Origin of the sequence: Kribbella hippodromi, from assembly GCF_039531045.1 — a bacterium.
Taxonomy (GTDB): domain Bacteria; phylum Actinomycetota; class Actinomycetes; order Propionibacteriales; family Kribbellaceae; genus Kribbella; species Kribbella hippodromi.
This window is the reverse complement of the sequence record NZ_BAAAPH010000001.1, coordinates 1-230,686: the sequence shown is the minus strand read 5'-3', so window position 1 is coordinate 230,686 and position 230,686 is coordinate 1. Positions and strand designations below refer to the sequence as shown.

Annotated in this window: 207 protein-coding genes, 1 tRNA gene and 1 pseudogene; 84 read left to right on the top strand and 125 right to left on the bottom strand. The window is 67.9% G+C overall.

Annotated features, from left to right (window positions below; genetic code table 11):
• Positions 1–8 precede the first annotated feature (8 nt).
• Positions 9–2,015 (top strand): serine/threonine-protein kinase, encoded by a 2,007-nt coding sequence (locus ABD260_RS01055; RefSeq protein ID WP_344231369.1) that lies wholly within the window; start codon positions 9–11, stop codon positions 2,013–2,015.
• A gap of 27 nt (positions 2,016–2,042) precedes the next feature.
• Here the strand turns inward: ABD260_RS01055 and ABD260_RS01050 are convergent, their stop codons facing one another.
• Both ABD260_RS01050 and ABD260_RS01045 read right to left on the bottom strand, forming a co-directional pair.
• A complete protein-coding gene (locus tag ABD260_RS01050; protein ID WP_344231368.1) occupies positions 2,043–3,323 on the bottom strand; it encodes an adenylosuccinate synthase in 1,281 nt (426 codons plus the stop codon).
• Between the two features lie 336 nt (positions 3,324–3,659).
• A complete protein-coding gene (locus ABD260_RS01045; RefSeq protein WP_344231367.1) occupies positions 3,660–4,142 on the bottom strand; it encodes a VOC family protein in 483 nt (160 codons plus the stop codon).
• A 57-nt stretch (positions 4,143–4,199) separates the two neighbouring features.
• On the opposite strand from ABD260_RS01045, the gene ABD260_RS01040 reads away from it, so the two are divergent.
• On the top strand, positions 4,200–5,018 hold the full coding sequence (locus tag ABD260_RS01040; RefSeq protein WP_344231366.1) for a DUF6597 domain-containing transcriptional factor: 819 nt from the start codon (positions 4,200–4,202) through the stop codon (positions 5,016–5,018).
• Here ABD260_RS01040 and ABD260_RS01035 read toward each other — a convergent pair.
• Positions 5,005–6,210: an MFS transporter gene (locus tag ABD260_RS01035; protein WP_344231365.1), complete on the bottom strand. Its 1,206-nt coding sequence runs from the start codon at positions 6,208–6,210 to the stop codon at positions 5,005–5,007. The two genes, ABD260_RS01040 and ABD260_RS01035, sit on opposite strands and share 14 nt — an antisense overlap.
• 473 nt (positions 6,211–6,683) lie before the next feature.
• Between ABD260_RS01035 and ABD260_RS01030 the strand changes: the two genes are divergently transcribed.
• A complete protein-coding gene (locus ABD260_RS01030; protein WP_344231364.1) occupies positions 6,684–8,651 on the top strand; it encodes a heparinase II/III domain-containing protein in 1,968 nt (655 codons plus the stop codon).
• 86 nt (positions 8,652–8,737) lie between these two features.
• Here ABD260_RS01030 and ABD260_RS01025 read toward each other — a convergent pair whose 3' ends face one another.
• Entirely contained in the window at positions 8,738–9,145 is a 408-nt protein-coding gene (locus ABD260_RS01025; RefSeq protein ID WP_344231363.1) for a DUF3151 domain-containing protein, read from the bottom strand.
• 143 nt (positions 9,146–9,288) lie between these two features.
• Between ABD260_RS01025 and ABD260_RS01020 the strand changes: the two genes are divergently transcribed.
• From ABD260_RS01020 to ABD260_RS01005, 4 genes are all read left to right on the top strand, one after another.
• The gene (locus tag ABD260_RS01020; RefSeq protein ID WP_184839463.1) at positions 9,289–9,738 is read left to right on the top strand and encodes an HNH endonuclease; all 450 of its coding nucleotides are present in this window, start codon (positions 9,289–9,291) and stop codon (positions 9,736–9,738) included.
• Between the two features lie 203 nt (positions 9,739–9,941).
• The gene (locus ABD260_RS01015) at positions 9,942–10,895 is read left to right on the top strand and encodes a type IV toxin-antitoxin system AbiEi family antitoxin domain-containing protein (RefSeq protein WP_344231362.1); all 954 of its coding nucleotides are present in this window, start codon (positions 9,942–9,944) and stop codon (positions 10,893–10,895) included.
• Positions 10,896–11,159: 264 nt separating this feature from the next.
• A complete protein-coding gene (locus ABD260_RS01010) occupies positions 11,160–12,191 on the top strand; it encodes an ImmA/IrrE family metallo-endopeptidase (RefSeq protein ID WP_344231361.1) in 1,032 nt (343 codons plus the stop codon).
• Entirely contained in the window at positions 12,191–12,676 is a 486-nt protein-coding gene (locus ABD260_RS01005) for a DUF4411 family protein (protein ID WP_344231360.1), read from the top strand. Before ABD260_RS01010 ends, ABD260_RS01005 begins: the two co-directional genes overlap by 1 nt.
• Positions 12,677–12,801: 125 nt before the next feature.
• On the opposite strand, the gene fbaA is transcribed toward ABD260_RS01005, so the two are convergent.
• Positions 12,802–13,827: a class II fructose-bisphosphate aldolase gene (gene fbaA, locus ABD260_RS01000; RefSeq protein WP_344231359.1), complete on the bottom strand. Its 1,026-nt coding sequence runs from the start codon at positions 13,825–13,827 to the stop codon at positions 12,802–12,804.
• A gap of 219 nt (positions 13,828–14,046) precedes the next feature.
• Entirely contained in the window at positions 14,047–14,766 is a 720-nt protein-coding gene (locus ABD260_RS00995; protein WP_184839453.1) for a GntR family transcriptional regulator, read from the bottom strand.
• Between the two features lie 139 nt (positions 14,767–14,905).
• Here ABD260_RS00995 and ABD260_RS00990 point away from each other — a divergent pair, with 139 nt between their 5' ends.
• A complete protein-coding gene (locus ABD260_RS00990; RefSeq protein WP_344231358.1) occupies positions 14,906–15,925 on the top strand; it encodes an SIS domain-containing protein in 1,020 nt (339 codons plus the stop codon).
• Positions 15,926–15,990: 65 nt separating this feature from the next.
• Here the strand turns inward: ABD260_RS00990 and ABD260_RS00985 are convergent, their stop codons facing one another.
• Positions 15,991–16,887 carry an alpha/beta fold hydrolase gene (locus ABD260_RS00985; RefSeq protein ID WP_344231357.1) on the bottom strand — a complete coding sequence of 299 codons (897 nt, stop codon included), beginning with the start codon at positions 16,885–16,887 and terminating at the stop codon, positions 15,991–15,993.
• Between the two features lie 416 nt (positions 16,888–17,303).
• Between ABD260_RS00985 and ABD260_RS00980 the strand changes: the two genes are divergently transcribed.
• Positions 17,304–17,732, top strand: coding sequence for a VOC family protein (locus ABD260_RS00980; protein ID WP_344231356.1), 429 nt, complete (start codon positions 17,304–17,306; stop codon positions 17,730–17,732).
• A 129-nt stretch (positions 17,733–17,861) separates the two neighbouring features.
• On the opposite strand, the gene ABD260_RS00975 is transcribed toward ABD260_RS00980, so the two are convergent.
• The 3 genes from ABD260_RS00975 to ABD260_RS00965 all read right to left on the bottom strand — a co-directional run bounded on the left by ABD260_RS00975 (position 17,862) and on the right by ABD260_RS00965 (position 19,866).
• Entirely contained in the window at positions 17,862–18,050 is a 189-nt protein-coding gene (locus ABD260_RS00975) for a hypothetical protein (protein ID WP_344231355.1), read from the bottom strand.
• Between the two features lie 90 nt (positions 18,051–18,140).
• Positions 18,141–19,373, bottom strand: a complete 1,233-nt coding sequence (locus tag ABD260_RS00970) for an alpha-amylase family protein (RefSeq protein ID WP_344231354.1) — start codon at positions 19,371–19,373, stop codon at positions 18,141–18,143.
• Positions 19,363–19,866 carry an FUSC family protein gene (locus ABD260_RS00965; RefSeq protein ID WP_344231353.1) on the bottom strand — a complete coding sequence of 168 codons (504 nt, stop codon included), beginning with the start codon at positions 19,864–19,866 and terminating at the stop codon, positions 19,363–19,365. The genes ABD260_RS00970 and ABD260_RS00965 overlap by 11 nt, the downstream gene beginning before the upstream one ends.
• 766 nt (positions 19,867–20,632) lie before the next feature.
• Between ABD260_RS00965 and ABD260_RS00960 the strand changes: the two genes are divergently transcribed.
• Positions 20,633–21,055: a MarR family winged helix-turn-helix transcriptional regulator gene (locus tag ABD260_RS00960; RefSeq protein ID WP_344231352.1), complete on the top strand. Its 423-nt coding sequence runs from the start codon at positions 20,633–20,635 to the stop codon at positions 21,053–21,055.
• Between the two features lie 97 nt (positions 21,056–21,152).
• Here ABD260_RS00960 and ABD260_RS00955 read toward each other — a convergent pair whose 3' ends face one another.
• Complete coding sequence (locus ABD260_RS00955) at positions 21,153–21,839, bottom strand: TrmH family RNA methyltransferase (RefSeq protein WP_344231351.1); 687 nt, start codon at positions 21,837–21,839, stop codon at positions 21,153–21,155.
• A 24-nt stretch (positions 21,840–21,863) separates the two neighbouring features.
• Here ABD260_RS00955 and ABD260_RS00950 point away from each other — a divergent pair, with 24 nt between their 5' ends.
• Complete coding sequence (locus ABD260_RS00950) at positions 21,864–22,580, top strand: DedA family protein (protein ID WP_344231350.1); 717 nt, start codon at positions 21,864–21,866, stop codon at positions 22,578–22,580.
• Here ABD260_RS00950 and ABD260_RS00945 read toward each other — a convergent pair.
• The 7 genes from ABD260_RS00945 to ABD260_RS00915 all read right to left on the bottom strand — a co-directional run bounded on the left by ABD260_RS00945 (position 22,568) and on the right by ABD260_RS00915 (position 30,435).
• Positions 22,568–23,791: a hypothetical protein gene (locus ABD260_RS00945; RefSeq protein WP_344231349.1), complete on the bottom strand. Its 1,224-nt coding sequence runs from the start codon at positions 23,789–23,791 to the stop codon at positions 22,568–22,570. The two genes, ABD260_RS00950 and ABD260_RS00945, sit on opposite strands and share 13 nt — an antisense overlap.
• Positions 23,792–23,807: 16 nt before the next feature.
• Entirely contained in the window at positions 23,808–24,218 is a 411-nt protein-coding gene (locus ABD260_RS00940; RefSeq protein ID WP_344231348.1) for a hypothetical protein, read from the bottom strand.
• Between the two features lie 91 nt (positions 24,219–24,309).
• Entirely contained in the window at positions 24,310–27,291 is a 2,982-nt protein-coding gene (locus tag ABD260_RS00935) for an AfsR/SARP family transcriptional regulator (RefSeq protein ID WP_344231347.1), read from the bottom strand.
• A gap of 217 nt (positions 27,292–27,508) precedes the next feature.
• Positions 27,509–28,390 (bottom strand): LemA family protein, encoded by an 882-nt coding sequence (locus ABD260_RS00930; protein ID WP_344231346.1) that lies wholly within the window; start codon positions 28,388–28,390, stop codon positions 27,509–27,511.
• 39 nt (positions 28,391–28,429) lie between these two features.
• The gene (locus tag ABD260_RS00925) at positions 28,430–29,161 is read right to left on the bottom strand and encodes a hypothetical protein (RefSeq protein WP_344231345.1); all 732 of its coding nucleotides are present in this window, start codon (positions 29,159–29,161) and stop codon (positions 28,430–28,432) included.
• On the bottom strand, positions 29,161–29,706 hold the full coding sequence (pyrE, locus tag ABD260_RS00920; RefSeq protein WP_344231344.1) for an orotate phosphoribosyltransferase: 546 nt from the start codon (positions 29,704–29,706) through the stop codon (positions 29,161–29,163). Before pyrE ends, ABD260_RS00925 begins: the two co-directional genes overlap by 1 nt.
• Positions 29,707–29,802: 96 nt before the next feature.
• Positions 29,803–30,435, bottom strand: a complete 633-nt coding sequence (locus ABD260_RS00915) for a class E sortase (RefSeq protein WP_344231343.1) — start codon at positions 30,433–30,435, stop codon at positions 29,803–29,805.
• Between the two features lie 136 nt (positions 30,436–30,571).
• Here ABD260_RS00915 and tdh point away from each other — a divergent pair, with 136 nt between their 5' ends.
• The 5 genes from tdh to ABD260_RS00890 all read left to right on the top strand — a co-directional run bounded on the left by tdh (position 30,572) and on the right by ABD260_RS00890 (position 35,353).
• Positions 30,572–31,621, top strand: a complete 1,050-nt coding sequence (tdh, locus tag ABD260_RS00910; protein WP_344231342.1) for an L-threonine 3-dehydrogenase — start codon at positions 30,572–30,574, stop codon at positions 31,619–31,621.
• Complete coding sequence (locus ABD260_RS00905; protein WP_344231341.1) at positions 31,621–32,802, top strand: glycine C-acetyltransferase; 1,182 nt, start codon at positions 31,621–31,623, stop codon at positions 32,800–32,802. Before tdh ends, ABD260_RS00905 begins: the two co-directional genes overlap by 1 nt.
• 138 nt (positions 32,803–32,940) lie before the next feature.
• Complete coding sequence (locus tag ABD260_RS00900; protein ID WP_344231340.1) at positions 32,941–33,351, top strand: type II toxin-antitoxin system VapC family toxin; 411 nt, start codon at positions 32,941–32,943, stop codon at positions 33,349–33,351.
• Positions 33,352–33,383: 32 nt separating this feature from the next.
• Complete coding sequence (locus tag ABD260_RS00895; protein WP_344231339.1) at positions 33,384–34,466, top strand: winged helix DNA-binding domain-containing protein; 1,083 nt, start codon at positions 33,384–33,386, stop codon at positions 34,464–34,466.
• 62 nt (positions 34,467–34,528) lie between these two features.
• A complete protein-coding gene (locus ABD260_RS00890) occupies positions 34,529–35,353 on the top strand; it encodes an aldo/keto reductase (RefSeq protein ID WP_344231338.1) in 825 nt (274 codons plus the stop codon).
• Positions 35,354–35,471: 118 nt separating this feature from the next.
• On the opposite strand, the gene ABD260_RS00885 is transcribed toward ABD260_RS00890, so the two are convergent.
• Positions 35,472–36,422: a LysR family transcriptional regulator gene (locus ABD260_RS00885; protein WP_344231337.1), complete on the bottom strand. Its 951-nt coding sequence runs from the start codon at positions 36,420–36,422 to the stop codon at positions 35,472–35,474.
• Positions 36,423–36,770: 348 nt separating this feature from the next.
• On the opposite strand from ABD260_RS00885, the gene ABD260_RS00880 reads away from it, so the two are divergent.
• From ABD260_RS00880 to ABD260_RS00860, 5 genes are read left to right on the top strand one after another with little or no spacing between them, the layout of a single operon-like run.
• Complete coding sequence (locus ABD260_RS00880; protein ID WP_344231336.1) at positions 36,771–37,682, top strand: LysR family transcriptional regulator; 912 nt, start codon at positions 36,771–36,773, stop codon at positions 37,680–37,682.
• Between the two features lie 45 nt (positions 37,683–37,727).
• Positions 37,728–38,471: a dolichyl-phosphate beta-glucosyltransferase gene (locus ABD260_RS00875; RefSeq protein ID WP_344231335.1), complete on the top strand. Its 744-nt coding sequence runs from the start codon at positions 37,728–37,730 to the stop codon at positions 38,469–38,471.
• A complete protein-coding gene (locus ABD260_RS00870) occupies positions 38,468–40,102 on the top strand; it encodes a glycosyl transferase (protein ID WP_344231334.1) in 1,635 nt (544 codons plus the stop codon). The genes ABD260_RS00875 and ABD260_RS00870 overlap by 4 nt, the downstream gene beginning before the upstream one ends.
• 25 nt (positions 40,103–40,127) lie before the next feature.
• Positions 40,128–40,652, top strand: a complete 525-nt coding sequence (locus tag ABD260_RS00865; RefSeq protein WP_344231333.1) for a sigma-70 family RNA polymerase sigma factor — start codon at positions 40,128–40,130, stop codon at positions 40,650–40,652.
• The gene (locus tag ABD260_RS00860) at positions 40,649–41,644 is read left to right on the top strand and encodes a hypothetical protein (protein ID WP_344231332.1); all 996 of its coding nucleotides are present in this window, start codon (positions 40,649–40,651) and stop codon (positions 41,642–41,644) included. Before ABD260_RS00865 ends, ABD260_RS00860 begins: the two co-directional genes overlap by 4 nt.
• A 64-nt stretch (positions 41,645–41,708) precedes the next feature.
• Here the strand turns inward: ABD260_RS00860 and ABD260_RS00855 are convergent, their stop codons facing one another.
• Complete coding sequence (locus tag ABD260_RS00855) at positions 41,709–42,407, bottom strand: NAD(P)-dependent oxidoreductase (protein ID WP_344231331.1); 699 nt, start codon at positions 42,405–42,407, stop codon at positions 41,709–41,711.
• A 123-nt stretch (positions 42,408–42,530) separates the two neighbouring features.
• On the opposite strand from ABD260_RS00855, the gene ABD260_RS00850 reads away from it, so the two are divergent.
• Entirely contained in the window at positions 42,531–43,175 is a 645-nt protein-coding gene (locus tag ABD260_RS00850) for a TetR/AcrR family transcriptional regulator (protein WP_344231330.1), read from the top strand.
• Here the strand turns inward: ABD260_RS00850 and ABD260_RS00845 are convergent.
• Positions 43,111–43,878, bottom strand: coding sequence for an SDR family NAD(P)-dependent oxidoreductase (locus tag ABD260_RS00845; protein ID WP_344231329.1), 768 nt, complete (start codon positions 43,876–43,878; stop codon positions 43,111–43,113). The genes ABD260_RS00850 and ABD260_RS00845 overlap by 65 nt on opposite strands.
• A 54-nt stretch (positions 43,879–43,932) precedes the next feature.
• Here ABD260_RS00845 and ABD260_RS00840 point away from each other — a divergent pair, with 54 nt between their 5' ends.
• The 3 genes from ABD260_RS00840 (at position 43,933) to ABD260_RS00830 (ending at position 45,798) form a co-directional block, all read left to right on the top strand.
• Complete coding sequence (locus ABD260_RS00840) at positions 43,933–44,571, top strand: HAD-IA family hydrolase (RefSeq protein WP_344231328.1); 639 nt, start codon at positions 43,933–43,935, stop codon at positions 44,569–44,571.
• A gap of 94 nt (positions 44,572–44,665) precedes the next feature.
• Complete coding sequence (locus ABD260_RS00835; protein ID WP_344231327.1) at positions 44,666–45,361, top strand: FadR/GntR family transcriptional regulator; 696 nt, start codon at positions 44,666–44,668, stop codon at positions 45,359–45,361.
• Entirely contained in the window at positions 45,358–45,798 is a 441-nt protein-coding gene (locus ABD260_RS00830; RefSeq protein WP_344231326.1) for a GNAT family N-acetyltransferase, read from the top strand. The genes ABD260_RS00835 and ABD260_RS00830 overlap by 4 nt, the downstream gene beginning before the upstream one ends.
• Before the next feature lie 24 nt (positions 45,799–45,822).
• On the opposite strand, the pseudogene ABD260_RS00825 reads toward ABD260_RS00830, so the two are convergent.
• Positions 45,823–47,229 (bottom strand): annotated as a pseudogene (locus ABD260_RS00825) (MFS transporter); the annotation flags it as partial.
• Positions 47,230–47,404: 175 nt separating this feature from the next.
• Here ABD260_RS00825 and ABD260_RS00820 point away from each other — a divergent pair.
• Together ABD260_RS00820 and ABD260_RS00815 are read left to right on the top strand one after the other, a co-directional pair.
• A complete protein-coding gene (locus ABD260_RS00820; RefSeq protein ID WP_344231325.1) occupies positions 47,405–47,836 on the top strand; it encodes a MarR family winged helix-turn-helix transcriptional regulator in 432 nt (143 codons plus the stop codon).
• A 3-nt stretch (positions 47,837–47,839) separates the two neighbouring features.
• Positions 47,840–48,991, top strand: a complete 1,152-nt coding sequence (locus ABD260_RS00815; RefSeq protein WP_344231324.1) for a pyridoxal phosphate-dependent aminotransferase — start codon at positions 47,840–47,842, stop codon at positions 48,989–48,991.
• Between the two features lie 142 nt (positions 48,992–49,133).
• Here ABD260_RS00815 and ABD260_RS00810 read toward each other — a convergent pair whose 3' ends face one another.
• The 7 genes from ABD260_RS00810 to ABD260_RS00780 form a co-directional block, all read right to left on the bottom strand.
• Entirely contained in the window at positions 49,134–49,745 is a 612-nt protein-coding gene (locus ABD260_RS00810; RefSeq protein ID WP_344231323.1) for a hypothetical protein, read from the bottom strand.
• A 94-nt stretch (positions 49,746–49,839) separates the two neighbouring features.
• On the bottom strand, positions 49,840–50,190 hold the full coding sequence (locus tag ABD260_RS00805) for an ArsC/Spx/MgsR family protein (RefSeq protein WP_344231322.1): 351 nt from the start codon (positions 50,188–50,190) through the stop codon (positions 49,840–49,842).
• Positions 50,191–50,221: 31 nt separating this feature from the next.
• A complete protein-coding gene (locus ABD260_RS00800; RefSeq protein ID WP_344231321.1) occupies positions 50,222–50,677 on the bottom strand; it encodes a hypothetical protein in 456 nt (151 codons plus the stop codon).
• A 49-nt stretch (positions 50,678–50,726) separates the two neighbouring features.
• Positions 50,727–51,323, bottom strand: coding sequence for a hypothetical protein (locus tag ABD260_RS00795; RefSeq protein WP_344231320.1), 597 nt, complete (start codon positions 51,321–51,323; stop codon positions 50,727–50,729).
• 59 nt (positions 51,324–51,382) lie between these two features.
• Positions 51,383–53,959: an ATP-dependent chaperone ClpB gene (gene clpB, locus ABD260_RS00790; protein WP_344231319.1), complete on the bottom strand. Its 2,577-nt coding sequence runs from the start codon at positions 53,957–53,959 to the stop codon at positions 51,383–51,385.
• A gap of 121 nt (positions 53,960–54,080) precedes the next feature.
• Positions 54,081–54,740 (bottom strand): response regulator, encoded by a 660-nt coding sequence (locus tag ABD260_RS00785; protein ID WP_184839392.1) that lies wholly within the window; start codon positions 54,738–54,740, stop codon positions 54,081–54,083.
• Complete coding sequence (locus tag ABD260_RS00780; RefSeq protein ID WP_344231318.1) at positions 54,737–57,736, bottom strand: sensor histidine kinase; 3,000 nt, start codon at positions 57,734–57,736, stop codon at positions 54,737–54,739. The genes ABD260_RS00785 and ABD260_RS00780 overlap by 4 nt, the downstream gene beginning before the upstream one ends.
• Before the next feature lie 187 nt (positions 57,737–57,923).
• Between ABD260_RS00780 and ABD260_RS00775 the strand changes: the two genes are divergently transcribed.
• On the top strand, positions 57,924–59,159 hold the full coding sequence (locus tag ABD260_RS00775) for a glycosyltransferase 87 family protein (protein ID WP_344231317.1): 1,236 nt from the start codon (positions 57,924–57,926) through the stop codon (positions 59,157–59,159).
• Positions 59,156–60,337, top strand: coding sequence for a glycosyltransferase 87 family protein (locus tag ABD260_RS00770; RefSeq protein WP_344231316.1), 1,182 nt, complete (start codon positions 59,156–59,158; stop codon positions 60,335–60,337). The genes ABD260_RS00775 and ABD260_RS00770 overlap by 4 nt, the downstream gene beginning before the upstream one ends.
• Here the strand turns inward: ABD260_RS00770 and ABD260_RS00765 are convergent.
• From ABD260_RS00765 to hutH, 15 genes are all read right to left on the bottom strand, one after another.
• A complete protein-coding gene (locus ABD260_RS00765; RefSeq protein WP_344231315.1) occupies positions 60,304–60,840 on the bottom strand; it encodes a GNAT family N-acetyltransferase in 537 nt (178 codons plus the stop codon). The genes ABD260_RS00770 and ABD260_RS00765 overlap by 34 nt on opposite strands.
• A gap of 241 nt (positions 60,841–61,081) precedes the next feature.
• Positions 61,082–61,537, bottom strand: coding sequence for a heat shock protein transcriptional repressor HspR (locus tag ABD260_RS00760; protein ID WP_344231314.1), 456 nt, complete (start codon positions 61,535–61,537; stop codon positions 61,082–61,084).
• The gene (dnaJ, locus tag ABD260_RS00755) at positions 61,537–62,712 is read right to left on the bottom strand and encodes a molecular chaperone DnaJ (protein ID WP_344231313.1); all 1,176 of its coding nucleotides are present in this window, start codon (positions 62,710–62,712) and stop codon (positions 61,537–61,539) included. The genes ABD260_RS00760 and dnaJ overlap by 1 nt, the downstream gene beginning before the upstream one ends.
• A 27-nt stretch (positions 62,713–62,739) precedes the next feature.
• Positions 62,740–63,486, bottom strand: coding sequence for a nucleotide exchange factor GrpE (gene grpE / locus ABD260_RS00750; protein ID WP_344231312.1), 747 nt, complete (start codon positions 63,484–63,486; stop codon positions 62,740–62,742).
• On the bottom strand, positions 63,483–65,366 hold the full coding sequence (gene dnaK / locus ABD260_RS00745) for a molecular chaperone DnaK (RefSeq protein ID WP_344231311.1): 1,884 nt from the start codon (positions 65,364–65,366) through the stop codon (positions 63,483–63,485). The genes grpE and dnaK overlap by 4 nt, the downstream gene beginning before the upstream one ends.
• 361 nt (positions 65,367–65,727) lie before the next feature.
• Positions 65,728–66,165 carry a phosphoribosyltransferase family protein gene (locus tag ABD260_RS00740; protein ID WP_344231310.1) on the bottom strand — a complete coding sequence of 146 codons (438 nt, stop codon included), beginning with the start codon at positions 66,163–66,165 and terminating at the stop codon, positions 65,728–65,730.
• 325 nt (positions 66,166–66,490) lie between these two features.
• Positions 66,491–67,660: an imidazolonepropionase gene (gene hutI / locus ABD260_RS00735; protein ID WP_344231309.1), complete on the bottom strand. Its 1,170-nt coding sequence runs from the start codon at positions 67,658–67,660 to the stop codon at positions 66,491–66,493.
• Positions 67,657–69,102: a formimidoylglutamate deiminase gene (locus ABD260_RS00730; protein ID WP_344231308.1), complete on the bottom strand. Its 1,446-nt coding sequence runs from the start codon at positions 69,100–69,102 to the stop codon at positions 67,657–67,659. The genes hutI and ABD260_RS00730 overlap by 4 nt, the downstream gene beginning before the upstream one ends.
• Positions 69,099–70,298: an allantoate amidohydrolase gene (locus ABD260_RS00725; protein WP_344231307.1), complete on the bottom strand. Its 1,200-nt coding sequence runs from the start codon at positions 70,296–70,298 to the stop codon at positions 69,099–69,101. Before ABD260_RS00725 ends, ABD260_RS00730 begins: the two co-directional genes overlap by 4 nt.
• A gap of 10 nt (positions 70,299–70,308) precedes the next feature.
• A complete protein-coding gene (locus ABD260_RS00720; RefSeq protein ID WP_344231306.1) occupies positions 70,309–71,232 on the bottom strand; it encodes an ABC transporter substrate-binding protein in 924 nt (307 codons plus the stop codon).
• Positions 71,233–71,311: 79 nt separating this feature from the next.
• The gene (locus tag ABD260_RS00715) at positions 71,312–71,962 is read right to left on the bottom strand and encodes an ABC transporter permease (protein WP_344231305.1); all 651 of its coding nucleotides are present in this window, start codon (positions 71,960–71,962) and stop codon (positions 71,312–71,314) included.
• 1 nt (position 71,963) lies between these two features.
• Positions 71,964–72,620 carry an ABC transporter permease gene (locus tag ABD260_RS00710; RefSeq protein WP_344231304.1) on the bottom strand — a complete coding sequence of 219 codons (657 nt, stop codon included), beginning with the start codon at positions 72,618–72,620 and terminating at the stop codon, positions 71,964–71,966.
• Positions 72,617–73,615, bottom strand: a complete 999-nt coding sequence (locus ABD260_RS00705) for an ABC transporter ATP-binding protein (protein ID WP_344231303.1) — start codon at positions 73,613–73,615, stop codon at positions 72,617–72,619. The genes ABD260_RS00710 and ABD260_RS00705 overlap by 4 nt, the downstream gene beginning before the upstream one ends.
• A gap of 132 nt (positions 73,616–73,747) precedes the next feature.
• Complete coding sequence (gene hutU, locus ABD260_RS00700; RefSeq protein WP_344231302.1) at positions 73,748–75,403, bottom strand: urocanate hydratase; 1,656 nt, start codon at positions 75,401–75,403, stop codon at positions 73,748–73,750.
• Between the two features lie 15 nt (positions 75,404–75,418).
• Entirely contained in the window at positions 75,419–76,960 is a 1,542-nt protein-coding gene (hutH, locus tag ABD260_RS00695; protein WP_344231301.1) for a histidine ammonia-lyase, read from the bottom strand.
• Positions 76,961–77,066: 106 nt separating this feature from the next.
• Here hutH and ABD260_RS00690 point away from each other — a divergent pair, with 106 nt between their 5' ends.
• The 4 genes from ABD260_RS00690 to ABD260_RS00675 all read left to right on the top strand — a co-directional run bounded on the left by ABD260_RS00690 (position 77,067) and on the right by ABD260_RS00675 (position 80,841).
• Complete coding sequence (locus ABD260_RS00690) at positions 77,067–77,963, top strand: GNAT family N-acetyltransferase (protein WP_344231300.1); 897 nt, start codon at positions 77,067–77,069, stop codon at positions 77,961–77,963.
• Complete coding sequence (locus tag ABD260_RS00685) at positions 77,960–78,151, top strand: hypothetical protein (protein WP_344231299.1); 192 nt, start codon at positions 77,960–77,962, stop codon at positions 78,149–78,151. The genes ABD260_RS00690 and ABD260_RS00685 overlap by 4 nt, the downstream gene beginning before the upstream one ends.
• Positions 78,152–78,189: 38 nt before the next feature.
• The gene (locus ABD260_RS00680; protein ID WP_344231298.1) at positions 78,190–78,948 is read left to right on the top strand and encodes an IclR family transcriptional regulator; all 759 of its coding nucleotides are present in this window, start codon (positions 78,190–78,192) and stop codon (positions 78,946–78,948) included.
• Positions 78,949–79,887: 939 nt separating this feature from the next.
• Positions 79,888–80,841, top strand: a complete 954-nt coding sequence (locus ABD260_RS00675) for an SGNH/GDSL hydrolase family protein (protein WP_344231297.1) — start codon at positions 79,888–79,890, stop codon at positions 80,839–80,841.
• A gap of 93 nt (positions 80,842–80,934) precedes the next feature.
• On the opposite strand, the gene ABD260_RS00670 is transcribed toward ABD260_RS00675, so the two are convergent.
• The 4 genes from ABD260_RS00670 to ABD260_RS00655 all read right to left on the bottom strand — a co-directional run bounded on the left by ABD260_RS00670 (position 80,935) and on the right by ABD260_RS00655 (position 84,836).
• Positions 80,935–82,356: an aromatic amino acid lyase gene (locus tag ABD260_RS00670; RefSeq protein WP_344231296.1), complete on the bottom strand. Its 1,422-nt coding sequence runs from the start codon at positions 82,354–82,356 to the stop codon at positions 80,935–80,937.
• Between the two features lie 45 nt (positions 82,357–82,401).
• Positions 82,402–83,382: a hypothetical protein gene (locus tag ABD260_RS00665; RefSeq protein WP_344231295.1), complete on the bottom strand. Its 981-nt coding sequence runs from the start codon at positions 83,380–83,382 to the stop codon at positions 82,402–82,404.
• Positions 83,383–83,490: 108 nt separating this feature from the next.
• Entirely contained in the window at positions 83,491–83,733 is a 243-nt protein-coding gene (locus tag ABD260_RS00660; RefSeq protein WP_344231294.1) for a type B 50S ribosomal protein L31, read from the bottom strand.
• Positions 83,730–84,836, bottom strand: coding sequence for a CobW family GTP-binding protein (locus ABD260_RS00655; RefSeq protein WP_344231293.1), 1,107 nt, complete (start codon positions 84,834–84,836; stop codon positions 83,730–83,732). The genes ABD260_RS00660 and ABD260_RS00655 overlap by 4 nt, the downstream gene beginning before the upstream one ends.
• Before the next feature lie 20 nt (positions 84,837–84,856).
• Between ABD260_RS00655 and rpmG the strand changes: the two genes are divergently transcribed.
• Positions 84,857–85,024, top strand: a complete 168-nt coding sequence (gene rpmG, locus ABD260_RS00650; RefSeq protein WP_344231292.1) for a 50S ribosomal protein L33 — start codon at positions 84,857–84,859, stop codon at positions 85,022–85,024.
• Positions 85,024–85,329 (top strand): 30S ribosomal protein S14, encoded by a 306-nt coding sequence (rpsN, locus tag ABD260_RS00645; RefSeq protein WP_344231291.1) that lies wholly within the window; start codon positions 85,024–85,026, stop codon positions 85,327–85,329. The genes rpmG and rpsN overlap by 1 nt, the downstream gene beginning before the upstream one ends.
• Positions 85,330–85,364: 35 nt before the next feature.
• Here rpsN and ABD260_RS00640 read toward each other — a convergent pair whose 3' ends face one another.
• From ABD260_RS00640 to kdpF, 7 genes are all read right to left on the bottom strand, one after another.
• Entirely contained in the window at positions 85,365–86,207 is an 843-nt protein-coding gene (locus ABD260_RS00640) for a hypothetical protein (RefSeq protein WP_344231290.1), read from the bottom strand.
• A 71-nt stretch (positions 86,208–86,278) separates the two neighbouring features.
• On the bottom strand, positions 86,279–86,956 hold the full coding sequence (locus ABD260_RS00635; protein ID WP_344231289.1) for a response regulator: 678 nt from the start codon (positions 86,954–86,956) through the stop codon (positions 86,279–86,281).
• Positions 86,953–89,520 (bottom strand): sensor histidine kinase, encoded by a 2,568-nt coding sequence (locus tag ABD260_RS00630; RefSeq protein WP_344231288.1) that lies wholly within the window; start codon positions 89,518–89,520, stop codon positions 86,953–86,955. Before ABD260_RS00630 ends, ABD260_RS00635 begins: the two co-directional genes overlap by 4 nt.
• A 12-nt stretch (positions 89,521–89,532) precedes the next feature.
• On the bottom strand, positions 89,533–90,156 hold the full coding sequence (gene kdpC, locus ABD260_RS00625; protein ID WP_344231287.1) for a K(+)-transporting ATPase subunit C: 624 nt from the start codon (positions 90,154–90,156) through the stop codon (positions 89,533–89,535).
• 8 nt (positions 90,157–90,164) lie between these two features.
• A complete protein-coding gene (kdpB, locus tag ABD260_RS00620; RefSeq protein ID WP_344231686.1) occupies positions 90,165–92,231 on the bottom strand; it encodes a potassium-transporting ATPase subunit KdpB in 2,067 nt (688 codons plus the stop codon).
• An 8-nt stretch (positions 92,232–92,239) separates the two neighbouring features.
• The gene (gene kdpA / locus ABD260_RS00615; RefSeq protein ID WP_344231286.1) at positions 92,240–93,901 is read right to left on the bottom strand and encodes a potassium-transporting ATPase subunit KdpA; all 1,662 of its coding nucleotides are present in this window, start codon (positions 93,899–93,901) and stop codon (positions 92,240–92,242) included.
• Positions 93,901–93,990: a K(+)-transporting ATPase subunit F gene (kdpF, locus tag ABD260_RS00610; protein ID WP_184839334.1), complete on the bottom strand. Its 90-nt coding sequence runs from the start codon at positions 93,988–93,990 to the stop codon at positions 93,901–93,903. Before kdpF ends, kdpA begins: the two co-directional genes overlap by 1 nt.
• A gap of 136 nt (positions 93,991–94,126) precedes the next feature.
• On the opposite strand from kdpF, the gene ABD260_RS00605 reads away from it, so the two are divergent.
• The gene (locus ABD260_RS00605) at positions 94,127–94,747 is read left to right on the top strand and encodes a hypothetical protein (RefSeq protein WP_344231285.1); all 621 of its coding nucleotides are present in this window, start codon (positions 94,127–94,129) and stop codon (positions 94,745–94,747) included.
• Here ABD260_RS00605 and ABD260_RS00600 read toward each other — a convergent pair.
• From ABD260_RS00600 to ABD260_RS00590, 3 genes are read right to left on the bottom strand one after another with little or no spacing between them, the layout of a single operon-like run.
• Positions 94,744–95,550 (bottom strand): PhzF family phenazine biosynthesis protein, encoded by an 807-nt coding sequence (locus tag ABD260_RS00600; protein ID WP_344231284.1) that lies wholly within the window; start codon positions 95,548–95,550, stop codon positions 94,744–94,746. The genes ABD260_RS00605 and ABD260_RS00600 overlap by 4 nt on opposite strands.
• 20 nt (positions 95,551–95,570) lie before the next feature.
• On the bottom strand, positions 95,571–96,131 hold the full coding sequence (locus ABD260_RS00595) for a cysteine dioxygenase family protein (RefSeq protein WP_184839328.1): 561 nt from the start codon (positions 96,129–96,131) through the stop codon (positions 95,571–95,573).
• A complete protein-coding gene (locus ABD260_RS00590) occupies positions 96,128–97,024 on the bottom strand; it encodes an amidohydrolase family protein (protein WP_344231283.1) in 897 nt (298 codons plus the stop codon). The genes ABD260_RS00595 and ABD260_RS00590 overlap by 4 nt, the downstream gene beginning before the upstream one ends.
• A gap of 116 nt (positions 97,025–97,140) precedes the next feature.
• Between ABD260_RS00590 and ABD260_RS00585 the strand changes: the two genes are divergently transcribed.
• On the top strand, positions 97,141–98,151 hold the full coding sequence (locus ABD260_RS00585) for a LacI family DNA-binding transcriptional regulator (RefSeq protein ID WP_344231282.1): 1,011 nt from the start codon (positions 97,141–97,143) through the stop codon (positions 98,149–98,151).
• A gap of 504 nt (positions 98,152–98,655) precedes the next feature.
• On the opposite strand, the gene ABD260_RS00580 is transcribed toward ABD260_RS00585, so the two are convergent.
• Both ABD260_RS00580 and ABD260_RS00575 read right to left on the bottom strand, forming a co-directional pair.
• Entirely contained in the window at positions 98,656–101,514 is a 2,859-nt protein-coding gene (locus ABD260_RS00580) for a M36 family metallopeptidase (protein WP_344231281.1), read from the bottom strand.
• Between the two features lie 279 nt (positions 101,515–101,793).
• Complete coding sequence (locus ABD260_RS00575; RefSeq protein WP_344231280.1) at positions 101,794–102,990, bottom strand: S53 family peptidase; 1,197 nt, start codon at positions 102,988–102,990, stop codon at positions 101,794–101,796.
• 333 nt (positions 102,991–103,323) lie between these two features.
• Between ABD260_RS00575 and ABD260_RS00570 the strand changes: the two genes are divergently transcribed.
• The 5 genes from ABD260_RS00570 (at position 103,324) to ABD260_RS00550 (ending at position 109,432) form a co-directional block, all read left to right on the top strand.
• On the top strand, positions 103,324–104,634 hold the full coding sequence (locus ABD260_RS00570; RefSeq protein WP_344231279.1) for an extracellular solute-binding protein: 1,311 nt from the start codon (positions 103,324–103,326) through the stop codon (positions 104,632–104,634).
• A gap of 68 nt (positions 104,635–104,702) precedes the next feature.
• Entirely contained in the window at positions 104,703–105,545 is an 843-nt protein-coding gene (locus tag ABD260_RS00565) for a carbohydrate ABC transporter permease (RefSeq protein ID WP_344231278.1), read from the top strand.
• Positions 105,530–106,354 carry a carbohydrate ABC transporter permease gene (locus ABD260_RS00560; protein WP_344231277.1) on the top strand — a complete coding sequence of 275 codons (825 nt, stop codon included), beginning with the start codon at positions 105,530–105,532 and terminating at the stop codon, positions 106,352–106,354. The genes ABD260_RS00565 and ABD260_RS00560 overlap by 16 nt, the downstream gene beginning before the upstream one ends.
• Positions 106,351–106,980, top strand: coding sequence for a hypothetical protein (locus ABD260_RS00555; protein ID WP_344231276.1), 630 nt, complete (start codon positions 106,351–106,353; stop codon positions 106,978–106,980). The genes ABD260_RS00560 and ABD260_RS00555 overlap by 4 nt, the downstream gene beginning before the upstream one ends.
• Positions 106,964–109,432, top strand: coding sequence for a GH116 family glycosyl-hydrolase (locus ABD260_RS00550; protein ID WP_344231275.1), 2,469 nt, complete (start codon positions 106,964–106,966; stop codon positions 109,430–109,432). The genes ABD260_RS00555 and ABD260_RS00550 overlap by 17 nt, the downstream gene beginning before the upstream one ends.
• Positions 109,433–109,478: 46 nt before the next feature.
• Here ABD260_RS00550 and ABD260_RS00545 read toward each other — a convergent pair whose 3' ends face one another.
• Positions 109,479–109,856, bottom strand: coding sequence for a DUF779 domain-containing protein (locus ABD260_RS00545; RefSeq protein ID WP_344231274.1), 378 nt, complete (start codon positions 109,854–109,856; stop codon positions 109,479–109,481).
• 4 nt (positions 109,857–109,860) lie between these two features.
• A complete protein-coding gene (adh, locus tag ABD260_RS00540) occupies positions 109,861–111,384 on the bottom strand; it encodes an aldehyde dehydrogenase (protein WP_344231273.1) in 1,524 nt (507 codons plus the stop codon).
• Positions 111,385–111,504: 120 nt separating this feature from the next.
• On the opposite strand from adh, the gene ABD260_RS00535 reads away from it, so the two are divergent.
• Positions 111,505–112,962 carry a GAF domain-containing protein gene (locus tag ABD260_RS00535; protein ID WP_344231272.1) on the top strand — a complete coding sequence of 486 codons (1,458 nt, stop codon included), beginning with the start codon at positions 111,505–111,507 and terminating at the stop codon, positions 112,960–112,962.
• A 52-nt stretch (positions 112,963–113,014) separates the two neighbouring features.
• Here the strand turns inward: ABD260_RS00535 and ABD260_RS00530 are convergent, their stop codons facing one another.
• Positions 113,015–113,542 carry a hypothetical protein gene (locus ABD260_RS00530; RefSeq protein WP_344231271.1) on the bottom strand — a complete coding sequence of 176 codons (528 nt, stop codon included), beginning with the start codon at positions 113,540–113,542 and terminating at the stop codon, positions 113,015–113,017.
• Positions 113,543–113,730: 188 nt separating this feature from the next.
• Between ABD260_RS00530 and ABD260_RS00525 the strand changes: the two genes are divergently transcribed.
• From ABD260_RS00525 to ABD260_RS00500, 6 genes are all read left to right on the top strand, one after another.
• Positions 113,731–115,884 carry a (Fe-S)-binding protein gene (locus ABD260_RS00525; protein WP_344231270.1) on the top strand — a complete coding sequence of 718 codons (2,154 nt, stop codon included), beginning with the start codon at positions 113,731–113,733 and terminating at the stop codon, positions 115,882–115,884.
• 89 nt (positions 115,885–115,973) lie between these two features.
• Positions 115,974–116,117: a hypothetical protein gene (locus ABD260_RS00520; protein WP_344231269.1), complete on the top strand. Its 144-nt coding sequence runs from the start codon at positions 115,974–115,976 to the stop codon at positions 116,115–116,117.
• Between the two features lie 91 nt (positions 116,118–116,208).
• A complete protein-coding gene (locus ABD260_RS00515) occupies positions 116,209–117,780 on the top strand; it encodes an alkaline phosphatase D family protein (RefSeq protein WP_344231268.1) in 1,572 nt (523 codons plus the stop codon).
• Entirely contained in the window at positions 117,777–118,628 is an 852-nt protein-coding gene (locus tag ABD260_RS00510; RefSeq protein WP_344231267.1) for a galactose-binding domain-containing protein, read from the top strand. Before ABD260_RS00515 ends, ABD260_RS00510 begins: the two co-directional genes overlap by 4 nt.
• 17 nt (positions 118,629–118,645) lie before the next feature.
• The gene (locus ABD260_RS00505; protein WP_344231266.1) at positions 118,646–119,056 is read left to right on the top strand and encodes a hypothetical protein; all 411 of its coding nucleotides are present in this window, start codon (positions 118,646–118,648) and stop codon (positions 119,054–119,056) included.
• Positions 119,057–119,166: 110 nt separating this feature from the next.
• A complete protein-coding gene (locus tag ABD260_RS00500; protein WP_344231265.1) occupies positions 119,167–119,676 on the top strand; it encodes a hypothetical protein in 510 nt (169 codons plus the stop codon).
• 61 nt (positions 119,677–119,737) lie between these two features.
• Here ABD260_RS00500 and ABD260_RS00495 read toward each other — a convergent pair whose 3' ends face one another.
• The 4 genes from ABD260_RS00495 to ABD260_RS00480 form a co-directional block, all read right to left on the bottom strand.
• Positions 119,738–120,196 carry a hypothetical protein gene (locus ABD260_RS00495; RefSeq protein WP_344231264.1) on the bottom strand — a complete coding sequence of 153 codons (459 nt, stop codon included), beginning with the start codon at positions 120,194–120,196 and terminating at the stop codon, positions 119,738–119,740.
• Positions 120,197–120,292: 96 nt separating this feature from the next.
• Positions 120,293–120,844, bottom strand: coding sequence for a hypothetical protein (locus tag ABD260_RS00490; protein ID WP_344231263.1), 552 nt, complete (start codon positions 120,842–120,844; stop codon positions 120,293–120,295).
• Positions 120,845–120,893: 49 nt separating this feature from the next.
• A complete protein-coding gene (locus ABD260_RS00485; protein WP_344231262.1) occupies positions 120,894–121,550 on the bottom strand; it encodes a response regulator in 657 nt (218 codons plus the stop codon).
• Positions 121,551–121,552: 2 nt separating this feature from the next.
• On the bottom strand, positions 121,553–122,686 hold the full coding sequence (locus tag ABD260_RS00480; RefSeq protein WP_344231261.1) for a sensor histidine kinase: 1,134 nt from the start codon (positions 122,684–122,686) through the stop codon (positions 121,553–121,555).
• A gap of 160 nt (positions 122,687–122,846) precedes the next feature.
• On the opposite strand from ABD260_RS00480, the gene ABD260_RS00475 reads away from it, so the two are divergent.
• Together ABD260_RS00475 and ABD260_RS00470 are read left to right on the top strand one after the other, a co-directional pair.
• Positions 122,847–123,335, top strand: a complete 489-nt coding sequence (locus ABD260_RS00475) for a DUF6326 family protein (RefSeq protein ID WP_344231260.1) — start codon at positions 122,847–122,849, stop codon at positions 123,333–123,335.
• Between the two features lie 490 nt (positions 123,336–123,825).
• The gene (locus ABD260_RS00470; protein WP_344231259.1) at positions 123,826–124,101 is read left to right on the top strand and encodes a hypothetical protein; all 276 of its coding nucleotides are present in this window, start codon (positions 123,826–123,828) and stop codon (positions 124,099–124,101) included.
• Here the strand turns inward: ABD260_RS00470 and ABD260_RS00465 are convergent.
• The 5 genes from ABD260_RS00465 to ABD260_RS00445 all read right to left on the bottom strand — a co-directional run bounded on the left by ABD260_RS00465 (position 124,077) and on the right by ABD260_RS00445 (position 128,085).
• Complete coding sequence (locus ABD260_RS00465; RefSeq protein WP_344231258.1) at positions 124,077–124,628, bottom strand: hypothetical protein; 552 nt, start codon at positions 124,626–124,628, stop codon at positions 124,077–124,079. The two genes, ABD260_RS00470 and ABD260_RS00465, sit on opposite strands and share 25 nt — an antisense overlap.
• A 793-nt stretch (positions 124,629–125,421) precedes the next feature.
• On the bottom strand, positions 125,422–125,739 hold the full coding sequence (locus ABD260_RS00460) for a hypothetical protein (protein WP_344231257.1): 318 nt from the start codon (positions 125,737–125,739) through the stop codon (positions 125,422–125,424).
• Positions 125,736–125,909 (bottom strand): hypothetical protein, encoded by a 174-nt coding sequence (locus tag ABD260_RS00455; protein WP_344231256.1) that lies wholly within the window; start codon positions 125,907–125,909, stop codon positions 125,736–125,738. The genes ABD260_RS00460 and ABD260_RS00455 overlap by 4 nt, the downstream gene beginning before the upstream one ends.
• A 219-nt stretch (positions 125,910–126,128) precedes the next feature.
• On the bottom strand, positions 126,129–127,325 hold the full coding sequence (locus ABD260_RS00450; RefSeq protein ID WP_344231255.1) for a helix-turn-helix domain-containing protein: 1,197 nt from the start codon (positions 127,323–127,325) through the stop codon (positions 126,129–126,131).
• Between the two features lie 686 nt (positions 127,326–128,011).
• Positions 128,012–128,085 (bottom strand) — tRNA-Gly (locus ABD260_RS00445).
• A 335-nt stretch (positions 128,086–128,420) separates the two neighbouring features.
• Here ABD260_RS00445 and ABD260_RS00440 point away from each other — a divergent pair.
• The gene (locus tag ABD260_RS00440; protein ID WP_184839283.1) at positions 128,421–128,861 is read left to right on the top strand and encodes a MarR family winged helix-turn-helix transcriptional regulator; all 441 of its coding nucleotides are present in this window, start codon (positions 128,421–128,423) and stop codon (positions 128,859–128,861) included.
• 279 nt (positions 128,862–129,140) lie between these two features.
• Positions 129,141–129,716 (top strand): dCTP deaminase, encoded by a 576-nt coding sequence (gene dcd / locus ABD260_RS00435; protein WP_344231254.1) that lies wholly within the window; start codon positions 129,141–129,143, stop codon positions 129,714–129,716.
• A 66-nt stretch (positions 129,717–129,782) separates the two neighbouring features.
• Here the strand turns inward: dcd and ABD260_RS00430 are convergent, their stop codons facing one another.
• The 4 genes from ABD260_RS00430 to ABD260_RS00415 all read right to left on the bottom strand — a co-directional run bounded on the left by ABD260_RS00430 (position 129,783) and on the right by ABD260_RS00415 (position 133,487).
• A complete protein-coding gene (locus tag ABD260_RS00430; RefSeq protein WP_344231253.1) occupies positions 129,783–131,282 on the bottom strand; it encodes a hypothetical protein in 1,500 nt (499 codons plus the stop codon).
• Positions 131,283–131,522: 240 nt separating this feature from the next.
• Positions 131,523–131,765 carry a hypothetical protein gene (locus tag ABD260_RS00425; protein WP_344231252.1) on the bottom strand — a complete coding sequence of 81 codons (243 nt, stop codon included), beginning with the start codon at positions 131,763–131,765 and terminating at the stop codon, positions 131,523–131,525.
• 112 nt (positions 131,766–131,877) lie between these two features.
• Positions 131,878–132,714, bottom strand: a complete 837-nt coding sequence (locus ABD260_RS00420; RefSeq protein ID WP_344231251.1) for a DUF4097 family beta strand repeat-containing protein — start codon at positions 132,712–132,714, stop codon at positions 131,878–131,880.
• Positions 132,711–133,487: a hypothetical protein gene (locus ABD260_RS00415; protein ID WP_344231249.1), complete on the bottom strand. Its 777-nt coding sequence runs from the start codon at positions 133,485–133,487 to the stop codon at positions 132,711–132,713. Before ABD260_RS00415 ends, ABD260_RS00420 begins: the two co-directional genes overlap by 4 nt.
• 118 nt (positions 133,488–133,605) lie before the next feature.
• On the opposite strand from ABD260_RS00415, the gene ABD260_RS00410 reads away from it, so the two are divergent.
• Positions 133,606–134,400, top strand: a complete 795-nt coding sequence (locus ABD260_RS00410) for an SDR family NAD(P)-dependent oxidoreductase (protein WP_344231248.1) — start codon at positions 133,606–133,608, stop codon at positions 134,398–134,400.
• Here the strand turns inward: ABD260_RS00410 and ABD260_RS00405 are convergent.
• Both ABD260_RS00405 and ABD260_RS00400 read right to left on the bottom strand, forming a co-directional pair.
• Complete coding sequence (locus ABD260_RS00405; protein WP_344231247.1) at positions 134,335–135,096, bottom strand: CPBP family intramembrane glutamic endopeptidase; 762 nt, start codon at positions 135,094–135,096, stop codon at positions 134,335–134,337. The genes ABD260_RS00410 and ABD260_RS00405 overlap by 66 nt on opposite strands.
• A gap of 2 nt (positions 135,097–135,098) precedes the next feature.
• On the bottom strand, positions 135,099–135,689 hold the full coding sequence (locus ABD260_RS00400; RefSeq protein WP_344231246.1) for a TetR/AcrR family transcriptional regulator: 591 nt from the start codon (positions 135,687–135,689) through the stop codon (positions 135,099–135,101).
• Between the two features lie 185 nt (positions 135,690–135,874).
• Here ABD260_RS00400 and ABD260_RS00395 point away from each other — a divergent pair, with 185 nt between their 5' ends.
• Together ABD260_RS00395 and ABD260_RS00390 are read left to right on the top strand one after the other, a co-directional pair.
• Positions 135,875–138,037 (top strand): DUF8094 domain-containing protein, encoded by a 2,163-nt coding sequence (locus tag ABD260_RS00395; RefSeq protein WP_344231245.1) that lies wholly within the window; start codon positions 135,875–135,877, stop codon positions 138,035–138,037.
• A gap of 137 nt (positions 138,038–138,174) precedes the next feature.
• Positions 138,175–140,688, top strand: coding sequence for a polysaccharide lyase family 8 super-sandwich domain-containing protein (locus tag ABD260_RS00390; protein WP_344231244.1), 2,514 nt, complete (start codon positions 138,175–138,177; stop codon positions 140,686–140,688).
• Here the strand turns inward: ABD260_RS00390 and ABD260_RS00385 are convergent.
• The 10 genes from ABD260_RS00385 to ABD260_RS00340 all read right to left on the bottom strand — a co-directional run bounded on the left by ABD260_RS00385 (position 140,666) and on the right by ABD260_RS00340 (position 148,672).
• Entirely contained in the window at positions 140,666–141,142 is a 477-nt protein-coding gene (locus ABD260_RS00385) for a MarR family winged helix-turn-helix transcriptional regulator (RefSeq protein ID WP_344231243.1), read from the bottom strand. The genes ABD260_RS00390 and ABD260_RS00385 overlap by 23 nt on opposite strands.
• Before the next feature lie 119 nt (positions 141,143–141,261).
• Positions 141,262–141,864: a DJ-1/PfpI family protein gene (locus ABD260_RS00380; protein WP_344231242.1), complete on the bottom strand. Its 603-nt coding sequence runs from the start codon at positions 141,862–141,864 to the stop codon at positions 141,262–141,264.
• 180 nt (positions 141,865–142,044) lie between these two features.
• Positions 142,045–142,434 carry a type II toxin-antitoxin system VapC family toxin gene (locus ABD260_RS00375; RefSeq protein WP_344231241.1) on the bottom strand — a complete coding sequence of 130 codons (390 nt, stop codon included), beginning with the start codon at positions 142,432–142,434 and terminating at the stop codon, positions 142,045–142,047.
• Entirely contained in the window at positions 142,434–142,667 is a 234-nt protein-coding gene (locus ABD260_RS00370; RefSeq protein WP_344231240.1) for a hypothetical protein, read from the bottom strand. Before ABD260_RS00370 ends, ABD260_RS00375 begins: the two co-directional genes overlap by 1 nt.
• A 195-nt stretch (positions 142,668–142,862) precedes the next feature.
• Positions 142,863–143,411 carry an AAA family ATPase gene (locus ABD260_RS00365; protein ID WP_344231239.1) on the bottom strand — a complete coding sequence of 183 codons (549 nt, stop codon included), beginning with the start codon at positions 143,409–143,411 and terminating at the stop codon, positions 142,863–142,865.
• Positions 143,408–144,589: an MFS transporter gene (locus ABD260_RS00360; protein ID WP_344231238.1), complete on the bottom strand. Its 1,182-nt coding sequence runs from the start codon at positions 144,587–144,589 to the stop codon at positions 143,408–143,410. Before ABD260_RS00360 ends, ABD260_RS00365 begins: the two co-directional genes overlap by 4 nt.
• Positions 144,586–145,623 (bottom strand): DNA polymerase III subunit beta family protein, encoded by a 1,038-nt coding sequence (locus tag ABD260_RS00355; protein ID WP_344231237.1) that lies wholly within the window; start codon positions 145,621–145,623, stop codon positions 144,586–144,588. The genes ABD260_RS00360 and ABD260_RS00355 overlap by 4 nt, the downstream gene beginning before the upstream one ends.
• An 84-nt stretch (positions 145,624–145,707) precedes the next feature.
• Complete coding sequence (locus ABD260_RS00350) at positions 145,708–146,208, bottom strand: AAA family ATPase (protein ID WP_344231685.1); 501 nt, start codon at positions 146,206–146,208, stop codon at positions 145,708–145,710.
• 33 nt (positions 146,209–146,241) lie between these two features.
• Positions 146,242–147,393: an anhydro-N-acetylmuramic acid kinase gene (locus ABD260_RS00345; protein ID WP_344231236.1), complete on the bottom strand. Its 1,152-nt coding sequence runs from the start codon at positions 147,391–147,393 to the stop codon at positions 146,242–146,244.
• A 1-nt stretch (position 147,394) separates the two neighbouring features.
• Positions 147,395–148,672: an MFS transporter gene (locus tag ABD260_RS00340; protein WP_344231235.1), complete on the bottom strand. Its 1,278-nt coding sequence runs from the start codon at positions 148,670–148,672 to the stop codon at positions 147,395–147,397.
• 223 nt (positions 148,673–148,895) lie between these two features.
• Between ABD260_RS00340 and ABD260_RS00335 the strand changes: the two genes are divergently transcribed.
• On the top strand, positions 148,896–149,813 hold the full coding sequence (locus ABD260_RS00335; RefSeq protein WP_344231234.1) for an endo-beta-N-acetylglucosaminidase H: 918 nt from the start codon (positions 148,896–148,898) through the stop codon (positions 149,811–149,813).
• Here the strand turns inward: ABD260_RS00335 and ABD260_RS00330 are convergent.
• Positions 149,801–150,316 carry a histidine phosphatase family protein gene (locus tag ABD260_RS00330; RefSeq protein ID WP_344231233.1) on the bottom strand — a complete coding sequence of 172 codons (516 nt, stop codon included), beginning with the start codon at positions 150,314–150,316 and terminating at the stop codon, positions 149,801–149,803. The two genes, ABD260_RS00335 and ABD260_RS00330, sit on opposite strands and share 13 nt — an antisense overlap.
• Positions 150,317–150,400: 84 nt before the next feature.
• Between ABD260_RS00330 and ABD260_RS00325 the strand changes: the two genes are divergently transcribed.
• The 5 genes from ABD260_RS00325 to ABD260_RS00305 all read left to right on the top strand — a co-directional run bounded on the left by ABD260_RS00325 (position 150,401) and on the right by ABD260_RS00305 (position 156,599).
• A complete protein-coding gene (locus ABD260_RS00325) occupies positions 150,401–152,269 on the top strand; it encodes an acyl-CoA dehydrogenase (RefSeq protein ID WP_344231232.1) in 1,869 nt (622 codons plus the stop codon).
• A gap of 297 nt (positions 152,270–152,566) precedes the next feature.
• On the top strand, positions 152,567–153,805 hold the full coding sequence (locus ABD260_RS00320) for a hypothetical protein (protein WP_344231231.1): 1,239 nt from the start codon (positions 152,567–152,569) through the stop codon (positions 153,803–153,805).
• Positions 153,802–154,446: a hypothetical protein gene (locus tag ABD260_RS00315; protein WP_344231230.1), complete on the top strand. Its 645-nt coding sequence runs from the start codon at positions 153,802–153,804 to the stop codon at positions 154,444–154,446. The genes ABD260_RS00320 and ABD260_RS00315 overlap by 4 nt, the downstream gene beginning before the upstream one ends.
• A complete protein-coding gene (locus ABD260_RS00310; protein WP_344231229.1) occupies positions 154,443–155,705 on the top strand; it encodes a hypothetical protein in 1,263 nt (420 codons plus the stop codon). The genes ABD260_RS00315 and ABD260_RS00310 overlap by 4 nt, the downstream gene beginning before the upstream one ends.
• Positions 155,706–155,828: 123 nt before the next feature.
• Entirely contained in the window at positions 155,829–156,599 is a 771-nt protein-coding gene (locus ABD260_RS00305) for a DUF4097 family beta strand repeat-containing protein (RefSeq protein WP_344231228.1), read from the top strand.
• A gap of 54 nt (positions 156,600–156,653) precedes the next feature.
• Here ABD260_RS00305 and ABD260_RS00300 read toward each other — a convergent pair whose 3' ends face one another.
• The 11 genes from ABD260_RS00300 to paaN all read right to left on the bottom strand — a co-directional run bounded on the left by ABD260_RS00300 (position 156,654) and on the right by paaN (position 168,981).
• Positions 156,654–156,902, bottom strand: a complete 249-nt coding sequence (locus ABD260_RS00300) for a DUF6458 family protein (RefSeq protein WP_319041616.1) — start codon at positions 156,900–156,902, stop codon at positions 156,654–156,656.
• Positions 156,903–156,963: 61 nt separating this feature from the next.
• On the bottom strand, positions 156,964–158,739 hold the full coding sequence (locus tag ABD260_RS00295) for an NHL domain-containing thioredoxin family protein (RefSeq protein ID WP_344231227.1): 1,776 nt from the start codon (positions 158,737–158,739) through the stop codon (positions 156,964–156,966).
• Positions 158,740–158,796: 57 nt separating this feature from the next.
• Entirely contained in the window at positions 158,797–160,431 is a 1,635-nt protein-coding gene (locus ABD260_RS00290; RefSeq protein ID WP_344231226.1) for a hypothetical protein, read from the bottom strand.
• A 99-nt stretch (positions 160,432–160,530) separates the two neighbouring features.
• Entirely contained in the window at positions 160,531–161,436 is a 906-nt protein-coding gene (locus tag ABD260_RS00285) for a carbohydrate ABC transporter permease (protein ID WP_344231225.1), read from the bottom strand.
• Entirely contained in the window at positions 161,433–162,332 is a 900-nt protein-coding gene (locus ABD260_RS00280; RefSeq protein ID WP_344231224.1) for a carbohydrate ABC transporter permease, read from the bottom strand. The genes ABD260_RS00285 and ABD260_RS00280 overlap by 4 nt, the downstream gene beginning before the upstream one ends.
• Positions 162,333–162,387: 55 nt before the next feature.
• Positions 162,388–163,665: an ABC transporter substrate-binding protein gene (locus ABD260_RS00275; RefSeq protein WP_344231223.1), complete on the bottom strand. Its 1,278-nt coding sequence runs from the start codon at positions 163,663–163,665 to the stop codon at positions 162,388–162,390.
• Between the two features lie 198 nt (positions 163,666–163,863).
• On the bottom strand, positions 163,864–164,382 hold the full coding sequence (locus ABD260_RS00270; RefSeq protein ID WP_344231222.1) for a flavin reductase family protein: 519 nt from the start codon (positions 164,380–164,382) through the stop codon (positions 163,864–163,866).
• A gap of 63 nt (positions 164,383–164,445) precedes the next feature.
• Positions 164,446–165,840: a serine hydrolase gene (locus ABD260_RS00265; RefSeq protein WP_344231221.1), complete on the bottom strand. Its 1,395-nt coding sequence runs from the start codon at positions 165,838–165,840 to the stop codon at positions 164,446–164,448.
• A 55-nt stretch (positions 165,841–165,895) separates the two neighbouring features.
• Entirely contained in the window at positions 165,896–166,042 is a 147-nt protein-coding gene (locus ABD260_RS00260; RefSeq protein WP_344231220.1) for an LPXTG cell wall anchor domain-containing protein, read from the bottom strand.
• 41 nt (positions 166,043–166,083) lie between these two features.
• Positions 166,084–167,199, bottom strand: coding sequence for a glycosyltransferase family 2 protein (locus ABD260_RS00255; RefSeq protein WP_344231219.1), 1,116 nt, complete (start codon positions 167,197–167,199; stop codon positions 166,084–166,086).
• Between the two features lie 108 nt (positions 167,200–167,307).
• Entirely contained in the window at positions 167,308–168,981 is a 1,674-nt protein-coding gene (paaN, locus tag ABD260_RS00250; RefSeq protein ID WP_344231218.1) for a phenylacetic acid degradation protein PaaN, read from the bottom strand.
• Between the two features lie 24 nt (positions 168,982–169,005).
• Between paaN and paaI the strand changes: the two genes are divergently transcribed.
• The 5 genes from paaI to ABD260_RS00215 all read left to right on the top strand — a co-directional run bounded on the left by paaI (position 169,006) and on the right by ABD260_RS00215 (position 183,019).
• Positions 169,006–169,446 (top strand): hydroxyphenylacetyl-CoA thioesterase PaaI, encoded by a 441-nt coding sequence (gene paaI / locus ABD260_RS00245; protein ID WP_344231217.1) that lies wholly within the window; start codon positions 169,006–169,008, stop codon positions 169,444–169,446.
• Positions 169,443–170,645 (top strand): 3-oxoadipyl-CoA thiolase, encoded by a 1,203-nt coding sequence (gene pcaF, locus ABD260_RS00240; RefSeq protein ID WP_344231216.1) that lies wholly within the window; start codon positions 169,443–169,445, stop codon positions 170,643–170,645. Before paaI ends, pcaF begins: the two co-directional genes overlap by 4 nt.
• A 14-nt stretch (positions 170,646–170,659) precedes the next feature.
• Positions 170,660–171,955 carry a phenylacetate--CoA ligase PaaK gene (gene paaK / locus ABD260_RS00235; protein WP_344231215.1) on the top strand — a complete coding sequence of 432 codons (1,296 nt, stop codon included), beginning with the start codon at positions 170,660–170,662 and terminating at the stop codon, positions 171,953–171,955.
• A gap of 9,817 nt (positions 171,956–181,772) precedes the next feature.
• On the top strand, positions 181,773–182,294 hold the full coding sequence (locus ABD260_RS00220; protein ID WP_344231212.1) for a DinB family protein: 522 nt from the start codon (positions 181,773–181,775) through the stop codon (positions 182,292–182,294).
• A gap of 98 nt (positions 182,295–182,392) precedes the next feature.
• Positions 182,393–183,019 carry a TetR/AcrR family transcriptional regulator gene (locus ABD260_RS00215; protein WP_344231211.1) on the top strand — a complete coding sequence of 209 codons (627 nt, stop codon included), beginning with the start codon at positions 182,393–182,395 and terminating at the stop codon, positions 183,017–183,019.
• On the opposite strand, the gene ABD260_RS00210 is transcribed toward ABD260_RS00215, so the two are convergent.
• The gene (locus tag ABD260_RS00210) at positions 183,009–186,269 is read right to left on the bottom strand and encodes an ATP-binding protein (protein ID WP_344231210.1); all 3,261 of its coding nucleotides are present in this window, start codon (positions 186,267–186,269) and stop codon (positions 183,009–183,011) included. The two genes, ABD260_RS00215 and ABD260_RS00210, sit on opposite strands and share 11 nt — an antisense overlap.
• A gap of 147 nt (positions 186,270–186,416) precedes the next feature.
• Here ABD260_RS00210 and ABD260_RS00205 point away from each other — a divergent pair, with 147 nt between their 5' ends.
• Positions 186,417–187,769 carry a serine hydrolase domain-containing protein gene (locus tag ABD260_RS00205; RefSeq protein ID WP_344231209.1) on the top strand — a complete coding sequence of 451 codons (1,353 nt, stop codon included), beginning with the start codon at positions 186,417–186,419 and terminating at the stop codon, positions 187,767–187,769.
• A 49-nt stretch (positions 187,770–187,818) separates the two neighbouring features.
• Here ABD260_RS00205 and ABD260_RS00200 read toward each other — a convergent pair whose 3' ends face one another.
• From ABD260_RS00200 to ABD260_RS00185, 4 genes are all read right to left on the bottom strand, one after another.
• On the bottom strand, positions 187,819–188,634 hold the full coding sequence (locus tag ABD260_RS00200; RefSeq protein WP_344231208.1) for an ABC transporter permease: 816 nt from the start codon (positions 188,632–188,634) through the stop codon (positions 187,819–187,821).
• Entirely contained in the window at positions 188,631–189,620 is a 990-nt protein-coding gene (locus ABD260_RS00195) for an ATP-binding cassette domain-containing protein (RefSeq protein ID WP_344231207.1), read from the bottom strand. The genes ABD260_RS00200 and ABD260_RS00195 overlap by 4 nt, the downstream gene beginning before the upstream one ends.
• A gap of 85 nt (positions 189,621–189,705) precedes the next feature.
• Positions 189,706–191,028, bottom strand: a complete 1,323-nt coding sequence (locus ABD260_RS00190; protein WP_344231206.1) for an MFS transporter — start codon at positions 191,026–191,028, stop codon at positions 189,706–189,708.
• Entirely contained in the window at positions 191,025–191,771 is a 747-nt protein-coding gene (locus ABD260_RS00185) for a GntR family transcriptional regulator (RefSeq protein WP_344231205.1), read from the bottom strand. Before ABD260_RS00185 ends, ABD260_RS00190 begins: the two co-directional genes overlap by 4 nt.
• A 271-nt stretch (positions 191,772–192,042) precedes the next feature.
• On the opposite strand from ABD260_RS00185, the gene ABD260_RS00180 reads away from it, so the two are divergent.
• Positions 192,043–193,452 (top strand): S8 family peptidase, encoded by a 1,410-nt coding sequence (locus ABD260_RS00180; RefSeq protein ID WP_344231204.1) that lies wholly within the window; start codon positions 192,043–192,045, stop codon positions 193,450–193,452.
• A gap of 72 nt (positions 193,453–193,524) precedes the next feature.
• Here the strand turns inward: ABD260_RS00180 and ABD260_RS00175 are convergent, their stop codons facing one another.
• The 4 genes from ABD260_RS00175 to pdhA form a co-directional block, all read right to left on the bottom strand.
• Positions 193,525–194,355 carry an EamA family transporter gene (locus ABD260_RS00175; RefSeq protein ID WP_344231203.1) on the bottom strand — a complete coding sequence of 277 codons (831 nt, stop codon included), beginning with the start codon at positions 194,353–194,355 and terminating at the stop codon, positions 193,525–193,527.
• A gap of 150 nt (positions 194,356–194,505) precedes the next feature.
• Entirely contained in the window at positions 194,506–196,092 is a 1,587-nt protein-coding gene (locus ABD260_RS00170; RefSeq protein WP_344231202.1) for a dihydrolipoamide acetyltransferase family protein, read from the bottom strand.
• Positions 196,092–197,069 carry an alpha-ketoacid dehydrogenase subunit beta gene (locus tag ABD260_RS00165; protein ID WP_344231201.1) on the bottom strand — a complete coding sequence of 326 codons (978 nt, stop codon included), beginning with the start codon at positions 197,067–197,069 and terminating at the stop codon, positions 196,092–196,094. Before ABD260_RS00165 ends, ABD260_RS00170 begins: the two co-directional genes overlap by 1 nt.
• Positions 197,070–197,072: 3 nt before the next feature.
• Positions 197,073–198,236 (bottom strand): pyruvate dehydrogenase (acetyl-transferring) E1 component subunit alpha, encoded by a 1,164-nt coding sequence (gene pdhA, locus ABD260_RS00160; protein ID WP_425553255.1) that lies wholly within the window; start codon positions 198,234–198,236, stop codon positions 197,073–197,075.
• A 445-nt stretch (positions 198,237–198,681) separates the two neighbouring features.
• Between pdhA and ABD260_RS00155 the strand changes: the two genes are divergently transcribed.
• Both ABD260_RS00155 and ABD260_RS00150 read left to right on the top strand, forming a co-directional pair.
• Complete coding sequence (locus ABD260_RS00155) at positions 198,682–199,656, top strand: EamA family transporter (protein ID WP_344231200.1); 975 nt, start codon at positions 198,682–198,684, stop codon at positions 199,654–199,656.
• A 481-nt stretch (positions 199,657–200,137) separates the two neighbouring features.
• On the top strand, positions 200,138–200,731 hold the full coding sequence (locus ABD260_RS00150; RefSeq protein ID WP_344231199.1) for a hypothetical protein: 594 nt from the start codon (positions 200,138–200,140) through the stop codon (positions 200,729–200,731).
• Between the two features lie 246 nt (positions 200,732–200,977).
• Here the strand turns inward: ABD260_RS00150 and ABD260_RS00145 are convergent, their stop codons facing one another.
• Together ABD260_RS00145 and hisC are read right to left on the bottom strand one after the other, a co-directional pair.
• On the bottom strand, positions 200,978–201,688 hold the full coding sequence (locus tag ABD260_RS00145; RefSeq protein WP_344231198.1) for an SDR family NAD(P)-dependent oxidoreductase: 711 nt from the start codon (positions 201,686–201,688) through the stop codon (positions 200,978–200,980).
• A 75-nt stretch (positions 201,689–201,763) separates the two neighbouring features.
• Entirely contained in the window at positions 201,764–202,843 is a 1,080-nt protein-coding gene (gene hisC / locus ABD260_RS00140) for a histidinol-phosphate transaminase (protein ID WP_344231197.1), read from the bottom strand.
• A gap of 135 nt (positions 202,844–202,978) precedes the next feature.
• On the opposite strand from hisC, the gene ABD260_RS00135 reads away from it, so the two are divergent.
• A complete protein-coding gene (locus tag ABD260_RS00135; protein WP_344231196.1) occupies positions 202,979–203,851 on the top strand; it encodes a dimethylarginine dimethylaminohydrolase family protein in 873 nt (290 codons plus the stop codon).
• Positions 203,852–203,881: 30 nt separating this feature from the next.
• On the opposite strand, the gene ABD260_RS00130 is transcribed toward ABD260_RS00135, so the two are convergent.
• Together ABD260_RS00130 and ABD260_RS00125 are read right to left on the bottom strand one after the other, a co-directional pair.
• The gene (locus ABD260_RS00130; protein ID WP_344231195.1) at positions 203,882–204,502 is read right to left on the bottom strand and encodes a PEGA domain-containing protein; all 621 of its coding nucleotides are present in this window, start codon (positions 204,500–204,502) and stop codon (positions 203,882–203,884) included.
• 21 nt (positions 204,503–204,523) lie between these two features.
• Positions 204,524–206,131: a phage tail tip lysozyme gene (locus ABD260_RS00125; protein ID WP_344231194.1), complete on the bottom strand. Its 1,608-nt coding sequence runs from the start codon at positions 206,129–206,131 to the stop codon at positions 204,524–204,526.
• 182 nt (positions 206,132–206,313) lie between these two features.
• Between ABD260_RS00125 and ABD260_RS00120 the strand changes: the two genes are divergently transcribed.
• A complete protein-coding gene (locus ABD260_RS00120) occupies positions 206,314–206,982 on the top strand; it encodes a GntR family transcriptional regulator (protein WP_344231193.1) in 669 nt (222 codons plus the stop codon).
• Between the two features lie 212 nt (positions 206,983–207,194).
• Here ABD260_RS00120 and ABD260_RS00115 read toward each other — a convergent pair whose 3' ends face one another.
• From ABD260_RS00115 to ABD260_RS00080, 8 genes are read right to left on the bottom strand one after another with little or no spacing between them, the layout of a single operon-like run.
• Positions 207,195–209,228 (bottom strand): glucosidase family protein, encoded by a 2,034-nt coding sequence (locus ABD260_RS00115; protein WP_344231192.1) that lies wholly within the window; start codon positions 209,226–209,228, stop codon positions 207,195–207,197.
• A complete protein-coding gene (locus ABD260_RS00110) occupies positions 209,225–210,439 on the bottom strand; it encodes an enolase C-terminal domain-like protein (RefSeq protein ID WP_344231191.1) in 1,215 nt (404 codons plus the stop codon). Before ABD260_RS00110 ends, ABD260_RS00115 begins: the two co-directional genes overlap by 4 nt.
• Positions 210,436–211,200: an SDR family NAD(P)-dependent oxidoreductase gene (locus ABD260_RS00105; RefSeq protein ID WP_344231190.1), complete on the bottom strand. Its 765-nt coding sequence runs from the start codon at positions 211,198–211,200 to the stop codon at positions 210,436–210,438. The genes ABD260_RS00110 and ABD260_RS00105 overlap by 4 nt, the downstream gene beginning before the upstream one ends.
• Positions 211,201–211,210: 10 nt before the next feature.
• On the bottom strand, positions 211,211–212,020 hold the full coding sequence (locus tag ABD260_RS00100) for a carbohydrate ABC transporter permease (RefSeq protein WP_344231189.1): 810 nt from the start codon (positions 212,018–212,020) through the stop codon (positions 211,211–211,213).
• Entirely contained in the window at positions 212,007–212,894 is an 888-nt protein-coding gene (locus ABD260_RS00095) for a carbohydrate ABC transporter permease (RefSeq protein WP_344231188.1), read from the bottom strand. Before ABD260_RS00095 ends, ABD260_RS00100 begins: the two co-directional genes overlap by 14 nt.
• Positions 212,891–214,174: an ABC transporter substrate-binding protein gene (locus ABD260_RS00090; protein ID WP_344231187.1), complete on the bottom strand. Its 1,284-nt coding sequence runs from the start codon at positions 214,172–214,174 to the stop codon at positions 212,891–212,893. Before ABD260_RS00090 ends, ABD260_RS00095 begins: the two co-directional genes overlap by 4 nt.
• A gap of 19 nt (positions 214,175–214,193) precedes the next feature.
• On the bottom strand, positions 214,194–214,901 hold the full coding sequence (locus ABD260_RS00085) for a FadR/GntR family transcriptional regulator (protein ID WP_344231186.1): 708 nt from the start codon (positions 214,899–214,901) through the stop codon (positions 214,194–214,196).
• On the bottom strand, positions 214,898–216,013 hold the full coding sequence (locus ABD260_RS00080) for a DUF4185 domain-containing protein (protein WP_344231185.1): 1,116 nt from the start codon (positions 216,011–216,013) through the stop codon (positions 214,898–214,900). The genes ABD260_RS00085 and ABD260_RS00080 overlap by 4 nt, the downstream gene beginning before the upstream one ends.
• Before the next feature lie 167 nt (positions 216,014–216,180).
• Here ABD260_RS00080 and ABD260_RS00075 point away from each other — a divergent pair, with 167 nt between their 5' ends.
• Positions 216,181–216,567 carry a phage holin family protein gene (locus ABD260_RS00075; protein WP_344231184.1) on the top strand — a complete coding sequence of 129 codons (387 nt, stop codon included), beginning with the start codon at positions 216,181–216,183 and terminating at the stop codon, positions 216,565–216,567.
• Positions 216,568–216,635: 68 nt separating this feature from the next.
• On the opposite strand, the gene ABD260_RS00070 is transcribed toward ABD260_RS00075, so the two are convergent.
• Together ABD260_RS00070 and ABD260_RS00065 are read right to left on the bottom strand one after the other, a co-directional pair.
• Positions 216,636–217,835 carry a pyrophosphate--fructose-6-phosphate 1-phosphotransferase gene (locus ABD260_RS00070; protein ID WP_344231183.1) on the bottom strand — a complete coding sequence of 400 codons (1,200 nt, stop codon included), beginning with the start codon at positions 217,833–217,835 and terminating at the stop codon, positions 216,636–216,638.
• A gap of 78 nt (positions 217,836–217,913) precedes the next feature.
• A complete protein-coding gene (locus tag ABD260_RS00065; protein ID WP_344231182.1) occupies positions 217,914–218,357 on the bottom strand; it encodes an Lrp/AsnC family transcriptional regulator in 444 nt (147 codons plus the stop codon).
• Positions 218,358–218,564: 207 nt separating this feature from the next.
• On the opposite strand from ABD260_RS00065, the gene ABD260_RS00060 reads away from it, so the two are divergent.
• From ABD260_RS00060 to ABD260_RS00045, 4 genes are all read left to right on the top strand, one after another.
• Positions 218,565–219,257: a response regulator transcription factor gene (locus tag ABD260_RS00060; protein ID WP_344231181.1), complete on the top strand. Its 693-nt coding sequence runs from the start codon at positions 218,565–218,567 to the stop codon at positions 219,255–219,257.
• Positions 219,254–220,873: a sensor histidine kinase gene (locus ABD260_RS00055; protein WP_344231180.1), complete on the top strand. Its 1,620-nt coding sequence runs from the start codon at positions 219,254–219,256 to the stop codon at positions 220,871–220,873. Before ABD260_RS00060 ends, ABD260_RS00055 begins: the two co-directional genes overlap by 4 nt.
• 57 nt (positions 220,874–220,930) lie before the next feature.
• On the top strand, positions 220,931–222,418 hold the full coding sequence (locus tag ABD260_RS00050) for a S1C family serine protease (RefSeq protein ID WP_344231179.1): 1,488 nt from the start codon (positions 220,931–220,933) through the stop codon (positions 222,416–222,418).
• A gap of 77 nt (positions 222,419–222,495) precedes the next feature.
• Complete coding sequence (locus ABD260_RS00045) at positions 222,496–223,194, top strand: pirin family protein (protein WP_344231178.1); 699 nt, start codon at positions 222,496–222,498, stop codon at positions 223,192–223,194.
• Positions 223,195–223,234: 40 nt separating this feature from the next.
• On the opposite strand, the gene ABD260_RS00040 is transcribed toward ABD260_RS00045, so the two are convergent.
• Positions 223,235–223,564, bottom strand: a complete 330-nt coding sequence (locus ABD260_RS00040) for an L-rhamnose mutarotase (protein ID WP_344231177.1) — start codon at positions 223,562–223,564, stop codon at positions 223,235–223,237.
• Positions 223,565–223,817: 253 nt separating this feature from the next.
• Here ABD260_RS00040 and ABD260_RS00035 point away from each other — a divergent pair, with 253 nt between their 5' ends.
• Both ABD260_RS00035 and ABD260_RS00030 read left to right on the top strand, forming a co-directional pair.
• Complete coding sequence (locus ABD260_RS00035) at positions 223,818–225,716, top strand: penicillin-binding transpeptidase domain-containing protein (protein WP_344231176.1); 1,899 nt, start codon at positions 223,818–223,820, stop codon at positions 225,714–225,716.
• A gap of 122 nt (positions 225,717–225,838) precedes the next feature.
• Positions 225,839–226,168, top strand: coding sequence for a TFIIB-type zinc ribbon-containing protein (locus ABD260_RS00030; RefSeq protein WP_344231175.1), 330 nt, complete (start codon positions 225,839–225,841; stop codon positions 226,166–226,168).
• A 48-nt stretch (positions 226,169–226,216) separates the two neighbouring features.
• Here ABD260_RS00030 and ABD260_RS00025 read toward each other — a convergent pair whose 3' ends face one another.
• Complete coding sequence (locus tag ABD260_RS00025; RefSeq protein ID WP_344231174.1) at positions 226,217–226,630, bottom strand: PaaI family thioesterase; 414 nt, start codon at positions 226,628–226,630, stop codon at positions 226,217–226,219.
• A gap of 212 nt (positions 226,631–226,842) precedes the next feature.
• Between ABD260_RS00025 and ABD260_RS00020 the strand changes: the two genes are divergently transcribed.
• From ABD260_RS00020 to ABD260_RS00005, 4 genes are all read left to right on the top strand, one after another.
• Positions 226,843–227,922, top strand: a complete 1,080-nt coding sequence (locus tag ABD260_RS00020) for an ABC transporter ATP-binding protein (protein ID WP_344231173.1) — start codon at positions 226,843–226,845, stop codon at positions 227,920–227,922.
• On the top strand, positions 227,919–228,731 hold the full coding sequence (locus ABD260_RS00015) for an ABC transporter permease (protein ID WP_344231172.1): 813 nt from the start codon (positions 227,919–227,921) through the stop codon (positions 228,729–228,731). Before ABD260_RS00020 ends, ABD260_RS00015 begins: the two co-directional genes overlap by 4 nt.
• The gene (locus ABD260_RS00010) at positions 228,728–229,579 is read left to right on the top strand and encodes an ABC transporter permease (RefSeq protein ID WP_344231171.1); all 852 of its coding nucleotides are present in this window, start codon (positions 228,728–228,730) and stop codon (positions 229,577–229,579) included. The genes ABD260_RS00015 and ABD260_RS00010 overlap by 4 nt, the downstream gene beginning before the upstream one ends.
• An 18-nt stretch (positions 229,580–229,597) precedes the next feature.
• Positions 229,598–230,686 (top strand): DNA polymerase IV (locus ABD260_RS00005; protein WP_344231170.1); only part of this gene is annotated, 1,089 nt, incomplete at its 3' end.

The window sequence follows — 230,686 nt, the reverse complement described above, 5'->3', positions numbered from 1 at the left end:
TAGAGGGCATGTCAGTCACAGGGGGACCGCCTTCCACCCACGAGGAGGAGGTGGAAGAGCGGGTCGGGCCGTACCGTTTGGTCCGGCGACTCGGACAGGGCGGCATGGGTGTCGTCTACCTGGCCGAAGGCCCGGAGCGCCAGGAGGTGGCGCTGAAGGTGCTGCGGCCGCACGTGGCGGACGACCCGACCGCGCGCGCCCGGTTGCAGCGCGAGGCGACCACACTGCAGAAGGTGAGCCACCCAGGCGTGGCCGGCATCCTCGACCACGACCTGGAGAGCGAGCGGCCGTACCTGGTGACCCGGTTCGTGCCGGGGCGTCCACTGGACGAGCAGGTGGACGAGCGTGGTCCGCTGACGCCACGGAAGTGGCTGCCGGTGGCAGGCTGCTTGGCGGAGTCGCTGCAGGCGATTCACGCGGCCGGAGTCATCCACCGCGACCTGAAGCCCGGCAACGTGATGATGTCCAACGGCAAGCCGGTGATGATCGACTTCGGGATCGCCCAGGCCGCTGACGACCTGCGGCTGACGCAGACCGGTCTGGTGATCGGTACGCCGGGCTATCTGGCGCCGGAGCTCATCGCGGGCGAGATGGTGTCCGAGTCAGCGGACTGGTGGGGCTGGGCGGCCACTGTGGCGTTCGCCGCGACCGGACGCCGTCCGTTCGGGAAGGGGCCGTTCGAGGCCGTACTGGCGCGGGTGCACTCCGGTCAGGCTGATCTGGACGGGCTGGACCCCCGGTTGAAGCCACTGCTGGCGGCTGCGCTGTCTCCGGCCAAGGCCGATCGGCCGACGCAGGAAGAGATCATGACCGGGCTCAGCCGGTACTCCGAGGGGCGTGACGCACTACCGCCCCGCGTGGAAGCAACCCCTGACGCTACTGCGGTCGCGGCACCGCCGACCCGGCTGGTGACAAAGCTGATGCCGACGGAGCAGGCCGCGGCGCAATCAGGGCAGTCAGGGCCCACGCCGACGCCGACTGAGGTTGCGCAGTTGGTGCCGCCGGTGATCCCGCCGCTGTCTGCGTTCGCACCGATCCGAGACAAGCTCCGCGACGCTACCGCCAAGAAGTCGGCCGCAGCTGCTGCAGGCGGTGCGGTGGCTGGAGGCGCCCTCGGTAGTGCTGCTGGTGGTGCGGCGGTGCCCGTCGCTTACGGGACGACGCCGTACGCGCCCGCTCCGTACGCCCCGGCCCCGTACGCTCCCACGCCCTACGCCGCTGCTCCGTATGCGCCCGACCAGTACCTCCCCGCGCCGACCGGCACGCCGTACCAGAACGCTCCTGCTCCGTACCAGAACAACCAGCCAGTTCCGTACCAAGAGCCGTCGCACCCAGCACCCGTACAGAAGCCGCCCAGAACAGCACCGACAGGCCGTCGTACGGTCGTCATCATCGGCTTCATGATCGCGCTGAGCGGACTGGTCGCCCTGACTCCGCTGGTCGGCGCAGCAGTCGCCATCGTGCTCCTGGTCCTCGCAAGAACGGTCGACCGGTCGAGTACGGCCCTGATGCGCCGCCGCCAGATCCGCGGCCGCTCCGCCAAGTCCGACGGTGTCGTCGCCGCAGCAGCCAGCCCACTGCAGCTCGCCACTGCGGCCCTGATCACCCTGCCCTGCCTGGTCCTGCCGCTGATCGTGGGCGCCATAGCGGGCGGCACCGTCACAAGCATCGCCGTAGCCGCGTACGGCTTGGACTGGCAGCCGTTGTCCGCGGTCGGATTCGGCTCTGCCGCTCTGAGCGCGCTGTTCACAGCCTGGTGGGGCCCCGGCGGTAGTTCGCTTCGCCGCGGCGCTCACATCGCCGCGCGGAACACGTTCCGCGCGCACTGGCTGTCGGCCCTGATCGCCGTCGTCCTGCTGGCCGTCGGCGGAATCGCGTTCTACAAGGCGACCCAGGGCGCCGGCGCCGCCTGGGCCCGCGAGCCGATCCAGACGCCGCACATCCAGAGCCCGTCGCTGGGAGATCTCCGGAACGCGCCGTTCATCCGCAACCTCCCCATCATCGGCAAGGGATGACGGGGAGGGCGGACTGGCTGGCCGGTCTTACAGCTGGACGATCTGGCTCCGCTCCGGACCCACACCGATCGCGGAGATCCGCGCACCACTGAGCGCCTCGACGGCGCGGACGTACTCCTGCGCCTGCTTCGGCAGATCGTCGAAGCTACGGCAGCCGGAGATGTCCTCGGACCAGCCGTCGAACTCTTCGTAAATCGGGACCGAGTGGTGGAAGTCGGTCTGCGTCATCGGCATCTCGTCGTGCCGCACCCCGCTCACGTCGTACGCGACGCAGACCGGAATCCGCTCGCGGCCGGTCAGGGTGTCCAACTTGGTCAGCACGAAGTCGGAGACACCGTTCACGCGGGCCGCATACCGGGCGATCACCGAGTCGTACCAGCCGCAGCGGCGTGGGCGCCCGGTCGTCGTACCGAACTCGGCGCCCTGCTGGCGCAGCCACTCACCGTCCGCATCGAGCAGCTCGGTCGGGAACGGCCCCTCGCCGACGCGGGTCGTGTACGCCTTCACGACCGCCATCACGCGGTCGATCCGGGTCGGCGGGATGCCGGTACCGGTGCAGGCGCCGGCCGAGATCGCGTTCGACGAGGTGACGAACGGGTACGTGCCGTGGTCGACGTCGAGCAGCGTGGCCTGACCGGCTTCCATCAGCACGGTCTTGCCCTCGTCGAGCGCGTTGTTCAGCAGCAGGCTGGTGTCCGCGACCATCGGCTTCAGGCGATCCGCGTACTGGAGCAGCTCGTCCAGTACCTCGCGGATCTCGACCGAGCGCCGGTTGTACACCTTCACCAGCAGCTGGTTCTTCTGCTCCAGCGCGCCGGTCACCTTCTGCTCGAGGATCTTCTCGTCGTACAGGTCCTGGACCCGGATGCCGACCCGGTTCATCTTGTCGGCGTACGTCGGGCCGATGCCGCGCCCGGTGGTACCGATCTTGCGGCTGCCGAGGAACCGCTCGGCGACCTTGTCGAGGGTCCGGTTGTACGGCGGGATGACGTGCGCGTTCGCGCTGATCACCAGCCGGGACGTGTCCACGCCCCGCGCCTGCAGCGCGTCCAGCTCCTCGAACAGCACACTGAGGTCGACCACGACCCCGTTGCCGATCACCGGCGTCACGCCCGGTGTGAGGATGCCGCTCGGGAGCAGATGCAGCGCGTACTTCTCGCTGCCGATCACCACCGTGTGGCCGGCGTTGTTGCCGCCGTTGAACTTCACCACGTAGTCGATGACCTCGCCCGTGTTGCCGAGCAGATCGGTCGCCTTACCCTTGCCCTCATCGCCCCACTGGGCGCCGACGAGCACGATTGCGGGCATCTCAGCCCTCCTCTTCACGCGCCGGCCGCCGGGTGATGGCCGTCCTCACACCCCGTAGCTGCCGACGCTGGAAACGGTGAAGCCCGGAGACGTTCACCGGACATTCATCCGGCGGCGCTTCCAGGCTCTTGCGGCCAAAGCCTACCGGACCGGGCCGCGGACGTTTCGGGCCTGCCCACAATTCGCAAGCGAACGTTTCAAGTCCTTGTTTCATCAGTTGACGGGTTGCCAATTTGCGTGATCACGTGCACACTCTTAGTCAGCGGCCCGCCGAAACTGCCGCAGGGGACGGTTCCGGCGGGCCGCTTCCTCATGTCCCGGCCGTGACCGGTGCCGCTACTGGAGCTCGCTGGGGTTCGAGGCGAGCCACTCCTTGACTCGCCGGTCGGCCTCCTCGGGCGAGACGTCCTCGACCTTGGTCATGATCGCCCACCGGTGCCCGAACGGGTCGATCACGGTGCCGTACCGGTCGCCGGTCATGAACGTCTGCACTTCCTCCACCGGCTTCGCCCCGGCCGCCACCGCCTTCGCGAAGGTCGCGTCCACGTCCGGCACGTAGTGCACCAGCGAGGAGTGCACCCACTCGCCGTTCGGCGCCCGGAGCCCGATCTGCGGCATCTCGTTGCTCAGCTGCAGCATCGAGTTGCCGAACTTCAGCTCTGCCTGCCCGAGCCGCCCGTCCGGCAGGTCCTGCCGGCTGATCACGTCGGCGCCGAACACCGCTTGGTAGAACTCGATCGCCTTCGGCCCGTCCTCGACGGCCAGGTACGGGGTCAGTGAGTGATAACCGTCGGGGATGGGGTTTACCGTGTTCGTCATGTCCCTAGTCAAGTCGCTGGGGCCGTACCGGTCTTGTAAGAAAGCGACAGGCAGCCTGTGAGCAACCCAGCCGAGAGCGAGAAGGGCATCCTGCATCCGCGGGAGCAGGCCCGGCACCGCTCGCTGAACCGGCTTCTTCCCGGATCCGAGGCCTCGCGGTTCGTGGAGTGGTACTGGATCGTCGAATGGGATCTCGACGAGCCGTACACCGCCGAGGTGCTGCCGTTTCCGGCGGTGAACGTGACCTTCGAGCAACCGGGTGGCGCGTTCGTCAACGGCGTCTGCACCAAGAAGTTCGAGCGGGAGCTGTCCGGGCGCGGGCGGGCGTTCGGGGTGAAGTTCTGGGCCGGTGGGTTCGGGGCGATCACGGGGCTGGACGTGGGTTCATTCCGGGACGAGGTGCTGCCGTTGACCGCGGTGTTCCCGGATGGCGATCGGCTCGCGGACCTGATGTTCGAGGCGGAGTCCGACGTACGCAGACGTGCTGTGTTCGAGGCGTTCTTGCGCGACCATCTCGCACCGCCGGATCCGTCGTACGAGCTGGTCCGCGACATCGTTTCGACCATGGCCGCGGACCGTTCCGTCGCGCGGGTCGACGAGATCACCGAACGGTTCGGCGTACCGATCCGTACGCTGCAGCGGCTGTTCCGCCGGTACGTCGGCGTCGGTCCGAAGTGGGTGTTGCGGCGCTATCGACTGCATGACGGCGCCGAACTGCTCGCCCAAGGTGAAGTCGCCGAGCTGGCGGAGTTGTCCGCGTCACTCGGCTACTTCGATCAAGCGCACTTCTCCAAGGAGTTCAAGGAACAGATCGGGCTCACTCCGGCCGAGTACGCAAGCAGGGCAGCCGCTGAACGGCAGATCACCTACCGCTGAGCTTCACCAGCGCTGCCATCACGGTTGCGGTCAGTGCGGCGACTAGCGCGACCACGAAGCCGTACTGCGCGCTGTGACCGTCTACAACCCAGCCTGCGAAGGCGGAACCCAGCGCGAGACCTGCTGCGCCACCGGAGTTCAGCCAGGTGAAGGCTTGCGTCAGGACGGCAGAGTCCACCGTTGACTCGGCCAGCACAGCCGACAGCGTCTGGAACGGCGCTATCGCCACACCGGGCAGCGTCAGGGCGAGCGCGGCCGCCAGCGGGGTGTGTACGGCGATCAACGGCACACAGCTCACGGTTAGCCAGACGAACGCGATGACGAACTGCGTCTCCGGTGCAGTCCGCCAGCGGCGCGCACCGTACGCGAGTCCGGCGAACAGACTCACCAGGCTGGTGATGCTGTAGAGCGGTCCGGCCAGGCCCGGCGTACCTCTCGAGACTGCGAAGGCGGTGACGGACACCTGCATGCTGCCGAAGAACAGGCCGACGCCTATGTTCGTACCGACCAGTCCGGCGAATCGCTTGTGCAGCAGGCGCTTCGCACTGGTGTGCTGACCAGGTGCGCTCGGGGGCGGGGCCGTACCGCGCTGCAATGCCAGCACGAAACCGCCTGCCAGCAGGAGGCTCGTTGCAAGCACCGAACCCGCGGCAGGGCTGCCAAACGAGCTGACCGTTCCGACCAGTCCAGGCCCGACCATGAAGGCCACGCCTACGCTCAGCGCTTCCAGCGCGAAGGCCGACGAGAGCAGTGGCGTATCGCGGAGGGCGTGCGACCAGCGCGCTGCCGTTTGAGCACCGATCTGCGGCAGCGAGCCGCCGGCCAGGAAGCCGGTCGCGACCAGTACCGGGAGGGGTGCGCCCGCCAGCGTCAGGCCGATCAGCAACGCGACCGCGACCGCATGGGCGAGCAGGGTGATCGGCAACATCCGGGTCTGGCCGAAACGGTCGATCAGCCGGGCGACCTGCGGCCCGGCGACCGCCTCGGCCACGGCGAACCCGCCGGTAACGGTGCCGGCCGCGGCGTACGAGCCGGTCGACCCGTGCACCAGCCAGACGATGCCGAGCCCGGTCATGGCGATGCCGATCCGGGCCGGGGCCGCCGCCAGGTAGAACTTCCAGGCGCCCGGGGTACGCAGAACTGTTGCGTAGGTGCCGCTGGGCGCACCGATCCGTCCGGTGAGAGCCGGCACGGTAGGACCTTCCGCTGCCCGCCGGGGCGAGGGACAAGACCGTGGGCGTCCAGCTTCGCCGGTCTGTCCGTCCGCCTAGAACCGTCCATGTTCGGCAGTCAGCGGGGACGCTCGCCAGCTGCCGGCACTGTCAACGGGCAGAAACCTCGTGGTTCAGGTTGACCGGAACATCGTACCGCCGATCGACTCTCGTCACGGTCGGAAACGGTGTGGTGACCCACGGCCAGCTACCGGACAGTGCTTTGAACAAAGGCTTTCCGGCGCTGTAACGCGGGACGTGCTGACAACGATGATGCGGGAGCCAGCCGCGTACGCGGCCCGCTGCTGTCGACCCACACGTGACTCGCAGACGGGCGCCATGACGTGTCCTGGACCAGCTTGCCGACTTCGCATCGGCGGCGAGCTGTGGGGGTTCCGGGGATGGCCAGGCCACCGAGGTCGGCATCAGCAAGGTTCTAACAAGTGAGGCTGTCATGTCTGCAAGGTTTGCCGGCTGGATCGCCGCGGCCACCGCTGCCGCTGTCGTGTCCACGCTGACGATCGCCGGTGGCGCGTCCGCAGCCCCGTCGCCCGTCCCGCCGAAAGCCCGGTCGGCCGGGATTGCCGTCGCGCCGGCTCTGCCGGAGCCGAAGGGCGCCCAGTTCAGCGCGGACCGAAGCCCCGTGATCAAGCCGACCGCCGCACCGGCGACCGACATCAAGACCGTCAGCACCATGGCGAGGGCAGCCGGCCAGTACACGTGCACCGGGTACAGCGGGATCGACGCCCCGAATCCGGTCGCGAACCTGCTCAAGGACACCTTCACCTGGAGCACGTTCGCGCCGTACCAGGTGGGTGACGGCAAGGGCAACGTCAACTGGCGGGCGAACCCGTACGGCAACCCCAGCTGGTACATGTGGTTCCACTCGCTGCGCTGGCTCGGGCAGGGCATCACCGCTGCCGGCAAGGGTGACACCATCGCGATGGATCGGGTCACCGCGATCGCGAAGGACTGGGTCACCGACAACCCGTACTCATGGAAGTCCGACATCGGTGCCTGGGAGTCCACCATGCACCGGACCAACGTGCTGATCTGCCTGCGCCAGGCGGTCTTGTCCGGGCTCGCCCAAACCACCCTGCCGCCGTCGTACGCCTGGCTCGACAAGGCGCTGGTCGACCACGCCTCGTTCCTGACCGCGAACTGGTCCGGCGCCTGGAACCACGGCACCGACGAGAGCATCGCGTTGTTCGGTGTCGGATGCACGCTGGACCGCGCGGACTACAAGCAGACCGCGCAGGACCGCCTCGCCGCCGGCATCACTACCTCGATCGACGCGGAGGGATCGACGAACGAGCAGTCGACGGGGTACGCACAGTTCAACTACTCGCTGTGGGGCCGGGCTGTCACGATTCTGCAGAACTGCGGGGTCGATCCGGGCACGACAATCACCCAGCGGCGGGCGAAGCTGGCTGAGTGGCTCGCACTCGCGACGAACTCGCTGGGCAAGCTGCACCAGCTCGGCGACTCCGAGCTGATCGCGACCGGCCAGTTCCCTGGCACCTCCGCCGAATACGCCGGCTCCCAGGGCGCCAAAGGAACCGTCCCGCAGCAGCGCGTCGGCGTCTACTCCGCAGGCTACGTGTTCGGGCGGACCGGCTGGGGAGAGACGCGGCCGTTCTCGCAGGAGTCGACCTACAGCATCCGTTTCGGGCCGTCGCGCGCGCTGCACGGCCACAGCGACCACACCGGCATCACCTACACCTCTCGTGGCCGCGACATTCTCATCACCGGTGGCCACGCCGGGTACCAGAACGACGTGTGGCGGACGTGGGCCAAGGGCCAGTTCTCGGCCAGCACGATGACGACACCGCTGTCGGCGGAGAAGTACCCGGCGACGAAGCTGACGCGCTCGGCGATCGCGGCGAAATCGGAGTTCTACGAGTTCACCGACGTTCCAGGTGCGGGGATCAACCGCACCCGGGCCGTGCTGGTGCTGAAGGAACCGGACCTGATCATGTCGCTGGACCGCGCGTCCTCGACCACGGCGCAGCAGTTCCAGACCCTGTGGCACCTGCCCTCGGACCAGAAGGCGACCGTCTACTCGCGCACCACCGCGCTGGCGATGAAGCCTGGCGACGCGACCCGGACCATCCTGTTCCAGGTGCCCTACAAGCAGGCGCTCCCGCCCGGCGCGATCCTGATCAAGCAAGGCCAGACGAAGCCCATCCAGGGCTGGCACTACCCCAACACCATCACCCGCAACTCCGCCCCCACCCTGATGTTCGCCCGGTCCGGCTACGCCGCCTCGATCCTCTCGTTCATCGTCCCCGCCAGAGCGACCCAAGGCGTCACCTACACCGTCCGCACCTCCGGGACCACGACCATCATCGACCTGTCCCTCGGCGGGGTCCGCACCTCCGTCGGCATCTCCGCAGGCGGCGGCCTCTTCCGCCTCTCCTGACGCTGAGCAACCGTTCGGTGCGGGTTGGCTGTGACTCAGCCAACCCGCACCGGCACGCCGGGATCAGCGCCGCGGCGGTCCCTTCGTCAGCTGAGCGCGTCGGCGGCGGCCGGGGAGGAGTCGCGCAGGAACGTGACGCACCTCTCGGCCTCGTCGTTCTCCTGGATCAGCGCGGCCGCCTTGCCCAGCGCGGCCAGCGCGCGCAGGAACCCACGGTTCGGCTCGTGCTCCCACGGCACCGGTCCGTGGCCCTTCCAGCCGTTCCGCCGGAGCAGGTCCAGGGCCCGGTGGTAGCCGGTCCGCGCGAACGCGTACGCCTCGATCGTGCGGCCCTCGGCGAGCGCCCCTTCGGCCAGCACCGCCCAGGCCAGGGAGGACGTCGGGTACTTCGCGGCGACGTCGGCCGGAGCGGCCCCGTCGGCGAGTTCCGCCGCGGCCGGGTCGACCGGTAGTAGTGTCTCGGGTGGGCCGGAGAGCAGATTGTTCAATTCCATAAGCACATCTTCGCCGATCACGCAGCCGTACCGGCACGTGACCGACTGACGAAATCCGTTGACCGTTCACCCACCGGCCACGGATGCTTGAGACCCTGCGTCAACCGCCGTGGTTCCCAGCTACGGCCGGAAGGAGGCACCGGATGAGCGTCATCGTCCTGAACGCGTCGTACGAACCGCTGCACACCGTATCGATCCAGCACGCCATCCGGATGCTGGTCCGTGAGGTTGCCGTGGTGGAAGAGGCGCACGGAGAGCGAACGATCGGCCCGTTCCCGGTGCCCCGGGTGCTCCGCCTGGTGCGGTACGTGGTCACCCACTGGCGGTACGCCGCCGGCCGGATGAAGTACTCCAAACACGGGGTGCTGCGCCGCGACAAGTTCCGCTGCGCGTACTGCGGCCTGGAGAACGCCGACACCATGGATCACGTCCAACCGAGATCCAGGGGCGGCCGCACCGAGTGGCTGAACGCCGTGGCCGCCCATGCCGCCTGCAACGAGCGGAAGGGCAACCGCACCCCGTCCGAGGCCGACATGCCCCTCCTCTGGCAACCCTGGGTACCAACCCGCGCCGAGCTCGTCATAACCACATGACGGGCCTTTTTTATGCCCAAAACCCACCCGCCGCCCGCACTTTGTGAAGCCACCGCGTACTGACGCGCTGTTGAAGTGCATGGTGGGTTCACAAAGCGGGGAGGGGCGACGGCGGGGGAGGTTGTCCACAGGAGGGAAAGTTGTGGGTTCGGGGGTGGGGTGATCACGGCAGTTTCTAGGGCATGACTCCTCAACTTGCTGTGATGGCGTCGATTCGGGGTGGGGTTTTCACCCGGGCCGACGCGCGGGCCTGCGGTTATGCCGACGCCGACATCGACGCGCTGCTCGCCTCCGGATGCTGGCGCCGGATTCGTCGCGGGACGTACGCGGCGCATCGGTCGCTGATGCTGATCACCGACGAAATGCTCTATCTGCGCAGGGTTTACCAGGTGCTTCGAGCCGGCGGACCGGGTGTCTACGCGAGCCACCAGTCTGCGGCGGCCCTGCATGCGTTGCCACTCTGGGGGCTTGATCTGACCCGTGTCCACGTGACCGGGCCGGACGGGCGTTCGGGGCGACTACGCGGCGTCCACCGTCATATCCGCGATCCGGTGGGGCCAGGTTTCCAGCTCTGGAACAGATTGCGGATGGCCTCTCCCGCCCGCGCGGTCGCCGAGGTGGCCGCTACCGCGCAACCCGTTCCGGCGGTCGTGCTCGCGGACGCCGCTCTGTACACGGGTCTTGTCACCCCGCGCACGCTCAGACATGCCGTCACGTTGCTCGATCAAGGCACCAAACGCGCTCACACCGTCGTCAGCCACCTCACCGGAGCGTCGTCGGTCGCCGAGACGCGGCTCCGCTTGATCCTCAAGACCGCCGGCCTGCCGACCCCGAGCCAGTCCCCACCTCCGGAGCCCGACACCCCCGACCCCGACCTGTCCACCGCCGCGTTGTGGTTCCCCGACGAGCGCACCGTCGTCGAGTTCGAGCCGCGTTTCCCCTTCTGGTGCGAGGAATTCGAGCCGACCCCGGAAGAACCACTCCCCGAACCGATCGCCGCAGACCCCGATGGACCGCAACCTGTCGAGTACTGCTGGATCTCCTGGGCCGATCTCAACGATCCACCCCTGGTCGTCGACCGCATCCGCACCACCTTCACCCGAGCCGCCCGCCGAACCGGCATCCGCCACTTCAACTTCGCCCAGGTCCTCTCATGAAAGCGTGGAGTACAACCCCTAGGCGGACACGCAGGCCAAAGCAGTTGGAATACATGAACTCACCGCAGGAGGGAGACCCTCCGGTACTGTCGGTCACGACGACTCGGAAAGGAGGATGGGCCGATGGTTCTCCGCTTGGACGTCTCGCCGGAGATGCTGCAATGGGCTGTTGAGCGCTCCCGCCGAGGCACGGAGGAGATAGCGCGAGCCGTCCCTCAATTCAGTGCGTGGATGAGTGGCGAGGGCAGGCCAACCGTTAGACAGTTGGAGAAGTTCGCCCGGGCGACCTACACGCCTGTCGGCTACCTGCTCATGGAGCGACCGCCGGCCGAGGATCTCCCCATACCTGACTTCCGGACGGTCAGAGATACCGCCGTTGCCGAGCCAAGTCCGAATCTCCTCGACACAATCTACATCTGTGAACAGCGACAGGAGTGGTACGCCGGATTCGCGGCTCGTCATGACCTGGATCCCGTCCCGTTCGTCGGCAGTGCACGTCCGACCGATCCGCCCGCCATCGTCGCCAACACCATGCGTGAGACCCTCGGCTTCACCTATCAAGCTCGCCAGCAGTACAGAACGTGGTCGGATGCACTGCGAAGCTTGATCGACCTCGTCGAGGACAACGGCGTCATGGTGATGGTCAGCGGCATCGTCGGAAGCAACACCCACCGGGTGTTAGACCCCAAGGAGTTTCGTGGGTTCACGTTGATCGATGACCGAGCCCCGCTGATCTTCATCAACGGTGCCGATACCAAGGCCGCACAGATCTTCACTATGGCCCACGAGTTGGCCCACATCTGGGCAGGTCAGCCAGGTGTCGACAAACCAGAACTCGGGTCGCTGGACGAGCAGGTCGGGACTGAAGACCGACGAGCGCTGGAGCGCTGGTGCAACAGAGTCGCGGCGGAGTTCCTGGTTCCAACGGAGCTGGTCCCAGCAGCACTCTCTGGACCGACCTTGACCGATGACTTGGATCGCTTGGCCCGGCAGTTCAAAGTCAGCACCCTCGTTGTGCTGCGAAGGCTTTTCGATACGGGGGCCTTCGACTGGGATGACTACCAAAGCGCCTACGTCGACGAGTTGACTCGTGTGCTCGACTTGGCCGAGAACAATGGTCGCAGCGGAGGCAACTACTACAACACTCAGCCGCTCAGGGTCAGCCGCCGGTTCGCGAAGGCACTGATCTCGGACACTCTGGAGGGCCAAACACTGCATCGCCATGCATTTCAACTGCTGGGCGTGCGTAAACCAGCCACCTTCCAGGCTTTCGGCGAAGAGCTTGGAGTAGCTTGATGTACGTTCTCGACGCCAATGTGTTTATCAGCGCCAAGAACGCCCATTACGGCATGGATTTCGCCCCTGGGTTCTGGAGTTGGCTTCACGCAGCACACGCCGCTGGGGTGGTGTGCTCGGTTGACGCCGTGCGCGACGAACTCCTGGACGGCGCCGATGAACTCGCTGACTGGGTCAAAGCTCTACCCCGGTCATTCTTCAGACCGGTCGACTCCGCAGCTCTGGTCGAGCTCCAGAAGCTCGCAGCGTGGGCGAATCAAACTCCGCAGTACACGCAAACGGCGGTGGCGACCTTCTTGGCCAGCGCCGACTATTTTCTGGTCGGCCAGAGCAGGTCACTCGATTTCACCGTAGTCACACACGAGATGCCAGCCCCGGAGTCCAAGAAACGCATCCTGATTCCGAACGCGTGCGAAGCCGCCGGCGCTGCCTACTGCCTGCCCTGGAAGATGCTCAGAGACCAGGACGTTCGCCTGATTGTCTGAACTCCGACCGTTCTATGGCGGCCATTCCTTCGCTGCAGACCCGGTGGCTGACCACACGACTGGTCAGCCACCGGGGTCTGTAGCCCAAACAATTCAGCAATACCGGCGTTGCTGGCCGGTAACTGTCAGCCGTTCAGCGAGGTGCCGGTGGAGCGGAGGCTCTCGCAGGCCTCGCCGACGCGCTTCGCCATGCCTTCCTCGGCCGCCTTGCCCCACGCGCGCGGGTCGTAGGCCTTCTTGTTGCCGACCTCGCCGTCCACCTTCAGCACACCGTCGTAGTTGGTGAACATGTGCGCCGCCGCCGGGCGGGTGAACGCGTACTGGGTATCGGTGTCGACGTTCATCTTGATCACACCGTGGTCGACCGCGGCCCGGATCTCCTCCAGCGTGGAACCGGAACCACCGTGGAACACCAGGTCGAACGGGCGCTCCTTGCCGACCTTGGCGCCGACCTGGTCCTGGATCTCGGCCAGGATCTCCGGCCGCAGCTTGACCGCGCCCGGCTTGTAGACGCCGTGCACGTTGCCGAAGGTCAGCGCGGTCAGGTAGCGGCCGTGCTCACCGGTGCCGAGCGCCTCGACCGTGGCCAGGCCGTCCTCGACGGTGGTGTAGAGCTTCTCGTTGATCTCGTTGGCGACACCGTCCTCCTCGCCACCGACGACGCCGACCTCGATCTCGAGCACGATCTTCGCCGCCGCCGTCTTGGCCAGCAGTTCCTTCGCGATCTCCAGGTTCTCGGTCAGCGGCACCGCCGAGCCGTCCCACATGTGCGACTGGAACAGCGGGTTCTCGCCGCGGGCGACGCGCTCGGCGGAGATCTCCAGCAGCGGCCGGACGAAGCCCTCGAGCTTGTCCTTCGGGCAGTGGTCGGTGTGCAGCGCGATGTTCACCGGGTAGTTCTTGGCCACCTCGTGCGCGTACGCGGCCAGCGCCACGGAGCCGGAGACCATGTTCTTGATGGTCGGGCCGGACAGGTAGTCCGCACCACCGGTGGAGACCTGGATGATGCCGTCCGAGCCCGCCTCGGCGAACCCGCGGATCGCGGCGTTCAGCGTCTGCGAGGAGCTGACGTTGATGGCCGGGTAGGCGAAGCGGTTCTGCTTCGCCTTGTCCAGCATCTGGGCGTAGACCTCAGGGGTTGCAATAGGCATGTCTCGCGGTACTCCTCACAACACAGTTCTTGTGGGTTCGGCTCCAGTATTGCCGCCGGGCACTTCGTCGTGACCGGCGGCCCACCCGCCGAGCCGGCCCGGTGGCCGGGGAGCTGTCGGTCGGGATGCAGACCAGTTGATGAACAGGACCGATCCAGTTGGCGACGTCCGGATGTCCATTCGGGACGGACGCTGCCGGTTCGGATGCAGCTGGTTCGGTCAGGCGGACCCGGATCGCGGGCCGCGGGGGGTCAGGGCCATGTGCAGCCGGTAGCGGTCGGCCCGGTAGGCCGACCAGGACAGTTCGACGACCTTGCGGCCGGCGAAGGTGGTGCGCTCGAGGACCAGCAGGGGTGCCCGCCTGGCCACACCGAGCACCCGGGCGACATGACCGTCGGCGTTGTCCGCCCGGACGGTCTGCTCACCGGAGGTGACGACGACGTCGTACTCACTCGCGAAGACGTCGTACAGGGTGCCGAGCTCACGGCCGAGCAGGCCGGGGAAGAGCGCGGACGGGTAGTAGCCGACCTCGTAGGCCATCGGCGACGCGTCGGCGGTCCGGAGCCGTTCGACCCGGATCACCTTGGTGCCCTTCGCGACCCGCAGGCCCTTCGCGGTCTCGTCGGAGGCCTCGATCTCGCTCGCCGACAGCACCACGGTCCCGGGCTCGAGCCCGCGGGCCCGCATCTCCCGGGAGAACGAGGTCAGGTGCAGCTGCGAGTCGACCTGAGGACCGGTGACGAAGGTCCCCTTGCCGTGCACCCGCTCCAGCGCACCGGACTCGACCAGGTCGCTGATCGCCTGCCGGACGGTCACCCGGGAGACGTTCAGCTTGTCCACCAGGGCCCGCTCGGACGGGATCGGATCGCCGGGATGCAACTCGACATCGATCAGCCGTTCCAGCACCGATCGGACCTGGGCCCGCTTGGTCGCCACCATGGAATCTCGATCCTCCAGACCTGGGCGGGCCTCGGGGGTGCCCCGAAACGCCGCTCACTGCTATCGTCGGCAGCATACCTGTTAAGACCAGATAGGACCAGTGATCGTAGTGGTGTCTGTCCCCGCCGAGGAAACCCAGATGGCGCGCGAGATCGCCGAACAGCCGGCCGCGCTGGCGGCCACGTTCGAGCATGTGCTGCCGCTGCGGCACGACATCACCCGGCTCGCCGCCGGGCGCCGGCACGTCATCTTCGTGGCGCGTGGATCGTCCGACAACGCGGGCGTGTACGGGCGGTACCTGACCGAGATCCACGCCGGCCGGCAGGCGTCCCTGGCCGCCCCGTCGGTGGCCACCCTGTACGGCGCGAACCTCGACCTGTCGAACTCGCTGGTCGTCGCGGTCAGCCAGTCGGGTGCGACCCAGGAGATCGTCGACACGGCCGAGTGGGCGAAGCGGAACGGCGCCGCGATCGTCGGAATCACCAACGACGGCGACAGCCCGCTGGCGTCGACGGCCGATGTCGCGTTGATCACGCAGGCCGGCAAGGAGCTGGCCGTACCGGCGACCAAGACGTACACGACCCAGCTGGCGGCGATCACCGTCGCCGTGGACGCGCTGGCGCAGCGGCCGGGGACGCTGGACGCGGACATCGCGCGGGTGCCGGACGCGGCCGCGAAGATGCTGTCCGGTTCGGTCGAGGCGGCGGCGGACCTGCTGGCCGGGGCGCACGACGTGCTCGCGAGCGGCCGGGGGCTGACCTTCGGGACGACGCTCGAGGTGGCGCTGAAGCTCGAGGAGACCTGCCTCCAGCCGGTGCGTGGGCTTTCGTACGCCGACCTGAAGCACGGGCCGATCGCGGTCGTGGACGCGGACCTGGTGACGATCCTGGTCGCGGCGGGCGACGGACCGGCGCTGCCCGGGATGACCGAGCTGGCCGGGATCGTGCGCGAGAAGGGCAGCAAGATCCTGGGCATCGGCGGCGACCCGACCTTCGCGTCCCGCTGCGACGTGAACCTCGCCGGTCCGGACCTGCCCGAGACCCTCGCGCCGCTCGCCCTGGTGATCCCGGCCCAGCGCGCGATCGAGGCACTGGCCCGCAAGCTCGGCCTGGACCCGGACGCCCCACGCGGCCTCCGCAAGGTGACCCAGACGGACTGATTCACCGGCCTCCGTCAAGCCGACGACCCCGGGCCTGTGGCCCGGGGTCGCGGCGTTCGATGGGATCAGACGGTCAGTTGGTCGAGGATGCCGGCCACCTCCGCCGGCTTGAGCAGGAACCCGACGTGGCTGGTGGCCAGGGTGTGCACGTCGTACGGGTTGCCAGGCGTCAATGCGTCGGCCTCGGCGATCAGGCGGTCCTGCATTGCCACGGGGAGCGATCGGTCTTCGGTGAGACGGATGTAGGAGCGTGCGATGGTGCCCCAGGTGTCCGCGTGGACGCGAGCATCGGCCATCATCACCGCCAGGGACTCGTCCGGCTGGAGGATGTTGAGGAAGGCCCGGAACTGTTCATCGGTGGCGTCCGCCATCATCGCCGCCTTGAGTCCGGCCAGCATGACCGGGTCGGCAGTGCGGTAGTTCGCCCGGCCGACGCCGAGTTCGGCGGGGTCGCCGACGTTCAGCGCAGCCAGCGGGGCCATCAGGTTGTCGGCGAACTCGGGCTCCTGCATGTAGGCGATGGGGTTGGAGCGTTCCACGCACGACCAGCCAGAGATGTACACGAGTCGGTCCACCAGACCGGGAATCGCGTTGGCCACCCCGGTGATGGTGGTCCCACCGAGGCTGGCTCCCACCAAGACCACGGGACCGTGCTCGGCCACCCGCCGGACGATATCGACGACCATGTCGACGTTGTCCTGAAGAGTGATCCCGGCCAGTTCGGACGGTTCGGCCGCCCACGCGTCAAGGTCCTGCGGTGCCTGGTACGCGGCCGAGTACTGCGCGTCAAAGCCGTGCCCTGGTAGATCAACGGCAAAGCTGCGGTGCCCGAGCAGCGCCAGCTCGCGCTGGATCGGAGCCCACATGAACGAGCTGGTGCACACGCCGTGCACGAGCACGAAGGTCGCACTGGTCTCGCGGGCCTGGCGCGGGCGTGAGGAGTTGCTGGAGACAGATGTCATTCGGGTTTAGTCCTATGTCCAGGGGCGGCGCAGCGGACATGCCTGAAGGGCTGATGCCGACGCGATGCGCCGCCGGAGTCAAAGAGAGAAATGACGCGCGCCTGTCGTCAGGCGCAGCACGGATTCAGTGGCCGGGCACGCGGGGCAGCACCGTGAGACACGATGGGCTTCCGCGGGTTCCTCGGCGCTCTTCCGCGCGTCCTCGGCTGACGCCGGTCGCTGAGCGACTGCGGCGACAGACGTCTCAGGCTGCGCGGAGGCGAACGAACATGTAGGACATGCGAGCGACTGTACCAGGACCACGTTCCCCCTCAAGCCAATAAACTTCTCCGGTAAAAGTGCTCATTTGGTGAGCACTTTGGCTGGAATGGTGGTGGTCATCGACAAGGGGAAACCCCGGAGAAAGGACCACCACCATGCTGCGAGGACTCGCAACGATCAGCTTCTACGCCACCGACGTGAAGGCGGCGCGGGCCTGGTACGAGAAGTTCCTCGGGATCGAGGCGTACTACGCGGTCCCGAGCGTCGACGAGCCGGCGTACGTGGAGTTCCGGTTCGGCGACTTCCAGTGCGAGTTGGGGATCATCGACGCCAAGTACGCGACCCACCAGGTGGCATCCGCGGCCGCCGGCTCCATCGTCTACTGGCACGTCGACGACCTCGAGGCGACGGTTGCCCGCCTGCTCGAGCTGGGCGCGACCCTGCACGAGGAGATCACCGACCGCGGCGAAAACACGGGCTTCCGCACAGCAGCTTTCGTCGACCCCTTCGGCAACCTGCTCGGCGTCATGAACAACCCGCACTACCTGGACATCCTCGGCCAACTCACCGGCACCCAGAACTAACACCCGCTTGCGCCAACACCCGCCCACGCCGCACCCAACAACTGCGGCGCCGGGCGGGAAGGCGCCACTCCCGGGATGCGCCGGGAGCACAACTGCCCCACACGGGAGCAGGTGGGGTGAGAGGGGCGGCTAGGCGGCTGTGGTTGCTTGGGATTGCTGGAGGATTTGGGTCAGGATTTCGGAGATTTGGGCGGTTTCGGCGTCCAGGAGGGTCAGCAGGGCTACCCGGGAGGTTTCGGAGCGTGCTTCCAGGGCGGCGGCGCTGAGGGCGCGGACGGTGCCCAGTTCGTGGATCAGTTCGTTCCAGAGAGCGTTCATTGACGTACCCCCATGTTCCCCGTCACCTCGGAGCGTGACGAGAAGGCCTCACTTCTGTCGTCAAGAACAACGGCGGCGCGCGGGCGAAGGTTACGAACTCGTCAAGAATTTCCATCCGTGTGCCGGCACGACGGGCGCTTCGGTGCGGGAAGAGTGCTGGTCGCGGTCCAAAGCAAAGGGCTGGTCGCGGTCCGAGACGTTCAGCAAGAGCAGCACCCATTCGTCACCGTGCGTACTGCGTAGCGCGATCGTCTCGTTGGTCAACTGCTCGACGGTCGTCCGCGCACGGGTCAGCCACGGATGCCGACGTCGGAGGCCGATCAGCTCCTGATGCAGGCGGTACGTCGGCCAACCGTACGGGGCCAGCTCGTCCGGCGCATCGGGGAATCTCGGCCGGATCGCGTCGTCGCCACCGGCACGATCCTCCTTGAGACCGCGGTACGCCTGCTCGTCGCCGGCGTACACGCTCGGCACGCCGCCGACCAGGAACAGGATCGCCAGCGCATGCCCCACATGCCGTTCGTCATCGAGCCGGGTCGCGAGCCGCGTCACGTCGTGGTTCCCCACGAATGTCTGCGGGACGAACGTGTCGAGCAGCGCGTTGTGCCGGCCGAGCGCGTAGGAGAGTTCGAAGAAGTTCCGGTCGTTGAGCGAACTCCAGATCGCCTTCCACAGCTCGTACTGCGTGACCGAGTCCAGGCCGCTCTTCTCGACGTACGACGCGTAGTCGCCGTGGATCACCTCGCCGAAGTACCAAACCTCGCGATCACGGGGAAGGACATCGCGCCAGAACTCGGGCGGGACGGCGTACGCGGCGTCCAGGCGCCAGGCGTCGACACCGCGATCGTTCCAGAAGCGGAGTACGTCGCCGACGTACTGAGCGACTTCCGGCCGGTCGTGGTCGAGTGCGACGAGATGCTCATGGCCCTCGAACGTAGCCAGACCATCGGCGCCGCGGCGGAACCATTCGGGATGGGCGAACGACCGCGCCACATGATTGAAAACACCGTCGAGCGCGATTCGTAGACCGCGTGCATGTGCTTCGGCGATCAGGTGGTCGAAGTCCGCGTCGTCGCCGAGGCGCGGGTCGATCCGGAAGTGGTCGATCGTGTCGTAGCCGTGCGTCTCCGAAGCGAAGACCGGGCCGAGCAGGAGCCCTGAGCAACCGAGGTTGATCGCGTAGTCGAGCCAGTTCTCCAACTGGGGGAGGCGATGTACGACACTCTGCGGGTCGCCGGGCGCAACCCCGGGCAGGTTTGTTGGCTCGGCTCCGGTGAAGCCGAGTGGGTAGAGCTGCCACCAGATCGCATGGTCAGGCCACATCACGTCTCCTCAGCACCAGCGTAGGGATGATTGCGAGCAGGCAGCCGAGCACGGTGTCGATCAGCCGGTAGCCGATCGTCGAGAGGTCCGGCGTCCGGCCGAGGTCCAGCAGGAGTACGACCAGCGGCGTCATGATCATCGCGTACGCGGCATAGTTGCGCTCTTTCAGCAGCGGACGCAAGCCCGCGAGAACGGTGACGACGGCAACGATCGCCCAGGACGGCGGCACCCAGAGGATGAGCGCGGCGCCGATCAGTACGCCGGCGCAGGTGCCGAGACAGCGCTGTGTTGCCCTGAGCAACGAGTCACCGCGACGCCGGACCACGATCACCACCGCGAGGGCGATCCAGTACGACCGCTCGTGGTGCCACCACCCGCCAATCGCCGTCGCAATCGCCAACGGGGGCACGAGGTTGATGGCGTAGCGCCAACCCTCCAACCGCCGCAGACTCCCCCACCACCGCTGCCACAACTGCCGATAAGTAGGCGCCACCCGAGCAGCCAACCGCCCCGCAACCTGATCAACTGCAAGCGGTTCATCCGCAAGCGGGTCGGCCGCAAACGGACCGGCAGTGGACGGGGCCGCTGCAAGCGGACCGGCAGCCAACACGCCGGCTACAAGCGGCCCCGCAGTGAATGGTCCGGCAGACGACACGTCGGCCGCAAGCGGGCCGGCGGTGAACGGGGCGGTAGTGAGCAGGCGAGAGCCGAGGGTTCGAGCTGCCAACGTCAGGAGGAAGGCCCAGAGCACACCGAGTGAGAACCATCGGGCGACCTCCCACACGTCCGCCCCGCCCAACCCGGTTGCCATCACCAAGAACGTGATGAATCGGGCGGTCGCATCAGCCAGCCATCGGTTGAACCCGCCGATCACGGCAGCAACCGCTGCCAGCAACACGACCCCAACCCCGCCGCCAAAAGCCCGGCCACCCAGCCAAACCCCGCCCACGGCTGCGCCCGTCACGACCAACCCCACAGCCCACCCACCGGCCACCTGCGCGACCCCCGCAGCCCGTGCAGCCCGTGCAGCCTGGCCACGCGGGTTTGCCAGGTTTCCGATTGCCAGCGCTCCCAGGGCGGCGAATGACGCATGAGCCAGTTGGCCGGCGGCGACTCCGTACGCGACCGGCCCACCCAGCGCCAGCGCACCCGTGATCAACCGGCCCGATGGAACCGGCACCTCCCGCGACCACTGCGCAACCTCGCTCATAGTAAGCTAAGCTTAGCATTATCAAGCCCATCCGCCGGAGGAGTGATAAGTGGAAGCGTACGAAACGGCGGTACAACTCCGCCGAGCCAGCACGCGGCTGGCGCTCCGTCTGCGAGCCGAGCGGACTGGTGACGGGCTGGGCAGTACGGGCGTGGCCGTGCTCGGCCAGCTGCACCGCCGAGGAAGCCTCACCGCCAGCGAGATCGCCGCGGCCGAGCGCGTCCAACCCCAATCACTCACCCGCGTGCTGGCGAGCCTCGAAGACCAGGACCTGATCAGCCGGACCCAAGACACCGAGGACCGTCGCCGTCACGCGATCGACCTGACCGACCACGGCCGCCGGCTGCTCATGGAACACGTGAAAAGCTCGGACGACTGGCTGGCCGAAGCCATCGCCGACCGACTCAACCCAACCGAGCAAGCGGTGCTGAAGCTCGCCGCCGGAATCCTCGACCAGCTACTCGACGGCTAACCGGAGCCAGCTACTCGACAGCTGACCGGAGTCAACTACTGGACAGCTGACCGGAGCCGAACACATGACGGATGATCGAGATCAGCTGCCACCGGAGTCAGCTACCGGACGGCTGGCCGGAATCGACTGCCTGGCCGAAGGTATGCCGCCGAATCCACCCATGCATGGCGATAGCGGCCGCGGCACTAGCGTTGATCGACCGAGTCGAACCGAACTGAGCGATCGACAGCACCGCCGTACAGATCTGGTGCGCCTCGTCCGTCAGCCCGGGCCCTTCCTGACCGAACAGCAGCACACAAGCGCGCGGCAGGTCGTACGTCTCCAACGGAACCGACCCGGGCAGGTTGTCGATCCCGATCACCGGCAGCGCCGCATCCGCCGCATAAGCAGCAAGATCGGCCAGCGTCGGATGGTGCCGGACGTGCTGGTAGCGGTCCGTGACCATTGCGCCACGCCGGTTCCATTTCCGGTTGCCGACGATGTGGACCTCGGCGGCCAGGAACGCGTTCGCGGTCCGAACCACCGAGCCGATGTTCAGGTCGTGCTGCCAGTTCTCGATCGCGACGTGGAACGGGTTCCGCTGCCGGTCGAGGTCCGCGACGATCGCGTCCAGCTTCCAGTACCGGTACTTGTCCACGACGTTGCGCCGGTCGCCGTTCGCGAGCAGTTCCGGATCGAGCCGCGGGTCGTCCGGCCAGTCGCCGGGCCACGGGCCGACCCCTACCTCGTTCGGCCCGACCAGGTCCGCTCCGCGCGGCTCACCCTCGCTGCTCAGCTCGTGCACAGGTCGGGACGCTACCCTGTCCGCGTGCTTCCAATTGTCGCGATGCTGATGCCGAGCTGGATGAACCCAGAACACCTGCTGACCTGGCTGGGTGACTGGGCGCTCTGGGGCACGCTACTCGTGGTGTTCATCGAGTGCGGGGTGCTGTTCCCGATCCTGCCCGGTGACTCGCTGCTGTTCGCCGTCGGCCTGTTCATCGCGCAGGGCACGATTCACGTCCCGCTGTGGCTGGCCTGCGTGCTGCTGACCATCGCCGCGTTCCTCGGCAACGTGTCCGGCTACTACATCGGCCGCGCGCTCGGGACGTCCCTGTTCAAGAACCCGAACGCCCGGTTCCTGAAACCGAAGTACATCGAGCAGACGCACGACTTCTTCGAGCGGTACGGACCGCGCGCGCTCGTACTGGCCCGGTTCGTGCCGATCGTCCGTACCTTCATCACGATCGTCGCCGGCGCCGGGAAGATGGACCCGAAGAAGTTCTTCCTCTGGACCGGTGTCGGCGCGGTGATCTGGGCGCCGGGCATCACCCTGCTCGGCCACGCGCTCGGCAATGTCCAGTTCATTCACAAGAACCTCGAAGCCGCGCTCGTCCTGCTGGTGCTGATCTCGCTGATCCCGATGGTCGTCGAGTACTTCCTGGCCCGCCGCCGCAACCGCGCCGCCGCGGCCGGTGGCCCCACGGACGGCGGCCCCAAGCACGCCGCCCCGAAGCACGCGGTCACCAACAATCAGAACGACTGAGCCTCCCGCCACCGCGCCAGGCACAACTCCAACGGCACCGACGGCACCCCCTGGCCGAGCGCCTCGAACCGCTCACCGGCCAGCAGCCGCCGTACGTCGTCGGGCCGGATCGGCACGTGCCGAGTGACGAACTGCCGCTCGGACACGTCGATCCGCAACTCGAGGTCGCGCAGCGAAGCGTGGATCCGGGTGACCCCGTAGAACTCGGGCTTGGCGCCCTTCTCCAGCCAGCGCCCGTATCCACGGACGTCGGTCTCGATGCGTACGTCGCGCATGGCCGCACTGACCAGCCCAAGCTCTTCGCGGAGCTCCCGCTCCATCCCGGCCGCCACCACCTCGCTCAACCGCTCCCGGCCAACGAGATCCAGCGGCTCCAGGCTGCCTGAACCGCTTGGTGCGACCAGCCCAGCCGACGACCGGGACGCCACGCCTTGGTGGACCAGCAGCATCCAGCCATCGGTCGTCAGCGCGACTGTGGAGACGCCGACCTGGTTCCCAAGACCGGTGGAGCCCAACGCGATCAGCTTGCCGTCGTCACTGATCAGGCGCTGCGTGATGTCCGCGACGGGCCGCCCGAGGCTTCGGCTCAGCCACTGGTGACCGGCCAAGTAGTTCGACGCCATCATGTCGAAGTACCGCACCGGCTGCAGCCGGACCGCACCGCCGGAGGGATCCAGGTCATCACACAGCCCGACGTTCAGCCCGTCGAAGGGCGGTGCGGCCGTACGCGACCGCTGGGACCGAGCCAGCGCGATCACCGTCGGCTTGACCGCCGCCAGGTCAGGCGGGAGCCGGTACGGCCGCGAGTCGACAGCAACCGGCCGATCCAGGCTGCGGTCAACCGACGGACTGGTGACGACACGACCCTGCGCGCACCGGACCAGCTGCCAGTCACCTTCCAGTACGACGTCCGGCAGCGGATGGTCGAGTGAATACAGGTCCTGTAGTTCCTGTCGCACTTTGACCCAGTCACTGACCAGCGGGATCAGGCCGACAATCGCCAGCACGATCGCGACCACTCCGGTCCCGAGACTCTCCACTCCAAGCGCCAGCACACCGATGAGCGACAGGACCGTCCCGGCGACGACAGCCCAGTTCTTGATCAGTAGCAGCCGGGCCCAGCCCCAGGTGGCCGAGAAGCGGTGGCTCAGCCAGAGGCCGGCGCCGTGGCGGACGGGCTTGGCGGACGTGACGGTGTCGAGTTCTCCCACCGCGCAATTGTCCCGGTCAGTGGCCGAACGGGAAGTGTGGGTCCGACCACACGTAGTCGGTGGTGAGTGACCTCAGGTCGGCGACTTCGACCGGGCCGGTCAGCAACGGCCCGACCACCTGGCCGGAGCCGAGCGAGCAGGCCACTCGGATGCGGTCGGCGGCGTGGTACCAGACCAGCGCTCCACGAGGCGCCTCGCCTTCATGGAGCAGCTTGTGGTGGTCCAGCCAGCTGACCGCGTCGGAGGCGTCGTGCCAGCCGCTGTCGTTCGCGTAGCCGAAGGCCATCCGCTGGAACTTCAGCGGCCAGTCCAGCCAGGCCGCCGACCCGATCCGCTCCAGCTGCCAGTTCAGCGCCGACTCGGTGTCCCGCGGGTTCGCCACCCGCGGGACGCTCCGGCCCTCCACCACAACCTCCCCGCAGGCCATAGGTACTCCCCCGATTCCCCCGTCCTCGGCCTGTGCCGTGGCATAACTGAAAGCTTGTCGGCCGGGGATACAGCCGCCGTACATTGACGCGTCAGCCGACGGCCGCGCCCAGGTCGGAACCTGCCAGCAGCTGCCGGCACTTGGTCGCGGCGCTGTCGTTGCCGGCCTGCTGCCACACCCGGGCGGCGCGTTCGAGCGTCCGGCGGGCGTTGTCGAAGTTCCCGGTGGACAGGTACAGCTCACCGAGGTGCTGCGCCGCTTCACCTTCGACACTGCGGTCGCCGAGCCGGTGACCGAGGTCGATCGCGTCCAGCAAGGTCTTCCGCGCCGACGCGACCTCGCCGCGCTCCTTCAGCGCCTGCCCGAGTAGCGCCCGGGTGTACGCAGCGCAGTGGTCGTCGCCCATCCCGTCGAAGATCGCCAGCGCCTTGCGCAGCTGCCGTACGGCCTCGTCGTGCCGTCCTTGATGGACCCGAAGCGCCGCGATCCGCCGGCGTACCTTGGCCTCCCGGTGCGCATCCACCCGGCGTACGGCGATCAGGAACGCCTTCGCCAGATACTCCTGCGCGGTATCGACATCACCGCGGGCCAGGTACGCGTTGGCGGCGGCTGTCCGCGCAAGCGCCTCCGCGTTCGCGTTACCGTCCGCGACAAACGCCTCAATCGCCTTCTCGTACTGGGCAAGTCCTTCGGCGCGCTGCCCGCGCTCCCGCAGCCACGTACCAAGTCCAACTGCCGCAACGCCTTCACCAAGCCGGTCGCCCAACTCGTCGAACACCCGCGCGGCCACGTCGAAGTGCCGGCGCGCGTTGTCCCAGTCGTCTTGGTACACGGCGAGCTGACCGAGGTTGCGGTGCATGATCGCCTCACCACGCCGATCCCCGCACGCGACCGCACTCAGCAAACCCTGCTGGTGCGAGCCGTTCCAGTCGTCGAAGCCGGCGCGCATGTCCAGGTACGGCCCCCAGGCCGCCGCGATCCGCCACGCGTACTCGTGCAGCCCGTTCTGCGCCGCGGACCGGATCGCGGGGACGAACGTACTGCGCTCACTGTCGAACCACGCGATCGCATCGGTCTCCGTGAAAGGCGACGGATCCGGGGCAGTCAATGGGCCGGTGTGCTCAAGGACGCCGAAGTACTCGAAGGACAAGGCGTCGTTGGCCCGCCGGATCTTGTTCAGGATCGCATCGACCACAGTCTCGACGTCGCGTACGGCCTGTGCTTTCTGCTCATCGTCACCGACCCCAAGTGCATGCAGCCGCAGCAGATCATGCACCCGGTACCGGGCCGTACCGCGCTGGTCGACCGAACTGATCCGGACCAGGTTCACCTCGATCAACCGGTCCAGACTGCGGCGTACGGCGGCCGGCGACGCGACGGCCTCCAACGCCCTGGCGGAGAACACACCGACCGCGAAGTGACCGATCAGCCGGTACAACCGTGCTTCCTCAGCACTCAACGCGTCGTAGCTCAGGTCCGCACTGGTCCGGACGGCGAGCTCCCCGATGCTCAGCTCATCCAGCCGGGAGGTCTCGTCGCGCAACCGGCGCGCCAGCTCCCGCGCACTCAGGTCCGGCCGCTGCGCCAGCCGGCTGCCGACGATCCGGATCGCCAACGGCAGGTTCGCGCACGCGGACAGGATCTCCTCGGCCTCGGGCGACCCAGCCTCGATCCGGCCCGCGCCGGCGACCGACGCGAGCAGTACAGCGGCTTCACTGTCATCGAACGTGTCGAGCGGCAGGCTGTCCGCGCCGGCCAGATCCATCAGCCGGTTGCGGCTGGTCACTACTACTGCCGAAGCACCGGTGCCTGGCATCAGTGGAATGACTTGGTTGGCCGTGGCAACGTCGTCCAGGATGATCAGCACCCGGCGGCTCGCCAGCTCCGACCGCAGCATCGCAGAACGACGCTCCGGGTCAGTGGGGATTGCGAAGTCGGGCAGGTTGAGGCTCAGCAGCAGATCGGTCAGCGCGGCAGCCGGATCGCGCGGCTGCGTCGCCCCATGCATGTCCAGGTAGATCTGCCCGTCCGGGAAGTGCTCCCGGACCAGATGGCCGAGCCGCACCGCCAGTGAGGTCTTCCCAGTACCGGGGGCGCCGGAGATGACCGCAATGGGTGGCCGCACCGGGTCACGGCCGCACACCAGGTCCCGTAGCTGCTCCAGCTTGCTCTGCCGGCCGCTGAAGTCGGCCAAGTCCAGTGGGAGCTGACTAGGCGGCCGCACTGGGTCAGTCAGCTCCGGAGCGGCCATCGGCCGGGGCTGCACCACCGGTCCGGGTCGCTCGGTAGTCCGCGCGGCCGGAATGCCCGGGTTCGGCCAGTTGGCCGAGCGGCCGTTCTCGGCGCGCGCACCGGCCGCCTCCAGCTCCGGACCGGGCTTGATGTCGAGCTCATCGGCCAGTGTCTTTACTGCCTTGGCGTACGCGGTCCGCGCCTCGCCGACACGTCCCGCGGCTACAAGCCCATCGACCAGGCGGCGCCACAGCTGCTCGTCGTACGGGTCATCGGTCAGCCGGGCGCTCAGCAGTACCGCGGCGCCGCTCGCGTCGCCGTACTCCAGCCGCAGATCCAGCAAGGAGTCGACCAGACCGCGGTGCTGCGCCTCCAGCCGGGCCACCGAGCCTTCCCAGGCGGCCGGCATCGGCAGGTCCTCCAGCGGACGGCCGCGCCACAGCTCGTACGCCCGGGACAGCACCTGCATGGCCTGACGGCCGTCACCGGCGTCCCGGAGGTGGCCGCCCTCGGCCAGCAGCGACTCGAACAAGCTGGCGTCCAGCTCGTCGACCCCCACCTCGATGCTGTACCCGGCGGCGGAAGTGTCGATCGGCGCGGGCAGTCCGGCTTCCTGCAGCAGTCCGCGCAACGCCCGTACATAGGTCCGGATGTTCGCGGTCGCGGAGCGTGGTGGACTGGTCTCCCAGAGGGCGTCCGCGATCAGGTCGGTGGAGACGAACCGGTTCGGGTGCAGGAGCAGGGTGGCCAGCAGCTGGCGCGGTTTCGCGGCCTTGAGCGGCTGGGCCGGACCGTGCATCAGGCGCAGTGGTCCGAGGATTCCGTACCTCAGACTGTCCACTTGCCGGCCTCTCCACTCTTGAACGCCCTATCGTGACACCCCGTCAGGCCCGGCGGGAAGGCCGATGTACGCCGGATGTATCTCAGTCCGGCACTGTTGACTTCAGGTACCGGGGGGAGGGCAGGCCCGGGCGTGGCGACTTGACCGCCGTCACAACCGGGCCTGGCACTGGGAGCGAGTCCAGGGTCGGGGGATCTGGACCACGGGGATCCGGTGCCTACTGGCCACCGGTGAATGGCGGCTGACCGTCCTGTGGCGCGGGGGAACCCGCAGGCGGCCCGCCCACCGGTGGCTCTCCCTGGTACCCACCCGGCTGCCCTTGGCCAGGCTGGCCCTGACCCGGCTGACCCTGGTACGGCGGCTGCTGGGCCGGCTGCTGCTGGTAAGGCTGCTGGTACCCGCCCGGGATCTGCGGCTGGTAACCCTGCTGATAGTTGCCCTGGTCCCCCGGCATCTGCGGGTGGATCTGGCCGGACGACGGCGCCCCCGGCTGCATCTGCGGCGGCGCCTGCTCACCTGCGACCGACCCGATGGTGCCGAACGAGACCTGCGGCACCGCACGGACCTGCTCGTCCTTGACCTCGAAGTACCCGGCCTTCTCGAACTTGAACGAGTTCGCGATCACGTTCGACGGGAACGCCTCGATCCGGGTGTTGTAGTCGCCCACGTTCGCGTTGTAGAACCGGCGGCCGGCCGCGATCCGGTCCTCGGTGTCGGTCAGCTCGCGCTGCAGGCCGAGGAAGTTCTGGTTCGACTGCAGCTGCGGGTACTGCTCGACCGAGATCATCATCTGCCGGAGCGCCCCGGACAGCTGTCCTTCGGCCGCGGCCCGCTGCTCCGGGTTCGAGCCCTGCACGTTCACCGCCTGGGTCCGCAGCCGGGCGACCTCCTCGAACACGTGCCGCTCGTGCGCCGCGTACGCCCGGACGGTCTCGACCAGGTTCGGGATCAGGTCGTACCGGCGGTGCAGCTCGACGTCGATCTGCCGCCAGGACTCCTGGATCAGGTTCCGCTGCTTGACGAATCGGTTGTACGACGTGATCAGCATGATCGCCAGAATGACGACGACCGCGACGATCGCGATGATGACCCAGACCATGACAAGAGCTCCCGAGAGTTGGCAGTGCTGCAGCCGACTCTACGGGTACGTGGGTCCGCCCGGTGGTTGCTGCCGCGATCGTGGGTCGACCCCCGCATAGTCGGTCCAGACGTACGGCGGAACCTGCTCGAGTACCTGCTGCAGCAGCCCGAGGCGGTTCATCACCTCGGTCGGGTCGTGGTCGCCCTTGTCCCAGCCGACCAGTGAATTGCCCTCGATCCGCCAGCCGATCTCACCGCGGGCCAGCAGCAACTCCATCATCCGCGGCGTCACCACCGCGTGCCCGAACCGCTCGTCGTCGGCCTTCACCCGGAACGCCCGGTTGAACTGGTCACTCTCGAACTGCAGGTCCCGGAACCCGAACGCATTCGCTACCGCGCCACCGAAGATTCCCTCGTGCGTCACCTCGAGGTGCGGCAGTGCCCCCGGCAACTGCAGCACCACCACGCCGTACTTGTGTGTGGTGGTGGTCCGGCGGCCCTTCGAGTCGGTGCTGTGCGTTTGGTAGCTGTAGTCGAAGGCAACCATCGGATGTCCGTTGTACGGGCCGGACAGCACGTTCTTGACGCGCCAGTTGTCACCGGTACGGAACGGTGTACCCGCCCACTGCCCTGCCAGCGAGTTGTTCACCGGCAGGTACGACCAGCCCTGCTGGGCGGCGAATCCGGCGAACAGCTCACGCCGCTTCTTCGCCCGGATGTAGTTGAAGTAGAAGATGCCGACGCCGATCAGCACCGCCAGCAGGAGGATCAGCCAGGTACTGCCCTGCATCAGTGGAGACCCAGGTCCTCGAGTCCGAACACGGCCCGGTACTCCAGGCCTTCCGCTTCCACCCGTTCGCGCGCACCGGTCGACCGGTCCACGATCACCGCGACCGCGACCACCTCGGCACCTGCCTCGCGCAGCGCCTCCACCGCGGTCAGTACCGAACCACCGGTGGTGGAGGTGTCCTCGACCGCCAGCACCCGGCGGCCCTTCACCTCAGGTCCCTCGATCCGCCGCTGCAGCCCGTGCGTCTTCTCGGCCTTGCGGACCACGAAAGCGTCCAGCGTGCGGCCGTCCTGCGCGGCCGCGTGCAGCATCGACATCGCGACCGGGTCGGCACCGAGCGTGAGCCCGCCGACCGCGTCGTACTCCAGGTCCTTGGTCAGCTCGAGCATCGCCGGCCCGATCAACGGCGCCGCGGCCGCGTCCAGCGTGATCCGGCGCAGGTCGACGTAGTAGTCGGCCTCCTTCCCGGAGGCCAGTGTCACCCGCCCGTGCACGATCGCCTTGCTCTTGACCTGCTCCAGCAGTCCGTCCCGGTCGTAGCTCATAGGCCTTGAGCTTAGGCGAGCCAGTGGTCAACCCCGATCCCCACCGCCGTAATGCACCGGGCGGCGGAGGTGAGGTGGGGGGTGAGGTGCGGGTGGTCAGGCCTTTTTGCTGACCTTGATCAGGTGGCCGAAGGCGACTGAGCGGTCCGGGGAGTGGAACAGGTCCTGGCAGGTGGTCAGGGTGATGATCGACTTCGTCGGGGCCTGGCGTTTGCCTGGTACGGGGTCCAGCACCCAGGAGTCGGTGTTCTTCACGGTCAGATCGCGCGGCGAACCGTCCAACTCGTACGTGTACACGGCGTCCTGGGTTTCGACGACGACCAGATCGCCCTTGCGCAGGTCGAGCAGCTTGCGGAACGGCGAACCGTGCGTGATCCGGTGCCCCGCGATCGCGAAATTCCCTGGCTGACCCGGCAACTGGGTGTCCGGATAGTGCCCGATCCCCTTGGCCAGATCGTCCGGGTCGACACCCTCGACGACCGGCTTCTCCCAGTCCGCCCCGAAGCGCGGGATCCGGAGCAGTGCGAACGCCTTGCCGGTCGTCGGCTCGGCGGTCCGCGCGGTCGCCGGGGCGGGCGTACGCCACTGCTGCCGCAGCGAGTTCTCGGCTTCGCCCATCGCCTTGTTCGAGGCGATGCCGGTGCCGTAGAACTGCCAGCCGACCCACCCGAGCAGCCCGACTCCAGCTACCAGCATGACGATGCCGACCCACCTGACTACTCCCCGCATGCGGTCAAGTATGCAGCCGATCTGCAAAGCCTGTGCACCACGTGTCGATGGACGCCGGTGGTTGCCCGGGACCACGATGTGATCGATACGACGATGTGGTCGAGAAGACGGTGTGGTCGATGCGCGGAGGTGTGCGGTGAAGGCGCTGGTCAAGGCCGAGGCGAAACCCGGATTGTGGCTGCAGGACGTGCCCGAGCCGAAGATCGAGGCCGACGAGGTCCTGATCAAGGTGCTGCGGACGGGACTGTGCGGTACCGACCTGCACATCCAGAACTGGGACCACTGGGCGCAGAAGAACGTCCCGGTGCCGATGGTGACCGGGCACGAGTTCTGCGGTGAGGTGGTCGAGGTCGGCGTCGGGGTCCGCGATGTCGCGGTCGGTGACCTGGTCAGCGGCGAAGGGCATCTGGTCTGTGGCCGGTGCCGCAACTGCCGCGCCGGGCGTCGCCACCTGTGCATCAAGACGCGCGGACTGGGCGTGCACGTGCCGGGGGCGTTCGCGGAGTACGTCGCGCTGCCGGCCAGTAATGCGTGGGTACACAAGGACCCCGTGGATCTTGACGTCGCAGCGATCTTCGATCCGTTCGGCAACGCCGTACACACCGCGCTGTCGTTCCCGCTGGTCGGTGAGGACGTGCTGATCACCGGCGCCGGGCCGATCGGGGTGATGGCCGCGGCGGTCGCGCTGCACGCCGGGGCGCGGAACGTGGTGATCACGGACCTGTCCGAGTACCGGCTGGACCTGGCCCGGAAGATCGGCGTGACCCGCGCGGTCAACGTCGGCGCCGAGACGATCGCGGAAGCCCAGCAGAGTCTCGGGATGCGCGAAGGTTTCGACGTCGGGATGGAGATGTCCGGGCAGCCGGCCGCGCTGCGGGACATGCTGGCGAACCTGACCCATGGCGGCAAGGTCGCGATGCTCGGCCTGCCGTCGGACGAGATCGCGATCGACTGGGGCACGGTGGTGCTGAACATGCTGACCATCAAGGGCATCTACGGCCGGGAGATGTTCGAGACCTGGTACTCGATGTCGGTGATGCTGGAGCGTGGCCTGGACCTGACGCCGGTGATCACGCACCGGTTCGGGTACGCGGACTTCGAGCGCGCTTTCGACGTCGCGCGGCAAGGGCAGTGCGGCAAGGTGATCATGGACTGGACGCGGGAAACCCTGGAGGAGAAGCACTGATGATCGGGCGGATGCGGGACGACCTGACGGCGACCATCGGCGAGATCCGGGACGCCGGGCTGTACAAGTCGGAGCGGGTGATCACCTCACCGCAGCAGTCGCTGATCTCGGTCGCGACCGGCGCCGAGGTGCTGAACTTCTGCGCCAACAACTACCTCGGGCTGTCCGATCACCCGGAGGTGGTCGCGGCGGCCAAGGAAGCCCTTGACCGGTGGGGATTCGGGCTCTCCTCGGTGCGGTTCATTTGCGGTACGCAACAAATCCACAAGGATCTTGAAGGTGCCCTGAGCAACTTTCTCGGCACCGAGGACACGATCCTGTACAGCTCGTGCTTCGACGCGAACGGTGGCCTCTTCGAGACGCTGCTCGGCGCCGAGGACGCGATCATCTCCGACGAGCTGAACCACGCGAGCATCATCGACGGGGTCCGGCTGTCGAAGGCCCGCCGGTACCGGTACAAGAACCGGGACATGGCCGATCTCGAGGCCCAGCTGAAGGACGCGGCGGACGCCCGGTACCGGTTGATCGCGACCGACGGCGTGTTCTCGATGGACGGGTATGTCGCCCCGCTCGACGAGATCTGCGACCTGGCCGAGCGGTACGACGCGCTGGTGATGGTCGACGACTCGCACGCGGTCGGTTTCGTCGGGCCGGACGGTGCCGGTACGCCGTCACTGTTCGGCGTGAAGGACCGCGTCGACATTGTCACCGGCACCCTCGGCAAGGCACTCGGCGGGGCGTCCGGCGGGTACGTCTCCGCGCGCCGCGAAATCGTCGAACTGCTCCGCCAGCGCTCCCGCCCGTACCTGTTCTCGAACTCTCTCGCCCCGTCCGTGACCGCGGCGTCGCTCAAGGCCCTGGAACTCATCGGCACGTCGAGCGCCCTCCGCGACAAGCTGGCCGCCAACACCGCCCTCTTCCGCACCAAGATGACCGAAGCCGGCTTCGACATCCTCCCCGGCGACCACCCGATCGCCCCGGTCATGATCGGCGACGCCGCCCAAGCCGCCCGCCTCGCCGACAAGCTCCTCGACCTCGGCATCTACGTGATCGGCTTCTCGTACCCCGTGGTCCCCCAAGGCAAGGCCCGCATCCGCGTCCAACTCTCCGCCGCCCACTCCACCGAAGACGTCGAACGCGCCATCACCGCCTTCACCGAAGCCCGCACCGCCCTCAACTGATCGGTACCATGGATGGTATGCCCGGGCCACGTTCGGGGTGTTGCCGGCCAGGCAGCCCTACCGCCAGGTGACGCTGCAGCTCGGGCTGCCGAAGGGCATTACCAGCCTCGACCTGCTCGACCGCGGCGACCGCTTCTGATGCGGATCTACTTCGACAGCAGCGCGCTGATCAAGCGCGTCGTGGCCGAGGAAGAGTCCAACGCCTTGGTGGACTTCCTCGATCTGCAGTACGAACAAGGCCATCCACTCATCTCGTCCTCGCTGGCCTGGGTCGAGGTGTCGCGTGTCGTACTCGCACGGGTGAAGACACCGTCCGACACGGCCGAGTTGGTCGAGGGAGCCCTGTCCGGCATCGACGAACGCCCGATGACCGCCGAGGTCGTCAGCGTCGCTCGGCGGATCGAGCCGGGCATCCTGCGCAGCCTGGGCGCGCTGCACCTCGCGACCGCGGTTCTGATCGACGCCGATCTGATGGTCACCTACGACGATCGCCTGGCCGATGCCTGCCGGCGGAATTCGCTCGCCGTGGCCGCGCCGGGGCGCGGCTGACAATTGTCGGTGGCGGTGGGCATGATCTCCGCATGGTGATGAGTGCGCGGGCGGTCAATCGGGCGTTCTTGGCTCGGCAGTTGTTGCTGGGGCGGGAGCGGGTGACCGCGCGGGACGTGGTGGGGCGGTTGGTGGGGATGCAAGGGCAGGAGGCCAAGCATCCGTACGTGGGGTTGTGGACCCGGATCGACGGGTTCGAAGAGGGGGAGCTGGATCGGGCGGTCGGGGATCGGGAGATTGTCCGGGGGACGATGTTTCGGGGGACGTTGCATCTGGTGACCGCTGCGGACTACTTGCGGTTCCGGATGACGGTGGCGCCGGTGCTGGCGGCGGGGTTGAAGGTGCTGAGGGATCGGGCTGCGGGGCTGGAGCCGGAGAAGGTGGTTGCTGCGGCGGAAGCCTTACTGGGCAAGGAACCGTTGACGTTCACCGAAGTGCGGGATGCTTTGCAGCAACAGTTCCCGGACGTGAACGAGCGGGCGCTCGGGTTCTGCACGCGGATGCTGGTGCCGCTGGTCATGCACCCGGCCGACGTCCGCTGGTCCTGGACGGCGAACTCACGCTTCACTCCGGCCGAGGACTGGATCGGCAAGAAGCTGCATCAACAGGCAGAGCCGGCCGAGCTCATCCTCAGGTACCTGCAGGCGTTCGGGCCGGCGACGCCCGCGGATTTCCAGACCTGGTCAGGTCTGCAAAAGGCGAAAGCCTTGTTCGACGACCTCGAGCTGGAAACGTTCAAAGACGAAGCCGGCAAGACGTTGTACGACGTACCGGACGCGCCGCGCCCGGATCCGGATACGCCGGCGCCGGTGCGCTTCCTCCCGGAGTTCGACAACGTACTGCTCTCACACGCGAAACGAGAGCGGATCATCGCGGACGAGCACAAACCGGCTGTTTTCACGAAGAACCTGCGGGTGAAGGCGACGTACACGGTCGACGGTCTGGTCGCGGGGCTGTGGACCACCGAAACCAAGCGTGGTGTGGCCACTCTCACGCTCACACCGTTCGGCCGGACGCTCAAGAAAACCGCCACCGAGCTGGAGCGTGAAGGCACCGCACTGCTCCGGTTCCTGGAACCCAACGCCAAGACCCATACCGTGGTTACTGCCAGTTAATGAGGTTGTTGTCACACGTCGGATGACTGGGCCGGAAACCTTTTGCCGGGTGGAATGGGTAGATGAGCACAGTCCCCTCCATCACTCTGGACAACGGCGTCGAGATCCCGCAGCTGGGCCTGGGGGTCTGGCAGGTCGAGGACGAGATCGTCACCGATGTGGTGACGTCGGCGTTCGAGACCGGCTACCGGCACATCGACACCGCCGCCATCTACGGCAACGAACGCGGCGTCGGCCGCGCGATCGCGGCGTCCGGCCTGGCGCGTGACGACCTGTTCATCACCACCAAGGTCTGGAACAACGACCAGGGCTACGACAGCACGCTGAAGGCGTTCGACACCAGCCTGTCGAAGCTCGGCCTGGAGTACGTCGACCTGTACCTGATCCACTGGCAGTCGCTGCAGCGCGATCTGTACCTCGAGACCTGGAAGGCGTTCGAGCAGCTGTACGCCGACAAGCGGGTCCGCGCGATCGGCGTCTCGAACTTCCACGAACCCGCGCTGCGGCGGATCTTCGAGGAGTCCACGATCCGCCCGGCGGTGAACCAGATCGAGCTGCACCCGGCGCTGCCGCAGGACGATCTGCGCGCGTTCAACGCCGAGAACGACATCGTCACCGAGGCGTGGAGCCCGCTGGCGTCCGGTGAGCTGCTGGAGAACGCCGCGCTGAAGACGATCGGCGCCAAGTACGCCAAGTCGCCGGCCCAGGTGATGATCCGCTGGCACCTGCAGCTCGGCAACGTGGTGATCCCGAAGTCGAAGACGCCGAGCCGGATCCAGGAGAACTTCGAGGTCTTCGACTTCCAGCTCGACAACGACGACATGGCCGCGATCGCCGACCTCGAAACCGGCCAACGCACCGGCGGCGACCCCGACATCTTCGGCTGACCCCCCACCCCTCCGGCGCACCCCCGCGTCACCAGCGGACCCGCCGAACCCCGTTTGAGGGGTCAGCCCCTGAGCTGGAGGGTTGGCCCCTCGGATTTTCAGGGGGCAACCCTCCAGCTCAGGGGGCAAGCAGGTCGAGGAAGCGGGCGAGGGCGGGTGAACGGTTGTCGGGGGACCAGGCTGCGGAGAGTTGCCAGCGCGGCAGGTCGTCGGACAACTCGCGGTAGACGACCGCGGCGGGGTTCGACGGCGGGGTCGGGCTGATCAGGAGCGAGACGCCGAGGCCGGCGGCGACCAGCGAGACGATGGTTTGTACGTCGGCCGCGTCCTGCTCGATCCGCGGCGTGAAACCGGCTGCCCGGCAATAGCCGACGATGGTGTCGTGTACGGCGGGCCCGCTCGGCCGCGAGTACAACACGAACGACTCCTCCGCGAGCTCGGCCAGCCGAAGCCGCTTCCGCCCCGCCAGCCGATGCCCGGCCGGCAGCGCCACCACCAACGAATCCTCCGCCACCACCCGCGCCTCCAACCCAAGCAACCCCACCACCGCCGCCCCACCACCGCTCCCGTCGGCTCTGCCCGCCGTGTCGCCGGAGGGCTTGGTACCTACCGGTGCTGGGGTGTTCGGGCGGAGGAGGCCGACGTCTATCCGGCCGTCGTGCAGGGCTTGGGTCTGGCGGAGCGTGGTCGACGCTTCCAGGTCCAGCACCACCTTGGGGTACGCCTGCCGGAAGCTGCCGAGCAGGCGGGGCAGTACCTCGAAGGTCGCCGACTGTACGAAGCGCAATCGCAGCGTCCCGAGTTCACCACGTTGCGTCCGCTGCGCCGTACGCACCGCCTCGTCCGACCGGCGCAGCAGGTCCTTCGCGTCGGCCAGGAACGTCTCGCCGGCCGCGGTCAGCACGAATCGGCGTTTGACCCGGGCGAACAGCTCCACCCCGAGGTCGTGCTCCAGCGCGGCGATCTGCCGGCTGAGCGACGGCTGGGTGAGGTGCAGCCGGGTCGCCGCGCGGCCGACGTTCAGCTCCTCGGCGACCACCACGAACGATCTGAGTTGGCGCAGTTCCATCCCTACATCATGCACCAAACGCATTAACTCAGAGTAAAGAATTCATTGGACGCATGGGGACCTGACTACGTACCGTTAATGACGTCGAAAGGAATCCCGTGCAATACGTCCCGTTCTCCGTCATCAAGTCGATCCACCAACAGACCCATTCCGCCATGCCGGACGCACCGATCCGCCCGCACCGGGCGAAGCGTCACCGGGTGCGCGCCGTCCGCCGCTGGTTCCGCCGGGGCACGCCCGCGGTCGCGCCGGCCGAGCCCGTTGTCCGTCCCGCCGAGTCGCTGGTTCGTCCCGTCGAGCTGACGCTGGTCGCCGCTCCCGCCGAGGAGCTGTGCGAAGCTGAGGTTCGTGATCGAGGTACGACGCCTGCGAGTGTTGCGCGCGCTTGCTGACCACGGCACCGTGACCGCGGCCGCCGAGGTGCTGCACCTGACCCCCTCGGCGGTCTCCCAGCAACTGGCCGCGCTGGAGTCCGAAGTCGGTCAGGAACTGCTCGAACGCCGCGGCCGCCGGGTCGCGATCACCTCGGCCGGCCGGTTGCTGCTCGCGCATGCGGACACCATCCTGGCCGAGGTGGAGCGGGCCGAGGACGCGATGCGCCTGCACGCGAACGGCGTCAACGGCGAGGTACGCATCACCGCCTTTGCCACCGCGATCACCTTGCTGGTCGCACCGGCGCTGACCCGGCTCCGCGAAACCACTCCTGGTCTCAGCCTCGTCGTCCGCGACGCCGAAGGACACCAGGGCATCACCCAACTGCTCGACGGCGACGCCGACCTGGCGATCGCCGTCGAGCACCGCGGCTCCCCTCGCCCGGACGACCACCGCCTGGCCCGAATCCCCTTGTACGCCGAGCCCTTCGTCGCCGTCCTCCCCCCAGCCCACCCCGCCGCCGAGCCACCCGGCCCCACCGCCCCGATCGAGCTTGCGGCGTTGGCGGAGGACGACTGGGTGATGCCGAGCCCGGGCAACCCGATCCGCGACGTCGTCATGCTGGCCTGCGAACAGGCCGGTTTCCAGCCCCGCATCGTGCACCAGTCCGACGACTTCCGCGCCGTCGCCGCCCTGGTAGCCGCCGGCGCCGGCGTCTCTCTCGTCCCCCGTCTCGCAGTCCCCGAGCCCACCCTCGCCCTGATCCGCCCCCTCCCCGACCCGGCCCCCACCCGCCGCGTCTACGCCGCGGTCCGCGCCAGCCGCGCCGACCACCCCCTCATCACCGCCACCCTCGGCGTACTCACCGAGGTCGCCGAAAAGTTGTGACCCAGCTCACCCAACGGATCTGACCGCCGGCGTGGTCTGCGGGGTGTGAGAGTTCAGCTCAGCGTGGTGATTCCCGCGTACAACGAGGAGCACCGGCTTCCGCGCACCCTGCAAGCCGTCACCACGTACCTGGCGGCAACGTCCGCGGACTGGGAGGTCCTGGTCGTCGACGACGGCTCGGCCGACGCCACCGCGTACGCGGTCCAAGCGCACCACGACGACCGCGTACGCCTGATCCGCTGGCCGGTGAACCGCGGCAAGGGTCACGCCGTACGGATCGGCATCTTGGCCTCGCGCGGCGATCGGGTCCTGATGTGCGACGCGGACAACGCCACCCCGATCGAGCAAGTGGAGTTGTTGCACAGGGCACTCGATCGTGGCGCCTGGGCGGCGATCGGATCGCGTGCACTGCCGCAGTCGCAGCTCGTCGTACGCCAGAGCGCATTGCGTGAAGCGTGCGGTCGTTTCGGCAATGCACTCATCCAGCTGATGGCCGTACCAGGCATCCAGGACACACAATGCGGCTTCAAGCTGTACGACGGTCCGCGTGGCCGGCTCGTATTCCAGCTCGCCCGCGTCGATGGCTGGTGCTCCGACGCCGAGGTACTGCACCTGTTCCACCGGCTCGGCCTGGAGGTTGCCGAGGTCCCGGTGCGCTGGTCCGACCAGGAGGGATCGAAGCTCCGTCCCTCCGGCTACCTGGCCGGCCTCATCGAGCTCGGCCGGATTCGCCGCTACCACCACCGCCTGCCGCCACTCGACCAACTCGTCGTACCGGCGTTCACGTGAAAACGCAGCTCAGGTCACGCCATCAGGTCACCACAGTCGTGGCCGCATTGGCGTACGTGACCACAGCCATGATCCTCCTGCACGGACTGTGGTCCGACCCGAACGGCCGATACCTGTACGACAGCGGGCAGGACCAAGAGCAATGGCAGTGGTTCTTCGACATCACCGCACACCAGGTACTGACCGGCCAGAACCCCTTGTTCACAGGGCTTCTGAACCATCCCGACGGCGTCAACCTGATGGCCAACACGACCATGCTCGGCCTCAGCATCCCGCTGATCCCCGTGACAGTCCTGCTCGGCTCCGGCGTCACCTGGGCGATCGCACTGACCATCGGCCTGGCCGGTACGGCCTTCGCCTGGTACTGGCTGTTCTCCCGGCGCATCGCGTCCGCGCCGGCCGCCGCGATCGGCGGACTGTTCTGCGGTTTCGCCCCGGCGATGATCTCGCACGCCAACGCGCATCCGAACTTCGTCGTCCTCGCGGTGATCCCCTGCCTGCTGCTCCCCCGCCCACCCGGCCGCCGGAACGCGATCGTCCTCGGCCTGCTGATCGCGTACCAGCTCTTCCTCGGCGAGGAGATCTTGTTGCTAGCGGCAACCGGATTGCTCGTCTTCGCCCTTGCCCACAGCTGGGCCGATCCAGGGCGCACGGCCGCGTTCGCCCGCCGGTACGCGACCACGATCGCCGGCGCCGGTCTGCTCGCCTTGGTCCTCGTAGCGGGTTCCTTGTTCTGGCAGTTCAAGGGTCCGCAGAGTTATCACAGCCTCGTGCACGGACGGGCCGGCAACTCGCTGCATGCCCTTACCGCCTTCCCGACCCGATCGCTGTTCGGCGATCCCGAGGTCGCACAACAGCTTGCGATGAACCGCACGGAGGAAAACGCCTTCTTCGGCTGGCCACTGATCATCCTGATCCTCGGCTTGGTCTTTGCCCTCCGCAAGCAACAGCTCGTACGCATCCTGGGCGCGACCACCGCCCTGATCGGATGGTTGTCGCTGACCCCAGGCCCGTGGACCCTGCTCGCCCAGCTCCCGCTCTACGAATCGGTGATCGAATCCCGGTTCGCGATGGCCTGCATTCCGCCGATCGGCGCACTGCTTGCCCTCGGCATCGACGCACTCCGAACGAAACCGCTCCGCTGGCTGGGCTGGACGGCGATTGGCGCCGCGCTGCTGCCGATCGTCCCGACCCCCTTCGTGACGGTCGCCCGTCAGCCCGTACCCGCCTTCTTCACGGACGGTTCGTGGCGCGGCTACGTACGCCCCGGGCACACCCTCGTACCCGCTCCGCCGCCGAATTCCGGTGAGGCCCGGGCGATGCGCTGGCAGGCCGAAGCCGGGTTCGGCTTCGCCATCCCCGAGGGCTACTTCGTCGGACCGTACGGCCCCGACGGCGGCGGTGCGTACGGCGCGCAGCCCCGCCCGACCGCCACCATGATGCGCCAGGCGGCGAACGGCGAGGGATGTGTGATCGACCCCGTCCAACTCGACGCCGACCTGCGCTACTGGCGCGCCGACGCCGTCGTCCTGGACCACGATCGAGGTGAATTGCGTGCATGTCTCGACGAGTTGCTCGGCCGGAGCACATTCGTTGGTGGGGTATGGGTCTGGACAGTGGCGCGCCCATGATGGTGAACCGGAAGGGGGTGCGGCCGTGCGGTCCGCTGACGAGCAGCAGTACGTCGAGTACGTGACCGCGCGCCTGCCCGAGCTGCGCCGGCTGGCCGGATCGCTGTGCAAGGACGCGCACCGGGCAGATGATGTCGTACAAGCCGCGATCACCAAGTTGTACGTGCACTGGCCCAAGGCAAAGAACGCCAACGATCTCGACGCGTACGTACGCACGATCGTGGTCCGTACTTTCCTGAACGAACGCCGTCTCGGCTGGTCGCGGGTCCGGCTGACGGATCAACCGATCGACCTCCCGGCGAGCACGGGACGCGAGGTGGAGACCCGCCTGGTCGTCGCCGCGGCGCTGGACCGGATCCCGCCCCGGACCCGCGCCGTCCTGGTGCTGCGGTTCCTCTACGACATCCCGGTCCGCGACGTGGCCGGAACGCTGGGCTGTTCGGAGAACGCCGTGAAAGGCCAGACCGCCCGCGGCCTGGCCTTGCTCCGGCGTCTGCTCGGCGACCGCCTGGACATCGAGCCCGAGCTCAGGAAGGAGCAGACCCGATGAGCCCCGAACCCGAGGAATACGCCGGCCTGCTGAAGGCCTTGCGGGAAACCCCTGACCCGAACCCGGCGGGGGTCAGCATCGACCGGGCGATGCGGGACGGGCGCCGGACGGTTCGGCGGCGGCGAATCCTCGGCGGCGCCGCGGTGGTCGCGCTGATCGCTGCGGTGTCGGCGACGCCGATAGTGCTGCACGCTGTCCGCCCGGACCGGATCCAGCCGGCCGCGCCCGGCCAGGTCGTGCCCGGCCAGGTCGTGCCGTTCGGCGTCTGGTCGCGGGCGTTCGACGTGGGCTCGGCGGGCGGATTCACCCCACGGTTGTACACCAGCTCGAAGCGCTGGCAGTCGGTCAAACTCGTTGCCGCCGACAACTCCGGCCTGGCCCCGGGCGCAACAGCGGTCGCGACCATGTACGCCCCGGGGGCCTGGCCCGGTGCGACCGGTGACCGGCGGCTCGCCGACATCGAAGGGCGCCCGGTGTACCTGCTCGCGCAGGACCCGAGTGGCGTACGGATCGCCTTCCGGTACTCGAACGACGGCTGGGCGACCGTGTCGGACTCCGGTACCGGAGCCACACCGGAGCGCGCCCGGCATGTTGCCGAGGGCATCCAACTGCGAGCGAAGCCGGCGCCGGTGACCGTGCCGTTCAGCTTCGCCCGGAGTGCGGTCGAGTCCGATCAGGTGGTCGCTGTCGCTGCACCGCACGGCGCGCCGGTCGCACCGGAGACGTACTCGGTGCTGCTCGGTGACGCCGATCCCGTCGACCCGGACGCCACCGGATCGCTCACCACGGTCGGCGTGGTCCGCCCGGCACCGGCCGTCAAACCGACCATGACGATCGGCGGTCATCCGGCCACGTCCGGCGGTTCCGACGTCACCGTCTTCGGGCTCGGCGACGGCTGGGCCGGCACGGTCTGGAGCCTCCGCAAGTCACCGGCCGCCATCGCCGCCACCCTCAAGTTGCTCCCCACGCCGGTCAGCCAGCCGATCCGGTGACCAGCCGAACAGCGCCAGCCGACCAGGGCCAGCCGAGCAGTGCCGACCGAGCGCAGACGGCGGATCAGTTGGCGATCACCACGGTCTTCCGGTGCAGCTCGGCGTCAGCGACGACGTCGAGCATGTACGTGGCGACGTCCGCGCGGGTGATGGTGAAACCGCCCCGAACCGTACCGTCGGGGTTGCTGCGAATCCGCCCCTTCCCAGCACCGTTCGTCAACCGGGGCGGGCAGACGATGGTCCAGTCGGCTGTACTCGCCGTGACCAGTTCCTCCATCCGGCGGGCGTCCGCGAACGACTCGCGGAGGAACCGCCCGAGGATCGGCTTCACCACGTACTTGGTGAACGGGTCATCGCCCTTGGTGTGAATCCCGGCCACGCTCACCACCAGGAACCGGCGTACGCCGGTCTCGTCCATCGCCCGCAGTGTGCTCCGCGCGCTCTCGGTCAGCAGATCGCTCGGCCCGGACGTCCGTGGACCGAGCGCCGACAGCACCGCATCATGCCCGGCCAGCACCGGCGCGATGGCGGCCGGATCCAGCACGTCGGCGGTCACCACCTCGACCTGCCCGCCCGGGACGCCGGCCTGGGCCGCGACCAGCCGCAGCTCCGGCAGCGCCACCTGCAGGCTCGAGCCGGCCCGCACGACCGCCGTGACCGTGTGGCCGGCCGCCACTGCCTGCCGGACCAGCTCGGTCCCGATCCGGCCGGACGCCCCGAAAACCACCAGCTTCATCGTCAACCCCTCCAGGTTAGTAAACACTCACTCACTATGGTGAGTAAACACTCACCAACCTGTCAAGGTAGGCTGCCGCCGGGCGGGCCGGGTACGTCGCGCCCGCTCGCGCTGTTCGCGAGCGCGTTCACCGCCAGGGAGGAGGACCGGATGGGGACCAGGGACGACATCCTGGACGCGGCCGCGGAGGTGCTCCGGACCCAGGGCTTCGCCCGGGCGACCACCAAGTCGATCGCCCAGGTCGCCGGGTACTCCGAAGCCGCGCTCTACAAGCATTTCGCCGACAAGCCGGCGATTCTGCTCGCCGTACTGCACGAGCGGATGCCCCAGCTGCCCGGCTCGCTCAAGGAGCTGATCGGCAACCCCGGCAGCGGGACCGTCCGCGGCAACCTGACCCGCCTGGCCCGGACCGCGATCGACTTCTATGTCGAAGGGTTCCCGATCCTGGTCTCCCTGTTCTCGTCGCAGGAGCTGCTGATCGCGCATCGCAACCGCCTGCGCGAGCTGAACGCCGGGCCACACAAGGCGCAGGAGGGCCTGATTCGCTACTTGCGCGAGGAGCAGAAGCTCGGCCGGATTCGGCGCACCGCCGACCTCAGCGCAGCGGCCGCCTTGTTGTTCGGTGCCTGTTTCCAGCGTGGTTTCGAAGTCAGCTTCGCCGGGATCGCCCCATCCGGCGCGGAGCACGACGCGTACGCCACCGCGCTGTCGAAGACGCTCTACGAGGCGCTCAAGCCCGCCGCCGGCCGTCCAGCCCCACGGTCGACACCCGCGCGATCAGAGCCCGCGGGGTGAAGCGGGCCGCGGCCGCGATCAGCTGGTAGCGCCGGGACGGGATCGAGATCGCCTTCCCGCGCATCAGGTCCTTCCAGGCCGCGTCGACGAGATCGGTCGCGTCCAGCCACATGAACGACGGGATGACCGACTTGTCCATCTCCATCCGCTCATGGAACTCGGTGTGCACGAACCCCGGGCACAGCGCCATCACCGCGACACCCTTGGCATGCAGCCCGACCGCGAGGCCGGCGGAGAAGTTCGTCACCCAGGCCTTGTGCGCGCTGTAGACGTTGCGCTGCAGGAAGCCGGCCACCGACGACACGTTGACGACCGCGCCGGAGCCGCGCTCGATCATCGGAAGCACGGCGGCATGCGTGAGGCGCAGCACGACCCGGACCAGCAGATCGAGCTGTTTCTCCTCGACCTCGACCGGGTTCGCCCAGAAGGGTTTCTTCTGCCCGAAGCCGGCGTTGTTCACCAGCACCTCGATCGGGCCGGTCCGGAACCGTTCCTCCACCCGGGCCAGGTCGTCCGGCTCGGTCAGGTCCGCGACCAGCACCTCGCAGTCGACACCGTGCAGCCGGGTGATCTCGGTCGCGACCTCCTTGAGCCGCGCTTCGTCGCGCGACACCAGCACCAGGTCGTACCCCTCCAGCGCCAGCTTGTCCGCGAACGCGCGGCCGATCCCCGTCGCCGGACCGGTAACAAGCGCAGTCGCCATCTTCTCCGTCCTCCTGTCGGGGCCTGGCCCTAGTCTGTCACCTACTCTGGTCGAGTGCTGGCGGACATCGACACCTGGGTGCTGGACCTCGACAACACGTTGTACCCGGCCGACTCGGCGCTCGCGGCGCAACTCACCCACGGCATCCTCTCGACGATCGCCTCGTACTACCGCACCGACCTCGCCGGCGCGCGGCAGATCCAGGCCGAGCTGGTCGCCGGGTACGGGACGTCGCTGCGCGGCGCGATGCTGACCGGGACGATCGACCCGCACGACTTCCTCGGCTTCGAGCGGCGGCTCGACTACTCGGTGATCGAGCCGGCTCCGGATCTTGCCGCTGTACTGACCACATTGCCGGGGCGGCGCTACGTGTACACGAACGGGTCGGCGTACCACGCGGAGCAGGCGCTTGGCCGGCTCGGCCTGGCCGAGTGCATCGACGGCGTGTTCGACATCCTGGCCGGCGAGCTGGTGCCGAAGCCGTACGCGGAGAGCCTGGACGCGTTTCTGGCCCGGTTCGGGATCGATCCGGCGCGGGCGGCGATGTTCGACGATCTCGAAGTGAATCTGGCACTGCCGCATGAGCGCGGGATGACGACCGTGTGGGTGAGCGGCGGGGCGCCGTCCGAACGGCTGGCGGAGCGCCGGTGGCGGGCGGCTGATCTGTTGGGGTTCCTGCGCGAAAACATCTGACGAATTGATGCTGCTGCGGCGCGGTTGCGCTGCCGGTGGGCATCGTGGTGGCGGATTTGTCTGATGACTTAGGCTTATAGGTAGGAGGTGACGGGTGGCCGCGACGGACAAGGCACTGGCTGGGCTGCGACAGATGATCGCGTCCGGTGAGCTCGGGCCGGGGGCGAAGTTCCCGCCGGAGCCGGAGCTGTGCGAGCACCTCGGCGTGTCCCGCAGCTCGTTGCGCGAGGCGGTCCGGTCGCTCGGCGCGCTCGGCGTGATCGAGTCCCGGCACGGTTCGGGTACGTACGTGTCGGCGCTCGACCCGGCCGCGATCATCAGCCGGTTCTCGCTCTCGGTCGACCTGATCCCGCTCGAAGGGCTGCTCGAACTGCTCGAAGTGCGCCGCGTCCTCGAGTCGCATGCGACCGCGACCGCCGCCGCCCGGCAGGACCCCGAGTTGGCGGACCGGCTGGGCGAGATCCTCGACCGGCTCGAGTCGACCACAGACGCGACCGAGATCCAGCACCTGGACGCCGCTTTTCACGGCGCGATCTGTACGGCAGGGGGCAACCCGACGGTGACCGCGCTGACCGACGTGATCCGCGGCCGCGGCGGCCACTACCGGATCTTCGAACCAGGCACCGACTTCGAAGCGATCAAACAATCCAGCGACCGCGGCCACCGCGCCATCCTGGCCGCCATCACCACCCGGGACCCCGCGGCCGCCGCCACCGCCGCCTCCGCCCACATAGCCCAAACCGAACGCTGGCTCCGAGCCCTCCGCCCAGTCCCCCAACCGGTCCCATGACCTGGCACCTGCGACCGGCACTGCTTGCTGATCTCGAAGTGCTGGCTGAGTTGCGGGCGGTGGTGATGCGGCCGGACCTCGAGCGCCTCGGGCGGTACGACGAGCACCGGGTACGCCAGCGTCTCCGCGACTCGTTCATCCCCGCACACACCCGGATCATCGAGCTCAACGGCGAACTGGCCGGCTCGATCACCCTCCGCCCGGCCGGCCCGCGCCACTGGCTGGAGCACTTCTACCTGGCCCCGCACCACCAGGGCCGCGGCCTCGGCTCAGCCGTCCTCCGCACCGTCTTGAACCAGTCCGACACCACCCACACCACGGTCGCCCTGAACGTCCTCCAAGGCAGCCCCGCCCGAGCCCTGTACGAACGTCACGGCTTCGTCCTGGAATCGGAGGACCCGGTCGACGTCTTCCTGGTGCGACATCCGGCGGCTTGAGGAGCGGAACGCCCAGATCAGTACGAGCGCGCCGACCAGGACGATCGCCCCGGCCACCACGGCCGCGAGGTGCATCGCGTGGATGAACGCGTCGTTCGCGCGCTGCACCAGCTCCGGGCGACCCAGCGCGACCGCCGCGTGCCGAGTGGTTTCCGCCGAAGTACCGACCTCGGCCGGCAGACCGGTCAGCGACGACGAGATCTTGTGCTGGTACGTCGACGACACGATCGTGCCGAGAACAGCCACCCCAAGCACACTCCCGACCTGCCGTAGCGCGTTGTTCACCGCGGAACCAGCACCCATCCGGTCCAACGGCAGCGTCGCCATGATCGCCGCGGTTGTCGGTGCGGTCGTCATACCGATGCAGGTGCCGGCGATTCCACCGACAATGCCCAGCCAGATCAAGGACGTGTTCACGTCGTACAGCACGTTGAGGCCGAAGCACAGGGCGAGTACGAGGACCGCCGTACCCGACACCTTGGCGACCCCGAAGCGAGCGGCCAGCCGGGCACCGAGCTGGGAGCCGATGATCACACCAATTGCCGCCGGCAACGACATCAGTCCGGCCGAGAGGGCACTCATCCCGCGCGCACCCTGGTAGTAGAACGCCAGGTAGAAACTCTGGCCGGTGAGCGTGAGGAAGACGACCGAGAGGGCGAAGTTGCCGGCCGCGAAGCGGCGGTTGCGGAACAGCCGCGGGTCGAAGCTCGGCTGCTTCTCCCGCCACTCGGACACGATGAACCCGGCCAGCAGAACCAGGCCGGCGATGATGCTCGCCCAGACCTGCCAGCGATCCCAGCCGCCTTGGTGGCCGCCGTCGATCAGGCCGTAGGAAACACCGAGCAGACCGAGCGTGGACAGGCTGAGGCCGAGCGGGTCGAGGCGGCGGCGCTCCGGGCTGCGCGGGTTCGGGAGCACGAGGGCCGCGCCGATCAGGCCGAACGCGACGATCGGCAGGTTGATGGTGAACACCGAACCCCACCAGAAATGGTCGATCAGCAGACCGCCGAGCACCGGCCCGACCGCGACCCCGACACCGGCCGACGAGCCCCAGACCGCGATCGCGGCGGCCCGGCGTTGCGGCGGGAAGGTCCAGCCGATGATCGCCATCGACGGCGGCATGATCAGCGCGCCGCCGAGACCCATGGTCGCGCGGGCCAGGATCAGCGCGGCCGGCCCGGTCGCCCAGGCGGCCCACGCGGACGCGATCCCGAAGATCAGCAGGCCGAGCATCAGGACGGTCCGGTGGCCGTACCGGTCGCCGAGGGCCCCGGCCAGGAACAGCGCGGTGGCGAAGAGCAGTGAGTAGATGCCGATCGCCCATTGCAGCTGGCCGGGCGTGGCGCCGAGCCCGTCGACCGGGTCGGCGAGGCGTTCGAGGGCGATCCCGAGGACGGTCGAGTCGATCCAGATCAGGACGGCCGAGACCACCAGGACGGTCAGAATCCGCCGCTGCCGGCGGACGTCGGGGATGGGGTCGATCGAGGACACGAAGTCTCCTATGATTGTCAGGAACCTGACGAGAACTCGATCATCGTAGATTGACAGGAACCTGTCAATCTATTGCTGCGGGTTTCTCGTTGCCCCCACCGGCAGAATGTGCGTTATGGAACCGACTGACGAGACCGGCTGCGTGACGTTTCTGGTCCGGCACGCGTGGCTGAGCATGCGGTCGGCGCTGGCGGTCGCGCTCGACCAGCACGGGCTGTCGGTGCAGCAGTACGGGACGCTGCTGTGCGTACGGGAGAGCCCCGGGCTGACCGTCGCCGACGTCGGCCGGGTGGTCGGCACGACCCGCCAGTCCGCGAACGAGCTGCTCACCGGCATGGAGCGGGCCGGCCTGGTCGAACGCCGGCCGAACCCGAAGGACCGGCGCACCCAGCAGATCCACCTCACCCCGGGCGGCGAGCGCCGGCTGGCCGAGGCGGCGCCGGCGATCCGCAAAGTCGAGAACGACCTGGAGGCAGCTTTCAGCTCCACCGACCGGGCCACCGCGCGGGCCTGGCTTGCACACATGGTCACGGCAGTTGAGGGTTAGACGATGCACGCACCCGCAGAACGGCTGAACGGCCTGGGCACGACGATCTTCGCCGAGATGTCCGCGCTCGCGCTGGCGACCGGGTCGGTGAACCTCGGCCAGGGCTTCCCGGATCGCGACGGCCCCGACTCCGTACTCGAGGACGCGATCGCCGCGATCCGGTCCGGCGCGAACCAGTACGCTCCGGCGCGCGGCGTCCCCGTACTGCGGCAGGCGGTCGCGGATCATCAGCGGCGGTTCTACGGGCTCACGTACGACCCGGACACCCAGGTGCTGATCACCACAGGCGCCACGGAGGCGGTCGCGGCGGCGCTGCTCGCGTACGTCGAGCCCGGTGACGAGGTGATCGCGCTGGAGCCGTACTACGACTCGTACGCCGCGGGGATCGCCTTTGCGGGCGGGCGCCGGGTTCCGGTGACGCTGCGCGCGCCCTCGTACCGGCTGGACCTGGACGAGCTCCGCGCCGCGGTCACGCCGCGTACGAAGGTGCTGCTGATCAACTCACCGCACAACCCGACCGGCACCGTCCTCACCGACGAGGAACTGCGCGGCGTACGCGATGTCGCCGTCGAGCACGACCTGATCGTGATCACCGACGAGGTGTACGAGCACCTGGTGTACGACGGGCTGCGCCACCGGCCGCTGGCGACGTACGAGGGCATGGCCGATCGCACTGTGTCGATCAGCAGCGCCGGCAAGACCTTCGCGGTCACCGGCTGGAAGATCGGCTGGGTGACCGGTTCGACCGAGGTGGTGACGGCGGTGACGACCGCGAAACAGTTCCTCACCTTTACCTCCGGCACGCCGTTTCAGCCCGCCGTCGCCAATGCGCTTGCCCTTGGCAACGACTACTTCGACACCTTGCGCGCGGACCTCCAGTCCCGCCGCGACCTCCTCGCCGACGGCCTCGCCGACCTGGGCTTCGAGGTCCACCGCCCGGCCGGCACGTACTTCATCACCACCGACATCCGCCCACTGGGCCACACCGACGGCATCGACTTCTGCCGCATGCTCCCCGAACGCGCCGGCGTAGTAGCCATCCCCCACCAGGTCTTCTACGACCACACCACCTTGGGCCGCCCCCTGGTCCGCTGGGCCTTCTGCAAACAACCAGCCCTACTCCAAGAAGCCCTAACCCGCCTCCAAAAACTCTGAGCTGTGGACAACTCTGAGCTATGGATGCGGTCTGACAACGGGCGATCACCTGTGACATACTGCAGCTAGCTCGCGGCGCGCTGCGTGGCGAGAAGTGAAGCTGGGATTCCCACCGGAGGATGGGCCCCAGCTTTCGCGCTTTCTAGCGCACTTCCACCTCGTGCTCGCTCAGGATCTCCGACATCGCCAGCAGCCACCGCGGCTCCCCAAGCCGGGATGCAGTCACCGCCCCGGCGACGGCGTCCGGTATCCAGAGCATCGGCTCGTCCCGCGGGCGTGCGAAGCCGATCCTGAAATCACGCGGAATCAGGCCTTTGCGTCGGGCCGATTCGACCAAGCTGAGATCACGCCGGTCAGGTGTCGCGGTGCGTGACTCCAGACAGACGTCACGTACGCCGATCGAGCTCAACTCGTGCAGCAGCCGCTCCAGACAACAGCGCCGAGCCCGCTCTTGCTTGGCGCGCCGAACCGGCGACCCCGCCACGACAATCGCCGACAGCTCGAGGGCCGCGATCGCGGCGGCGATCCGGTCGCGGCGCTTGCCTGATTCGTCGACCCAGTGCAAGCGACCGCCTCGGGTCAGCGTGAGACCCCGTACGACGTCCCGCATCGTGCTCACTGTGTTGGCGTCCGCGACAGCGGCTGCCAGGGTGTATGTGCCGGTTGGGGAGTGTGAGCCGTCGACGATCACCGACTCGTCTACCCAGGCGGAGAGGGTGAGGTCGCCGTGGGATAGGCCGGTGGGAACGGACACTCGACGGATTGTCCCGGAAACGCCTGCGGTGGGCTTTGTGTTGTCCACAGGTGTCGTGGGGCAGCGGCGGGCATCGCGGGGCAGATGTCGGTGGTCAGGGTAGGAAGCGGTTGAGGGTTTGGGGGTCTCGGGCGATGGCGGTGGTGTTGTCGTCGGCGGTGATGATGGGGCGTTGGATGAGGATTGGGTTGGTGACCATGGCGTCGATCCAGGTGGATCGGTTGGCTTGGTCTCGGGGGACGGATTGAAGCGGCTGGGCGGCTGGTTCGTTGTCGCGAACGATGTCCCAGGGTTCTAGGTTCAGGCGGGTCAGGACGGCTTCGAGTTCGGTGGCGGTGGGTGGGTCGTCCAGGTAGCGGCGGACCTCGTACTCGACGCCGGCGTCGTCGAGGGCGGCGGTGGCGGCTTGGCATTTCGAGCAGGCGGGGTTGATCCAGATTTCCAACAGAGGTCTCCCAGGTCAGCGGCGAGGCAGGTCAGCGGTGGTGGAACCAGCGTTTGGTGGGTTGCTGGAGCATCAGGGTCAGGAGCGTGACGTGGATCGCCAGGCCGAGGATTCCGGCCGGGAAGGAGAGGACGCCGCCGGCGATGCCCATTGCGGCGACGGCGATCAGCAGGTACCGGGCCCACGGCCGGCGTTTGCGCAGGTAGATCGCCGGGAGCAGATAGATGACCGCGCACAGCATCGCGGCCGCGACGGCAACCGGAGCGTTGTCGCGGGAGCCGGTGAGTACCTCCGAGATCTGATCGCCCGCGGACGTCAGCGCGAGCACCGCCAGCAGCAAGCACATCGCGCCGAGCCCGATCGAGATCACGGACGCGATCGTCACCTGCTTGGGCGCCGGCCCGGGGCGCGGTCCGTACGTATCCGGCACGGCACCGAACAGACCGCTGTACGGTCCCGGCCGCTCGTCACCCGGCTGTTCACTCATTCGGTCCGCACGTTCCTTCCAGCCAACCCCCGAAACCGATCCTGCCAGATCACCCAAGCGACACGACGCTGATGTCGAGGTGCGCGAACGCCAGATCCAGCTCCCCCAGCTCACCACGCCGCGACGGCAGGAAGTGCACGGTCGTACCAGTGGTCCCGTCGGCAGCCACCGGTTGAAGATCGGTCACCGGTACGCCGTACTCGTACCGCTGAGTCCACGCCCCGTTCGTCCGCCGGTTGGTGTGTACGAGCCAATCGCTCAACGCCGCGACCACCGACATCCCGCGCCGCGGATGCCCGTCCGGCAACAACGGACCAGCCGCCTCGTCAAAGAACCGCAGGTCCTTCGTCGCCATGATCGGCTTCTTCACCACCGCACCATGCTCGTCAACCCGGGTATCGGTACCGCGGCCGTCATCCGAAATCGCGATCGACCCATCCACGTACCGGGTGATCGTGCACCGCCCGCGCCGCCCGGCCGACTCAGCCTCGTCCTCCGGATAAGCCAGCACTTCCAGTACGAGATGCAGCACCCCGCCCGGCGCGTACCGAGCCGCATCAGCCCGGATCGACTCCAGGTGCGCGAGGTCCACCGACCCGGCCCAGTCGTGCGTCGTGTTAACCCATTCGGCCCGCGGTCCAGTCACCCGAACATTGTCCCCGACAAAGCAATCGGGACCCGGGCAAAACCCGGGCCCCGATCAGGTCAGGAAACGTCCAGCGCGTCCTTCGCCTCGTTCAGCGTCACGTTGACGGTCTGCCCGTCCCGGACCGAACCGTCCAGCAACCCGCGGGCCAGCTCGTCACCGATCGCGGACTGCACCAGCCGGCGCAGCGGCCGGGCGCCGTACACCGGGTCGTACCCGGTCATCGCCAGCCACTCCATCGCGCCTTCGTCGACGTTCAGCGTGATCCGCCGGTCGGTCAGGCGGCGCTGCAGCGCGCCGATCTGCAGCCCGACGATCTGCGTCAGCTCCTCGCTGCCGAGCGCGTCGAACAGCACGATCTCGTCCAGCCGGTTGATGAACTCCGGCTTGAACGCCTGCCGGACCACCGCCATCACCTGGTCGCGCTTCGCCTTCTCGTCCAGCGACATGTCGGCCAGGTACGCCGAGCCGAGGTTGCTGGTCAGGATCAGGATCACGTTCCGGAAGTCGACCGTACGCCCCTGGCCGTCGGTCAGCCGCCCGTCGTCGAGCACCTGCAGCAGGATGTCGAAGACCTCCGGGTGCGCCTTCTCCACCTCGTCCAGCAGGATCACCGAGTACGGGCGGCGGCGGACCGCTTCGGTCAGCTGACCGCCCTCCTCGTACCCGACGTACCCGGGCGGTGCACCGACCAGCCGCGCGACGCTGTGCTTCTCGCTGTACTCGGACATGTCGATCCGCACCATCGCGCGCTCGTCGTCGAACAGGAAGTCCGCGAGCGCCTTCGCCAGCTCGGTCTTGCCGACACCGGTCGGGCCGAGGAACAGGAACGATCCGGTCGGCCGGTCCGGGTCGGAGATCCCGGCGCGGGCCCGGCGTACGGCGTCGCTGACCGCCTTCACGGCCTCGCGCTGCCCGATCAGCCGATGCCCCAGCTCGTCCTCCATCCGGAGCAGCTTGCCGGTCTCACCCTCGAGCAGGCGCCCGGTCGGAATCCCGGTCCACATCGCGATCACCTCGGCGATCTCGGTCGGACCGACCTCCTCGTTCACCATCGCCTCGGGGCCTTCGGCGACCTCGTCCTCCTCGGACGCCTCGTCCAGCTCCTTGGTCAGCTCGGGGATCTCGCCGTACAGGATCCGGGACGCGGTCTCGAAGTCGCCGTCGCGCTGCGCCCGCTCGGCCTGGCCGCGGAGCTCGTCGATCCGCTCCTTGATCTCACCGATCCGGTTCAGCCCGGACTTCTCCCGCTCCCAGCGGGCCTCCAGCGCGCGCAGCTCCTCCTCGCGGTCGGCGAGGTCGGCGCGCAGCCGCTCCAGCCGCTCCTGGGACGACGCGTCGTCCTCGCGGGACAGCGCCAGCTCCTCCATCTTCAGCCGGTCGACGGTCCGCCGCAGCGAGTCGATCTCGACCGGCGACGAGTCGATCTCCATCCGCAGCCGGGACGCGGCCTCGTCGACCAGGTCGATCGCCTTGTCCGGCAGCTGCCGGCCGGAGATGTACCGGTGCGACAGCGTGGCCGCGGCGACCAGCGCCGAGTCGGAGATGGCGACCTTGTGGTGTGCCTCGTAGCGCTCCTTCAGGCCGCGCAGGATCGCGATCGAGTCCTCGACCGACGGCTCGCCGACGAACACCTGCTGGAACCGCCGCTCCAGCGCCGGGTCCTTCTCGATCCGGGTCCGGTACTCGTCCAGGGTGGTCGCGCCGATCATCCGCAGCTCGCCGCGGGCCAGCATCGGCTTCAGCATGTTGCCGGCGTCCATCGCGCCCTCGCCGGACGCGCCGGCGCCGACGACGGTGTGCAGCTCGTCGATGAACGTGATGATCTGACCGTCGGATTCCTTGATCTCGGTCAGTACGGCCTTCAGCCGCTCTTCGAACTCACCACGGTACTTCGCGCCGGCCACCATCGCGCCGAGGTCCAGGCTGATCAGCCGGCGACCGCGCAACGACTCGGGCACGTCACCCGCGACGATCCGCTGGGCCAGCCCTTCCACGACAGCGGTCTTGCCGACACCGGGCTCACCGATCAGTACGGGGTTGTTCTTCGTACGACGGGAGAGCACCTGCACCACCCGGCGGATCTCGGAATCCCGGCCGATCACCGGGTCGAGCTTGCCGTCCTTGGCGCGCTGCGTCAGGTCGACGCCGTACTTCTCCAGCGTCTTCGTGGTCCCCTCGGCTTCCGGGGAGGTGATCCGGCGGTTGCCACGCATCTGGTCGAACGCCTGCAGCAGCGCCTCCGGCGTGACGCCGAGCGCGTTCTTGGCCGGGCCGTCCACGGTCGCGAGCGCGATCAGCAGGTGCTCGGTGGAGACGTACTCGTCCCCGAGCCCGAGGGCCCGCTGCTCCGCCTGGTTCAGCACGTCGCCGGTCTTCGGCGACAGGCTCGGGGCCTGCACGCTGCCGCCGCTCGCCTTCGGCAGCCGGCCGACCTGCTCGGCCGTCTTCCGGCGCACCGCCTCCAGCTCGCCGCCGGCCGCCTCGAGCAGGCCGATGGTGGCCCCCTCGGGCTGCGCGAGCAGCGCGGACAGCAGGTGAATCGGTTCCACGGTCGGGTTGCCCGCCGCGGAGGTCTGACGGATCGCGACCGACAGAGTTTCCCGGGCCAGCGTCGTCAACCGCTGAACATCCATCTGGTTCCAGCCTTTCAAGCTCCAGTAACAACAGTCACTGGATACAACCTATCCAAACTTGAGTCCATTCCACTCAACTCTGTGAAATCCCAGGGTCGGTTCAGGGTTCCGGACCAGGAAACTACTTCCGGCCCGCCGACACCAGCCCGGCGTCGTAGGCCAGGATCACCGCCTGCACCCGGTCCCGGAGCCCGCATTTGGCCAGCATCCGGCTGACATGCGTCTTCACCGTGTGCTCGGTCAGGTGCAGCTCGGCGGCGATCTCCTGGTTCGAGTTCCCCTTCGCGACCAGTTCCAGCACCTCGCGCTCACGCGCGGTCAGGACGTCCAGGCTGGCGGTCACGGTCGGGTCCAGCCGGTTGTCCGCGAACCGGTCGAGCAGCCGCCGCGTCACCGGCGGGGCGAGCAGCGCGTCGCCACCCGCGATCACCCGGACCGCGTTGATCAGGTCGTCGCGGGAGGACCGTTTCAGCAGGAACCCACTCGCCCCGGCGCGCAACGCGTCGTACACGTATTCGTCCAGGTCGAACGTGGTCAGGATCACCACCCGCGGCGCGTTCGGGCCGGCGACCAGGCGGCGGGTCGCCTCGATCCCGTCCATCACCGGCATCCGGACGTCCATCAGCACCACGCCGAGGTCGAGCACCGCGGCCGCCTGCCGGATCGCGTCCGCGCCGTCGACGGCCTGCGCCACCACCTCGATGTCGGGCTGCCCGTCCAGGATCATCGAGATCCCGTCCCGGACCAGGTCCTGGTCGTCGACCACCATCACCTTGATCATCCGGCCGGTACCGCCTTCCGGCTGATCGGCAGCCAGGCGCTGATCTCGGTGCCTTCGCCGGGTGCCGAGGTGATGGTCAGCTTGCCCTCGTGAATCCGGACCCGCTCCCGCATCCCGGCCAGCCCGTGCCGGCCGCCGGCCTGCGCCACCTCGGGTTCGAACCCGCGCCCGTCGTCGGCGATCCGCACCCGAATCCCAGCCTCCTCGATCTCCACCGTCACCATCGCCTTGGTCGCCTCCGCGTGCCGCACCGCGTTGGTCAGCGCCTCCTGCACCAGCCGGTACGCCGAGAGCTGGTGCCCGTCCGGCGGCAGATCCGGATCACCGCTCAGGTCGAGCGACACCGCCATCGACTCGCTGGACACGTCGCCGGCCAGCCGCCGCAGATCGGCCAGGCCGGGTTGCGGTGCCAGCGCCGGGTCCGGGATGCCGTCCTCGTCCCGGAGCGCGGACAGCATCCGGTCCAGCTCGCCGAGCGCCCGCCGGCCGGCGTCCCCGATCCGCTGGAACCCGGCAAGCACATCGGCCTCGCCACGGCGTACCAGGTCCGGGCCGGTCTCGGCCTGGATCACCATCAGGTTGACCGCATGTGCCACCACGTCGTGCAGGTCGCGGGCGATGTGCGAGCGCTCGGTCAGGACGACCTGGACCTCGCCCTGCTCGACCGTCAGCCGTTCCAGCTCGGCTTCACGAGCCGACGGCTGGCGGCTGCGCTGGTACAGGCGGGCAAGCAGGCCGCCGCAGACCGGCAGCAGCAGGACCAGAGACATGTAGATCGGCCAGGCACGCTGGGTCAGCCTGACGAACTCGGGGCCGTAGTCGTTCAGTGAGAGCCCGTTGAACTGCTTGTCCAACGTGGCCGGGAAGAACCAGGCCAGGAACCGGAACCGTCCCGGCAGCAGGGCCGGGATCGCCGGCAGCAGCACCAGGATCACCCCGGTGATCGACAGGCCGAGCGAGGGCTTGGTACGCACCACCAGTGAGAACAAGGCGATCCCGAGCGCGGCGGTCAGCAGCAGGTTCTGTCCGTCGGCGAGGTACGCCACCAGGCCGGCGCCCGCCAGCACCACCGACGGAATGATCGGCTGGATACGCCTGAACACCAAGGACATCGGGGCGTACGCGAGTACATAGATCGTCCAGTGCTGAGCGGCCCACCAGTGCATCCGGTACTGGCCTGCTCTGATGTCCAGCAGCACCGCCGTCGTGACGGTCACCGCGAGCAGTAGATCGAGCAGGTAGCCGTGCTTCCACACTGCTGCCGTCCGGGCGTCGCTCAGCCACTCCTGGAGCGACCGAACGGGGATGCGGACGCGGTGCCGGAGCAGCCGATACGCCAGTGCCGCCAGGCCGACGACCAGTAGCCCAACCACATACTTCCAGGGCCAGTCGTGCGCCTGGAGGTGTTCCAGCTCGTCGATGCGGATGCCGTACCGCGTTCCGAGGAAGTTCTCATCCGGTCCCCGCCCGGGCTGGCTGAAGGGCACGTCGTCTTGCCAGATCGTCGGATGTGCCAGGCGGACCAGCGGCCGCCAGAACAGGTTGACCAGCCAGGGCAGCGCCCCGACGGCACCGACAAGACCCGGCAGCGCCACCATCAGTGAGCGGCGAGTGACCAGGCTCCACAGGGCCAGCGCGCAACCGCCGAGCAGGACCCATTCGACGCCGCCCATCGCCTGGGTCATCATCGCCGCGATCAGCAGTCCGAACGTCGCGGCCAGCGGGAAGAACCGGCGGAGCGCGATCAGCACCGGAGCGACGACCACGGCGGTACGCAGCCAGGGCGTCGCGGTGGACCATGCGGCCTCGGGATGGAAGACCTTCCAGTGCAGTACGAGCACACTGGCCAGTGCCAGCAGGCAGTCCAGGACCACCGGGTTCCGCAGCCAGGCGACGATCTGAGCCGATTTCGCCAGCCACCACCAGCGCAGCAAGTACGCGAGCACCGGGAGCACCAGCACCGCCGACAGCCACCACGGCCACTGGCTGTCGACAATCCCCTCGTAGATCCGGTTGTGCCATTGGCCCCCTTCGTTCTCCAGGTCCGCGTGCCGGAGACCGGGGAAGATCAGCACCATCTGGCGGTAGCGGATCAGGGCGGCCACCACCGGCAGTGCGGTGAGGACGACACCGATCAGCAGCATCCGCGGCCACGTCACCCGGTGTGCGATCAGGGAGCACAGCGCCAGCGCAAACGCGGCCAGCAGGAACCAGTGCGGCCCGTCCTGCCAGTACGTCAGCAGGCTGGCGACCGCCAGTACCAGAACCGGTACGACCGGCCAGATGCGGCGCAGTACGAGCGTCAGCGCCGCGTACGCGCAGAAGTAGATCATCCACTTCGGCGCAGCCCACAGCTCGTAGGCGTAGTCGTACCGCGGGTGGATCAGATCGACCAGGGTCGACACGGCCATCACCCCGGCCACCACGGCGTCGAACTCGATCCGGTACGACCGGTTCGTGGCCAGCGCGCGCAGGTCCGCAAACCGCTGCTTGGCTGGGTACGCCACGCTCTTCCGCGAGATCAGCTGGTACGCGAGCCGGGCCACCCCGACCACCAGCAGCGGTGCCCACAGCCATCGCCAGGTAGTGGCCTTGTGATCGACCAGCGACACCACCACAAAGGGCACGACCGTGGTCGCGGTGATGGTGACCACCGCCGTACGCCATGAGCAGCGCGCCGGTAACGACCACAGGGCCAGCGCGCAACCGGCGAACAGGACGAGGTCGGTCTGTGTGAGCGTCCAGGCCGCCGAGGCTCCCGCGGCCAGGCCGACCGCGGCGATCACCGGGTCGATCCGGCGGATCGCGATCAGCGCCGGCGCCGCGAGCGCGAGCAGGTGCAGCGGACCGGGACCGTACGGCCGCAGACCCCAGCCCTTCCACAGGACGAGCTGACTGAACATCAGCCCGAGCAGGGCCACCACCGCGTCCGCCCGGAAACCGAAGACCCAGGCACGCACGGCAGCCCGGAGTTCCGGCAGCCGGCGCACGTTCACAGCTCTCCTTTGCTCGTCACGGTCAGCGACCACCTTCGGGCCCAGGATTCATTCTGCAGCGTTTGCCACCGGCTGAACGTCACTCAAAGGAGTGACACGCGACCTTCTTGTGTCATCCCAACCGGTGACTCTGCGTTGCACCTGGCGGCGATGTGGCGCACCGGCCCCAACCGGAAGGCTCGCTGTCATGACCATCAGTCCTGTCCGCCCCACCACCACCAGCAGGCCGCCGGCCCTCCGGACCAACCGCCGCCGCACCGTCCTGCTCGCTGCCGCGGCCGCCTTGTTCTTCGGCCTCTGCCTGCTGCACTGGAACCCGTTCTCGTTGCAGTACGACCTCCGGGTGTATGTCGTCGCGTCACGAGCGTTCCTGCACGGTCAGGACATCTACACCGCCCACCACGCCTTCCCGAAGGACATGTTGCTCGGGTTCACGTACCCACCGTTCGCGGCGCTGGTCTTCGTACCGGTCGCACTGCTCGGCACCGGAGCCGGGCGAGTGGTCATGACGCTGGCGTCGACCAGCGCGCTCATCGTCATCGGTCTGGTCACGGTCCGCGCGCTCCGGCCGAGCTGGTCCCGGTACAGCGTGGCGGCCGTCGGTCTGGCGGTCGGTGTGGCCGGAGTGGCGCTGGAGCCGGTCCGGTCGTCGTTCGACCTCGGGCAGATCAACCTGTTGCTGCTGGCGATGCTGCTGGTGGACCTGCTCGGCCACCTGCCCCGCCGGTTCCGGGGCGTACTGGTCGGCATCGCGACTGGTATCAAGCTGACGCCGGGCATCTTCATCCTGTACCTGTTGGTGACCCGCCGCTTCCGTGAGGCCGCTGTCGCCTCCGCCGCAACGGCCGGAACCATCCTGGCCGGTGCGATCACGATGCCCACCGGAACGTGGCAGTTCTTCACCAAGTACATGCTCGACCCGAGCCGTCCTGGTGCCACGCACTTCATCAGCAACCAGTCCTGGCGCGGCGTCTTCGCCCGGCTCGCCGGTGGTGTCCAGCACATCGCACCGGCCTGGGTACTGGCAGTCGTACTGACCTTGTCGATCGGTCTGTGGACAGCCCGGCGGGCGTACGACCATGGCTACCGGCTCGAGTCGATCCTGCTGACCGCACTGACCGGCGTACTGATCTCACCGATCTCCTGGACCGGCCACTTCGTCTGGGCGCTGCCGATCTGCGCGCTGCTGTGGTTCCGGGTCGTTGAGGTCTCCAAGGCGAAGCGACCGGTCCTGGTCGGGTTCGCTGTGCTGTGGACAGTCAGCATCGCCTTCGGGCTGCCGTGGCACGCACCGCACCTGGGCGACAAGGAGTACACCCTCCAGGGCTTCAATCTGTTCCTCGGCAACTCGTACGCCATCTGTGCGGCCGCCACCATCCTGTTGGGGGCGTACGAGTTCCGGCGGCGGAAGAGCATCGCATGAAGTACGAGCTGATGCTCCGGCGCCTGCTGTACTTCGCGGTGGCGATCACCCCGGTGATCTACATCGTCTACTCCGGCAACATCGATCTCAACGTGTACCGGACCGGTGGATACGCGCTGCTGCACGACCTTCGCCTGTACGCGGACGACTTCCCTTCGCTCGTACCAGGCTTCGCGTTGCCGTTCACCTATCCGCCGTTCGCCGCGATGCTGTTCGTACCACTGCACCTCGTACCGCGTCCGCTGGCCGATCTGATGATCAGTACGGCCAGTGTGATCGCACTGACCGCGACCATGCTCGTCTTTGCCCGGCGACTGATCGGAACGACCAGGGCGGCGCAGTACCTCGGCCTGGCTGTTGTCGCGCTGGCGATCTTCCTGCAGCCGGTGCGATCGAATGTCGGGTTCGCGCAGGTCAACCTGATCCTGATGGGCCTGGTCGCGGTCGACTGCCTGATCACTCGTCCACGCTGGCCACGCGGCGTACTGATCGGGCTGGCCGCCGCGATCAAGCTCACGCCGCTCGTGTTCATCCTGTACTTCCTGGTCCGCCGCCAGTACCGCGAGGCAGCCACCGTCGTCGGAACGTTCGCCGGCATCAGCCTGGTCGCGTACGCGCTCCGGCCGATCGACTCCACCGCGTACTGGTTCGACGTGCTCTTCTCCACCGATCGCATCGGCGGCGCAACGTACGCGTTCAACCAGTGCTTCCAGGCCGTCGTCCACCGACTCGTACCGGACGGGCCGATGCAGCTGGTGATCTGGTTCGTACTAGTACTGGCGGCGCTCGTACCGACACTCATCGCGGCGCACAAGGCACGGGCCAACGGTGACGACGTGACCGCGCTGCTGGTCGTTGCTGTCTTCGGACTGCTCGCCTCGCCGGTCAGCTGGTCGCACCACTGGGTGTGGATCGCACCTGCCGTACTGGCGATCGGCTGCCACGCCTGGCGACAGCGGAGCAAGCTGACGACTGCGCTGGCGGTCCTGGTCGTAGCGACCTTTGTTGTCGGGCCGCATGTGTACCTGGACCCCGAAGGACGGCACTGGAACGTAGCGGAGCACCTGCTGGGCTCCAGCTACGTCCTGATCGGTGTGGCCTACCTGGTCGCCCTGGCGGCACGGAAGACGCCGCAGGTGGTCAGTCAGCGTTTGAACTCGGAGGCGCGCATTCGGTAGACCTGCAAGTTCAGCTCGTAGTACTTGTCGGTCTCACCGACCCACTGCATCCCGAGCCGTTTCGCGGTGGCGATCGCGCGCTTGTTGTTCGGCCGGGCGACGGCGAACAACTCGTCGACCTGCCCCTCGGAGAACGCCCAGCGCATCAAAGCACCACTGGCCTCGGTCGCGTACCCGTGCCCCCAGGCGCTCGGCCGCAACTGCCAGCCGATCTCCAGATCCTCCTCGTACGGCGGGAGCAACCGGATCAGCAGTGCGCCGACGACTTCGCCGTCGTCCCGGCGGGCGACCGCCCAGCGGCCGGCCGGGACGACGAAGTTCGGTTGGGCCTCGATCCAGGCCTGCAGGAGCAGCCGCATACTCGCGGCGTCCGGCACCTTGTCGATGGCGGGTGACAACCAGGGCGCCACGTCGGCGGAGCCATAGATCTCCAGCGCGGCGTCGGCGTCGTCTTCCTCCCAGTCCCGGATCAACAGCCGGTCCGTCTCCAGCTTCAGCGTCACCCCGCCAGAGTATGCGCCGGACCCAACCCACGGCAGCGAAGAGAACCGCAGGGCGGTCCGGGGGATGGACCACCCTGCGGGGCCGAAGGGCGCCGGGGGGTGGCGCGCCTTCGGCTGTGGAGTGGTCGCGGGGGTACGACCGCCTCCACCGGCCGGAGGCCGCGAAGGGGGTGGGTATCGCAGGCCTCCGGTGGCCTGAGCAGGTGTGCGGCTCGCCGCACGCCCTATCGAACGGGCTGGATCAGCGCGGCCCGAGTTCCAGGGGCTGGGTGCGGATCCAACGGGTGGTGGTCTGCTGCCGGCCCATGGCGATCACATCACCGGCTGGACCGGCCGAGAAGACCCGGCTGGTGGCGGTACGCCTGGAAGCGCCGACACCACGCTGTACTTCTGCCAGTAGCTGGTTGACCCGCTTGCGCAGATCCTCCACTTCGGACTGTAGCGCGAGAATGTGCCGAATACCCGCCAGGTTCACACCTTCCTCCTGGCTCAGGTGCTGCACGTATCGCAGTCTCGCCACGTCGTACGCCGAATAGCGCCGGCCGCGGCCGGACGCCCGGCTCGGCACCACCAGGCCGAGCCGGTCGTACTGACGCAACGTCTGCGGATGCATGCCGGCCAGCTGGGCCGCCACCGAGATCACGTAGATCGGGGTGCGGTCGTCCCAGGTCGGCACCTGACTGAACGGGACACCCATCACGAGCTCCCGAACAACCCGGCCCGCAGATCAGGGTGATCCGACGCGGAGTTGAACTCGGCGAGCTTCTCCTTCTGCTCGTCGGTCAGCTCGTGCGGCACCTGAACTTCCAGCGTGAGCAGCAGATCGCCCTTGGTACCGTCCCGGCGCACCGAGCCCTTGCCCCGGACCCGGAGCTTGCTCGCGTTCGCCGTCCCGGCCGGAATCCGGACCGTGACGGGCAGACCGTCCAAGGTCGGAACCTTGATCTCCGCGCCCAGCGCCGCCTCGGTGAAACTCACCGGGACGTTCAGCGTCAGGTGCTCGCCCTGGCGGCCGAAGATCCGGTGCGACTTCACGTGCACGGTGACATACAGGTCGCCGGCCGGGCCGCCACGTTCGCCGGCCGCGCCCTTGCCCTTCAGCCGGATCCGCTGGCCGTCCTGCACACCCGCCGGAATCCGGACCTGCATGGTCTTGCTCGACTGACCGCGGCCGGAACCGTGGCAGGTCTCGCACGGCTGGTCCACGACCAGGCCGCGGCCCTTGCACTCGGTGCACGGCTCGGTCATCGCGAACACGCCGCCCTGCACCGAGGTCTGCATCCCGGTGCCTTCGCACTTGAGGCAGACCTTCGGCACGGTGCCGTACTTGGCACCCGTACCGCGGCAGGTCTTGCACGGCTCGTCGCTGGTCATCCGCAGCCCGACCGTGACACCGTTCACGGCCTCGGCGAACTCGATCGTCGCCTCGGTCTCGATGTCCTGGCCACGCCGCGGCCGGGCCGTCGTGGTGGTGGTCGTGGTGCGGCCACCGCCGCCGAACATGCCGCCCAGGATGTCGCCCAGCCCGCCGCCGCTGCCACCCGCACCGCCACCGCGGTTGAACAGGTCGCCAACGTCGAAGTTGAAGCCGCCGCCACCCTGGCCGCTGCCACTCGGCATCCGGAAACCACCCGCGCCGAACAGCCGGCGCGCCTCGTCGTACTCCTTGCGCTTCTTCGGGTCACCGACGACGTCGTACGCCTCGGAGACCTCCTTGAACTTGGCCTCCGCCTTGGTGTCCCCGGCGTTGGAGTCAGGGTGGTACTGACGTGCCAGCTTGCGGTAGGCCTTCTTGATCTCGTCGGCCTCAGCGGTCTTGGAAACGCCGAGAACCTTGTAGAAGTCCTTCTCGAGCCAGTCCTTCGTGCTCATCCGACGCCTCCCCTCCCGTTCGGCCGACTATTCCGCAGACTTGTCCGCGGCCTGTTCGTCATCAGTGCTCTCCACCGGTCCGTCGGCCTTCGCCGCGTCCGCCGGTAGTTGCTCGGTCGGCTCCGACACGGCCACCCGGGCGGCGCGCAGAATCCGCTCGCCGTGCCGGTAGCCCGGTTGCATGATCATCGTCGCGGTCGGGCCGTCGACCTCGTCGGAGTAGTTGTGCAGCAGGGCCTCGTGAATCCGCGGGTCGAAAGTGTCACCCTTCTCGCCGTACTTCACCAGGCCGAGCTTCTCGGTGACCCGTTCCAGTGACTCGGAGACCGCCTTGAACGCGCCCTCCAGCTCACCGGCCTCGCGGGCCCGGCCGATGTCGTCCAGGATGCCGAGCAGCTCGGTCAGCACCGAGCCGACCACCAGCTCCCGGGCGGCTTCCCGGTCCCGGTCCACGCGGCGCTTGTAGTTCACGTACTCGGCCTGCAGACGCTGCAGGTCCGCCGTACGCTCCGAGAGCGCCTCGGTCAGCAGAGCCTCTTGCGCGGACGGGCCGGCCAGGTCGGACGGCTCCCGCGGCGGCTGCCCACCAGGGCCGCCGGGCGTACCCGGAGTACCTGCGGCGCCTGGAGTGCCTGGGGTGCCTGGGGTGCCGCCGTCGGCCCCGGACTGGTCCGGGGCCTCCCGCAACGAGCCGGTGTCCGGGTCGATCCGGCGCTTGTCCCGGACGACGGGCTCGCCGTCACCGAACTCGCTGCCAGTCGGTCGATCCGTCACTTGTCCTCCGTCTTGTCCTGCGTCTTGTCCTGCGGCCGGTCCTCGTCCACGATCTCGGCGTCGACCACGTCGTCGTCATCGCTGTTCGTGGCGTTGCCGTCCGTGCTGCCGGACGCGCCCTCGTCGGCGGAACCGTCGGCGGCCTGGGCGTTCGCGTACATCGCCGCGCCCATCTTCTGGCTGGACTGGGCGAGCTTCTCCGAAGCGGCCTTGACCGCGTCGGCGTCGTCACCCTCGAGCGCCTTCTTCAGCTCGGCGACGCCGTCCTTGACCTCGGTCTTGACGTCGTCGGGGACCTTGTCCTCGTTCTCCTGCAGGAACTTCTCGGTCTGGTAGACCAGGCTCTCGGCCTGGTTCCGGTTCTCGACCTCTTCGCGGCGCTTGCGGTCGTCCTCGGCGTACTGCTCGGCGTCGCGGACCATCTGGTCGATGTCGGTCTTCGGCAGCGCGGAGCCACCGGTCACCGTCATCCGCTGCTCCTTGCCGGTGGCCAGGTCCTTGGCGTTCACGTGCACGATGCCGTTCGCGTCGATGTCGAAGGTGACCTCGATCTGCGGCACGTTCCGCGGCGCCGGCGGCAGGCCGGTCAGCTCGAAGTTGCCGAGCGACTTGTTGTCGCGGGCCATCTCGCGCTCGCCCTGGTACACCTGGATCATCACCGAGGGCTGGTTGTCCTCGGCGGTGGTGAAGATCTCCGAACCCTTGGTCGGGATCGTGGTGTTCCGCTCGATGATCTTGGTGAACACGCCGCCCTTGGTCTCGATGCCCAGGCTCAGCGGGGTCACGTCCAGCAGCAGGACGTCCTTGACCTCACCCTTCAGCACACCGGCCTGCAGCGACGCGCCGACCGCGACGACCTCGTCCGGGTTCACGCCCTTGTTCGGGTCCTTGCCGCCGGTCAGCTCCTTGACCAGGTCGGCCACCGCCGGCATCCGGGTCGAACCGCCGACCAGGATCACGTGGTCGATCTTGCTCACGTCGATGCCGGCGTCCTTGATGACGGCCTTGAACGGGGCGCGGGCGCGCTCCAGCAGGTCGTTGCTCATCTTCTGGAACTCGGCCCGGGAGAGCTTCTCCTCCAGGTGCAGCGGGCCGGCATCGGTCAGGCTCAGGTACGGCAGGTGGATCGTCGTCTCGGCGGCGCTGGAGAGCTCGATCTTGGCCTTCTCGGCGGCCTCGTTCAGCCGCTGCATGGCCATCTTGTCGCCGGACAGGTCGGTGCCGTTCTTGTTCTTGAACTGGGTCACCAGCCACTGCACGATCCGGTTGTCCCAGTCGTCACCACCGAGGTGGTTGTCACCGCTGGTCGCCTTCACCTCGAAGACGCCGTCACCGATCTCGAGCAGCGACACGTCGAACGTACCGCCACCGAGGTCGAAGACCAGGATGGTCTGCTCGGTGCCCTTGTCCAGCCCGTACGCCAGTGCGGCCGCGGTCGGCTCGTTGACGATCCGGTGCACCTTCAGGCCGGCGATCTCGCCGGCTTCCTTGGTCGCCTGGCGCTGCGCGTCGGAGAAGTACGCCGGCACGGTGATGACCGCGTCGGTGACCTGCTCCCCGAGGTATGCCTCGGCGTCCCGCTTCAGCTTCTGCAGCACGAACGCGCTGATCTGCTGCGGGGTGAACTTCTTGCCGTCGATGTCCACGCTCCAGGCCTCGCCCATGTGGCGCTTGACCGAGCGGATGGTGCGGTCGACGTTCGTGGTGGCCTGGCGCTTGGCCACCTCGCCGACCAGGACCTCGCCGTTCTTGGCGAAAGCCACCACCGAGGGCGTCGTGCGCGCTCCCTCGGCGTTGGGGATGACGGTGGGCTCGCCACCTTCCAGTACGGCGATGACGGAGTTCGTCGTACCGAGATCGATACCGACCGCGCGGGCCATGCTTTACCTCCACAGAGTTGACTGATGCAGACTCAATGTTGCCGTTCGCCCGCCTCGGTTTCAAATCCGTGACCGAACAAACTTGAGTTCACTTGACTCAACATTGCACACCGCCCAGGTCATTCCCAACCCACCACCCGAATTTCGGGGTCCACCCCAGGGTCCGACCGGGGTCATCCCACCCCGATCCCACCCCGGCAAAGGCTTTCCGTGTGACCCACCCGACGCCCCAAACCGGTTTGGGGCAGGTGCGCGTGTGGAGCGGGGAGGGTTGCACCCCTGAAGTGGGCGGTCAAGCACCCCAAACCGGTTTGGGGTGCTTTGAAGGCGGTGGTGGAGGAGGTGGTGGAGGAGGTGGTGGTTAGAGGCGGTGGATGTCGATCAGGGAGCGGAGGGGGAGGTCGTGGCGTAGGCGGGGGTCGGTCAGGCCGTCCACGATGCAGGCGGCGCCGATCCAGCGGGCGCCACAGTCCTCGACCAGGGCCCGCGCCGTCCGCGCCGTCGCCCCGGTGTCGATCCAGTCGTCGACCATCAGCACCCGATCCCCCGCACGCACCAGGTCCCGCCGGAAGCCGAACACCTCGTGCCGATCCCGGTAGTCAGGCGCCGTCGTACGCCGCACCCACCGATCACTGTCGGTCGCCTGCGTGGCGTCCTTCCGCATCTCCACGAATCCGATCCCGAGCGCCGCAGCCGTCAACGCCCCCACCAACGACCCGCGCGAAACCGGCCCGAGCACCACGGTCGGCGCCCCGTCGTACAACGCCCCCAACGCCGGCCCCAACTCCCGAAGCAGCACGGCATCCCGCCACCACCCGGTCAGATCGGCATACGAACTTCAGACCCCGGCGTCAGTACGCCACCGAAACCCACCCTTGAGCCGCGCCTTGATGTCCATCTCTCCACCTTCCCACCCGATCCCCCACCCCGCACCCGAGTATCGCCACCACCCCGCCCAGCCCGGCCGTCCCCGCGGCAGGTGACTGGTTATGTGATCGCTGACGGGTTACAACCCGCCAGCGGTGAAACAACCCGCCAGTACGCGCAACAGCCACCGCCGCGCAGGAACCGTGCCGTACAGGAGGCACGGCGCGCGGCACCTGGCGCGGGGGTTCCGGCTGCCGTCAGAGGTGGGAGGGGCTGCCGGCGGTCAGGGTGTGGGTGATGAGGGGGACGCCGGGGCGGTAGGCGAGGTGGAGGTAGGAGGGGGCGTCGAGGACTGCGAGGTCGGCGGTGGCGCCGGGGGTCAGGTGGCCGAGGTCGGGGCGGCGGAGGGCGGCGGCGCCGCCGGCGGTGGCGGACCAGAGGGCTTCGGCGGGGGTCATGTGCATGTCGCGGACGGCCAGGGCGATGCAGAACGGCATCGACGAGGAGTAGCCGGAGCCGGGGTTGCAGTCGGTGGCCAGGGCGACCGTGACGCCGGCGTCGAGGAGGCGGCGCGCGTTCGGGTACGGCGATCTGGTGGAGAACTCGATCGCGGGCAGCAGGCCCGCGACGACACCGGTCGAGGCGAGGGCGTCGATGTCGGTGTCGGTCAGGTACGTGCAGTGGTCCGCGGCGGCCGCGCCGACTTCGCAGGCGAGCTGTACGCCGGGGCCTTCGCCGAGCTGGTTCGCGTGGACACGCGCCTGCAGGCCGCGGGCTATTCCGGCCGTCAGGATCGCCCGGCCCTGATCCGCGTCGAAGGCGCCTCGCTCGACGAAAACGTCGATCCACTTCGCGTGCTTCGCCGCGGCATCGAGCATCGGCCCGGTGACCAGGTCCACGTACGCGGCTGGGTCGTCGGCGTAGTCGGGCGGTACGACATGCGCGCCGAGGTACGTGGTCTCGTCGGTGAACTGGCGGGCGATCTGGAGTGAGCGTGCCTCGTCCGCGACGGTGAGTCCGTAGCCGGATTTGATCTCGACCGTTGTGGTGCCTTGGCGGCGCATCTCCGCGACGAGGCGGGCCACGTTCGCGGTCAGTTGGTCGTCGGTTGCCTCGCGGGTGGCGGCGACGGTGGTGCGGATGCCGCCGGCGGAGTACGGCGTACCGGTCATCCGCGCGGCGAACTCCTCGGCGCGGTCGCCCGCGAACACCAGGTGCGAGTGCGAGTCGACGAAACCGGGGATCACGGCGCGGCCACCGAGATCCTGGGCGGTGTCGGCGGCTGGGGCGTCTTTTCGTTGGCCGACCCAAGCAACCTTGCTGCCGTCGATCACCAGGGCGGCGTCGTGCAGCTCGCCGAGCGGGCCGCCGTGAGCCGGGTCGTTGGTGACGAGGGAGTTGATTCCGGTCAGCAGCAAGGTACTCATCGGGTCACCGCCCTGATCGAGGCAGCCAGCTCGGCCGCTACATCAAGCTTCACATGCTTGCCGTCAGCAACCAGATGGTTGCCGGAGACGACGACATCGGAGACGTCCGCCGCAGACGCGGCGAAAACAACAGCTTCCGCACGACCGCTGGTGGTGCGGGGAGGGAGCATGCTTCCGCTTGTGGTGCCGGCGGCGCGGGGAGGCAGCGCGCTTCCGCTGGTGGGGCCGGGGGTGCTTCCGCCGCTCACGGCGCCGTCGGCAAGTGCGATGCCCGCTGTGGGGATGGTGCCGGCGGTGCGGACTGTGTTCAGGCGGACTGCGACCAGGTCGGCGCGGGCGCCGATCGTGATCGCGCCGGCGTCGGGGAAGCCGATGGACTGGTGGCCGTCGGTGGTTGCGGCCTTGAGCAGCTCGGGAGCCGACCAATGGCCGCGCTCCTGCGTGGCGAGGCGTTCGTTCAGCTCGACCGCGCGCATCTCCTCGAACAGGTCGATCACCGCGTGGCTGTCCGACCCGAGCGTCAACGGCGACCCCGCATCGCGCAGTTGCACCGAAGGACCGATCCCGTCCGCGAGATCACGTTCGGTCGTCGGGCAGAAGCACGAGTACGTCGCCGAACTCCCCAGCAACTCCACATCCACCGAAGTCAGATGAGTCGCGTGGACGGCACTGGTCCGCCCGCTGAGAAAGCCGGCTTCGTCGAGGATCTGCGTCGGCGTACGCCCGTACGCGGCGAGGCACGCCTCGTTCTCCGCGACCTGCTCGGAGAGATGGATGTGCAGTGGTACGTCGGGAAATGCCGCCGCGACCGCACCGAGCTGCTCCGGGGGAACGCCCCGCACCGAATGCGCGGCTGCGCCGATCACCACATCGTCCGCGCCGGCCAACTGCGCGACCCGGGACGCCCAGCTTGTCGCATCACCATCGCTGAACCGCTGCTGCACCTCGTTCAGCGGCTGGTCGATGCCGCCGGCAACATAACAGGTGTCGAGCAGGGCGATCCGGATTCCGGCGTCACGGGCAGCGGCGATCAGTGCCGTGCCCATCGCGTTCGGGTCGTTGTAGCGGTGGCCGCCCGGTGCGTGGTGGAGGTAGTGGAATTCGCCGACCGCGGTGATGCCGGCGAGGAGCATCTCGCCGTACACGGCTCTCGCGAGGTCGTAGTACGTGTCGGGGGTGAGGGCGGCGGCGACGGCGTACATCTGCTCGCGCCAGGTCCAGAACGTGCCGCGCTCGGTCTGCGTGCGACCGCGGAGCGCGCGGTGGAACGCGTGACTGTGACAGTTCGCCAAGCCCGGGACGACCAGGCCGTGCAGGACGGTCGCGTCGCCGGGGTCGGCGTCGGGCTGGACCGCGGTGAAGCGTCCGTCAGCGACCGTGACGAGGACCCTCGAGGCGAGACCGGTCGGGAGGAGAGCGGTCTCGCACCAGTACGACGTCACTTCGCGAGGTCCTTCAGTACGGCGGCCAGCGCCTCGACGCCGGCGAGACAGTCGTCCGGCTCGGCGTACTCGGCGGGTGAATGGGATACGCCGGTCGGGTTCCGGACGAAGAGCATCGCGGTCGGGATGCCGGCCGCGGAGAACACGCCGGCGTCGTGACCGGCGCCGGTCGGCAGCACCGGTGCGCCGCCGAGCACGCCGGACAGGCGGTCGCGGAGGCCGGCCGGGAAATCGACGATCGGTGAGACGGATTCGGCGGTCACCTCGACGGTGGTGCCGTCGCGTTCGGCCCGCTCGGTGGATTGTTTGGTGATTGCTGCCAGCAACGATTCGAGGGTGGCGGTGTCGGCGGCGCGGGCGTCCAGCCAGGCTGTCACCTGGGACGGGATCGCGTTGGTGCCGTTCGGTTCGACCGAGACGCGGCCGAAGGTGGCGCGGGCGCCGGCCAGCCGGGCCTGCTTGTTCGCGGCGAGGGCGGTCATGGCGTACGTGAGCATCGGGTCGTGCCGGTCTTCCATCAGGGTGGTGCCGGCGTGGTTCGCCTCGCCGGTGAAGGTGAACCGGTACCGCCCGTGCGGCCAGATCGAGCTCGCCACTCCCACCGGCGCGGTCAGCCCACGCCCCTGCTCGACGTGCAGCTCGACGAACGTCCCCATCCGCTGCAGCAGCGGGGACGGTCCTACACCGGCCGGGTCGATCCCGGCCTCTTCCAGGGCGTGCCGGAGTCGTACGCCGGTCCGGTCCTGCAAGTCGAGCGCCTTCTCGGCCGGCAGCACCCCAGCCGCGACCCGGGACCCCAAACAGGGCATCCCGAACCGCGACCCTTCCTCCTCCACAAACGCCCCGATCCCGATCGGAACGCCCGGCTCGAACCCCTCCGCCCGCAACCGATCCACAGCCGCGAGCGCCGAAACCACCCCAAGCGGCCCATCAAAAGCCCCACCATCAATCACCGAGTCCAAATGACTCCCGGTAACAACCCCCGCGCGGAAAGCCGGCTTTGCAGGTGGTTCCCACCAGGCGATGTGGTTGCCTATGCCGTCTGATTCGACGGTTAGGTTGCGGGTGGCGCACTGGTGCAGGAACCAGTGCGTCGCCTCGCGTTCGGTGGGGGTCCAGCCGCCTCGGGTGTAGCCGCCGGTTTCGGGGTGGCGGCCGATGGCTGACTGGTCGGCCCAGAGGGATTCGAAGCTCACGGCAGGACTCTCAGGACAGCGGGTTCTTCGACAGCCAGTCCTTCGCGACCGCGTCCGCGCTTTCCTTGCCGACGTCCATCCGCTTGACCAGCGCGGTCAGGTCGTCGGTGGTCAGCTTGGCGTCGACCGCGTTCAGCGTCTTGGCCACGTCGTCGGACTTGTGGTCGGTCCGGATCAGCGGAACGATGTTGTTCGGCGGCAGGATGCCCTCCGGGTCCTCCAGCTGCACCCAGCCCTTGTCCTTGATCACGGCCTGGGTGGTGAACAGGTCGGTCACCTGGATGACGTTGTCCTCCAGCGCCTTGATGCTCAGCGGTCCGCCCGCGTCCAGCGTCTTGTAGTCAGAGAAGTCGACGCCGTACTTCTCCTTCATGCCCTTCAGCCCGGCGGTCCGGACCTTGAACTCGGAGCTGCCACCGGCGACCAGGTTCTTGCCCTTCAGGTCACCGATCGACTTCAGGTTGTACTTGTCCGCGGTCGCCTTGGTCACCACGATGGTGTCCTCGTCGGCGGCCGGCGACATCTCCAGGATCTCCAGCCCGGACGGCAGCGCCTTCTTCAGCGCGTCGTACGCCTTCTGCGGGTCGGTCTCGGTGGAGCTCTTGTCGAAGTACGCCAGCGCGGCGCCGGTGTACTCCGGGACCAGGTCTACGGACCCGTCCTTGATCGCCGCCATGTACGTCTCGCGGTTGCCGATGTTCGGCTTCTTCTTGACGTCGATGCCCTTGGCGGCAAGCGCCTGCCCGTAGATCTCCGCGAGCAGCTGGCTCTCGGAGAAGTCCGCGGACCCGACGGTGATGCTGGTCACCTTGGACGGTGCGGGCGAGGACCCCGCGTTGCCGCTGCCGGGCTGGTCGCCCCCACCCCCACAGCCGGCCAGGCCGAGGACCGCCACGCCGGCGATCGCAGTACGGATGAGTGTGGATCTCAACACGAGAGCCTCCAGTGTTCTCGTTCAGCCACCGGCCGGTGCCGATGGATGTAGCTCAAGTTCATCAGGTCGTACGGACAGTTCAGCCGATTTTCAGTCCCGGTGAGACGGTGATCCGCCCGATCAGTGCGAACAACGCGTCCAGCAGCAGTGCCATCAAAGCCACCAGCAGCGCGCCCGTGAACATCTGTGGGAAGTCGCGCAGTTTCAGCCCGTCGATCACGTACCGGCCGAGGCCGCCGAGTGACACCAGTGCCGCGATCGTCGCGGTGGAGACGATCTGCAGGGTGGCGCTGCGGATGCCCGAGATGATCAACGGCAGCCCGATCGGGATCTCCACCTTGGTCAGGATCTCCCGCCCGGTCATCCCCATTCCACGAGCGGCGTCGATCGTGGCCGGATCGACACCGGACAGTCCCGCGTACGTCGAGGCGAGAATCGGCGGAATCCCCAGCGCGACCAGGGCGATCAGTACCGGCAGGAAGCCGATCTGGTTGGTCAGCAGCACCGCCAGCATCAGCAAACCGAGGCTGGGCAGCGCGCGGGCCGCGTTGCCGGTGTTGATGGCCAGGAACGCGCCCCGCCGGGTGTGCCCGATCCGGAGGCCGATCGGCAGTCCGATCGCCACCGAAAGACCGAGCGCGGCAAACGTGTACCAGAGGTGCTCCACGATCCGCGCCCAGATGCCTTCATTGCCGGACCAGTTGTACGAGTCGGTCAGGTACTGCCACATGTCACGCCACCTCCCCTACCGGCGCAGCGACCCGCGTCCACGGGGTCAGCACCCGCTGCAAGGTCACCAGGACGAAGTCCGCGAGCAATGCCAGCGCCAGCGAGAGCACCACGCCGACCACGACCGGGGTCAGGAACGCCTTCTGGAAGCCGAGCGTGAACAGCTCGCCGAGGCCGCCGATCCCGATCACCGCGCCGACACTCACCATCGAGATGTTTGCGACGGTGACCACGCGCAGTCCGGTGAAGATCACCGGAACAGCGATCGGAAGGTCGATCGCGACCAGGCGGTGCAGGGATCCGTACCCGACCGCGATCGCCGATTGCCGGACGTCCGGTGGTACGGATCGGAGTCCGTCGATCACGTTCCGGATCAGCAGCGACACGGTGTAAATGGTCAGTGCGACCACGATGTTCACCTCGGACAGCACCTTGGTCCCGAGGATCGCCGGCAGCACGATGAACAGTGCGATCGACGGCAGCGAGTACAGGATGCCGCCGAACGCGATCAGCGGGTTCGCCAGCCAGGCGTACCGGGTCGCGACGTACCCGAGCGGCACCGAGATGATCAGCCCGAGAATGACCGGGAGAATTGCCAGATACAGGTGCTCGCGCAACTGCTCCCAGATCAGCCCTAAGTTGTCGCCGATCCACGTCATGACCGCAGCGCCTCCGCCACCGTCGCCTGGTCGATGACGCCGATGGCCTTGCCGTCGTCGTCGACGCAGATGCCGCAGCCGGTGGGTGAGGTGAGCACTGCGTCGAGGGCCGCGCGCAACGAGTCGCCGCGTTTGAAGACCGCGCCGACCGGCAGCAGTTCCTCGGAACCGTTCCGCCACCCGACGGGTACGCCGTCGCGCAACGCCAGCTCGTCCGGCAGCGGCCGCACCGCCAGGTTCTCCGGGTGTACGAACGTCAGCGCCCGGTAACCACGGTCCTGCCCGACGAACCCGCGGACGAAATCGTCGACCGGGTTCGCCAGCAGCTCCGCCGGCGGCGCGAACTGCGCGAGCTTCCCGCCCACCTGCAGTACTGCCACGTTGTCGCCGAGTTTGATCGCCTCGTCGATGTCATGCGTGACGAACACGATCGTCTTGCCGATGTCGCGTTGCAGCCGGAGCAGCTCTTCCTGCAGCTGATGCCGGACGATCGGGTCGACGGCGCTGAACGGCTCGTCCATCAACATGATCGCCGGATCGGCCGCGAGCGCGCGGGCGACGCCGACGCGTTGCTGCTGGCCGCCGGACAGTTGCGCCGGGTACCGCTCGGCCATCTTGGTTTCCAGGCCGACGCGTTCCAGCAGTTCCATCGCCGTACCGCGGGCCTTGCGCTTGTCCCAGCCGAGCAGCTTCGGCACGGTGGCGATGTTGTCCACCACCGTCTTGTGCGGGAACAGTCCGGCATTCTGGATCACGTACCCGATCCCGCGCCGCAAGGTCACCGCGTCCTGGGAGTTGATGTCCTCCCCGTCGATCGAGATCGTGCCACCGGTCCGTTCGATGGTCCGGTTGATCATCCGCAGCGACGTGGTCTTGCCGCAGCCGGACGGGCCGACGAACACGGTGATCTGGTTGCTCGGGATCCGCAGGGACAGCTTGTCGACGGCGACGGTGCCGTCCGGATACTGCTTGGTGACGTCCTCGAACTCGATCATGGCGCCCCTTCGCGCTCGGTGGTCGCCCGAAAGACCCTAGCGGACCCTCAGTCCGAAACCACGCGGTCGCACGGTTTCTCACCGGTTGGAAATGTGTACCGTAGCAGTACAGATTGCCCCGGTCGCAGACAGTCAGCTTTCCCGCATCGGGACCCGTACGCCACGCTCGTCCGCGATCGCGACCGCCTGGTCGTAGCCGGCGTCGACGTGACGGATCACACCCATCGCGGGGTCGTTGGTCAGCACCCGCTGCAGCTTCTGCCGAGCCAGGTCGGTGCCGTCGGCAACCGACACCTGACCGGCGTGGATGGACCGGCCGATGCCGACGCCGCCGCCGTGGTGGATCGACACCCAGGACGCGCCGCTGGCCACGTTCACCATCGCGTTCAGCAACGGCCAGTCCGCGATCGCGTCCGAGCCGTCGAGCATGCCTTCGGTCTCCCGGTAGGGCGACGCCACGCTGCCGGTGTCCAGGTGGTCGCGGCCGATCACGATCGGCGCCTCGAGTTCACCGGCGGCCACCATGTCGTTGAACCGGACGCCGGCCTTGTCCCGTTCGCCCTGGCCGAGCCAGCAGATCCGGGCCGGCAGGCCCTGGAAGGCGACCCGCTCACCGGCCAGTTTGATCCAGCGGCTCAGGTGCTCGTTCTCCGGGAACAGGTCCAGGATCGCCTGGTCCGTCTTGGCGATGTCGGCCGGGTTGCCGGACAGCGCCGCCCACCGGAACGGGCCTTTTCCTGCGCAGAACAACGGCCGGATGTACGCGGGTACGAAACCGGGGAACTCGAACGCGCGGGCGTACCCGGCCTTGCGCGCCTCGTCGCGGATCGAGTTGCCGTAGTCGAACACCTCGGCGCCCGCGTCCTGGAACTCGACCATCGCCTGGACGTGCCGCGCCATCGACTCCTGCGCCCGCTCGGTGAACCCGGCCGGGTCCTTCTCCCGCGCGGCCGCCCAGTCGTCGAACTCGACGCCGACCGGGAGGTACATCAACGGGTCGTGCGCCGAAGTCTGATCGGTGACGATGTCGATCGGCGCGCCCCGCTTGAGCAGGTCCGGCACGATCGTCGCGGCGTTGCCGAGCACACCGATCGACAACGGCCGCCGCGCCTTCTTCGCCTCTTCGGCCAATTGAAGCGCTTCATCAACAGATGCCGCCCGGACGTCCAGGTAGCGGTGCTCGATCCGGCGCTGGATCCGCGACTCGTCGACGTCGATGCAGATCGCCACGCCGTCGTTCATCGTCACGGCCAACGGCTGCGCGCCGCCCATTCCGCCCAGGCCCGCGGTCAGCGTGATCGTACCGGCCAGGGAGCCGCCGAACTTCTTCTCCGCGACCGCGCCGAACGTCTCGTACGTACCCTGCAGGATGCCCTGGGTGCCGATGTAGATCCACGATCCGGCCGTCATCTGGCCGTACATGGTCAGCCCCATCGCCTCGAGTTTGCGGAACTCCTCCCAGGTGGCCCAGTCGCCGACCAGGTTCGAGTTCGCGATCAGTACCCGCGGCGCCCACTCGTGCGTCTGCATGACGCCGACCGGGCGGCCGGACTGGACGAGCATCGTCTCGTCGTCCTTCAGCGTGGTCAAGGTGCGGACCATCGCGTCGAACGAGTTCCAGTCCCGCGCGGCCTTGCCGGAACCGCCGTACACGACCAGCTCGTCGGGGTGCTCGGCGACCTCCGGGTCGAGGTTGTTCTGCAGCATCCGCAGCGCGGCCTCCTGCTGCCAGCCACGAGCGGTCAGGGTGGTACCGCGAGGCGCGCGGACAGGACGTGGTCCGGACATGGGTGATCCAGCCTTTCAGTTCAGCGGACCGGTGACGGTCTCGGTGGCTTCGATGTAGGTGCCGTTGGCAACAAGTTGGACGGAGTGCTCCAGTTCGGGGGCGAGGAACCGGTCGGTGGCAGGACCTTCGACGTACTGCCGGAGCGCCGCTTGGGCGGCCGCGGTTGCCGGAGCGGGCGTGAGCGGTGCGCGCAGGTCGAGCGCCCGTGCGGCGGTCAGGATCTCGATCGCGAGCACCCGCTGCAGACCGTCGATCGCCTTGCGCAGCTTGCGCGCGGCCGACCAGCCCATCGAGACGTGGTCCTCCTGCATCGCACTGCTCGGGATCGAGTCGACACTGGCGGGTACGGCCAGCCGCTTCAGCTCGGACACGATCGCAGCCTGGGTGTACTGCGCGATCATGTGACCGCTGTCCACGCCCGGATCGTCGGCCAGGAACGCGTTCAGCCCGTGGTTGCGAGCAACATCCAGGAAGCGGTCGGTGCGGCGTTCGCTGATACTCGCCAGGTCCGCGACGGCGATCGCGAGGAAGTCCAGTACGTACCCGATCGGGGCGCCGTGGAAGTTGCCGTTCGACTCGACGCGGCCGTCCGGAAGGACCACTGGGTTGTCGATCGCGGCTTGGAGCTCATTGGCGGCAACGTTCTTCGCGTGCGCCGCGGTGTCACGGGCAGCGCCGTGAACTTGGGGCGAGCAGCGGAGCGAGTACGCGTCCTGGACCCGGTTGCAGTCCGGACCGCGGTGGCTGGCGACGATCGCGCTGTCCTTGAGGATCGCGCGCAGGTTCGCGGCGGCCGCGGCCTGGCCGGGATGCGGCCGCAGTGCCTGCAGGTCTTCGGCGAAGACGCGATCGGTACCGAGCTGGGCCTCGACGCTCATCGCGGCGGCCAGGTCGGCGGTTTTGAACAGGCGGTCGAGGTCGGCGAGGGCGAGCACCAGCATGCCGAGCATGCCGTCGGTGCCGTTGATCAGCGCCAGGCCTTCCTTCTCCGCCAGCACGATCGGCTGCAGATTGTGCGCCGCGAGTGCCGCGCCGGCGTCGAGAAGGTTGCCGTCGGCATCACGGACCTTCCCTTCACCGAGGATCGCCAGTGCGACATGCGACAGGGGCGCGAGATCGCCGGAGCAGCCGAGGCTGCCGTACTCGTGCACCACCGGAGTCAGGTTCGCGTTGAGCAGTCCGGCGTACGCCTGGGCGGTCTTTACCTTCACACCGGTACGCCCGGTCGCGAGGGTCGACAGCCGCAACAGTGCGAGGGCCCGTACGACCTCAGGCTCGACCTCCGGGCCGGAACCGGCCGCGTGCGAGCGGATCAGGCTGCGCTGCAACTGCGCCCGCAGCTCCGGCGCGATGTGGCGGGTCGCGAGCGCGCCGAAACCGGTCGAGACGCCGTAGTGCGGGGTGTCCGCGTGGGCCAGCGCCTCGATCGCGGCCTGCGACTTCGCGATCTCCTCCAGTGCCTGGTCGTCGATCCGTACCTGCGCGCCGTACCGCGCGACCGCGACCACTTCGGCCGGGGTCAGCGGGCCGACGCCGACAATCACCGTGTTCTCCACCTAGTCATTGCACCGCGCGGCCGCCGGGATCGACAGCAGCGCCGTACCAGTTTCTGTCTCGGGTCCGAGACACGGTCGCGACCCTCGGTAGCCGTAGGCTCCTCGTATGGTGTTCGAACTCCGGACGGCGGTTCCGGCGGACGCGGCGGGGGTCGCCCGGGTCTGGGCCGTCACGATGCCGCAACTGGTCAAAACAGCACGCGCGGTCGAGCTCGAGCTCACCCATGGGCGGAGTCGCGGCGTACTGATCGCGGTCGACGGCGCGGACGTGGTCGGGTACGCCAACATCTATCTGCCGCCGCCGGACGCACAGTCGCCGCGGGTACGCATCACCGTTCAGGTGCCGCCGGAGGCTCGGCGGCGTGGGATCGGGAGCGCGCTGCTGGCCGCCATCACCGAGCGGGCTGTCGCGGCCGGCGCCGGGCGGTTGCTGGTTGCGGTGCGTGACGACGATGAGTCGAAGGGTTTCGCGGCGCGGCACGGGTTCACGCTCGGGCGGCAGATGACGCACGCCGCGGCCGACCTGTCGACGGTCCGTGAACCGGTTGAGCCGCCGGCGGGGCTGCGGGTGGTGGATTACAGCGCGCTGAGTCCGCGGCAGCTGTTCGACGCCGAAATCGAGGTCCGGGACGACGATCCGAGTGGTTTGTCGGGCGGTCCCGCGTACGAGGAATGGGTGGACGTGTCGTGGCGCAACCCGGACGTACGGCACGATTTGAGCGTCGCCGTGCTGGACGGTGACCGGGTGCTGTCCTTTGTCACCACGACCGCTGATCCGGATCGCGGGATCATCTGGTCGAACCTGACCGGCACGATCCCGGCGGCGCGCGGGCGCGGGCTGGCGAAGGTGGCGAAGTCCACCGCACTCGCGCGGGCGCGGGACGCCGGGTTCACCACGGCGTCGACCGGAAACGACGCCGCGAACGAGCCGATGCTCGCGGTGAACAAGTGGCTCGGGTACCGGCCGACTTCCGGCGCGTGGACCGCGGAGAAGGCACTGTGAAACGGCTGATTCTCTCGCTGCTGTTCTTCCTGGTGCTGGCGCTGGTGGTCGGATACTTGGTCTCCGGTCCGGATTTCATGGATTGGGGCGTCGCCGGCGGCCTGTTCGCGGTGGCCGTCGCGGGCGAGGGTTTCCGGTACTGGATGCAGCGCAGCCGCGCGCGGAAACGGGAATCGTCCGGGGTTTGAGCCGCTGAGTTCGCGTGCGGTGGGGGTAGCCTGCGGTTGTGAGCGGCAACGTTCCCGCCTCGACCCGCACGTTGCGGGTGCTGACGTTCCTGGCCACACAGCCCGGTCCGGTACCGATGGAGCGCATCGCCTCCGCGGTCGGACTGCCACGCTCGTCCACGTACCACTTGCTGCGGGCAATGATCGACGAAGGTTTCGTTGTTCATTTGCCGGAGGAGAAACGGTACGGGCTGGGGGTGGCCGCGTTCGAAATCGGATCGGCGTATCTGCGGCACGATCCGTTGGAGCGGCTGGCGCGGCCGTTGCTGGTGCAGTTGGTGCACGAGGTCGGTCAGACGGCGCACCTTGGCGTACTGCATGGGCGTGAGCTTGTTTATCTGCTCAAAGAACAGCCACCGCGGCCGGTCACGCTGGTCACCGATGTCGGCGTACGCCTCCCCGCCACCCTGACCGCCTCCGGCCGCGCCCTACTCGCCGAGCTGCCGCCGGCGCAGGTTCGGGCTCTTTTCCCCACTCCCGAGTCCTTCGTCCGGCGCACCGACCACGGGCCGCAATCCCTGACCCAACTCCGCCGACTCCTGGCCGATGAGAAACGCCAAGGTTTCGCGGTGGAGGACTCCTTCATCACCCCCGGCGTAGCGACTGTGGCGAGCGCCGCCCTCGACCACTCAGGTCACCCGGTAGCTGCCATCAGCGTCACCTTCCGCACCGACACGGTCCCACCCACGGACCGCCCCCACCTGGCCCACAAAATCCACCAAGCCGCCACCGCACTCACCCGCCGGTTACACGGTTAATCACGTACGTCCCCCGCGCGCCTTCGCGGGCGCTCCACTTCGTCGCTCCGCTCCTCACCGCACCCACTACGCGCGCTACCCACCCACCCCCGGCTCAGCGCCGTACCTGTTCCCTTTCCGGGCTGTCGCCCTCGACCTTCTCGCTGGCGCTCGTGGGTGTGCTTTGGGCGATGCATCAGTCGTAGACCGACGCCCTGGACCAAGCCTGCGCTCTCTGCATGCACCGCGGAATACTCGCTTCGTCGCTCCGCTCCTCACCGCACCCACTACGCACCGCCTTTGGTACAGCACCGCCTCTCGCAGACCACGGCCCTCTGTCACCACCGCCTTTCGTAAACCGCCGCCCTTCGTCACCACCGTCCTTCGCACGCCACCGCCCTTCGTCACCACCGGCCCTTCGTCACCACCGTCCTTCGTACGCCGCCAGCCTTCGTTTGCACCGCCTCTCACCCACCGCCGCCCGCGCCACGATCACCAGCCGACCAACGCGATGCCGTTCACTCCGGGTAGGCGCCTGTCCTCTGCCCCGGCAGGAGAACTGACCGCACCGGCCTCGGGTGGGTGTGGTGACCGTCGAGCGCGTGGTTGGAACCGTTGGGCGACTACTACTTGCATCCGACTAATTGCTAGCCGTGAGAATTGGAGCGAACATCTTCTGTCCGCCCAGTTGAAGGTGGTCTCATGCGTCGATTCAAGTGGTTGGCTCTTGCAGTTGTTCTGGTTGGTGGGTTTGTCACGCCCAGCGCGACGGCCGTGCAACCCGCGGGGTGGGTTGGTAGTTGGTCGGTTGCGGTGACCCCGCCGGGTACGTCCGGACTGTCGGCGACGGGGGTCACCGACACGACTCTTCGGCAGGTTGCGCATCTGTCGGTTGGTGGGGCGCAGGTTCGGTTGCGGCTGTCGAATGTGTACGGGACGCGCCCGCTGGTGGTTGGAAAAGTGAGTGTGACTCCGCGGGGTGATGCGCAGGCGGGTACACCGACCGTGGACCCGGCGAAGTTGGTGCCGGTGTTGTTCGACGGTCGTGCTTCGGTGACGATCCCGGTGGGGTCTGAGTGGGTGTCCGATCCGGTGCGCGTTGTCGTACCTGAGGACACCGACCTGGTGATCAGCACCTACTTCCCCGGGCCGACCGGGCCGCTGACGCAGCATCCGGCTGGGTACGCGACCGGGTTCTCGGCGGCGGGTGATCAGACCGGCGGTGATGGGTCGGCGTACCAGGCGATCCCGGGTGCCGCGCGGTACATCATCGAAGGCGTCGACGTGCAGAGTCGCGTACGTGGCTCCGTCGTACTGTTCGGCGACTCGATCACCGATGGGGTGGTGTCGCCGGTGGACAAGAACCTGCGGTACCCGGACCAGCTTGCCGACCGGCTGCTGGCGGCCCCGCCGTCGCGGGAGCTCGGCGTACTGAACGCCGGCATCAGCGGCAACCGCCTGCTCGCGAACGCGGGGACGGCCGGCGACTCGGTGCTGGCGCGCTTCGATCGGGACGTGATCGGGCAGACCGGCGTACGTACGGTCGTGCTGCTGGAAGGCATCAACGACATCGGAAACAGCCGCGGTGCGACCGATCCGGCTGACTTGATCGCGATCCATCGGCAGTTCATCCGGCGCGCGCACCAAGCCGGGCTGAAGGTGATCGGCGCGACGCTCACGCCGTACGAAGGCGCCGGGTACTACACGCCGGAAGGTGAGGCCGATCGGCAGGCGCTGAACACGTGGATCCGGACCTCGGGTGAGTACGACGGCGTGGTCGACTTCGACAAGGCCACGCGGGACCCGGCGGCGCCGTCGAAGTTCCTGCCGGCGTACGACGCGGGCGACCACCTGCACCCCAACGCGGCCGGCTTCAAAGCGATGGCCGCCGCCTTCGACCTCCGGCAGCTGTAAGTGCCGTAAGGACAGGAGGTAGTCCCGGATCCAACCCGTCGGCAGGCTGCGCTGAGCGTGACAGTCGCCGTCGGGGCCGCATACCTCCTGTCCTTAGCCCGACTCAGCGGGGTGCTCCACTTGCCGGTCACCCCATTGAGTCAGCAGACCGCGGGCGATTTCCAGGTCCTCGCGGAGGGAGCGGTCGGCCAGGTCGGGCGGTAAGGCGGCCAGGGCGTCGGTCAGCCATGGGCCAACGGGAGCGGGCGCGAGCGCCTCGGGGGTCAGCCCAGCCAGCCGGATCGCGCGCACCGCGGTGACCAGTTCGCTGGCGAGGACCTCGCGCAGGGCGTCCAGGAGCTGGGAGGTGAGCGCGGCGGCCTGCGGTGCGAAGCTGGCGTGGAGTTCAGCCCCACGGGACAGTGTCGCCGTACCAAGAGTCGCGGGCTGCGCGGCCGAACGAACAGCGGCCAGCGCGTCATGCGCCACATACTCGATCATCATCACCCCCGAGCTCGCCTCGGCGCCGCTGGCCAGGAAGCGGCTCAGGCCGGTGTAGTCCGGGTCGACCAGGTTCGCCACTCGCGTCGTCGAGAGGGTGGCGACGCTGTGCAGGCTGAGCCGGAGCGAGTCGAGCGCGAGGGCGATCGGCATCGCATGCCAGTTGCCGTTGTGCAGTACGGTGTCGCCGGCCACCAGCGGGTTCTCCGCGGCCGCGTTGATGTCGATCCGCACACTGTTGCCCAGGGCATCGGAATGGTCGACAGCCGGGCCGAGCACCTGCGCGAACGCCCGCAGGCCGAACGGGTCCTGCACCCGGGCCGGCGGCAGCGGCAGCCCGTCGAGCAGCTCCCGCATCCGCCGCGCGACCCGCACCTGTCCCGGTTGCGGGCGCGCCTCGTGGACGCGAATGTCGTACACCTCCGCATTGCCGCGAAGCGCGACGTGGGACAGTGCGCCGACCAGCGGTACGACGTTGATCAGCGTCGACGCCTCCACGTACGCGAGACAGCATTCGGCCAGCGTGAACGCATTGCTGGAGAGCAGCGGGAGCGCGCTCGTCCCGTCGATGACATCACCCAATGCGAGCCCGAGCTCCGCCAGCGGACCCAGGTCACCGGTACCGATCGCGCCACCGCGATGCAGGTCAGGCAGGTCGTCATCGTTGAGCAGGCCAACGATCGCGTCGGCCACCGCCGGATCCAGCCCGGACCCGCCCGCGGCCAGCTGGTTGACTCGGATCAGCAGCCCGACCCGGACCACATCCTTCGGGTACGAGGTCGTACCGGTGGTCGAATGCGAACCGAGCAGTCGCGCACCGTGCTCCGGGTCCGCGGTCAGTACGTCCCGGTTCGCGCCGACGCCGGTCGTCCGCCCGTACACCGGCCGCCGCTCCGACACCGCGGCCACCACCGCCGCCGACGCCAGCATCCGCTTCCGCGCGACGTCCCCCAGGCGCACCGCCGTACGCCGCTGCCCGAGCGCCACCGCCTCCAGCGGACTGAGCCCGGCACCCGTGAGCTCCACCGGTTCCATCCCCACAGTGTGAAACCACCCCCACCCCGGTGGTAAGCACCACGCCTAGCTCGGCGTCTGAGATACGAGACGATGCCGCGCGAAGACCGCGAGGCCGATCGCGATCAGGGCGAAGACCGTGTTCCCGGCGAGCGCGATCGGCAGGCTGGTGCCGTCCAGCTCCCGGGCATGCGCGAAACCGGCCCAGGCGTACGTGAGCAAGGCGCCGGTCGCCAGCGCGAGGGTGTGGTACGGCGTCCAGCTGCCCCGCCGGGCCCAGCGCACGATCCCGGCCGTGGCCGTACCGAAGAGGACGAACCACCAGCTGGCCGAGATCCACTCGGAGCCGACGCCATCCGGGAACAACACCGACTCCAGCCAGAACACGCTGGTCACCGCGAAGCCGGTCAGCCCGACAACCAGCGGCCGCGGCACCTGGCCTGCCAGTGGGCGGTGCGTACGGCGGCCGATCACGAACGCCAGCACGATCAGGACGACGATGATCACCGCCGACACGACGAACTGCGCCGGTGACGCGACGAAATGGAACCCGAGCGCCTGCAGGATCCCTAGCAGCGTCGAGCCGACCACAAAGACGACGGCGACCGCGGTCAGTCCCCCGCGCCGCAACCAAGGACGCTGGACGCCGGGCGCGCACGCCTCGACCAGTGCGATCGGTACGCAGATGCTCCAGATCGTATGCAGCGTCACGGTGCCCTGAAGCAACGTCAGGCTGAGTTGCAGACCGGGAATCTCGGCCATTCCGGCGAAGCTGTCCAGGTTGAGATACCCCGGGTTGAACAGCATCTGGTCGATCGGGCCCTCCTCGGCCAGTCCGTACGCGACCGCCAGAATCACGATTCCGGACCAGCCGAGACCGAACCGGCGGGCGAGCTCGCGGATCAGCACCGCGCCGCCGCCGTACATCGGGGCGAACAGGAAGATCGAGCCGAACGCCGTGATCGGCTGATTGCCCAGCAGGAACTCCCCGACGAACGGTGCCAGGAAGAACAAGCCGACGGCCGGCCACCACCTCGAACGCTGCACCCGATCGACGCTAGACCACCGCGCCGCGCCAGGCAGCCAACTTTGGTGCCGGATGCAACGACAAAAGAAGACAGCCCGTCACCAGGACGGTGACGGGCTGATCAGGTCTTACTTGCCGTAGCGTTTCTTGAACTTCTCCACGCGGCCCTGGGTGTCCATCACGCGCTGCTGGCCCGTGTAGAACGGGTGGCTCGCGGACGAGATCTCGACATCGACGACCGGGTACGTGTTGCCGTCCTCCCAGACCACGGTCTGGGTGCTTTCGCGGGTCGAGCCGGTGAGGAAGCTGAAGTTGCCGGACTTGTCCCGGAAGACGACCCGGCGGTAGTCGGGGTGAATGTCCTTCTTCATGCTGCTGAACTTCCTTCCAAGTAGGGAGCGAACGGGTCGGTCAGGGGGTGGACCGCTTCGTCCGCACGCAGGACACAACCATCGAGGCGCTCGCGTAATTCCCGCTCGTCCAGCGCGGGACCGGTCAGCGAGAGGTACGAGGCGCGGTCGCCGTGGTCCGGATGCCATTCGAGCGCCGACCGGGCTTGATGCTGCTGCCCGACCGTGGACCAGCGGTCGGCGGGCAGATCGGCCAGCCACGGGCCGAGTACGCCGATCGAGATGTTGGTGCCGAAGCTGTCCCAGCTGAGGCGGTTGCGGTGCTGCGTGGCGATCCAGAGCGTGCCGCGCCCGCGGGCCGTGCCGTCGACGAGTTCCTCGAGCGCGTCGAACAGCCGCTCGGGGTGGAACGGGCGGTCGGACTGCCAGACCAGCGTCCGCCCGTCCACCGGCGCGGCGACCGAGCCGGGCTCCACCCGAGCCTGCGGGTCATGGCGTACGCCAAGCAGTCCGGCCGGCGAGTTCTTGACCAGTACGCGCGGATTGATCGCCTGGATCAGCGCGCCGACGTCCGCAACCTCGGCATCCAGGACCACCGCGTCGGCGTACTCCAGCTGGCGAACGACCACCTCGGCGATCGCACGACCGTCCTCGGCGGCGGTCGGGATGCCGCGCTCGCGAATCCGCTGATCGCCGGTCAGGTCCGCGACGACAGTGGCCGACTCCACGGTGGTGATGACCGCGTCCAGCACCAGCTCCGAATCGCGGGCAAGCTCCATCGCGACCGCCGAGGTGTCAGCGGCGGCCGGGAGGTTGACGATCGCCGTGTCGTACCGCTCGACGGCGGCGATGCTCGACAGCAGCTGGACGAGCGATCCACGCAGGGCGCAGGAGACGCACGGGTGGTCCATCGTGATCACCTCGCGGTCGATCACGCCGGAGCCGGTCCGGGCCGTACGAACCACCGATCCGGCGCTCAACGCGCTCACGTCGTACTCGACCAGGACGGCCCCGGCGGCAGCCAGCAACTCACCCGCGACGCCGCCACGGATGCCCTCGTCGAGCCCCGTCACCAAGCTCACCGGCAGCATCAACTCTCCCGTCTTGTTGAAAACGATATCCATTACACTCTATCCTGGGGAGTATGGCAAAGCGCAACGACCTCCGCCCGATCGTCAAACTCCGCAGCACGGCCGGCACCGGCCACACCTACGTAACGCGAAAGAACCGCCGGAACAATCCCGACCGGCTGGTCTTGCGCAAGTACGACCCGAAGCTCCGCCGGCACCTCGACTTCCGCGAGGAGCGCTGATGGCAACGACGGCAAAGATCGCCCGCAACGAGCACCGGCGCCGAACGGTGGCCCGCTACGCGGAGCGCCGGGCCGAGCTGAAGCGCGTGATCGCGGACCCGGCCACACCGGCGGCGGAGCGTACGGCGGCGCAACTGCGGTTGCAGAAGCTCCCGCGGGACGCGAGCCCGATCCGGGTCCGGAACCGCGACGTGGTCGACGGGCGCCCGCGCGGTTACATCGGCAAGGCCGGGATCTCCCGGGTCCGCTTCCGGGCGATGGCCCACCGCGGCGAACTACCCGGCATCACCAAATCCTCCTGGTAGAACGAAAGAAGCCCTCCGGTGGAGGGCTTCTTTGATTACAGGCGGTTGTAGGCCTTCAGGGTTCGGAGGGCGCCGAGGGTGACGATCGCTCGGTACTCCAGGGTGGCCGCGGGGCCGGGTGGTTCCCAGGTGATGGCCCAGCCGCCGTCGTCCTGCTGGTCCTCGATCAGCCGGTCGAGATGGGCTTCGAGCTGGGCCTCGGTGAAGAGCTCCCGCCAAGGGCTGTCGGGCGTGGTCGCGAACTGCAGCGGCGTCACGCCGTACGAAGGGTCGGCCGCATCGGCGCGGTAGTGCTCCAGCTTCGGCAACCAGTCGCGTACGCGGTCCAGGTCGATGTCCTTCCTGGCCTCGAGGAACTCCAGCGCCTCGTGCATCCCGTGCGCATCCACCGGCAAGCCCTTCGCCAGCTCGGCCGCGCACCACGCCTCAGCCCTGTCCCGCCACGGGTGCGAGACGTCCAGGTGGTGCAGGCGGCCGACCAGGCCCGCGGTCGGGTTGATGCCCGGCTGGTACGTCCATTCGCTGATGTGCTCCGCGCGCGGGTAGCCCTCGACCGCCGGACCGCACAGCGGGACCGCGCCGTCCGGGGTCGCGATGCTGTCCAGCCAGTCGGCTGCCCGGCGGATCATGTCCTCGTCCCGCGTACCCGCCGCGATCAGTGTGTCGAACGCGACCTCGACGTCCAGCGGCAGACTGTCCGGGCAGCGCTTGTCCGGCTCCAGCCCGTGCCCGAAACCACCGTCCGCGTTCTGGAATCCACGCAGCGCGTCCACCACGCCCTGCGGGTCAGCACCCTCGAAGATCGTCGCGAACAGCCGCCGTTCGAGCACCCGCCCGTCCCGCCGTACGAAATCCCGCCCTGCCGTGTACATGTCCATGCCCCCACCCTGCCCCAGCGGCGGTCACCACGTCTTGTACGAATCGGACACCGGATGCTGGAGATCCGCCATCACGGCTCGAAGCGATACCCCATCCCCGGTTCGGTGAGCAGGTGCTTCGGCCGGGCGGGGTCGGGTTCGAGTTTGCGGCGGAGCTGGCCCATGTAGAAGCGCAGGTTGCCGCTGGCGGTCTCGTACCCGGGGCCCCAGACTTCGGTCAGGAGCTGGCGCTGGGCGAGCAGCTTGCCGGGGTTGCGGAGCAGGACCTCCAGCAAATGCCATTCGGTCGGCGTCAGACGGATGTCCTCCCCGTTCGAAAGCGTGACCCGCTTCGCGGCCAGGTCGACGACCGCGCCGCCAACCGTCACCACCGGCTGGTCCTGGGCCACGTTGCTGCGGCGCAGTACGGCACGCATCCGAGCCAGCAGCTCGTCGATTCCGAACGGTTTGGTCACGTAGTCGTCCGCGCCCGCGTCCAGTGCCTCGACCTTGTCGGTCTGGTCGATCCGCCCGGACAGCACCAGGATCGGCGCGTCCGTCCAGCCGCGCAGCCCGCGGATCACGTCCACCCCGTCGAAGTCCGGCAGTCCGAGGTCCAGGATCACCAGCTCCGGCGGATGCTGCGCGGCAACCTTCAGCGCGGCCGTACCCGTCCCGGCCAGATGCACTTCGTACCCACGCGCCTTCAGATTGATCTGCAACGCCCGCACGATCTGCGGCTCGTCATCAACCACCAAAACTCTGGTCACAGGCCCTCTTTCTCCGATCGTTCGCGGCTGCCGGGCACGGGGGTGTCGGCCGGGCGGAGGGCGGCGGTGGGGATCGAGACCACCATGGTCAGTCCACCACCTGGAGTGTCCTCGGGCTGCACGCTGCCGCGCATCGCCTCGGCGAGTCCGCGGGCCAACGCCAGCCCGAGACCGACGCCGACCGTGTTGTCGGTGTCACCGAGCCGCTGGAACGGTGCGAACACCCGGTCCCGGTCCGCGCTCGGGATGCCCGGCCCGCGGTCGATCACCCTGATCTCGACGGTGGCACCCAGCGCGCTCCCGGTGACCAACGGCGGGCGGCCGGGCGGCGAGTACCGGATCGCATTCGCCAGCAGGTTCGCCACCACCCGCTCCAGCAGTGCCGGATCGGCGTCGACCAGCGGCAGCGTATGCGGGATGTCGACGGCGACCTGATCCCCCTCATCGCCCAGCTCGGCCAGTACGCCGGGCAGGATCTCGTCCAAGGCCATCGGCCGCGTGAACACCGGCAGTACACCGGCCTGCAACCGGCTCAGGTCGAGCAGGTTGTCCACCAGCCGCGACAACCGGTCGAGCGATTCGTCCGCCGTCTCCAACAGCTCGGCGCGTTCGGATTCGCTCCATTCGACATCGTCACTGCGCAACGACGTCACGGACGCCTTCGCCGAAGCCAGCGGTGACCTCAGGTCGTGCCCGACCGCGCGGAGCAGTGCCGTACGCAGCTTGTCGGCTTCGGCCAGCGGCTTCGCCTCCGCGGCAGCCTCGCTCAGCCGGGCCCGGTCCACCAGCGCGGCGGCGTGTGCCGCGAACGCACCCACCAGCCGCCGCTCGTCCGCTTCCAGCTGGTGCCCTTGCAGCACCAGGACCAGGTTGTCCCGGGCGGGGATCTCCGCGTCGGCCTCCTCCGGCCGCGTACACGTGAGCGTTCCGGCCGAGGCCAGCGGCCGCCAGATCTCGGTCAGCTCGTCGTCGTCCACGCGTTCCATCAGGCAGGCTCCGGTCATCCCGAACGCCTCTCGGACCCGCTCCAGCAGCGCGGGCAGCGCGGTCTCGCCGCGCAGTACCGATCCGGCCAACGTCGCCAGTGTCTCCGATTCCGCGGCCGCCCGGGCCGCCTGTCTGGTCCGCCGCGCCGCCCGGTCGACCACTGAAGAGACCATCGCCGCGACCAGGACAAAGATCAGCAGCGCGAGCGCGTTGTTCACCTCGGCGATCGTGAACGTGCGGGTCGGCGGCGTGAAATACCAGTTCAGTACGAGCGACCCGCCGATCGCCGTCACCATCGCCGGCCACCGCCCGCCGACCAGTGCGACCACGACCACGGCCAGCAAGAACACGAGCACGTCACTCGTCAGGTTCAGCCGATCGCCGCCCAGACCGAGCGCCAGCGCGAGCAGTGGTTGCAGCAGCACCGACAGCGTGAAGCCCTGGATCTTCCGGCGCCGGGACAGGCTGCCGTGATTCCGCGGCAGCCTGCCGCGCCCCATCTCCGAGTGGGTGACGATGTGTACGTCGATATCGCCCGAGTCGCGGATCGTGGTGGCGCCGATCCCAGGCCCGCTGAACAGCGACCCGACCCGCGACCGCCGACTGCCACCCAGCACGAGCTGCGTCGCGTTCTCCGCCTTCGCGAAGGTCAGCAACGCGTCCGGGATGTCGTCGCCGACCACCTGGTGATACGTGCCGCCGAGCTTCTCGACCAGGTTGCGCTGCTGGGCGAGCTTGCCCGGGTTCGCGCCGGTCAGACCGTCCGAGCGGGCCACATGCAGCGCGAGCAGGTCGCCGCCGGAGGACCGCGCCGCGATCCGGGCCGCACGGCGGATCAGCGTCTCGCCCTCGGGACCGCCGGTGAGCGCGACCACCACCCGCTCCCGCGCCTCCCAGGTCGAGTCGATGTCGTGCTCCGCGCGGTACTGCTGCAGGCCCGCGTCCACCCGATCGGCCAGCCAGAGCAGCGCGAGCTCGCGCAACGCGGACAGGTTGCCGACCCGGAAGTAGTTGCCCAGGGCAGCGTCGATCTTGTCCGCGGCGTACACGTTGCCGTGCGCCATCCGCCGCCGCAGCGCCTCCGGCGTCATGTCGACCAGCTCGATCTGGTCGGCGGCGCGGACGACCCGGTCGGGTACGGTCTCCTGCTGCGGTACGCCGGTGATCTTCTCGACCACATCGTTGATCGATTCGAGGTGCTGGATGTTGACCGCCGAGATGACGTCGATGCCGGCGTTCAGCAGTTCCTCGATGTCCTGCCAGCGCTTCTCGTTCCGGCTGCCCGGTACGTTCGTGTGCGCCAGCTCGTCGATCAAGGCGACCTCGGGGCGCCGGGCGAGTACGGCGTCGAGGTCGAGCTCGGTGAAGCTGGCGCCGCGGTAATCGATGATCCGCCGCGGCACCGCCTCCAGCCCTTCGAGCATCTCCGCGGTGTGCACCCGCCCGTGCGTCTCGACGAACCCGACCACCACATCAGTACCCCGAGCCAGGCGCCGCTGCCCCTCGCCCAGCATCTTGTACGTCTTCCCGACACCGGGCGCGGCCCCGAGATACACCCGCAGATACCCGCGCTTCATACCAACATGCTCTCAGCTAGCTGCCAATGCGGCGTTTAACGTCACCACGTTGACGTACGGTTCGCCCAGGAAGCCGAGCGTACGGCCGGTGGTGTTGTCCTTGACCAGCTGCTGAACGGCCGCCACGGTCATCCCCCGCTCGCGGGCAACCCGGTTCACCTGGATCGCGGCGTACGCGGGGCTGATGCCCGCGTCGAGGCCGCTGCCACTCGCCGTGACCGCGTCCGCGGGGACCTGTGACGGGTCGACACCATTCAGGGTGGCGACCTCCTGCCGGCGCTCGTCGATCAGCTTCACCAGCTCGGGGCTGTTCGGCCCGTACTGCGACGCCGCGCTGCCCATCCCGTCGTAGTCGACCGCGGACGGCCGCGTCTGGAACCACTTCGGATCCGGCACCATGACCGGCTTACCGTCGGCGTCCTTCTTCCCGCTGTCCATCGTGTACCCCTGACCGATCAGGTCCGAGGCGACCGGCTTCCCGTCGACCTTGATGATCGAACCGTTGGCGTTCCCGGGGAACAGCAGCTGGGCGATCCCGGTCATGCTCAGCGGATACAGCACCCCCAGCACGACGGTGAAGACCAGGAGCACCCGGACCGCGACACCGAGCTGCCGAAAATTGCTTGCCATCAGCACATAACCTTTCAGCGCAGACCGGGGATCATGGAGATCACCAGGTCGAGAAGCTTGATTCCGGCGAACGGCGAGATCAGCCCGCCGACGCCGTACACGAGCAGGTTGCGGCGCAGCATCGCCGACGCCGAGGACGGCTTGTACCGGACGCCGCGCAACGCCAGCGGCACCAGCAGCACGATGATCAGCGCGTTGAACACGATCGCGGACACGATCGCCGACTGCGGTGAGTGCAGGCCCATGATGTTCAGCTTGTCCAGCCCCGGGTACGCGGAGGCGAACAGCGCCGGCAGGATCGCGAAGTACTTGGCCACGTCGTTCGCGATCGAGAACGTGGTCAGCGAACCGCGGGTGATCAGCAACTGCTTGCCAATTTCAACGATCTCGATCAGCTTGGTCGGGTTGGAGTCCAGGTCGACCATGTTGCCGGCCTCCTTGGCGGCCGACGTGCCGGAGTTCATCGCGACGCCGACATCGGCCTGCGCGAGCGCCGGCGCGTCGTTCGTACCGTCGCCGGTCATCGCGACCAGCCGGCCGCCCTCCTGCTCCTTCTTGATCAGCGCCATCTTGTCCTCGGGCGTCGCCTCGGCCAGGAAGTCGTCCACCCCGGCCTCGTCCGCGATCGCCTTCGCGGTCAGCGCGTTGTCGCCGGTTATCATCACGGTCCGGATGCCCATCGCGCGCATCTGGTCGAACCGCTCCCGCATCCCGGCCTTGACCACGTCCTTCAGGTGAATGACGCCGAGCGCCCGCGCCTTCCCATCGATGCTCTCGGCAACGACCAGCGGCGTACCACCGGAAGCCGAGATTCCGTCGACGATCTCCCCGAGCCGGCTGTCCGTACGGCCACCGTGCTCGCCGATCCACGCATTCACGGCACCGGCCGCGCCCTTCCGGATCTGCCGGCCGTCCACGTCCACGCCACTCATCCGGGTCTGCGCCGTGAATTCCACGAACGTTGCATGCGGCAACTCACCGGTGTGCCGCTCCCGCAACCCGTACCCGGTCTTGGCCAGTACGACGATCGACCGCCCTTCCGGCGTCTCGTCGGCGAGGCTGGACAACTGCGCCGCGTCGGCCAACTCGGTGTCGGTCACGCCCTGCACCGGGATGAACTCAGCGGCCTGGCGGTTGCCCAAGGTGATGGTGCCGGTCTTGTCCAGCAGCAGTGTGTTCACATCGCCCGCCGCCTCGACCGCGCGCCCGGACATCGCCAGGACGTTGCGCTGCACGAGCCGGTCCATCCCGGCGATACCGATCGCGGACAGCAGCGCGCCGATCGTGGTCGGGATCAGGCAGACCAGCAGCGCGACCAGGATCACCACACTCAGGTTGGTGTGCGCGTAGTTCGCGAAGGTCGGCAGCGTGACGGTGGCGATCAGGAACACGATCGTCAGGCTGGCAAGCAGGATGTTCAGCGCGATCTCGTTCGGGGTCTTCTGCCGCGACGCGCCTTCGACCAGCGCGATCATCCGGTCGATGAAGCTCTCACCGGGCTTGGTGGTGATCTTCACGACGATCCGGTCGGACAGCACCTTCGTACCCCCGGTGACTGCGCTCCGATCGCCGCCCGACTCCCGGATCACCGGCGCCGACTCACCGGTGATGGCCGACTCGTCGACACTCGCGACGCCCTCGATCACGTCCCCGTCGCCCGGGATGATCTGCCCGGCCTCGACCACTACCAGATCGCCGAGCTGCAACTGGGTGGCCGGCACCTCTTCCTCGCCGTCGGCAACCAGGCGGCGTGCGGTGGTCTCGGTCTTGGCCCGGCGCAACGTCTCCGCCTGCGCCTTGCCACGGCCCTCCGCGACCGCTTCGGCGAGGTTCGCGAAGATCGTCGTCAGCCAGAGCCAGACCACGATCCACCAGGCGAACACGCTCGGATCGGTGATCGCGAAGATCGTCGACACAACCGCGCCGACCTCGACCACGAACATCACCGGGCTCTTCCACATCACCCGCGGATCGAGCTTGCGCAGCGCGTCCGGCAGTGAGCTGAGCAGCAGCTTCGGGTCGAACAGGCCCGAGGGGGCCCGCTTCGGGGTCACCGTCGGCTCCGCGGCCGGCGGGTTCATCAGCGTGGTCACAGTCCCTCCGCGAGGGGTCCGAGAGTCAGGGCGGGGAAGTAGGTCAGGCCGGTGACGATCAGCACGGTGCCGACCAGCAGCGTCACGAACAGGGCCTTGTGGGTTGGCAGCGTGCCTTGTGTCACGGGCACCGGCTGCTGTTTCGCCAGCGATCCGGCCAGCGCGAGTACGAAGAGGATCGGCACGAACCGGCCGAGCAGCATCGCGAGACCGAGCGCGGTGTTGAAGAACGGGGTGTTCGCGCTCAGCCCGCCGAACGCACTGCCGTTGTTGTTGCCGGCCGACGTGAACGCATACAGCACCTCGGAGAACCCGTGCGGGCTGTCGGTGTTGAAGATCGACGCCCGCGCCGAGGCCAGGCCCATCGCGATCGACGCACCGGCCAGCACGATCGTCGGCGTGGTCAGGATGTACAGCGAGACCAGCTTCATCTCGCGCGCGGTGATCTTCTTCTGCAGATACTCCGGCGTACGACCGACCATCAGGCCCGCGACGAAGACCGCGAGAATGGCAAGGACGAGCATCCCGTACAGGCCTGATCCGGTACCGCCCGGGGTGACTTCGCCGAGCATCATGTGGAACAGGGCCGTACCGCCGCCGAGCGGGGTGAACGAGTCGTGCGCGGAGTTCACCGCGCCGGTCGACGTCCCGGTGGTCGAGCTGGCGAACAGGGCGGACGCCCACTCGCCGAAGCGGGTCTCCTTGCCTTCCATCGCGGCACCGGCCGCCTGAGTTGCGGTGCCGGCACCTCGGTTCTCGAAGAACGTGGCGGCGAAGGTGAAGGCGGCCCAGAGCGTGCCCATCACGCCGAGGATCGCGTACCCCTGCCGCTTGTCCTTCACCATCAGGCCGAAGGTCCGGGTGATGCAGACCGGGATGACCAGCAGGAGGAAGATCTCGAACAGGTTCGACAGGCCGTTCGGGTTCTCGAACGGGTGCGCCGAGTTGGCGTTGTAGAACCCGCCGCCGTTCGTACCCAGCTCCTTGATCACCTCCTGGCTGGCGACCGGGCCGCCGGGGATGGTCTGGGTCTGGCCGACCACCGAGGTCACCTCGTGACCGCCGGAGAAGTTCTGCACGACGCCCATCGCGACCAGCGCGAGACCGCCGATGACCGCCATCGGGAGCAAGATGCGCAGCAAGGTCCTGGTCAGGTCGACCCAGAAGTTGCCGACGCGGTCGGTCTTGGAGCGGGTGAAGCCACGGATCAGCGCAATCACAACGGTCATCCCGACCGCGGCCGAAACGAAGTTCTGGACGGCCAGCCCGGCGAACTGGACCAGGTGGCCCATCGTCGCCTCAGGTGAGTACGACTGCCAGTTGGTGTTGGTGACGAACGAAGCAGCCGTGTTGAAGGCGATACCGTTCGGAACGCTGGGCAGACCGAGCGACAGCGGCAGCCAGTGCTGCAGGCGTTGCAGCAGGAAGAGCAGTACCAGGCTCGCGGCCGAGAAGGCGATCAGCGACCGCCCGTACACCGCCCAGGTCTGGTCGGCGCGCGCGTCGACGCCGAAGAGTTTGTACATGCCACGCTCGACGCGCAGGTCCTTGCCGGACTCGTAGGTACGGGCCATGTACCCGCCGAGCGGCCGGTAGACCGCCGCCAGGCACAAGATCAGGAAGCCGGCCTGCAGGAGGCCGGCCGCGGTGTCGGACATCAAAACCTCTCGGGAAAGATCAGGGCGGCGATCAGATAGAGGACCAGCGCGGCGGCAACCACCAAGCCGGCGATGTTCTCGGCGTTCATGTCATCTACTGGACACCGCTCACTGCCCGGTCAGGAGGCTTCTCGCAGCCCTCTCACACCCGGCTGTACAGCTCTCACACAGTTCTCACATACTTGCGGGTGGTATTCCGACCCACAGACAGGGATCAACACCCACGTGACTGAGATCGACACCGCCGCCCCCGCCGAGCAGTTCTTCTCCTCGGAGACGCGGGAGGCACTCGCCGCCGCGAGCCGCAAGCTCGCCGAGCGGCTGCAGGCGCACACCGACGCGCTGCTGGCGATGACCGGCGCCGAGGACCACGCCACGCTGTTCGAGCACAACGCCGCGCTCGAAGGCGTGGTCGAGGACTGGAACGACGCCGTGTTCGAGCACACCGGTACGACGCCGCTGTTGCTGGACGAGCCGGTCGAGGAAGACGACGAAGAGACCGAGCAGGACCACGTGATCAGCGTCGTGTCCCGGTTCGACCTGCGCGTCCTCGACCTGGACGCGTTGCTGGAGGCCGGTCGCGCCGCGCAGGAGCGGCACCCGGCCGAGCTGGACGAGTCCGGCGACCGCGACCCGGTCGACACCGCCGAGCAGGCCATCTACGAGATCAGCCGCGAGGTCGGCGAAGCCTGGTTCGAGCTGCCGGGTACGGAGATGGTCGCCGGAGCGCGCGCGTACGTCGTACCCGAGGCCCCGTACGAACCGCTCGACGTCGAAGCCGAGGACGTCGTCACCGAACTGATCGCCCCGAACGGCGTGGCCACCCACGCCGAGACCTGGTCCTAGACGAGCAGCTGGCCGTCCAGGACAGTGATGGCCTGACCGGTCAGCAGGACCCGATCGCCTGACGACCGGACCCGCACGACCCCGCCTCGGGCGGACGCCTGGTACCCGACCAGCTCGTCCCGCCCGAGGCGATCACCCCAGTACGGCGCCAGTCCGGTGTGCGCGCTGCCCGTCACCGGGTCCTCCGGAACCCCGCTCCCCGGCGCAAAGAACCGCGACACGAAGTCGTACTGATCGCCGGCCGCCGTGACGATCACCCCACGCAGCTTCAACCGGGTCGTCACCGCCGCGATCGCATCGAAGTCCGGTACAACGGCACGCACGGCCGCCTCATCACGGACAACGACCAGCAGGTCGCGCAGTTCTCCGGTGTCGTACGCCTCGAGCGGCTCCACGCCGAGCGCGGCCGCCAGCCCGTCCGGCACGTCCACGCCGATCGGCCGATTCACCGGGAAGTCCAAGGTGATTCCGTCCTCCGCGACCTCCGCGGTCAGGATCCCGCTCAACGTGGCGAACGAGGTCTTACCGGCCACCTTGCCGTCCGTAGCGAGGGCATGCGCAGTGGCCAGCGTCGCGTGCCCGCACAGCACGACCTCATTCGTCGGCGTGAACCAGCGCAGGTCCCAGTCCGCTTCCCCGCCCGTGCTCGGACGGACGAAGGCGGTCTCCGCGTGGTTCATCTCCGCGGCGACCGCCTGCATCCACTTCTCGTCCGGCCAGTCCCCGGCGTCCAGTACACACACGCCGGCCTGGTTTCCTACGAAAGCCCGCTCCGCAAACGCGTCGACAACCCGAATCCTCATAGGTCTGACGCTAGCCGAGATCAGTCCAGCGGGCGCAGCTCATCGGCGTACGAGACGGAGATGCGCCGCAGTACACCGTCCTTCGCGGTGTACTGACCCATCCGCCACAGCGGCGGGCTGTACGCGTGGACAGTGACACTGCCCTTGTCCAGCCCGGTCAAGCGGTGGATGTGGTCCGGACCGAAGCCGTACACGTCCCCGGCCGAGACCTCGGTTTCGATCGAGTCCGTACCGATGGCGAGGTTGTGCTCGACCAGCTTGCCCTTCGCGACCGCGACCGCGCCGGAGGAGACATCGTGGTCGTGCCAGCCGGTGTCGTTGACCGGCGTCCAGCAGATCAGCCACACGTCGACGTTGGCGTCGCGGTGCAGCGAGGCGAACACGCGCTCCTCGTCGCTGTACGCGACCTTGTCCTCCCACAGCTGCGGCTGCGCGGCGATCGACGCGGCCAGCTCCGAAAGCTCGGCGGGGGTCAGGTCGCGGCCGGGCAGGTCGTCCAGCGACAGACAGTTGTTCAGCTCCACGAGGCGGCTGGCCTGGCGGGCCGGGATGTCGGGTACATCGATGGGCTGGGCAGTCACTGCACTCCCCTCTCCGGAGTAGCTGCACCGAACAACAGCCGGTGCGGGTTGTCGTAGCGGATCACCGCGGTCGCGGCGTCGCCCTGGCGAAGGTCGGTGATCCCCGCGTACGGCCGGTCGGTGCCATGCACGACCTGGTCGATCCCGAGGACTCGCGCGACCGCGTCGATCCCCTGCGGGCCGTAGCTCGAGGTGTCGACGTACAACTTCGGGTCGATGGTGCCGAGCCGGCCGCCGCGCGCGGTCAGCCGCTCGTGATGTACGGGCGCTAGCCCGGCCGCGGCGGCGAAGCACATCCGCAGCTCCGGGTACGTGCGCCGACCCCCGTACGCATGCCAGGCCCACCATGCGGCCTGCAACTGTGCGGTGTAGTCGACAACGGGCGCCCACCAACCGGGGCCATCGGTCTTTCCGGCAGTACCGGGATGCACCAGGATCGGCCGGCCGGACAGCTCGGCGGTACGCAGCAGCTCGCTGACAGCTTCCCAGCCGGCCGGCGTACCGAGGACGTGCGCGGGCAGTTGCAGACCGAGAAAGCCCTTGTCCAGCAGGGATTTCAGCTCGTCGACGTCCGGCTCGAGCAAGTTGACGGAAGCCCAAGCGCGGAACGGCTTCGGCAGCTCCGCCGCCCCGGTGTGCCACGCGGCCAGCAGCTCGGTGTCGCCAAGCTGCTCGACACCGAGCGGACTCGACAGCGACACGGCGGCCAGCGTCGTACCGAGGTCTTGCTCCAGGGCGACCCGCTTGCCGAGCTCGTGCGCGGCGGGGTCCACGTCGTACGGCGCCTCGGTCGCGGTGTGCAGCGTCCAGCCGGTCAGGTACGGCGGTTCGCGGCGAGCCCGGAGCCGGTCGACGAAGGCTTCCGGCCAGAGGTGCTGATGGACGTCGATCATCGACCCCTCCTCTCGCCAGTTTGATCAAATTGAAGCGCTTCAGCGTGTACCAAGTGAAGCGCTTCAAAGGGCGTGCTGTCAAGTTTCTGTCCGTACCGGCCGCTAGGGTCGTGGGCATGTCCGGAACCGGCCGCAGGCCAACCCTCAAGGACATTGCCGCCGAGACCGGGCTCTCGATGGCCGCGGTGTCGTACGCGCTGCGTGGCCTGCACGGCACGCCCGAGACCCGGCAACGGGTTCAGGACGCGGCCGAGCGGCTCGGGTACCAGGCCGATCCGGTCGCCCGGGCGCTCGCTTCCGGGCGCAGCGGCTCGGTCGGCGTACTCTGCGCATCGCTCGAGGACCTGTGGCAGCAGCGGGTCGCCGCCGCGCTCGGCCGCGAGCTGCTCGCCCCGGACCGGAACGCCTGGATCATCGACTCGGCCGGCGACGCCGACCGGCAGCTCGAGCTCGCCCAGCACCTGGTCGACCACCGCGCCGACGCGATCGTGGTGATCCCGATCGACCCGGCCGCGAAGGGCTGGGCGGAGATCGCCGAGCAGGCACCGGTGATCGCGATCGGCGACGCGCTGCCGGGCGCGAAGGCGAAGTCCGAGGTCATCCTGGACAACGAGACCGGGGTCAGCACGGCGCTGCGCCGGCTCGCCGACGCCGGCCACCGCGACCTCGCCGTACTCAGCCCGAGCCGGCGCTTCGAGGTGGAACGCCCCGCCGAGGAGATCGCGGAGCGGATCGCGCGCGACCTCGGCCTGACCGTCCGGCTGCTGCAGTGCCCGCACGATCTGGCCGGCGCCACCGACGTCGCCCGGACGCTGCTGACCAGCACCCGGCGCCCGACCGGCATCCTCGCCCTCGCCGACTCGATGGCCTTCGGCGTCTACGCCGCGAGCCGCGAGCTCGGCCTGCGCATCCCCGACGACCTGTCCCTGCTCGGGTACGACGACCAGCCGATGTCCCAGCTGCTCACGCCACCACTGTCGACCTTCCACTGGCCGCTCGACGCCCTGGTCGGCCACGTCGTCGCCCGCGTCACCTCCGCGATCGACACCAACCGCCGGGTCCGGCGCACCACCCTCACCCCAGCCCTGATCGAACGCGGCTCGGTAGCCGCCCCGCCCACCCCCTGAGCGAAGCGCCATCCACCCACCGCGATTCTCCACCCCTCCAAACTAAACCAAAACACTAGACTTACCCCCCGCGTCCACCATCCGGACCCCCGTCCTACACACCGAACCCCCGCCCCCACCGCCCTCCCCCGTCTCAGGGGTCAGCCCCTCAGCTAGTGGGTTGACCCCTCGCATTTCCAGGGGCCAACCCGCCATCTCAGGGGCCGACCCCTCAAACGGCGAAAGGCCGGACGGCGAAGGCCGGTGCGGTTCGCAGGTTCGCCGACCTCGCTCGGGGGTTGACCCCTGAGGTAGCGGGTTGACCCCTCGCATTTTCAGGGGCCAACCCTCCAGCTCAGGGGCTGACCCCTGAGACGGGGAAGGGCGGTGGGGTTCGCGGGGTCGTTGGTGTCGGTTGGGGGTTGGGCGCTGGGATGGCGGAAGGCCGGTCGAGGGGTGCTCGGCCGGCCTTCGCGGGGTGGTGCGGTACTACGCGGGGTGGTGCGGTACTAGTCGGTGCGGGGGTTACTTGGTGCCGAAGACCTGGAGTTCGGTCATGTCGGTGAACTTGCAGCCACCGAAGGCCCCGTTCGGGCAGTTGGTGGCGAAGTCCGGGACCTGCGGGCTGAGCATCCAGAACCGGACGTACTGGACGCCGGTCGCGTTGCCGGTCGGGGCGACCAGGTTGTACTTGCCCCGGTTGGCGGCGCCGAACGTACCCTCCGCCGCGGTGGCCCAGGTGCTGCCGTCCGCCGAGGTCTCGATCCGGTACTGGCCGGTGGACGAGCTGCCCGGGTCGCCGCAGGTGTTCGACGGGTCGACGTTGAAGTTGCTGACGTTGACCTTGGCCGGCAGCTTGATGTCGACGTGCTTGGCGATCATGGTGTTGGTCGCCGTGCCGTTGTTGTCACCGGTGGTGCTGCCCCAGCCGGTGCCCTGCGCGTTGTCGATGGCGAAGTCCGGCCCACACTGCGGGCTGAAGTCGGGCCCGTTGAAGCCGGCCACCGTACCGCCGCCGGACGAGGCCGCCCAGTTGCGCCGCGGTACGAAGTTCGCGCTGGCGCCCGGGCTGACCTTGACCGACTGGACGATCAGCTCGTAACCCGGCGCGGAGACGACCACCTTCGGGTACGTGCCCGGAGCCACGCCCGTGATCGTGTACTTGCCGCTGGCATCGGTCGAACCGGCGTAGTCACCGGCGTACCCGGACGAGTGGCCGCCGACGTAGACCAGCGCGCCCGCGATCGGGGCACCGGTGTCCTTGTCCTTGACCGTGCCGCTCAGCGTGGTGGTCGCACCTGTCGGCGGCTTGTGGAAGTCCTCCGCCGGGTAGGCGTCGCCGCCGTCGACGACACCGGCGTACCAGCCCATGCCCCGGTTGGCGAAGACCGTCCAGATGATGTCGGCGTTCTTGCCGCCGCTGGCGATCAGGTCGGCCTGGACGATCGCGTTCCGCATGTCGAGCATCGTCGGGTCGGCCGGAGCCAGCTCCATCGCCCGGGTGATGATGCTCATCGCGTACCCGCGGCCGAAGCGCTCGCGCAGGTCCCAGAGCGTCTGCGCCCAGACCTCACCGGACGAGTGCACCTCCGGCGTACCGCCGATGGTCGGGAAGTCGCCGTACGTGTACCCGCCCTTGGTGCCGTTCGCCTTGACGCAGTTCGGGCTGACCGCCTTCACGCGGCAGTCGATCGCCTCGGTACGGAACAGTTCGCCGTGCGCGACGTACTTGCCCTCGAGGACCTCACCAGGGGCGGTGGTGTCCTTCTCCAGACCGTGCGAGACCAGGTAGTCCATCGCGTAGAAGTCGCTCCACGCCTCACCCATCGAGCCGGCCTGGATGCTGTTCAGCGTCGAGTTGCCGGTGGCGTCGACGACCAGGCGGTTGGACAGACCGTGGGTGTACTCGTGGTACAGGATGCTGGCGTCGTTCGCGCCGCTGGCCGGTACGTAGCCGTCCTGCGCGTCGGTCGCGCCGGGCTGGTGCCACAGGTACATCTGCATGGTCGGCGGGGTGCCGTCCGGCGGGGTGTTCATGTTCGCGTTGTCGATGTGGTTCGCGTCCGGTCCGCCGTTGGCGCCGGTGGCCGCGCCGTCGAGCGCGTTCAGGTGCACCGGGTCGCCGCCGGCCGCGTCGAACGAGCCCGCCGCCGGGGTGAAGCTGATCGGCGGCTTCGCCAGCCAGTCGTGGAAGTTGCTGGCCAGGTAGAACGCGTTCGTGACGTCCTGGTTCATGTTCGTCTTCCAGGAGTCCGGCTTCGCCGGGTCCCAGGTGCAGATGTAGGACGCGGAGCAGAACGACGACGCGTTCGGGAAGCTGGTCAGCTTGTACTCGGCGCCGGTCCCGCTGGGCCCCGCCTTGCCGGGCACCTTGACCGTCTCACCGGCATTCGGCTGGTTGTCGTCGTTGACGTCCGCCCAGGCCGCGACCGACGTACCCTCGAGCAGCGTCTTCGCGTTCTTCGGCAGCCACTTGTTGTAGATCAGGTTCTCGACCCGCTGGGTACCACCCTTGGCCGCGCCCGGGTAGTTGTCCTGGACGAGCGCGTCACCGTTCGCCGCGCTGGACAGGTTCCGGCGGAAGAGCAGCCCGCCGGTCTGGGCGTCGATCACGTGCGTGTACACCTTGGTGCCGCCGGCGTTCACGTACGTCATCCAGCCCTTGCGCAGACGGTCCGCGGTGTGGAACCAGACCTGCTTGGCGGTGTCGCCGTTGCTGAAGGTGGTGCTGACCCCGGCGGACTTCGCGGTCGCGGACTTCGCCGTGCCGCCGACGTCCTCGATGGCGGCGCTGCGGGCGGCCGAGGCGCTGAGCTTCGGCGCGGCGGCCGCGGAGCGGGACTGCGCCGCGGTGGCCAGGCCGGAGACCGGGGAACCCATCACGGAGACCAGCTGGCCGTGCTTGGTGACGTTGGCCTTCAGGCCGTTGCCGAACACCTCGACGCCGTCGACGACCTGGGACCAGAAGATGTGGTGCGTACCGAGCTCGTCGACGTAGTCCTTGCGCAGCTTCAGCGTGCCGAGGTCGGCGGCGGAGAGCTTGAAGACCTCCGGGTGCGCCTTCACGTAGTCGAGGACGATGGTCTCGGCCTTCTTGCCGCTCTTGCCGGTGAGGAAGCCGTTCAGCTTGGTGACCTGGGCCGGCGTACCGGTGTTCGGGTCGAGCTCGACGACACCCTGGGTGCCGAGCGAGTTGCGGAACTTCTCCGAAGCCGCGGTCTCCTTGCCGGCCACCTTCGCGGACCGCGCGTAGGTGGTCTTGGCGTTCGGCGTCCGGGCGTCGTAGTAGCCCTTCTGCTCCTTGCCGCTGAAGTTCTCCGACTGGGCGGGCTTGGCCGGGTCGGGCTTCGCGGTCTGGGCGGCGTTCGCACCGGTGGCCGTCATGGCCAGCACGGTCGCGGCCGCGGAGACGGCGGAGACTGCCAGGAGCCCCCGCCCTCTGCGTGATGTGGTCACAGCAAATCTCCATGGAGTTCGTGTTGGCGGGTCGCCCTCCACGACCCGTCCCGGGGGCTGACATTAAGCCTGCGGGGGCGTCCGGGGAAGAGAAATCACCGGATTGCCTGGGAGTTGAGGGTTGTCCTTCGTGCCCGGAACAGTACTAGTAGTGACCGGGAAGTTGCAGTCAGCCACTGCCCGATCACTACTAGTGTCGAAAATCGATCAGAAAGCGCCGGCACCGTTCGGCGTACCGAGACCGGTCGGACCGTCCCAGCCGGCCCGGGCGTTGCACCACTGCGTCGTCGGGCAGGAGCCGTTGCTGCCACTCGTCACATCGAACAGCGAACCCGGATGGGCGTACGGCAACGCGTTCGCGTACCCGGCGGTGTTGCCGGACAGCGCGTACACCGCGGCGATGATCGGCGCGGCCTCACTCGTACCGCCGAACTGCGCCCAGGTCGACGCAGTCTTGCTCGTCGGGTAGTAGATCGCCATCCCGCCCTTGGCCGGATCGGCCGCGGCAGAGACATCGGCCATCGCCCGCTTCGAGCAGCCGGTGTCGAACGACGCGGCCGCGCTCAGCGCGGTGTTGTACGTCGAGCATCCCGATCCCGCGCCGCTCCAGACACTCTCGCTCCAGCCCCGAGCGTTGCTCGCGGCAACCAATGAGGTGCCACCGACAGCGGTCGTGTACGACGACGACGCCGGGTAGCTGCCGCCCTGGTAGCCGTTGTCGCCGGTCGATGCGGTGACGGCGATCCCCGGGTGGTTGTAGTAGCTGCCGTACGTCGAGTCGGCCGCGTCACTGCCGCCGTAACTGTTGGAGATGGCAACGACCCCGGCCTGCTTGGACGCTGTCACGACCGCGGCACCGAGGTCCGCGAAGCTCGCCGACTTGGCCTGGACCATGATGATCTTCGCGTCCGGCGCGGCCGCCGAGACCGCATCCACGTCGAGCGCCTGCTCGCCGGCCCAGCCGGCGTTGAACTTCGGCAACGCGGTGCCGCCGTTCTGGTCGATCACGCGCAGACAGCCGTTGGCCGTCGTACACGCGGACAGGCCGAACTGGGAGCGATAGACGCCGAGGTCCCGTTCCAGATTCGGGTAGCCGTACGCGTCCACGATGGCGACCGTCCGGCCGCCGGCGCTGAGGCCGTTGAGTTTGTAGGCGTCGCGCAGACCGGTCGGGGTGAGACCGGTCGACGGCGGCGCGGCGGAAGCCGGAGCGACGCCGTTCGCGTCGACCAGCTTGATCGCGTTGCAGACCGCGGTGTGTGCGGACCTGACGACGGAGCAGACCTTGGCGGCATGCTTTCCGGCGGTGTACGGGGCGGGGGCCGCGACGGCTCCCTGGACGGTCAGTCCGGCGACGGCGAGAGCACCGACACCCAGGGCGGACACGAGAATCCGTTGCCTCAACTGGACTCCTCGAGTTGTGGCCGGACCTCCGCCCGAGCTTCCCGTACTGCCGGGGGGCGGAGACCGGCAATGGTTGGGATACTTCGCATCGTCCGCCCGGGCAATGATCCGGGGCCAGCGATCGGACCGCTGACATCTGTCATGGGTGCACCCGTGACATCCGGCCCAGCCGGACCCGGTTTCCCGCGTGATCCCGGCAGCCGCGGCGGCTCCGGGCGCGGCGAAGGATTCCCCCTGAGTTTTCCCGGTTCCGGCCCTTGACACCGTTTCGGCGGCCGGGCCTATGCTGACCGGACTTGTGAGAAATCGATTTCCCTGTGCTGGAGGACGGTCATGAATCAGCCCCTGCTCAGCCGGCGGCCCATCACCAGACGCCGCTTCCTGCAGACCACCGGTGGGACGGCGCTCGCCGCCTCGCTGGCAGCCTGTGGTGGCGGCAACGGCAGCGGCGGTTCCGGTACCAAGGAACTGTCGTTCGTCTACATGGGCACGGCCGAGCAGCAGGCCACCTGGAACAAGCTGTTCGCGAAGTTCACCGAGCAGCATCCGGAGATCAAGCTCAAAGCCGAGGGCATCCCGCTGTCCAACTGGGGTGACTTCTTCAACAAGCTGTCCACCCGGATCGCCGGCGGCCAGGTCCCGGACGTGATCCAGATCGCCACCGAAGGCCAGCGGCTGTTCGCCTCCAAGGGCCTGCTCGCGCCGCTCGACGACTACATCAAGAAGGACCAGTCGACGATCGACGAGTACTACGCCGACATGGACCCGAACCTGATCGAGTGGGACAAGAAGTACGCCTCCACCGACGGCAAGACGTACTACCTGCCGGGCGAGTTCAACACGATGTGCATGTGGTACTCGAAGGACCTGTTCAAGAAGGCCGGCGTACCGGAGCCGACGCCGAAGTGGACCTGGGACGACTTCCGGCACGCCTGCGAGCAGATCAAGGCGAAGACCGGCGCGTTCGGGTACGCGGCCGACTCGGCGTACTTCGGCGCGATCATGCCCTGGCTGCTCACCAACGGGACCAGCAGCTTCAGCGAGGACTGGTCGAAACCGACCTTCGACGACCCGAAGGCGATCGAGGCGGCGGAGTTCAACCGGAAGCTGGTGGCCGACAAGCTGTCGCCGCCGCCCGGCGGCACGTTCGACGCGTTCACCGCCGCGGCGCAGGGCAAGCTGGCGATGTTCGGCGGCGGGCGCTGGCCGATCATCAGCATCCGGAACCTGAAGGCGACCACGAAGATGGGCATCGTGCCGTGGCCGACCAAGGTCGAGCAGGGCTCGCCGGTCGGCTGGAACGGGTACCCGATCCTGAAGGCGTCGAAGAAGAAGGACGACGCCTGGACGTTCATCAAGTTCCTGATCTCCAAGGAAGGCTCGTCGACATTCGCCCAGCTCGGCGGCACGATCGTGCCGGCCCGGAAGTCGATCGCGAACAGCCAGTCGTTCCTCGAGGACGCGCCGACCGGAACGCAGTACCTGTACCAGGCACTCAGCTACGCGACGCCGATCCCGTCGCCGGACAAAGGCGCCGCGGTGCAGAAGGCGATCGAGGACGGCTGGAAGCAGGTCCTGACCGGTAACGCCACGCCCGCCGACGCGCTCGGCAAGGCGCAGACCGCACTGGAGGGATTGGTCTGAGCCGCCGCCTGCATCCCCAGCCTCAGCCTCAGCCTAAGCCTCAGCCGCACCAGCAGCGCCGGGATTGGTTGCCAGGCTACTTGTTCATCAGCCCGGCCGTCCTGCTCTTCCTGATCTTCGTCGCGCTGCCACTGCTCGCTGCCTTCGGCCTCAGCCTGTTCCACTGGGACCTGCTCAGTACGCCGGAGTTCGCCGGGCTGGACAACTTCAAGCAACTGGTCCAGGACTCGGCGACCATCCGGGCGGTCTTCAACACCTTCGTCTTCGCGCTCGCGTCGGTCGTCACGCATGTCGGGATCGGCATGCTGCTCGCGCTCGGCGTCCACCGGACGATGACCCGCGGCACCAAGTACTTCGTCCGGACCGCGTTCTTCTTTCCGTTCCTGGTCTCCTGGGCGGCGGTCGCGCTGCTCTGGAAGTACGTGCTCGACCCGACCTTCGGCATCGCGGCGTACTACCTCCAGTCGTCGACGAACTGGCTGGCGTCGCCGACCTGGGCGCTGCCGACGCTGATCGTGGTCGACTGGTGGCACACCATCGGGTACACGTTCATCATCCTGCTGGCCGGTCTGCAGACGGTCCCGGCGCAGTTGCACGAGGCGGCCCGGGTGGACGGTGCGAACGCGTGGTGGCGGTTCTGGAGCGTGACGCTGCCGGTGATGTCGCCGACGATCTTCTTCGCCACCGTGATCACGTTCATCGGCGCGTTCCAGATCTTCGATCCGATGGTGATCATGACGCAGGGTGGACCGGACGGTGCGACCCGGAGCATCGTCCAGTACACGTACGAAAAGGGCTTCCAGTCGTTCGAGGTCGGGTACGCGGCCGCGCTGTCGCTGGTGCTCTTCGTGGTGATCATGGTCGTGACCGGTCTGCAGTTCCGGCTGAGCCGACGGTGGGTGCACCAGTGAAGGGCCGGCTGCTCGACCTCGTCCTGGTGCTCGCCGGTCTGGTGATGATCGCGCCGCTGGTCTGGCTGATCGTGACCGCGTTGTCGGAGCCGATCAACGCGTTTCAGTTGCCGCCGCAGTGGATTCCGCGGCCGCCGACGCTGCAGAACTTCCAGCAGGTACCGGACCTGATCCCGTTCGCGCAGATGGCCTGGAACAGCGTGCAGATCGCGGTCATCACGACGGCAGGCGCCCTGCTGACCAGTGCATTGGCCGCGTACGCGTTCAACCGGCTGCGCTTTCCGGGCCGCGACCAGATCTTCTCCGTACTGCTAGCGGCGCTGGTCGTGCCGGTGCAGCTGACTGTGGTGCCGATCTTCATCATGATGCGCTGGCTGCATCTGGTGGACACGACGGTGGCGATCTGGTTGCCGGCGTTGGTGAACGTGTTCGGGATCTTCTTTCTCCGGCAGTACATCTCGTCGATTCCGCGCGAGCTGGACGAGGCGGCGATCATGGACGGCGCGGGGCACTTCTGGATCTTGTTCCGGGTGATCCTGCCGCTGGCCCGGCCCGGGCTGACGGCGCTCGGGATCTTCGTGTTCGAGGCGTCGTGGAACAACTTCTTCTGGCCGTACATCTTCCTGTCGTCGCCGGAGAAGATGACGCTGCCGGTGGGTCTGGTGTCGCTGCAGGGTGCGGTGGGCGGCGGCCCTGCGGTGGTGTTGTTCGCGGCAATCACTTTGGTCGTGCTGCCGATCCTCGTCCTGTTCCTGATCTTCCAGCGCTCGTTCATCGCTTCGATCGCGACTACTGGGCTGCGCGCATGACCAACCATCTGCCCGCGGCATTCAAGGCGCTGTGGCATGAGCTTCCGCTGGTTGCCTCTGCTGGCGTATTGGTCTGTACAGCATCGGCTCTTGTGGTCCTACTGAGCCCTGGGCTCTCTCCGCTCAGTGTGCTGCTTACAGCACTTGTTGTCTCACCGGTCTGGGCCGCTGTCATCGCAACCACGGACGCGGTCGTACTGAAAGATCGCGGCGGTGTTCCACAACTGTTGAAGAACCTGTGGAAAACAGCGGCTGCCGGGCTGGAGGTGGGTATAGTTCCTGGCGTAGTGGTAGCCGTTGCCTTGGTCAACTGGCATGCGTTGTCTCCGCTGTTCGCACTCCCCTTCGCCATCAGCGGTTGTGTCAGCGTTCTCCTACTACTTGCCTCTTGTTACGCCTTCAGCCTCCGCGTCACCTCGGGGCTACGTGGCAAACGACTCTGGTTCACCGCACTGCACCTGGTCGCCCGTGCGCCACTGGTTCCGCTAGGCGTACTGGCACTCGTCGTTGTCGCACTTCTACTCAGCACTTCGGTAACCGCTTCGCTGCTGCTGCTCGCACCCGGTCCGGTGGCGTTGTTCGCCTCTGCCGGTACATGGATGGAGAAAGATGCACTACACCGGTGACAACCTTCGACACTTCGCACTGCCCTTGGGAGGTCTTGGTACGGGCACAGTCGCGCTGGCGGGCAACGGTGCACTTCGCCAATGGCAACTGCACAACATCGGCAACCACGAGGGCCACGTACCCGACAGCTTCTTTGCGATCCGGCTGTCCCGGATAGAGCCGCCACTGGACGAGATCCGGTTGCTGCAAGGTCCTTCGCAGCAGCCCAGCAACACTCCGCTCGTCACGGACGACCTGGTACCCGCGGGTGAGGCTCGGTTGCAGGAAACCATCCAACCCGTCGGTTTATCCACAGTTACAGCGACCTATCCCCAGGCACATGTGGATTACTCGACTGATCTGCCGGTTGAGATCAGCTTGGATGTGTTCAACCCGTTGGTGCCGGCTGACCCGTCTGTCAGCTCACTGCCGGTTGTGGCGTTCACCTTCACGTTGCACAACCCGGGTGAGATCTCAGTGCACGGCAAGCTCGCTGGCGCCCTGCAGAACTCGGTGGGTTGGGACGGTGTCACGCCTATCGACGGCGTCTCCTGCAGCTCGTACGGCGGGAACACGAACCGGGTGCGCCGGGGTGACTGGACTTCGCTGGTGCTGGAGAACACCACTCTTCCCCAGGATCATCCTGGTTGTGGACAACTCGTGCTGGCGACCGATCGTGCTGATGCGCTGGTTTATCCACAGTTTTGCCGGCCGGAGGAATTCGTTGCCTTTCTCAACGGTCCGGTGACCCCAGCTGCTGGTGCGAGTGCGGCCGGCAGCACGTGGAACGGTGGTTTGGCGGTTCCGTTCCACCTGGAGCCTGGTGAGACCAAGCAGGTTCGGTTCCTGATCGCGTGGCACTTCCCAAACCGATATGTCGACTTCAATCAGTTCGGTCCGCATCCTGAGTACGGTCACAGCCGGTTCTGGTTGGGCAATGCGTACACCCGTCGTACGCCCGATGCCGTGGCTGTGGCCGATGCTTTCATCCCGCGCTGGTCGGAGTTGGCTGAGCTGACGCGCGAGTGGGCGGAGGCGTTCGAGTCGAGCAGTCTGCCTGGGGAAGCCGGTGCGCGACTCGCTGCGCTCGCCGCTGACGTACGCAGCCCCACTGTTTTCCAGACCGCTGATGGTGACGTGCTTGGCTTCGAGGGGGTTCTCGGCGCGTCCACGGTGATGTGGGGCGGACGGTACGGCGGCTCTTGTCCGTTGAACTGCACGCACGTGTGGAACTACGAGCAGACGCTGTCCCGGTTGTTCCCATCGTTGGAGCAGAACATGCGGGACACCGAGTACGACGTGATGCAGGCACCGGAGGGGTACATCCCGCACCGGGTTCGCGCACCGCTGTACATGAAGCAGCTCTGGGATGTGGTGATTGGCGGGCCGGAAGAGCCTGCACTGGACGGCATGCTCGGGACGGTGCTCAAGACGTACCGCGAAGTACGTCAAGGCGCCGGGCTGGAATGGCTGGAGCGCCGATGGCCCAGTGTGGTTCGGCTGCTCGACCACATCCATGGCAAGTGGGTACGGGACGGTGTGCTGCGGGGCATCCAGCCGAGTACGCATGACATCGACTTGTGTGGTGTGAACTCGTTCATGGGCACGCTCTGGCTCGCCGCGCTTCGTGCGGCGGAGGAGATGGCGTCGCTGCTTGGGGAGGACGGCAAGGAGTACAGGAGGCTGTTCGAGGCCGGCAGCAAGGCGTACGACGAGTTGCTGTTCACCGGCGAGTACTACCGGCAGATCCTCGACCCTGACGAGACGCGTGACTTCCAGTGGGGCGACGGCTGCCTGGCGGATCAGCTCATCGGTCAGTGGTGGGCGCACCAATTGGACCTGGGCTACATCCTTCCGGCTGATCATGTACGGACCGCGCTGCGGAACGTCGTACGCCACAACCTCCGCACCGGCTTCCACGACTTCGACCACCCGTACCGTGTGTTCGCGGACGAGGACGACACCGGTTTGCTGATGTGTACGTGGCCGCACGGTGGCCGACCGGACATCCCCACCCGGTACTGCGACGAGGTGTGGACCGGTTCCGAGTACCAGGTCGCCGCCCACTGCCTGTACGAGGGCCTCACCGACGAGGGCATGGCCATCCTGCAAGGACTCTGGTCCAGGTACGACGGCACCCGGCGCAACCCGTTCAACCCCATCGAGTGCGGCGACCACTACATCCGCAACGCCGCCGGCTGGTCAGTACTGGAAGCCCTGACCGGCTACCAGCACAACGCCCTCACCCAAACCATCACCTTCGCCCCACTGGCCATCGCCCGCACCGACGACACCTGGCACTTCCCCTTCACCACCAACACCGGCTGGGCCACCGCCACCCACACCAAAAACACGCTGACCCTCGACTGCAAGTCCGGCCACCTGAACGTACACACAGTCCACCTCGACGGCACCACGTACACAGTCGACACGGCGATCGTGCCTGGTACGCCGCTCGTACTGGAGAGATAGGTGAGTGCCGGCCGTCCGGCAACGCCACCGGACGGTCGGCACTCGATCAGAGGAGTCCGAGTTCCGCGGACTCGGTGTCGGTGAAGAGGCGGGAGCGGATCAGGAAGCGGACGCCTTCGGGGGCCTCCACCGAGAATCCGCTGCCGCGGCCTTTCACCACGTCGACAGTGAGTTGGGTGTGCTTCCAGTACTCGTACTGGTTCGCGGACATCCAGAAACCGATCGGCTTCTCGACGCCGTCGACCGCCAGATCACCGAGATGCACGTCCGCCGACCCCGTTTTGAATTCACCGTCCGGGTAGCACATCGGCGAGCTGCCGTCGCAGCAGCCACCGGACTGGTGAAACATCAGCGGACCGTGCATCCCGGTCAGGCGGCGCAACCACTCCGCCGCCTCGTCGGTGAGCAACACCTTCTCGACCATGCGATCAGAAGAACCCGAGCTTCGACGGGCTGTAGCTGACCAGCAGGTTCTTGGTCTGCTGGTAGTGGTCGAGCATCATCTTGTGGTTCTCCCGGCCGATACCGGAGTTCTTGTACCCGCCGAACGCCGCATGCGCCGGGTACGCGTGATAGTTGTTCGTCCACACCCGCCCGGCCTGGATCTCCCGCCCGGCGCGGTACGCGGTGTTGATGTCCCGCGACCAGACGCCCGCGCCCAGCCCGTACAGGGTGTCGTTGGCGATCTTCATCGCATCCGCGTAGTCGTCGAACTTGGTCACCGAGACGACCGGCCCGAAGATCTCCTCCTGGAAGATCCGCATCTTGTTGTCGCCCTCGAAGATGGTCGGCTGGATGTAGTACCCGCCGGCCAGGTCGCCGTCGAGCTCGGCGCGGGCGCCACCGGTGACCACCCGGGCGCCCTCTTCCTTGCCGATCCCGATGTAGGCGAGGATCTTCTCGTACTGGTCGTTGCTGGCCTGGGCGCCCATCATCGTGTCGGTGTCCAGCGGGTTGCCGAGCTTGATCGCCCGGGTCCGCTCGGTCGCGTCACCGAGGAACTGGTCGTAGATCGACGACTGGATCAGCGCGCGCGACGGGCACGTACACACCTCGCCCTGGTTCAGCGCGAACATCGCGAACCCCTCGAGCGCCTTGTCGTAGAAGTCGTCCCGCGACGACGCCACGTCGGCGAAGAACACGTTCGGGCTCTTGCCACCGAGCTCCAGCGTGACCGGGATGATGTTCTCGGACGCGTACTGCATGATCAGCCGCCCGGTCGTGGTCTCACCAGTGAACGCGACCTTGGCAACTCTGTTGCTGGAGGCAAGCGGTTTGCCGGCCTCGACGCCGAACCCGTTGACGATGTTCAGCACCCCCGGCGGCAGCAGGTCGTGGATCAGCTCCAGGAGCACGTGGATGGAGGCCGGCGTCTGCTCGGCCGGCTTCAGCACCACCGCGTTGCCGGCCGCGAGCGCGGGCGCCAGCTTCCAGGTCGCCATCAGGATCGGGAAGTTCCACGGGATGATCTGCGCGACCACGCCGAGCGGCTCGTGGAAGTGGTACGCGATCGTGTCGTCGTCGATCACCGACACCGAGCCCTCCTGGGCCCGCAGCGCACCGGCGAAGTAACGGAAGTGGTCGACCGCCAGCGGCAGGTCGGCGGCCAGCGTCTCCCGGACGGCCTTGCCGTTGTCCCAGCTCTCGGCGACCGCGAGCAGCTCGAGGTTCGCCTCGATCCGGTCGGCGATCTTGGTCAGGATGTTCGCGCGCTCAGCCGGCGACGTACGCCCCCAGGCCGGCGCGGCGCCGTGTGCGGCGTCCAGCGCGGCCTCGACGTCCTCGGCCGTACCGCGCGCGATCTCGGTGAAGGTCTGACCGGTGACCGGAGTCGGGTTCTCGAAGTACCCGCCCTTGACCGGCGGCACCCATTCGCCGCCGATGTAGTGCTCGTAGCGCGATTTGTACGTGACCGGGCTGCCATCCTGCCCCGGAGCTGCGAAGATCGTCATAGGTCCTCCTTGACACCATGTCGGCACAGCGACGATGGACCGAACCTAGGCGCGGGGACGTTGCACGGACGTTGCATGCGGGTACGCAGGCAGGGCCCGTGCACTGCGGAGTGAGGCTGGATGGACACAGCGGACCACGCTCGCCGGCTGAGCGAGCTGTACGAAGAGGTGCTCGGCGGCGGCCGCGTACCGGGCGTACCGCGCCCGCTCGTCGCCGCGTCTTGGGAGCGCTCCCTCGCCGCCGCCGTCGACCCCGAAGCGGATGCGGCGGCGGTCGTACTCGATCCCGAGGTGCTCGCCGCGCTCCGCGCGAATCACCCGCTCCAGGCCGTCCTGCCGGTGCTGCGGCAGACGTTGACGACGATCGCCGACGAGGCCTCACACATCATGATCATCACCGACGCGCAGGGGACGATCCTGTGGCGCGAAGGTTCCGCCGAGGTGAAGCGGCAGGCCGATCGGATCGCTCTGTCCGAGGGCGCGGTCTGGGCAGAGGACCAGATCGGCACCAACGGGATGGGTACGGCGCTCGCGGTCGGCCAGCCGGTACAGATCCATTCCGCCGAGCATCTTGTCCGCCGAATCCATGAATGGACCTGTGCAGCCGCGCCCGTACACGATCCGGACACCGGGAAACTCCTCGGTGCCGTCGACGTCTCGGGGCCGTTGCGGACCGTCCATCCCGCGATGGTCGCGCTCGTGACGGCCGCGGCTCAGCTCGCCGAAGGACAGCTGCGGGTCCGGATGGCGGCGGCCGACGAGATGCTGCGCGCTCGCAACATGCGGCATTTGATGGCGCTCGGCAATGCACCTGGCGCGTTGCTGACCCCCACCGGCCGCGTGCTCGCGGTGCAGCCGCTCGAATGGCTGCCCGATCGGCTCGTCGTACCGGACGGCGCGGAGCGGATCGACCTGGGTGACGGGCGTGAAGGTCTGGTCGAACGGTTGGACGAAGGGTTCCTGCTGCGGATGCCCGGCGCGCCGGTACGCCGGCTGCGTCCCACGTTGCGGCTGAAGCTGCTCGGGTCCGGTCAGCCGATCGCGGTGGTCGGTGGTCGCGAGATCGCGCTGACCTTGCGACGGGCTGAAGTGCTTGCACTGCTGCTGCTGCATCCCACTGGGCTGACCGCGGAGCAGTTGATGCTGCAGCTCTACGGCGACGAGGGCAATCCGACGACCGTACGGGCCGAGATGCACCGGCTGCGCAATCTGCTTGGCGGTGGGGTGCTCGACACGAAGCCGTACCGGATCATCGCCGATGTCACGGGCGATGTCACCGACGTACAAACAGCCATCCGCGAAGGCGAACTGCAGGCGGCGCTCGAGCTGTACACCGGGCCGCTGCTCGCACGCTCGGACGCACCCGCCCTGCGGGCCGAACGCGACGAGCTCGAAGCGACCGTCCGGCGCGCGGTCCTCGACGCCGAGGACCCCGATCTGCTCTGGCGTTTCGCCCAAACCCCGACCGGCGCCGAGGACCTGGAGATCTTCGAGCTCCTCGACGCCGGCCTCCCCACCACCGACCACCGCCGACCCGCCGTCACCGCCCGCCTCCACCGCCTGGACGACCACTCCTAAGCTCACCCCCGTGACAACCGCGCTGAGAGCCAGGCCCGGACTCACGAGCGGGTTACTCCCGGCCGACCAGGATCCACATGTAGTCGCGGTTCTTGGTGGGGAAGGTGGCGGTCTTTTTGCTCAGTTCCTTGGTGTTCTTGCAGTCGGTGGTCGTGTACTGCCAGCGCACCACCTGCACCCGCCACGACTGCTTGAGCTGATGCAGGCGGCGCACCTTCCCGGCCGGCACCTCGGCCGTGTACGACCAGCTGTCGGTGACCGAATGCGACTTGCCGACGGTCTTCCCGTACTTGTTCTGGATCTCCGCGATCACCAGCTGGATGCTCACGCCGAGATCCCCGGACCACGACGAGTTCGACTCCGAGGTCGCACTCTTCTGATAGGTGATCCGCCCCGGCCCTTCCATCCAGTCGCTGTAGAGGTTCGTCCCGACGTACACCTCATGCCCACCCTTGGCGTACCAGTAGATCGCTTTCGTGTCGCACTTCGCGGCGGCGGCCGGCGCCGCACTCACTCCGGCCGGCACGACCACACCGGTTGTCAGCAGTACTCCAGCGGCGATTCCCCGACGAAGACGCATGGCATTCTCCAATCGAAACAGATTCACCTAGACTGTGGTGGATTGGTAAGAAACCTACGAAGTGGACTAGGGTGGCCGCAATGGACCTTCTGTCTCGGAGTGTGTCGGTTTCATGTCGGGGAAAACTTCGGCGTGACGAGGCCGACACCGACATGACTGACGAGTAACCAACCAATAACATCGCTGGTATGCAGATCCTCGCCATCGTCGTCTCGCTCGCGGTGACCCTGGTCGCCGTCGCGTTGTTCGGCAAGACGATCGGGCACATCGTGTCCGTGATCAAGCTCGGGCAGCCGGCTGCCCGGACCGACGAGCCGGGCAAGCGGACCGTCACCCTGGTCAAGGAGTCCCTCGGCCACACCCGGATGCTGCAGTGGAGTCACATCGGGGTGATGCACTGGTTCGTCGCCTTCGGGTTCATCGGGCTGTTCCTCACCCTGGTGACGGCGTTCGGCCAGCTGTTCGACCCGCATTGGGCGCTGCCGATCATCGGGCACTGGTTCGTGTTCGAGTGGGTCAGCGAAGCCCTCACCTGGACCGGTCTGATCTCGATCGCCGGCCTGATCATCTACCGGCTGATGCACCTGCCGAAGGGCGACAAGCCGCGTTCATCCCGGTTCTACGGGTCGACGTCCTGGCAGGCGTACTACGTCGAGTACACGATCCTCGGCGTACTGATCTGCATCCTGCTGCTCCGCGGCCTCGAGTACCAACTGGGCGGGCAGGACAAGTTCCACTTCCCGATGACGTTCTTCCTCGGCAGCGGACTGTTCGGCGGGCTGAGCGAGCACGGTCTGGAGAACGCGGTCTACCTGGTCGCGATGATCAAGATCCTGATCTCGTTCGCCTGGATGATCACGATCTCGCTGAACGCGACCATGGGTGTCGCCTGGCACCGCTTCACCGCCTGGCCGAACATCTGGTTCAAGCGTGAGGCCGACGGCGGTACGGCCCTGGGCGCGCTGCAGCCGATCATGGTCAACGGCGCCCCGATCGACTTCGAGAACATCGACGAACTCGACGAGGACGCGGCGCTCGGGGTCGGCAAGGTCGAGGACTTCACCTGGAAGGGCCTGCTCGACTTCACCACCTGCACCGAGTGCGGCCGCTGCCAGTCGCAGTGCCCGGCCTGGAACACCGACAAGCCGCTGTCGCCGAAGCTGATCATGATGGGCCTGCGCGAACACGCGTACGCGAAGGCGCCGTACCTCCTGGCTGCCGATGACGACGAACGCAAGTCGCTCTCGCAGCTCGTACTCGACGAGCAGGAGAAGCCGCTGGTCGGCCCGGCCGACGTTGCGGTCATCGACGAGGACGCGCTCTGGGCATGTACGTCATGCGGCGCCTGCGTACAGCAGTGCCCGGTCGACATCGAGCACGTCGACGCGATCATGGACATGCGCCGGTACCAGGTACTGATCGAGTCGTCGTTCCCGTCCGAACTCAACGGACTGTTCAAGGGCCTGGAAAACAAGGGCAATCCGTGGAACATGAACCCGTCCGGCCGGATGGACTGGGCCAAGGACCTGCCGTTCGAGGTCAAGCAGGTCGGCACGGATGTGGAATCGCTCGACGAGGTCGACTACCTGTTCTGGGTCGGATGTGCCGGCGCGTTCGAGGATCGCGCCAAGAAGACCACGCAGGCGGTCGCGGAGCTGCTGAACATCGCGGGCGTCAGCTTCGCGGTCCTGGGTGACGGCGAGACGTGTACGGGCGACCCGGCGCGGCGGTCCGGCAACGAGTTCGTCTTCCAGCAACTGGCGATGCAGAACGCCGAGGTGTTCAAGGAAACAGGAGTCCGCAAGGTGGTTTCGACCTGCGCGCACTGCTTCAACACGCTGAAGAACGAGTACTCCCAGCTGGGCGTCGAGCTCGACGTCATCCACCACACCCAACTGCTGAACCGGCTGGTCCGCGACGGAAAGCTGACCCCGGTCGCGCCGGCTGACAGCTCGCTCAACGGGCAGAAGATCACGTACCACGACCCGTGCTACCTCGGTCGCCACAACCAGGTGTACGACGCCCCGCGCGAACTGCTCGACATCATCCCGGGCGCCGAGTACGCCGAAATGCCGCGCAATCAGACGAAGTCGTTCTGCTGTGGCGCGGGCGGCGCGCGGATGTGGATGGAGGAGAAACTCGGCACCCGGATCAACCTGAACCGGACCACCGAGGCGGTCGAGACGGGCGCCGACAAGATCGCCACCGGCTGCCCGTTCTGCCGGGTGATGCTGTCCGACGGCCTCACCGCCAAGCAGGCCGACGGTTCGGCCCGCGAATCGGTCGAGGTGCAGGATGTGGCTCAGCTCCTCCTGACCTCTGTAAAGCGCGCGGAAAGCTGAGCTGCAACTAACTGCAAAACCCTTCCTCCCTGGGCGGTCCAGACCATAAACTCCGACGGCTCTGCACCGCCCCGGGGAGGAAATCCACCATGAAACGTCGCGCCTTGCTGGCCCTCGTGGTCGCCGTACCGCTGGCCCTCGGCCTCGCCGCCTGCGATCCCGAACCCACCGGCTACCGGCCGTCCGTCCCGGCGGACCTGCCGACGCCGACCGTCGCCAAAGCCACGAAGTAGACCGAATCCGGCCATTTTCCCACCCCGGTGTGTGAACTTCTCGTAATCTCCCGTTACGGATGTGATCACCTCGAACTGATCGGGTGGGCCAATGCGGAGTACACGACGCAACTTCCTCACCGTCGGCGGAGCCGCGGCGGCGCTCGCGCTGGCCGGCAATCTGCCGGAGATCCGGGCCGCGGCGGCCGGCTGGACCGGGCGGCCGGACCGGCGCGACCCGTTCACACTCGGCGTCGCCTCCGGCGATCCGCTGCCGGACGCGGTGGTGATCTGGACCCGGTTGGCGCCTGATCCGCTCGCGCCGTTCGGCGGCATGGATCGCCGGCCGGTCGAAGTCCAGTGGCAGGTGGCCGAGGACGAGCAGTTTCGCCGGGTCGTACGGCATGGAACGGCGAAGGCTCAACCGGAGTCGAGCCATTCGGTGCATGTCGACGTCCGCGGGCTGCGGCCGTGGCGGCACTACTGGTACCGCTTCCGGGTGAACGGGCAGCTCAGCCCGGTCGGCCGGACCAAGACCGCGCCCGCGTACGACGCGCAGCTGTCCGAGCTCTCGCTGGCGTTCGCGTCCTGTCAGGCGTGGTGGGAGGGCTGGTACACCGCGTACGCGGACATGGCGAAGCGGGACCACGACGTGGTGTTCTTCCTCGGCGACTACATCTACGAGTTCGGCATCGACCGCGGCATCCGGCCGCATTCGAACGAGCCGTACATCACCCAGCAGACCGTCACGCTGGACGAGTACAGGCAGCGGTACGCGGCGTACAAGCTGGACCCGGATCTGCAGAACGCGCACGCCCGCGCGCCGTGGGTCGTCACGCTCGACGATCACGAGGTGGTCGACAACTGGGCCGACGAAGCGCATCCGAGTGCACCGCCGGCGCAGTTCCTGGTCCGGCGCGCGAACGCGTTCCGCGCGTACTGGGAGCACATGCCGCTGCGGCTCGCGCAGTTGCCGAAGGGGCCGGACATGCAGCTGTACCGGCGGATTCGGTACGGGCGGCTGGCCGAGTTCAGTGTCCTTGACACGCGGCAGTACCGCTCGGATCAGGCGTACGGCGATGGCACCAAGGCACCTGGTCCGGAAACGAAGGACCCTGCTCGTACTATCACCGGTGCCGCGCAGGAGAAGTGGCTGCTGGACGGCTGGGCGGCGTCCCAGACTCGGTGGAACGTGATGGCGCATCAGACCGCGATCGCTCGGCTGGACACGAAGGACGGTCCGGAAGTGCTTGTCCCGATGGACACCTGGGACGGGTACGAGGCGTCGCGCGATCGTGTTCTCGGTAGCGCGGCCCAGCGGAAGGTACGCAACCTGGTGTCGATCGCGGGCGATCTGCACCGCAGTGTCGCCTCGGATCTGAAGCTCGACTTCACCGATCCTTCGTCCGCGACCGTCGGCGCCGAGTTCGTGGGTACGTCGATCACGTCCGGGATCGACGGCCAGGACCTCGATGCGGGCGGTGCGACGCTGCTGCGGGAGAACCCGCACATGAAGTTCGGCAACTTCCAGCGCGGGTACGTGACCTGCACGATCACGCCGCAGCAGTGGATCTCCGACTATCGCGTGGTCGACAAGGTGTCCGTCCAGGGCGGCACCGTCCGTACCCGCGCCAAGCTCCTGGTCGAGGACGGCCGCCCCGGCATCTCGGAGGTCCAGCAATGAAGTTCCCCCGCCAAACCGTCGTCGCGGCCGGAACGTTGGTGGCCGCCGCCCTGCTCGGCTCCGGGTCGATGCCCAAGGCAACTTCCGATGTAGCGGTCAGCGTCGCGCCGGCACAGCTGAGCGTCGTTGGTCTGCCGTGCTTTCCGAGCACGTTGAACCTGACAATGACGAACACCGGAACCAAGGACCGGTACGCCGATCTGACCTTGTCGCCGAATGGACCCTTGATCTTGTCGCGGACGTTGTTCTCGTCCTGGCTGCCGGCGGTTGATCCGGATCAGCCGGTGTCGGCGCCGGTCGAGGTTAGGGTGCCACGCGACGCCAAGCCCGGCACGTACAAGATCGGGGTCGAGGTCGACCGCAGCCGGCTGACCGTCCCGGTGACCGTGCAGCCGCTGCCCTCCAAGGGCCCCGGCGACAACCTGATCCTCGGCGAACAGGCGACCGCGTCCTCGACACACGGCAACTTCACCCTGTGCGGCGCGGTCGACGGCGACAAGGACTCCGAGCACTGGGACACCCTCACCGGCTGGAACGACGGCACGCGCGCGGCGTTCCCCGACACGTACGACGTCGCGCTCGCAACACCGGCCACCATCGGCCGGGTCGAGCTGTACACGCTGGATTCCGCCAAGTACCCCGCGCGAGTGAACGGGCTCCGCGACTGGGACGTGCAGGTCAAACAGTCCGGCACCTGGCAGACGGTCGCCCAGGTCCGCGGCAACACCGTGGGGCACGTCACGTCGACGTTCGCCCCGGTTTCAGCAGAGGCTGTACGGGTCCTCTGCCTCGACGGGAACGACCACACGTACTCCCGGATCGTCGAGCTGGAGGCCTACGGAAGCTGACGATCTGAGGAGAAGATATGAAGAGGGTTTGGCGCGCACTGGTCGCGGTCCCACTGGTGGCAGCGGGCATCACCGTCGGGGTGACCACCAATGCCTCGGCCACGACCGGAAAGCCGAGTGGCGCACCGCCCTCCGGCGTCACCTGTGTCTCGGTCACCGGCGCGAAGGCCTGCTACCAGACCGGCACCGACAAGGTCTGGGTCAAGGACACCAAGGCCAACGGCCAATCCGCCGCCGGCACCATCAAGAACGCCCAAGGCGACCCCAAGTGGTACCGCGAATGCTTCAACACCCGCGGCGCGGCCGGCGGCTGGGTGATGTGCGACTTCGACGTCCCCAACTACCGCAAAGGCTGGCTCTGGGCCGTGAACAACCCCTTCATCGGCGCCCAGGACAGCACCCCCATCAACACCGGTCCGATCATCTGAATCAGCGGCGTACGCACGCTGACCGGTGCCCCGTTGAACGAATTGACCTTTGCGGGAACCTGCAAACACTGTGTCAGTGAACCTGCTGCACCGTGTTACGTTCCGCACTGATGAAGACCTGGCCCCGCCCCGCCGGCGCAGCACTGCTGGCCGTCACCTGCTACCTGTCGGCCAGCTGCTCAGCTGGCGGGGCCGCCGACCCGCCGAGCACCGCACCGACGGCCGGCCCGAGCCCGACGACGGCCGGCGCCGGGCCGGTTGAGCTCAAGGATCTCCCGCACGATCCACAGGTGATCTGGCGGGAGGACCTCAACTACGACCGCGCCGCCTCCAACCAGGACGTGACGCTTGCACCAGGCTCGTACGAGGTCCGCGCGGTCTGCTCCGCCCCGGCCGCACTGAAAATCTCAGCCGACGGCGGCGCACCCCAAGATCTCGCCTGCTCAACGTCGTACGCCCCCGGCCTCAAACTCTGCACCACCAAGCCCGGCCTGTTCCTCACCCTCCGCCGAACCTCGGACCCCCAGGTAGACCTCGTCTGGCAACTGGGCCGAACCTCCCCCACCAAGTGCCCCACCCCTCAGCCGACCGCCACGCCCACCGGCGCCGCCCGCGGCTGACCCGGCCCTCGGCCAGCCGTCAGCCGTCAGCCGTCAGCCGTCAGCCGTCAGCCGTCAGCCGTCAGCCGAGTGAGGCGAGCACGCTCATCAGGATGACCACGGCGGCGATCGCCCCGACGATGGCGAGGAGGGTGCCGAGGCCCTTTCGCTTCACCTTGCTGTGGCCGATGCTGCCGGACGTGAACTGGTGGAACGGCGACGCGTAGAACACCGGCACGGCCTGGTTCGGCTGCACCGTACAGTCGAGCGCCGCCCTGCCGTACGTGAGGATCCACTGCGAGTGGACGTCGATGTGCAGCGGTCCGGCAGGTACCGGAATGTCGTTCCGGCCGTACTTGACCGGCACCGGATAGCCGTTCAGGTGCACCGTCGGTGGAATCATGTTCGACGTCATCGCACTGCCCTGGACGGTCAGCAGCAGCATCCCCATCGGACCCTGCGGCTGATACTGCGGCGGCTGAAACTGCTGCGGCTGCGGCTGCGGCTGGGGCGGCTGGAACTGCGGCGGCTGATTGCTCATGCCGCCAAACCTTAAGGCGTCGCGGCGAACCCGAACACCCCAGACTCTCCATCGAGTGCTTGACCAACCATTCGACAGGCTTGCTGAGATTCGCCGTCAGGAACCACCGCGACCGCCCGGCCCGCGGCGGTCCGTACGCCCTGGGATTCGAGGCGTCTGCGGCCTGGAACTCGCCGGTCGCCCGTCACCAGTCGAACGCCCGCTTTCCGAACCGGACCGTTGCGCCTTCAACGCGTCCGCGACAAGCAACTCCATCGACCAGTTCGCTTCCAGCGCCGGGGTGATCTTGGCGTACCATCGGTCAATCGCATCCCGGTCAGCCTGAGCTCTGGTGGTTGACTTCGCTTCCTCACACAGCCGCTTCGCGCCATCCGGCGAGATGTGGCGCAACCCTGAGGCAAAGACTCCCGTCAGGTTGCGCCCAGGCCCAGGGCGAAGCTGCTCGGTCAGCGCTTTGCCCGCCGGATCGTCATCGCGGTAGTGGACGGCGTGACCGTCCCCGGTAATGACCCAGCGGCGCGCCACCCGCGAGTCGTCGACGGTGAGCTTCGCAACGTACGCGACCTCACCTTGACGATCGAAAGCGGCCCGCGCCCGCACATTGATGCCGCCTGGCCCGCGCCCGGTGTCCTCCGACTCAGCCGCCATCCAGCGATCCTATGCGCCTGAAGTGATCACGGGCCTGCGATCCGTACCGCTAATCGGCTTTCACGCGTCTGGTGTCGTAGGCCCACATCGCGATCTCGACGCGGTTGCGGACGCCGAGTTTGGCCATCAACGAGGCGACATGGGTCTTGACCGTGCTCAGGCCGACGAAGAGCTCGGTGGCGATCTCGGCGTTGGTACGGCCCCGGGCCACCAGTGCGAGCACCTCCTCCTCGCGGTCGGTGAGCGGGTCGACGGGCTGGACCGGTACCACCGGCGCCTGGTCTGCGAAGGTCGCCAGCAGCCGGCGGGTCACGTTGGGGGCGATCAGCGCGTCCCCATTGGCCGCCGCATGGATGGCCTGTACGAGCAGCGCCGGCCCGGCGTCCTTGAGCAGGAAGCCGCGGGCGCCGGCGCGGAGGGCACCGAGGACGTACTCATCGAGGTCGAAGGTGGTGATCACGACGACCGCCATCGGGTCGGCAACGCCCTCCCCGGCCAGGCGCCGGGTCACTTCGATACCGTCGAGCCCGGGCATCCGGATGTCGACGAGCAGAACATCGGGACGCAGCCGGGTCGCCAGGTCGAGCGCGTCGATCCCGTCGGCCGCCTCCCCCACGACCTCGAGGCCGGGTTGGGCGCGGAGGATCATGACGAGCCCGGTCCGTACCAGGTCCTGGTCATCGGCTACGACGACACGGATACTCACGCTCACGCCTCCACCGGTAGCACGGCCTCGACCACCCAGCCACCCTCGGGCCCCGGCCCCGCGCAGAACGATCCGCCGAGGAGTTGGGCGCGTTCGGCCATGCCCTGCAGGCCGAACCCAGGCTCCGGAGCCGGCCCCGGCCCGGTCTGTCCGTCGTCGCTGACACGCAGTCTGACAGCGTCGCCCTCGCGGCGTACGTCGATCCGGACGCGGGTCGCGCCCCGAGCATGCCGTACGGCGTTGGTCAGCGACTCCTGCGCGAGCCGGTAGAGCGCGGTGTCCACGGGTAGCGCCAGCCGGCTCAACGAACCGTACAGCGCGACCTCGACGGTGGGTGTCACGCCGGCGCGCGCCAGAGCAGGCAGGTCCGCAACACCCCGCTGCGGTGAGTACGCGACGGCTTCCTCCTCACGCAGCACGCGCACCATGGATCTCATCTCCGCCAGGGTTCGGGACGCTTCAGACTCGATCGCGGCCAGGACCTCGGCAGCCTTCTCAGGCTGAAGGCCTGCGACCACGCCACCGGCCTGCGCCTGCACCGCGATGGCCGAGACATGGTGGGCCACGGTGTCGTGCAGCTCGCGAGCCAGCGCCACCCGCTCCCGATTGCGGATCTCGCGCTGCTGGCGATGCCAGAGGTCCGCGCGATAGCGGAACACCGCCGCGAGGGCAACGAACAACAGCAAGAGGACGCTGCCGCCGAAAGCATCGGCCCGGCCCGCGGAGGAGGCGTAGATCCCCAGCGCGACGACGACTGCCACGAACGCCGTCCCCAAGACCATCTCCCGTCCCGAGCCCCACCGCACCAGGGAATAGAGCAGGATCAGGACGGCCATCATGGAGTAGAGGCCGAGGTCCCCGGCATGCGCGGTCAGCTGGAAGACCGAGAGCAGCCCGGCGACGCTCCACCCGGCCAGGGCGGTCATCAGGGGGTGGCCCCGCCGCCAGAGCAGGGCAGGCACCAACGCCAGGGCGAGCACCGTCACAAGTGGTCGCCACGCCAAGCCCGGCCGAACGATCCCCTCGACCAAGACGGCGGCCGCGAAAACGCCCACCAGCAACCAGTCGAACCGACCGATGGGTGGGGCGTCAGCAGGCCGAGGCTCGTACCAGAGGGAGCGCCGGCCAGTGTCCACCGCTCCAGCGTAGGGGTCGGTGACCCTCGGCGTACCAACCGAAAGAACTAGAGCGAGACCGTGCTATCGGCCAGGCGACCTCCGGCCTCCGGGCCGATGCGGCCGCCGCGGGGCCCAGCGATCGTGGACGCACCGATCCTCACCAGACACGGAGCCCAGGATGAGCACACGTCAACCCACCACCCAACTGGACGACCCGCCGGTCCCGGTGAGAGCCAAGCTCGCCGCGGCGTGGACAAGCTTCATGTTCCTGTACGCGTACGTGGACATTCTCAACTTCTTCACGCCCGGCGTCGTCAAAGACATCCTCGACGGCAAGGTCTTCGAGTTCGCCCTCTCCCAGACCTTTTCGGCCACGGCACTGACCCTGATGGCCGTCCCGATCCTCATGATCGCCCTGTCGACGACGCTGCCCGCCCGCGCGAGCCGCCTCGCAAACCTCATCGTGGCCGCGCTGTACATCCCCGTCACCGCATTCAACGCCCTGGGCGAATCCTGGCTGCTCTTCTACGGCCTCGGCATCGCCCTGGAACTGATCCTCCTGGCCACCATCCTCCACCACGCCTGGACCTGGCCCCACACCACACCACCGGCGCCCATCACCACCAGCCCGAACCACGAAACCGCCCGCCCCCAGCACCAAGCCTGAATCTACCCAACCGCTGATCCTGAGTTGCTCCAGGCAACGACTCATCCAACAGTCCAACCACCTCGACACCGAGCGAAGCCTCCGCAGCCAACGCCCTGCCTCAAGTCAACCGTTTGATGCAAACCAAATCCACCCGCTACAGCAGGTGGCCGGGCGGTAACTGGCCCCGCCGGCACCCCCGGCATCCTGGTCGGCCAATGGCGAGTTGATGGCACGGTCGCTCGGTCGATGCCCGAACAAACGGAAGCCCAGGTTGGGGAGCTACAGCTCCGGCCTGGGCTTTGTTATGTCTTGACGAATGGAGCGGGTGACGAGAATCGAACTCGCACTGTCAGCTTGGGAATCACTCCACACCCCCGCGTCAACGCTCACCCCCGCCCGGCCCAACCGTCCCCCACCGGCCTGCACTACCCCCACCAGGCCCCCCGTAATGGCACGCCAATGGCACGAGTAGCAGCGCCCAACGACGTAGTGGGCTAGCGTCTGTCCCATGCGCTTGTACCACCGGACCGACGAGGCGGGGAAGGCTGGCATTGAATTCGAAGGCTTCGCGGTGACAGCCACCGACAAGCAGTCGGTTGGCCATTCGTGGTTTGCCGGGACGAAGGAGTCGCCAACCGCCCGTGGCGCAGGATGGTGGGTCATTGTCGAGCTACCCGATGATGTCGCTGAAAGCCACAGGCACGACCAGTTCAGCTACAGACTCCCGTTCGACCTCGTGAACCAGTACGCACCGTTCACCTACGAGGCGTTCGAACCATCGTGAGCGGAACCCTGGCCCGTAGCTAGAGTCACTGCGGCTGCTGGGTTGAGCACAGTGATTCCCACCTCGGATTGAAGCGCCGCCTGCTTCGTCAGCATGTCGTGATCGTTGGTGACGAATGCGTCATTTCCAGCCATGTGGTGCGCGGACAAATGCTGGACATCATGCATCCGTCTCCCGGCCGGCATCTTGCCCGCAGCGAGCAATTCGGGCAGCACGATCGCTCTGATCTTCTCGTCCGCACTCTTCATGCTGTCGGGTGAGATGACGTCGTGGCCGCCGATCGGCGACAGACCAATGCGGAACGGTCCGGGCAGGGTTCCAATGCAGGGACGTTCAGCGAGCCACGCGAGATTCACAGCATGCTTGTCAGCGGGCGCAGTCGACTGGTCGTACGCGTAGGCCGTGGTTAGCCACAACTCGATCTTCCCGGCCTGAGCCAGGTCAACGAGTTGGTCGATCTCCGCTCGGTGTGTCAGGTCCTGTGCCGCGACGATGACGCAGTAGGTATCGAGAGTGAGTCGAAGCATGGACCAATGGAATCGCGACCTCCTTGTTCTCGCAAAGCCTGGCAGCCGACCGCCACACCTGCCCCGTCCTCCTGATAGCTGCCAATCCAGGTCAGCGCGGTGCGGGTCAAGAGTCGGCTTGCCGATCCCGTAGGGACGCCGTAGGCGCTCTTGATGCGTGGCGTGCTGGCCGTACGATCGAGCGACCAGGGGGACGGGGCCGAACCGCCGGCCTTAGCCGGACAACCGCATCGGGCCTGTGGGCGGGGTGAGCGGTTGGGGATCGGCGTTGCGCAGATGGTGCGCGCGGTGAAGGGCGTCGGCCGGAGGTCGTAAGCCCGGGCCGCGCTGCGCGCCGCTTGCGGCGCGCCTTGATACTTAAGAGGTCAATCCGGCAGACGGGGCGCTGAGGTGGCCGGTACGGGTTGGCCGCGCGGGTGCAGCCCCCCCACATGGCTGATGGCTCGGGTGGTGGTGCAGCCAAGGCGATGACTGCGGCAAGTGGGCCTCCCGGGGTGCTACTTGGCCCAGCCGGTGCCGTTGCAGGCGGTGCAGGGTTCGTGTTCGGGCTCGGTTACTACCTTGCCGTTTTTGATGCGGGTTTTCTGGACGACCTTCCACGACGTGCCGTTGCAGGCGGGGCAGGGCTGTCGCGATGGCCGGGTGGGTTTCGGCATCGCTGGTCCGTTCGGGTGGGCCTGGTCGTGACCGCGCCCCTGGCTCGGGAGGAGTTGAGGAGGGTGACCGAGGCAGGGGCGCGGAGTGGAAGGCAGGGCTGACGCGGACACAGGGATCGGCACGCCAACCCCGCCGCTCAGGTGGTGCCGGTGGGGATGACCCGCCCGGCCGTGAGGAGCTGGAGGTGGTCTTTGACCTCTATCGGGTGACCGATGCCAGCGAAGTGGTGGAGACTCGGGACCAGAACAGTCGTGATGTCCTCGGTTGTCAGTCGCGTGACCATCGAGTTGAAGGCACTGCGGCCGGAGGCGCGGTCTTCGACATGGATCGAGTCGAGGTCGTAGCACCATTCGTCCGCGAAGCGCTCCATGCTCTCGCGCACCCTGGCCACCTCGGACTCGGTGATGAACAGGTTCGCATTCACGTACGCGACCGCCGGCGCCTTGCCGCTCACTGCTCAACTCCAGCGGGCTCGCTCGTCACCCGCAGCCGCGTGCACTGGCGCTGGATCGCCGCCTCGAAGCGGGCCGCGGCTGCCGGTTCGGAGACGTGATCGATGATCTTGTGCTCACCGAGCCAGACACAGACCCGGCGCAACGGCAGCTCCGTGACCGGCGTGCTCATAAGGCGTTCCCGCGAGTCCGGCGCAGCAGCCCGAAAAGGACACCGTCCAAGGCGGCACCAGCAAGTACGAGGAACCAGAACGCCGTAACCATGATCAACACCCATTGTCGTTGAGGACGAAGCAAGCGCTTCGGTAGCGGTATCGATGCGCTACGTGATCAATCGTGTCCGCGGGTGAAGACAGCAACTTTCACAGCTTGTGAAAGCGCGGACGGCTCGTCAGAGACCGATCCAGGCGGCGTACCGGGTAAGGGACTCGGACGGATGCCGCGACGTGGACAGCAGATCCACCACCACGCCACGTACGTGCGGATGCCGGCGTGCTTGCCCGGGAGCAACCTGACGGGCCGCGTACAGATGCCGCACCGCATGATCAGGAAGATTCAGTCGCTGGTACGCGCGGGCAAGGTCGAAGTGGTGATGACCGATCCGCGTCGGCAGCCACCCGCGAGGGAACTGGATGAACTCACCCAGGTGAATGGCGTGCGAGTAGTCGCCCAGTTCAATCATCGTGATGACCCGGTGCGCGGCGACATTGGTCGGACCGAACCCGAACCAGAACGTCTCCAGATCCTCACCAGTACGAGCCGCGAAGCGCTCGGCCTCGTCAAGGTAGTCGCGAACCGTTGACGCATCCCCCGACCGTGCAGCCAGCACAGCGGCGCCCAGGAAGAGCTGACCAGACGCGATCAACGCCCCCGGTGTTCGCGTGTCCGTCCCCTCAAGGTGAGCCCGGCCGGCAGCGTTCAAGTTCCAGCACGTCTCATAGTCGCGCTTCCGCAAGTACGCCGTCACACGCAAGTACTCACGCGCAGCCCGCAAACCGGGCGCCCGATCCCCCGCCTGCCCGGCGGCCCAATCCATCCGGTTCAGCGCAGTCAAGGACAGATCCGGATAACCCGCCGCGATCCCCACCGTGTGCGCACACCGGTACGCCTCCGCGAGCAGACCCCACGCGTCAGCACGATCGGTACCCGTCCACGTGTTCGCCGCCGTATGCAGCTCGGCGTACAGACCCGGGAGCACCGGAACCATCGACTCGTACCGCGCCGCCTGGCCCACGATATTGGCACCGCGCACGGCTTCCCGCAGCACATGCAGCGGCCGGGGCGTGATCGACTCGTCAGGTTCCAAGTCGTACAGGTCGAGCTGAGTGCGTACGCGACTCAGCATCTTGCCCAACCGCTGATCCTGTGTTGCTTCAGGCAACGAATCGTCCAGCAACACAGCGACCTCGACACCGAGCGCCCGCGCGCAAGCCGCGAGAAATCCTTCCGTTGCCGGCCGACTGCCACTCTCAACCTTCGTCAGCAGGCTGTACGACACGTTCGCCAGCGTTGCGAGACCGTGTTGGGTCAGCTTCCGATGCTTACGAAGCAGAGCGATCCTCGCCCCAACGTCATCCACGTGGCCCATCGCCTCGTCCTACTTGTCAGACTCTTCGTCCAGCATCGCCAACAGATGCCGCTGCGCCGCATACCTGCACGATTCTTCCTCCGACGAGTATGGAACCAGTGTGACTCATTTGACCTGCCGATGCGCCAGGATGCGCGGCGCTAGACTGCCGCGGGCACCTCGGCAACTCGCTCAAATATCGCAGCAAGATCGAGCGTACGGACGTGCTTGAAGCTGTTGTGAGGTAGTAGTTACGGAGTCACACGTCGATGCGCGGCCAATGGAGGCCGAGGCGGCCCGTTCGTCGGGAGCCCAGAGGCGCGGGTCCGAGAAAGTGTCGGCATCCTCTTGTGCCAGGTACGCCCGGATGTCGCCGAGTTCGTAGCTGACCAGGTGCTGTCGCTGACGACGGTGGTCGGCGTACCCGAACCGAGCTGAAGGTGCAGGCCCATCCCTCAAGACCAACCTGTGCCGCATCCCTGGAGCGGACAAAGGAGTGGGCGCCGGAGTACTCGCATCCAACGGCGTACTCAAGTCAACCGTTTGATGCAAACCATACTTGCTCGCTACAGCCGGTGGCCGGGTGGTCACTGGCCACGATGGCGGCCCCCGGACGGGCAGATCAAGCGGAGGACTATGCCCGAGCAAACGGAAGCCCAGGTTGGGGAGCTACAGCTCCGGCCTGGGCTTTGTTATGTCTTGACGAATGGAGCGGGTGACGAGAATCGAACTCGCACTGTCAGCTTGGGAAGCTGATGTTCTGCCATTGAACTACACCCGCGTGCTGCCGTGGTGCTGGCAGCGGTGACGAGCATAGCGGATCGGGGGGCCGGGCGGCACGTCGGGTCCGCGCGGCGGGACGGATTGGGGTGGATTGTTGCCGCGTCAGGGGCTCGATGGTGGCCGGGTGCATCGAAAACGGGGTGCGGGCGGTTTGCGCGGGGGGTTCTTGGGCAGTTTTTCACAAAGGGCGCGTTCAGGGCTGGGCAGGTTGGTCATCTTCTGGCAGATTAGAACGCGTTGCCGGGGGCAACATTTGACGCAACGTGAGGATGATGCGGTCCTCGCACGGACCGGACAAGATGGTTGCGGGGCAACTGGATGAAGGGGTGAACGGTGGCAACTGACACTACTGACGCGGTGGACAACCTGGAGAAGGAGCTCGTCACGTTGGCGCGGCGGCTGCGTGGTCTGCAGCGGACGCTGTCCGACGAGGCACACCCGGACCTGGAGCCGGCGCAGTACGCGTTGCTGAACCATGTCGAGGAGCTGGCGCCGGTGCGGATGGCCGACCTGGTGGCAGCGCTCGAGGTGGACAAGGGCCCGGTCAGCCGGGCCTGCGCGCGGCTGGAGGAGGAGGGCCTGCTGAAGCGGGCGGCCGACAAGTCGGACGCGCGCGCGACCCTGCTGACCCTGACCGCGGCCGGCAAGCGGAAGCTGACGGCGGCCCGGAAGAAGCGCCACAAGGTGATCGAGGACCTGCTCAAGGACTGGTCGCCGACGCAGGTGAAGACCTTCGCCACCCAGGTGTCGAAGTTCAACAAGCTGGCCGACTGACCTGACCGGCCAAGTGGTTGCCTCAGGGTAGTTGCCTCAGGCCCATGGTCTGGTGCGCCGGTCCCGCCGGAGAGCTGAGGGCTCCGGATGACTCGCCACCAGCACCGGGCAATGTCAGAGGTGAACCTCGGCGTTTGCCCCTTCGCCCCTCGCATGCGGGAGGCGAAGGGTGCATTTGAGAGGTTGACCCCGCGAATGTGGCGGGCCTGAAGCACCTTGCGACTGCACCGACGGGCAGCGCGACTGTGCGGACGGGCAGCACGCTGCTAACGTGCGACCGTGCTGCTCTCCGACCGAGACATCCTGGCCGAGCTCGACGCGAAGCGGGTCGCGCTGGAACCGTTCGATGCTGCGATGGTGCAGCCGTCGAGCGTCGACGTACGGCTGGACCGCTTCTTCCGGGTGTTCGAGAACCACAAGTACCCGCATATCGACCCCGCCGAGGAACAGCCGGATCTGACCCGGCTGGTGGAACCCGACGGCGAGGAACCGTTCATCCTGCATCCTGGCGAGTTCGTGCTCGGCTCGACGTACGAGCTGGTCACCTTGCCCGACGATGTCGCCGCCCGGCTCGAGGGCAAGTCGTCACTCGGCCGGCTGGGCCTGCTGACGCACTCGACCGCCGGCTTCATCGACCCCGGCTTCTCCGGGCACGTGACCCTCGAACTGTCGAACGTCGCCACCCTCCCGATCAAGCTCTGGCCCGGTATGAAGATCGGCCAGCTGTGCTTCTTCCGGCTGTCCTCCCCGGCCGAGCACCCCTACGGTTCGGCCAAGTACGGCTCCCGGTACCAGGGCCAGCGCGGCCCGACACCGTCCCGCTCGTACCGCAACTTCCACCGCTCCGACATCTGACCGCAGAAACACCGCAAACACCAAGGCCCCGGGAACCGCCAATCGGTCCCGGGGCCTTGCTCTGTGTCAGGCGGTCGGTTTCAGGTAGACCAGGATCGTCTCGAGCTCCGAGCTGCCGTAGCCGCTGCTCTGCGGCGTCTGCGTGTAGACACCGCCGTACCGCGATACCGCGTCGGGTGACCCCTGGGTGCCGCTGTACTGGCTCATGTCGCTGCCGCCGGCGGACGCGCCGTCCGACGGAGAGCTGCCGTCCGACGGCGTGTCACCGGATGTCGGGGAGCTTCCGTCGGAGGGCGTGCTGCCGGCGGACTCGCTCGGGCCGCCGGACGGTGCTCCGCTCGGCAGGTCCTGGCCGGTGTTCGCGTCCAGCAGCACGGCCTTCTTCTCGGTCTGCACGTACGCGACGCCGTGAAACGCCGTGCCCAGGTCGGGCACGACGCGGCTCCCGGACTTGGTGGTCCAGCCCCAGGCCTTCTTGCCGGTGGTGTCGTCGAATCCGAAGATCTCGCTGTGCCCGGTGGCCGCGTTCTCCCGGCAGATGATCGCGCTCGCCTCGTCCCACAGGCAGCTGTAGCCGCTGGAGTCCCGCGCCGACAGCTCGGGCACCGACTTCACCACCGCACCGGTCGTCAGGTCGACGGAGAAGAGCGAGGCGACGTCCTCACCCCCGTAATTGTTGTCCTTGTAGACCGTGCCGTAGAAGTACGCGTGCTTGGCGCCACCGGCGAGCGGCACCAGGTTCCGCTGCTTCAGCGGCACCTGCTTCGTGATCTTTCCGCTCGCGCCGTCCGCGAGCACGACCGTTCCGTCGGGGTTCGACCGGTCGCTCGAAACCTTGGACCCGGCGACGACACCATCGTGTACGGCGGCCGCGACGATCCCTGGAATGACGGTCACCTTCTTCGTCTTCGGGTCCGCGAACAACGTCTTGTTGCCGTCCGCGCCGACCCCGATCGCGACTTGGCCGTTCTCCGGGTCGTACTGAAGGCCCTGCAGGTTCGGCGTGCCCTGCGCCGTCGGGCCGGTCCCGTTCACGGTGCTCACCGGCGTGGAGATCTCGACGAGCTTCTGCCCGGAGTCCACGTCGATCCACTGGATCAGCACCAGGCCCTGCGGCTTCTGCGTACCGTTGCCCTTGTCGGCCTCCGCGTACGCGACGACCGCGATGTCCTTGCCGTCGACCTTGACGCCCACCGGCGCGGTCACGTCGCTGACCGTGGTCGTCTCCGCCGCGGTCGACTTGACCACCCAGGACTTGCTCGGGTCGGCGACGTTGTTGCCGATCAGGCCGTCGCGGTGGCCGACCAGGGCCACCTGACCGACCATGCCTGCTCTGGCCGAGTCGTAGAAGTCGCGGGTCTGGACCTTGGACACCGGGAACGCCGCGGCGGCGGTGAAGGCCTTGGGCGGGTCGAACTCGGGGATGCTCGGTGCGGTGGGGGTCGGGGAGGCGCTGGATTGTCCGTTGCTGTTGCCGGACTCGGCCTTCTTGTCGTTGCCGCCGCAGCCGGCGAGCAGGATCAGGGCGGCGGTGACGGCAGTGGTTGCCACCAGCGGACGCAACATCGTTGGTTACTCTCCCCAAAAGTCGACCGAGAATGATCGACTGAACGCTAGCAGTGCGCGCGGGTCCGTCAGGGGTTTATCCACAGGGGTTGCAGGAAGCTGCAGAACTACCGGTTGCTGCCTGTCGCGGGTTCACCAAGCCGAGCCGCACCAACAGCGCGTACAGCTCGGAGCCACCGCCCACCGGCAGGCCAGGCAGCGGTACGCCGGTAAGTGGCGCGCCCGTCAGCGGTAGGCCGTTCATCGGACGATGGAGAGCCCGGTCCCGCGGTGGCGGGGCTGTGGCCCGGGCAGGGGCTGGTTGAAGGAGTCTGAGGTACTGCGGACCGGCTCCAGCTTGTCGGCGAGCCGCCTCAGCGCGGCGGCCAGTCCCTTCCGCGGTCCGCCCCGCGGCTGCCGGTCGGAGCGGTGAGCCCGCGCCTCCGCCGCCCGCACCTGCTCGGCAACGCGGTACCGGGCAACTTCCTGCTGTTCGCTGATCATGATCGTGCTCCCCTCGCTTCGTCCCCGTGCTGATGGTGTTTTCGGCAGTGCTTCGCCCAGGTCCCGCCGCATTGAGCAGCGGCGGCGGGACCTGTAGTGGGTGTGGCTGAGGTCAGACCTTGACGACGGTGATGTCGCCGGAGACCGTGCGGGCGCGCAGCATCAGGGCGCGTTCACCCTCGGCGGGCTGCTGGCCGGGCTGCAGGTCGCACCGGATCCGGCCGGTGACCGTCTTCAGGTCCAGGTACGTCGGGAGACCGTCCGGTACCCCGATCTGGACGTCGCCGCGGGCCGTTTCGGCCTGGACGCTCGGTGCGTCGGCGAGCTCGACCTTGACGTCGCCGGAACCGGAGGTGGCGACCGAGTGGTCGCGGATGCGCTCGACGGTGATGTCCCCCGAGCCGACCTTGATGGTGGTCGGGCCGGAGGCGTCGCCGACCTTGACGTCACCGGAGCCGGTGCTCAAACCGAGCGCGTCACCGGCCTCGTCGACCTCCACCGACCCGGAGCCGGTGGTCACCCGGGCCACGCCGGCGACATGCCCGACGCGTACGTCACCACTGCCCGTGTTGACGCCGAGGTCCCCCTCGACGCGATCCAGCCGTACGTCACCGGAGCCGGTGTTCAACCGGGCCGGACCCAGCGGCACGTCCACGACGATGTCGCCGGACCCGGTCTTGATCCGGGCCGCCAGGACCGCGGAGGTGGCGATCCGGACCTGGATCTCCGGCCCGCGGCGAACGTTCCGCGGTCCTTCGACGATCAGCTCACCGTCGACGACCTCGACGATGACGTCCTCCTCCGGGCCGCTGTCGACCTCGATCGCCGCGGCGGTGCCTTCGCCTTCGGTGTTGGCGACCAGCTCGACCCGGCCGGAGCCGATGTCGATCCGGACGCGGTCGATCCGGTCGTTCTCGCCGTCGTTGATCTGGGTGCTGAAGCCGTTCATTCGGCCCACCCCGTCACGCGTTGGCCCGGGCCGTGCCCGCCCCGGCGGCGCTGGTCTTTGTCCTCCCGGCGGCGGTCCTTGTCCTCCCGGCGGCGGTCCCGGTCGTCCCGGCGGCGGTCCCGCTCCCAGCGGCCGCGGTCCGGGCCGAAGACACCCTCATCACCGAACGGTCCGTTCGGGCCGAACACGCCGTTCGGGCCGAAGACGCCCTCGGGTCCGAGCGGTCCGTTCGGACCCAGCGGGCCCTCCGGGCCGAACACCGGGCCGCGCGGCGGGCGCGGTGGCCGCGGCGGGCGGCCGCCACGGCGACGGTCGCTGAGCTCGGTCATCACGGTGCGCATCAGCCACGCGTTCGAGGAGATGCCCTCGGCGGTGGCGGCTTCGTCCACCTTGTTCTTGATCGACATCGGCAGCCGCAGCGTGATCCGCGCGGTCGGCTCGTCGGCGTCCGGTACGAACTGCTCGGCAGTCTCGGTGTCCGGCTCGTCGTCGATGTCGTCATCGGTCTCGTCCGGACCGGTCAGCTGGCTGGGAGCCGGCGTGACCACGAACTCCGGGCGGCCACCGGCCATCCGCAGTTCGACCGAGCCCGGGGACAGCTCACGGCTGATCTCCCCGGCGGCGTCGGACAGGGCTGAGATGAGGGCCAGCCGGCCCGCGTCATCCAGCGTTGCCCCGAGGCGCTGAGCCACGGAGCGAGTTTGCTCGTCGGCCAGGGCGGTGGCGTTCTCAACGCTCCGCCGGACCGACTCGAGGTAATGGTCAAGTTCCATGACGCAATCATGGCGTCATAGTGACGTCACTGTCAACCCCAGTGATGTCATTAAGCCGTCAAAGTGGCGGCACCGGCACAATGTCACGCAGCCAGACTGTGTCGGCCAGGGAGGAAACGTGTCCAGAGGAGTACTCATCACCGGTGCGTCCAGAGGTGTCGGGGCGGCGGCCGCGTACGCGTTCGCAGCCGCCGGCGACCGGGTCGTACTGCACTGCCGAGGTGCCGTCGAACGCGCCGAACAGGTTCGCGCCGGACTGCCCGGCGAGGGCCATGCGGTGGTCGCCGCTGACCTCGGCGATCCGGCCGCAATCCCTGCCCTGGTAGGGGATTCGGCCGCCGTACTGGGCCGGATCGATGTCCTGGTCAACAATGCCGCGATGTTCGTCGACGAACCGGTCGCGGGCTCTCGCCGGGTCGGCCATCCACTACCGGAAACGTCCTACGAAGACTGGGTCGCGACCTGGCGCCGTACGCTCGCCGTCAACCTCGAAGGCGCCGCGCATGTGACCTGGTGCGTGGCCCGGCAGATGCTCGACAACGAGCCCACGGACGGCGTACGCCGGGGTGCGATCGTCAACGTCGGCTCCCGCGGCGCGTACCGGGGTGAGCCTGACGTCCCGGCGTACGGGGCCTCCAAGGCGGGACTGCACGCGCTCGGGCAGTCCCTGGCGGCATCACTGGCGCCCCATGACATCACCGTGACGTCAATCGCGCCCGGGCTCATCGCCACCGACATGACCGAGACGTTCCTGACCGGTCCCGGCGGGGACGCGATCCGGGCGCAGAGCCCGTTCGGTCGCGTCGCCACCGCCGAGGAGGTCGGAAAGGCGATCCATTGGCTCGCGTCAGCCGAGGCGAACTGGGCGAGCGGAGCGGTCCTGGACTACAACGGAGCGTCGTACCTGCACTGAGTGCACCACGTAGGCGGTGATCGCCCAGACCACGGCCAGTACCGCGATCGGGAACACGTTGCCCTGCTCTTCGGTGAACAGCGCGATCAGCCACAGGTTCACCGCGGCGTGCATGACGGTGGCGATCACCAGGTTCGTACGCCGGGCGCCGGCGAGCACCGCGCCCATCACAACCGACATCGACGTCGCCATCACCACGAACAGCAGCATGAACACGATTCCGTTGGCGAACCCACCGATGTGCCAGAACCCCCAGAGCAGCCCGACGATCAACGACGAACGCAGCACCGAGAAGCGCGTCTGCAGGTACGGCTGCAGGTAGGCGCGCCAGCCGAGCTCCTCGCCCGCGGCACCGATCAGCATCGTGATCACCAGCGCCCAGACCGGGAACGGCAGGCTCTCCGCCCGCCAGGTCTGCCCGGCGATCACATGCACCAGGACGGACACGAGCATCGCCGCCGTGACGATGCCGACGACCAGAGCGCTGCGCCCGGCCACCATCGGGACCGGCGTGAAGCGCGCGGCGACCCTGGTCGTCCGGCGGAAGAGCAGGTACATCACGCCCACACCGAGCGCCGGCGCGAACTGCACCAGCTGGATCAGGTCCGTACTCGGACCGGTTGCCGACTGCAACGCGTTCAGCAGGCCGCTGAAAGTCATCGTGGCCAGGTAGAAGACCACCACTCGCAAGAACACCGTTACTCCTGGTTGAGGTAGGGCGCGATCATCAGGTCGAGCTGCTCGGTCAGGAACTCGGTCAACGAGCCCCAGCCGTTCACCGCCCAGACCTGGAGCGAGCCGTCGAAACAGACAAGGGTGTGCCGCGCCAGCGCCGGGACGTCGGTGTCCGGGCGGAGCTCGCCGGCCTCGATCGCGGCGCGGTAGAAGCGGTCGCAGACGTCCACGATCGCCGCCGAGTACGCCAGCGCGTGCCGCCGGAACTCCGGGTCGGCGATATCGAGCTGGACGAACCCAAGCCCGTTGCCGAGCTCCTCGCGGCGGGTGATGTGGGCGACGGCGGACAGGGCGAAGTACCGGAGGTTGGCCAGCGGCGACCCGTCCTGGGCCGCCGCCTGTTCGGCCGCGTACTGGACCATCAGCGGTGATCGTGCGGCGGAGGCGAGCAGCAGACCGCGCTTGGACCCGAACCGCTGCATCAGGGTCGGCGGCGCCAGCCCGACCTTGGCCCCGACCGCCGCGAGGGTCAGTTTGACCGGTCCGAGCTCGGCCAGCACCTGACGCGTCGCATCCAGGATCGCGTCGTCGCTCACCAGCCGGGGCCGGGCCATGTCGGTACCTCCGAGTTTGTGAATTGCCATTCGCTAATACACGAAATCGTAACAGATCCTTGTTCGCTCAGTTAGTCAGTGACAAAGGGTGAGGATTCGGATACCTGGAGAGGGGTCCGGACCGCGAGCCCGCAGTCCGGTCCACCCGTCCGTGACCGGGCTCGTCGTACTACGGGAGCCTCTTCATGCGCATCGCCCGCATCACCATTGGATTGCTGCTGGCACTGGCAGGCCTGGTGGCCACCGCCGCCGGAGCCGTCGCGGCCTTCTGGCTGGTCGGCCCGGACAACACGATCTCGACGTCCGCCCGCGGCCTCACCAGCACCGGCGTCGCGGTCGTCACCGCGCCCGCACTGCTCGACCGGCACGGCCCGACGCTGCACGTCACCGCGACCGGCGACAAGCCGCTGTTCGTCGGCATCGGCCAGGACCTCGACGTCAGCGACTACCTGTCCGGCGCCGAGCACACGCGGCTGACCCGGTTCGATCCGCCGCGGACGTTCGGTACGCAGGAGATGCGTGGGCGTACCAACAAGCTGACGCCGCCGGGTGACCTTGACTGGTGGGTCGCGCAGTCGGCGACCGGTACGCAGTCGGTCAGCTGGCCGATCCAGGACGGCAAGTACGACGTCGTCGTGATGAACGCGGACGGCACGCCCGCCGTGAACGCTCAGGTCAGCTTCGGGATCCAGGTACACCGGCTGTTCGGCATCTGCCTGCTGGTCCTGGGCGCCGGCATCCTCGTCCTGGCCGTTGGCCTGACCCTCATCCTCCGCCGCCGCCCCGCGGAGCAGTCGGCCGCTGTCGCGGAGCCGGGCCGAAGCGCGGAGCTCACACCCGAAGCACCAGTCCGAGTGCCGGCAGCCGACGCACCCGCTCCGGCGATGCAGTCAGCCGACGAGTTCGACTACAGCGTCTCCCCGTTCGCCCCCGAGCGAGTCAGCCCGTTCGCACCAGCCCGCTCCACCAACCCCACGCCTACCGCCGAAGCACCGCTCACCGCGGCCGAGCAGTTGCAGCCGGCAGCCGCCGCTCCGGCTGGAGCAGCCAGCGCGGGTGGACGCGCCACCGTGAGCAAGGCGGGTCGCCGCGCGAGCACCGAGGGCGTGGGTGCTGCCGCTGCCAGCGTGGGTGCGGGCCGCCCACAACCTGCTGCTTCTCGGCCGGGGCATACGGCTCTTCCTGCTGCGCCGGTGTTCATGTCGCCTGCGGCGGTGGCTCGGGCCAAGGCGCCGGTGTTGATCGGGAGTGGGGCGGCGCATTCGGTGAGCGCTGAGCCGGAGATGCGGATTGCGGAGGTCGACGAGAACGACAACGTTCCGTTGGCCGCGTCACCTGAGTTCGAGAAGAGTGATGAAGCAGTGCGCCGGACGGCCGCGTTGCTGGCGAGTGGTGCGCTGCTGCTCACCACGACGAGCTGCGGGCTGGTCCCGCCGAAGAACAGCCTGACCGCGTCGGAGAGCCGGCCGGCGGTCACGCTCGCGGACGCGCAGACGATCGTGCAGCACTACAACGAGGTCAACAACAAGGCGAACCAGACCCGCGACGCCAAGCTGTCCGCGACCGTCGAGGGCAACCCGACCCTCGCGCAGACGCAGGCCGGTTTCCTGATCGGCCGGAAACTCGATGCCGCCGGCAAGGACACTTCCAAGCCGTTCACGTACACCAACCCCGAGATCGGCGCGCCGCAGTTCTCCTCGTACCCGATGCGGTTCGTGGTCAGCTCCGGCATCTCGAACGCGCCCGGCAGCCGCCAGCTCGGCGTCTGGCAGCGGGAGAACGCCGGCAGCCCGTGGTTGCTGACGCATTCGGTCTACCCGTCGAAGACCGTCACCCTGCCGGCTGTCGACGGCTTGCGTACGCCCGAGCCCGCCGACCTGAGCCAGCTCGACCAGCAGCCCGAGGCCGTCGCCCAGGACCTCGCGACGTACCTGACCGCCGGCCCGAAGGCTCCGCAAGCGAAGCGGTTCATCGCGTCGCCCAGCCTGACCAGCCTGCTGCAGCAGCGCTCCTCGTCGAAGCTGAACGACACCGCCGAGCCGTACATCGCGAGCGTGACCGACGCGTTCCTCCCGGGCGGGCGGCCGTTGTCGTTCATCACCACGTCCGGTGACGCGCTGGTGTTCCTGACCCTCACCGAGCAGTACCTGCAGCGGGTCGAGCCGGGTTCGAACGCGTTCTGGACCAGCGGCGAGGCGACGGCGTTCAGCAACGGGGCCAAGTACACGCAGACGCTGCACCAGGACTACCTGCACCAGGTGGCCGTGGTGATTCCGTCGAAGGCGAACGGCGGTCCGGTCCGGGTGCTGTCGATCGATCCGCAGCTGATCGGCGCGGGCGGCGCCTGACCACCCACCGGAAGCGGCCGACCAGTAGAGGCCGGCCGGGCGGTGGCGGCAAGAAGATGATGGCAAGCGGTTGCCGAAAGATAGTTTCGGCTGGTTGACTCTCGGCGTCAGGTTTTCCCTTCCGCCTGGGAGTACCAGTGGACGTCACCCGCCGCCGCCTGCTGTCCTTTGTTCCCGCCACCGCGCTGCTGACCGCCGTCAGACCGGCGCCGGCTGCCCAAGCCGCAGTGCCCGACCACCTCATGACGGACAACCCCAGCCAGCTGCTAGCCAACGCGATCGCGATCTACGCCGGTACGCCGGAGTCGAACGCGCGCCCCGAGGTGGCCGCCAAGATCGCCGCGATGGACAGCACGGCGCGTACGTGGCTGTCCGCGCTCGACCGCGCCGGCGCCGGCGAACTGTTCGCCGGCCTCCCGCTGGGCACCAGCGATCCGAACCTCAGCGCGTCGTACCAGCACCTGTACGAGATCGCGCTCGCGTACCGCCGGCCCGGTCCGGCCTCGGACCTGCAGGGCAACGAGCAGGTACGGACCAGGATCGCGGACAAGCTGAGCTGGCTGCACGACAACTACTACGGCGACCAGTCGAAGGGGTACTACGGCAACTGGTTCACCTGGGAGATCGGCATCTCCACGTACGTGTCGAAGACGCTCGCGCTGATCAACGCCCCGACCGGCCTGATCACCCGGTACGTGACGTCGATGGACGCGTACCTGCGGAACGGCAAGAACGGTGACGTCGACCTCGACTCGCGCTTCCACACCGGCGCGAACCTCGTCGACATCACCGCCAACCGCGTACTGCAAGGCGCACTGCTCAACGACGACGCGCGGCTCCGCAAGGCGTTGCAGGACCAGTTCACCGTCTTCGCCACCGTCGACCCGTACAACCTGCAGCACGGTGTCACGGACGGGTACTACGTGGATGGTTCGTTCGTGCAGCACGCATCGGTCGCGTACACCGGCTCGTACGGAAAGGCCCTGCTCAGCCGGGTCGTGCAGACGATCAAGGTGCTGGCCGGGACCGAGTACGCGCAGAGTGACGATCTGGTCGGCGTCGTGCAGGGTTGGGTCGAGCACGGGTTCGCGCCGCTGATCTTCGAAGGCTGGATGATGGAGATCGTCAAGGGCCGCGCGGTTTCCCGGACGGCGACCGGGTACGACGATGTCGCCGTGGTGGTCGAGGCGATCGTCGACCTGGCCGACTACGCGACCGGCGCGGACGCGGCCCGGCTGAAGGCGTTCGCGAAGTTCACCGCGCGGCCGACGATCAACGTGAACGGCTTCGCCTCGCCGGTCAGCATCGGCCGGTTCGCGGACCTGAAGGCGGACGCGTCGATCGTCCCCGCCGACCTGAACCCGGCCGCGAGCACGACGGCGTTCAACGCGATGGACCGGACCGTGCACCGGCGGCCCGGGTACGCGTTCGCGCTGGCGCGGAACTCGGAGCGGATCAGCAAGTACGAGTACATGAGCGGCGAGAACCTGATGCCCTGGTTCCAGGGCGACGGCGCGCACTACCTGTACCTGTCCGGTGAGGATCAGACGCGGTCGTTCGGCGTGGACTACTTCACCAGCGTTTCGCCGTACGCGCTCGGTGGCGTGACCGCGCCGGTGGAGACGAGGAAGACGATCCCGGAGCTGTACGGGAAGCAGTACTACGACAATCCGGCTTTGGATTTCACTCCTTCGTCTGAATCTCAGAACACTTACGTCTACTTCCCGACCGGCACCAATGTGCACTCCGGCGGCGCCACCTTGGACGCGTACGGTGCGGTCGGCTGGGTGCAGTCGGACGACTTCGCGTACGCGTCGCGGGCCGAGCTTCCGTCTGATTTCGTGGTGTACCAGAACGCGTCCGCGACCAAATCGTGGTTCCTGCTCGACGACGAGATCGTCGTACTAGCGGCCGGCGTCGGCGACGCGAACCGTGCGGTGACGACGACATTGGACACCCGGATCGCGGCCGCGGGCGATGCGGTGTCGGTGACCGGGATGCGCCGAAACGGCGGCAAATGGTCTGGCGCCGGAGCGGTCGACCCGCGCTGGCTGCGCTACACGAACGGCACGGCTTCCGTTGGGTACCACTTTCTCCAGCCGGCCGCATTGACGGTGGATCTGCAAACGGTGACGCGTAGCCGACGGTTGATCAGGGCAACCAATCCGGACACGGCCGTGACCAAGCAGGTGTTCGGTCTGACGTACACCCAGGCGGCCGGTTCGACTCGATCGCTCGCGTACACATTGGTGCCCAACGCAACGGAATCGGCGATGCGCTCGTACGCGCACGGGCGGATCGTGCTGCTCGCGAACACCGTTGAAATGCAGGCGATCCAGCATCTCGGGCTGCGGCTGACGGGCGTGAACACGTTCGCCCGGGGCGCGCACAACCTGCCCGGTTTGACCATCGACGGGCCGGCTTCGTTGCTGATGCGGCGTCAGACCGGCGGGGCGGTTTCGGTCGCGATGTCCGATCCGACGACGAAGCGGGACAGCATCACGGTGAACCTTTGGGCCCAGTACCTTCGCGCCGCGGCGCCGGTGCCCGGTGTGCAGGTGACGCGGACGGTCACCGGAACCAGGCTGACCTTCACGACGCGGCACACCTACGGGAAGAGCTTGGCGATCAAGCTTCTTCCAGGGTGGTGATCAGGGCCTGCATGGTGCGTAGCGTCGTCCGCAGGTCTTCCACGTCGACGGACTTCGCGAGCTCGGTCGTCCAGGGCCCCTGGGCGACCGAGATCTGACGGATCGCCCAGTAGCCCGCCTCCGTACAGGCGAGCAGCTTGGCGCGGCGGTGCGCCGGATTCGGCCGGTACTCCGCCAGGCCGCGCTCCACCAGCAGATCCGCGATCCGTTGTACGCCCTGCCGGCTGACGCCCATGATCCGGCCGACGTCGGCGACCGAACGCGGCTCTTTCAGGACGCCACCGAGCACCTGCCACCAGGCCGCCGTCATGTCGCCGTGCTGGGCAAGGTCCTGCGCGGCCTCCATCAGGCGCGCGTTCAGGCGGAAGGTGGCGAGGATGACGTCCGTCACCACCACCCCACCCTCGGACCGCTTCCCAACCTCAGGCCAGTCCTCCCGCGGCGGAACACTCATCCGCTCATCATCCAGCACGCCGCACCATCACCCTCCGAGTGCCCCGCACGCGCCACGGTCGCCCGACGAGTGCTCCGTCCGCGGAGCGATCATGCGAGGAGCATTCCGTCCGCCGGCGGTCATCCGACCAGGACGCCGTACGCTGCCGGGTCGGCGCGGTGGAACACGCCCTCGTACGCCTCCAGCTTCTTCTCGTCGGCCAGCTTCAGCCGAGCGAGCACCGCGCGAGCGAACTGTACCGGCGAGTCCGGCCCCGCCGTGATCAGATCCCCGTCCACCACCGCACGCTCGTCGACGTAGTTGTCCGAACCTTGGTAGCCGGTCGACATCTGCAGGTACTCCTTCGCGGCACTGGTGTGCTTCCGGTCGTCCAGCAGGCCGGCCCGCGCAAGCCCCGCGGTCGCTCCGCAGATCGCAGCCACCGGTACGCCCACCGCGAGGAACCGCCCCGCCAACTCCGCGAACGCGACCCCACCACCGGCATCCCACTCCGCCGACCCCGCCAGCACCAGCAGATCACCCGCATCCGGCGCGACATCCGCGATCGTCACGTCCGGCACGATCCGCATCCCACCCATCGTCACCACCGGCTCCAGCGACTCCCCCACGGTCACCACAGTCCACGGCGTCCCGGTGAACCGCCCAGTCCGCAACTCCACGGCCAGGTATCCGATCTCCCAGTCCGCCAACGTCTCATAAACCGCCACATACGCTGCCCTCATAGACAACATCTTGTCATCACGACAACATGTTGTCAATAGGGTCCCGCCACCCCCGCCGACCCAAACGCCTCCCCAAACCGGTTTGGGGCGGCCAGCAACCGCGACCGGGGAGTTCTGCCGCCCAATTCGGGCGGGCAACCCTCCCCAAACCGGTTTGGGGAGGTGGGCGGGCAGCGAGTGTCAGGAGGGGGCGTCGACCGGTAGGCCGGCTGTCCGGGCGGCGTCGGCGAGGCGTTTGTCGTACGTCACGAACGAGACGAGTGGCCCGGCGCGTTTCGCGGCGGCGAGGTGGATCGCGTCCAGGCTGCGTACCTCGGCCGGCTGCACTGCCTGCGCCACGATCCGGCCGGCGGCGTCGAGCTCGGTCAGGTCGATCAGGTCGAGCACCCGAGGCAACCGCTTGATCGCCGACGGGGCGTGCCGCGCGAGCGCCCGGAAGGTCTCGACCTCAGCGAGGACCGAGCTCACCCACGGCACCTCCGCACGCTCGTCGAGCCACTTCCGCAGCGCCTGTGACTCAGACTCGGCATGCACCAGCTTCACGATGGCGGCCGAGTCGAGGTAGATCATCAGCGCTCACCCTCTCGCTCCCGGGACAGCTCCGCGGCCACGTCGACCCCGTCCGGCTCCCCGAGCGATATCTCCAGCACCGCACGCCGCATCTCCACGGCCCGCTCCTGCCGCAACGCCGCCTCGATCACCGCATGCCTGATCACCGCCGACCGCCCGCCCCCCTGCCGCATCAACACCTCCAAGGCATGCTCGGTCTCCCCATCGATCCGAATCGTGACAGTCTCAGCCATCCCCCCACTGTAAGACATTTCGTCTTACATCACCAGGAACCCTCGTCGCGAGCCTCGGGTATCGCGGGCAGCCGTGCCGCAGCCGGACCATCCGGCCAGGGCATCGACCGCGTGCTCTGAGGGGTCAGCCCCTCGGACAATGGGTTGACCCCCGAAAATCTCGCGGCCAAACCCACCCGCTCAGGGGTTGACCCCTCAGACGGAACCGGGTAGCACGATCGACTTTGTCAGGTGGGTGTGGATTTGGGTGGTGACCTCGTCGGCGGGGGTTGTCGCGGTGTTGATGGTCAGGTTGGCGGTGGTGGTCAGCCAGGGGCGCGCGGCTAGGTAGGGGGCTACGTGTTGGTGGCGCCAGGGGCGGATGGCGGTGCCTTCGGGGTCGGCGTCGATTCGGGTGTGGAGGGTGTCGGCGTCGGCGTCCAGTACGACGTGGACGACGTCGTGGCCGCGTGAGCGGAGTCCGGCTTCCAGCTCGCGCCAGTACGACTCGACCAGGACGGTCTGCGGGGCAATCACGTGCTGGCCGGTGAAGCGGATGATTTCGTCGATGACCGCGGGGACGAGCGCGCGCCACGGTGGGAGCTGCTGGAAGTCGGTGAACTGCTGGTCGCTCAGGTTCACCTTCAGCAGGTAGCCGACGTGCTCGGGGTCGAAGAGCCGCGCGCCCTCCAGCAGCTCGACCAGCTTGCCTGCCGTGGTGGTCTTGCCGGCGCCGAACGTTCCGTTGATCCAGATGACCGTCATGGTGAGGTACGACGCTCCAGCACAGCCCGCGGTTCGAGCCGGACGAGCGCAATCCCGGCGAGCGCCGTGGCGGCAGCGGCTAGGGCGAGGGCGTGACGGACCTGCAGCGTGGCGAGGACGTTGGTTGACGCGAGCAACGGAATGGTCTGCGCCAAGGAAAGCAAGGACTGCAAACGAGTCAAGTGCGATCGCGGCGTGCTGCGTACGAACACCGGCGCCAGGTGCGACGTAAACAGCCCGACACCAACGCCCTGCACCAGCGTCGCACCAACCGCAGTGGGAACGGACGGTGCGATCGCCAGCACCGCGATCCCGGTCGCCGCGACGACACAGCCGAGTCCACCGACCAGTCCGGCGCGGGCGTACGTACCGAACCGCGCCACCAGCACCGTGACGACCAGACTGCCGGTAACACTCCCAGCGACGACAAAGCCGGCCTGACTGGCAGCCCAACCATGCGAGCGAGCCAGTAGTGGCACACACAGCGAGCTGATCGGCAGTACGAACGCAGCAACCAGCGCAACGACCAGGAGCACCGTACGAAGCACCGGATCGCGTACTGCAACCCGCAGACCGTCCAGCGCATCAGCCACCACCGACCGCCGCGCACCAAGTGCGGGTACGTCGTACGGCGGCCGCAGCGCCAGTAGTACGACGAACAAGACCGCAAACGTCAGCCCGTCGAGTACCAGCGCCCCAACCAACCCGATCGTCGCAACCAGGAACCCACTGAGCGGTCCGCCAACAAGGGTGATCACCTGTGTAGCCGACGTACGCAGCGCCATCGCCCGCGGCACCTGCTCATCCGGTACGAACAGCCGCACCAGCGCCCCGGCCGCAGGAAGTGCGAACGCGTCGACCGTACCGACCACCACCGCTGTAGCTAGCAGCAGACCAGCCGAGACGCCCCGCACGCCAACCACAACAGCCAGCAGGAAGCAGCACGCACCGACGATCGCTGTGCAAACCACCAGCAGCCGGCGCGGACCGATGCGATCACCCAGAACACCACCGAGCAGCAGGAGTACGGCGCGCGGCAGGGTGAACCCGGTCAGTACCAGCGCGGCGATCTGCGGGCCGATGCCCGTAGCTGCCCAGCTGAGGGCGAAGAACAGTGCGGTGTCGCCGAGTACTGAGAGGGTGGAGCCTGCGAGCCAGCCGTAGTACGCGCGGTTCAACCGTCCAGCCGGACTGGCATGACGAGGGTGGTGAAGGTGCCCTGGTCGGCGGAGCGGACGACTACTGGGCGATCGGAGGCGCAGATCTCGAGCAGTACGTCCGGGCCGACGCTCGCTTCGAGGGCGGCTGCCAGCAGGGTGGCGGTGAAGCCGATTCGTACGCTTCCGGAGCTGACGGCGTCGAGTTTCACCTCGTCGGCGATCCGCAGCGAGTGCGGGTCGATGTCAAAGGCAACGACATCGCGTCCGGTGAGTACGCCGAGCAGGGCCAGGCGGTCGACGACCACTCGGTACGCGGGCGGGGTCAGGCCGTCGAGGATCTGCTCGTACGCCGGGTACTCCGCGTCGATCGTGTCGAGTTCACGGACCTCGTCGCCGTACGCCAGCCGGAGCCGCTCGCCCGATCGGACCTCGATCCGTACGGTGTCGCCGGCCGCCGCCCACCTGCTCACCTCCGCGAGCTGATCCGCCGGTACCAGCACCCGCCCGCTCGCCCCACCAAACTCCACCGGCCGGACGGTCCGCACCGCCATCCGATACCGATCAGTCGCCACAAACGAGATCTCGTCCGGCCCCAGTTCAATCAACACACAACTCAACACCCGCTGCAGCTCATCCGCCTCACCCTCAGTAAATACAACTGCAGTTGGGGTTACTTGGCGGAGGGCGCTGGATAGTTCGGGGCCGCCCAGGGTGGCGGTGGTGTGGTCGGCGAGTAACTGGGTCAGGAGGTTGGTGGCGGCGGTACGGGTTGCGGCGGAGCGTGCTTCAAGTGTGCGGAGGTGGGCCCGGACGACCTCCGCCACCTCCGACGGGTCGGCGTCCAACGCGATCCGGACCTCCGGCAGCGGCAGGTCGATCTCGCGGAGGTCCCGGAGCAGCCGGGCGCGGGGCTGTTGGGACTGGTCGTAGTACCGGTAGCCGTTCGCCGCGTCGACCTCCGCGGGCGGTAGCAGTCCGCAGTCGTCGTAGAACCGCAGCGCGCTCGGCGCCAACCCCACCAGCCGGGCAAACTCACTGATCGTCACTCGCATACCCGCGACCCTCCGCCCTGCACCAGGTTGAAGGTCAACCTGCCTTTCCGGAACAATCCGCCGACAGCCGGTGCAAAAGACAGGTCAGCCGCGGAACCGGCCCCAGAGGTTCAGGGTCTTGCCGAAGCGTTCGGCGCGGATCCAGTCCAGGATGCTCTTCGCGGAGCGTTCCGGGGTGAGGTCGCCGCGTACGGACCGCGGCACGTGCTTGCGGATCTCGGCCGCGTCCGCGAGAGCGTCCTCGATGTCCTCTTCCGGCCAGCCCCGCCCGGCCAGCCGTTTCCGCCGGACCGCGTCCGGGCAGTCGAGGTGCAGCCACCGGCCCTCCGGCAGTTCCTTCGGCAGCGCCGGCGACAGCAGCAGCACCGGAATCCCGGACCGGCGGATCAGCTCGGTGATCCGCAACCACAGCGCGTTGTACGCGGGCCAGATCGGCGCAGCCGTCGGACTGGTGATGTCGATCCCGAGCAGCCGGCCGTCGTCGTCCAGCAGCTCGTCCATATCCATCACAACCAGGTTCCCCGGACTGAGCCGCACCAGCTCGGGCACGACCGTAGTCTTCCCCGACCCAGGCGCCCCAGTCACCACGAATAGCCTCGTCACACCCCTAGTGTGCGGTCACTCCACCACCAGGCGCACGGGAGGCCGCGCTTCGGTGGACATCGCGGGTAGTCCGCGGGCGCCCGGAGTGATTGATCCGAGCATGCTGGAGTGTCCGGCGCCGGTGCAGCTCGGGACTGTGCCGCCCAGTCCGTGCAGGGTCAGGAAGCCGAGTACCGCGAACGCGTACGCCTCCTTTGCCGCCGAGGGGAGGCCGAGTTCATCTGTGGTCCGGACCGGAATGTCCAGCTCATCGGCCAAGAGATGCATCAACGCCGGGTTCTGAATACCGCCGCCCGAAGCGACCACTTCGGTACCGCCGTACCGCCGCACCGCGTCAGCGACCGTACGGGCGGTCAGCGTGGTCACCGTGGCGACCAGGTCCGCCGGGGCAATCTCCGGCAACCCCTCCATCGCCCGCGCCAGGTACGCCAGGTTGAACAACTCTTTCCCGGTCGACTTCGGCGCCGGCCGGGCGTAGTACGGCTCGGCCAGCAGCCGCCCGAGCAGTTCCTCGTGTACTTGCCCGCGCGCCGCCATCACCCCGTCCGCGTCGAACGGCTGCCCGGTCAGCTCCATCACCACCGCGTCGATCAGCGCGTTCGCCGGACCGGTGTCGAAGGCAACGGGTTCGCCATGGACGACCGTAATGTTCGCGATCCCACCAAGGTTCAGCGCGACCGGTACGCCCGGGCGCCCGCGCAGCCATAGCACGTCGATGATGCTGACCAGCGGCGCACCTTGCCCACCGGCGGCGACATCGCGCGCCCGCAGATCCGACACCACCGGTACGCCGGTCGCCTCCGCGATCCAGGCCGGCTGCCCGAGTTGCAGTGTCCCCCGTACGGTCCCGCCGTCGACCCAGTGGAAGAGCGTCTGCCCGTGCGAAACGATCACGTCCGCGGACCCGCCGCAGAGCTGCTCGACCGCCTGCCGCGCCACCGCGGCGAACGCCTGCCCGATCCCGGTGTCCAGCTTGCAGACCTGCTCCATCGTCGTCGATGCCGGCGGCAACGAGGTGGCGATCCCGTTCCGCAGCTCGTCCGGGTACGGCTGGCTGAGCATGCCCAGCGGGGTCAGCACCAGTTGGTCGCCCTCCAGCCGCAGGTCCGCGGCCGCGGCGTCGATCGCGTCGTACGACGTACCGGACATCAACCCGATCACTCGCATATCAGTCCCTCAGCTCCCGTCGGTGGTCATCGCCTCGCAACGTGAGCAATGCGACCACACTCACCGCACACGTCACCACCACGTACCACGCCGGGATGTCGATGTTCTTGGTCCGTTTGATCAGCTCGGTGATGATCAGGCCGGCCGATCCGGAGAACACCGCGTTCGACAGCGAGTACGCCAGCCCGAGCCCGGTGTACCGCGCCCGGGTCGGGAACATCTCCGCCAGCATGGCCGGTCCGGGCCCGGCCATCAACCCGACCACCAGGCCCGCGACGAACACCGCGGCGCCCTTCGCGGCGAGGCCGGATTCCTTGTCCTGCAACAGATTCAGCAGCGGGAACGCGAGGACGACGACCAGGCCCGCGCCGGTCACCATCACCGGCCGCCGCCCGATCTTGTCGCTCAGCCAGCCGGCCGGCATGATCGACAGCGCGAACCCCGCGTTCGCCAGCACGGTCGCGACCAGCGCCTGCCGGAACGTCGCGTCCAGCGTCGACTGCAGGTACGACGGCATCACCACCAGGAACGTGTACCCGGCCGCCGACCAGCCCATCAACCGGCAGATGCCGAGGACGATCGCCCGCGCCACCTCGCCCTTGCTCGCGGCCGGCGGCTCTTCCTGTACGCGGGTGAAGCTCGGCGTCTCCTCCAGCCTCAGCCGGAGCCACAGCGCAACCAGACCGAGCGGAAGCGCGACCAGGAACGGTACGCGCCAACCCCAGTCGTGCAGTGCCTGCGTGCTGAGCACGGTCGCGAGGATCGCCGCGAGCCCGGCGCCGGCGAGCAGCCCGAGCGCGACGGTCAGCGACTGCCACGCGCCGTACAGCCCGCGCTTCGTCCGCGGCGCGAACTCGGTCATGATCGACACCGCGCCGCCGAACTCACCGCCCGCCGACAGTCCTTGCAGCGCCCGCACCAGCGTGAGCAACCACGGCGCGGCCGCACCGACCGTCGCGTACGTCGGCAGCAGGCCGATCAGCATTGTCGAGGCGGTCATCAGCAGCAGCACGATGATCAGCGTCGGCCGCCGCCCGATTCGGTCACCGACCCGGCCGAAGATCGCCGCTCCGATCGGCCGGAAGAAGAACGCGAGCGCGAACGACGCGTACGTCTTGATCAGGCTCTCGGCGTCGCTGGTGGAGGTACTGCTGAAGAAGTTCGCGGCGATTACGGTCGCGAAGAAGCCGTAGGCGCCGAACTCGTACCACTCGACGAAGTTCCCGACCGTGCCGGCGACGAGTGATCGCCGGGTACTGACCGCGGTCGTGCTGCTCATCGATGCCCTTTCGGTAAATTTCTCCCGCCCACCGGCTACATCTTCGTCTATAAGTGACATGCGGCGCGAGTCCGCGCCGATCTCTTGACAGCGGGTTTTCGCCCGATCGATGATCGGGGTCGCTATACCGGTTTATCTGCAGACCTATCCATGGCTGTCGACCGGGTGGCTGCAGCGACTTAACCGATATAGCGACACCGCCCACCCCAGAGGAGTCGATCGGATGAGTACACAGCGGATGAAGCGCCGGACCCTACTGACGGCGCTGGCCGCGGGAACCGCCGCGGCCGCCACCGGCGCCGCGCTGCCGGCCGAAGCGCTGGCAACCAAGTGCCGCCGGGCCGCGAAGAACGGTCCGGTGACCGTCGCGTACATCGAGGTCAACGACCACAGCATGCTGAACGCCGGCAAGTACACGCTGGCCAACGGCGGCGCGCAGGTGATCGACATCGCGGTCATCTTCGCGGCGAACATCAACTACGACGGCTCGAAGGCGTACCTGTCGTTCAACCAGCAGGTCCAGAGCGTGCTCGACAACGTCGCCACGCAGGTCCGGCCGCTGCAGCAGAAGGGCATCAAGGTCCTGCTGTCGATCCTCGGCAACCATCAGGGCGCCGGCTTCGCGAACTTCCCGAACCAGGCCGCCGCGGACGCGTTCGCCCAGCAGCTGGCCGACGCGGTCAACCGGTACGGGCTGGACGGGATCGACTTCGACGACGAGTACGCGGAGTACGGCAACAACGGCACCGGTCAGCCGAACGCCTTCTCGTTCGTGTACTTGGTGCAGGCCCTACGCCAGAAGCTGCCGAACAAGCTGATCACGCTCTACGACATCGGCCCGGCCGCGGACCGGTTGACGTACAACGGCCAGAGCATCGTCGAAACCTTCGACTACGGCTGGAACCCGTACTACGGCACCTGGTCGGTCCCGAGCGCACCGAGCGCGAAGTCCCGGGTCTCACCCGCAGCCGTCTCGTACACCGCGACCAGCTCGGCCACCGCCGCAAGCCTGGCCCAACGAACGGTCAGCGGCGGCTACGGCGTCTTCCTCACCTACAACCTGACCGAGTCGGACACGTCCGCGTACATGTCCTCCTTCACCCAGAAGCTCTACGGCAGCAACACCGTCTACACCCCGTAGACCCACCCCGGCTGCCAACTGAACGGCGCCGCAACCAGCTCCTCCACCGGTCGCCCACTCCCCAGCAGGTGCTCCAACGCCCACCGATTGGCCGAGTGGGCGACCACCAACACAGTCGCCCCGCCGTACCACCGCTCCACATCCCCAAGAAACGACCGAGTCAGCTCAACCACGTCCCCATACGACTGCCCACCCGCAAACGGCACACCCACCCGAGCCGCCCGCGGCTCCAGCGCCTCCACCGACACACCGTTCAACTCGCCGTAGTTGCACTCCCGAAGCCGCCAATCCACCAGGTGCGGCGCGCTCAGTTCCGCGAGCTCGACCGTCTGCACGGCTCGCCGAAGATCCGAGCTGAAGACCACATCCACGTCCCGCCGGCGTACACCCAGCTCACGCGCCTGCTCCCGGCCGGCCGCCGACAGCTCGCCGGGGAGCCAGCCGGTCGCGATACCTCGTTCGTTGTCGACCGTGGTCGCGTGGGTTTCGTAAATCAGCTTCATACCTCACAGTCAATCTCCCTTTGCCTTCGTTACTGGTCGGTATATACTTAAGTTACCGGCGAGTACAGTAGCTAGGGAGCCTTTGTGAGCCACTACAAGTCGAATCTTCGGGATATCGAGTTCAACCTGCTCGAGGTGCTCGGGCGGGCCGACGTGCTCGGGCAGGGGCCGTACGCCGAGATGGACGTCGACACCGCTCGTGAGGTGCTCGCGGAGGTCGACCGGCTGGCCAAGCACGAGCTGGCGGAGTCCTTCGTGGACGCCGACCGGAACCCACCCGTGTTCGACCCGGACACGCACGAGGTGCGGATGCCGGAAGCGTTCAAGAAGAGCTACCACGCCTACATGGACGCCGAGTGGTTCAAGCTCGAGCTCCCGCCCGAGCTGGGCGGTCAGCCGACCCCGCCGTCACTGCGCTGGGCCGCGGCCGAGCTGGTCCTGGGCGCCAACCCACCCGTACACATGTACGCCGCCGGCCCCAACTTCGCGCACGTCCTTTGGCGCAACGGCACCGACCGGGACAAGAAGATCGCGCACCACATCATCGAGCGCGGCTGGGGCGCGACCATGGTGCTGACCGAGCCGGACGCCGGTTCCGACGTCGGCGCCGGCCGGACCAAGGCCACGCTGCAGAACGACGGCTCCTGGCACATCGAGGGCGTCAAGCGCTTCATCACCTCGGGCGAACACGACCTGACCGAGAACATCGTCCACCTGGTGCTGGCCCGCCCGCAGGGCGTCGAGGGCGCCGGCGGTCCGGGGACGAAGGGCCTGAGCCTCTTCGTGGTCCCGAAGTACGACTTCGATCTCGAAACCGGTGAGCTGACCGGCGAACGCAACGGCGCCTACGTCACGAACGTCGAGAAGAAGATGGGCATCAAGGTGTCCACCACCTGCGAGCTCACCTTCGGCGACACCAACCTCGGCGGGCCGGCGAAGGGCTGGCTGCTCGGCGAGGTGCACGACGGCATCGCGCAGATGTTCCAGGTGATCGAGTACGCCCGGATGATGGTCGGTACGAAGGCCATCGCCACCCTCTCCACCGGCTACCTGAACGCGCTCGAGTACGCCAAGGAGCGCGTCCAGGGCGCCGACCTGACGAACCCGGCCAAGACCGCCCCGCGCGTGACCATCACGCACCACCCGGACGTCCGCCGCTCGCTGATGACCCAGAAGGCGTACGCCGAGGCACTTCGGGCGCTCGTCCTGTTCACCGCGACGTACCAGGACCGCGCCGAGCAGGCCCGGTACGCGGGTGAGCACGATGTGCTTGCCGAAGGGGTGAACGACCTGCTGCTGCCGCTGGTGAAGGGCTACGGCTCGGAGAAGTCGTGGACCCTGCTCGGCACCGAGGCGCTGCAGACGTTCGGCGGCTCCGGCTTCCTGCAGGACTACCCGATCGAGCAGTACGTCCGCGATGCCAAGATCGACACCCTGTACGAGGGCACGACCGCGATCCAGGGCCAGGACCTGTTCTTCCGCAAGATCATCAAGGACCAGGGCAAGGCGCTCGGTCATCTGGCCGAGCAGGTGCAGGCGTTCGTCGCGTCCGAGGCCGGCAACGGGCGGCTGAAGGAAGAGCGCGCGCTGCTCGCGAAGGGCCTGGAGGACACGCAGAAGATCCTCGGCGTGATGGGTCAGGCGCTGATGGCGAGCAACCCGCAGGCGGAGAACGGCGATCCGCGCAACGTCTACAAGGTCGGCCTGAACACCTCGCGGCTGCTGTTCGTCCTCGGCGACGTGGTCTGCTCGTGGCTGATGCTGCGGCAGGCGGAGGTCGCGCTGGAGAAGCTGGGCGGCGAGCTGCCGGCAGCCGACCAGGATTTCTACACCGGCAAGGTCGCGGCGGCGCAGTGGTTCGTCCGGAGCACGATGCCGTCGGTCCGGGCCGAGCGGATCAAGGCGGAGCTGACCGACCTGGACGTGATGGACCTCCCCGAGTCCGCGTTCTGACCGGCCCCCTCCGGCTCGGGCGCTTGCGCGGCCCGAGCCGGAGGTTTCCAAGCAGCCGAACGCCGGACGCTCGGCTGCCGGCGGAGCGAGTTCGGGGCAGATTGATCTGCCCCGGGTTGCCCCGCGATTTGCCCTGTTGCGGAGGGTGATCTTGCGGCAACGTTTCTGCCCTGCAACACCGTGACCCTGGCTTGGTTTCCCCTGTCCGAGCCAGGGTCGCGCCCATTCCGGAACCGGACGCCCAGATCCTGCGTCCGTGTGAATGTGTCCAAGCCCGGTCGTCGTACGCTGTCCGCGATGTCCGTCCGCCTGCTCGCCGCCTTCTTCGCGGCCACCGCCTTCCTGTCCGCCCTCTCGGTACCGCCCGCGCACGCGGACACACCCGAGCTGCCGGACCGGATCGTCGCGGCCTGGAAGACCGATCACGTCTCCGTCGACGAGCGGCTGCGCCCGACGATGCCGGCGGCCGAGCTGACCCGGATCCGCACCGCGGTCAAGAACGCCGGCCTGCCGGTGTACGTCGCGCTCGTCCCACAGTCGCCGTACCTCAGCAAGGGCGGCTACGACCTGCCGACCCTGCTGCATGCCCGGGTCGGCGAGCCCGGCGTGTACATCGTCGCTATCGCCACCGCGGGCAGCTGGACCGTCGGCGGCACGCTCTATCGGCCGGCTGGGCTGCGTGGCCGCGACCTCTACAGCGTCAAGTCCGAAGACAAAGAGCGGATGAACCTGGTCTACGACCGCCCCGCCCCGCAGATCGTCCGCACCATCCAGCAGGCCGCCACGGCGTACGACGGCCGGCCGCTGCCCGCGGTACCGGCGAGCGATCTACGACCGGAACGTGCCGGCAGTGGTCCGTCGGTCACGGACAAGGCGGACCGGGCCACCTTCATCGGGATGGGCGCCGGCGGCTTCCTCGGCTTCGTCCTGACGCTCGTCCTCGGACTGCGGCGCCGGAAGGGCACGGTCAAGCGCGCGAAGAGCGTGGCCGCGAAGCCGGTCGACGTCCAGGACGTGCAGCTCCGGGCCGACCAGAAGATCCAGGAGGCGGAACGCGCCCTGGGTCGGCTGGACAAGCGCGCCAACAAGACGACGCAGCAGCTCGATCGGCGCGATGACGCGTACCGGCGGCTGGACGCGGCGCGTACGCTCCGGGCCGACCAGCCGGACGATCTCCTGTCCAGCGCCGGCGCCCTGGTGCTCGCTCGGCAGGCCGAGCGGGTGGCCAGCGGCGCGGCTCTGCAGCCGCCGTGCTTCTTCGACCCGACGCACAATCCCGGCACCGCCAAGGTCGACTGGGCCGACGACATCGAGGTGCCGGCCTGCCAGCAGTGCGCGTCCGTCGTCCGTCGCGGCAACACTCCGCGCGGTCTGCGGGTGCCGACCAAGTCCGGGCTGTTCGGTCACGACACCAAGCAGGTGCCGTACTGGACACTCGACCCCGAAGACAGCCCGATGGTCGCGACCGGCTTCGGCGCACTGTCCGACGATCTGCCCGAACAACTCGCCGCGAGCCGGAAGGACGGGGTCCGATGAGGCGCGTACTGCTGCTCCTGGTCGTCACCGTGTTCGCGCTCACCGGCACGGCTCAGGCCGCCACCCCGGCCGATCCACGGATCACCGACGCGGTCGCGGCCTGGAAGACGAGTGGGCTGTACGTCGACCCGGATTTCGTCTCGATCGCCGACCGGGACGAGACGCTCAAGGTGATCGCCGGCGCGAAGCTCCCGGTGTACGTCGCGGTGCTGCCGACCGGTCGCTGGTTCCCGGAGAAGGACGACACCGACCTGCTGGCCGGCCGGCTGGCCGCCGCGAACGGCAAGCCCGGCGTGTACGTGGTGATGGACGGCTACAGCTCGCACGGTGCCGCGAACAATGTCGCCGCGCGGGCGTACGGCAGTACGTACTCGAAAAAGGATCAGGCGTTGAGCAGCCAGCTGCAGGCGTACCTCGACACGGTGGAGCAGGACGCGCGGGACCAGCCACGACCGGCCCGCTCGGAGCCGTATCCGGAGCGGCCCGAGTCGTCGTACCCGGAGGAGAAGTTCACCGTGGGCAAGGCGATCGGTAATGGCGGCGGCGGTGCCGTGCTCGGCTTGATGGGCGGCGGCATCCTCGGCGGCCTGGTGCTGCTGGTGGCGGCGATGACGTCCGGACGACGGGAAGGAAAAGCGTGAGGACCCGGTTTCTGCTGACCTGTCTGGCGACGGCGGTCGCCATCCTGCTCGGGCTGCCTGGTTTGATCGGCGCCCCGGCGCAGGCTGCGACAACGCAGACGCCGGCCGAGCGTGCACGCGAGATCGCGGCAGTGGTGGGCAAGGACGGGTTGTACATAGACCCGGCGTACAAGGCCGCGTTGCCGCAGAAGCTGCGTGACGACGTCCAGGCCAAGGCGAAGGCGCTCGGGTACCCGACGTACACGATCATCCTGCCGCTGACGCCGAGCGACGCGTTCGAGGGCAAGGAGAGCAACGTCCTCACCCTCGTCGAGGACGCGCTCCGCAAGCCCGGGCTGTACGTCGTGGTCGACGGCGGCTCGCGGTTCCCTTGGTACGAGACGCGCGACCTGCCGCAGGTCAGCGAGGAGAAGCTGCGGGCGTCGCGGTCGCGGGCGCTGGACGACGAGGGGTACGACGCCGGGCCGACCGAGGTCGTGGCGCGGATGTACGAGCTGCTGGCCGCACCGGGCATTCCGAAGACCTCGACCCGCCCGGAGTCCAAGCCACCGTCCCGGTACTCGGACGAGGACGGCGGGCACGGCGGGATCGTGGCGCTCTCGATCATCGGTGGATTGATCGTGCTGATCGGCCTCGGATTGGTGATCGGCCGTATCCGGCGCGGGCCGGCGCCGCAACGCGAGAAGGCGTTCCGGATTCCGCCACACGTCGCCGCCACGGTCGCGTCCGAGCGGCGCCGCCGGCTGGAGCGCGAAACCACCGCCGAGCTCACGACGCTCGGGTCCCAACTGGCCGCGTTGCCGAGCACCGAAGGCCCTGGCCTGCGGCATCAACAGGCCGCGCTCGACGACCACGCGGCCGCCGGCAAGGTACTCGACTCGTCCACCGAGCTGGTCGATCTGGTCGGCGCGATGGTGCTGCTGGACAAGGGGCGCCGCGAGTACGACGCAGCGGTGGCGGCCGCGAGCGGCCGGACGGCGCGGTCCGTACCGGAGCTGTGTGCTTTCAACCCGCTGCACGGCCGGGCGGCCGGCAAGCCGACGCAGATCGCGGCCGACGGGTCCACCCTGCCGGTCCCGTTGAAGCTGCCGCTGTGCACCGAGTGCCGGCAGGCCTTGAAGCGCGGCGACGCGCCGGCGTCCCTGCCCGGTGACAACGGCCCCTACTGGCATGACGACTCGCTCTGGGCCCGCACGTTCTACGGCACCACCGGCGACGACCTGGCCGAATCGGTCTCGCGCGGCGAGCTCTCCAAGTGATCTGTCCGTGGCGTCCCTGAGAGGAGCTCAGGGGCGTCTCGGGGGATCTGCCTGATCCAGCCGGGGCCTCCGGCCGCCTACTGTCGGTGCGACAGCGTGGGTGGGCTCGAGAAGAGGCGGACGATGGCGGAGAACAAGCAGCTCGGTGTGGTTCTGCTGGTGGTGGCGGCCGGGCTTGGGCTCTGGCAGTTCGGCGACCGGGATTCCAGCGACACGAAGACGGTCAACGAGAAGATCACCTCCGTACGCCTCGCCGGCAGCCACTCCGATGTCAGCATCAAGGTGTCCGACGACGACAAGACCACCGTGCACGAGCAGCGTACGTACTGGTTCCGGAAGCACGGCGACGCGTTCTCGGTGCAGGACGGCGTACTCGTACTCAACGGGGACTGTGGTTGGCAGTGCCGCGCCGACTTCGAGCTGACGGTTCCGCGCGGTACCAAGGTGGTCGGTGAGAACGGCAGCGGCGACCTGCAGCTGAGGGGTGTCGGCGGTGTCGACGCGAAATCCCGGTCCGGCAAGATCGAGATGCGCGACGTTCAGGGGGACGTGAATCTGGATGTCACGTCCGGGGACGTCTCCGCCACGAACGTGAGCGGCAAGTTCGCCGTAAAGGCGAATTCCGGCGAGATCAGTGGGCGGGAGCTCAAGGGCGGTGCGGTCGACGTCGAGACCACGTCCGGCGACATTCAGCTACAGCTGACCGAAGCCAACGACGTCCAGGTCCGGGGCACCAGCGGCGACATCAACATCACCGTGCCGAGCAGTGACTACAAGATCAGCACCGACTCCCGGCACGGCGATGTCGAGAACCAGCTCGGCAACACCCCGAACGGCAGCCACAGCATCAGCGCCAGCACCACATCGGGCGACATCGAGCTCCGCACCAACTGAGCTCGAGGTCGCCCGCTGAGATCTACTCGCGCTGAGGTCTATCAACGCTCAGGTTCATTCACGGAAGTCGCGGTGGTTTTCCTCGACGACGCGGTACTCCTCCTCGACGGCGGGATCGATCACGTCGGTCTCCACCCGGCGGCGCCGGTTGGTGATGTAGAAGGACAGCAGGATGCCGGCCAGTCCGGCGAGCAGCAGAATGTAGCCGACGACCTGCAGGTTGACGGCATCCCAGCTGTCCCGCACCGCGAACGCCAGGACCGCCCCGACAACCATCAGAAAAATCCCCACACCGATGCTCATCAAAGCCTCCCTGTGAGTCGCTTACAACGCTACCTCTCTGTACCCGGCAGCCAAACGCTCACTACTTGGAGCCGGAAAGAACCAGCTCCACGCGGGTAGGTCCACCTGATGCGATCTGGACCGGTACGCCCCAGTCCTGCCGGTGCATGTGACACGCGGGGAACTCGGCTTCGCCCGAATCACAGGACGCCGCTTGCACAGCCACATGCAGTACGCCGGAACCAGCATGCGGATCGATCACCAACCGGCGTACCAGGTCCGTCGAATCGCCCGCGCCCTCGCTGAGCAGACTGTCCGGGGTAGCGGAGACGAGCAGCCGGGTGGACGGGCCGTAGCGGTCATCGAGCTTCTGGCCGGGCGGCGGCGTGAAGACCACCTCCAGCGTCACCTCCCCGGCGGCAAGCTCCATCGGCGGCCGTTGGGTCCGCGTACTGAACTCGTCGGCCGTCGCGGACGATCCGAGTGGAACGCGAGTGAGCCGATGCGCCGCCGACTCGACCACCAGCAGTTCGTTGCCCACGACAACGGCACCGCTCGGTTCGGCCAGTCCGGTCGCCATCGTTTCGACCAGCTCGGTGCGCGGATCGTACCGGCGGACGGCGCCGTTGTACGTGTCGGCGACCGCGATCGAGCCATCGGGAAGCACGGTCACGCCGAGCGGATGCTGGAGCAGCGCCGCACTCGCCTTCCCGTCCCGCAAACCGAAGTCGAACAGCCCGGTACCGACGGCAGTGTGCACTTCGGTGTCGATCCAGCGCAGCGCGGAGATCTCCGAGTCAGCCAGCCAAAGCCGGTCGCCGTCGGCCGCGAGTCCGCTGGTCTGTGCGAACCACGCTTCACCGAGCGGACCGTCCTTCAGCCCTTCGTTGGTCGTACCCGCGGCAATCTCGGTCACCTTGGCAAGCGGATCGTACGTCCACAACTGGTGTACGCCGGCCATCGCGATCCACACTTTGCCGTCCCACCACGCGACATCCCAGGGTGAACTCAGTACGTCGGTGCCGTCGCCGTCCATCCACTGCTTGCCCGTACCGACCAAGGTGCTGACGTGGCCGTCGGACAGCCGGAGTCCGCGGAGTGCATGGTTGACGGTGTCGGCGACCACGACGTCGTACCCGGCCTTGGCGGCGATGCCGGCGGGCAGCACCACCAGGCCGTTCGGCTCGGAGAAGGAGGCCGTACCGGGCGCGCCGTCGGCGAAGCCACGCTCGCCGGTGCCGATCCGCCGGACCACGGTCGTCGCGTCCGCGGCCAGCTCGACGATGCTGTGATTACCGGCGTCCGCGACCAGCAACCCGTTGTCCAACGCAACCACCTTCGCCGGGAAGCGCAGGTCGGTCGGTTCCGGTTCCGGCGCCACGTACGGCGAGTTGCCCCGCGTCAGCGTACCGGCCTTCTCGTGCTGATCGATCAGCTCGCCGAGCAACGCATCGAGCGCGTGCTCATGCCCTTCGCCGGAGTACTGCGCGACGATGTAGCCGTTCGGATCCACTAGTACGAGCGTCGGCCAGGCGCGGGCGGTGTAGTTCTGCCAGGTGATCAGCTCCGGGTCGTCGAGTACCGGATGCGCCACCTCGTACCGCTCGACGGCGGCCCGCACCGCCGCTTCCTCGCCCTCATGCGCGAACTTCGGCGAATGGACACCGACGATCACCAGCGCGTCGCCGTACTTCTCCTCCAACGGCCGCAACTCGTCCAGCACGTGCAGGCAGTTGATGCAGCAGAACGTCCAGAAGTCCAGTAAGAGGAACCGGCCGCGGAAATCGGCGAGCGACAGCTCCCGGCCTCCGGTGTTCAACCAGCCCCGACCCCGCAACTCCGGTGCGCGCACATGCATGCCACCCATTGTCCGCCGACCCACAAACCGGCCGCCCCACGGGACCAGAGCTCGGGATCAGCGCGGCAGGATCAGGGTGTCCGTCAGCAGTTTGGCGGTTTTGCGGAGCGTGGCGGGCGAGGAGGACAGGTCGGTGGCCAGCGCGTACGGGGTCAGGGGCTCGCCCGGGCCGACCAGGCAGTGACGGTGAGCGAGCAACCAGACGATGGCGCGCGGCCAAGTGGACAACCGCGCCTTGGCCAGCAGATCTGGAGCATCCCGGACCAACCGTTCGGCGATGTCGAACGCATCCGGCGCGTACGACGTGCCGAGCGTCTCGCCCGCCATCAGCCAGGCGTGCGGCGCCAGCACCGACAGCGTCGCCGCCTGGTGGTTGTCCAAGCCGTTGAGATCGGGCTGCGGCGGCGAACCGAGACCTGCGAGGGCGCGGTAAGCGTCTTCCAGATCGTTGGTCGCGTCATCGAGGAAGACCCGCTCGCCGGGTTTCGAACCGACCGGGTCGATCATCGCGGCCGCCTCCAGCGCGGGCTGCCAGACATCGACCGCGTCCACGGCTTCGTCGACCGCATCAAGCGGCAGCTGCGTCCGCTCGCCCGCGAACTCCAGCCAGGCTTTCACCACGACCGGGACCGCCCCGAAGTAGGTGCTGTCGGCAAGGACCTTGCGCGGCAACCAGTACGCCAGGAACAGCTCGACCAGGACCGCGCTGACCCGGAGCGGACCGCCGACGGTGTGGTCGACCGCATGGTCGATCCAGAGCCGGGCGATGTCGGCGGCGTCATCGGGCAGGGCCGCCGCATACTGCGATTCGAGGAACTCTTCGACCAGTTGCTCCCGCTGGCGCGGTGACAGCAACGGGCGGACTGGTGGCCGGACCGGACGCTCCGGCAACTGGGTCAGCCGATTCACCAGCAGGCCGGTGAAGAACTCGAAGTCCTCGCTGACCGGCGGATCGTCGTAGTCGCGGGTTTCGCCCAGCGCCTGCAGGATGATCCCGGCCGCGGTCGCCGGCCGGACAGTCCGGATCGTCACCCGGCCGCCGCGCTGGTACGCCTCGAGCACCCGGTCCACCGGTGGGCCGACGAAGACGTCCTTGACGATCGCGCCCAGGTTGTTGTCGATGAACACCACCACGGTGTGCGGATGCTGCTCGTCGTCGTAGTCCAGCACGACGCTCAGCCCGTCACCGGTGATGTCCTCGGACACGATCGCGCTGGTCAGCCGGAAGCCGGCGATCCTGGTCACCCACTCGGGCACGGCTTCCTGCGTACGCAACCGGGAGACGTGCGCCCGTTGCAGCGGCAGCCGCCCGGCCGGACCGACGGTCCGCGCCAAGCTGGTCAGCAGTACGAAGGACTCCGGGTCGCGCCGCTCGCCGAGCACCCGCGCGGCGTCGGCCCAGAAGAACCGCTCCACCTCGCCGATCTCGTCCGGCCGCCCGGCCGGCCAGAGCTGATCGGCCAGCATCGCGGCCGACCGCGCCACCGACGCCTCGGCGATGACCGGATGCAGCGCCACCGGCACCGCCGCCAGGTCGAGCGAGAGCGTCTCGAGCAGGGTCTCCAGGACGGCGACGCTCGGCGTGGTGTCGACATCGACACCCGCCGTCGGTGCGTGCGGGGCGTCCGGTTCGGAGCCGACGAGCCGCAAGTGGCTGCGCCGTCCGTCCCGTCCACCAGGAGACTTGGTCACCTCCGTGAGATTACCGTCCGCCCGCACTCCCCCGCAGTCCCCCGCGCGCGTCCTGTGGATAACCCCCCGCCCGCTACCGGGCGAGGGGTGCGGGGCGGGTCAGCCCTTGAGGGCGCCGGCCATCAGGCCGCCGATGAACCAGCGGCCGAGCAGGATGTAGACGATCAGGGTCGGGAACGACGTGATCAGCGCCCCGGCCATGCTCGCCGCGTAGTCGACCTTCTGGCCGCCGGCCAGCGCCGCCAGCCCGAGCGTCACCGGGCCGTTGTCCTGCTGAGTCAGGAACAGCGCGAACAGGAAGTCGTTCCAGACCGAGGTGAACTGCCAGATCAGCGTCACCACGAACCCGGACATCGAGATCGGCAGGATGATCCGGGCGTACGTCTGCACCAGTCCCGCACCGTCCACGCGGGCCGACTCGATGATCTCGTTCGGCACGATGGTCGCGTAGTAGTTGCGGAAGATCAGCGTGCAGATCGGGATGCCGTAGATGCAGTGCGCCAGGATCAGCGTCGGTACGCCCCGGGTGACGTCCAGCTCGGTGAAAGTCGTCCGCAGCGGCAGCATCACCGCCTGGTACGGGATGAACATCCCGAACAGGATGAACGCGAACACGATGTTCGCGCCCGGGAACCGCCACCGGGCCAGCACGAACCCGTTGGCCGAACCGATCAGCGAAGAGATGATCGCGGCCGGAACCGCCAGTGACAGCGAGCGGATCATGTACGGCTGGAGTACGTCCCAGGCCTTGCGCCAGGGCTCCACCGTCCAGGTCTGCGGCAACGACCACTGCCGGGCGGCGGTGGTGTCGGCCGAGTTCTTGAAGCTGGTGATCACCACGACGTACACCGGGATCAGCACGAACAGCAGGAACAGCAGCAACAGCACGTACCGGACTGTCCTGCTACGCCGGGTCGAGCCGTCCGCGATCACCCCACGCTTCTGCGGCTTCTTGCGGATCGCCGCCGCAGCCTGACCGGTGACGGGCGCGGTGTCGACGCTCATTCCTCACTCTCCTGCCGGACGGTGTACGCGATGTACGGAATGACGAGCACCGCGACCACCGCGAGCAGCACGATCGCGATCGCGGCCGCCTTCGCCTGATCGCTGCGCAGCAAGGTGTTCCACATGTAGATCGCGGGCACCTCGGTACGGAACTGGTTCGGCCCGGTGATCGCGTAGATCAGGTCGAACAGCTTCAGCGACATGTGCCCGAGGATGATCAACGCCGACAGCGCGATCGGCGACAACTGCGGGAACAGGACGTGCCGGTACAGCTTGAACTCCGACGCACCGTCCACCCGCGCCGCCTCGCGCAACTCCGGTGGGATGCCCCGGAACCCGGCCAGGAACAGCGCCATGATGTACCCGGACAGCTGCCAGACCGCTGGTAACGCGATGGACGCCATCGTCGTCCATCTACTCCCCGCGGTCCACCAGGGATTCTCCAGGAAGTTCAGATGCAGGATCTCGAACAACCGGTTCAGGCCGCGCGCGTCGGCGCCCTGGGACGGGTTCAGCAGCCAGCCCCAGACCACGCCCGAGGCGATCATCGAGATCGCCATCGGGAACAGGTAGATCGACCGGAAGATCGACTCGCCGGGTACGCCCTTCTCCAGCAGCAACGCCCAGAGCAGGCCGAAGATCAGCGTGCCCACGATGAACGCCACCGTGAGCACGCCGAGGTTCTTCAGCGAGTTGAGGAACCGGTCCTCGCCGAACAGGTGCCCGTAGTTCTCGAACCCGACGTAGTCCGCCGGGCCCTTGCGGGCGGTGTGCCGGTTGGTCAGCGAAGTGTTGAAGGACCACGCGATCAGCCCGTACACGAAGTACCCGAGCAGCAGCACGGTCGGCAGCAGCACCAGGGCACCAGGTCCCCAGGTGCGAATTCTTCCGTGCACGGTCAGCCCTCCGTACCGCGGCCGGTCCGCCTCATCGAGCCGAAGCTGGGTCGCATCAGCTCGTCTTCATCGCGGCGCCGAGTGCGGTCTGCAGCTTGGCCACGTCCGGACTGCCGCTGAACTGGCTCATCGCGGACAGGATGTCGTTGTTCTGGCCCAGCGTGCAGGCGGCACCGTGCGCGCAGGACGGGACGATCTTGTCCTTCTTCCAGTCCGCCATCGCGCTCTGCTGGTACTTCGGGTAGTCGGCCGGGTTGGCGTCCGAACGGGCCGGGATCGAACCCTTCTTGGTGTTGAACGCCTTCTGGCCCTCGGCCGAGCCGACGGTCTTCAGCCAGCACTTCGCGCCGTCCGGGTCCGCGCCGTTGGTCGGCAGCGTGAACGAGTCGGACAGGAACTGGAACGCCTCCGAGGTACCCGGTGCCGGCCAGTACGTGTACGAGGTGTCCGGGATCTTGTCGGCGAGCTGCTGCGCCGCGACCCAGTCACCCATCAACGTGTAACCGGCCTTGCCGGTGTTCACGTAGCCGAGCGCGTCCGGCCAGTCGATCGCCTCGCGGTCGGTGTTGGTGAAGGTGAGCAGCGTCTTGTACTTGTTCAGCGCCGCGGTCACGTCGCCGCCGGCCCAATCGGTCTTGCCGTCCCACAGACCCTTGAACTTGTCCGGGCCCAGCTCGGCAAGCAGCACGGCCTCGACCAGCATCTCCTGGGCGAAACCCTTCGAGACGGCCAGCGGGGCAGCCACACCGGCGGCCTTCAGCTTGGTCAGGTCGGCGATCCAGGCGTCCACGGAAGCCGGCGCCTTGGTGGCGTCGATGCTTGCCTTCTTCAGCACCGTCGGGTTCGCCCAGACAACGTTGGCACGGTGCACATTGGCCGGGATCGAGTAGATCTTGCCGTCCACCGTCAGGTTGTCGATCAGGTTCTGCGGGAACGCCTTGTCCAGCCCGAAGTCCTTGTACAGGCCGCTGATGTCGTCGACCTGACCGGCGTTGATGTAGTCCTTCAGCTCCGCCCCGGCGTGTGCCTGGAACGTGGACGGCGGCTTGCCGGCCTGCAGGTCGTTCGCCAGCACCTGCTTGGCGTTCGACCCGGCGCCACCGGCGACCGCGGAGTTCACGAACTTGTAGTCCTTGCATTCGGTGCCGAACACCGAAACCAGGCCGTCCAGACCGGCCTTCTCACCGCCGTCGGCCCACCAGGTGAAGACGGTGACGTCCTTGCTCGCCGACGAGTTGCCACCGCTGCTGTTGTCGCTGTTCCCGCAGGCGCTCACCGCGAGTAGACCCGCCGCACCCACCAGCGCCAGGGTCTTGCTCAGACCACCACGCATGTTTCACTCTCCGATCAGTTGCGATGGAGCCGCCTGTGACAACGATGCCCCCTTGACCGCCCCCACTCTGGGACGGTCACTGCCGGGTGTCAACGTTCCGGGCAGGCGCGTTGCGCAGCCGTGACCACACGCACGGTAGCGCTGTGAGAGCGCGCACATTCGGTGTTCGATGGGGAGGCTGGAGCAACTACTGTCCGCTCAGATGGTCACGTAGCGTCCCCGCCGGTGCGCCAGCGCGGGGACGTCGTCCGCGGCCAGCTCGACGTGCGCGATCTCCAGCTGAACCTGCAGCGCCCAGCCGACCTCGGGCGGGTCCGGGTCCACCAGCGTGCAGCCGGCCCAGGTACTCACGCCGACCGGCGCCGGGCCCCAGTCCGTATCGGTCCAGTCGATCAGGCGGAACGGGCCGCCCGGCGCCGGCGCGACGTACCCGAAGGCGTCGGCCAGCTGCCGGTGCGGCTCGCCGAGCAGCGCGACCACCGCGGTCCTTGCCTCCCGCAACGTTTCCCACAGGTCCGAATCCGGGTCGATCAGCCCGAGCACGTACCCGGGCTCCCCGTCCGCGACCAGCATCGACGACACCGTCAGCCCGGCCCGTTCACCTTCGTGGGCGGCTGTCCACAACCCCACCGGCGAAACCAGCCGCCCCCGGAACCGTCGCACCGGACTCCGCTCGGACTCCGGCGGCAAAAATGGGTGATCACCGTGGATGGTCATGCTGGCACGGTAGCCAACGACAGGAGGTCCTCGTCTCCACGACCTCTGGCCAGGCTCAGCAACTCACTCCGAGCGGCCGGAACGAGCACTACCTCCTGTCGTTACCCGCTCGGGCAACGCAAAGCTGTCGAGTGGGTGGAGGGTGAGCCCACTGGAGCCGTGCACGGATTCAACAGTGCCGTCGGGGGCGAAGGTGAAGCGGTAGGACTCGCCGTAGGAGCTGTAGCCGTTGCTGCTGACGACGCGCAGGGTGTCGCCGTCTGCCTCGAGCCGCTCGGGCTCGTCGGCCGGGTTCCCGTCGGCCGGCGCGATCACATACAGCCGACCGCCGACGAGGGCGATGTCGTTGACACCCCACAGGTTCGCGTACCGGCCGGTGAACCGTGCCAGGCCAGTCTCGTCACCGCGATCCTTCAACTCGGCCAGGTCGAGCAGCCGGAAGAATCCTTCGGCCAGCTGGGACGCCGGCCCGTCGATCGAGTTCGTCAGCACCGACACAACCAGTCGCTTCTCCGGGTCGACCAAGGTCCGCGTGATGTGCCCCGGGTACCCACCGCCGTGCCCGAACACCGCGCGCTCACCGACCTTGGTGACCGAGAGACCGAGCCCGTACCGCGCCTTCTCGTCGGTCCCGGTCGTCCACAGCGGATGCTGCATCTCGCGCTTCGACTTGTCCGTCAGCAACCGGTCGTCGCCGGGCAGATGCGCGGAGAAGTACGTCACCAGGTCCCGCGCGTTGCCGAAGAAGCCGGTCGCGGACGCCAGCGCCCTGGTGTCGACATGGTCGATCGGTACGCGCGTGTCGGCGTACGCCAGCCCGCTGTACCCGGCCGCGTACTCAGCCGCCCGCGCGGGATCAAGCTCCGGGCCGAGCTGGGTCAGTCCGAGCTTGTCCACAATCGCCGTCTGGACGTACGTGTTGTACGGCGTACCGCTCGCCGCCTCGATCACCAGCCCGAGCAAGCCGTACCCGATGTTCGAGTACTTGAAGCGCTCGTTCTCCTCGATCACCGCCGACGACGCGTCCCGCAGCACTTCGAGCAACTGCTCACGGTCCGGGAAGTTCGTCTCCAGCTGCCACCAGTCCGCAGCCAGCCCGTCCCGGGTGATACCGCCGGCATGCGCGAGCAGTTCGCGGACGGAGCGCTCACCGATCGGCGTACCGACGATCTCCGTGACGTGCTGCGACACCTTGTCGTCCAGCCGCAGCCGGCCCTGCTCGACGAGCTGGAAGACGGCCGTACCGGTGAACGTCTTCGAGTGCGACGCGATCCGGAACAGGTGCTGCTCGGTGAGCGGTACGTCCTGCTCCACATCGGCCGCGCCGTACGCCGCGGAGAACGCGATCGCGTCGTCGGCGTACACCGCGACCTGCACGCCCGGCACCCGCTGGAACCGCTGGTTGAACGCCAGCCAGCTGTCGTAGTAGGCGAGTACTTCGGTCAGATTCTGGGTCACAACTGTCTCCTGGACGGTCGGCGATGGGCGGATTGCCTTCCGCATCAGGGTCCGCTCAACGACGCTTCGGCAGCAACTTCAGTACCGCGAGTCCGGCGAACAGCAAGGCGAAACCCGCAACCATCAGGGCCAGGGTGTTGGTGGCCGCGCCGGTGGCGGCCAGGGTGGTTCCGGGCAGGGTCATGCTGGTGTGTCCGTACATGGCTGATCCTTTTGCTAGCTGATTGCTGGTTGGAAACCCGGTCAGGAGGCCGGGGCGGAAACGTGGTGCCAGCGGGCCTCGGCCCGCCGGATCGAGTCCCAGACGGAGCGCAGCAGTACGCCCTGCAGGAACAGGTCGTAGGCCCACTCGACCACCATCACGGCGGCCAGGACGACGGCTCGGGGACCGCGGCGGCGAACCGTCACGATGCGTTCGGCGACGAAGATCAGGCCGACCAGGAGCCACAGCGGCCGGAAGGTGTACCCGGCGCCGGCGGTGAGCACGGTCAGCAGTACGAAGGACCACATGGCGATGACGCCGATCCCCATCCCGAGCTGCTGAACGGCATACGGGAGCGTGACGCGGTTGAGGCCGTACGCGCGCAGGTTCTCGATCGCTCCGCGCTGCCAGCGCAGGCGCTGCCGCCACAGGTCGCGCCAGGTCGGCATCACCTCGGTGACCACCCAGCACTCGGCCGGCGACACGCAGCGGTAGCCGAGCGTCTTGATCGCCAAGGTGATCTCGTTGTCCTCGGTCAGCGCGGTGGTGTCGTACACCCGGCCGGCCGGACCTGGGAGCGTACGCCCGCGCGCCGCCGCGACTGCGATCAGTACGTCGACGCGGTGCAGGGTCGCGGTACCGGTCAGGACCATCGCGCGACCGCGTTTGCGCTCGATGTCCCGCGCGTACCGGGCGTACTCGTTGCGCTGCAGCTCGCCGACCAGACCATGACCGGACTCGCCCCAGAAGATGCCGCCGACCGCACCGACGGTCTCGTCGTCCAACTCGCTCAGTGCGAGCTCGACGAATCCTGGTGCGAGGGCGCCGTCCGCGTCCATCACCAGGATGCGATCGTTCGGCGCCAGCAACTCGAGCAGTACGCCGAGTGCCTGGTTCAGGCCGCCCGCCTTCTTGTGCATGTTGGCGACCGTCTCGAAGACCTCCGCACCCGCGGCGCGCGCCACCTCGACCGTACGGTCGGTGCAGTTGTCCGCGACGACGACGACCCGATCGGGCCGCCTGGTCTGCTGCCACAGCGAGTCCAATGCGGCCGGTAGCGCCGCTTCCTCGTTGTGGGCAGGTACCAGCGCCACTACCTGGGCATGCCTGCCCGTCCCCAGTTCCACCCCAGCCCCCGTGATCAGATACTTAGACACTCAACTAACCGAGAGTATCCGAGCTCGAATCACGAAGCGCAAGATGTGGCGCTCAGTTACTTTTTAACGTAAATCTCACTGTATGTGCTTGGGGACTCTGCGTAGACGTCACGCAACGTGGCGACGAGATTGGAGGACCCGGAACCGGCTCGCGACGTACGCCCCGTCGGTGTAGGTCGCATTGGCGGCCGGGTTCGCACCCGTACCGTGGAAGTCGCTGAACGCGGCGGACTGGTTCACGAAGACCTGGCCGGTGAGGTTCTCCGACAGCGCCACCCCGGCGTCGAGCGCGGCCTCGCGGGTCTGTTCGAGCACCTTCTCGTCGGTCGAGTAGATCCCGGCCGTCATCGCGCCGTCCTCGGTCACGGTCTTCCGGAACAGGTCGATCGACTGGGCCGTGTCGGCGGTCCGCACCAGGAAGGACACCGGGCCGAAGCACTCCCGCCCGTACACCGAGGCGTCGTCGGCGTCGAGCGCGACCAGGAGCGGCGTCCGAACCAGCGCTTCCGGGTACGACGGGTGCTGGATCGCCCGTGACTCGAGCACCACGTCGCCGTACTCGGGGGCCAGCTCCAGCCGGCTGATCACTGCCTGATTGACGATGCCGCCGAGGATCTCGACCGCGCGGGCGTCGTCGCCCAGCAGCCTGCCGATCGCGGCCGCGAGGCCGGCGCCGACCTCCTCGAACGACTTGTGGCCCTCGTCGGTCTCGATGCCGCCGGCCGGGACGAACAGGTTCTGCGTCGTGGTGCACATCTGGCCCGAGTACAGCGAGAGGGTGAAGGCGAGGTTCCCGCAGAGCGCCTTGAACGAGTCGGTCGAGTCGAGGATGACCGCGTTCACACCCGCCTTCTCGGTGAACACGGTCGCCTGGGTCGCGTTCTGCTCCAGCCACTCGCCGAACTCGCTGCCGCCGGTGAAGTCGATCAGCTTCACCTCGGGCCGGGTCGCCAGCGGCTTCGCCAGACCGTCGCCGGCGCGTTCGGTGGCCAGCGTGACCAGGTTCGGGTCGAGGCCGGCCTCGGCGAGCACCTCGCGGCAGACGTCGACGGTGATCGCCAGCGGCAGGACCGCGAGCGGGTGCGGCTTCACCACGACCGCGTTGCCGGTGACCAGGGACGCGAACAGGCCGGGCCAGGAGTTCCAGGTCGGGAACGTGTTGCAGCCGATCACCAGCGCGACGCCACGGCCGGCGACGGTGAACGTCTTCTCCATCCGGATCGGATCGTTCTTGGCCGGCTTCTCCCAGGCCGCGGTCGCCGGGTAGCGGTGCATTTCCTCGTACGCGTACGCGACTGCTTCGAGCGCACGGTCCAGGGCGTGCGCGCCACCGGCCTGGAAGGCCATCACGAACGCCTGCCCGCTGGTGTGCTGGACCGCATTGGCCAGCTCGAATACCCGCTTGTGCAGCCGGTCCAGGATCTCGAGTACGACCCCGGTGCGGCCGTCGATCCCGGCTCGGCGCCAATCCACCAGCCCGTGCTGCGCCGCGGCGAGGAGCTCGTCCAGCCCGTCCTCGACCACGCGCGGGTACGCGACGTCGAGCTCGATCCCGTACGGCGACTGCTCGGAGACGACCGTGCCGCGCGCGCCGGGGATGTCCAGGGCGTACGTCGTGCCGAGATGCGCTTCGAACGCGGACTTCCCGTCCGCCGCCGCGGTCTCGCCGTACACCCGCGGGCTCGGCGACTCGGGGAAGGCGGAGTGGTAGCCGCGCTCGCGGATCGCCTTCAGCGCGCCGTCCAGGCGCTCACGGTGGGAGGAGAGCAGGTCGGTCGTCATGCCTGCGATGTTACAGTCGTTGACGTGGCTGGGACCAGAGTGTCACATGAGCTGGCGGCCCGAGTGGCCGCGGCGATGTGGGCGGAGGACACCGCGAGCGCCGGCCTCGGGATGCGGCTGCTCGACGTCGGCGTCGGCACCGCGCGGCTGGAACTGACCGTGCGCGACGACATGGTCAACGGGCACGGAATCGCGCATGGTGGATTCGTGTTCAGTCTGGCCGACTCGGCGTTCGCGTTCGCCTGCAACTCGCGCAACCAGGTGACGGTCGCGCAGACCTGCGACATCGTCTTCGTCGCGCCCGCGCACCGCGGTGACGTCCTGGTGGCCACCGCGACCGAACGCACCAGCTTCGGCCGGAACGCGATCTACGACGTCACGGTCACCCGTGGCGACGAGGTGATCGCCGAGTTCCGCGGCCGCAGCCGGCAGTTGTCAGGCACCATCCTTCCGGAGGAAACATGAGGCGCGAGGCATTCCTGGTCGACGGAGTCCGGACGCCGATCGGGCGGTACGGCGGCGCGCTGGCAGGCGTACGCCCCGACGACCTCGCCGCGCACGCGATCTCGTCGTTGCTGAACCGGACCGCGTTCGACCCGGACCGGATCGACGACGTGATCCTTGGCTGCGCCAATCAAGCCGGTGAGGACAACAGGAACATCGCGCGGATGGCCGTGCTGCTCTCCGGGTTGCCGGACTCGGTTCCCGGGACGACGATCAACCGGCTGTGCGGCTCGGGCCTGGACGCGGTCGCGTCCGCAGCGCGATCGATCATTGCCGGAGACAACGACATTGTGCTGGCCGGTGGCGTCGAATCGATGTCACGGGCACCTTTTGTGATGCCGAAGGCAACTACCGCGTACTCACGGCAGGCGGAGGTGTTCGACACCACGATCGGGTGGCGGTTCGTCAATCCGGCGCTGAAGGCACAGTACGGGATCGACTCGATGCCTGAGACAGCCGAGAACGTCGCGGCCGACTTCGGCATCTCGCGGGCGGACCAGGACCTGTTCGCGTTGCGGTCGCAGCAGCGGGCAGCAAAGGCGCAGGCGAACGGGCGGCTCGCCGAAGAGATCGTCGCGGTCGACGTACCCGGGAAGCGTGGTGCGGTGACCGTGGTGGATGCCGACGAACATCCGCGTGAGACCTCGCTCGAAGCACTTGCCGGGCTGAAGACCCCGTTCCGGTCACCCGGGACGGTGACGGCGGGGAACGCGTCCGGGGTCAACGACGGCGCGGCCGCGTTGCTGGTGATGAGCGGGGAGGCCGTCGAGCGGTACGGCGCGACGCCGCTGGCCCGGATCGTCAGTACGGCAGCGGCCGGCGTACCGCCTCGGATCATGGGAATGGGACCGGCACCGGCTACCCGGAAGCTCCTGGGCCGTACGGGCGTCGCGCTCTCCGAGATCGAGGTCATCGAGCTGAACGAGGCGTTCGCGGCGCAGTCGCTGGCCGTACTGCGGGAGCTCGGCCTGCCCGATGACGCCGAGCACGTGAACCCGAACGGCGGCGCCATCGCCCTCGGTCATCCACTCGGGATGTCCGGTGCGCGGCTCGCGCTCACCGCCGCGCTGGAACTGCGGCACCGTGACGCCCAGTACGCACTGGCCACCATGTGCATCGGTGTCGGCCAGGGCATCGCGACGTTGCTCGCCCGCCCTTAGTACGAGGAGATTCCATGCTCGGTGAGGCTTGCCCGACGGAGTTGCAAGACGTCGGCGAACGGCTGTCCGTGGACGAGCTCCGGTCCCATCAGTTGTCGTTGCTACAGGCAACAGTACGGCGGGCGTACGAGAACGTGCCGCACTACCGGGCCGCACTGGACGCTCTTGGGTTCAGGCCGGACGACCTGCGCGAGCTGTCCGACCTTCGGCGACTGCCGTTCACCACGAAGAAGGATCTGCGAGACAACTATCCGTTCGGGATGTTCGCCGTACCGCGGACCGAGGTGGCGCGGGTGCACGCCTCGTCCGGGACGACCGGGCGGCCGACCGTTGTCGGGTACACCCAGCGCGACCTGGACAACTGGGCCGACCTGATGGCGCGGTCGATCCGGGCCGCCGGTGGCCGCGCCGGCGACGTCTGTCATGTTGCCTACGGCTACGGTCTGTTCACCGGTGGGCTGGGCGCGCATTACGGCGCGGAGCGGCTCGGCTGCACGGTCGTACCCGTCTCCGGCGGGATGACCGAGCGGCAGGTGGACCTGATCCGGGACTTCGGTGCGCGGATCATCATGGTCACCCCGTCGTACTTCCTCGCGATCGTCGACGAGATGGAACGGCGCGGCCTGGACCCGCGGGACACCGAGCTGCGGATCGGGATCTTCGGCGCGGAACCGTGGACCGAACAACTCCGCGCTGAGGTCGAGGAACGGAGCGGCATCCACGCGGTCGACATCTACGGCCTGTCCGAGGTGATGGGGCCGGGCGTGGCCCAGGAGTGCGTCGAGACCAAGGACGGCCTGCACATCTGGGAGGACCACTTCTACCCGGAGATCATCGACCCGGTCACCGGCGAGGTACTGCCCGACGGCGCCGAAGGCGAACTCGTCTTCACCACGCTGACCAAGGAGGCCTTCCCGGTCCTCCGCTACCGCACCCGCGACCTGACCCGCCTCCTCCCCGGCACCGCCCGCCCCGGCCACCGCCGCATGCAAAAGATCACCGGCCGCACCGACGACATGATGATCGTCCGCGGCGTCAACGTCTTCCCCACCCAAATAGAAGAACAGATCCTCCTGATCGAAGGCCTCACCCCGCACTACCTCTGCATCCTCACCCGCCCCCACCGCCTGGACGAACTAACCATCCAGGTAGAAGCCGCCCCCGGCCTCACCGATCCCCGGACCGCCGCAGCTCAGTTGGTCCACCGCGTCAAGGAACGCGTCGGCGTCACGATCTCCGTGGAAATCGTGACGCCGCACGCCCTCGAACGCTCCCTGGGCAAAGCCAAGCGCATCAAGGACAACCGCTAGCCGTTAGCACCCGTTGTAGGTGTGACAAGTTCGCCGGAACTCGTCCCGGTTCTTCAGACGCTGTTCGTCGTACGCCTGCTCACGCGGTGTCGTGTGTTTCATGTTCCAGTACCGGTCGAAGAAGTCGGTGATGAAGAATGCGACGTTACCGCCGCAGAAACCGCCGGCCGCCCAGGCTCCGGGACCACTTGGCGCCGTACCCGCCGCACAGGCGCCACCCGCGATAGCGGTGGGCACAGCAGCGGTGATGCCTTTCAGCCACTTGTACCACCAGGGCTGGTCCGGTTCCTTGTTGTCGAGTTTGTCGATCTGGGGGTCCGGGCTCGTGCACCCGTACCAATAGCAGGGGTCCATCCCATTGGCACCTGCGCCACCAGATGCGCCTCCCCCACCGCCGCCCCTGCCCTGAGCATTCGCGGCCCTGAGTTGGTAGGCCCAGGTGAGGATGGCGTTTGCCTGAGCGGCTACGTGTTGGGCCATGCGCAGGGTGTCGTTGGATTCTTTGAGCATTCGGTCGAGGTCCTTGGCTTCGGCGTCGCCTACCCAGCGTTTGAGTTTTCGGGTGACGCGTTCCTGGACTTTGACCAGTTCGCGGATGGTTCTGGTGATCCGGACGATCACCCAGGTCACGTACGTCGCGTAAACCAGTAGTGCGTTCGCCAGCGAATTCCAGCCCATCGCGCGGAACATCAGATACAGGCTGACGGACAAGATCAGCAGCCTGGTATGCCGTACCAGCCGTGCCTTTTCCTCGGTGATGCGCTTGTAGACCACCTTGACCACCTCGCGCAGCGTGGTCACCGTCTCCGTCACGTACCGCTGGCCGTCCGGATCGCTGAAGGTCACCGGACTGTTGTTCGCGTACGCGTACGCGTTCATCTGCTGTGGATCGCTGGCATCCAGCTGTGGATCGGCCGAAATGAACCGGCCGCTGTCCGGGTCGTACTCCCGGGCTCCCAGATGAACCAGTCCAGTAGCGTCGTCCTGGACTCCACCAACGAAACCACGCTGCCCCGGCCAAGCGTTCGGCGCGGTGCCGCGCACCTCCCCGTACGGCGTGATCCGTCGACGCTGCACGGCCAGCGTGGCCGCATCCACCGACACCGTCATCGTGCCGTGGTGGTCGCCGCTGACCCAGGTGAGCTTGCTGCCGGTGCGGACCGCCACCTGGTGGTCGCCCATGGAGTAGTACCGCGTGCCCAGCAACGACCCGTCCGGCTTCAGCTGCAACTCGGTGTCGCCGATGAACAGCGTCGTACCGGTGGAGTCCTTGCGCAGGATGCGGGTCCCATCGGCCGCGTAGAAAGTCGGATCGTAGCCATGTCGTTCTGTGAGCCAAGGAGTTGGTCTTGTGAGTTGTCTTCCTAAGACCGCTTGGCCTCCGACTTCCTTGGTACGGGTCCGCAGGTTGCCGTCGGCGTCGTACGCGTACTGGTCGACCCGCGTCCCACCGGTCCCGGTTGTAGTGACCTTCTGGACCGCATGTGGTTGCGGCTGGCCCGCGGCCGGGTACTCGTACGTGGCGTTGGTTTCGCCGCCTGGAGTGATCCGCTGCTCGCTCTTGCGGTTACCGATGGCGTCGAACGTCCAGCTGTACAAGTAGGGCGCCGGTCCGCCGAGGGCGTTCTTGTCCGGTGCGGCCGCGCAGTCTCCGCTGGTCGGCGTCCACGCCTGGGTCAGGCGGCGGTAGTCGTCGTACCCGAAGCACTGCGTGTCGTTGGCGTCGATTGTGGTCGGGCTGTCGGTCGCCTTGACGATGTTGCCGGCCGGATCGTAGGCGTACCGCACGTCGGACTCGTAGCCGTTCGGCGTCAGCAAACTGCCTCGGGACAACCGATGCGACCCCTCCTCGTACTCGAAGAGTTGCTCGGCCCAGTTGTCGCCGTTGGTCATCTGGAGTCGGCTGGTTTCGCCGTACGGCGTGTAGTCGGTCTCACTCACGTACGAGGACGCACCCGTCAGCGAGATCGGCCGGCTGCGCTTGTCGTACCCGACTGTCACGGTCTCCGCGGGCAGTCCACCGAGCGCGGGCATGGTCGTACTCTTCACCTGCCCGTCAGCGGTGTACGAGGTGCTGACCGCGTACGACCCGGCGAGCGCGCCTTCGGATTGCGGAATGTCCAGTGCGGTACCGGTCGGACGCCCCGCATCGTCATAACCGGTGAAGCGCATCGTGTACGCGTTCCCGTTGATGTACCGAGTCGCACTGGTGAGTGAACCGGGCTTGACCGTGTCGTAGGTCAACTGTGTCTCGACAGTGCCGCCGTTCTTCACCACGGTCCGGCGGCCGGCGGAGTCGTACTCGTACGTGAGCGTGACGTTGCGCCCATCGGTCGACGTCACCACCTGGTCGAGATCGTTGTAGGTGTACTTCGTGACGCCACGATCCGGATCCGTCTCCTGGTACTTCCGGCCACGGAGGTCGTACTGGTACCGCCACACGTTGCCGGCCGGGTCGGTCACGCTCTCGAGCTGACCGGCCGGTGTGTAGGTGTAGCTGGTCTTGTCGTAGCCACCTGTCGCCTTGTTGCCGTGGTAGTTGCGCAGCTCGACCAGACGTCCTTGCAGGTCGGTGATCCGGGTCGTCGCCTGGTCACCGGCCGGCGGTTCGATGGTCTCCACTCCTGTCCCGTTGGAGTGCGAGCGGGTCCACTGGGTGCTGCCGAGGGACAGGAACGACTCCTGGCGCGGGCGGCCGAGGTCGTCGTACGTGGTGAGCTTCTGGGCGGGAAGCAGCTTCTCGTCCGTCGGCTTGACGAGGTCGAAACCGAGCGGCGAGTCGTTCGGGTACGGGCCGTTCTGCTTGACCTCCTGCCCACGGCTGTCGGTGATGTAGTCGGTGATGAGCCGCCCGATCCCGTCGGCGGACTCGGACTGCGTCTGCCGGCGGCGCATCAGTCCGTCACTGAACTCACGGGTCAGCTCCGTCGAGCCGTCGGCGCGCAACGACGTACTGGTAACCACACCGGGCTTCCCGGGCTCATCGGAGTACGTGGTGGCGTCGTTCGGTGTCGACGAGGTGTTGCCCGGCAGCCAGGTCTCCACCGAGCGCCCGAGCGGGTCACGCTTGGTCGTCGTGGTGCGGCCGGCGGCGTCGGTGACAGCAACCTCCTCACCCCAGGCCGGGTCCACTCGGCTGGTGGCCGTCTGCCCGTTCGGCTGTGTGGTCTTGCTCGCCGTCAGCGCACCGCCGGCGGCCGGCGTGTAGTCGACGGTCGTGGTGTGCTGCAGCGCGTCGCTGGTGTGCCGCACGCGGCCGAAGGCGTCGTAGTCCGCCGTACTCACGGTCTGGTATGTCGGCTTACCCGCGGTGTCGAAGCCGGACAGCCGCTGCACCGCCAGCTTGTCACCGGTCGCCGGGTCGTAGCTGGTCTTGCTGTCGGACAGCACGTCGGTGTTCGTCCACGTCTTGGCACAGGACACCTTGACGGTCTGCTCACGCGCAGGCAGCTCCGCGATCCCGGCAGCAGGGTTGTCGAAGTACTCGTACCTGGTACAGATGTCGTCGTTCGGGTTCGCCACGTCACGCAGGTCGGTCTTGGCGGTCAACCGGCCGGTCGCCTCGTCGTACGTGTTCGACGACGAGCTCTGCAGCCAGCCGGTGCCGACCGCCTGGTCTTGCCGGATCGCCTTGTCCTGCACGCGATAAGCCTTGGTCGTTCCCCAGTCGCGGACGCGGGTCGCGGTCGGGTCCTTCGACACCCACTGGTCGGTGATGGACCGGTCGACGACAGCGGTCCCGGAGTACGTCGTCTGCTCGCGGAGCTTGCCCGCCAGCGGGTTCAGGTCCTCCGATTTGCCGCCGGTGGAGTCCGTCACGTCGACGCTCTTCAGGGTGCCGTCCTGCCGGACATCGCCGTCCATGCCCCGGTAGTAGATGTTCGTCTTGACCGTGGCCGGCCCGTCCAGGCCGTTGCCGGTGGTCACCTTCACCTTCTCGTAGCCGCGCCATTGCGACCAGGTCTTGCGGTCGACCTCGACCAGTCCGTCCTCCTCGTCGTGCCGCCAGGCCGGAGCCTCCGGGTACTCGATCTTCGTCACCTGTCCGGGCGTACCGCCGACGAGGTCCGACTCCGTGACCTGGTCCACCACGTACTTGGCGAACCAGTCCTGCCGTTCCGCCTGGTCCTTCGGCGTCCACTTGATCGGGTAACACCGCTTGCCGTTGTTGTCGACGGGCGGCAGGTCCGACGGCACCGTGCAGTCCGGGCCGAGGTAGTGCACCGCCACCTGACCACCTGTCCCGTACGTGATGGTCTTGATCCGCGGCCAGTTCAGAGTCGGCTGGCCCAGTGAATCCGGACCGAGCAGCCGGTTCGGGAGCACCTGCGCGGCGAAGCTCACCTCGGGTAGTGCCTTCGATCCACCGACCAGACCGGTACTGGTGATGCCTTCGAGCCACAACATCCCGGACCGGCCGGCGTCCTGCGGGTCCAGGAAGCTCTGCCGGAACGTCCACGACTGCACTGGCTGGTACGACGTACCGCGCCAGACCTCGGTGACGACCCGGGACAGCCGCTTCTTGGTCCAGAACGACGGGTAGAGGAGGTCACCACAGTTGGTCGTACTCGTGCACTCCTGGTCGAGCGGAGTGTCCACGTAGTCGGAGGCGACGCACCCACTCGGCTTCAGGCACCGCTCCGCGGTTTCGAACCTGACCTGGGCCACCTTGGCGGCGTTGTCGGTCAACTTGCCCGCCTGCTGGCCGTACTCGATCCGGTTCAGGTTGCCGGCGCGTACGTAGTCCGCGACCAGTGTCGATTTGCCGGCCCGGCCGTACTTGTTGGTCTCGAGGTCGTAGTAGAAGGACATGGTGTTGCCGTGCCGGTCGACGACGTAGTCGAGGTTCCACCGGTACGCCTGCTGGCAGAACGAATCCACGAACGCAGTCGCATGACAGGGCTCGCCCGCGTTGTTCCCGGCCACCGGGACCGTCCAGGCGGAGTTCGTCGAACCACTTGCCCCAGGCAACTTGTTGAGACCGAAGTAGTACTGTGTCCCGCTCTTGTCGGTGATCCGCCAGTACTCGCCCTTCGCGGCCAGACCGGAGTCCGGCCCACCGTCGCCGTTGTCCGCGCCGGACAGCTTCTCGATCGTCAGGCCGTCGTCGGTGCGGGAGTGCCAGGTATGAGTCTGGTCGTCGAGCACCAACTCACCGCCGGCACCGTTCAGCGCGAAGGTGGCGTTGTCGGTCGCCCAGCAGAAGTCACCGGTGACGGCGGTACCGTTGTTGCCCTTCTGTTCGGTCTTCGAAGCACAAGAGGCGTACCGTCGCTCGATCGTGCCGCCGGGAGCGAACTCGAAGCCGGCGCCGACCCAAGAGGCCTGACTGTTCGACGCCGTGGTGCGTCCGTCCACCGAACCGGACGAATAGCCCAGCGCGAGCGTTGGCTTCGGTCCGCCGAGACTCGGCGGTACCTGCATCGGGTACGACCAGCTGAAGTCGCCGGACGACCCGCCGACCTGCCACGTCGCGGTCGGCGTCAGCGAGGTCGACGTGTTGTCACCGGCAGGACCTGATGGCGCAGCCGACAGGGCGAAGGTGGTCGGCCCAGCCGTGGCCGGTACGTCCGCCGAGAGCTCGCCCTTGCCGTCGTTGTGCGATGGCAAGCGCACTGGCGTACAGCCCGCACAGGCCGGAATGCTGACCAGTTGCAGCCGAGTGGACCAGTCGCCACCGAACGCCTGCCGGAAGCCGCTGTAGTCGATCCGGAGCGATACCTTGCCGGTCCGCGCGATCCCGTCGGTCCGGTTGAGCCGGAACCGCAGCTGATCGCCCGTACGCCCGAGCATCTGCAACGCTACCTTCGCCGGCGTCTGGCCGGCCTCACCACCGGGCGCACCGGCCGCACCGGCCGCTGCTGCTGCCTGCTTGTTCGCGGCCGCGGTGGGACCGATCCGGAGCGGCAGCGAACCCACCTGCTCCGATGGCCCGGTGACCTTGGTCGTCGGGCGGGCCGTCAGCACAGCTCCCCAGTCGACCGGTTGCGCCTGCGGCTTCGGCAGCGAGACCTCGGCCCGGCCAGGCGCCGGCCACCGCGGCTGCGGCACCTGGGTGACAGCACGCTGAGCGTCCTCGTCGGGCAGTCCAGGTTTGGCGGGCAGCTTCTCGATCGGGACCGACTTCTCTCTGGGCGGTTTGACGTGGCCCGCGGTGTGCTTGGCCGGAGCCTGCGCGGCAGGCGCGGTCCCTGGCGTGGTGGCGATCAGGCTGACAGCCACGACCACGGCTGTCGGAGTCAACAGCAGACGGCGGCGATATCGCATGGTTCCCCCTGAAGTGGGCGGCGGGGTGCAGTTTTCAGTGCACGACCCGAATCCCGCGCCCGGCAACGCCTTCCACCTCACTCGAATGGCCCACTGGCCGGATTCGACGCTGGTCGAAGGCATTCCGGCCGTCCGGTCGCCGTGCGACCGTGGCAGCGTCGCCAGCACCGTGAATGGCAGGGGGCCGCCGTGCGCGCAAGGATCATCCAGGCACTGGTAGCTGCCACTCTGCTGCTGATACCAGGCCTGCACGCTGGTATCGCAGCCAGTGCGCCACCGTCCGTACAGGTCAGAACGGCGGTCGCCAAGTCGGAGGCCAAGCGGTCTTAGGAAGACAACTCACAAGACCAACTCCTTGGCTCACAGAACGACATGGCTACGATCCGACTTGTCCACCCGAATGACAGCTACTGGGCGTACGACCGGGACCAGGGCGCCAAGGTGGGTCAGGCGTGGGGACCGGACACCGACACGTACCGCTCGCTCTTCCAGCTGTCCACGACGGGTATCGCGGGTGCCCGCATCATCGACGCGCGATTCACGATCGTGCTGGATCATTCACCGACCGGCAGCCCGACGCCCACCGACCTGTACCGAACCACCCCGATCAGCCGGGCCAACGCGGTCACCTGGAACAACACCGGCTGGCTGCAGTACCTGGCGACTGCCAGCGGCAACGCCTGGACCGGCCACCAGCCGGACATGTCGATGGGCTTCGCCTCACCCGCGCTGACCGCGCTTCTGCAGGGCGTCGCGGACCGGCGCGAGTCCTCGATCTCACTCGGGCTCCGCGCCCCGGACGAAGGCAACGAAGCGCAGTGGAAGAGGTTTCACGGCGAGACCGCGTCAATCGTGGTCACGTACAACAATCCACCACGGGCACCGCAGAAGCTGAACTTCGACTACCCGAAGGCCTGTGGAACCGCGGCCGCCCCGACACCGGTGAACGACTCCACGCCGACTTTCTCAGCCGTCGGCAGCGACCCCGACGGCGACACCTTGGTGAACCGTTTGGAGATCCACCGCGTCGCGGACGACGGCCTGGTCTACCAGCAAGACACCGCACTCACAGGCAACGGCGCAGCGTTCAGCTGGGCGCCCGTGCCCGATGGAACGTTGGCAGCGGGCACGCCGTACTACTACGTGGCCCGCAGCGATGACCAGGTCGCGGGCGACGGAATCGACTTCGGGCCCGCGACCACCCGCTGCTACTTCACGCTCGACGCCACCAGGCCCAGCGAGCCGACGCTCTCCTCCACCGACTTCCCGAACGGCCTGCCCGGCCGGCCCGCCCGGGAGGTCGGCATCATCAAGATTTCCCCGGCCGCGGCCGACACCGATGTCGCCGAGTACCTGTACGGGTTCAGTCAGGATCGGATCCTGCTCACGGTGAAGGCGAAGCCGGACGGTACGGCGGACCTGCCGGTGAGTGTGCCGGCCACCAGTCGCAGGCTGTACGTCCGTGCCGTCGACCGGGCGGGCAACCCGAGTGCGAAGTACACGTCCTGGACGCTCCTCGCGAAGAGCAACGGGACCGCACCGCGGGTCCGTGGCGATGTGAACGGCGACGGCGCCGCCGACGTGGTGATGGTGCTCGACCAGGGCTTCGGCCGGACCGGTATCTGGAACGTCGACAGCGTCAACGGCACGTTCGGCACCGGCACGCTGTCCTGGGACAGCGGCGTCAACGGCGGGTTCGCGTTGTCCCGCAGCCTGCCGGTCCACGGCGACTTCGACAACGACGGCCGGACCGACGTGGCCTTCTTCCGGGACGAGCCCGGACGCCGGCCGGCGCTCTACGTACTGCCCTCTGACGGCAACCGGTACGACCCGCCGCCGACGCCGATCTGGAAGGCGCCCACGCCGGACTGGACGATCGCCGGTGCCCACGTCACCTCGGGCGACGTGAACGGAGACAACGCGTCGGACATCGTCGTCCAGCTCAACACCGGCAACGGCACCTGGCGCCTCCTCGTCTTCCTCGGCGGCAACCTCTCCGCACCGATGCAGTGGCTGCAGACGACCACCGCCGGCGGCGACTGGGCACTGACCGAACCGGTCGTCGCAGATGTCGACGGTGACGGCAAGGACGACCTCGCCGTCGTCCGGAAGGTCAGTGCATGCCACACCGTCGTCGACATGTACCCATCGACCGGTACGGCGTTCGGCAGCGCGGCTCCCGCGTACGACGGGGACTACTGCGCCGACAAGGGCCATCCGGTTGTGGGCGATGTGGACGGTGACGGCAAGGACGACATCGTCGCGATCTACGACAACGGGACCGGTACGACGCTGAAGGTGTTCCACTCCACCGGCACCGCGTACACGCTGTCGGATTGGTGGACCGGGGCCGACTGGGATCCGGTGCGAACCGCACTGCAGGTCGGCGACTTCAACAAGGACGGAAAGGAGGACGCCGCACTGATCGGGTCGCTCGACGGGGGCGGCCGCCAGGTCTCACGGCTGCTGTCGACCGGTACCGCGTTCGGTGCACCCGTAACTGACTGGAAGGAGGCAGCGGTCGGTGCCGGGACCGGACCGAAGTTCGACATCGAGCCCCGGACGTACGAACTGGTGTCCCGCAACAGCAGCAAGTGCATGGAGGTCGCTGGCGCCAGTCAAACGGACCCGGCGGCGATCCAGCAGTGGGACTGCTTCGGTGGACTCCATCAGCGGTTCCGGGTAGTGCCTGTAGCCGGAACAGAGCAGTACCAGTTGGAGATGGTGCATCTGAACGGGGCATCGCTCGACGGCTCACCGCGGTGCATAGACGTCGGCAATCAAAGTACGGACGACAACACTCCGCTCGTACAGTGGAAATGCGTGGGTACGGGGAACCAGCAAGTGCTGCTCGACTATGTAGAGGGCAGCAGCTACGACACCGTAGTGCGGTTGCGGTTCGCGCACAGCGGTAAGTGCGCGGCTGTGGAGAACGCCGGGACCGCCAATGGCGCCAAGGTGATCCAGCGGACCTGTGCCGCCGTACCGGAACAGCAGTGGGTCCTGCGTGCGGCCATGAACTCGACCCAGCTCGACGGCCGCTACAAGGTCGGTGCAGTTCGCCAGCCCGCCGGCAAGGACTACGTACTGGACATCAAGGACTGCAATCCCGCATCCGGCGTCCGGACCTGGGACTGGATTCCGTCCAGCCCGTGCCAGCGCTGGCAGTTCAAGCCGCTGGGCGATGACATCTACCAGATCATCGACCCGTCCACCAACACCGCGCTCCAGCTGTCCGGCTGCTCCCGGCAACCGGCCGCGACCGTCATCGTGTTCGGTGTCGACGAGTCCGAGTGCCAGCGCTGGCGGGTGGAGCCCGCGATCGACGGCACCTGGACGATTCAGCAGGCGGACACCGGGTACACGCTGGACGTGCCGAACTGTGTGGACCAGAAGGTCGACCAGCTGATCGTCTGGCACTACTGGAACGGCCCCTGCCAGCGCTGGAAGCTGACCAGTAGCTGACCAAGTAGCTGATCAGGACGTAATTGGCTGGTTGGGTGCGTGCTGGGGTCGGTACGGTGCTGTTCTCCTAGTGCGAAGAGGTGCAATGACCGAAGTACAGCGGCCGGCTTTGGCGGCCGGTGAGCGGGAGCAGTTGATCGGGTGGCTTGACCTGCAACGGTCGTTCGTCCGGATGAAGTGTCTGGGACTGAGCGCGGAGGATGCCCACCGCAAGGTGGTGCCGACCTCGCCATTGATGACCCCGGCCGGGTTGGTCGCCCACCTCCGCTGGGTGGAGTACTCCTGGTTCCAGCTGGGGATGGCGGGCGTACCCGACACCGGCCAGACACCGTGGGTCGAAGGGGCACACGAGGACGCCGAGATGTTCGTCGACGACGTGCCGCTGGAGCAGTTGCTGGACGAGTACGACGCGGAGTGCCGGCAGTCCAACGCCACCATCGCGGACCTGCCGCTGGACGCCGTGGAGCAGGGCCGGCCGGCCGAGAAGGCGGCCTCGCTGCGGTACGTGCTGTGCCACATGATCGAGGAGACCGCGCGGCACGTCGGCCACCTGGACATCATCCGCGAACTGCTGGACGGCAGCACCGGGTACACCAAACCGGACTGACGGCCGCGCCCCGGCCGGACTGACCTCTGAGGTACCACCCGCGCCGAGGGGTGGATAGGATGTCCGGCATCTGGCACGGGGTAGCGACAAGAGGTGTGATGAGGGAACCCTCCGTACGCCGTTATTCCGGGCGGTCAGTCGAGGAGTGGAAGGCCGCGCGCCGGGAACGGCTGCTGGCCGCCGCGCTCGAACTCTTCGGGACCGATGGATATCCGGCGACATCCGTGGAACGCCTGTGCACACAGGCGAAAGTGTCCACCCGGCACTTCTACCACGAGTTCCAGAACAAGGAGGCCGTGCTGCTCGCGGTGCATGCGCAGGTGATCGAGCTGGCGGTCCGGAACACCGGCGACGCGCTCCGCCGGACCGCCGACCGGCCGGTCACCGAGCGGATCGCGGCGGCCGTCGACTCGTACCTGCGGACGATCATGGCCGACCTGCGCCGGGCCCGGATCTCGTTCGTCGAGGTGGTCGGCACGAGTCCGGCGGTCGAGGAACAGCGGATCGCGTTCCGGGAGCTGCTGATCGGCAATCTGCGCGACGTCGGCGACACCGCGGTCGAGCGCGGCGAGATCAAGCGGAAGGACTTTCGCTTTCTGTCGCTGGCGTTCCTCGGCGCGGTGAACACCGTGGTCTACGACTGGATGCTGGCCGAACCACGTCCGCCGGAGCAGAAGATCCAGAAGTCGTTGCGAGAGCTGGCCGTGCAGCTGATCACGGCCTAGCCGGCTCGTCCGCCGGGCTGTAGCGCTTTCGCAGCTCGGCGATCGCCTCGTCCCGGGTCAGCACGGCACCGGCGTCGTACGCCACCTCGTACGCATCGTTGCCCAAGGCATCACGAAGCTGCTCGACGACGCGGCGCAGGTCGGCGTCCGGGATCGCGCGGTTGCCCTTGATCGCGGCCGCCAGCCCGAGCGTACGCGCTGTCAACTCGGCGCCCTCGGTCAGCAGCATCGCATCCGTCGCGGTTTCGATCACTCCGGACACGACCGGCATGTCCTCGGTGGTGAGCGCCAGCTCGATCGCCTGCCGGCCGCACCGCTCCGCGTCCTCGACGTCGCCGTTGGCGGCGTACATGCGGCTGAGGTGGCCGAGCAGCGACGACTGCCCGTGCGGCGCCATCCGCTCCGCGTTCAGGTCCAGCATCGCGTACGCGCGCTCGGCGAGCTCTTTCGCTTCCTCGAACTGCCCGGCCCGGTGCGCCAGCTTGGCCAGGCCCATGTTCGCCATCGCCTGACCGCCGCGCGACCCGGTCTCCTCGGACAGCCGCATCGCCCGCTCCAGATCGGCGCGCGCCTCGTCGTACTGGCCGAGCTCGGCTTTGTTCATCGCGATGCCGCCGAGCAGTTGCGCGACGCCGTCGGTTGTGCCGAGCTCTTCGATCAGCCGGAGCGCCTCGGTCAGCAACTCCAGCGCCTTCGCGTGCTCGCCCTGACCGGAGTGGTAACCGGCCAGGCCACGGAGCGCCATCGACGTCCCGAACCGGTCGCCGAGGTCGCGGAAGCCGGCCAGCGCGATGGTCAGGTTGACCACCATCTCGCCGGTGTCGCCGTCGTTCTCGCGGAACATCGCGCTGGCCATGATGCCCATGTTGCGAATCCAGGGATCGCGGTGCCGGCCGGCGATCTCCAACTGCTCGAAGCAGGTCGCCTTGTCGCGCCGGATCGCCGCCCAGATCGCGTTCGTGAACAGACCGAGCCCGGACTCGACCAGCTGCGGGTGCCGCCGGGCCAGCCAGCGCACCGTGGCCAGCCCACGGATCACCTGCTGGAACGCCCGGACCGGATCCTCCTCACTGGACATCCGGCCGATCGCGAGCACGTACAGCGCCTCGGCGCGGTCCAGTGGCACGGTCCGGCCCGGTACGGCGAGCGCGGCCTGCAGCCAGCTCACCGCCTCCGCCGGGCGGCCGCTCATCGTCCAGTACTCGCCCAGCACCGCGACCATCTGGACCGCGACGCGGGCTGAGCCGGTGTCGATCGCGTTCCGCAGGGCGTCGAGCAGGTTCTCGTTGTCGGCGGTGAGCCGGGCGATCCACTGCACTTGTTCAGCGGTCCGCATCTTCGGCCGGGCCTTGCGGAGCAGACGGCTGAAGTACGCGGTGTGCGCGCGGCGGAATCGGTCGTACTCACCTGATGCCTTCAGCTGCTCGGCCCCGTACGCGCGGACTGTCTCCAGCATCCGGTAGCGCACGGACCGTTCGTCCGCGGCGGCTTCGACGAGTGACTTGTCCACAAGAGACGCCAGCACGCCAAGCACTGACTCCGGCGGGATGCTCTCGTCGCTGCAGATCTGCTCCGCCGCATCCAGCGTGGCGCCGCCGGAGAACAGCGACAGCCGCCGGGCCACCGCTTGCTCGTCCGGATCGAGCAGCTCCCAGCTCCACTCCACCACCGCGCGCAGCGTCTGGTGCCTGGGCAGCGCGGTCCGCGAACCGCTGGTCAACAGCCGGAACCGGTCGTTCAGCCGGTCCACGATCTGCGGGGGCGTGAGCGCCCGCAGCCGTGCCGCTGCCAGCTCGATCGCCAACGGCATCCCGTCCAGCCGGCGGCAGATCTCCGCGACCGCTTCCCGGTTCACATCAACCAGCTCGAAGTCGGGGCGTACGGCGCGCGCCCGGTCTACGAACAACTGCATCGCCGGGTACGACTCCGTACTGCTGACCAGATCCTCCGGGGGCAGGCCGAGTGATCCAACCGGATGCAAATGCTCACCAGGGATGCTCAGCGGTTCACGGCTCGTAGTCAGCACGCGGAGCCGTGGACAGGAGGCCAGCAGCGAGTCGACCAGGCCGGCCACCTCCAGTACGAGGTGCTCGCAGTTGTCCAGTACGAGGAGGATGCGCCGGTCGCCGATGACCTCCACCAGCCGCTGCGTCGCGGCCCGGATGGTCGGGATGTGCGTCGTGGTGAAAGATGCGGCGGACACGTCCACGTACTCACTCGCCCCGAGCGCTGACAGCACTGCCGGAGCCACATCGGCCGCGTCGCCGAGCGGTGCGAGCTCCACGAACCAGATGCCGTCACCACTCTGGTCGACCAGGCTCCTGCCGGTCTCGTTGGCCAGTCTGGTCTTGCCGGCGCCACCTGGTCCGACCATGGTCACCAGCCGAGTGCCGTTGCTCAGTAGCCGGGTCAGCTCGGCTACGTCCTCTTGACGGCCGACGAAGCTGGTCAAGGGTGCACGGAGGTTGCTGCGCGGTTTCGTTGGAGCAGGTGCCGGTACGACAGAGCTCTTTGCGGCTGGGTCTACTGCATCGCCGCGTAGTACAGACACGTGGAGCTCGCGGAGGCGGGTGCCTGGGTCGGCACCGAGCTCCTCGGCAAGGGTGGTCCGGACTCGTTCGTACGCTGACAGAGCCTCCGCTTGGCGTCCGTCGGCGTACAAGGCGCGGATGAGTAGCTCGTGGACGCGCTCGCGGAGCGGATGGGTGACTGCGAGCTGCTCCAGGTCGGAGATCAGGTCACGGGCGTGGCCGCAGCTCACAGCCGCTTCTGCCAGATCCTCCGCGGCGGCCAGGCGCAGCTCGGCCAGGCGGTCCGCTTCGACGGCGGCGAAGGGCAGGTCACGGAGGTCGGTCAGCGCTTCACCACGCCACAGCTTGTCGGCCTGGGCGAGAAGGGCGTGCGCCTGCTGCGGGTCAGAGGTCAGAAGGGCGCGGCCGCGGCGTACCAGATCCTCGAACTGGAGGGCGTCGACGCAGTCCGGACCGATGGTCAGCGTGTACCCGGCTGGGCCCGACTGCACCGAGATGCTCGACTCGGTCGCGGGCAGACTCGCGCGCAGGCGGGACACCAGCGACTGCAGAGCGTTCGCGCTCGGCGCCTCGCTGCCCCACAACCCGTCGACGAGCGTCTCGACGGAAACCGGCTTCCCCGCACTCAACGCGAGCCGCGCCAGCAAGCCACGCAGCCGGGCACCACGGATGTCGAGCGGACTCCCGTCGGCCGCCCACATCGCGAGAGGCCCAAGCACCGCTATGCGCACCCCACCAGCCTCGCACATCCCCCCGACCAACCGCCCCTGCCTTTTGTCACTTCACCCACCAACCGCCCTGCCTTTTGTCATTTCGCTGCTTTAAGGTCCTGTTTGGATCACCAGACAGGGCCTAAGGTCCTGGTCGTGACAGAAATTGCGGAGCAGACTCAGAACGGGCTGACGCGTCTCGTCGCCGAACGTCAATCCAAAGGGCGGGTGCCCGGGGTGGTGGGCGCCGTCGCCCGGGCCGGGAAGCTGGCCTGGTCGGCCGGGGTGGGGTCCGCGGACCTGGACAACCCGGGTACGCCGCCGACCGCCGACTCGCAGTTCCTGATCGCGTCGCAGAGCAAGACGCTGACCGCGGTCACGATCATGGCGCTGCGCGACGAAGGCAAGCTCAGCCTGGACGACACCGTCGACCAGCTCATCCCGGAGACCAAGCACGCCGGCGTCACCGTCCGGCAGATGCTCAGTCACGCCAGCGGCATGCAGCGCGAGCCGGTCGGCGACGTCTGGGACCTGATGAAGTTCCCGTCCCGCGACGACCTCGTGGCCGGCTGGAACGACGCCGAGCGGATCGGCAAGCCACACCACCGGTTCCACTACTCCAACCTGGTCTTCGCACTGCTCGGCGAAATCGTCGCGCGGATCGAGGGCCGGTCCTGGTACGAGTCGGTGAAGGCCCGCATCCTGGACCCGCTGGAAATGCGCCGGACCACCGTCGGGATGGACGGCGGACCGAACCAGACCGGGTACTACGTGCCGCCGTGGACCGACGTACCGGTCCGGGAGCCGCTGCTCGACATCGGCGCGATGGACGCCTGCGGCGGGCTCGCGTCGACAGCCGAGGACCTGGCCAAGTGGGCGATGTTCGTCGCCAACCCGGTCGACGAGGTGCTGTCGAAGGACACCCTGGACGAGATGTGCCAGGTCCAGATCATGGCCGACACGAGCCGCTGGCAGCTGGCCTTCGGGCTCGGTTTCATGCTGCTGCGCCGCGGCGACCGCTTCTTCGTCGGCCACGACGGCGGCATGCCCGGCCACATCACCTCCACCTTCGTCCATCGCGAGTCGGGTACGGCCGGGATCGCGCTCTTCGGCGCCACGTCCTCCCCCGCACCGAGCGCCCTGGCCACCGACCTGGTGATCAAGGTCCTCGAGGAGGACCCGCTGCCCGCCGACCCGTGGCTCCCCGGCACCGAGGTCCCCGCCGAACTCACCGGCGTCCTCGGCACCTGGTACTCCGAGGGCAGCCCGTTCACCTTCACGGTCAAGTCCGGTGTCCTCCAGGCCAAGTCCCCCGACGCCGCCGAACACCTGGCCCCCGCCGTCTTCGAACGCATCTCCGAAGACACCTACCGCACCATCTCCGGCCGCGAAACCGGCGAACTCCTCCGCATCACCCGCGACCCCGCCGGCCACCCCACAAAGTTGCACTGGGCAACCTACCTCTGCACCCGCCAACCCCTGGCCTTCGCCGACCTCAACAACAGCTAGCCGCACGCAAAGGGCCCGGGGAGATCCCGGGCCCTTTGTGGGTGGTTGGTCAGGTGCGGCGGCGGTAGGCGCGGATGGCTAGGGGGGCGAAGACTGCTACCAGGCCGATCATCCAGGCGAGGGTGATCAGGAGGGGTTTCTGGATCGGGCCGCCGAGCATCAGGCCTCGCATGGTGTCCACCAGGTACTTGACCGGGTTGACCTTGACGAAGGCCTGGAGGAAGCCGGGGAGGGTGTCGGTCTTCACGAAGACGTTGCTGCCGAAGGTGAGTGGGAACATCACCAGGAACGCGATGCCCTGGACGCCTTGGGCGGTCTTCAGTGACAACCCCAGCCAGACCCAGATCCAGCACATCGACAGCGCGAAGGCCAGCACGATCACCAGCGCCAGCAGGCCGTACCCGACGCCGTTGCCGAAGCGGAAGCCCAGCGCGAAACCCGTACCCATCAGGATCACGATCGACAGCGAGTACCGGACCGCGTCGCCGAGAACCGCACCGACCAGCGGCGCGACTCGGGCGATCGGCAGCGAGCGGAAGCGGTCGAACACGCCCTTCGCGAAGTCGTCGTTCAGCGCGACGCCGGTGCCCATCGTGGAGAACACGACCGTCTGCACCAGCAGACCGGGCAGCAGGAACGGCAGGTAGTCGCGCCAGCCGGCGCCCTGCGCGATCGCCCCGCCGAAGACGAACAGGAACAGCACCAGGAAGATGATCGGCTGGAACGTGACGTCCGCCAGGGCTTCCGGGTTCTGCCGGATCCGGACGATGTTCCGCCAGGCCAGCGTCAGGCTCTGCTGCACCCAGGCGAACGGCCGGCCGCGGTGGCCCGCGTGGGCCGGTGTTTCGAGAGTTGCCGTACTCATCGGCCCACTCCTTCCAGAACGTTCTCGGACTTCTTCGCTTCGGCGGTGTGCCCGGTCAGCGCCAGGAACACCTCGTCCAGGCTGGGCAGCCGCAACGACAGTTCGGTGACCGCGATGCCTTCCTCGTCCAGCCGGCGTACCACCACCGGCATCGACGATCCGTCCGTCACCGGCACGCTGACCAATGTGTTCACCACGTCGACCGTCGGGCGTACGCCGACCGACTCGGCCACGATGGCGGCCACCCGCTCGAGATGCGACGGCTCCGCCGGGCGGACGTCCAGCGACTGCTTGCCCGCCTGTGCTTTCAGCTCGGCCGGACGGCCGGACGCGACCACGGAGCCCTTGTCGAACACCACGATCGAGTCGGCCAGCGCATCCGCCTCCTCCAAGTACTGCGTGGTGAGCAGGACGGTGGTCCCGTCGAGCACCAGGTTGCGGACTGTCTCCCAGACGCCGTTGCGAGCGTGCGGGTCCAGGCCGGTGGTGGGCTCGTCCAGGTACAGGATGCTCGGGTTGCCGACCAGGCTCGCGGCCAGGTCGAGCCGGCGGCGCATACCGCCTGAGTACGTCTTGGCGATCCGCTCACCCGCGTCGGTCAGCTCGAACCGCTCCAGCAGCTCGTCCGCCTTGGCGCGGGCTTGCGGCCGGGTGTGGCCGAGCAGCCGGCCGATCATGATCAGGTTCCGGCGGCCGGACATGTCCTCGTCGACCGACGCGTACTGCCCGGTCAGGCCGATCGTGCTGCGGACCTTGCCGGCCTCGCGAACGACGTCGTAGCCGCCGACCGTGGCGTGGCCGGCGTCCGGGCGGACCAGCGTGCCGAGAATCCGGACCGCCGTCGTCTTGCCGGCGCCGTTCGGCCCGAGGACGCCGAGGACCGTACCGGTCGGCACGCTCAGGTCGACGCCGGCAAGCGCGGTGGTACTGCCATATTTCTTGACCAAGCCGACCGCCTCGATGGCGACCTGGTTCGTTGTGGTCATCGGGTTCCTCCCAGTGGATTACTGCACTGGGACTACCGTGCCGCCCGGCTCTGGCACCACCCTGGCTTTTGGCTGACAGGCCCTGTCAGCGCGCTGTCTCAGCCTCCAGCGGCAAGATGCGGTTCGCCAGCAGCGCCTGGTACGCCTCCGGGTTGTACCGCGCCAGGTTGCCGCGGGCCTTCCGCCGGTACTTGATGATCTGCCGCGTACCGATCGCCCACAGCACGTACTGGAACGCCAGCGCGAACTTGAAGTCGCCGATCGCCTGCGGTGCGCCACCGGACGACGCGTCGAGCAGTACGCCGACCATGCCGATGCACAACAGGGTCGCGATGAACCCACCGGTGTTGACCATGCCGTTGGCGGCACCGAACCGAGTAGTGGGGTTGAACGTCCGCGCATAGTCCAGTCCGAGCATCGAACCAGGTCCACCAGCCGCCTGTACGACGATCAGTAGCAGTAGTACCGGCATCGGCGCACGACCGGGCCAGAGCAGTACGACAGTCCACATCACCACTGAGCCCGCTATGACTGCCAGCACGATCCAGGACCGGTAGAACGGGAACCTGGCTGCGTACCGGCCGACTACTGGCCCGTAGCAGAGTCCCGCGAGGACGGGGATGATCAACATCGCCGCAGCGGTGGTCGGCGCGACCCCTTGTCCCTGGACTAGGAACGGGAAGCCCCAGAGCAGTCCGAACGTACTACCGGAGAAGCTGGTGGTGAAGTGCGTCCACAGCCCCAGGCGAGTGCCCGGCTCTCTCCAAGCACGGCGGAGGTTCTTGCGTACCTCACTGAGCGGCTGCTTCGCCCGGCGGACCGGTTCGTCGTACGGGGCGTCCTTGATCAGGAACAGGACAAGTACACCGGTCAGCAGGCTCAGTACGCTCGCGGTGGCGAACGTCGGCGTCCAGCCGAACGCGTGGAACGCGGCAGCCATCGGTACAGTCGACATGATCGCTCCGAGACCACCGAGCATTCCGGTCGCCTGAGACATCACCGGCTGTCGCAGCGCGGGGAACCAGGACATGACGACCCGTAGCACGCTGATGAACACCAGCGCGTCGCCAACACCCAGTACTGCCCGTGCGGCCAGCGCTGCCGGGTACGAGTCGACCATGCTGAAGGCGGACTGCGCTACGAAGAGCAGACCGGACGCTGCGAGCAACAGCCGCTTGGAGCCGTAGCGATCGAGTAGTACGCCAACCGGAACCTGCATGGCGGCGTACACAGTGAGCTGCACGACCGTGAAGCTGGCCAGCGCGGACGCCGAGATGTGGAAACGCTCCGCGGCCTGCAGTCCGGCCACACTCATCGATCCGCGGTGCAGAACGGTCACGAGGTACGTCAGGACAGCGGTAGTCCAGACCACCCAGGCACGCCGTCCGCCCAGAGGGAAGTCGGTCACCGAGTCCCCCGCAAGTCAGTAGCAGCTTCGGCGATGTGCGTGACGACGAGCTCGAGGAACCGCTCGACGCTGTTCCCACCGAGCGCGTCGATCATCTCCTGGTGCGCGGTGATCGACCTGTCCATCCGGGCCGGCTGGACCTCGATCCCGGGCACGCCCATCCGGACCTGACGGTCCCGCAGGCTGTTGTAGAGCTTGGCCAGGATTTGGTTGCCGGCGGCATCGACAATCGCCTCGTGGAAAGCCCGGTCGGCCTCCAGGAAGCTCTTCGCGTCGCCGTCGCGGCGGCACGCGCGCATCGCGTCGACGCGCGCGGTCAGGGTCTCGATCAGCTGCTTGCGGCGCGGCCAGACCTGCGCGGCGGCATGCGTCTCGATCAGCTCACGGGCCTCCAGGACGTCGTCGATCTCCTGCGGAAGCACCGGCTGTACGAGCGCGCCCTTCTTCGGGTAGAGCTTGACCAGACCGGATTCCTCCAGCCGGAGCAGCGCCTCCCGGACCGGCGTCCGCGAAACGCCGACCGCGGTGGCCAGTTCGCCCTCGGTGAGCAGTTCACCGCCCGGGTACGCCCGGTCCAGGATTGCTGCCTTCACGTACGCGTACACCCGCTCCGCTGCCGGGATCTTCTCGGCTTCGGGCGCCGCCTCGACCACCACCCGGGCGATCTCCGCGGTCTGTTCGCCGAGCACCAACGCGTCATCTGCCGGACCGCCCGGCTCCCCGCCTACCACTGAACTCCCCACCCATACGACTCGTATCTTTGTTGTATCTATCTTACACACACAGACAATCCACCGCTGAGCCACGGTATTCCCCAACTTGTCCACGAGTTATCCACAGGCCGATCCACAGTGTGTGGGCAACTGAGCGTGATCCGGCAGACGCTAGGTAGTGACAAGCGCAGGGTTTCCCGTGCGTTGTGGACAAAGAACTCCGTCGCCGCGGAATCGGTTCTAGAGTCTCCGGTTACCGGTCCGGGCCCGTCCGCCCCGGCCAAGCCCCTGAGGAGGCAGCGTGTCCCGATTCTCCCGTCCCCGCCGGCTGGCGGCAGGCCTCTCCGCCGCCGCGCTCGCGTGCATGTCCCTCGGCGCCGCGACCAGCGCGCACGCCGGACCGAGCGCCGAGCCGGCCGCCGGCCCACTGATGAACTACGTGGTCAACGCCAAGGCCACCCCAGGTCACGTCCGCAAGGCGGAGGACGCGGTCCGCGACGCCGGCGGCACCGTCCTGACGTCGTACCAGCAGTTCGGCGTGATCGTCGCCCAGTCGACGAACCCGGACTTCCGGACCGACGTCCGCGCCGGAAAGAACGGCCGCGAGGTGCAGTCCGTCGGTGCGACCCGGACCGCCGCGGTCAGCGAAGGCGCCGGCGGTCTGAACGCGACGGACGAGGCCCAGGCGACCCCGGTGCTCGACCCACGCGAGGGCGAGCAGTGGGACATGGTCCAGATCAAGGCCGACCAGGCCCATCAGGTGACCGACGGCTCCCGCAACGTCCTGGTCGGCATCAACGACAGCGGCGTGGACGACACCCACCCGGACCTCGCGCCGAACTTCGACGCCCGCGACTCGGTCAGCTGCGTGAACAACGGCGTACCGGACACCACCGCCGGTGCATGGCGGCCGACAACCAGCTCCCACGGCACGCACGTCGCCGGTACGGTCGCGGCCGCGCGCAACGGGGTCGGCATCGTCGGCGTGGCGCCCGGCGTACGCATCGCGTCGGTGAAGGTTGTGAACGACGCCGGCTTCATCTACCCCGAGTACTCGATCTGCGGGATCGTCTGGGCGGCCGAGCACCGCATGGCCGTGACGAACCACAGCTACTTCATCGACCCGTTCGAGTTCTGGTGCAAGGACAACGGCGACCAGGGCGCGGTGCAGGAAGCAGTGCGCCGGGCGTACGCCTGGGCCACCGACCAGGGCACGCTCTCCGTCGCGGCGGCCGGCAACTCGAACTACGACCTGTCGAACAAGACCACCGACAACAACAGCCCGAACGACTCCACCGCGGTGCCGCGGACGATCAACAACGACTGCCTGGACATGCCGACCGAGCTCCCCGGCGTGATCACCGTCGCCAGCACCACGCGCGCCGTCGCGAAGAGCAGCTTCTCCAACTTCGGCCTGCACAAGATCGACGTCGCCGCTCCCGGCAGCTCGATCCTCTCCACGCTCCCCGGCGGCCGGTACGGCCTGATGAGCGGCACCTCGATGGCCTCGCCGCACGTCACCGGGATCGCCGCCCTGATGAAGTCCACCCACCCGTGGTGGGGTCCGCGCGAGCTCGAGCGCGCCCTGCAGCGCGAGGCCGACGACACCGCCTGCCCGGCCACGCCGGACGCGCGCTGCACCGGCACCACCGCCAACAACTCCTTCTTCGGCGAAGGCATCGCCGACGCGCTGGACGCCGTCCAGCGCTGACCCCGAGACCGAGTGGGGGTCCGCCGCCCGGGCCTCCACTCGTTTCCTTATCCCAGCACTCGTTCCTTTGCCTTATCCCAAGGTGATCAGCACGATGCCCGCGACCACGACAGCCGCCGCCGCGGCGCGTTTCGGGCCGAAGCGTTCGTGGAAGAACAGGGCGCCGATGATCGCGCCGAAGATGATGCTGGTCTCGCGGAGGGCGGCGATGGCGGCGAGCGTGCCGCGGGTCTGCGCCCAGAGCACGAGGCCGTAGGCGGCCATCGAGACGACACCGCCGGCCAGGCCGGACAGGATGGCCGGGCGCGGCAGGTCGAACGCGCGCGGTCCGCGCCAGCACAGGACCGCGATCGGGACCGCGAAACCTTGAAGCATGAAGACCCAGCCCATGTACGTCGCGACCGGCATCTTGTGCACTGCCACGCCGTCGACGACGGTGTACGACGCGATCATCAGGCCCGTACCGAATGCTGCCAGCAGCGCGGGAGCCTGGCGTCGTCCAGGGCGGCCGATGAAGACGAGACCGATCAGGCCGCCGGAGATCAGCAGTACGCCGGCCAGCTCGATCAGCGCCAACTGCTGGTTCAGGATCACGATCGACACGACGGCGACCACCCACGGTGACGTACCGCGCGCCAGCGGGTACATCTGGCTGAACTGACCCAGCTGGTACGAGGCGAGCAGACCGCCCAAGTACGCGAGATGCAGTACCGCCGACGCGATGATGTACCCCCACGTACCGGCTGGTGGCAGCCCCATCACGAGCACCGCGACCAGACCGATCACGCCGGCCGCCAGCTCGAACAAGGCGAGCCCGGCGACCCGGTCCGGTGCCCCGTGCGCCATCGCGTTCCACGTGGCATGCAGGACGGCCGCACCGAGCACCACCAAGATCACCAGCACGCCAACACCTTCTCACCGACCAGCAGGTGGATGCCGTCGGCTGCTTCTTTCCGGAACTTTTCCGTCGCTGGGCGCAGGATTGTTTCCGCAAAGCCGGTGAGAAGCGCGAAGGCCCGGGTGGGTGCCCGGGCCTTCGGTGCTGCTGGTGGTTCAGAACATCAGGGCGCGGGCGGGATCCTCGAGGATGCTCGCGACATCGGCGAGGAAGGTGGAGCCCTTTTCGCCGTCGATCAGGCGGTGGTCGAAGGACAGCGCGAGGGTGGTGATCCAGCGCGGAACGATCTCGTCGTCCACCACCCACGGCTGCTTCCGGACCGCCCCGAACGCGAGGATCGCGGCCTCACCCGGGTTGATGATCGGCGTCCCCGCGTCGACGCCGAAGACGCCGACGTTGGTGATCGTGAACGAACCACCCGCTTGGTCAGCCGGCTGCGTCTTGCCTTCGCGGGCCGTCGCGACGAGGTCGTTCAGTGCGCGGCACAGGTCCGGCAGGGTGAGCGATTCGGCGCCCTTGATGTTCGGGACGATCAGTCCGCGCGGGGTGGCCGCGGCGATCCCGAGGTTCACCGCGCCCTTGTACACGATCTCCTGCGCCTGCTCGTCCCAGGCAGCGTTGATGATCGGCGTACGCCGCGCCGCCAGCGTGACCGCCTTCGCCACAATCAGCAACGGCGAAACCCGCAGTTCCCGGAACGCGCGATCGTTCTTCAACCGCTCGACCAGCTCCATCGTGGCGCTGACATCCACGGTGATCCACTCGGTCACATGCGGCGCGCTGAACGCACTGGCAACCATCGCCTGCGCCATCACCTTCTGCACACCCTTGACCGGCACCCGCGTATCACCCAGCCCACTCACCGCAGGCGCAGGCGCGTACGCCGGAGCAGCCGCAGCCGCGTACGCCGGAGCAGCTTCCGCCGGAGCCGCCACGTACGACTCGACGTCCGCCCGGGTGATCACCCCACCCGGCCCAGTAGCAGTCACCGCCCCAAGATCAACCCCCAACTCCTTAGCCAACTTCCGCACCGGCGGCTTAGCCAACACGTGCGCCAACCCGTTGCCCCCAGCAACCGCTGCAGCACCTGTAACTGCAGCTGTGCTTGCAGACAAGCCGGTTGAGGCGGGGTGCCCCGGCACAGCCGCACCCGATCCAGGTACGGCCGACGCAGGCACCGCCGGTGCAGGCGCACCAGTCGCCGCCGGAGGAGCGGGAGTTGAGGCGAGCGCGGCAGCACCCGCTGCGGCCGGGGGTGTGCTCGCCGGAGTTGAGGCGGGCGCGGCAGCACTCGCTGCGGCCGGGGGTGTGCTCGCGCCCGCAGCCGGAGCCAGCGCCGGGCTGGCGGAGGCTGCGGTTGCCGGGGTGGCTGACTTGCGGGGGCGGCGTTTGGCGTCGGTGGTTTTGGGGCCGTAGCCGACCAGGACGGCGGTGCGGCCGCCGTTTTCGGGTTCGGGGATGGTGGGGACCATGTCGTCGGCGAGTGGTTCCGCGCCGGCGGACTCGGTCTGCACGGAGATGATCGGCGTACCGACCGGGACCGTCTCCCCTTCGGGCACCAACAGCTCGGTGATCACGCCCGCGAACGGCACCGGAAGTTCGACCAGCGACTTCGCGGTTTCGATCTCCACCACGGTGTCGTTGAGCTTCACGGTGTCGCCGGGCTTGACCTTCCAGCTGACGATCTCGGCCTCGACCAGGCCTTCCCCGACATCGGGGAGCCGGAACTGCTGTACGCCCATCAGTACCCCATCACCCGGTCGACGCCGTCCAGCACCCGGTCCAGGTCCGGAAGGTAGTCGTCCTCCATCCGCGACGGTGGGTACGGAGTGTCGTACCCGGTCACCCGCAGCACCGGCGCCTCGAGGTGGTAGAAGCACTCCTCGGTCACCCGCGCCGCGATCTCCGAGCCGGTACCGAGCGACAGCGGCGCCTCGTGCACCACCAGCGCCCGCCGGGTCTTCTTCACCGACGCGAAGATCGTCGCCAGGTCCAGCGGCGAGATCGTCCGCAGGTCGACGACCTCCAGGTTCCGCCCGTCCTCGACCGCGGCTTCGGCCGCCTGCAGACAGGTCTTCACCATCGGGCCGTAACAGAACAGCGTCGCGTCGGTGCCTTCGCGCACGACCTTCGCCTGGTGCAGCGGCTGCGCCGGCGGCGTCGCCTCGTCCAGCTCGGCCTTCTCGTGGTACCGCCGCTTGGGCTCGAAGAACACCACCGGGTCGTCGGACGAGATCGCCTGCTGGATCATCCAGTACGCGTCCACCGGGTCGCCGCAGGAGACCACCTTCAGCCCGGCGACGTGCGCGAACAGCGTCTCCGGCGACTCGGAGTGATGCTCGACCGCGCCGATCCCGCCGCCGTACGGAATCCGGATGACGACGGGCATCCGGATCCGGCCCATCGACCGGTAGTGCATCTTCGCGACCTGGCTGATGATCTGGTCGTACGCCGGGAACACGAACCCGTCGAACTGGATCTCGCAGACCGGCCGGTACCCGCGCAGGGCCAGCCCGACCGCGGTGCCGATGATGCCGGACTCGGCCAGCGGGGTGTCGATCACCCGGTCCTCGCCGAAGTCCTTCTGGAGTCCTTCGGTGACCCGGAAGACCCCGCCGAGCTTGCCGATGTCCTCGCCCATCACGAGCACCTTCGGGTCGTTCTCCATCGCGGCCCGCAGACCGGCGTTGATGGCCTTGCCGAGAGTGATCTTCGTCATCGCTCAGCCCTCGCCTTCGAACGACGCGGCGTAGGCGGCGAACTGCTCGCGCTGCTCGGCCAGTTGCGGCGTCTCATCGACGTACACGTTCTGGAAGAAGTCGGTGAGCACCGGGTCCGGCAGCGCCAGGCAGCCGGCCCGCAGCTCGGCGGCGATCTTGTCCGCCTCGGCGTCGAGCTCCTCGAAGTAGTCGTGATCCACGCCGGCGTGCCGGGTCAGGTACGCGTGCACGCGCTCGATCGGGTCCTTGAGCTTCCAGTGCTCCAGGTCCTCGTTCAGCCGGTACTTGGTCGGGTCGTCGGAGGTGGTGTGCGCACCCATCCGATAGGTGTACGCCTCGATCAGCGACGGTCCGCTGCCCTCGCGAGCGCGCTTCAGGGCCTGCTGGGTGACGGCGTACGTCGCGAGCACGTCGTTGCCGTCGACGCGTACGCCCGGGAAGCCGAAGCCGGCCGCGCGCTGGTACAGCGGAATCCGGGTCTGCCGGTCGATCGGCTCCGAGATCGCCCACTGGTTGTTCTGGCAGAAGAACACCACCGGCGCGTTGAACACCGAGGCCCAGATGAACGCCTCGTTCACGTCGCCCTGGCTGCTGGCGCCGTCGCCGAAGTACGCGATCGTCGCCTCGCCGCTCTCGGCGTCGCCGATCGCGTGGTCGCGCTGCTGACCCATCGCGTACCCGGTCGCGTGCAGCGTCTGGGCGCCGATCACGATCGTGTACAGGTGGAAGTTGTTGTCCTTCGGGTCCCAGGCGCCCTGGTCGACGCCGCGGAACAGGCCGAGCAGGTTCAGCGGGTTGACCCCCTGGCACCACGCGACACCGTGTTCCCGGTACGTCGGGAAGACCATGTCCTTGCGGTTCAGCGCCCGGCCGGAGCCGATCTGCGCGGCCTCCTGACCGAGCAGCGACGCCCACAGGCCGAGCTCGCCCTGGCGCTGCAGGGCGGTCGCCTCGGCGTCGATCCGGCGGACCAGGACCATGTCCCGGTAGAAGCCCTTGATCGCCTCGTCGTCCAGGTCGAACGTGTAGTCCGGGTGCTCGACGCGCTCGCCTTCGGGCGTCAGCAGCTGGACGAACTCGACCTCCTCGGAGGCCTGGGGCGGACTGACCGGCGCCTTGTGGGGCGCGAACACTTCCGGGGCAGGGCCCGGCACCGTCTCACTCACATGCACTCCTCGGGTTCGAGCGCGGGATCGCCGCGACCGCAACGTTGCACGGGGGCCGGCCCTTCAGCCGGGTGCGGCTTCTGCAGGCAGGTCCTCGTGGATCCAGGGGCTGATGCACTGCTGGCAGTGGACCTCCTCACTGGTCTCACTCCCATCTTGCCGGACACCGTACAGACCAGGTGCCTGATCCGCTAACTGTCTGGACTTTGGTGCGTACGGCGGTACCGGAACCGGTCTCAGGATGAGACACCAGTCCACCCACTGGTCCCATCATCGCGCTCATGTGACAGAAATCCAGTACACCGACGACAAGTGTCACAAATAGGTCTCGATCGGCACGCCCGAGTCGGCCGATCGGCTCCGTGACCTGGCGGGAATCAGCGCATCGATGGCCGGAAACCACCTTGCGCGGCCGATCTGGCGGGTTCTAACGTAAGCATCGTTCGTGCAAAACACCCCTGACATGATCGAGGAGGTACGGATGGCCGCGTCCGCGCCGGCCCACGTCGCAGGCCCCGACTCCCGGGCCGGTTCCGGGGCGATGATCTGGACCGCGCTCGTGGTCGTCTACATCGTCTGGGGATCGACCTACCTGGCCATCCGGGTGGTGGTGGAGGCGCACATCCCGCCGATGCTCGGGATGGCCGGCCGGTTCCTCACTGCCGGCATCCTGCTGGCCACCGGGCTGGCGCTGAAGTCCGGGTGGCGGCGGCTGCGGATCACCCGCCGCGAGGCGGTCGGCGCGGCCACCGTCGGCGTACTGCTGCTTGCCTTCGGCAACGGTGCGGTGGCGGTCGCGGAGCAGACCGTACCGTCCGGCCTGGCCGCACTCCTGGTCGCCGCGATCCCGCTGTGGCTGATGCTGCTCCGCGTCGGCGGCGGCGAGCGGCCGCGGGCGATGACCTGGAGCGGCGTACTGATCGGCTTCGGCGGCGCCGCGCTGCTCGCGTTGTCAGGTGGCAACACGAGCGCGAAGCCGCTGTCGGTGGCGATCCTGGTGCTCGGCACGATCTGCTGGGCGACCGGCTCCCGCTTCGCGCCGCGGCTCGGGCTGCCCCGCGACCCGCTGGTGACGGCGTTGTACGAGATGCTGTTCGGCGGCACGGCGATGATCCTGCTCGGCGTACTCCGCGGCGAACCGGGACGACTGCACTTGGATCAAGTAGACCAATCCGGCTGGTTCGGCCTCGCGTACCTGGTGGTGTTCGGCTCGCTGCTGGCGTACACCGCGTACTCATATCTCTTGGCGAATGCGCCGATCTCACTGATCGGGACGTACGCGTACGTGAACCCGGCGGTGGCGGTACTGCTCGGGTGGCTGATCCTGAACGAGAGCCTGACCTGGCAGATCCTGCTCGGCGGCGCCGTGATCATCGTCGGGGTCGCGCTGGTGGTCACCTCGGAGCGCCGGCGCGCTTAGTACCCCGTAGACAGGAAAGACCCGGACCCACGAAGGGTCCGGGTCTCCCACCGCTGCCGATGCGCGCGGCAGCGGGTCTGGCCGCCGGTCGCGCCCTGCCCCGAAAAAACACGGCGCGAAACTCCGGCAATGGTTCCAACATATTCCGACGAATCGTGCTATTGCCAATTCGGCGGCCACCGAGCCCACCGAAACAATCCTCCGATTCACCGGGTATCCGTCACCCGCGCTGACTCAACGACGTACGGATCGGTCGGTTACGGGTCGTTTCATCTCAGTTTCCACTCGCTCCGGCGACCGTCCCGTTGCTGGTAAGTTGCCTGGTCAGCACGGGTTTGATTGCTTCGTCAGGCAACTCATCACCGGTCGGCTATGGACGAGATCGGCGCCGAAAAAATCGGCCAAAAAGTTTGTAACCAGGTCTGCCAGGTGTCGTTAGCACTAAGACGAATCCGTCAAACCCGAAAGGAAACCTGGCATAATGCAGGTAACTCGCAAGATCGTCGCAGCCGCGGCAGTGGCGACCGTCGCCACCCTTGGTCTGGCCACCGTTGTGAGCGCGAACGTGCTCGACGACACCCAGAAGAAGGCTCAGGACATGGGCCTGGCGGACGCGGCGTCGGCGGCCAGCAAGGCCTACGGCGGCAACCACGGCTGGTACGGCGTGAAGAAGAACGGCGACCTGGTTGCGATCGACGACAACAACATCGGCCCGTTCCAGGCCTGCCACCTGTTCGGCTCCGGCACCGGCATCGGCGGCAACGTGCCGGCGAGCGACGTGGTCGGCGTTGTCGGCTTCTTCAACAACGGCAACTCGGTGACCGCGGTCAAGACCTGTGAGCAGGGTAGCGAGCAGAACAACCGCAAGTGGTACAAGGCGGACGGCAACGGCATCCTGTCGGTCAGCCGCAACAACGTCGGCCCGTTCCAGGCTTGCCACAACGAGCTGTCCGCGACCGGTATCGGCGGCAACGTTCCGCTGACGAACCTGTCCGGTGTCCTCGGTCTGGGCAACGACGGCAACTCCGTCGACACGCTGAAGACCTGCGAGCAGGACTCCGCGCAGAACAACTGACCCTCCCTGGTCAGTGATGATGCAGGACCCGAAAGAGCCACCTCGGTGGGGTGACTGATTCGGAGCAACACCAGCAACACCGCGGTGCCGGGAGAAAGCCTCACTCTCCCGGCACCGTTTTTTGTGCTCCTCGCGTCCCTGGCCGGGTCAGAGGCCGACCCCCACACCCCTTCTTTTTTGCTTTTGTGTGGTCCGGTCAGAGATCGGCCCCCACACTCCTTCTTTTTGTGCTTTTGTGTGGTCCGGTCAGAGATCGCGGAGGTCGACCGTCGAGCCGTTCGCGAGGTCCCGGCCGACCAGCGACCAGATGCCGGCCGCCGCTGCCTCCGGGGTGGTCAGTGCGCCGGAGCGTTTGAGGTCGTGGAAGCGCGCCACCGACGGGAAGTCGGTCTCGTCCGTGGCGCGGATCGCCGACTGCATCGCGGTGTCGACCACGCCGGGCGCGACGGAGATCACGCGGCATCCGTCCGCGGGCTGCTCCTGGCCGACCGTACGCACCCAGTGCTCGACGGCCGCCTTGCCCGCGTTGTACGACGACCACCCCGCGTACGCCGTCTTCGCGGCACCGGACGACAGCATGATCAGGTGCCGCTCGCAGCTCAGGTGGGCGGACGCCCGCAGGAACGCTGCTCCGAGCACCTGCGGGGCGGCCGAGTTGAGCAGTACGGCCCGCGCGTACGCGGCTGGGTCCGCGCCGGCGGCCGGGCCGATCGGCGTCACCGTGCCGGCGTTGTGGATGAAGATCACCCGCTCACCCGCGTACGCGGCCAGCTCGGCGGCGAAATGATCCGCGACCCGGGACCAGTCAGCCGGCTCGGAGAGGTCGGCGCGGAAGTGCTCCGCCGTACCGCCGCCACGTGAGATGTCCACCACCCGCGCCCCCGGAAACGGCACCGCCGCGGCCAGCGCCGCCCCGATCCCAGCCGAAGCCCCGGAAATCCACACCAGAGTGCTCATCCACCGACCCTCCCACGACCACCCCGCGGAGCCCCCACCGCACCGATCGAAATGCCCACCCCCGCCGAGCCGGGGCTACTTGCGCCAGTTGCGGGCGACCTCGAGGAACAGGTCGTTGGCTTCGCGTTCGCCGATCGTGACGCGGACGCCGTCGCCCGGGAACGGGCGCACCGACACGCCCTCCGCCTGGACCGCCGCCGCGAACTCCACCGTGTCCTCGCCCAGCTCGAGCCAGACGAAGTTGGTCTCCGACTCCGGCACCTGCCACCCGGCGTCGGTCAGCGCGCCGACGAGCCGCCGCCGCTCCTCGACCAGCGCGTCGACCCGCTCGAGCAGCTCGTCCTCGACCCCGAGCGACGCGATCGCCGCCGCCTGCGCGACGTAGCTGACCCCGAACGGCAGCGCGCACTTCCGGATCGCCGCGACCACCGGCGGGTGCCCGATCGCGTACCCGACCCGGAAGCCGGCCAGCCCGTACGCCTTCGAGAAGGTCCGCAGCACCAGCACGTTCGGCCGGTCGCGGTACAGCTCGACGCCGTCGACGACATCGGTTTCGCGGACGAACTCGCGGTACGCCTCATCGACCACGACCAGCACGTGCGGCGGTACGGCGGCCAGGAAGGCGATCAGCTCCTCGCGGCGGACGACCGGACCGGTGGGGTTGTTCGGCGTACACACCAGCACGACCTTCGTACGATCCGTGATCGCGGCTTCCATCGCCTTGAAATCGTGCCGTGCCTCCGCGGTCAGCGGTACCTGCACCGAGGTCGCGCCGGTCAGCTGGACCGCGATCGGGTAGGCCTCGAAGGAGCGCCAGGCGTACACCACCTCGTCACCTTCGGTGACCGTCGCCTGGAGGAGGTGGTACAGCAGCGCGACCGATCCGGTCCCGACCGCGAGATCGCTCACCGGTACGCCGAACCGGGCCGAGAGCGCCTCGAGCAGGTCGACCGCACCCATGTCCGGGTAGCGGTTCATCTGCGCGGCCGCCTCGGTGGCGGCGGCCAGCACACCGGGCAGTGGCGGGTACGGGTTCTCGTTGCTGGACAACTTGTACGTCGGCCGGCCGTCGGACCGCTCGGGCGGACGGCCCGGCTTGTAAGCCGGCACATCGTCCAGACACGCGCGAAAGCGAACCTCGTTGTCAGGGGTCATGCCCGCAGGTTAGTCCTTACCGGACGGCCCGGCCCAGAGCAGGGTTTGACTCCGGATACGGCGAGCCTCAAACTGACTGATTGTCGGACAATCAGGGGATCGGACACCCGGTCTCAACGGTCAGGGAGGGTACGCATGGGTCAGCCGCTGGAGTGGGGTCGCCGGTATCTGATGGTCCGCCCGGACCACTTCCGGATCGACTACGTGATCAATCCGTACATGTCCACCCAGGACCAGCCCGACCCGGTGCTGGCACTGAAGCAGTGGGAGTCGCTGCGGCAGGCGATCGTCGACGCCGGCGGCTCGGTCGAGGTGCTCGACCAGCGCCCGGACTCACCGGACATGGTGTACGCGATGAACCTCGGGCTGGCCGCCGCGGACGGCCGCGCGATGCTTTCGCACATGCGGTTCGAGCCGCGCCGGAAGGAGTCGCTGAGCGCGGCCGACTGGTTCACCGGGCACGGGTTCGCACTCGCCCGGACCGGCGGCGAGGGGATCGGGCCGCACTTCGAATCCGGGGACGCGTTCGTGTTCGGCGACGGCCTGGTCGTCGGGTACGGCCCGCGCACCGAGGCGGAGGCGCTCAAGCACCTGGCGACCGAATGGAACATCCGGGTCCGCGGGCTACGGATCGCGCACGAGGGGATGTACCACCTCGACCTGCCGTTCTGCCCGGTGGACAGTACGCACGCGATGATCTACCCGCCGGCGTTCGACGCCGCGAGCCAGGCCGAGCTGGCCGGGATCGTGCCGGACCCGATCGTGCTCACCGACGAGGAGGCGTTCGCGTTCACCGCGAACTCGCTGGTGGTCGGCGAGACGATCATCATGCCGGCCTGCTCCGAGCGGCTGCACGAGGTCTTCACCGGGCTCGGCCTGCGCGTGGTCGTCCTCGACCTGACCGAGTTCCACAAGGGCGGCGGCTCGGCCCGCTGCCTGACCAACCCGCTGGACTTCCCGCTCGCCCCGATCGCCACCCCGGGCGGCGAACTCATCCTTCCGGTCTAGTGTCCTGAGTCGGACGTTCGGCTCAGGACACTAGGGCTTACTGGTCGACCAGATGATGTCGAGGCTCGCCGGATCCCAGCCGTTGAACTGAATCCACTGCAGAGCCTTGGTCCGGCCGTCCGGGCCGAAGACGTCGATGGTGACCGAGATCGCCTCCGGGTTCTTCGGGTCGGTCTTCGAGTTCGTGTAGTCGACCTCGAAGCCCGGCCCGATGTACGGCAGCTTCGCCATGATCGGGTACTTCTGCCGCAGCCGGGCCTGGGTCTGGTCGAACTTGCGCCCGGCCTCGGCTTCGAGCTCGCGTTCCTGCGACGGGTTGTTCTGCCCCCACTGACGGCCCTCGGCGCTGTTCGCGTACAGGTACATCTTGAAGCTCAGGTTGTCGCCGCTGCGGGCGGTGATCGTGGTGGTGTACGTCCGGAAGCCGCGCCGCTCACCGACCAAGGTGTGCGTCCCCGGCTTCACCTTCACGTCCCCGTTGGCGGCGACCTGGTGACCGTCGATGGTGAGGGTCAGGTCGTTCGGGATCGACTGCACGGACAGCTTGGCCTCCGAGCCGCCGCGGAGCAGCAGGAAGCCGCCGATCAGCACGGCCAGCACCACCACGACCGCCGCGACGGTCATCAACGGCCGCCGGTTCTCGTCCAGCATGGCTGTTTCCTGTCCCTCTCGTCAGTTCGGCTTCGGGGTGGTCGTCGTCGGGGCCGGCGCGTTCTTCAGCCGGTACACCGTGAACTGCTCACCGACGCTGTACAGGTTGCTCGCCTCCGGCACGTGGCCGTGCAGCGAAGCGGACGCCGAGTTGTACCCGTTGCCGTCGCCCCACGGACCGACGTACAGGTAGGTGTGACCCGGTCCGTTCAGGATGTCACCCGGCTGCATGCCGCCCGGAGGAATCGAGTGCCAGGATAGGTACTTCCCCGAACTCTCCAGGTAGTTCCGCTGGACGTCGGTGCCCACGTTCGGGTAGTCCTTGTCAGCGCCGCTCATGTGCATCACGGTCGCGACGAAACGGCCACAGTCGCTGTACGGGTCGTCGCCGCTGGAGCCGTCGTTGTACTCCTCCATCGCGGCCACGTACTCCGGCTTCGCGATACTGGCCGCGACGCCGTCGTGACCGTCCTGCGGCCAGGCCAGGCCCTTCGCGACCTGGGCGATGTTGCCGCTGCCGGCGCCACAGCCGCCACCGCCATCCGCCCCACCCGCCGGCGCCGAGCCGGCGAACTTCTCGTACACCCGCTTGGCGTTCGCTCTCCGGTTGTTGTACTCCGCGGCGTTCGGATCCATGCTGAACCGTTCGAAGTACCGGCCGAAGGCGTACGCGGCGTCGTTGTAGGTCGTCGTCGCCTTGACCGCGTCACCGGCCCCCTTCTCCGGCAGCGGCCCTTCCCCGATCAGCTGCTTGCGGACGAAGTCGAGCTGGAACGCCAGCGAACCGATGGTGGCGTCGTCGATGTTGGCGCCCCTGGCGGCATTGATCATCTTGCTGGCCGGATACCACTGCACCAGCCCCCAGGCGCGGCCGGTGTTGACGGCGTCGGCCGGGCTGGTCAGCGTCCCGGTCGGGGTGCCGTCGTTCAGCAGGGTCGGCTGGACCTGCGACTCGGCGATCATGTTGCCGACGATGCCGGCCGCTTGCTCTTTGCTGTAGCCGTTCTGGACCAGGTAGTTGAACGCCTGCTGCTCGTTGTTGGCGCCGGTCAGGTTCTGGTTCGCGCAGCTGCAGCCGGAGCTGGCCGGCTTCGCGTCGCCGAACGGATTGTCGGGGAGCTTGACGCTGGCGAGCTTGCCGTTGTCCTGCTGGGTCCAGAGCTCGAAGTGCAGGTGCGCACCGGTCATCCCGGGCGAGTCCTCGTCGTGCGAGCCCGAGGTGCCGATCTGGTCGCCGCGCTTGACGTCCTTGCCGACCGTGACCGAGATCGACTTCAGGTACAGGTACCGGGTCTGGATGCCTTCGCCGTGCTCGATCTGGATCTCGTTGTTGTCGATCGAGACGACCTTGCCGTCGCCGGCGGCGAAGACCTTGCTGCCTTCCTTCACATCGAAGTCGTAGCCTTTGTGGCTGTCACCGCTCTCGTCGGACCACTGCTTGGAGATCTCTTTCTTCTCCGTCGGCCAGGCGAACGGGCTGCTCTCGCCGGCGTCGCTGGTCTCGCAGCTGGCGGCCGAGGCGTTCCAGTTGCCGAGCACCCCGAGGATCATCACGATCACGACGATCAGCGGCAGACCCAGCGTCACCAGGCACCCGCCGCCCAGCAGCGGTCCTTTGTTGTCTGCCACGTCTGCTCCTCGCTTGCTCGGGTGGCTCACCGCGCCGATCCGCGGAGAGGGGCGGCCACCAGGCAAAATGCTGCCCGAAAACCGGGTCATCATGCCGGGAGTTATCCACAGGCCGGTCCGCCGGGTGCCTCCGGAGGAGGGTCGGACGCGACATCCGGCCGGGTCTGGACGAGAATCACCCCATGTACGAACGGCTGCGGGTGGACCGCTCGACCACGGTGGACCGGGTGGTCGACGCGCTCCGCGCCGCCCTGTTCGCCGGTGACCTGGAGCCCGGTACGCCGCTGCGTGAGCAGCCGCTGGCAGAGGCACTCGGGGTCGCCCGGAGCACGATCCGGGAGGCGATGACCATGCTGGTCACCGAGGGCCTCGCGGTCCGGGAGCCGAACAAGGGGGTCAGCGTCGCGATCCTGCACCCGGCCGCGGTGGCCGACATCTGCCGGGCCCGGATGGTGCTGGAGTCGGCCGGGATCCGGGCCTGGTTCGACGCCGACGAGACGGCCCGGGAGCGGGTCCGGGAGGCGATGCGGGTGTTCGCCGCGACCGCCAAGGACGGTGCGGACCCGGAGGCGATGACCGAGACCCACCTGGCCATCCACCGCAGCCTGGTCGCGCTGACCGGCAGCGAGCGGCTGATCGCCACCGCCGACGCGGTCACCGGCGAGGCGCGGCTGGCGCTCGCGCGGGTGGACGCGCTCCGCCAGGACGCCCGCCAGCAGGTCGCCTCGCACCGCAAGCTGATCCGCCTGCTGGAACGCGGCGAACTCGACGAGTGCGTCGAGGAACTCCGCCGCCACCTGGCCGGCGCCGAAGAATCCCTCCTGGAAGCCATCACCACACCCCCAACCTGAACCCCACCCCAAGCCACCCCAAGCCACCCCAAGCCACGCCCAGCCACCCCAAGCCCCACCCCACGCCCCACCCGTGCCCAACTGACACCTCCGCCTGACGCCCCATCTGAGGGGTCAACCCCCGAGCTTGTGGGTTTGGCCCCCAGAATCTCAGGGGCCAACCCAACACCTCCGGGGTTGACCCCTGAGACGGTTGTGGGGGGGGTGGGGTGTCAGGCGAGGCCGGTGGCGGTGATGGTGTAGGTGGAATCGCCGACGCGGAGGCCGGTGAGGCGGGCGTCGGGGTCGAGGGCCGCTACCTGGGGGTTCGCGGTGACAGTGCCGTCCAGGGCTACCTCAATGCCGAAGATGCCCTCCAGGAGCAGGCTGACCCAGGCGCCGGACGACGAGCAGGACCAGTCGATCAGGTACGGGAACTGCGGCGGCGACTTCTGCGCTCCACCCGCCATCGCCGGTTGCGCCTCCTCGACGAAGTGCGCTTGTCCACAGGGTCCTTGGTTGGCGGTCTTGGCGAGACCGGGCAGCCAGTCGAGTGCCACGTCACCACGACCAAGGGCGAAAAGTGCACGCGCCGCATCAGCGGGCCACGCCGGGTACGCGCCGTTCCACTGGTGATCCGGCCGCACGCTGAAGCCCGCGTTGGCGTCGTACGGGGACAGTGCGCGCATCCAGGTCGGTGTTTGCAGCTCATGCTGGAAGAACGACACCATCTCCGCGCACTGCGACTCGGACAGGTCGTCCGGGATGGTCGTACCGATGAGGTTGAAGTCGTAGCAGTGCCGGACCGGTACGAGCGTGCCGTCCGGTTGCCGCGCGTGCCAGAAGCCCTTGCCCTCGACGTACAGCTCGTTGACATGACCTGCCTGTGCTGACGCCTCCTTGCGGAGCTGTGCGGCCCGGTCCGAGTCACCGGAGCGGTCCGCGATCTCAGCGGCTACGCGCATGCACCACACGTTGGCCGCGTTGAAGCTCGCTACCTCGTGTACGTAGCTGCTCACGCACTCCAGCAAGTTGTCGATGTCGCCGTAGTCGGCCAACGCATGCTCACCACGCAGACCGCGCCACGCCGTCGCCCAGTCGTGTACGTGTTCGCCGACCGCCTTCGGACCAACCGTGGTGTCCAGGAACGACTCATCGCCGGTGAAGCGCACGTAGTCCCGTACCAGCCGGGTCATGGCGAAGTCGTTGACCGAGTACCAGTAGCCGACCGGTCCACCGGTGAGCCATTCGGTACCGAAGTGCTTGTGGATGTCCAGGTCGATCCAGTGCTCGATGTGCTTGCGCATCGGTTCCGGGTCGAGCAACGAGTGGGTCAACGAGGACAGGCTGTAGTCCCAGATGAAGGTGGTCGTCTGCCAGTACCTGGGCATCAGCGTGTCGTACGTACGCCCCAGCACGCTGGCCGGGTTGTCGCGCCGGAACCAGATGACGCCGAGCACACCCCACCAGTACAGCTTCTGCAACGCCTCGTTCGACGTCTCCAGCACCGGCAGCGAACCGCTGAAGCCGTCACCGTTCGGGTCGAACGCATCGGCGAGGGCCATGTCCCACACGCCCTCGGCCACAGTGATCACGGCAGGTACGTCGGCAACGCACACGTCGAAGTGCTCGGTCGCCTCTTCCAGCGAACCGGACAGCACGTGTACGTACGACAACTGCGCTTTGCCGGACCCATCCAGCTCTACTGTTGCCTTCAGCATCGACCGGTCGACCGTCGCCGCCACGTCCAAGCCCTGCAGGCTGACCGCGGTGCCGGAAGCACCTGTGCCCACTACCCGCTCTCCCTGGGCGGACAGCGTGTTCGGCTCGGACGGAGGCTCCGGACGCAACCAGCCGCTGTCTGACCGAGTCGCAGTGCTCTCGAGCGCGAAACCCAGCTGGACAGTACGGCCTGGTGCGCCGGTGATCTCCAGCTGCACGACAACGGCAGGGCGACCCGGCGCGCAGGCAGTGGTCGTCCGCAAGTCCAGTCCGTCGACAGTGGTGGACCGTACGACACAGTCCGGCCGCCACACCACCTCCACCGTTCCCCCGTACGAGCGGGCGAGCCGTCCGTCCACGTAGAGCTGTCCGGTGATGGTGTCGCCGTGCGAGTACGGCGGGAAGTTCACGCTGCGGATCGCCATCACGTCGTGATCGACCTGCGCCGTACCCAGGAAGTTCGTCAGCCCGGGCGGGTTGAACATGTCGTCGTACGTATGGGTGAGAACGTCGCTGGCCAGATCGGCGCTGGTCGGGATCGTCATGACGGGTCGGCCCAATCGGTGTTCGGGAGCAGGGGGTACCAGTCCGGGCGGGCCGGGTCGCGGTCGTACGGGTAGGGACCGAGCTCGCGGAACAGCTCGGCGTACTCGGCCAGCTTGTCGCGATCCAGCTCCACACCGAGGCCCGGTCCTTCGGGTACCGCGATCGCCCCGTCGGCGTACGGCACCTTGCCGCCGACGATCAGGTCGTCGCGCAGGTGGTGGTAGTGCGCGTCCGCGGCGAAGGACAGGTTCGGTACGACGGCGCCCAGGTGCAGCATCGTCGCCAGCTGGATGCCCAGCTCACCGGACGAGTGCACCGCGACGCCCAGCTGGAACGTCTCGCAGACCCCGGCCGCCTTGATACACGGCCGGATCCCGCCCCAGAACGTGGTGTCCAGGAGGATCACGTCGACGGCGGGGTCGCGGACGTTGGCGGCGAGCTGTTCGAAGTTCACCACCACGGTGTTGGTGGCCAGCGGGATCGGTGTGTTCTCACGGACCCGGCGCATCCCGTTCAGACCCCAGGTCGGGTCCTCCAGGTAGTCGTTGTCGAGGTCCTCGATCCCCCTGGCGAACCGGATCGCCTCCTCGACACTGAACGCGCCGTTCGGGTCGAAACGCACCCGGTGACCGGGAAACGCCTCGGCGAGCGCCCGGAAGCACTCCCGCTCGTAGTCGGGCGGAAACACGCCCCCCTTGAGCTTGTGCACGCTGAAGCCGTGCTGATCGACCAGCTCGCGCGCATGCGCCACCAGCTGTTCAGCTGTCCGGATCTCCCCAGTGCCGTCCTCGTTCGGGTGCCGGAAGAACAGGTAGCTCGCGAACGGCACCTTGTCCCGTACCTTGCCGCCGAGCAGCTCATGCACAGGTACGCCCAGCTCACGCCCCTGCAGATCCAGGCAGGCGAACTCGATCGCGGCCAGCAGCTGCGTACGGTTGTTGTACAGGCTGGCGGTCGGGTTGGCGAGCATCCAGCGCAGCGCCTCGGTACGAGCCGGGTCATGCCCCAGCAGGTACGGCTTGAGGCCCGTGACCGCGGCCTCCGCGCTCTGGCCGCCACCACCCATTTCACCCAAGCCGATCAATCCGTTGTCGGCCTCTACTTCCACCACGGTCCGGACGAAGCGTCCCCAGTGCGCCCCGTTACTGTGCCGCAGTGGCGCCTCCAACGGCATCGTCACCGTGGTGGCGCGGATGTCGACGATCTTCACTTCGCGTCCTCCGGCAGTACTACGGGCAGTCCGGCGGTCAGGCCGCCGTCCACCTTCACGTCAGCACCGGTGACGAACGACGCCGCCGGCGAGGACAGGAACTGGATGACCTCGGCAACTTCTTCCGGTGTGGCCACGCGGCCGAGTGGATGCGACCGGCCCCACTCCGCGACCACCTCGTCGGTCGTACGGTCGCCGGCGAACTGTGCCGCGGACGTCCGGAGCATCGGAGTGTCCACGGAACCAGGGCAGACCGCGTTGACGCGAATCCCGTCCGGAGCGTGGTCGACGGCCATCGCCCGGACCAGGCTGAGCAGTGCGCCCTTGCCCATCGAGTACGCCGCGACGCTGCTCTGGGCTGCGTACGCCTGCACCGAGGCCACTACTACGACGCTTCCGCCTCGGGGCAGTTTCGGTACGAACGCCTGGCAGGCGAAGAACACGCCGCCGACGTTCACCGCCATCACCTCGTCGTACACGGCGCTCGGCGTGTCCACCACGGTTCCGTACCGCTGGATGCCCGCGGCACAGACCAGTGCGTCGATCGGCCCGATCTGCTCGGCCGCGGCGGCCAGGGCAGCCCGGTCGGCCACGTCCACTGTCACACCGGTCACCTGATCGCCCAGAGCTGCCAGTGCCGCCAGTGACCCAGGGTCACGGTCGAGCGCGAACACCTTGTCCCCAGCAGCTACGAACCGTTCCACAGCGCCCCGTCCGATCCCGGCAGCACCACCGGTGACCACGACTGTGCGGCTACTCATATACGTCCTCTCAGAACTGGCCCAGGGCGAGGCCCCGGGAGAAAAAGCGTTGGGCGGCAAGGAAAAGGACCACGGTGGGCAGCGAGACGAGCAGTCCGCCGGCCAGTACGGTCGGCAGCGCCGCGCCACCGTACGTACTCTGCAGACCGGTCAACGCCGGCATGATCGGACGCACCGAGTCGGACTGGCTCAGGGTCAGTCCGAGCAGCAGGTCGTTCCAGATGAACGTGGCCTGCAGGATGAAGATCGCGGCCAGCGCGGAACCCGCCATCGGCAGGTAGATGCTGCGGAAGATCCGGAACAGTCCGCCGCCGTCCACCACCGCGGCCTCGAACACACTGCGCGCGATCCCGGTGAAGAAGTTGCGCATCACGAACGCCGAGAACGGCACGCTGATCGCGGTGTACACGATGATCATCCCGACCCTGGTGTCGTACAACCCGGTGTCCGCGTACCCGGTGAACAGTGGCATCAGCACCATCTGCAACGGGAAGATCGTCCCGCCGAAGATGAACACGAACCACAGGAACCCGTGCTTCAGCCGGAGGACCACGATCGCGTACCCGACCGCCGCGCCGATCAGCACCGCCAGCACCGGGGCGATCACGCTGTACATCGTCGTCGCGACCAGGGTCTGACCGAGCGCGGCCTTGTTCCACGCGTCGCCGAAGTTGGTGAACAGCGAGAACCCGGCCGGTTTCCACACGGTCTTGGCGTCGTACCCGTCGATGCTCTTCGACGCGTTCACCAGCAACAGGTAGATCGGCGCCAGCCAGATCAGCCCGAGGACGAGCAGTACGCCGGTTTTAACCTTGTTCACGCGAGTCCCCCAACTGGTAGCGCAGGTAGAGGATCGACGCCGCGAACGTGACCACGCTGAGGAACAGCGCGATCGCCGCGCCCTGACCGTAGTCGTTCAGCACGAACGTCTCCTTGTACATCGACAACGCCAGCGTCTCCGACGACGTACCGGGACCGCCCTGGGTCATCACCCACACCACGTCGAACGTTTTCAGGCTGGCCACGATGGACAGCCCGATGACCACCGTGGTGATCGGCCGGAGCTGCGGCCAGAGGTGGTACCGGAACAGACTGAACCCCTCCGCGCCGTCCAGCCGTGCGGCCTCCAGTGGTTCGCCGGGGATGGACTGCAGTCCCACGACGAACAGCAACGCGTTCACGCCGGCTGCCTGCCAGGTGACCGCCACGATCATCATCAGCGTGTTGCCAGGACCTGCCTGCAACCAGCCGGTGTGTGCACCCGGTAGCCCGAAGAACCCGAGTACCTGACCCAGTGCGCCGTCCGGCTGCAGTACGAAGCCCCAGATGACACCAACGGCCACACCGGAGATCGCGTACGGCAGCAGGAACGGCAGCCGCAGCCACGTACCCCACTTGTGTCCGTAGGTCAGTACCGCGACCAGCAGCCCGAGTGCTACCGGCAGTGTGACCAGGCCGACCACCCAGAGCAGGGTGTTCAGCAGTGCCCCGATCAGGTCCGGGTCGCTGAACATCGCCTTGTAGTTGGCCAGACCGGCCCAGACAGGTGAGGCGAGCCCGTCGTAGTTGGTGAAGCTGATGTACGTCGTCCACAGGAACGGGATGTACAGCAGGACCGCCACCACCGCGGCGGCGGGCAGGCCGAACACCGGCGCCAGACGGGCGCCGGTGCGGTCTGCTGCTCGCTTGCTCACTTCTGCTTGGCCCAGTACGCGTCCGCCTCGGCCTGGATCTTCTGCAGGCCCGGCATCGGGTCACCCGGCTTGGTCACGAACGCGCCGAACACCTCCAGCGCCTTGGTCGCGACCGGTACCGGCGTCGCCTCGAACCACCGGTTGATCAGCCGGTACCCGTCACCGCCGACGTCCTTGTTCAGCTTCGAAAGGCCCGGGTCCTTGACCTCTGCCTTCGGGTTGAACGACAGGTCGCCGCGGGAGTTCGCCCAGGCGGTCTGCGCCTGCGGAGTGAGCCACCAGTCGGTCCACTTCTTCACCGTGGACGCGTGGTCACTGGCCGCGGCCGAGCAGACCGGTCCGGTCTCGAAGATCATCGACGTCTTCGGCAGGCCCGGGTTGACGTTCGGGATGACGAAGAAGTCGTAGTCGGTGCCCGGCTTCATCTTCAGCGTGTTCAGATTGCCGCTGAACCAGGTACCGAAGTTGATCATCGCGACGTCGCCGTTCTTCAGCTGCGCCTGCGGCTCGGTCTTCGCGCCCGGGTCACTGAAGTACCCGGCGTCGATCATCTTCTTCCACTCGTTCATCACCTCGACCACACCCGGGTCGGTGTACTTCGCCTTGCCCTGGGCGAGCGCGTCGTACAGGTCCGGGTCCTTGCCGGCCAGCAGCGTCTCGAACCAGACGAACGAGAACAGGATGTTGGTCTGGTAGAACGGCTTCACGCCGATCGCCTTCACCTTGTCCGCCACCTGGGTCAGCTCGGCCCAGCTCTTCGGCGTCTCGGTGATCCCGGCCTTCTTGAAGACGGCCTTGTTGTAGTACATCACCCAGTAGCCGGCGTTCAGCGGTACGCAGTACTGCTTGCCGTCGTACGTGAAGTACTGCTTCAGCTGCTCCGGTACGTTGCCGTCGGCAACCGCCTTGGTCCACTGATCGGTGGTCTCGGCAACGAGCTTCTGGTCCACCAGATCCTGAAGTTCCTTGCCGGTGTGCCAGCTGAACAGGTCGGCCTTCTCCTTGGTCCGGAACGAGGACCGGATGAACGCGGTGTACGTGTTCGAGTCCGAGTACCCGACCGGCTCCATGCCGACGCCGATGTCCTTCTTGCTGGCCGCCCCGACCTGGGTGAACGCGTCCTTCCAGCCGCCCTTGTCGTTGTAGAACTTCAGCGAGTCGACCGGCTTGTCCTCGCCCTTCGCGGCGCCCTTCGCGCCGCCACCGCCACACGCGGACAGCGCTAGCGCGCCGGCCACCGCGAGGGCGACGAACGCCTTGCCTTTGGTGATGCGTTGCATTGTGGTGCGTCCTTCCAGCTCAGGGGTGCTGAAGCCTGTCGTTGATGACGGCTAGTACGCCGTCGAGGTGCTCGCGGGTGAGTAGCTCGGCCAGGTCGGCGTCGCCGGACCGGATCGCCTCGTAGATCGCGTGGTGCTCGTCCAGGTCGGCCTGCCGGTCGCCGTGGATGTGCAGGATCTCCAGCTGTTCCCGGGCGTTCACGACGGTCACGGACTCGACCACCTCGGCCAGAGTCGCGTTGCCGGACGCCAGGGCCAGCGAGCGGTGGAAGTCCATGTTCACCTCGGCCAGCTCCGCGTGGTCGCCGGATGCGATCAGCTCGGCCGCCGTGGCGAGATCTTTCGCCATCTGTTCCAGCGCCGCTTCGCCACGTGTCCTGGCGGCCAGTGCGGCGACCGGTGGCTCGATCAGCGCACGCGCTTGGAGCAGCTCGACCAGCCGGTCGGCAGTCGGTTCCAGTGCGAGCGGGTTGGCCAGTACCAGTCGGCCGACGTTCGGTCCGACGTACACACCTGAACCGTGCCGGAGCTCCACCGCACCGGTCGCTTCCAGCCGGCGGAGTGCCTCCCGGACAGTCGGTACGGCGACCTTGAACCGCTCCGCCAGCGACCGCACCGCCTCGAACTGGTCACCCGGCGACAACTTCCGCTCAGCGATCAGCGTGAGCATGGAGGTCGCCAGGTCGTCCAGCAGACTGCGGCGTACGACGCCTCCCGATGCGTTCACTTGGCAGCGACCAGTGCGACCGAGATGAACCGCGGGCGGTAGATGCTCACGTCGCCGTACAGCTCGTCGCTGACCAGGCTGTTGACGTTGTAGCTCACCAGGAGCGAGTTGCCGCTCCGCAGGTCCGGGTGCTCGTGGGAGTTGTAGGTGATGATGTTCCCGCCGGTCTCGGGGGTCTGGTACAGCTCCACCGGCTTCACCCACGGTCCGGTCGGCGAGCAGGAGAAGTACCCGAGGACGCTCTTGCTGAACAGCTCCTTGGTGTTGTGCGTGACCATCAGGTAGCCGTCGCCCCAGCGGGTGACACTGTGCTCGTTGGCGACACCTTCGAGTACGCGGGTGGACTCCGCCTCGTTCGACGACCAGCCGGAGCCGGTCCAGTACTCCCACTTCTTCGCGGTCAGGTCGTCACCGCGTACGCGCGCCACGTGCTGGTACTTCGATGCACCGAGGTCCTCCACGCCGTACACGTAGGTGTAGCCGCGGTCGCGGAGCAGCCAGCCGGACCACTGCACGTTCGCGCCGGACGGGAGCGGGGTGAGGCTCTTCAGCTTGAACGTCTTGCTGTCGAACCGGGCGAGGTAGTTGCTGGCCCAGCGCCAGTCCCACTGGCCGGTGCCGGTCTTCTCGAACCGCAGCGCGACGACGTCGAGGTCCTGGCCGGCGTGGCTCGTCTGCGCGGCACCGAACCAGTACCAGCCGTTGCTGGGCGGCGGGACAAGTGCGGTCGGGTTGGTCGCCGTACCGCCGGTGACCGTCTTCAACTGGGTACCGCGCTGGATGACGAACGAGTTGTTGACGAACGGCGCGGTCTTCGGACGGGTGCCGTCCGCGTTCACCGGGCCGAGGAAGGTGTCGGAGAAGATCCACGCCGTCCGCCCACCGGAGAGCGGGACGGAGTACGTGCTGTCCGCGCCGGTCCAGCCCTTGCCGGTGTTGCTGTACGCGTTCAGCAGCCCCTCGGGCGCGGCGTGTGGCTGGGTCTTGGCGGTCCAGTTCGTCTGGACGGCGCTGCAGTCCGACGGGCTCGACGGGGAGGCAGCGGCAGCAGGCAGACCGAGGCCCACTGCCGTGAGAGACAGCGCGACAACCGCAACCAGGGGACGCTTCATGAAAGTGATCAGATCACTTGGTCATTTTCGGTGTCAAGACTTTCTCCCCCTCTCCGTCTTTCTGTGCTTTTGTCTTTACCGAAAGTGATGGAGGGGAGGGGTAGTCAGGGTTCCACCAGGGTGTGTACGGAGAGTGGTATTGCCGCTCAGGTGGGAGGATCGAGGGTATGAAGAACTTGATCATCAGGTTGCTGGCGAACGCGATCGCGCTGGCCGTGGCGAGCTGGCTGGTGTCCGGGATCACCCTGGAGGGCGCGACCACGAGCCGCCGGGTGCTGACGCTGCTGATCGTGGCCGCGATCTTCGGCGTCGTGAACGCGATCGTGAAGCCGGTGGTGAAGGTGCTGTCCTTCCCGCTGCTGATTCTCACCCTCGGCCTGCTGACCTTCGTGATCAACGCGGTGATGCTCTGGCTGACGTCCTGGATCACCGGCAAGCTGGACGTCCAGTTCCACGTCGCCGGCTTCTGGCCGGCCCTGTGGGGCGCACTGATCATCAGCGTCGTCGGCATGATCATCAACGCGATCCTCCCGGAGAAGGCCGAGCTGCACTAAAGCTCCGGACATGCAAACGGGGACCCCGGACAGCTGTCCGGGGTCCCCGCAGGTCTTTCAGGCCGGTTTCAGGCTTGGCCGAGCTCCGACTTCAGCGCGACGAACCAGTCGACCGTCGGGTCGAACTCCTTGCCACCGGCGATCCGCGGGAACTCGATCGCCCGCAGCTTGTCGCCCCGCTCCTCGTCGTGGCCGACCACCCCGGACTCACCGCGCAGCGCGGCGTCGACGGCGTAGTCGGTGCACTCCTTGATCAGCGCCAGGTCACGGTCGTTGGCGGCGGCCGAACGGCTGAAGTACCCGCTCTTCTGCACCATCGTCTTTTCCGCGCCGATCCGCTCCGCGAACTGCTTCGCGAACCAGGCGCCCGGGTTGATCGTGTCCAGCTTGACGTGCCCGAACGGGTCCCGGCCGACCTCCTCGCCGCGGGCCTCCAGCTCGGCCACGATCGACGGCACGCCGGCGCCCTCGGACAGGAAGATGTTCACGCAGTCCTCGGTGTCCATCACCTTGCGCAACCGCTCCGCCTCGGCGTCCAGGTCGATCGTTGCCTCCGGCACGTACACGGCGTGCACCGACCAGCCGCCCTTGCTCAGGCCGATGCCCGGGTTCCACTCCTGCTCGTCGACCCACTGCTGGTACGCCTGCGCGGTGGCGGCGGTCAGCCAGCCGCAGTTCCGGCCCATCACCTCGTGCACGATCAGCATCCGCGGGTTCGAGCTGTGCTCGGCAATGATGTTGCGGGCGAAGGTCGCGCCCTGCTCGGCCGCGGTCCAGGCACCCAGGCTCTGCCGGATCGGGACCACGTCGTTGTCGATCGTCTTCGGCAGGCCGACCACGGTCAGGTCGTAATCGTGCTCCTGCAGGTACGCGGCCAGGTCCGCGGCGGTGGTGTTGGTGTCGTCACCGCCGATGGTGTGCAGGACGTCGACACCGTCCGCGACCAGCCGCTCGGCGGCGACCTGGAGGGCGTTCTGGCCGTCCTGGATCAGGCCGCGCTTGACCAGGTCGGCGGTGTTGGTCAGCTTCACCCGGCTGTTCCCGATCGGGCTGCCGCCGAACTTGTGCAGCAGCGACGCCTTCTCCCGTACCTCCGGCGTCACTTCCAGGAACCGGCCGCTGAGCAGGCCGTGGTACCCGTTCAGGTAGGCGATGATCTCCACGTCGGGCGCCACCTCGGTGTAGCGCTCGATCAGTCCGCCGACGGCGGACGACAGGCAGGGCGCGAGCCCGCCGGCGGTGAGCAGGGCAACTCTGCGGACAGCCATGGTCCAGGGTCCTTCCGGAGTGTCTCTGAAGTCGCCCTCAGACTAGTGATGCAGACCACTCCCGGCGGTGGTTGGGGTTCAACTTGTGGACAACGGCACCGGTCGCGGCGGCACCGGCGTCGAGACCACGAACGAGCTGTTGGTCCGCCCGTACGGGCCGAACCGATCGAGCAGTTCCTCCAACTTGTCGATCGCCGCGACCTGTACGCGCATCAGGAAACAGTCCTCGCCGGAGATCCGGTGGCACTCGACCACCTCGGGAGTCTTGCGGGCCAGCTCCGCGACCCGGGTCACCTGTCCTGGACCCGGCTGCAGCCGCACCCAGGCCGCGACCGGCCGGCCGAGCGCGGCCGGATCGATGTCGAGCCGGTACCCGCGGATCACGCCGGACTCCTCCAGCTTCGCGACCCGCTCCCGCACCGTCGGGGTGGAGACACCGAGCCGCCGGGCCAGCTCGGTGGTGCGCAGCCGGGGGTCGGCGGTCAGCTCGTCGAGGATTCGGGTATTGAGATCATCCAGCACTTGACTTCTCGTTTCGGTAAGCAATGCCCGCTCCTGGACTCTGGATCGCCAGAGAGACCTGCAGTCGGCATTCCTACTGTAGTGAGGGCACAACCTCCACCGAAGCCTCCAATAGGCTGTTGGGCGAGCCATCAGCGGGTTCTCAGGCGATTCTCACAGAAGCGCCCTACGCTCGGTGGCGGAACTTCGAGCGGAGCGGGGCAGACGATGCGGGTACTGGTGGTGGACGACGACCGGGCGGTCCGGGACTCGTTGCGCCGTTCGCTGGAGTTCAACGACTTCGAGGTGGTGACCGCGGCCGACGGCGCCGAGGCGCTCGCGGTGATCGGCAACGTCGAGCCGGACGTCGTGGTGATGGACGTGATGATGCCGCGGCTGGACGGCCTGGAGACCACCAAGGCGCTGCGGGCCGCAGGCAACAATGTGCCGATCCTGGTGCTGACCGCGCGCGACGCGGTGGCGGACCGGGTTGATGGCCTGGACGCCGGCGGTGACGACTACCTGACCAAGCCGTTCGCGTTGGAGGAGCTACTGGCTCGCTTGCGCGCACTGCTGCGTCGAAGCGCTGCTCCTGGTGAAGGCGGCCAGCGCGGCGAAGTACTGCAGTACGCCGACCTGGTTGTCGACGTGGATGCACACGAGGTGCACCGCGGCGACGTAGCGATCCAGCTGACCCGAACCGAGTTCTCGCTGCTGGAGTTGCTGATCCGCAACCCGCGCCGCGTACTGGAGCGTGCTGTCATCCTGGATGCGGTCTGGGGCTACGACTTCCCCACCACCGCGAACTCACTCGAGGTGTACATCGGCTACCTGCGCCGCAAGACCGAGGTGAACGGTCTGCCGCGGCTGATCCACACCGTGCGCGGCATCGGGTACGTGCTGAGGGACACTCCGCCGTGAGTCAGCAACACCCGCAGGACTTCCCGTCGTACACCGGTGGGCCGCCGCAACCGCAACAGCCGCAACAATCACCCCCGCCCGCGCAGCCTGTTGCCAACGGCAACGGAAACGGCAGCCGGGTGGCGGCGACGGCTGCCCGGACCCAGACCTGGTGGAACGAGACTCTCCACAAGCTGAGCCTGCACGCCCGCGTGACGCTGCTCGCGGCGGTCGCGGTCGGCCTGGCGGTGGCGATCGTCAGCATCGCGGCGTACGTCACCGTACGCCAGCAGATGTACCAGAACCTGGACAGCAGCCTGACCCAGCGCGCGGTCCAGGCGGCACAGAAGCGCGTCCTGACAGACCTCACGATCCTGCAGGGCGTCCCCTCCGATGCCCTCGGCCTGAGCGACATCCGCGTCGGTGTGATCGGCGCGGACGGGCAGCAGTACGGGCCGCCGAAGAGCCTGCTGCCGCCGATGGGCGCGGACGAGCTGCAGGTAGCGAGGGAGCAGGGCGACTCGGCCAGCCTGCGGACTGTCGGCCTGCGCAACGCCGGCTCGCACTTCCGGGTCGTGGCTGTCCCTGCCAAGTTCTGTCCGACCGGCCTGAGCGAGGCCTGCTCGGCGGAGCCGGAGAACTACCTTCAGCCCGGGGCCTTGGTCGTCGCGCAGTCGCTGGGGCCGATTGACAAGACGTTGCACAACCTGGGGATCGTGCTGTGGGCGTTCGGCCTGATCGGGGTGATCGGGGCGGCGCTGGCCGGCAACGCGGTCGCGCGGTCCGGTCTGCGGCCGTTGGCGCGGTTGACCGGCGCGGCCGAGCACGTCGCGCGGACCGAGGACCTGAAACCGATCCCGGTCAGCGGAACGGACGAGATCTCCCGGCTGGCGATGGCGTTCAACGCGATGCTCGGGGCGCTGGCCCAATCACGTGATCGCCAGCGCCGGCTGGTCGGCGACGCGGGGCATGAGCTGCGTACGCCGCTGACCAGTGTCCGTACCAATCTCGATCTGCTCGCGCAGGCGGACAAGCGCGGTGGCCTGCGGCCGGAGGATCGCCAGCAGCTGCTGGACGACGTACGCGCGCAGATGGACGAGTTGACCACGCTGATCGGCGACCTGACCGAGCTGGCGCGGGACACCCCGCAGGTACGCAACGCGGAGCTGATCGAGCTTTCCAACCTGGTCGAGGACGCGGTGATGAAGGTACGCCGCCGCGCACCCGGGCTGGAGTGGGACGTGCAACTCACACCGTTCCCCGTCTGGGGTGACGAGCGGCTGCTCGGCCGCGCGGTGACGAACCTGCTGGACAACGCGGCAAAGTACAGCGTGCCCGCGGGCGCCGCCCAACGCAGCGACGACCAGCCGGCCGGACACGTCACCGTGCGCCTGCTCGATGGTGTGCTGACGGTCACGGACTCCGGTCCCGGCATCGCCGAGGCGGACCTTCCGCACGTGTTCGAGCGCTTCTACCGCTCCAGCGAGGCCCGCGGCCTCCCCGGCTCCGGCCTGGGCCTGGCCATCGTCAAACACGCGGCCGAACAGCACGGCGGCATGATCTACGCCCGCAACGTGCCCGGAGCCGGAGCCCAGTTCACTTTGTGGCTCCCGCACGCCGCCACCCAGACGCGCTGACGCGCCGGCTCGTTGGGTTCGCTGAGGAGAACCTGACAGATCCTTCAGAGGATCTTCATGGAGTTCTTCGGTCTCTCCGAGCGGATCTTCAGGGCGCTCTCAGGTCCGGCCGACAAAGTACTCGTCATGACCGAGAACCAGCCGCAGCAGCCAAACCAGCCCGGCCAGAATGCACAGGGACCGCAGGGGCCGGAGCGGACGCAGCAGTTGCCGGTGTATGGGCAGCACCAGCAGCAGCAGTACGCGCCGCAGGGCGGGTACGGGCAGCAGCGGCCGGACTCGGAGCCGCAGGGGCAGCGGCCGGGTCAACCCCCCGCCGGTGGCGGGGGGTACCCACAGTTCGGCGCACCGGGGACGCATCAGGGGACGTCTCCGGGCCCGAGCTGGCCCCTCGGACCGCAGCAGCCGGGCGGACCGGGCACCACGACCGCCGAGAAGCCGAAGCGACGGCCCGGCCTGGCGCTGGTCGCGCTGACCGCGCTCCTGGTCGGTACGGCCGGCGGTGTCGGCGGCGCGGCGGTGTACTCGGCCACCAACGACACCTCGACGAACTCGCCGTCGGTGACGGCCCCGCTGAACGGCAACCAGGCGGCACCCGCCGCGGCCCCGGACGGCTCGGTGCAGAGCGCCGCCGCCAAGGTGCTGCCGAGCGTGGTCAAGATCGCCGTCGGCACCAGCCAGGGCGCGGCCACCGGCTCCGGCATCGTGATCAGCAAGGACGGCCTGATCGTCACCAACAACCACGTGGTGGCGGGCGCCGGCCAGGGCGCGACCATCTCGGTGATGCTGAACGACGGCCGGACGGTACCGGCCACGATCAAGGGCACCGACCCGCTCACCGACCTGGCCGTGATCAAGGCCCAGGTGACCGACCTGACCCCGGCCACGCTCGGCAAGAGCGGCCAGCTCGCGGTCGGGCAGGGCGTGGTCGCGATCGGCTCGCCGTTCGGCCTGGAGGCGACCGTGACCAGCGGCATCGTCTCGGCGCTGAACCGGCCGGTCACCTCCGGCGACCAGCAGCAGGACAGCACCACGGTCTTCCCAGCAATCCAGACGGACGCCGCGATCAACCCCGGAAACTCGGGCGGCGCCCTGATCGACCTCGCCGGCCAGGTGGTCGGTATCAACAGCGCGATCAAAACCGCCGGCGGATCGGGACAATCCGAAGGCGGAAACATCGGCCTGGGTTTCGCGATTCCGATCGACCAGGCCAAGCCGATCATCGACGAGCTGGTGGCCAAGGGCAAGGCCACGCATGCACGGCTCGGTGTGACGGTCGGCGACGCGCAGTCCTCCGACGGGCTCAGCAACGGAGCACGCCTCGGCGAGGTTACGTCCGGCGGTGCGGCGGACAAGGCCGGTCTGCGGTCAGGTGATGTGGTCACCGCCGTCGACGGCAAGGCGATCGCGTCAGGGGACGCGTTGGTCGCCGCGGTCCGTTCGCACCGCCCGGGCGATCAGGTGAAACTCACGCTGACCCGTGGCGGCAAGTCCCAGACCATCGACGCGACCCTCGGCTCCGACAACGGGAACCCCACCGGCTGACCAAACGTCCATTCCCTAGACCGGACTGCGCCGCCCACCGAGCGGCGCAGTCCGTTTTTCTCTCTAGGCTGTACGTCGTGGAGATACGCCGGGCGGAGGAGCGGTTTCGGACCGCGAGTGAGTGGCTGGACTCGTGGCATTCGTTCTCGTTCGGGGAGTTCTACGATCCGGCCAATGTCGGGTTCGGCTTCCTGGTCGCGCACAACGACGAGACGGTGGCGCCGGGTACGGGGTTCGACCCGCATCCACATCAGGACCTGGAGATCGTCACCTGGGTACTCGGTGGTGCGCTGGCGCATCGGGATTCGGAGGGCAACAGCGGCGTCGTACACCCGGGGCTCGCGCAGCGGATGTCGGCCGGCTCCGGGATACGGCACTCGGAATGGAACGACGGTACGGAGCCGGTGCACTACGTCCAGATGTGGGTACGCCCGGACCGTTTCGATCTGACCCCGTCCTACCAGCAGGCCGAGCTGGATCTCAGCACTGGTGAATTGATCCCGGTCGCGTCCGGCCTGACCAAGCACGCGGCCGGCGCGGCGATCCACCTCAATCAGCCGGCCGCCGGGCTGTCCGTCGCGCGGCTCTCCCCCGGGCAGTCGATCGAGCTGCCGGCGGCGCCGCACCTGCACCTGTTCCTGGCCACCGGAACGGCAGTTCTCGAGGGCGCGGGCGAGCTCGCGACGGCGGACGCCGTACGCCTCACCGGCTCCGGCGGCGAGCGCGTGACCGCGGGCCCGGCCGGCGCCGAGGTCCTGGTCTGGGAGATGTACTAGCCGGTCTGCGTGATGTACAAGCCGGTTTGGGAGGCCCGTACTAGTCGGTCTGCTCGCTCATTGTCCAGACATGGCGGAGCGCCTGGCCCGCGATACCGTCCGGGTTCGCGGCGAAGCCCTCGACGAACTGGCTCATGTGCTGCTGCCAGCGCTGGTCGGTCGGGTCGTCGCGCAGGTACGCGAGCGCGGCCTCGAAGTCGTCGGTGACGACCAGGTGGAACAGGTCGCGGCCACTGCGCCAGATCGACCAGTCGCTGATGCCGGCCGTGCTCATCGCGGCGATGAGTTCCGGCCAGACGCGGGCGTGCTCGATCTCGTAGGCCTCTTCGGTCCCGGGAATCAGGCGGCTGTGCAGAGCAAGGCGGGTCACAAACGTGCAGGATACGCCGCGTACGGCAGCCGTGGAACGCGGTTCCAGGAATCCCGCTGGACCTCTGGACCGCCGATTCGTCCAGTGTCTTGGTCCCGATTCACGTTTCGGCTCCGGCGAACTCCTGAGCGGGCGCGCGCGTCGTACTTGCGCGGGTTGAGTAGTTTCGCCCTCGTGGTGAGGTCACCACACGCCGAAGACTGTGCCCGGTAGGTGCAAGGTGTCCATCCGTCGTCGTGCGAGAGTTGGGAACGTGAAGCGAACCACTGCGATCGTCTGCCTGAGTAGCCTGCTGATCACCGCCGGTTGTTCGGACAGCAAATCCGGCGGGAAGTCAGGCAACAGCGAGCAGCAGGCGTCCGGCGCCGTGATCAAGCAGTTCGCCGACGCCTGGGTGAAAGCCTGGGCGCCGAACGGCAAACCGGACGCGGCCGGCGCACTGACCGACAACCCGACCGTGTTCGCCAAGCGGCTCGACGATGTCGACAGCGCGCTGGTGACCAGCACGGTGACCGTGACGCCACAGGGCGACCCGAAGTGCAGCGACGACAACAACTGCACCCAGGACCTGGCCGTCGAGGCGCAGCTCCGCGGTATCGGCACGATGAAGTGGACCAGCACGGCGGCCGCGGTGAAAACCGGCGACAGCTGGAAGGTCAAGGCCTCCGGCGACACCATCTACCCCGGTCTCGGCGACAACAACTACCTCAAGCGGGTACGCGCCCTGCCCGCCCGGGCGTCGATCCTGGATCGCAACGGCGTCGCCCTGACCGCGAACCGGCAAGTGGTGATCGTCGGTGTCGCGGCCGGCACGAAGGCGACCGCGGCGACGTACGCGGCGTTCACGAAGTTGCTGGACGTCGACGGTGCGAAGCTGGCCGCGCGGGCGAAGGCCGCACCGGCCGGCCAGTTCGTCGACGCGATCACGATCCGGGCCGAGGAGTGGGAAGCGCTCCGGCCGACGATGACGAAGCTCCCGGGTGTGCTGACGATGGGCGGTACGCAGTCGCTGCCGCCGACCGCGAACTTCGCGCGCTCGCTGATCGGCACCATGAAGACCGCCACCGAGGACACCCTGAAGAACGCCGGCCCGACCGCGTCCGCCCAGGACCAGGTCGGTACGACGGGCCTTCAGTACGCGTTCCAGCAGCAGCTCGCCGGTACGCCCGGCGGCACCGTCGCGCTCCGGGACGGCAAGACCAAGCTGACGATCAAGACCGTCTTCACCCAGAAGGGCACCGCCGGGCAGCCGGTGAAGACCACCATCGACACGAACATGCAGAAGGCCGCCGAGGCCGCGCTCGCGACCAGCAAGCTGCCGGCATCGCTGGTCGCGGTGCAGGCGTCGACCGGCCAGATCCTCGCCGCCGCGAACGGCCCGGACCCGACGAGCTACAACCGCGCCTTCCAAGGCCGGTACGCGCCGGGTTCGACGTTCAAGATCGTCACCTCGGCGGCGTTGCTCGGCAGCGGTGAGAGCACGACCACGCAGCTGCCATGCACCGACACGATCAACGTGTTCGGCAAGACGTTCAAGAACTACGACGCACTGGCCGCGTACGGCTCCGGCACCATGCAGAAGGCGTTCAACGAGTCCTGCAACACGGCGTTCATCTCGCAGCACGCGCGGCTGCCCAAGGACGGGATGACCAAGGCCGCGGCGATGTTCGGCATCGGCCGGGACCTGGGCCTGTCCCTGTCGGCGTACGGCGGCCAGGTGCCGCTGCCGAAGGACGACGTCGAGGAAGCCGCCTCGATGATCGGCCAGGGCACCGTCACCGCGAGCCCGCTGGCGATCTCACTGGTCGCCGCCGCGGTCGATCACGGCACCGCAATGAAGCCGGTGCTGGTACCGGGCAAGGACGCCGCCGGTGCCGCCGCCAGCCCGTTGCCCGCGGCAACCGTCGCGGCGCTGCGGACGTTCATGCGGACGACCGTCACCGGGGGTACGGCGAAGGTGCTGTCCGGGAGCGGGACGGTGGCGGCGAAGACCGGTACGGCCGAGGTCGTGGTGAATGGCAAGGTCACCACGAACGCGTGGATGGCCGGGTACCGGGGCGATGTCGCGTTCGCGGTCATCGTCGAGGGCGGCGAGTCCGGGTCGCACACGGCCGGGCCGATCCTGAAGCCGTTCCTGGCCGCGTTCAAGTAGTCCGGGTTCAGTAAGCCGGGTTCAGTAGGCCGGGTTCAAGTAGGACAGCGTTCAAGTAGGAAGTTGCTGAGAGTTGGCTGAGAGGCGGCGGTGACGGCGGTTTCGTCACTTACCGTCGTCGAATGGAAAGCCTGATCTGTCCCAAGTGCCGTGGGACGATGCGAACGTACGAACGCAGCGGCGTCACCGTCGACCAGTGCGGTGACTGCCGCGGCATCTTCCTCGACCGGGGTGAACTCGAGCATCTGGTGGACGCCGAGCTCCGGCACAACGCACCACCACGGCGCGAGGAAAAGCACCACGACGACCGCCGCTACGACGATCGGCGGAGTGACGATCGGCGTGACGACCGGCGGTACGACGACCGCAAGTACGACAACCATGGGTACGGGAATCAGCAGTACCAGCAGAAGAAACGGAAGAAGTCCTTCCTCGACGACCTCTTCGACTGAGCTACTGCCTCACCTCTGCTGCTTCAACTCTGCTTCAACTCTGCTGCTTCAGCGCCGAGCGATGATGGTGCCCTGGGCGATCGCGCACAGGGTACTGTCGCCGGCCTCGTCGAGCGTGATCAGCTCGCAAGTACAGGTCGCCTGCCGGCTGCCCGCGTACGCGACCTTCGCAACTGCCCGGAGCAGCTGCCCTTGCCCAGGTCGCAGATAACTGATCGTGAAGCCTCCGGTCAGCACATCCGGACCAAGCGCGGACCCACCCGCGAAGGTGAGCGCGTTGTCCGCCGCATAGCTGAGTACGCCACCGTGCAGAAACCCGTTCTGCTGCCGCAACTCCTCGCGTACGTCCAGCTCCAGCGTCGCCCCACCGTCCCCAAACGCCGTCACCCGCGCCCCAAGCAACACACTGAACGGCTGCCCCGCAAGCAACTTCTGCGCCATCCCCAAACTCAATTCGGCCACCCGCGCACGATACAGGCGATCTTCGAAACGGGTGGACGGCGCTTTCCGTCTCGTCATACCGTGGTCGGCGGCAGCCGTATGTCGGAAGGACCCACAGGGAGCGATGTCGGCACCTCCGCCGTGACCGGCCGAGGTGATCGTCCTGCGCTCTGCGCGTTTGCGCTGACGCTGCCCGGTCCGAAGTCAACCGACTTTTGAAAGCGGTGCATCACGTGACGCCTGCTCCTGCCCTGCCGCCGGTCATCGCGGCCGGCGATCTGACCAAGACCTACACCTTCCACCAGCAGCGCGCCGGACTCGGTGGCGCGCTGAAGAGCCTGATCCGGCGTCGGTACGAGACCCGGCTCGCCGTCGACCGGATCAGCTTCGGTATCCAGCGCGGCGAAGTCGTCGGCCTGCTCGGCCCGAACGGCGCCGGCAAAACGACGACGCTGAAGATGCTGTCCGGTCTGCTCTACACGACCTCCGGCGAGCTGGAGGTGCTCGGCCACACCCCATCCGATCGGAAGCACGACTACCTGCGCCGGATCGCGCTCGTGATGGGCCAGAAGACGATGCTGTGGTGGGACGTGCCGGCGATGGAGAGCCTCCTGCTGCACAAGGACATGTACGGCCTGTCCAGCAAGGAGTTCGAGCGCAACGTCGCCGAGCTGGCCGAGCTGCTCGAAGTGGAGCACCTGCTGAATGTGCAGGTACGCAAGACTTCTTTGGGCGAGCGGATGAAGCTCGAGTTGATGGCCGCCCTCGTCCACGGTCCGGAGATCCTCTTCCTGGACGAGCCGACGATCGGGCTCGACGTGGTCGCGAAGGCGCGGGTCCGGGCGTTCCTCGCGGACGTGAACCGGCTGCGCGGGACGACGATCCTGATCACCAGCCACGACATGGACGACATCGAAGCGCTGTGTTCGCGGGTGATGATCATCGACCACGGGCGGTTGCAGTTCGACGGCGCGCTGGACGAGCTGGTCCGCACGGCGCGACCGCGAAAGCTGGTCCGGGCGACGTACGCGACCGAGGTCGACGGTGCCCGGCTCGACGGGCTGGATGGGCTCGACGGGGTCGGCGCGGTTTCGGTCGACGGTCAGACGGTCGAGCTGGAAGCGGATCGGGAGCGGGCCGGGGTGGTGATGGAGCAGCTCACGCGGCTCGGTCCGCTGGTGGATCTGGACGTCGCGGACGCGGACATCGAGGACATCATGCGCGACCTGTTCCAGCACCGCGGCACGCTGGGTGAGCGCGGCACGCTCAGCGGCACGTTGGACGACCGCGGCACGCTGGGTGGCGCGTCGTGAGTACGGTGCGGCGGAACCTGCGCGTCGTACGCCGGATGACCGCGGCCGACATCGCGCAGCAGTCCGTGTACCGCGGTGCGTGGATCATCTTCATGCTGGCGAACATCTGCACGCCGATCATCTCGTTGCTGATCTGGCGTACCGCGCTCGCGAACGGTGCTCGATTACCGGTCGACGAGCGGTACGTGACCACGTACTTCGTGCTGCTCGGCTTCGTCACGATGGCGACGTCGTCGTGGATGGCGGGGTTCTTGGCGCAGGACATCCGGCTCGGGAAGCTGTCGAGCTGGATGGTGCGGCCGGCCTCGCTGCTGGTGAAATTCGTGGCGAACAACCTGTCGGAGAAGTTCCTCAAGCTGTTCGCGCTGGTGCCGATGATCGGCATCGTCTGGTGGATCTTCCGGGATTCGATGAGTCTGCCGTCCGGCGTTGGGCGGTGGGCGCTGTTCGCGGTGAGCCTCGTGTTCGGCGCCGTGCTGGTGTTCACGATCGACATCCTGATCGCTTCGCTGGCGTTCTGGATGGACGATGTGACCGCGCTGGTCCAGGCGCGGGTGATCATCGCGAGTGTGCTCTCGGGCGCGGTCGTACCACTGGCGCTGATGCCGTCGTGGTCGCGTGGTTTCGTCGATCATCAGCCATTCCGCTACACGGTGTCGTTTCCGGTCGAGATCGTCGCCGGCCGGTTGAGCGGGTCTGAGCTGCTGGCTGGGTTGGGGATTCAGCTCGGGTACGTGGTGGTGTTCGCGGCGATCGCCCGCGTGGTCTGGTCGGCGGGGATTCGGGCGTACTCGGCGGTGGGGGCATGAGCACGGGGCGTACGTATGCCGAGAATCGGGAGCCGCTTGACCAGAGCTGGATGCACAAGCAGTTGCGGCATCTCCGGTTGTGGCGGCGGTTCTTCGCGCAGGCCGTTGTTCGCGAGACGCACTACCGGGCGCACTTCCTGACCACGTTGCTGGTGGGCCTGGTGCAGTTGGGACTCGGGATCGTACCGACGTTGTTGCTGTTCGGGTTCACCCAGGAAGTCCATGGGTGGTCGCGGGCGGAGGTGATCGCGCTGGTCGGGGTGTTCCAGATCATCACCGGGCTGATGGCGACGTTCGTAGCGCCGAACCTGAGCCGGATGACCACGTACCTGACCGAAGGCGAGCTGGACGGCGTGCTGCTCCGTCCGGTGTCGAGCCAGTTCTATCTGACGCTGCGCTGGATCAACGTCGCCGAGCTGACGAATGTTGCCAGCGGCCTCGTTGTACTGGCGATCGGACTCGTGCAGTCGAAGCTGTCGCCCGGTCCGGTGCAGGTGGTGCAGGCTGTTGTCCTGGCCGCGTGTGGACTGGTGTTGCTGACGGCGGTGTGGTCGGCGATGTCGTTCCTCGCGTTCTGGCTGCAGTCGGTGAACCCGATCGGTGTCGTGTTCCTGAGTCTGGTGGAGGCGGGGCGGTACCCGTTGGTGTTCTTCCCGGTCGCCGTCCGGACGTTCCTGACCTTCGCGTTCCCGGTGGCGTTCGCGACGACCTTTCCGGTACGGGCCTTGGCCGGCGACCTTGGCTGGCGGACCGTTGGTTTGGGTGTTGCATTGACACTAGTTTCACTGACACTAGTTCGGTTGTTGTGGCGGCGGGGGTTGCTGACGTACTCCAGCGCCTCGAGCTGATGTGGTTACCTGTGAGGTATGAGCTGGTGGCTCCTGCACGTGGACATGGATCAGTTCATCGCGGCCGTCGAGATCCGGCGCCGGCCTGAACTCCGCGGACTCCCTGTCGTGGTCGGTGGTTCCGGCGATCCGACCCAGCCCCGACAGGTGGTCGCCACCGCGTCGTACGAAGCCCGGGCATTCGGCGTGCGCTCGGGCATGCCGGTGCGGGCCGCGTACAAGAAGTGCCCGGAGGCGGTGTTCCTGCCGTCGGACCCGGCCACGTACGAGGCCGCGTCGACGGAGGTGATGGACACGCTGCGTTCGTTCCCGGTCGTGGTCGAGGTCTGGGGCTGGGACGAATGCTTCGTCGGCGCCGAAACCGACGACCCCGAAGCCCTCGCCACCGAACTCCGCGCCGCGGTCGAAGCACGAACCACACTCACCTGCTCAGTAGGCATAGGCGACAACAAAACCCGCGCCAAACTGGCCACCGGCTTCGCCAAACACCAACGCTCCCACGCCGTACCGTTCGAACCCGCCGCGGACTCCACCACCGCGCCGGCTGCGGACTCCACCACCGCGGGGGTTGCCGACGGAACCGCCGAGTCCCCCGCCGTTGCCGACCCCGTCAGATCAGCCGCCGACCCGGCCGCCGGGATCTACCGCCTCACCGCGGCGAACTGGCGTCAGGTGATGGACCACCGCCCGGTCCGCGACCTCTGGGGCGTCGGCGCCCGGATGGAACACAACCTGAACGAACTCGGCATCACCACAGTCGCCGAACTCGCCGCCGCCGACGTAGAGCTCCTGAAGAAGCGCTTCGGCCCCAAAATGGGCACCTGGTACGCCGCCCTGGGCCGCGGCCTCGGCGACACCCAGGTCACCGACATCCCCCGTGAACCAGTCTCCCGCAGCCGCGAAGAAACCTTCCCCCAGGACCTGACAGACCCCACCACCATCGCCGAAGAACTGCGCCGAATCGCCATCCAGGTAACCGACGACGTGGTCGCCGAAGGCCGAACCATCCAACGCATCTGGGTAAAAGTCCGCTTCACCAGCTTCTACACCCCGGCGGGTTCAGGGGGTGATTGCAACACCTGTCGGTTGAAGGGGTGTTGTGATGGG

Excerpts from the sequence above, each read along its gene's own strand:
- ABD260_RS01055 (WP_344231369.1), top strand. The coding sequence starts at position 9 with ATGTCAGTCACAGGGGGACCGCCTTCCACCCACGAGGAGGAGGTGGAA.
- ABD260_RS01050 (WP_344231368.1), bottom strand. The coding sequence starts at position 3,323 with ATGCCCGCAATCGTGCTCGTCGGCGCCCAGTGGGGCGATGAGGGCAAG.
- ABD260_RS01045 (WP_344231367.1), bottom strand. The coding sequence starts at position 4,142 with ATGACGAACACGGTAAACCCCATCCCCGACGGTTATCACTCACTGACC.
- ABD260_RS01030 (WP_344231364.1), top strand. The coding sequence starts at position 6,684 with ATGTCTGCAAGGTTTGCCGGCTGGATCGCCGCGGCCACCGCTGCCGCT.
- ABD260_RS01025 (WP_344231363.1), bottom strand. The coding sequence starts at position 9,145 with ATGGAATTGAACAATCTGCTCTCCGGCCCACCCGAGACACTACTACCG.
- ABD260_RS01020 (WP_184839463.1), top strand. The coding sequence starts at position 9,289 with ATGAGCGTCATCGTCCTGAACGCGTCGTACGAACCGCTGCACACCGTA.
- ABD260_RS01015 (WP_344231362.1), top strand. The coding sequence starts at position 9,942 with ATGGCGTCGATTCGGGGTGGGGTTTTCACCCGGGCCGACGCGCGGGCC.
- ABD260_RS01005 (WP_344231360.1), top strand. The coding sequence starts at position 12,191 with ATGTACGTTCTCGACGCCAATGTGTTTATCAGCGCCAAGAACGCCCAT.
- fbaA (WP_344231359.1), bottom strand. The coding sequence starts at position 13,827 with ATGCCTATTGCAACCCCTGAGGTCTACGCCCAGATGCTGGACAAGGCG.
- ABD260_RS00995 (WP_184839453.1), bottom strand. The coding sequence starts at position 14,766 with ATGGTGGCGACCAAGCGGGCCCAGGTCCGATCGGTGCTGGAACGGCTG.
- ABD260_RS00990 (WP_344231358.1), top strand. The coding sequence starts at position 14,906 with ATGGCGCGCGAGATCGCCGAACAGCCGGCCGCGCTGGCGGCCACGTTC.
- ABD260_RS00985 (WP_344231357.1), bottom strand. The coding sequence starts at position 16,887 with ATGACATCTGTCTCCAGCAACTCCTCACGCCCGCGCCAGGCCCGCGAG.
- ABD260_RS00980 (WP_344231356.1), top strand. The coding sequence starts at position 17,304 with ATGCTGCGAGGACTCGCAACGATCAGCTTCTACGCCACCGACGTGAAG.
- ABD260_RS00975 (WP_344231355.1), bottom strand. The coding sequence starts at position 18,050 with ATGAACGCTCTCTGGAACGAACTGATCCACGAACTGGGCACCGTCCGC.
- ABD260_RS00970 (WP_344231354.1), bottom strand. The coding sequence starts at position 19,373 with ATGTGGCCTGACCATGCGATCTGGTGGCAGCTCTACCCACTCGGCTTC.
- ABD260_RS00940 (WP_344231348.1), bottom strand. The coding sequence starts at position 24,218 with ATGGCCTGCGGGGAGGTTGTGGTGGAGGGCCGGAGCGTCCCGCGGGTG.
- ABD260_RS00930 (WP_344231346.1), bottom strand. The coding sequence starts at position 28,390 with ATGGTCTGGGTCATCATCGCGATCGTCGCGGTCGTCGTCATTCTGGCG.
- ABD260_RS00925 (WP_344231345.1), bottom strand. The coding sequence starts at position 29,161 with ATGCAGGGCAGTACCTGGCTGATCCTCCTGCTGGCGGTGCTGATCGGC.
- pyrE (WP_344231344.1), bottom strand. The coding sequence starts at position 29,706 with ATGAGCTACGACCGGGACGGACTGCTGGAGCAGGTCAAGAGCAAGGCG.
- ABD260_RS00915 (WP_344231343.1), bottom strand. The coding sequence starts at position 30,435 with ATGCGGGGAGTAGTCAGGTGGGTCGGCATCGTCATGCTGGTAGCTGGA.
- ABD260_RS00905 (WP_344231341.1), top strand. The coding sequence starts at position 31,621 with ATGATCGGGCGGATGCGGGACGACCTGACGGCGACCATCGGCGAGATC.
- ABD260_RS00900 (WP_344231340.1), top strand. The coding sequence starts at position 32,941 with ATGCGGATCTACTTCGACAGCAGCGCGCTGATCAAGCGCGTCGTGGCC.
- ABD260_RS00895 (WP_344231339.1), top strand. The coding sequence starts at position 33,384 with ATGGTGATGAGTGCGCGGGCGGTCAATCGGGCGTTCTTGGCTCGGCAG.
- ABD260_RS00890 (WP_344231338.1), top strand. The coding sequence starts at position 34,529 with ATGAGCACAGTCCCCTCCATCACTCTGGACAACGGCGTCGAGATCCCG.
- ABD260_RS00885 (WP_344231337.1), bottom strand. The coding sequence starts at position 36,422 with ATGGAACTGCGCCAACTCAGATCGTTCGTGGTGGTCGCCGAGGAGCTG.
- ABD260_RS00860 (WP_344231332.1), top strand. The coding sequence starts at position 40,649 with ATGAGCCCCGAACCCGAGGAATACGCCGGCCTGCTGAAGGCCTTGCGG.
- ABD260_RS00850 (WP_344231330.1), top strand. The coding sequence starts at position 42,531 with ATGGGGACCAGGGACGACATCCTGGACGCGGCCGCGGAGGTGCTCCGG.
- ABD260_RS00845 (WP_344231329.1), bottom strand. The coding sequence starts at position 43,878 with ATGGCGACTGCGCTTGTTACCGGTCCGGCGACGGGGATCGGCCGCGCG.
- ABD260_RS00830 (WP_344231326.1), top strand. The coding sequence starts at position 45,358 with ATGACCTGGCACCTGCGACCGGCACTGCTTGCTGATCTCGAAGTGCTG.
- ABD260_RS00820 (WP_344231325.1), top strand. The coding sequence starts at position 47,405 with ATGGAACCGACTGACGAGACCGGCTGCGTGACGTTTCTGGTCCGGCAC.
- ABD260_RS00815 (WP_344231324.1), top strand. The coding sequence starts at position 47,840 with ATGCACGCACCCGCAGAACGGCTGAACGGCCTGGGCACGACGATCTTC.
- ABD260_RS00800 (WP_344231321.1), bottom strand. The coding sequence starts at position 50,677 with ATGAGTGAACAGCCGGGTGACGAGCGGCCGGGACCGTACAGCGGTCTG.
- clpB (WP_344231319.1), bottom strand. The coding sequence starts at position 53,959 with ATGGATGTTCAGCGGTTGACGACGCTGGCCCGGGAAACTCTGTCGGTC.
- ABD260_RS00785 (WP_184839392.1), bottom strand. The coding sequence starts at position 54,740 with ATGATCAAGGTGATGGTGGTCGACGACCAGGACCTGGTCCGGGACGGG.
- ABD260_RS00775 (WP_344231317.1), top strand. The coding sequence starts at position 57,924 with ATGACCATCAGTCCTGTCCGCCCCACCACCACCAGCAGGCCGCCGGCC.
- ABD260_RS00770 (WP_344231316.1), top strand. The coding sequence starts at position 59,156 with ATGAAGTACGAGCTGATGCTCCGGCGCCTGCTGTACTTCGCGGTGGCG.
- ABD260_RS00760 (WP_344231314.1), bottom strand. The coding sequence starts at position 61,537 with ATGGGTGTCCCGTTCAGTCAGGTGCCGACCTGGGACGACCGCACCCCG.
- dnaJ (WP_344231313.1), bottom strand. The coding sequence starts at position 62,712 with ATGAGCACGAAGGACTGGCTCGAGAAGGACTTCTACAAGGTTCTCGGC.
- dnaK (WP_344231311.1), bottom strand. The coding sequence starts at position 65,366 with ATGGCCCGCGCGGTCGGTATCGATCTCGGTACGACGAACTCCGTCATC.
- hutI (WP_344231309.1), bottom strand. The coding sequence starts at position 67,660 with ATGAGTACCTTGCTGCTGACCGGAATCAACTCCCTCGTCACCAACGAC.
- ABD260_RS00715 (WP_344231305.1), bottom strand. The coding sequence starts at position 71,962 with ATGTGGCAGTACCTGACCGACTCGTACAACTGGTCCGGCAATGAAGGC.
- ABD260_RS00710 (WP_344231304.1), bottom strand. The coding sequence starts at position 72,620 with ATGACGTGGATCGGCGACAACTTAGGGCTGATCTGGGAGCAGTTGCGC.
- ABD260_RS00705 (WP_344231303.1), bottom strand. The coding sequence starts at position 73,615 with ATGATCGAGTTCGAGGACGTCACCAAGCAGTATCCGGACGGCACCGTC.
- hutU (WP_344231302.1), bottom strand. The coding sequence starts at position 75,403 with ATGTCCGGACCACGTCCTGTCCGCGCGCCTCGCGGTACCACCCTGACC.
- ABD260_RS00690 (WP_344231300.1), top strand. The coding sequence starts at position 77,067 with ATGGTGTTCGAACTCCGGACGGCGGTTCCGGCGGACGCGGCGGGGGTC.
- ABD260_RS00670 (WP_344231296.1), bottom strand. The coding sequence starts at position 82,356 with ATGGAACCGGTGGAGCTCACGGGTGCCGGGCTCAGTCCGCTGGAGGCG.
- ABD260_RS00660 (WP_344231294.1), bottom strand. The coding sequence starts at position 83,733 with ATGAAGAAGGACATTCACCCCGACTACCGCCGGGTCGTCTTCCGGGAC.
- ABD260_RS00655 (WP_344231293.1), bottom strand. The coding sequence starts at position 84,836 with ATGGATATCGTTTTCAACAAGACGGGAGAGTTGATGCTGCCGGTGAGC.
- rpmG (WP_344231292.1), top strand. The coding sequence starts at position 84,857 with ATGGCAAAGCGCAACGACCTCCGCCCGATCGTCAAACTCCGCAGCACG.
- rpsN (WP_344231291.1), top strand. The coding sequence starts at position 85,024 with ATGGCAACGACGGCAAAGATCGCCCGCAACGAGCACCGGCGCCGAACG.
- ABD260_RS00640 (WP_344231290.1), bottom strand. The coding sequence starts at position 86,207 with ATGGACATGTACACGGCAGGGCGGGATTTCGTACGGCGGGACGGGCGG.
- ABD260_RS00630 (WP_344231288.1), bottom strand. The coding sequence starts at position 89,520 with ATGAAGCGCGGGTATCTGCGGGTGTATCTCGGGGCCGCGCCCGGTGTC.
- kdpB (WP_344231686.1), bottom strand. The coding sequence starts at position 92,231 with ATGAACCCGCCGGCCGCGGAGCCGACGGTGACCCCGAAGCGGGCCCCC.
- kdpA (WP_344231286.1), bottom strand. The coding sequence starts at position 93,901 with ATGTCCGACACCGCGGCCGGCCTCCTGCAGGCCGGCTTCCTGATCTTG.
- kdpF (WP_184839334.1), bottom strand. The coding sequence starts at position 93,990 with ATGAACGCCGAGAACATCGCCGGCTTGGTGGTTGCCGCCGCGCTGGTC.
- ABD260_RS00600 (WP_344231284.1), bottom strand. The coding sequence starts at position 95,550 with ATGAGGATTCGGGTTGTCGACGCGTTTGCGGAGCGGGCTTTCGTAGGA.
- ABD260_RS00590 (WP_344231283.1), bottom strand. The coding sequence starts at position 97,024 with ATGATCGACGTCCATCAGCACCTCTGGCCGGAAGCCTTCGTCGACCGG.
- ABD260_RS00585 (WP_344231282.1), top strand. The coding sequence starts at position 97,141 with ATGTCCGGAACCGGCCGCAGGCCAACCCTCAAGGACATTGCCGCCGAG.
- ABD260_RS00580 (WP_344231281.1), bottom strand. The coding sequence starts at position 101,514 with ATGACGGCCACCGGTGCGAACGCCGCCCAGACCGCGAAGCCCGACCCG.
- ABD260_RS00570 (WP_344231279.1), top strand. The coding sequence starts at position 103,324 with ATGAATCAGCCCCTGCTCAGCCGGCGGCCCATCACCAGACGCCGCTTC.
- ABD260_RS00555 (WP_344231276.1), top strand. The coding sequence starts at position 106,351 with ATGACCAACCATCTGCCCGCGGCATTCAAGGCGCTGTGGCATGAGCTT.
- ABD260_RS00550 (WP_344231275.1), top strand. The coding sequence starts at position 106,964 with ATGCACTACACCGGTGACAACCTTCGACACTTCGCACTGCCCTTGGGA.
- ABD260_RS00545 (WP_344231274.1), bottom strand. The coding sequence starts at position 109,856 with ATGGTCGAGAAGGTGTTGCTCACCGACGAGGCGGCGGAGTGGTTGCGC.
- adh (WP_344231273.1), bottom strand. The coding sequence starts at position 111,384 with ATGACGATCTTCGCAGCTCCGGGGCAGGATGGCAGCCCGGTCACGTAC.
- ABD260_RS00535 (WP_344231272.1), top strand. The coding sequence starts at position 111,505 with ATGGACACAGCGGACCACGCTCGCCGGCTGAGCGAGCTGTACGAAGAG.
- ABD260_RS00530 (WP_344231271.1), bottom strand. The coding sequence starts at position 113,542 with ATGCGTCTTCGTCGGGGAATCGCCGCTGGAGTACTGCTGACAACCGGT.
- ABD260_RS00525 (WP_344231270.1), top strand. The coding sequence starts at position 113,731 with ATGCAGATCCTCGCCATCGTCGTCTCGCTCGCGGTGACCCTGGTCGCC.
- ABD260_RS00520 (WP_344231269.1), top strand. The coding sequence starts at position 115,974 with ATGAAACGTCGCGCCTTGCTGGCCCTCGTGGTCGCCGTACCGCTGGCC.
- ABD260_RS00515 (WP_344231268.1), top strand. The coding sequence starts at position 116,209 with ATGCGGAGTACACGACGCAACTTCCTCACCGTCGGCGGAGCCGCGGCG.
- ABD260_RS00510 (WP_344231267.1), top strand. The coding sequence starts at position 117,777 with ATGAAGTTCCCCCGCCAAACCGTCGTCGCGGCCGGAACGTTGGTGGCC.
- ABD260_RS00505 (WP_344231266.1), top strand. The coding sequence starts at position 118,646 with ATGAAGAGGGTTTGGCGCGCACTGGTCGCGGTCCCACTGGTGGCAGCG.
- ABD260_RS00500 (WP_344231265.1), top strand. The coding sequence starts at position 119,167 with ATGAAGACCTGGCCCCGCCCCGCCGGCGCAGCACTGCTGGCCGTCACC.
- ABD260_RS00495 (WP_344231264.1), bottom strand. The coding sequence starts at position 120,196 with ATGAGCAATCAGCCGCCGCAGTTCCAGCCGCCCCAGCCGCAGCCGCAG.
- ABD260_RS00490 (WP_344231263.1), bottom strand. The coding sequence starts at position 120,844 with ATGGCGGCTGAGTCGGAGGACACCGGGCGCGGGCCAGGCGGCATCAAT.
- ABD260_RS00475 (WP_344231260.1), top strand. The coding sequence starts at position 122,847 with ATGAGCACACGTCAACCCACCACCCAACTGGACGACCCGCCGGTCCCG.
- ABD260_RS00470 (WP_344231259.1), top strand. The coding sequence starts at position 123,826 with ATGCGCTTGTACCACCGGACCGACGAGGCGGGGAAGGCTGGCATTGAA.
- ABD260_RS00465 (WP_344231258.1), bottom strand. The coding sequence starts at position 124,628 with ATGCTTCGACTCACTCTCGATACCTACTGCGTCATCGTCGCGGCACAG.
- ABD260_RS00455 (WP_344231256.1), bottom strand. The coding sequence starts at position 125,909 with ATGAGCACGCCGGTCACGGAGCTGCCGTTGCGCCGGGTCTGTGTCTGG.
- ABD260_RS00450 (WP_344231255.1), bottom strand. The coding sequence starts at position 127,325 with ATGGGCCACGTGGATGACGTTGGGGCGAGGATCGCTCTGCTTCGTAAG.
- ABD260_RS00430 (WP_344231253.1), bottom strand. The coding sequence starts at position 131,282 with ATGTTGCGTCCGCTGGTGGCAACCACTGCCGTCACCGCCGCCCTGATC.
- ABD260_RS00425 (WP_344231252.1), bottom strand. The coding sequence starts at position 131,765 with ATGATCAGCGAACAGCAGGAAGTTGCCCGGTACCGCGTTGCCGAGCAG.
- ABD260_RS00420 (WP_344231251.1), bottom strand. The coding sequence starts at position 132,714 with ATGAACGGCTTCAGCACCCAGATCAACGACGGCGAGAACGACCGGATC.
- ABD260_RS00415 (WP_344231249.1), bottom strand. The coding sequence starts at position 133,487 with ATGGAACTTGACCATTACCTCGAGTCGGTCCGGCGGAGCGTTGAGAAC.
- ABD260_RS00400 (WP_344231246.1), bottom strand. The coding sequence starts at position 135,689 with ATGGCCCGGCCCCGGCTGGTGAGCGACGACGCGATCCTGGATGCGACG.
- ABD260_RS00395 (WP_344231245.1), top strand. The coding sequence starts at position 135,875 with ATGCGCATCGCCCGCATCACCATTGGATTGCTGCTGGCACTGGCAGGC.
- ABD260_RS00385 (WP_344231243.1), bottom strand. The coding sequence starts at position 141,142 with ATGAGTGTTCCGCCGCGGGAGGACTGGCCTGAGGTTGGGAAGCGGTCC.
- ABD260_RS00380 (WP_344231242.1), bottom strand. The coding sequence starts at position 141,864 with ATGAGGGCAGCGTATGTGGCGGTTTATGAGACGTTGGCGGACTGGGAG.
- ABD260_RS00375 (WP_344231241.1), bottom strand. The coding sequence starts at position 142,434 with ATGATCTACCTCGACTCGGCCGCCATCGTGAAGCTGGTGCATGCCGAG.
- ABD260_RS00370 (WP_344231240.1), bottom strand. The coding sequence starts at position 142,667 with ATGGCTGAGACTGTCACGATTCGGATCGATGGGGAGACCGAGCATGCC.
- ABD260_RS00365 (WP_344231239.1), bottom strand. The coding sequence starts at position 143,411 with ATGACGGTCATCTGGATCAACGGAACGTTCGGCGCCGGCAAGACCACC.
- ABD260_RS00355 (WP_344231237.1), bottom strand. The coding sequence starts at position 145,623 with ATGCGAGTGACGATCAGTGAGTTTGCCCGGCTGGTGGGGTTGGCGCCG.
- ABD260_RS00345 (WP_344231236.1), bottom strand. The coding sequence starts at position 147,393 with ATGCGAGTGATCGGGTTGATGTCCGGTACGTCGTACGACGCGATCGAC.
- ABD260_RS00340 (WP_344231235.1), bottom strand. The coding sequence starts at position 148,672 with ATGAGCAGCACGACCGCGGTCAGTACCCGGCGATCACTCGTCGCCGGC.
- ABD260_RS00335 (WP_344231234.1), top strand. The coding sequence starts at position 148,896 with ATGAGTACACAGCGGATGAAGCGCCGGACCCTACTGACGGCGCTGGCC.
- ABD260_RS00330 (WP_344231233.1), bottom strand. The coding sequence starts at position 150,316 with ATGAAGCTGATTTACGAAACCCACGCGACCACGGTCGACAACGAACGA.
- ABD260_RS00320 (WP_344231231.1), top strand. The coding sequence starts at position 152,567 with ATGTCCGTCCGCCTGCTCGCCGCCTTCTTCGCGGCCACCGCCTTCCTG.
- ABD260_RS00315 (WP_344231230.1), top strand. The coding sequence starts at position 153,802 with ATGAGGCGCGTACTGCTGCTCCTGGTCGTCACCGTGTTCGCGCTCACC.
- ABD260_RS00305 (WP_344231228.1), top strand. The coding sequence starts at position 155,829 with ATGGCGGAGAACAAGCAGCTCGGTGTGGTTCTGCTGGTGGTGGCGGCC.
- ABD260_RS00300 (WP_319041616.1), bottom strand. The coding sequence starts at position 156,902 with ATGAGCATCGGTGTGGGGATTTTTCTGATGGTTGTCGGGGCGGTCCTG.
- ABD260_RS00295 (WP_344231227.1), bottom strand. The coding sequence starts at position 158,739 with ATGCATGTGCGCGCACCGGAGTTGCGGGGTCGGGGCTGGTTGAACACC.
- ABD260_RS00285 (WP_344231225.1), bottom strand. The coding sequence starts at position 161,436 with ATGAGCGTCGACACCGCGCCCGTCACCGGTCAGGCTGCGGCGGCGATC.
- ABD260_RS00275 (WP_344231223.1), bottom strand. The coding sequence starts at position 163,665 with ATGCGTGGTGGTCTGAGCAAGACCCTGGCGCTGGTGGGTGCGGCGGGT.
- ABD260_RS00270 (WP_344231222.1), bottom strand. The coding sequence starts at position 164,382 with ATGACCATCCACGGTGATCACCCATTTTTGCCGCCGGAGTCCGAGCGG.
- ABD260_RS00260 (WP_344231220.1), bottom strand. The coding sequence starts at position 166,042 with ATGTACGGACACACCAGCATGACCCTGCCCGGAACCACCCTGGCCGCC.
- paaN (WP_344231218.1), bottom strand. The coding sequence starts at position 168,981 with ATGACGACCGACCTGCTCTCCTCCCACCGTGAGCGCCTGGACGGCGCG.
- pcaF (WP_344231216.1), top strand. The coding sequence starts at position 169,443 with ATGAGGCGCGAGGCATTCCTGGTCGACGGAGTCCGGACGCCGATCGGG.
- paaK (WP_344231215.1), top strand. The coding sequence starts at position 170,660 with ATGCTCGGTGAGGCTTGCCCGACGGAGTTGCAAGACGTCGGCGAACGG.
- ABD260_RS00220 (WP_344231212.1), top strand. The coding sequence starts at position 181,773 with ATGACCGAAGTACAGCGGCCGGCTTTGGCGGCCGGTGAGCGGGAGCAG.
- ABD260_RS00215 (WP_344231211.1), top strand. The coding sequence starts at position 182,393 with ATGAGGGAACCCTCCGTACGCCGTTATTCCGGGCGGTCAGTCGAGGAG.
- ABD260_RS00200 (WP_344231208.1), bottom strand. The coding sequence starts at position 188,634 with ATGAGTACGGCAACTCTCGAAACACCGGCCCACGCGGGCCACCGCGGC.
- ABD260_RS00195 (WP_344231207.1), bottom strand. The coding sequence starts at position 189,620 with ATGACCACAACGAACCAGGTCGCCATCGAGGCGGTCGGCTTGGTCAAG.
- ABD260_RS00170 (WP_344231202.1), bottom strand. The coding sequence starts at position 196,092 with ATGGGCGTACAGCAGTTCCGGCTCCCCGATGTCGGGGAAGGCCTGGTC.
- ABD260_RS00165 (WP_344231201.1), bottom strand. The coding sequence starts at position 197,069 with ATGACGAAGATCACTCTCGGCAAGGCCATCAACGCCGGTCTGCGGGCC.
- ABD260_RS00150 (WP_344231199.1), top strand. The coding sequence starts at position 200,138 with ATGCAGGTAACTCGCAAGATCGTCGCAGCCGCGGCAGTGGCGACCGTC.
- ABD260_RS00145 (WP_344231198.1), bottom strand. The coding sequence starts at position 201,688 with ATGAGCACTCTGGTGTGGATTTCCGGGGCTTCGGCTGGGATCGGGGCG.
- hisC (WP_344231197.1), bottom strand. The coding sequence starts at position 202,843 with ATGACCCCTGACAACGAGGTTCGCTTTCGCGCGTGTCTGGACGATGTG.
- ABD260_RS00135 (WP_344231196.1), top strand. The coding sequence starts at position 202,979 with ATGGGTCAGCCGCTGGAGTGGGGTCGCCGGTATCTGATGGTCCGCCCG.
- ABD260_RS00130 (WP_344231195.1), bottom strand. The coding sequence starts at position 204,502 with ATGCTGGACGAGAACCGGCGGCCGTTGATGACCGTCGCGGCGGTCGTG.
- ABD260_RS00120 (WP_344231193.1), top strand. The coding sequence starts at position 206,314 with ATGTACGAACGGCTGCGGGTGGACCGCTCGACCACGGTGGACCGGGTG.
- ABD260_RS00115 (WP_344231192.1), bottom strand. The coding sequence starts at position 209,228 with ATGACGATCCCGACCAGCGCCGATCTGGCCAGCGACGTTCTCACCCAT.
- ABD260_RS00105 (WP_344231190.1), bottom strand. The coding sequence starts at position 211,200 with ATGAGTAGCCGCACAGTCGTGGTCACCGGTGGTGCTGCCGGGATCGGA.
- ABD260_RS00090 (WP_344231187.1), bottom strand. The coding sequence starts at position 214,174 with ATGCAACGCATCACCAAAGGCAAGGCGTTCGTCGCCCTCGCGGTGGCC.
- ABD260_RS00080 (WP_344231185.1), bottom strand. The coding sequence starts at position 216,013 with ATGAAGCGTCCCCTGGTTGCGGTTGTCGCGCTGTCTCTCACGGCAGTG.
- ABD260_RS00075 (WP_344231184.1), top strand. The coding sequence starts at position 216,181 with ATGAAGAACTTGATCATCAGGTTGCTGGCGAACGCGATCGCGCTGGCC.
- ABD260_RS00070 (WP_344231183.1), bottom strand. The coding sequence starts at position 217,835 with ATGGCTGTCCGCAGAGTTGCCCTGCTCACCGCCGGCGGGCTCGCGCCC.
- ABD260_RS00060 (WP_344231181.1), top strand. The coding sequence starts at position 218,565 with ATGCGGGTACTGGTGGTGGACGACGACCGGGCGGTCCGGGACTCGTTG.
- ABD260_RS00050 (WP_344231179.1), top strand. The coding sequence starts at position 220,931 with ATGGAGTTCTTCGGTCTCTCCGAGCGGATCTTCAGGGCGCTCTCAGGT.
- ABD260_RS00030 (WP_344231175.1), top strand. The coding sequence starts at position 225,839 with ATGGAAAGCCTGATCTGTCCCAAGTGCCGTGGGACGATGCGAACGTAC.
- ABD260_RS00010 (WP_344231171.1), top strand. The coding sequence starts at position 228,728 with ATGAGCACGGGGCGTACGTATGCCGAGAATCGGGAGCCGCTTGACCAG.